General features: G+C 61.9%; 171 protein-coding genes, 3 tRNA genes and 3 pseudogenes. 103 read left to right on the plus strand and 74 right to left on the minus strand.

Features of this window, described 5'->3' with window-relative positions:
- Window positions 1–200: 200 nt before the first annotated feature.
- The 6 genes from coaD to tgt all read left to right on the plus strand — a co-directional run bounded on the left by coaD (window position 201) and on the right by tgt (window position 4,589).
- Window positions 201–701: a pantetheine-phosphate adenylyltransferase gene (coaD, locus tag FJ548_RS06435; RefSeq protein WP_140777397.1), complete on the plus strand. Its 501-nt coding sequence runs from the start codon at window positions 201–203 to the stop codon at window positions 699–701.
- 110 nt (window positions 702–811) lie between these two features.
- The gene (locus FJ548_RS06440) at window positions 812–1,306 is read left to right on the plus strand and encodes a peptidylprolyl isomerase (RefSeq protein WP_246678577.1); all 495 of its coding nucleotides are present in this window, start codon (window positions 812–814) and stop codon (window positions 1,304–1,306) included.
- A gap of 26 nt (window positions 1,307–1,332) precedes the next feature.
- Window positions 1,333–1,845, plus strand: a complete 513-nt coding sequence (locus FJ548_RS06445) for a peptidylprolyl isomerase (protein WP_140607042.1) — start codon at window positions 1,333–1,335, stop codon at window positions 1,843–1,845.
- 11 nt (window positions 1,846–1,856) lie between these two features.
- Window positions 1,857–2,306 (plus strand): DMT family transporter, encoded by a 450-nt coding sequence (locus FJ548_RS06450; protein ID WP_140777401.1) that lies wholly within the window; start codon window positions 1,857–1,859, stop codon window positions 2,304–2,306.
- Between the two features lie 6 nt (window positions 2,307–2,312).
- Window positions 2,313–3,398 (plus strand): tRNA preQ1(34) S-adenosylmethionine ribosyltransferase-isomerase QueA, encoded by a 1,086-nt coding sequence (gene queA / locus FJ548_RS06455; RefSeq protein ID WP_140777403.1) that lies wholly within the window; start codon window positions 2,313–2,315, stop codon window positions 3,396–3,398.
- A 60-nt stretch (window positions 3,399–3,458) separates the two neighbouring features.
- Window positions 3,459–4,589 carry a tRNA guanosine(34) transglycosylase Tgt gene (gene tgt, locus FJ548_RS06460; protein WP_140777405.1) on the plus strand — a complete coding sequence of 377 codons (1,131 nt, stop codon included), beginning with the start codon at window positions 3,459–3,461 and terminating at the stop codon, window positions 4,587–4,589.
- A gap of 4 nt (window positions 4,590–4,593) precedes the next feature.
- Here the strand turns inward: tgt and FJ548_RS06465 are convergent, their stop codons facing one another.
- Window positions 4,594–5,013, minus strand: a complete 420-nt coding sequence (locus tag FJ548_RS06465) for a DUF4864 domain-containing protein (RefSeq protein WP_140777407.1) — start codon at window positions 5,011–5,013, stop codon at window positions 4,594–4,596.
- Between the two features lie 415 nt (window positions 5,014–5,428).
- On the opposite strand from FJ548_RS06465, the gene FJ548_RS06470 reads away from it, so the two are divergent.
- From FJ548_RS06470 to FJ548_RS06545, 16 genes are all read left to right on the plus strand, one after another.
- On the plus strand, window positions 5,429–5,665 hold the full coding sequence (locus FJ548_RS06470) for an Lrp/AsnC family transcriptional regulator (RefSeq protein ID WP_091574954.1): 237 nt from the start codon (window positions 5,429–5,431) through the stop codon (window positions 5,663–5,665).
- Between the two features lie 171 nt (window positions 5,666–5,836).
- Complete coding sequence (locus FJ548_RS06475; RefSeq protein WP_181165480.1) at window positions 5,837–7,249, plus strand: circularly permuted type 2 ATP-grasp protein; 1,413 nt, start codon at window positions 5,837–5,839, stop codon at window positions 7,247–7,249.
- Window positions 7,250–7,384: 135 nt separating this feature from the next.
- Window positions 7,385–8,326: an alpha-E domain-containing protein gene (locus FJ548_RS06480; RefSeq protein ID WP_140760089.1), complete on the plus strand. Its 942-nt coding sequence runs from the start codon at window positions 7,385–7,387 to the stop codon at window positions 8,324–8,326.
- A gap of 85 nt (window positions 8,327–8,411) precedes the next feature.
- Entirely contained in the window at window positions 8,412–9,206 is a 795-nt protein-coding gene (locus tag FJ548_RS06485; RefSeq protein WP_140777409.1) for a transglutaminase family protein, read from the plus strand.
- A 91-nt stretch (window positions 9,207–9,297) separates the two neighbouring features.
- Complete coding sequence (locus FJ548_RS06490) at window positions 9,298–10,029, plus strand: peptidase (RefSeq protein ID WP_140777411.1); 732 nt, start codon at window positions 9,298–9,300, stop codon at window positions 10,027–10,029.
- Window positions 10,030–10,132: 103 nt separating this feature from the next.
- Window positions 10,133–11,545 (plus strand): aspartate aminotransferase family protein, encoded by a 1,413-nt coding sequence (locus FJ548_RS06495; RefSeq protein ID WP_140777414.1) that lies wholly within the window; start codon window positions 10,133–10,135, stop codon window positions 11,543–11,545.
- A gap of 125 nt (window positions 11,546–11,670) precedes the next feature.
- The gene (locus FJ548_RS06500; protein WP_140692951.1) at window positions 11,671–12,438 is read left to right on the plus strand and encodes a DeoR/GlpR family DNA-binding transcription regulator; all 768 of its coding nucleotides are present in this window, start codon (window positions 11,671–11,673) and stop codon (window positions 12,436–12,438) included.
- Window positions 12,439–12,565: 127 nt separating this feature from the next.
- A complete protein-coding gene (gene glpD, locus FJ548_RS06505; RefSeq protein WP_140777416.1) occupies window positions 12,566–14,092 on the plus strand; it encodes a glycerol-3-phosphate dehydrogenase in 1,527 nt (508 codons plus the stop codon).
- Between the two features lie 41 nt (window positions 14,093–14,133).
- Window positions 14,134–15,213 (plus strand): ABC transporter ATP-binding protein, encoded by a 1,080-nt coding sequence (locus FJ548_RS06510; protein ID WP_140692947.1) that lies wholly within the window; start codon window positions 14,134–14,136, stop codon window positions 15,211–15,213.
- 9 nt (window positions 15,214–15,222) lie between these two features.
- A complete protein-coding gene (locus tag FJ548_RS06515; RefSeq protein WP_140777418.1) occupies window positions 15,223–16,290 on the plus strand; it encodes an ABC transporter ATP-binding protein in 1,068 nt (355 codons plus the stop codon).
- A complete protein-coding gene (locus FJ548_RS06520) occupies window positions 16,291–17,157 on the plus strand; it encodes a sugar ABC transporter permease (protein WP_140777420.1) in 867 nt (288 codons plus the stop codon).
- 1 nt (window position 17,158) lies between these two features.
- Entirely contained in the window at window positions 17,159–18,079 is a 921-nt protein-coding gene (locus FJ548_RS06525) for a carbohydrate ABC transporter permease (RefSeq protein WP_140777422.1), read from the plus strand.
- A 3-nt stretch (window positions 18,080–18,082) separates the two neighbouring features.
- Window positions 18,083–18,370 (plus strand): DUF2160 domain-containing protein, encoded by a 288-nt coding sequence (locus FJ548_RS06530; protein WP_140692938.1) that lies wholly within the window; start codon window positions 18,083–18,085, stop codon window positions 18,368–18,370.
- Between the two features lie 84 nt (window positions 18,371–18,454).
- The gene (locus tag FJ548_RS06535) at window positions 18,455–20,179 is read left to right on the plus strand and encodes an ABC transporter substrate-binding protein (RefSeq protein WP_140607025.1); all 1,725 of its coding nucleotides are present in this window, start codon (window positions 18,455–18,457) and stop codon (window positions 20,177–20,179) included.
- Window positions 20,180–20,270: 91 nt separating this feature from the next.
- On the plus strand, window positions 20,271–21,761 hold the full coding sequence (gene glpK, locus FJ548_RS06540; protein WP_140607024.1) for a glycerol kinase GlpK: 1,491 nt from the start codon (window positions 20,271–20,273) through the stop codon (window positions 21,759–21,761).
- Between the two features lie 12 nt (window positions 21,762–21,773).
- The gene (locus tag FJ548_RS06545) at window positions 21,774–22,265 is read left to right on the plus strand and encodes a DUF6882 domain-containing protein (RefSeq protein ID WP_246678572.1); all 492 of its coding nucleotides are present in this window, start codon (window positions 21,774–21,776) and stop codon (window positions 22,263–22,265) included.
- A gap of 86 nt (window positions 22,266–22,351) precedes the next feature.
- Here FJ548_RS06545 and FJ548_RS06550 read toward each other — a convergent pair whose 3' ends face one another.
- Window positions 22,352–22,822 carry a BA14K family protein gene (locus FJ548_RS06550; protein ID WP_140607023.1) on the minus strand — a complete coding sequence of 157 codons (471 nt, stop codon included), beginning with the start codon at window positions 22,820–22,822 and terminating at the stop codon, window positions 22,352–22,354.
- A gap of 268 nt (window positions 22,823–23,090) precedes the next feature.
- Here FJ548_RS06550 and FJ548_RS06555 point away from each other — a divergent pair.
- A tRNA-Lys gene (locus FJ548_RS06555) sits at window positions 23,091–23,166 on the plus strand.
- A 220-nt stretch (window positions 23,167–23,386) separates the two neighbouring features.
- Window positions 23,387–24,697 carry an O-antigen ligase family protein gene (locus tag FJ548_RS06560; RefSeq protein ID WP_140777424.1) on the plus strand — a complete coding sequence of 437 codons (1,311 nt, stop codon included), beginning with the start codon at window positions 23,387–23,389 and terminating at the stop codon, window positions 24,695–24,697.
- A 206-nt stretch (window positions 24,698–24,903) separates the two neighbouring features.
- Here FJ548_RS06560 and FJ548_RS29770 read toward each other — a convergent pair whose 3' ends face one another.
- A complete protein-coding gene (locus FJ548_RS29770; protein WP_181168726.1) occupies window positions 24,904–25,386 on the minus strand; it encodes a hypothetical protein in 483 nt (160 codons plus the stop codon).
- 180 nt (window positions 25,387–25,566) lie between these two features.
- Here FJ548_RS29770 and FJ548_RS06575 point away from each other — a divergent pair, with 180 nt between their 5' ends.
- The 5 genes from FJ548_RS06575 to FJ548_RS06595 all read left to right on the plus strand — a co-directional run bounded on the left by FJ548_RS06575 (window position 25,567) and on the right by FJ548_RS06595 (window position 31,730).
- Window positions 25,567–26,628, plus strand: a complete 1,062-nt coding sequence (locus FJ548_RS06575; protein ID WP_140607021.1) for a glycosyltransferase family 4 protein — start codon at window positions 25,567–25,569, stop codon at window positions 26,626–26,628.
- 42 nt (window positions 26,629–26,670) lie between these two features.
- Entirely contained in the window at window positions 26,671–28,839 is a 2,169-nt protein-coding gene (locus FJ548_RS06580; RefSeq protein WP_181168727.1) for an amylo-alpha-1,6-glucosidase, read from the plus strand.
- A 111-nt stretch (window positions 28,840–28,950) separates the two neighbouring features.
- A complete protein-coding gene (locus tag FJ548_RS06585) occupies window positions 28,951–30,720 on the plus strand; it encodes a trehalose-6-phosphate synthase (RefSeq protein ID WP_140777426.1) in 1,770 nt (589 codons plus the stop codon).
- On the plus strand, window positions 30,720–31,490 hold the full coding sequence (otsB, locus tag FJ548_RS06590; protein WP_140777428.1) for a trehalose-phosphatase: 771 nt from the start codon (window positions 30,720–30,722) through the stop codon (window positions 31,488–31,490). Before FJ548_RS06585 ends, otsB begins: the two co-directional genes overlap by 1 nt.
- Window positions 31,491–31,517: 27 nt before the next feature.
- Complete coding sequence (locus FJ548_RS06595; protein WP_140692923.1) at window positions 31,518–31,730, plus strand: hypothetical protein; 213 nt, start codon at window positions 31,518–31,520, stop codon at window positions 31,728–31,730.
- 9 nt (window positions 31,731–31,739) lie between these two features.
- Here FJ548_RS06595 and dprA read toward each other — a convergent pair whose 3' ends face one another.
- The 4 genes from dprA to FJ548_RS06615 are packed head-to-tail and all read right to left on the minus strand — an operon-like array spanning window position 31,740 to window position 35,777.
- The gene (dprA, locus tag FJ548_RS06600) at window positions 31,740–32,873 is read right to left on the minus strand and encodes a DNA-processing protein DprA (protein ID WP_140692920.1); all 1,134 of its coding nucleotides are present in this window, start codon (window positions 32,871–32,873) and stop codon (window positions 31,740–31,742) included.
- Window positions 32,870–33,457 (minus strand): glycerol-3-phosphate 1-O-acyltransferase PlsY, encoded by a 588-nt coding sequence (gene plsY / locus FJ548_RS06605; protein ID WP_140777430.1) that lies wholly within the window; start codon window positions 33,455–33,457, stop codon window positions 32,870–32,872. The genes dprA and plsY overlap by 4 nt, the downstream gene beginning before the upstream one ends.
- 56 nt (window positions 33,458–33,513) lie before the next feature.
- Window positions 33,514–34,800, minus strand: a complete 1,287-nt coding sequence (locus FJ548_RS06610) for a dihydroorotase (RefSeq protein WP_140777432.1) — start codon at window positions 34,798–34,800, stop codon at window positions 33,514–33,516.
- A complete protein-coding gene (locus FJ548_RS06615) occupies window positions 34,797–35,777 on the minus strand; it encodes an aspartate carbamoyltransferase catalytic subunit (RefSeq protein WP_140777434.1) in 981 nt (326 codons plus the stop codon). Before FJ548_RS06615 ends, FJ548_RS06610 begins: the two co-directional genes overlap by 4 nt.
- A 178-nt stretch (window positions 35,778–35,955) precedes the next feature.
- On the opposite strand from FJ548_RS06615, the gene FJ548_RS06620 reads away from it, so the two are divergent.
- From FJ548_RS06620 to FJ548_RS06630, 3 genes are all read left to right on the plus strand, one after another.
- Window positions 35,956–37,584, plus strand: a complete 1,629-nt coding sequence (locus tag FJ548_RS06620) for a DNA alkylation response protein (RefSeq protein WP_140777436.1) — start codon at window positions 35,956–35,958, stop codon at window positions 37,582–37,584.
- 152 nt (window positions 37,585–37,736) lie between these two features.
- Window positions 37,737–38,279, plus strand: a complete 543-nt coding sequence (locus FJ548_RS06625) for a hypothetical protein (RefSeq protein WP_140760114.1) — start codon at window positions 37,737–37,739, stop codon at window positions 38,277–38,279.
- Window positions 38,279–38,620 carry a DUF6105 family protein gene (locus tag FJ548_RS06630; RefSeq protein ID WP_140607012.1) on the plus strand — a complete coding sequence of 114 codons (342 nt, stop codon included), beginning with the start codon at window positions 38,279–38,281 and terminating at the stop codon, window positions 38,618–38,620. The genes FJ548_RS06625 and FJ548_RS06630 overlap by 1 nt, the downstream gene beginning before the upstream one ends.
- Here FJ548_RS06630 and ruvX read toward each other — a convergent pair.
- On the minus strand, window positions 38,538–39,044 hold the full coding sequence (ruvX, locus tag FJ548_RS06635) for a Holliday junction resolvase RuvX (protein WP_140692905.1): 507 nt from the start codon (window positions 39,042–39,044) through the stop codon (window positions 38,538–38,540). The two genes, FJ548_RS06630 and ruvX, sit on opposite strands and share 83 nt — an antisense overlap.
- A 121-nt stretch (window positions 39,045–39,165) precedes the next feature.
- On the opposite strand from ruvX, the gene FJ548_RS06640 reads away from it, so the two are divergent.
- The 5 genes from FJ548_RS06640 to FJ548_RS06660 all read left to right on the plus strand — a co-directional run bounded on the left by FJ548_RS06640 (window position 39,166) and on the right by FJ548_RS06660 (window position 43,371).
- Window positions 39,166–39,873 carry a metal-dependent hydrolase gene (locus FJ548_RS06640; protein WP_140692902.1) on the plus strand — a complete coding sequence of 236 codons (708 nt, stop codon included), beginning with the start codon at window positions 39,166–39,168 and terminating at the stop codon, window positions 39,871–39,873.
- 256 nt (window positions 39,874–40,129) lie between these two features.
- Window positions 40,130–40,417: an Asp-tRNA(Asn)/Glu-tRNA(Gln) amidotransferase subunit GatC gene (gatC, locus tag FJ548_RS06645; protein WP_140607009.1), complete on the plus strand. Its 288-nt coding sequence runs from the start codon at window positions 40,130–40,132 to the stop codon at window positions 40,415–40,417.
- Between the two features lie 7 nt (window positions 40,418–40,424).
- On the plus strand, window positions 40,425–40,880 hold the full coding sequence (locus FJ548_RS06650) for a GNAT family N-acetyltransferase (protein WP_140777438.1): 456 nt from the start codon (window positions 40,425–40,427) through the stop codon (window positions 40,878–40,880).
- Window positions 40,880–42,445 (plus strand): amidase family protein, encoded by a 1,566-nt coding sequence (locus tag FJ548_RS06655; RefSeq protein ID WP_140777440.1) that lies wholly within the window; start codon window positions 40,880–40,882, stop codon window positions 42,443–42,445. Before FJ548_RS06650 ends, FJ548_RS06655 begins: the two co-directional genes overlap by 1 nt.
- Before the next feature lie 128 nt (window positions 42,446–42,573).
- Window positions 42,574–43,371, plus strand: coding sequence for a YdcF family protein (locus FJ548_RS06660; protein WP_140777442.1), 798 nt, complete (start codon window positions 42,574–42,576; stop codon window positions 43,369–43,371).
- On the opposite strand, the gene FJ548_RS06665 is transcribed toward FJ548_RS06660, so the two are convergent.
- Together FJ548_RS06665 and FJ548_RS06670 are read right to left on the minus strand one after the other, a co-directional pair.
- Complete coding sequence (locus FJ548_RS06665) at window positions 43,344–44,063, minus strand: DUF599 domain-containing protein (RefSeq protein WP_140777444.1); 720 nt, start codon at window positions 44,061–44,063, stop codon at window positions 43,344–43,346. The two genes, FJ548_RS06660 and FJ548_RS06665, sit on opposite strands and share 28 nt — an antisense overlap.
- A gap of 26 nt (window positions 44,064–44,089) precedes the next feature.
- Complete coding sequence (locus FJ548_RS06670; protein ID WP_140692895.1) at window positions 44,090–44,785, minus strand: cysteine hydrolase; 696 nt, start codon at window positions 44,783–44,785, stop codon at window positions 44,090–44,092.
- Window positions 44,786–44,978: 193 nt separating this feature from the next.
- On the opposite strand from FJ548_RS06670, the gene FJ548_RS06675 reads away from it, so the two are divergent.
- The 3 genes from FJ548_RS06675 (at window position 44,979) to FJ548_RS06685 (ending at window position 47,872) form a co-directional block, all read left to right on the plus strand.
- Window positions 44,979–46,382 (plus strand): L-serine ammonia-lyase, encoded by a 1,404-nt coding sequence (locus FJ548_RS06675; RefSeq protein ID WP_140777446.1) that lies wholly within the window; start codon window positions 44,979–44,981, stop codon window positions 46,380–46,382.
- A gap of 72 nt (window positions 46,383–46,454) precedes the next feature.
- On the plus strand, window positions 46,455–46,892 hold the full coding sequence (locus tag FJ548_RS06680; RefSeq protein ID WP_140777448.1) for a DUF1489 family protein: 438 nt from the start codon (window positions 46,455–46,457) through the stop codon (window positions 46,890–46,892).
- Window positions 46,893–47,170: 278 nt separating this feature from the next.
- On the plus strand, window positions 47,171–47,872 hold the full coding sequence (locus tag FJ548_RS06685) for a DnaJ domain-containing protein (RefSeq protein WP_140777450.1): 702 nt from the start codon (window positions 47,171–47,173) through the stop codon (window positions 47,870–47,872).
- 43 nt (window positions 47,873–47,915) lie between these two features.
- Here FJ548_RS06685 and FJ548_RS06690 read toward each other — a convergent pair whose 3' ends face one another.
- On the minus strand, window positions 47,916–49,337 hold the full coding sequence (locus FJ548_RS06690) for a D-alanyl-D-alanine carboxypeptidase (protein WP_140607000.1): 1,422 nt from the start codon (window positions 49,335–49,337) through the stop codon (window positions 47,916–47,918).
- A 295-nt stretch (window positions 49,338–49,632) separates the two neighbouring features.
- On the opposite strand from FJ548_RS06690, the gene FJ548_RS06695 reads away from it, so the two are divergent.
- From FJ548_RS06695 to clpA, 3 genes are all read left to right on the plus strand, one after another.
- On the plus strand, window positions 49,633–49,962 hold the full coding sequence (locus FJ548_RS06695; protein WP_095774324.1) for a phasin family protein: 330 nt from the start codon (window positions 49,633–49,635) through the stop codon (window positions 49,960–49,962).
- A gap of 275 nt (window positions 49,963–50,237) precedes the next feature.
- The gene (gene clpS, locus FJ548_RS06700; RefSeq protein ID WP_010909565.1) at window positions 50,238–50,567 is read left to right on the plus strand and encodes an ATP-dependent Clp protease adapter ClpS; all 330 of its coding nucleotides are present in this window, start codon (window positions 50,238–50,240) and stop codon (window positions 50,565–50,567) included.
- A 6-nt stretch (window positions 50,568–50,573) separates the two neighbouring features.
- Window positions 50,574–53,042, plus strand: a complete 2,469-nt coding sequence (gene clpA / locus FJ548_RS06705) for an ATP-dependent Clp protease ATP-binding subunit ClpA (RefSeq protein WP_140606999.1) — start codon at window positions 50,574–50,576, stop codon at window positions 53,040–53,042.
- A gap of 88 nt (window positions 53,043–53,130) precedes the next feature.
- Here the strand turns inward: clpA and FJ548_RS06710 are convergent, their stop codons facing one another.
- The 4 genes from FJ548_RS06710 to FJ548_RS06725 form a co-directional block, all read right to left on the minus strand.
- The gene (locus tag FJ548_RS06710; protein ID WP_140606998.1) at window positions 53,131–53,562 is read right to left on the minus strand and encodes an HIT family protein; all 432 of its coding nucleotides are present in this window, start codon (window positions 53,560–53,562) and stop codon (window positions 53,131–53,133) included.
- Between the two features lie 236 nt (window positions 53,563–53,798).
- A complete protein-coding gene (locus tag FJ548_RS06715; RefSeq protein ID WP_140606997.1) occupies window positions 53,799–55,013 on the minus strand; it encodes a GNAT family N-acetyltransferase in 1,215 nt (404 codons plus the stop codon).
- A 55-nt stretch (window positions 55,014–55,068) separates the two neighbouring features.
- Window positions 55,069–55,797, minus strand: a complete 729-nt coding sequence (locus tag FJ548_RS06720; protein ID WP_140777452.1) for a glycerophosphodiester phosphodiesterase — start codon at window positions 55,795–55,797, stop codon at window positions 55,069–55,071.
- Between the two features lie 13 nt (window positions 55,798–55,810).
- Window positions 55,811–56,275 (minus strand): RidA family protein, encoded by a 465-nt coding sequence (locus FJ548_RS06725; RefSeq protein WP_140777454.1) that lies wholly within the window; start codon window positions 56,273–56,275, stop codon window positions 55,811–55,813.
- Between the two features lie 138 nt (window positions 56,276–56,413).
- Here FJ548_RS06725 and FJ548_RS06730 point away from each other — a divergent pair, with 138 nt between their 5' ends.
- From FJ548_RS06730 to tsf, 5 genes are all read left to right on the plus strand, one after another.
- Complete coding sequence (locus FJ548_RS06730) at window positions 56,414–57,244, plus strand: cell envelope integrity EipB family protein (protein ID WP_140777456.1); 831 nt, start codon at window positions 56,414–56,416, stop codon at window positions 57,242–57,244.
- Between the two features lie 31 nt (window positions 57,245–57,275).
- Window positions 57,276–57,554, plus strand: a complete 279-nt coding sequence (locus FJ548_RS06735; RefSeq protein ID WP_140606993.1) for a DUF4031 domain-containing protein — start codon at window positions 57,276–57,278, stop codon at window positions 57,552–57,554.
- Window positions 57,551–58,162: a LysE family translocator gene (locus FJ548_RS06740; RefSeq protein WP_140692874.1), complete on the plus strand. Its 612-nt coding sequence runs from the start codon at window positions 57,551–57,553 to the stop codon at window positions 58,160–58,162. The genes FJ548_RS06735 and FJ548_RS06740 overlap by 4 nt, the downstream gene beginning before the upstream one ends.
- A gap of 178 nt (window positions 58,163–58,340) precedes the next feature.
- On the plus strand, window positions 58,341–59,123 hold the full coding sequence (gene rpsB / locus FJ548_RS06745; RefSeq protein WP_140606991.1) for a 30S ribosomal protein S2: 783 nt from the start codon (window positions 58,341–58,343) through the stop codon (window positions 59,121–59,123).
- Window positions 59,124–59,232: 109 nt separating this feature from the next.
- Window positions 59,233–60,153: a translation elongation factor Ts gene (gene tsf / locus FJ548_RS06750; RefSeq protein WP_140692871.1), complete on the plus strand. Its 921-nt coding sequence runs from the start codon at window positions 59,233–59,235 to the stop codon at window positions 60,151–60,153.
- Window positions 60,154–60,250: 97 nt separating this feature from the next.
- Here the strand turns inward: tsf and FJ548_RS29775 are convergent, their stop codons facing one another.
- The gene (locus tag FJ548_RS29775) at window positions 60,251–60,409 is read right to left on the minus strand and encodes a hypothetical protein (RefSeq protein WP_181168732.1); all 159 of its coding nucleotides are present in this window, start codon (window positions 60,407–60,409) and stop codon (window positions 60,251–60,253) included.
- A gap of 200 nt (window positions 60,410–60,609) precedes the next feature.
- Between FJ548_RS29775 and pyrH the strand changes: the two genes are divergently transcribed.
- The 11 genes from pyrH to lpxB all read left to right on the plus strand — a co-directional run bounded on the left by pyrH (window position 60,610) and on the right by lpxB (window position 71,906).
- Entirely contained in the window at window positions 60,610–61,332 is a 723-nt protein-coding gene (gene pyrH, locus FJ548_RS06755; protein ID WP_140606988.1) for a UMP kinase, read from the plus strand.
- 109 nt (window positions 61,333–61,441) lie between these two features.
- Window positions 61,442–61,996 (plus strand): ribosome recycling factor, encoded by a 555-nt coding sequence (gene frr, locus FJ548_RS06760; RefSeq protein ID WP_140606987.1) that lies wholly within the window; start codon window positions 61,442–61,444, stop codon window positions 61,994–61,996.
- Between the two features lie 32 nt (window positions 61,997–62,028).
- Window positions 62,029–62,763, plus strand: a complete 735-nt coding sequence (locus tag FJ548_RS06765; protein ID WP_140606986.1) for an isoprenyl transferase — start codon at window positions 62,029–62,031, stop codon at window positions 62,761–62,763.
- Window positions 62,760–63,575 carry a phosphatidate cytidylyltransferase gene (locus tag FJ548_RS06770; protein ID WP_140606985.1) on the plus strand — a complete coding sequence of 272 codons (816 nt, stop codon included), beginning with the start codon at window positions 62,760–62,762 and terminating at the stop codon, window positions 63,573–63,575. Before FJ548_RS06765 ends, FJ548_RS06770 begins: the two co-directional genes overlap by 4 nt.
- A gap of 97 nt (window positions 63,576–63,672) precedes the next feature.
- On the plus strand, window positions 63,673–64,815 hold the full coding sequence (rseP, locus tag FJ548_RS06775) for an RIP metalloprotease RseP (protein ID WP_140606984.1): 1,143 nt from the start codon (window positions 63,673–63,675) through the stop codon (window positions 64,813–64,815).
- A 217-nt stretch (window positions 64,816–65,032) separates the two neighbouring features.
- Complete coding sequence (gene bamA / locus FJ548_RS06780; protein WP_140692869.1) at window positions 65,033–67,408, plus strand: outer membrane protein assembly factor BamA; 2,376 nt, start codon at window positions 65,033–65,035, stop codon at window positions 67,406–67,408.
- 75 nt (window positions 67,409–67,483) lie between these two features.
- Window positions 67,484–68,539, plus strand: coding sequence for a UDP-3-O-(3-hydroxymyristoyl)glucosamine N-acyltransferase (gene lpxD, locus FJ548_RS06785; protein WP_140606982.1), 1,056 nt, complete (start codon window positions 67,484–67,486; stop codon window positions 68,537–68,539).
- The gene (gene fabZ / locus FJ548_RS06790) at window positions 68,532–68,999 is read left to right on the plus strand and encodes a 3-hydroxyacyl-ACP dehydratase FabZ (RefSeq protein WP_140606981.1); all 468 of its coding nucleotides are present in this window, start codon (window positions 68,532–68,534) and stop codon (window positions 68,997–68,999) included. The genes lpxD and fabZ overlap by 8 nt, the downstream gene beginning before the upstream one ends.
- 13 nt (window positions 69,000–69,012) lie before the next feature.
- Window positions 69,013–69,846, plus strand: a complete 834-nt coding sequence (gene lpxA, locus FJ548_RS06795; RefSeq protein WP_140693048.1) for an acyl-ACP--UDP-N-acetylglucosamine O-acyltransferase — start codon at window positions 69,013–69,015, stop codon at window positions 69,844–69,846.
- The gene (locus tag FJ548_RS06800; RefSeq protein WP_140777458.1) at window positions 69,818–70,732 is read left to right on the plus strand and encodes an LpxI family protein; all 915 of its coding nucleotides are present in this window, start codon (window positions 69,818–69,820) and stop codon (window positions 70,730–70,732) included. The genes lpxA and FJ548_RS06800 overlap by 29 nt, the downstream gene beginning before the upstream one ends.
- Window positions 70,725–71,906 (plus strand): lipid-A-disaccharide synthase, encoded by a 1,182-nt coding sequence (lpxB, locus tag FJ548_RS06805; RefSeq protein WP_140777460.1) that lies wholly within the window; start codon window positions 70,725–70,727, stop codon window positions 71,904–71,906. The genes FJ548_RS06800 and lpxB overlap by 8 nt, the downstream gene beginning before the upstream one ends.
- 58 nt (window positions 71,907–71,964) lie before the next feature.
- Here the strand turns inward: lpxB and gltA are convergent, their stop codons facing one another.
- Window positions 71,965–73,293: a citrate synthase gene (gltA, locus tag FJ548_RS06810; protein ID WP_140606978.1), complete on the minus strand. Its 1,329-nt coding sequence runs from the start codon at window positions 73,291–73,293 to the stop codon at window positions 71,965–71,967.
- Between the two features lie 184 nt (window positions 73,294–73,477).
- Window positions 73,478–74,902, minus strand: coding sequence for a glutamate--tRNA ligase (gltX, locus tag FJ548_RS06815; protein ID WP_140606977.1), 1,425 nt, complete (start codon window positions 74,900–74,902; stop codon window positions 73,478–73,480).
- Window positions 74,903–75,004: 102 nt separating this feature from the next.
- Here gltX and FJ548_RS06820 point away from each other — a divergent pair, with 102 nt between their 5' ends.
- On the plus strand, window positions 75,005–77,467 hold the full coding sequence (locus FJ548_RS06820; protein WP_140777462.1) for a ComEC/Rec2 family competence protein: 2,463 nt from the start codon (window positions 75,005–75,007) through the stop codon (window positions 77,465–77,467).
- Here the strand turns inward: FJ548_RS06820 and lexA are convergent.
- The gene (lexA, locus tag FJ548_RS06825) at window positions 77,461–78,198 is read right to left on the minus strand and encodes a transcriptional repressor LexA (protein WP_140606975.1); all 738 of its coding nucleotides are present in this window, start codon (window positions 78,196–78,198) and stop codon (window positions 77,461–77,463) included. The two genes, FJ548_RS06820 and lexA, sit on opposite strands and share 7 nt — an antisense overlap.
- 395 nt (window positions 78,199–78,593) lie before the next feature.
- The gene (locus FJ548_RS06830) at window positions 78,594–79,367 is read right to left on the minus strand and encodes a GntR family transcriptional regulator (protein ID WP_140606974.1); all 774 of its coding nucleotides are present in this window, start codon (window positions 79,365–79,367) and stop codon (window positions 78,594–78,596) included.
- Between the two features lie 151 nt (window positions 79,368–79,518).
- Here FJ548_RS06830 and FJ548_RS06835 point away from each other — a divergent pair, with 151 nt between their 5' ends.
- Genes FJ548_RS06835 through kynU form a run of 4 tightly spaced genes read left to right on the plus strand, consistent with a single transcriptional unit; the run spans window position 79,519 to window position 83,550 of the window.
- Window positions 79,519–80,499 carry an ABC transporter substrate-binding protein gene (locus FJ548_RS06835; protein WP_140606973.1) on the plus strand — a complete coding sequence of 327 codons (981 nt, stop codon included), beginning with the start codon at window positions 79,519–79,521 and terminating at the stop codon, window positions 80,497–80,499.
- A gap of 58 nt (window positions 80,500–80,557) precedes the next feature.
- Entirely contained in the window at window positions 80,558–81,337 is a 780-nt protein-coding gene (locus FJ548_RS06840; protein ID WP_140777464.1) for an ABC transporter ATP-binding protein, read from the plus strand.
- Window positions 81,338–81,342: 5 nt separating this feature from the next.
- The gene (locus tag FJ548_RS06845; protein ID WP_140777466.1) at window positions 81,343–82,266 is read left to right on the plus strand and encodes an ABC transporter permease; all 924 of its coding nucleotides are present in this window, start codon (window positions 81,343–81,345) and stop codon (window positions 82,264–82,266) included.
- A 36-nt stretch (window positions 82,267–82,302) separates the two neighbouring features.
- The gene (gene kynU, locus FJ548_RS06850; protein WP_140692851.1) at window positions 82,303–83,550 is read left to right on the plus strand and encodes a kynureninase; all 1,248 of its coding nucleotides are present in this window, start codon (window positions 82,303–82,305) and stop codon (window positions 83,548–83,550) included.
- A gap of 58 nt (window positions 83,551–83,608) precedes the next feature.
- Here the strand turns inward: kynU and kynA are convergent, their stop codons facing one another.
- A complete protein-coding gene (kynA, locus tag FJ548_RS06855) occupies window positions 83,609–84,445 on the minus strand; it encodes a tryptophan 2,3-dioxygenase (protein WP_140692848.1) in 837 nt (278 codons plus the stop codon).
- Window positions 84,442–86,067, minus strand: coding sequence for an AMP-binding protein (locus tag FJ548_RS06860; protein WP_140692846.1), 1,626 nt, complete (start codon window positions 86,065–86,067; stop codon window positions 84,442–84,444). Before FJ548_RS06860 ends, kynA begins: the two co-directional genes overlap by 4 nt.
- A 385-nt stretch (window positions 86,068–86,452) precedes the next feature.
- Here FJ548_RS06860 and FJ548_RS06865 point away from each other — a divergent pair, with 385 nt between their 5' ends.
- Together FJ548_RS06865 and FJ548_RS06870 are read left to right on the plus strand one after the other, a co-directional pair.
- Window positions 86,453–87,802, plus strand: coding sequence for a hypothetical protein (locus FJ548_RS06865; protein WP_140692844.1), 1,350 nt, complete (start codon window positions 86,453–86,455; stop codon window positions 87,800–87,802).
- Window positions 87,803–87,890: 88 nt separating this feature from the next.
- Window positions 87,891–88,721, plus strand: coding sequence for an alpha/beta hydrolase (locus FJ548_RS06870; RefSeq protein WP_140777468.1), 831 nt, complete (start codon window positions 87,891–87,893; stop codon window positions 88,719–88,721).
- Window positions 88,722–88,768: 47 nt separating this feature from the next.
- On the opposite strand, the gene glp is transcribed toward FJ548_RS06870, so the two are convergent.
- Genes glp through FJ548_RS06895 form a run of 5 tightly spaced genes read right to left on the minus strand, consistent with a single transcriptional unit; the run spans window position 88,769 to window position 94,174 of the window.
- Window positions 88,769–89,974, minus strand: a complete 1,206-nt coding sequence (gene glp, locus FJ548_RS06875; protein WP_140777470.1) for a gephyrin-like molybdotransferase Glp — start codon at window positions 89,972–89,974, stop codon at window positions 88,769–88,771.
- The gene (gene moaC / locus FJ548_RS06880) at window positions 89,974–90,456 is read right to left on the minus strand and encodes a cyclic pyranopterin monophosphate synthase MoaC (RefSeq protein WP_140760183.1); all 483 of its coding nucleotides are present in this window, start codon (window positions 90,454–90,456) and stop codon (window positions 89,974–89,976) included. Before moaC ends, glp begins: the two co-directional genes overlap by 1 nt.
- Window positions 90,457–90,458: 2 nt before the next feature.
- The gene (trpC, locus tag FJ548_RS06885) at window positions 90,459–91,271 is read right to left on the minus strand and encodes an indole-3-glycerol phosphate synthase TrpC (protein WP_140760185.1); all 813 of its coding nucleotides are present in this window, start codon (window positions 91,269–91,271) and stop codon (window positions 90,459–90,461) included.
- A 3-nt stretch (window positions 91,272–91,274) separates the two neighbouring features.
- Window positions 91,275–92,285: an anthranilate phosphoribosyltransferase gene (gene trpD / locus FJ548_RS06890; RefSeq protein WP_140777472.1), complete on the minus strand. Its 1,011-nt coding sequence runs from the start codon at window positions 92,283–92,285 to the stop codon at window positions 91,275–91,277.
- A complete protein-coding gene (locus FJ548_RS06895; RefSeq protein WP_140777474.1) occupies window positions 92,282–94,174 on the minus strand; it encodes a SurA N-terminal domain-containing protein in 1,893 nt (630 codons plus the stop codon). Before FJ548_RS06895 ends, trpD begins: the two co-directional genes overlap by 4 nt.
- A 144-nt stretch (window positions 94,175–94,318) precedes the next feature.
- Between FJ548_RS06895 and tpiA the strand changes: the two genes are divergently transcribed.
- The 5 genes from tpiA to FJ548_RS06920 all read left to right on the plus strand — a co-directional run bounded on the left by tpiA (window position 94,319) and on the right by FJ548_RS06920 (window position 99,409).
- Window positions 94,319–95,089, plus strand: coding sequence for a triose-phosphate isomerase (tpiA, locus tag FJ548_RS06900; protein WP_140777476.1), 771 nt, complete (start codon window positions 94,319–94,321; stop codon window positions 95,087–95,089).
- Window positions 95,090–95,255: 166 nt separating this feature from the next.
- Window positions 95,256–95,732 (plus strand): preprotein translocase subunit SecG, encoded by a 477-nt coding sequence (gene secG, locus FJ548_RS06905; protein WP_140692834.1) that lies wholly within the window; start codon window positions 95,256–95,258, stop codon window positions 95,730–95,732.
- 212 nt (window positions 95,733–95,944) lie between these two features.
- Complete coding sequence (locus FJ548_RS06910; RefSeq protein ID WP_140777478.1) at window positions 95,945–97,072, plus strand: L,D-transpeptidase; 1,128 nt, start codon at window positions 95,945–95,947, stop codon at window positions 97,070–97,072.
- Window positions 97,073–97,202: 130 nt separating this feature from the next.
- A complete protein-coding gene (locus tag FJ548_RS06915; protein WP_140777480.1) occupies window positions 97,203–98,840 on the plus strand; it encodes a CTP synthase in 1,638 nt (545 codons plus the stop codon).
- 23 nt (window positions 98,841–98,863) lie between these two features.
- Window positions 98,864–99,409, plus strand: coding sequence for a DUF1697 domain-containing protein (locus FJ548_RS06920; protein WP_140777482.1), 546 nt, complete (start codon window positions 98,864–98,866; stop codon window positions 99,407–99,409).
- Between the two features lie 70 nt (window positions 99,410–99,479).
- Here the strand turns inward: FJ548_RS06920 and FJ548_RS06925 are convergent, their stop codons facing one another.
- The gene (locus tag FJ548_RS06925) at window positions 99,480–100,937 is read right to left on the minus strand and encodes an NCS1 family nucleobase:cation symporter-1 (RefSeq protein ID WP_140777484.1); all 1,458 of its coding nucleotides are present in this window, start codon (window positions 100,935–100,937) and stop codon (window positions 99,480–99,482) included.
- A gap of 439 nt (window positions 100,938–101,376) precedes the next feature.
- On the opposite strand from FJ548_RS06925, the gene FJ548_RS30810 reads away from it, so the two are divergent.
- Window positions 101,377–101,679, plus strand: coding sequence for a DUF982 domain-containing protein (locus tag FJ548_RS30810; protein ID WP_140777520.1), 303 nt, complete (start codon window positions 101,377–101,379; stop codon window positions 101,677–101,679).
- Window positions 101,680–102,003: 324 nt separating this feature from the next.
- Here FJ548_RS30810 and FJ548_RS06935 read toward each other — a convergent pair whose 3' ends face one another.
- The 4 genes from FJ548_RS06935 to FJ548_RS06950 all read right to left on the minus strand — a co-directional run bounded on the left by FJ548_RS06935 (window position 102,004) and on the right by FJ548_RS06950 (window position 109,201).
- Window positions 102,004–103,545 (minus strand): HlyD family type I secretion periplasmic adaptor subunit, encoded by a 1,542-nt coding sequence (locus tag FJ548_RS06935; protein ID WP_140777485.1) that lies wholly within the window; start codon window positions 103,543–103,545, stop codon window positions 102,004–102,006.
- On the minus strand, window positions 103,542–105,671 hold the full coding sequence (locus tag FJ548_RS06940; protein WP_140777521.1) for a type I secretion system permease/ATPase: 2,130 nt from the start codon (window positions 105,669–105,671) through the stop codon (window positions 103,542–103,544). The genes FJ548_RS06935 and FJ548_RS06940 overlap by 4 nt, the downstream gene beginning before the upstream one ends.
- A gap of 170 nt (window positions 105,672–105,841) precedes the next feature.
- On the minus strand, window positions 105,842–108,886 hold the full coding sequence (locus FJ548_RS06945; protein ID WP_140777486.1) for a hypothetical protein: 3,045 nt from the start codon (window positions 108,884–108,886) through the stop codon (window positions 105,842–105,844).
- A gap of 15 nt (window positions 108,887–108,901) precedes the next feature.
- A complete protein-coding gene (locus FJ548_RS06950; protein WP_140777487.1) occupies window positions 108,902–109,201 on the minus strand; it encodes a hypothetical protein in 300 nt (99 codons plus the stop codon).
- Between the two features lie 543 nt (window positions 109,202–109,744).
- On the opposite strand from FJ548_RS06950, the gene dusA reads away from it, so the two are divergent.
- A complete protein-coding gene (dusA, locus tag FJ548_RS06955) occupies window positions 109,745–110,734 on the plus strand; it encodes a tRNA dihydrouridine(20/20a) synthase DusA (RefSeq protein WP_140777488.1) in 990 nt (329 codons plus the stop codon).
- A 2-nt stretch (window positions 110,735–110,736) separates the two neighbouring features.
- Here the strand turns inward: dusA and FJ548_RS06960 are convergent, their stop codons facing one another.
- Together FJ548_RS06960 and FJ548_RS06965 are read right to left on the minus strand one after the other, a co-directional pair.
- Window positions 110,737–111,441: a TIGR02281 family clan AA aspartic protease gene (locus tag FJ548_RS06960; RefSeq protein WP_140777489.1), complete on the minus strand. Its 705-nt coding sequence runs from the start codon at window positions 111,439–111,441 to the stop codon at window positions 110,737–110,739.
- A 10-nt stretch (window positions 111,442–111,451) separates the two neighbouring features.
- Window positions 111,452–111,682 (minus strand): DUF1289 domain-containing protein, encoded by a 231-nt coding sequence (locus FJ548_RS06965; protein ID WP_140760209.1) that lies wholly within the window; start codon window positions 111,680–111,682, stop codon window positions 111,452–111,454.
- Window positions 111,683–111,879: 197 nt separating this feature from the next.
- Between FJ548_RS06965 and FJ548_RS06970 the strand changes: the two genes are divergently transcribed.
- Entirely contained in the window at window positions 111,880–112,878 is a 999-nt protein-coding gene (locus tag FJ548_RS06970; RefSeq protein WP_140760211.1) for a nicotinate-nucleotide--dimethylbenzimidazole phosphoribosyltransferase, read from the plus strand.
- Window positions 112,879–112,900: 22 nt separating this feature from the next.
- Here the strand turns inward: FJ548_RS06970 and FJ548_RS06975 are convergent, their stop codons facing one another.
- On the minus strand, window positions 112,901–114,421 hold the full coding sequence (locus tag FJ548_RS06975) for an ATP-binding protein (RefSeq protein ID WP_140777490.1): 1,521 nt from the start codon (window positions 114,419–114,421) through the stop codon (window positions 112,901–112,903).
- A 76-nt stretch (window positions 114,422–114,497) separates the two neighbouring features.
- Here FJ548_RS06975 and FJ548_RS06980 point away from each other — a divergent pair, with 76 nt between their 5' ends.
- From FJ548_RS06980 to FJ548_RS06995, 4 genes and pseudogenes are all read left to right on the plus strand, one after another.
- Entirely contained in the window at window positions 114,498–115,121 is a 624-nt protein-coding gene (locus FJ548_RS06980; protein WP_140760216.1) for a thermonuclease family protein, read from the plus strand.
- A gap of 31 nt (window positions 115,122–115,152) precedes the next feature.
- A pseudogene (locus FJ548_RS06985) lies at window positions 115,153–115,763 on the plus strand (glutathione S-transferase).
- Window positions 115,703–116,377: a uracil-DNA glycosylase family protein gene (locus tag FJ548_RS06990; protein ID WP_140777491.1), complete on the plus strand. Its 675-nt coding sequence runs from the start codon at window positions 115,703–115,705 to the stop codon at window positions 116,375–116,377. The pseudogene FJ548_RS06985 and the gene FJ548_RS06990 overlap by 61 nt, the downstream one beginning before the upstream one ends.
- Before the next feature lie 107 nt (window positions 116,378–116,484).
- Window positions 116,485–116,976 (plus strand): Lrp/AsnC family transcriptional regulator, encoded by a 492-nt coding sequence (locus FJ548_RS06995; protein ID WP_006205209.1) that lies wholly within the window; start codon window positions 116,485–116,487, stop codon window positions 116,974–116,976.
- Between the two features lie 12 nt (window positions 116,977–116,988).
- On the opposite strand, the gene FJ548_RS07000 is transcribed toward FJ548_RS06995, so the two are convergent.
- The 13 genes from FJ548_RS07000 to moaA form a co-directional block, all read right to left on the minus strand.
- Window positions 116,989–117,552: a DUF3299 domain-containing protein gene (locus FJ548_RS07000; RefSeq protein ID WP_140777492.1), complete on the minus strand. Its 564-nt coding sequence runs from the start codon at window positions 117,550–117,552 to the stop codon at window positions 116,989–116,991.
- A gap of 44 nt (window positions 117,553–117,596) precedes the next feature.
- Window positions 117,597–118,175 carry a GNAT family N-acetyltransferase gene (locus FJ548_RS07005; RefSeq protein WP_140777493.1) on the minus strand — a complete coding sequence of 193 codons (579 nt, stop codon included), beginning with the start codon at window positions 118,173–118,175 and terminating at the stop codon, window positions 117,597–117,599.
- Window positions 118,135–118,839, minus strand: a complete 705-nt coding sequence (locus tag FJ548_RS07010) for a DNA alkylation repair protein (RefSeq protein ID WP_140777494.1) — start codon at window positions 118,837–118,839, stop codon at window positions 118,135–118,137. Before FJ548_RS07010 ends, FJ548_RS07005 begins: the two co-directional genes overlap by 41 nt.
- Window positions 118,840–118,845: 6 nt before the next feature.
- Complete coding sequence (locus FJ548_RS07015) at window positions 118,846–119,715, minus strand: NAD(P)-dependent oxidoreductase (RefSeq protein WP_140777495.1); 870 nt, start codon at window positions 119,713–119,715, stop codon at window positions 118,846–118,848.
- 136 nt (window positions 119,716–119,851) lie between these two features.
- Window positions 119,852–120,676 carry an ABC transporter permease gene (locus FJ548_RS07020; RefSeq protein ID WP_140777496.1) on the minus strand — a complete coding sequence of 275 codons (825 nt, stop codon included), beginning with the start codon at window positions 120,674–120,676 and terminating at the stop codon, window positions 119,852–119,854.
- Window positions 120,673–121,389, minus strand: coding sequence for an ABC transporter permease (locus tag FJ548_RS07025; RefSeq protein ID WP_140777497.1), 717 nt, complete (start codon window positions 121,387–121,389; stop codon window positions 120,673–120,675). Before FJ548_RS07025 ends, FJ548_RS07020 begins: the two co-directional genes overlap by 4 nt.
- A gap of 78 nt (window positions 121,390–121,467) precedes the next feature.
- Window positions 121,468–122,253 (minus strand): ABC transporter substrate-binding protein, encoded by a 786-nt coding sequence (locus FJ548_RS07030; protein ID WP_140606937.1) that lies wholly within the window; start codon window positions 122,251–122,253, stop codon window positions 121,468–121,470.
- 146 nt (window positions 122,254–122,399) lie between these two features.
- Window positions 122,400–122,921, minus strand: a complete 522-nt coding sequence (gene mobB / locus FJ548_RS07035) for a molybdopterin-guanine dinucleotide biosynthesis protein B (RefSeq protein WP_140777498.1) — start codon at window positions 122,919–122,921, stop codon at window positions 122,400–122,402.
- Entirely contained in the window at window positions 122,918–123,550 is a 633-nt protein-coding gene (mobA, locus tag FJ548_RS07040; protein ID WP_140777499.1) for a molybdenum cofactor guanylyltransferase MobA, read from the minus strand. The genes mobB and mobA overlap by 4 nt, the downstream gene beginning before the upstream one ends.
- A gap of 50 nt (window positions 123,551–123,600) precedes the next feature.
- Window positions 123,601–124,521: a DMT family transporter gene (locus tag FJ548_RS07045; protein WP_140777500.1), complete on the minus strand. Its 921-nt coding sequence runs from the start codon at window positions 124,519–124,521 to the stop codon at window positions 123,601–123,603.
- A 173-nt stretch (window positions 124,522–124,694) separates the two neighbouring features.
- Window positions 124,695–125,057, minus strand: coding sequence for a hypothetical protein (locus FJ548_RS07050; RefSeq protein ID WP_140606933.1), 363 nt, complete (start codon window positions 125,055–125,057; stop codon window positions 124,695–124,697).
- Window positions 125,058–125,244: 187 nt separating this feature from the next.
- Window positions 125,245–125,661 carry a hypothetical protein gene (locus FJ548_RS07055; RefSeq protein WP_246678574.1) on the minus strand — a complete coding sequence of 139 codons (417 nt, stop codon included), beginning with the start codon at window positions 125,659–125,661 and terminating at the stop codon, window positions 125,245–125,247.
- 57 nt (window positions 125,662–125,718) lie between these two features.
- On the minus strand, window positions 125,719–126,714 hold the full coding sequence (moaA, locus tag FJ548_RS07060; RefSeq protein WP_140777501.1) for a GTP 3',8-cyclase MoaA: 996 nt from the start codon (window positions 126,712–126,714) through the stop codon (window positions 125,719–125,721).
- A gap of 191 nt (window positions 126,715–126,905) precedes the next feature.
- Between moaA and FJ548_RS07065 the strand changes: the two genes are divergently transcribed.
- Complete coding sequence (locus tag FJ548_RS07065; protein ID WP_140760244.1) at window positions 126,906–127,259, plus strand: DUF971 domain-containing protein; 354 nt, start codon at window positions 126,906–126,908, stop codon at window positions 127,257–127,259.
- 94 nt (window positions 127,260–127,353) lie between these two features.
- Window positions 127,354–127,965 carry a pyridoxamine 5'-phosphate oxidase family protein gene (locus FJ548_RS07070; RefSeq protein ID WP_140760247.1) on the plus strand — a complete coding sequence of 204 codons (612 nt, stop codon included), beginning with the start codon at window positions 127,354–127,356 and terminating at the stop codon, window positions 127,963–127,965.
- Between the two features lie 23 nt (window positions 127,966–127,988).
- Here FJ548_RS07070 and FJ548_RS07075 read toward each other — a convergent pair whose 3' ends face one another.
- Entirely contained in the window at window positions 127,989–128,441 is a 453-nt protein-coding gene (locus FJ548_RS07075) for a MarR family transcriptional regulator (protein WP_140760249.1), read from the minus strand.
- Between the two features lie 47 nt (window positions 128,442–128,488).
- Here FJ548_RS07075 and FJ548_RS07080 point away from each other — a divergent pair, with 47 nt between their 5' ends.
- Entirely contained in the window at window positions 128,489–129,394 is a 906-nt protein-coding gene (locus FJ548_RS07080) for an alpha/beta hydrolase (protein ID WP_140777502.1), read from the plus strand.
- A gap of 11 nt (window positions 129,395–129,405) precedes the next feature.
- Here FJ548_RS07080 and FJ548_RS07085 read toward each other — a convergent pair whose 3' ends face one another.
- Window positions 129,406–129,801, minus strand: coding sequence for a rhodanese-like domain-containing protein (locus FJ548_RS07085; RefSeq protein ID WP_140777503.1), 396 nt, complete (start codon window positions 129,799–129,801; stop codon window positions 129,406–129,408).
- Between the two features lie 351 nt (window positions 129,802–130,152).
- Between FJ548_RS07085 and FJ548_RS07090 the strand changes: the two genes are divergently transcribed.
- A complete protein-coding gene (locus FJ548_RS07090; RefSeq protein WP_140777504.1) occupies window positions 130,153–132,036 on the plus strand; it encodes a murein L,D-transpeptidase in 1,884 nt (627 codons plus the stop codon).
- A gap of 240 nt (window positions 132,037–132,276) precedes the next feature.
- On the opposite strand, the gene FJ548_RS07095 is transcribed toward FJ548_RS07090, so the two are convergent.
- The 3 genes from FJ548_RS07095 to FJ548_RS07105 all read right to left on the minus strand — a co-directional run bounded on the left by FJ548_RS07095 (window position 132,277) and on the right by FJ548_RS07105 (window position 133,579).
- The gene (locus FJ548_RS07095) at window positions 132,277–132,534 is read right to left on the minus strand and encodes a PepSY domain-containing protein (protein ID WP_140606924.1); all 258 of its coding nucleotides are present in this window, start codon (window positions 132,532–132,534) and stop codon (window positions 132,277–132,279) included.
- Window positions 132,535–132,682: 148 nt separating this feature from the next.
- Window positions 132,683–132,757: transfer RNA gene (locus FJ548_RS07100), tRNA-Val, on the minus strand.
- Window positions 132,758–132,895: 138 nt separating this feature from the next.
- A complete protein-coding gene (locus tag FJ548_RS07105; protein WP_140777505.1) occupies window positions 132,896–133,579 on the minus strand; it encodes a phosphoglycolate phosphatase in 684 nt (227 codons plus the stop codon).
- Between the two features lie 250 nt (window positions 133,580–133,829).
- Here FJ548_RS07105 and rpiA point away from each other — a divergent pair, with 250 nt between their 5' ends.
- The 3 genes from rpiA (at window position 133,830) to gor (ending at window position 136,680) form a co-directional block, all read left to right on the plus strand.
- A complete protein-coding gene (gene rpiA, locus FJ548_RS07110) occupies window positions 133,830–134,561 on the plus strand; it encodes a ribose-5-phosphate isomerase RpiA (protein ID WP_140777506.1) in 732 nt (243 codons plus the stop codon).
- A complete protein-coding gene (locus tag FJ548_RS07115; protein ID WP_140777507.1) occupies window positions 134,548–135,171 on the plus strand; it encodes a DUF2059 domain-containing protein in 624 nt (207 codons plus the stop codon). The genes rpiA and FJ548_RS07115 overlap by 14 nt, the downstream gene beginning before the upstream one ends.
- Window positions 135,172–135,291: 120 nt before the next feature.
- On the plus strand, window positions 135,292–136,680 hold the full coding sequence (gene gor, locus FJ548_RS07120) for a glutathione-disulfide reductase (protein ID WP_140698457.1): 1,389 nt from the start codon (window positions 135,292–135,294) through the stop codon (window positions 136,678–136,680).
- Between the two features lie 201 nt (window positions 136,681–136,881).
- Here gor and mgtE read toward each other — a convergent pair whose 3' ends face one another.
- The 4 genes from mgtE to FJ548_RS07140 form a co-directional block, all read right to left on the minus strand.
- The gene (gene mgtE / locus FJ548_RS07125; protein WP_140777508.1) at window positions 136,882–138,246 is read right to left on the minus strand and encodes a magnesium transporter; all 1,365 of its coding nucleotides are present in this window, start codon (window positions 138,244–138,246) and stop codon (window positions 136,882–136,884) included.
- 272 nt (window positions 138,247–138,518) lie between these two features.
- A complete protein-coding gene (locus tag FJ548_RS07130) occupies window positions 138,519–140,411 on the minus strand; it encodes an ABC transporter ATP-binding protein/permease (protein WP_181168729.1) in 1,893 nt (630 codons plus the stop codon).
- Between the two features lie 704 nt (window positions 140,412–141,115).
- Window positions 141,116–141,796: a DsbA family protein gene (locus tag FJ548_RS07135; RefSeq protein WP_140777510.1), complete on the minus strand. Its 681-nt coding sequence runs from the start codon at window positions 141,794–141,796 to the stop codon at window positions 141,116–141,118.
- 16 nt (window positions 141,797–141,812) lie between these two features.
- Window positions 141,813–143,633: an extracellular solute-binding protein gene (locus FJ548_RS07140; protein WP_140607080.1), complete on the minus strand. Its 1,821-nt coding sequence runs from the start codon at window positions 143,631–143,633 to the stop codon at window positions 141,813–141,815.
- A gap of 233 nt (window positions 143,634–143,866) precedes the next feature.
- Here FJ548_RS07140 and FJ548_RS07145 point away from each other — a divergent pair, with 233 nt between their 5' ends.
- Entirely contained in the window at window positions 143,867–144,496 is a 630-nt protein-coding gene (locus tag FJ548_RS07145; RefSeq protein WP_140606916.1) for an invasion associated locus B family protein, read from the plus strand.
- A gap of 87 nt (window positions 144,497–144,583) precedes the next feature.
- Here FJ548_RS07145 and hspQ read toward each other — a convergent pair whose 3' ends face one another.
- Window positions 144,584–144,907: a heat shock protein HspQ gene (gene hspQ, locus FJ548_RS07150; RefSeq protein WP_140607079.1), complete on the minus strand. Its 324-nt coding sequence runs from the start codon at window positions 144,905–144,907 to the stop codon at window positions 144,584–144,586.
- Between the two features lie 172 nt (window positions 144,908–145,079).
- Window positions 145,080–146,291: a UbiH/UbiF family hydroxylase gene (locus tag FJ548_RS07155; RefSeq protein ID WP_140607078.1), complete on the minus strand. Its 1,212-nt coding sequence runs from the start codon at window positions 146,289–146,291 to the stop codon at window positions 145,080–145,082.
- Window positions 146,292–146,363: 72 nt separating this feature from the next.
- Here FJ548_RS07155 and FJ548_RS07160 point away from each other — a divergent pair, with 72 nt between their 5' ends.
- The 8 genes from FJ548_RS07160 (at window position 146,364) to FJ548_RS07195 (ending at window position 154,704) form a co-directional block, all read left to right on the plus strand.
- On the plus strand, window positions 146,364–147,293 hold the full coding sequence (locus FJ548_RS07160; RefSeq protein WP_140606915.1) for a DUF2182 domain-containing protein: 930 nt from the start codon (window positions 146,364–146,366) through the stop codon (window positions 147,291–147,293).
- Window positions 147,294–147,307: 14 nt separating this feature from the next.
- Window positions 147,308–147,922, plus strand: coding sequence for a DUF1326 domain-containing protein (locus FJ548_RS07165; RefSeq protein WP_140606914.1), 615 nt, complete (start codon window positions 147,308–147,310; stop codon window positions 147,920–147,922).
- Window positions 147,919–148,737, plus strand: coding sequence for a phosphatidylcholine synthase (gene pcsA, locus FJ548_RS07170; protein ID WP_140606913.1), 819 nt, complete (start codon window positions 147,919–147,921; stop codon window positions 148,735–148,737). Before FJ548_RS07165 ends, pcsA begins: the two co-directional genes overlap by 4 nt.
- A 28-nt stretch (window positions 148,738–148,765) precedes the next feature.
- A complete protein-coding gene (locus tag FJ548_RS07175; protein WP_140606912.1) occupies window positions 148,766–149,743 on the plus strand; it encodes a quinone oxidoreductase in 978 nt (325 codons plus the stop codon).
- 228 nt (window positions 149,744–149,971) lie between these two features.
- Complete coding sequence (locus tag FJ548_RS07180) at window positions 149,972–151,537, plus strand: ABC transporter ATP-binding protein (RefSeq protein WP_140606911.1); 1,566 nt, start codon at window positions 149,972–149,974, stop codon at window positions 151,535–151,537.
- Window positions 151,534–152,664: an ABC transporter permease gene (locus tag FJ548_RS07185; protein WP_140606910.1), complete on the plus strand. Its 1,131-nt coding sequence runs from the start codon at window positions 151,534–151,536 to the stop codon at window positions 152,662–152,664. Before FJ548_RS07180 ends, FJ548_RS07185 begins: the two co-directional genes overlap by 4 nt.
- Window positions 152,664–153,584, plus strand: coding sequence for an ABC transporter permease (locus tag FJ548_RS07190; RefSeq protein ID WP_140606909.1), 921 nt, complete (start codon window positions 152,664–152,666; stop codon window positions 153,582–153,584). Before FJ548_RS07185 ends, FJ548_RS07190 begins: the two co-directional genes overlap by 1 nt.
- Before the next feature lie 52 nt (window positions 153,585–153,636).
- Window positions 153,637–154,704 carry a BMP family ABC transporter substrate-binding protein gene (locus FJ548_RS07195; protein WP_140606908.1) on the plus strand — a complete coding sequence of 356 codons (1,068 nt, stop codon included), beginning with the start codon at window positions 153,637–153,639 and terminating at the stop codon, window positions 154,702–154,704.
- A gap of 530 nt (window positions 154,705–155,234) precedes the next feature.
- Here the strand turns inward: FJ548_RS07195 and FJ548_RS07205 are convergent.
- On the minus strand, window positions 155,235–156,188 hold the full coding sequence (locus FJ548_RS07205; RefSeq protein WP_140760280.1) for a LysR family transcriptional regulator: 954 nt from the start codon (window positions 156,186–156,188) through the stop codon (window positions 155,235–155,237).
- Window positions 156,189–156,406: 218 nt separating this feature from the next.
- Here FJ548_RS07205 and FJ548_RS07210 point away from each other — a divergent pair, with 218 nt between their 5' ends.
- Window positions 156,407–156,727, plus strand: coding sequence for a YdhR family protein (locus FJ548_RS07210; protein WP_246678576.1), 321 nt, complete (start codon window positions 156,407–156,409; stop codon window positions 156,725–156,727).
- 129 nt (window positions 156,728–156,856) lie between these two features.
- Window positions 156,857–156,976: pseudogene (locus FJ548_RS07215) on the plus strand (IS5/IS1182 family transposase); the annotation flags it as partial.
- Here the strand turns inward: FJ548_RS07215 and rimO are convergent.
- From rimO to FJ548_RS07240, 5 genes are all read right to left on the minus strand, one after another.
- Window positions 156,973–158,286, minus strand: a complete 1,314-nt coding sequence (gene rimO / locus FJ548_RS07220; protein ID WP_140760282.1) for a 30S ribosomal protein S12 methylthiotransferase RimO — start codon at window positions 158,284–158,286, stop codon at window positions 156,973–156,975. The pseudogene FJ548_RS07215 and the gene rimO sit on opposite strands and share 4 nt — an antisense overlap.
- 157 nt (window positions 158,287–158,443) lie before the next feature.
- The gene (locus FJ548_RS07225) at window positions 158,444–159,124 is read right to left on the minus strand and encodes a TerC family protein (protein WP_140777511.1); all 681 of its coding nucleotides are present in this window, start codon (window positions 159,122–159,124) and stop codon (window positions 158,444–158,446) included.
- A 185-nt stretch (window positions 159,125–159,309) separates the two neighbouring features.
- Window positions 159,310–159,717 carry a DUF930 domain-containing protein gene (locus FJ548_RS07230; RefSeq protein WP_181168730.1) on the minus strand — a complete coding sequence of 136 codons (408 nt, stop codon included), beginning with the start codon at window positions 159,715–159,717 and terminating at the stop codon, window positions 159,310–159,312.
- Between the two features lie 56 nt (window positions 159,718–159,773).
- Window positions 159,774–160,472, minus strand: coding sequence for a DUF2161 family putative PD-(D/E)XK-type phosphodiesterase (locus FJ548_RS07235; RefSeq protein WP_140606903.1), 699 nt, complete (start codon window positions 160,470–160,472; stop codon window positions 159,774–159,776).
- A gap of 162 nt (window positions 160,473–160,634) precedes the next feature.
- Window positions 160,635–161,432, minus strand: a complete 798-nt coding sequence (locus FJ548_RS07240; RefSeq protein ID WP_140777512.1) for a sterol desaturase family protein — start codon at window positions 161,430–161,432, stop codon at window positions 160,635–160,637.
- A 349-nt stretch (window positions 161,433–161,781) separates the two neighbouring features.
- Here FJ548_RS07240 and FJ548_RS07245 point away from each other — a divergent pair, with 349 nt between their 5' ends.
- Window positions 161,782–162,015, plus strand: a complete 234-nt coding sequence (locus FJ548_RS07245; protein WP_140606901.1) for a hypothetical protein — start codon at window positions 161,782–161,784, stop codon at window positions 162,013–162,015.
- A 276-nt stretch (window positions 162,016–162,291) separates the two neighbouring features.
- Here FJ548_RS07245 and FJ548_RS07250 read toward each other — a convergent pair whose 3' ends face one another.
- The 3 genes from FJ548_RS07250 to FJ548_RS07260 all read right to left on the minus strand — a co-directional run bounded on the left by FJ548_RS07250 (window position 162,292) and on the right by FJ548_RS07260 (window position 165,094).
- Window positions 162,292–162,927 (minus strand): SDR family oxidoreductase, encoded by a 636-nt coding sequence (locus FJ548_RS07250; RefSeq protein WP_140777513.1) that lies wholly within the window; start codon window positions 162,925–162,927, stop codon window positions 162,292–162,294.
- Between the two features lie 152 nt (window positions 162,928–163,079).
- Window positions 163,080–164,048, minus strand: a complete 969-nt coding sequence (locus FJ548_RS07255) for an alpha/beta hydrolase (protein ID WP_140777514.1) — start codon at window positions 164,046–164,048, stop codon at window positions 163,080–163,082.
- Window positions 164,049–164,146: 98 nt separating this feature from the next.
- Complete coding sequence (locus FJ548_RS07260; protein WP_210242646.1) at window positions 164,147–165,094, minus strand: alpha/beta hydrolase; 948 nt, start codon at window positions 165,092–165,094, stop codon at window positions 164,147–164,149.
- Between the two features lie 155 nt (window positions 165,095–165,249).
- Between FJ548_RS07260 and FJ548_RS07265 the strand changes: the two genes are divergently transcribed.
- Window positions 165,250–166,143, plus strand: coding sequence for a LysR family transcriptional regulator (locus FJ548_RS07265; protein WP_140606897.1), 894 nt, complete (start codon window positions 165,250–165,252; stop codon window positions 166,141–166,143).
- A gap of 305 nt (window positions 166,144–166,448) precedes the next feature.
- Here FJ548_RS07265 and FJ548_RS07270 read toward each other — a convergent pair whose 3' ends face one another.
- From FJ548_RS07270 to FJ548_RS07285, 4 genes are all read right to left on the minus strand, one after another.
- Window positions 166,449–166,997 carry a hypothetical protein gene (locus FJ548_RS07270; RefSeq protein WP_140777516.1) on the minus strand — a complete coding sequence of 183 codons (549 nt, stop codon included), beginning with the start codon at window positions 166,995–166,997 and terminating at the stop codon, window positions 166,449–166,451.
- 531 nt (window positions 166,998–167,528) lie between these two features.
- Window positions 167,529–167,618 (minus strand) — tRNA-Ser (locus FJ548_RS07275).
- A 79-nt stretch (window positions 167,619–167,697) separates the two neighbouring features.
- Window positions 167,698–168,852: a site-specific integrase gene (locus FJ548_RS07280; RefSeq protein WP_140698421.1), complete on the minus strand. Its 1,155-nt coding sequence runs from the start codon at window positions 168,850–168,852 to the stop codon at window positions 167,698–167,700.
- Entirely contained in the window at window positions 168,849–169,304 is a 456-nt protein-coding gene (locus tag FJ548_RS07285) for a hypothetical protein (protein ID WP_140698418.1), read from the minus strand. The genes FJ548_RS07280 and FJ548_RS07285 overlap by 4 nt, the downstream gene beginning before the upstream one ends.
- A gap of 123 nt (window positions 169,305–169,427) precedes the next feature.
- On the opposite strand from FJ548_RS07285, the gene FJ548_RS07290 reads away from it, so the two are divergent.
- The 4 genes from FJ548_RS07290 to FJ548_RS07310 all read left to right on the plus strand — a co-directional run bounded on the left by FJ548_RS07290 (window position 169,428) and on the right by FJ548_RS07310 (window position 171,262).
- On the plus strand, window positions 169,428–169,634 hold the full coding sequence (locus FJ548_RS07290) for a helix-turn-helix domain-containing protein (protein WP_140698415.1): 207 nt from the start codon (window positions 169,428–169,430) through the stop codon (window positions 169,632–169,634).
- Between the two features lie 214 nt (window positions 169,635–169,848).
- Window positions 169,849–170,205, plus strand: a complete 357-nt coding sequence (locus FJ548_RS07300; protein ID WP_140698409.1) for a hypothetical protein — start codon at window positions 169,849–169,851, stop codon at window positions 170,203–170,205.
- Window positions 170,205–170,972 carry a helix-turn-helix domain-containing protein gene (locus FJ548_RS07305; RefSeq protein ID WP_140777517.1) on the plus strand — a complete coding sequence of 256 codons (768 nt, stop codon included), beginning with the start codon at window positions 170,205–170,207 and terminating at the stop codon, window positions 170,970–170,972. Before FJ548_RS07300 ends, FJ548_RS07305 begins: the two co-directional genes overlap by 1 nt.
- Window positions 170,969–171,262 (plus strand): DUF6074 family protein, encoded by a 294-nt coding sequence (locus FJ548_RS07310; protein ID WP_140698403.1) that lies wholly within the window; start codon window positions 170,969–170,971, stop codon window positions 171,260–171,262. The genes FJ548_RS07305 and FJ548_RS07310 overlap by 4 nt, the downstream gene beginning before the upstream one ends.
- Before the next feature lie 184 nt (window positions 171,263–171,446).
- Here FJ548_RS07310 and FJ548_RS07315 read toward each other — a convergent pair whose 3' ends face one another.
- Together FJ548_RS07315 and FJ548_RS30315 are read right to left on the minus strand one after the other, a co-directional pair.
- A complete protein-coding gene (locus FJ548_RS07315; RefSeq protein WP_140777518.1) occupies window positions 171,447–172,106 on the minus strand; it encodes a recombinase family protein in 660 nt (219 codons plus the stop codon).
- Between the two features lie 120 nt (window positions 172,107–172,226).
- A pseudogene (locus FJ548_RS30315) lies at window positions 172,227–172,588 on the minus strand (IS3 family transposase); the annotation flags it as partial.
- Window positions 172,589–173,123: 535 nt separating this feature from the next.
- Between FJ548_RS30315 and FJ548_RS30690 the strand changes: the two are divergent.
- Window positions 173,124–174,188: Ig-like domain-containing protein (locus tag FJ548_RS30690; protein WP_210242647.1), on the plus strand; the 1,065-nt coding region annotated here is incomplete at its 3' end.

Below are 174,188 nucleotides of genomic sequence, written 5' to 3' on the forward strand. Positions count from 1 at the left end.
CATGTTCGATCCAACCGAATGCTGGAACTATCTCAAACAGGCAGGCTACGTTGCATGTTAATCGCCCGATGCTCTAGTGAACGCTGCGTGAAGGCTTCGTGATCAGCGTGTTCATCTGTCGTTCATGTGCCGGAAAAGGTTCACGGACATGATCCCGATCGGATTTGCCTTTGTGAGAGAGGCTCGCTAGAAGCTCCGGCATGACCGAACGCACAGCCCTCTATGCCGGCTCCTTCGACCCGCTGACCAACGGCCATCTCGATGTGCTGAAAGCGTCTCTGGCGGTTGCAGACATTGTCTACGCCGCGATTGGCATTCATCCGGGCAAGAAGCCGCTGTTCTCCTTCGAGGAGAGGGTGCACCTCATCGAAGCGGCGACGAAGGCTGAATTCGGCCGCGACGGGACCCGCATCAAGGTGGTCGCCTTTGACGGGCTGGTCATCGATGCCGCCAGGAAACAGGGAGCCTCGATCATGATCCGCGGCCTGCGCGACGGTACCGATCTCGACTACGAGATGCAGATGGCCGGCATGAACGAGACCATGGCGCCGGAATTGCAGACGGTTTTTCTGCCCGCCAGCCCTTCGGTACGCACCATTACCGCCACACTTGTGCGCCAGATTGCCTCGATGGGGGGCGACATCCGCCCCTTCGTGCCGGCGGCGGTAGCCGGCGCGCTCACCGCAAAATTCGCAAAATAAGTTTCCCGGAGAAGACCATGCAGCTGAAAAAGCTTGCCTCGTTCCTCGTCGTGCTTGCCGGTCTCGTGACCGCATCGGTCTCGGCCTATGCCGCCGATCCCGAAAACACCATGATCATCACGCTGAAGGACGGCGACGTAACCATCGCGCTTCGGCCCGATCTGGCGCCCAAGCATGTCGCGCAGATCAAGAAGCTCGTGCGTGAGCATGCCTACGACAATGTCGCGTTCCACCGCGTCATCGACGGCTTCATGGCCCAGACCGGCGACGTCAAGTTCGGCAACATGAAGAAGGGTTTCAATGCCCAGGCCGTCGGCACCGGAGGTTCCGATCTTCCCGACCTGCCGGCCGAATTCTCGCAGACCGAGCACTACAAGCGAGGCGTGGTCGGCATGGCTCGCTCGCAGGACCCGAACTCCGCCAATTCGCAGTTCTTCATCATGTTCGCGCCGGCGCCGCCGCTCGACGGCCAATACACCATCGTGGGGAATGTCGTCACCGGCATGGAACTGGTGGACAAGATCAAGAAGGGCGATGAGGCGGACAATGGCACGGTCGCCGATCCCGACCGGATGATCAAGGTGCGCATCGCCGCCGACAAATAATTCTGTTTTGAAAAAGGATATCTGACATGGCCGAAATCAAGGACCGCGAGAACGCGCTCATCATGGAAACGACCAAGGGCGAGGTCGTCATCGAAATGTTTCCCGACCTGGCGCCCGGCCATGTCGCCCGCATCAAGGAACTGGCGCGTGAGGGTGCTTATGACGGCGTGGTGTTCCACCGCGTCATCGAAGGCTTCATGGCGCAGACCGGCGACGTCAAGTTCGGTAATTCGTCCAAGCCGACTTTCGCGCCTTCCCGCGCGGGCATGGGCGGCTCCGACAAGCCGGACCTGAAGGCAGAATTCTCCAACGCCAATCACGGCCGCGGCACCTGCTCGATGGCCCGCGCCCAGAACCCGAACTCGGCCAATTCGCAGTTTTTCATCTGCTTCGACGATGCCGCGTTCCTCAACCGCCAGTACACGGTCTGGGGCCAGGTGATCGAAGGCATGGACAATGTCGACAAGATCAAGCGTGGCGAGCCGGTGCAGGACCCCGACAAAATCGTGTCGCTGAAGGTCGCGGCTGACGTCAAGTAAGGCAGATAACAATGATGGGCGTCGTCTGGTCGCTTCTCGGCATCCTGTCCGGCGCCTTCATTGCCATTCAGGCGCCGATCAATTCGCAGCTGGCGCGCGGCCTGGGACTCCCGGTCGCGGCGGCCGCGTTTTCGTTCCTGTCGGGCGCTATCGTGCTTGGTGTCATCTCCGTCACGGTGGTGAAGCTGCAAGGCATTTCGCTCGACTGGAAGGCACCGGCTCCGTGGCTGTTCGTCGCCGGCGGCATGCTCGGCGGCTTCTATGTCACGCTCTCGACGATTCTCACGCCGCGCATCGGCGCTGCCGCGCTGATGGCGTTCCTGGTGGCCGGCCAGCTGCTGGCCGGCATGCTCATCGACCGCGTCGGCTTCCTTGGTGTCGCGGTGCGTGAAATCTCGCTCGGCCGCGTCGCCGGCGCGGTGCTGCTCTTGGTCGGAGCACTGCTCGTCCGGCTGTTTTGATTTCCAATGCGTGTCGACCTCTTTGATTTTGACCTTCCGGAGCAGCGCATCGCGCTTCGCCCGGCAGAGCCGCGCGACAGCGCCAGGATGCTGGTGGTCAAACCGGGCGAGGCGCTCGATGACCGGACGGTTGGCGATCTGCCTTCCTTGCTCAAGGCCGGCGACGTTCTGGTGTTCAACGACACCAAGGTCATTCCGGCGCAGCTCAAAGGCATCAGACGGCGCGGCGAAGCGCAGGCGCAGGTCGAGGCCACGCTGCATATGCGCGTGGCGCCGGATCGGTGGCTCGCCTTCATGCGGCCAGGCAAGCGCATCGCCGCCGGCGACCGCATCCATTTTGGCCATGACGGCAATTCCTGTTTCCTCGGCCAGCTCGATGCGACGGTGATCGAGAAAGGCGAGGGCGGCGAGGCGCTGCTCGGCTTCGACCTGTCGGGGCCTTTCCTCGACGAGGCGATGCACGCCGTCGGCCACATTCCGCTGCCGCCCTACATCGCCTCGAAGCGCGACGACGACGAGCGCGACCGCGCCGACTACCAGACCATCTATGCCCGCGAGGAAGGGGCGGTTGCGGCGCCTACGGCCGGCCTGCATTTCACGCCGGAGCTTTTCGCGACACTCGATGCCAAAGAGGTCGAGCGCCACTTCGTCACCTTGCATGTCGGTGCCGGCACGTTCCTGCCGGTGAAGGCGGACGACACCGCCGATCACAAGATGCATGCCGAGATCGGTTCCGTCAGTCAGGCGACCGCCGACGCCTTGAATGCGGCGAAGGCGAGGGGCGGGCGTATCATTGCCGTCGGCACGACTTCGCTGCGCCTGCTGGAGAGCGCCGCGCGTGAGGATGGCGCACTGGCTGAATGGTCGGGCCCGACAGACATCTTCATCACGCCCGGCTATCGCTTTCGCACCGCCGACATGCTGATGACCAATTTCCATCTGCCGCGCTCGACGCTGTTCATGCTGGTTTCGGCCTTCAGCGGCCTCGACACGATGCGTGCGGCCTATGCGCATGCCATCGCTAACCACTACAGGTTCTATTCCTACGGAGACGCGAGCCTGCTTTACCGCGCGCGGATGAGCCCTGCATGATCCAATGCCAGTCGCTCAACACGCAGGCGCCGTGTGCGCTAATCCACGACAAGGACTTCAATGACTAAGCCGTTCAGCTTCAAGGTTCTGGCGACCGACGGCAAGGCGCGGCGCGGTTTGATCGACATGCCGCGCGGCGAAATCCGCACGCCCGCCTTCATGCCGGTCGGCACCGGCGGTACGGTCAAGACCATGTACATGGACCAGGTGCGCGGCGTCGGCGCCGACATCATCCTGGGCAATACCTATCATCTGATGCTGCGGCCCGGCGCCGAGCGCGTGGCGCGGCTCGGCGGACTGCACGAATTCGCCCGCTGGCCGCATCCGATCCTGACCGACAGCGGCGGTTTCCAGGTGATGTCCCTGTCGAAGCTGAGAAAGCTGAGCGAGAAAGGCGTTACCTTCCGCTCGCATATCGACGGCGCCCCTTACGAGATGTCGCCGGAGCGTTCGATCGAGATTCAAGGTTTGCTCGATTCCGATATCCAGATGCAGCTCGACGAATGCACGGCGCTGCCGGCCGAGCTGAAGGAGATCGAGCGCGCCATGGAGTTGTCGCTGCGCTGGGCCGAGCGCTGCAAGGTGGCGTTCGGCGAGCAGCCCGGCAAGGCGATGTTCGGCATCGTACAGGGCGGCGATAACGCGGCGCTCAGGGTGCGGTCCGCGCAGGCGCTGAGCGCGATGGAGTTGAAGGGTTATGCAGTCGGCGGGCTGGCTGTCGGCGAGCCCCAAGCGGTGATGCTTGAAATGCTTGACATCACCTGTCCGGAGCTGCCCGCGGACAAGCCTCGCTACCTCATGGGCGTCGGCACGCCGGATGATATCCTGAAATCGGTGGCGCGCGGCATCGACATGTTCGATTGCGTGATGCCGACGCGGGCGGGCCGCCATGGCCTTGCCTACACCAGGCGCGGCAAAGTCAACCTGCGCAACGCCCGCCATGCCGATGATCCGCGCCCGCTCGACGAGGAAAGCGACTGCCCGGCGGCGCGCGATTATTCGCGTGCCTATCTGCATCATCTGGTGCGGTCGCAGGAGGCGCTCGGTGCGATGCTGCTGACCTGGAACAACCTGTCCTATTATCAGAAGCTGATGCAGGACATCCGGGCGGCGATCGAGGCCGGCAGCTTCGAGACGCGCGGGGCCGAGATCACCGAGGGCTGGGCGAGGGGCGATATCCCGGCGCTATAGCCGTTCAGGTGCTGAGCGAGTTCGACGCCCGCAGGCTGCAGCCGGTGATCCGGAACGTGCCGTCGGGCTGTTGCTGCAACGTGTAGACCGCCTCATAGTCCTTGCCGTCGGGTCCGACGATCAGCACCTGCTGGACGATCGAACCTGGGCTCGTCTCCTTGACCTTGCCGAAGGAGTAGGTCTGTGGCTTGCGTACCGGCGCATAGCCATTGGTGACCATGTTCATGAAGGTGTCGATGGTCGGAAAGATCTGTTTCACATTAGGGGCCGCGAAGCTGTAGGCGGTGGCGCCGTCATTGGCGATGAAGGCTTTCAGCTGACCATCTATGGCTGCCTGGGCCGCCTTGATATCGGCATCGCCGGCAGACGCCGAGGAAGCGAGTATCAGCGGAACCAAAGCGAATGCGAAAAGTGTGCGGCGCATGACCGGTCTCCCTTGTCCTCGAAAGCCGCCATTGAAAAAGCTGTCGGCGGGTATTCTAACATACGCATGACGGCGCTCCACGGTTTCAGCGTCCGCCAATATTCGTTTCCCTGCGGCAGATGCTGACGGCCAATGAGCTGGGGCTTTCCGAAGACCGCACTAACGATATTCTCGGCTCCGTAGGGTCGACATCGCCCTGTCACGCAACGACGCCCAGGCAACCGCCTTCCTGCTGCAGGGCACGCCGGCACTGGTGATCGGCGGCAGGTCCTGCAAGCGCGGCACGCCGGTTGCGCAGCTGCGCGAGGCCGTGGCGAAGGCCCGCGCCGGCTAAGTGCGCATTCCAACGCTTGAAAGGCCGCCTCCAGTCTGCCAGAAGGGCCGCTTGGACCTGGAAGTTTAGCGGGACGAAGCCATGAAGGCGTTTTTCGTGCAGATCAAATGCGAACTCGGCAAATCCTATGAGGTTGCCAGCGCGCTTGCCGATGCCGAGATCGCGTCGGAAATCTATTCCACCGCCGGCAATTACGATCTGCTCGCCAAATTCTATGTCGACGACGAGGAAGACGTCGGACATTTCGTCAACGAAAAGGTGCAGGTTCTGCCGGGCATCAAGGACACCTTCACCGTCGTCACGTTTCGCGCCTTCTAGCTGCCGAGCGGATTTGCCCGGGCATCATGCAAAGCCTGAGCAAGGTGATATTTCAACTGCCTTAAATTTAGGCAAGCGCAAGATACTGATCGGCTGCACCCCTCAAATCACCGATTGCGCTTGATTTTCTCCGGCGACGCCAGTGAAATGGCGTTACAGGGGAGTTTGCGATTGGCAGCGTTCGATGAAATGCTTCCGGAGGTCTCCGGACTTAGAAGACCGTATTCGGCTTATGACCGTTGGCTGAAGGAGCAGGATCCAGCCAGGCTTACCGAGAAGATGCAGGACGCCGAACGCGTCTTCCGCAAAACCGGCATCACCTTCGCCGTCTATGGCGAGCAGGAAGCCTCCGAGCGGCTCATTCCTTTCGACATCGTTCCGCGCATTATTTCCGGCCAGGAATGGCGGCGCCTGACACAAGGCATCGAACAGCGCGTGCAGGCGCTGAACGCCTTCCTCGACGATATCTACCATCGCCAGGAGATCCTGCGCGCCGGCCGTGTCCCCAAGGACCTGATCGCCAGGAACGAGGCTTTCCTGCCGGAGATGATCGGTGTGCGGCCGCCGGCCGGCGTCTACACCCACATCATCGGCGTCGATATCGTGCGCATCAGCGAGGACGAGTTCTACGTTCTGGAGGACAATGCGCGCACGCCGTCCGGTGTCTCCTACATGCTGGAGAACCGCGAGACGATGATGCAGCTGTTCCCCGAGCTGTTCCAGAAGATCAAGGTGCGGCCGGTGGAGAATTACCCGCAGCTGCTGCGCCAGTCGCTGGCGGCGGTTCGCCCCCAGAGCACCAAGGGCGCGCCGACCATTGCGGTGCTGACGCCCGGCAGCTACAATTCCGCCTATTTCGAGCACGCCTTCCTCGCCGACCAGATGGGGGTTCAACTGGTCGAGGGCCAGGACCTGCGCGTTATCGACGGCCACGTCGCGATGCGCACGACCGAAGGCTATAAGCAGATCGACGTGCTCTACCGCCGTGTGGACGATTCCTTCCTCGATCCGCTGACCTTCCGGCCGGATTCGGCTCTTGGCATACCCGGCATCATGGATGTCTACCGAGCCGGCAACATCACCATAGCCAATGCGCCGGGCACCGGCATCGCCGACGACAAGGCGATCTACTCCTACATGCCCGAGATCGTCGAATTCTACACCGGCCGCAAGGCGATCCTCGGCAACATTCCCACCTGGCGCTGTTCCGAGCCGGACAGCCTCAAATATGTGCTCGAGCACATCCACGAATTGGTGATCAAGGAAGTCCATGGCTCCGGCGGCTACGGCATGCTGGTGGGACAGGCAGCGACCAAGCAGGAATGCCAGGACTTCGCCAAGAAGCTGGCCGCGAAGCCTTCCAACTATATCGCCCAGCCGACACTGGCGCTGTCGACCTGTCCGATCCTGACCGAGAAGGGGTTGGCGCCGCGCCATGTCGATCTCCGGCCCTACGTGCTGGTCTCCGACCGCATCCAGATCGTACCCGGCGGGCTGACGCGGGTTGCGCTGAAGGAAGGTTCGCTGGTCGTGAACTCCTCACAAGGCGGCGGCACCAAGGATACCTGGGTGCTGGATGATTGAGATGAGCAGGGATTAGGCAGTAGGCAGTAGGCAGTAGTAGAGGGGGACAGCGCATGCCATATCCAATGGAGATTCAACTGCTTACTACTGACTACTCACTATTCCCTACTCACTAGCTCGAAGGGGCCGCTTTCCATGCTTCTCGGCCGCACCGCAAACGGGCTCTACTGGATGAACCGCTACATCGAGCGAGCGGAAAACATGGCAAGGTTGGTCGATGCCGGCTTGCGCATGGCGCTGACCCGGACGCAGGACGCATCCGAAGAATGGAACTCAGTGCTGCTCAGCGCCGGTTCGGATGCCGCCTTCACACAGAAATACCAGGACTACACGGCGGCCAATGTCGCTGACTTCCTTTTGCGCGACACGTCGAACCCGTCGAGCACCATGGCGTCGATCGAGACGGCCCGCAACAATGCGCGCATGGTGCGCACCGCGCTGACGCGCGAGACATGGGAAAGCATCAACGAGGCCTGGATGGCGCTCAAGCGGATGCTGGCAAGGCCGATCGACGAGCGCGACCTGCCCAGCGTGCTCGACGCCATCAAGCGCGAGACGGCGCTGATCCGCGGCTCGTTCTACGGCACCATGCTGCGCAACGAGATCTTCGACTTCTCGCAGCTCGGCACCTATGTCGAGCGTGCCGACAATACGGCGCGCATCCTCGACGTGAAATACTACGTGCTTCTGCCGTCGATCTCCTGGGTCGGTTCGACGCTCGACAACTACCAATGGGAATCGATCCTGCGCTCGGTGTCGGCGCATCGCTCCTACCGCTGGGTCTATGACGCTGACTACAAGCCGACCAATATCGCCGATTACCTGATCCTCAACGTCCGCATGCCGCGATCGCTGACCTTTTGCTATCGCTTCCTGGCGGAGCATCTGAAATTCCTCGGCGAGGACTATGGCGAACGCCATGCCTGCCACGCAACGGCGGAGAAAACGCAGGCGATGTTGAGGGCAGGGTCGATCAAGGACATTTTCGATACCGGCCTGCACGAATTCCTGGCCAATTTCATTCGCGACAACACCAGGCTCGGCGACGAGATCGCACAGGACTACAGGTTTAATTGACCATGTTGCCCAACCGAAGGACCGCCTTAGCGAAAAATGGTTGCCGGTTTTCGAGCAAGTTCATGCATTCAAACGGACGATAGCCATGCGGCTGAAGATCTCTCACCGGACCGAATACCGCTACGATGCTCCGGTCCAGTATCTGCTGCAACGGCTGAGGCTGTTGCCGGTAAGCGGGCCGACACAGACGGTGCTGTCCTGGGCGTTGAAGGTTGAAGGCGCGCGCGAGGAGGTTCGATTTACCGACCAGTATGGCAACGATAACAGGTTGTTGAGCGTCGAGGGCGACCACGACTTCATCACGGTCGAGGCGTCGGGCGAGGTGGTGACGCGCGACACATCAGGCGTCAGCGGTCCGCATCAGGGCTTCGCGCCACTCTGGTTGTTCGCGCAGGAGACGCCTTTGACCGCCATAGGCAGCGGCATCCGTGGTCTTGCCGAAGCGGTCGGCACGGGCACCGATATCGAAAGGCTGCACCGGCTGATGGCCATCATCGGCGAGCGCGTCGCCTATACACCTGGCATCACCAATGCGGCGACCCCGGCTGAAGAGGCCCTGGCGCTGAAAACCGGGGTTTGCCAGGACCATAGCCACATCTTTGCCGCCGCCGCGCGCGCCATGGGTTTTCCGTCCCGCTATGTCAGCGGCTATCTGATGATGGAGGCGGCTGTCGAGCAGGCGGCAAGCCATGCCTGGGCCGAAGCACATGTTCCGGGCCTCGGCTGGGTTGCCTTCGACCCCGCCAATGGTATTTCTCCCGACGAGCGCTATGTGAAGGTGGCCACCGGCCGTGACTATCGTGACGCTTCGCCGGTTTCGGGAATTCGGCTGGGGCAGGCGGAAGAACAGCTTGCGGTCACCGTCACGGTAGAGCAGTAATCCCTCAGGATTTGCCGCTCAAGCAATTCCAGGAAAAGTGTGAAGCGGTTTTCCGTCCGGAATTGCGTCGAGCCACTCTAGAAGAGATTCCATGACCTATTGCGTCGGCCTGAAGATCGATCGCGGGCTCGTGTTCATGTCGGACACGCGCACCAATGCCGGTATGGATTCGATCTCGACTTTCAAGAAGATGCATGTCTGGGAACAGCCGGGCGAGCGCGTCATCGTGCTGATGTCCGCCGGCAATCTGGCGACGACGCAGGCCGTGGTCAGCCTGCTCGAGGAGCGCACCAAGGCCGTGGCGGACCGCCATGCCACGCTGCTCGAAACACCGTCGATGTATCAGACGGTGCGGCTGGTCGGCGACACGGTCAAGGAGGTGATCGCCCATTCGTCGCCTGTCGGCGAGAAGGCCGATTCCTATTTCAATGCCTCTTTCATCCTGGGTGGGCAGATCAAGGGCAGCCCGCCACGGCTGTTCATGATCTATCCCGAAGGCAATTTCATCGAATCGACCGACGACACTCCATTCTTCCAGATCGGCGAGACCAAATACGGCAAGCCGATCATCATCCGCGCCTATGAGCGGACGATGAGCCTTGCCGAGACCGTGAAGCTGCTTCTGGTCTCATTTGATTCGACGTTGAAGTCGAACCTGTCGGTTGGTTTGCCGCTCGACCTTCTGTTCCTGGAGAAGGATGCTTTCCAGGTCGGGCTGAAGAAACGGATCAGCCAGGACGACCAATATTACCGCGCCATTTCCGAAGGCTGGTCGAATGCGTTGAAGTCAGCCTTTGCCAGCCTGCCGGACTTCCCGGGATAGTGCTGCCGCCAGGCCTCTCGCCGGTTGCTCCAGTGTATTTAACATATTAATTAAAGCGATGGCTGGGGCAACCTACCCGCTCGCCGGCTATTGGGAGAAAAGCATGGACAGTGAAGAGTTCCGCGACTGGTCGAGGCGGGCCGCCGACTGGGGCGCCGACTATCGCGCCAGCCTGCGCGACCGGCCGGTGCGGCCAGCGATTGCGCCGGGCGAGATATTCAGGAGCATCGAGGCCTCTCCACCCGAAGCCCCGGAGCCGATGGACGCGATCTTCGCCGATTTCGAAGCGAAGATCGTGCCCGGCATGACGCATTGGCAGCATCCGCGCTTTTTCGCCTACTTTCCGGCCAACGCGGCACCGGTCTCGGTGGTGGCCGAGTATCTGGTTTCGGCAATGGCCGCGCAATGCATGCTATGGCAGACCTCTCCGGCGGCAACCGAGCTTGAAACGCGGACCGTCGACTGGATGCGCCAGGCGCTCGGCCTACCGGAAGGGTTCTCCGGCGTGATCCAGGATTCGGCCTCGTCGGCGACGCTCAACGCGGTGCTGACCATGCGCGAGCGGGCGCTGGACTGGCAAGGCAACAAGAAGGGACTGGCCGGGCAGGCGCGGTTGCGCATCTATTGCTCCGACCAGGTGCATACGTCGATCGACCGCGCGATATGGGTTGCCGGTATCGGCGAGGACAATCTTGTCCGTATCCCGGTGGCAGGTCGCTTTCGCGCAATGGACACCGCAGCTCTTGAAGCGGCGATCGTCGCTGACAGGAAAGCCGGCCTGCTGCCGGCGGGCATCATTGCTTGCGTAGGTGGTACCAGCACGGGTGGCACTGACGACGTTGCCGCGGTCGCCGAGATCGCCAAGCGGCATGGGCTCTACCTCCATGTCGATGCGGCCTGGGCCGGATCGGCGATGATCTGTCCGGAGTACCGGCGCTTCTGGACAGGTATCGAAGGTGCGGATTCGATCGTCTTCAATCCGCACAAATGGCTGGGCGCGCAGTTCGACTGTTCGATCCAGTTCCTGCGCGATCCCGAAAGCCATGTCAGGACGCTGGCCATCAAGCCCGACTATCTCAAGACGCACGGACATGACGGCATCATCAACTATTCCGAATGGTCAGTGCCGCTGGGCCGGCGCTTCCGCGCCCTGAAATTGTGGTTCCTGCTGCGCGCCCACGGGCTGGAAAACCTGCGCACCATGATCCGCAACCATGTCGCCTGGAGCGAGGGCCTTGCCGCCCGGCTGGCCGGGGAGCCTGACTTCGAGATTGTCAGCCAACCGATGCTGTCGCTGTTTTCGTTCCGGCACAAGGCTGCCGTGAACGGCGATGCCGACGAGCACAATCTGCGGCTGGTCAATGCGATCAACGATGATGGCCGCATCTACCTAACGCAGACGCGGGTCGATGGACGGGTGGCGATCCGCTTCCAGGTCGGGCAGTTCGAAACGACCGGCGATGATGTCGATGCGGCTTTCGCTGTCATCACGGAAATCGCGCGCGGCATGGCATGATCAACCCGGATTCGAATCGGGCCTTTGGTGCTGTCGCCGTCAGGAATTTTCGTTAGCCGGCTTGTGCCTTTTCATTGGTTTCGTTTTCGTCTATAAGCAAGAAAAACGAAAATGGGAGCTGTCTAATGTATCTGTCGCCGCGTCATGCCGAGATCATCCAGATGGCCAAGGACCACGGCCGCGTGCTGGTTGACGATCTGGCCACACATTTCAACGTGACGCCGCAGACCATTCGCAAGGACCTCAACGATCTGTGCGACCAGAGGCTGCTTTCGCGCATTCATGGCGGCGCGTTGTTCCCGTCCGGCATCGAGAACATGGAGTATGAGGCCAGGCGCAAGATCGCGGCGGACGAGAAGGAGGCGATCGGCCGCGCGGCGGCGAGACTGATCCCCGACAACGCCTCGCTGTTCATCAACATCGGCACCACGACGGAGGCGGTCAGCAAGGCGTTGCTCGATCATGATGGCTTGATGGTGATCACCAATAATATCAATGTCGCCAATAGGATGCGCATCTATCCGTCGATCGAGGTTGTGATTGCCGGTGGCGTGGTCCGCGGCTCGGACGGTGGGGTCGTCGGCGAAGCCGCGGTTGACTTCATCAGGCAATTCAAGGTCGACTACGCCGTCATCGGCGCCTCGGCCATCGACCATGACGGCGCCTTGCTCGATTTCGATTTTCGCGAAGTGAAGGTGGCGCAGGCGATCATCGCCAATGCCAGGCACGTCATCCTGGTGTCCGACCAGACCAAGTTCGAACGCACAGCGCCGGTGCGTATCGGCCACCTGTCGCAGGTCAACACCTTTATCACCGACCGCTGCGACATCCCGTCGGTGCGCAGGATATGTCAGGAGGCCGAGGTTCAGTTGATCGAGACGTCGCTTGGCTGAAACCATTCAGGGGTCATTTCACGGGCTCGTGATATTTCGTTTGACATTCGTTATCAGTTCGAAATAATTCCGCTACGGTTTCGCAAAAGGCCAAAAATGGTGCAATGCGAAATCGTGGAGGAGCTCAGTGGACACATCTTCGGTCCGGGACATTTTCGTCATAGGCGGCGGCATCAACGGCTGCGGCATCGCCCGTGACGCTGTTGGTCGCGGGTTCTCGGTTTTTCTCGCCGAGAAGAACGACCTCGCCAGCGGAACGTCCTCGGGCTCGACCAAGCTGATCCATGGCGGCCTGCGCTATCTCGAATTCTACGAATTCCGCCTGGTGCGCGAGGCGCTGATGGAGCGCGAGGTTCTGTGGAAGAACGCGCCGCACATCATCTGGCCGATGCGCTTCGTGCTGCCCTATGCCAAGGGCCTGCGTCCCGCCTGGCTGATCAGGCTCGGTCTGTTCCTCTACGACCACATTGGCGGGCGCAAATTGCTGCCAGCGACCAGAACACTCGACATGGCGAGCGATCCGGCGGCCAAACCTCTGAAACCATTGTTCAAAAAGGCTTTTGAATATTCGGACGGCTGGGTCAATGATGCGCGCCTGGTGGCGCTCAACGCCCGCGATGCCGCCGATCGCGGCGCGACGATCCGGACCCGCACGAAGGTGGTCGGAGCCCGTCGTGAAGCCGGCATGTGGGTGATCAAGATCGAGAACCTCAGGACCGGTGATACCGAGGAGGTCAGGGCCAGGCTGCTGGTCAACGCCGCCGGACCATGGGTCGATCACGTACTCTCCGACGTCGTCGGCCTCAATGACGTGCACAATGTCCGCCTCGTGCAGGGCAGCCACATCGTCATCGCCAAGAAATTCGACGATCCGCGCGCCTATTTCTTCCAGAACAAGGATGGCCGCATCATTTTCGCCATTCCCTACGAGGAAGAGTTCACGCTGATCGGCACCACCGACCGGGACTATCCCGGCGATCCGCATGACGTGAAGATCAGCGACGCCGAGATCGATTATCTCTGCGCCGCGGCCAGCGAATATTTCGCTCAACCCGTCATGCGGTCCGACATCGTCTGGACCTATTCAGCCGTGCGTCCGCTCTATGATGACGGCGCCTCCAAGGCGCAGGAAGCAACGCGCGACTATGTGCTGAAGGCCGATGCCGGCGAGGGGTCCGCCCCGATCGTCAATGCCTTCGGCGGCAAGATCACCACCTACCGCCGGCTGTCGGAATCGATGCTGGAGAAGATCGAAGGGTTCCTCGGCACACGCGGCAAGCCATGGACCGCCAACGCACCGCTGCCGGGCGGCGATTTCCCGGCCACCGGTTTCGATGCGCAGGTGACGAAGCTGAAGGCGGCCTATCCGTTCCTCGATGCGCGCCTCGCCCGCCGGCTGACCCGGCTTTACGGAACGCGCGCTCAGGTTCTGCTCGGCCTTGCCAAGTCGAATGCCGAACTCGGCCGCAACTTCGGTGGTGACCTTTACGAGGCCGAGGTGCGCTATCTCGTTGAAAACGAATGGGCAGTTACGGCGGAGGATGTGCTGTGGCGCCGGACCAAGCGCGGTCTGCACCTTAACCGCGAGCAGGTCGCAGCGCTCGATGAATTCATGCGCGGCATAAGCCGCCGACATGTCGCTGCTGCCGAATGAAGAGGTTTTGAGCTGATGCAGAAAGCCTGGGAGGAGGCGTCATGCTTGAATTGAGGAACGTTACCAAGACGGTCGGTGCGGTCGAGCATATTCGCGACGTGTCGCTGACGCTTCAGCACGGCTCGCTCAACGTTCTGCTCGGGCCAACGCTTTCCGGCAAGACCAGCCTGATGCGGCTGATGGCCGGCCTCGATGTGCCGACCACGGGTTCGGTCTGGTTCGACGGCCGCGACGTCACCGGCACGCCGGTGCAGAAGCGCAAGATCGCCATGGTCTACCAGCAGTTCATCAACTATCCGGCGATGACCGTCTACGAGAACATCGCCTCGCCGCTGCGGGTGGCCGGCGTAGAGCAGGGCAAGATCGACAGCCAGGTGCGCGAGGCCGCGGCGCTGCTCAAGCTGACGCCCTATCTCGACCGCACACCGCTCAACCTTTCAGGCGGCCAGCAGCAGCGCACCGCGCTGGCGCGCGCCATCGTCAAGAATGCCAGCCTGGTGCTGCTCGACGAACCGCTGGCCAATCTCGACTACAAGCTGCGCGAGGAATTGCGGGCTGAACTGCCGAGGATCTTCGCCGCCGCCGGCACCATCTTCGTCTATGCCACCACCGAGCCGCACGAAGCGCTGCTGCTGGGCGGCAACACGGCGACGCTGTCGGAAGGCCGGATCACGCAGTTCGGACCGACGATCGATGTTTTCCGCAAGCCGATCGATCTGGTGACGGCCAGGACATTCGCCGATCCGCCGCTCAACACCATCGTGCTGGCCAAGAAGGGGCCCGACTTCCTGCTGGAGGGCGGCGTCAAACTGCCGGTGCCGACGGAACTCGTCGGCATCGCCGACGGCAATTACACGATCGGCTTCCAGCCGCATCACCTGTCGCTCGAACGGCCTGATGCCTTGGCGGTGCCGGTGCGGGCGAAAGTCATCATCACCGAGATCACCGGCTCCGAGAGTTTCGTCCATCTCGACTTCGCCGATGCCCGCTGGGTGATGCTGACCCATGGCATCAGGGATTTCGAGACCGACGCGGTGGTCGAAGTGTTCATCGATCCGCGTCACATCATGGTCTTCGACCAGCACGGCCGCGCCGTGACCGCGCCGAAGCTGGCGGCATAGGAGGGCGATATGGCGCGCATCGACGTCAACCATGTCAGGCATTCCTATCTGCCTAACCCGCGAACGGACGCCGATTTCGCGCTGCGGGAAGTGCATCATACGTTCGAGGATGGCGGCGCCTATGCGCTGCTTGGGCCGTCCGGCTGCGGCAAGACCACACTGCTCAACATCATTTCAGGCCTGCTTCGTCCCTCGCACGGCCAGTTGCTGTTCAACGGCAGGGACGTGACCAACCTGTCGACGCAGGAGCGCAATATCGCACAGGTGTTCCAGTTCCCGGTCATCTACGACACCATGACCGTCTACGACAATCTGGCGTTCCCGCTGCGCAATCGCGGCGTGACGGAGGCCGACGTCGACCGCAAGGTGCGCGAGACGCTGGAAATGATCGACCTGGCCTCCTGGGCCAAGAAGAAGGCGAGAGGGCTGACCGCCGACCAGAAGCAGAAAATATCGCTCGGCCGCGGGCTGGTCCGCTCGGACGTCAACGCCATCCTGTTCGACGAGCCGCTGACGGTCATCGATCCGCACATGAAATGGGTGCTGCGCTCGCAGTTGAAGCAACTTCACCGCCGTTTCGGCTATACCATGGTCTATGTCACCCACGACCAGACCGAGGCGCTGACCTTCGCCGACCAGGTCGTGGTCATGTATGATGGCGGCATCGTGCAGATCGGCTCTCCGGCGGAACTGTTCGAAAGGCCGCGTCATACTTTCGTGGGCTATTTCATCGGCTCGCCCGGCATGAATGTCATGCCGGTGGCGATCGACGGCAGGACGGCGACGCTCGGCTCGCAGCGCATCGAGCTGCCTGGCGTGCCGAAGGCCGGCAGCGGCGCCGTCGAACTCGGCATTCGCCCCGAATATATCAGGCTCGGCCGCGATGGCATGGCCGTTTCGATCAGCAAGGTCGAGGATCTTGGCCGCCACAAGGTGGTGCGCGCCAAGCTGGAGGGTCGCGACATCGCGGCGGTCATCGGCGAGGACGAGACCGTTCCAGCCGAGCCCAAAGTGCGGTTCGATCCTGCCGGCATCAACATCTATGCCGATTCCTGGCGTGTCGAGATGGGGGCTTAGATGGAAAAGACCTGGAACAACAAGGCCTGGTTCCTGGTGCTGCCGGTGCTGGTGCTGGTAGCGTTCTCGGCCGTCATCCCGCTGATGACCGTCGTCAATTATTCGGTGCAGGACACGTTCGGCAACAACGTCTTCTTCTGGGCCGGAACGGAGTGGTTCGAGGAATTGTTGCATTCCGACCGCTTCTGGGAGGCGATGGCCCGCAACCTGATTTTTTCCTTCATCATCCTGGCCATCGAGGTTCCGCTTGGCGTCTTCATAGCGCTCAACATGCCGAAGAAGGGCTGGGGGGTGCCGGTTTGTCTGGTCTTGATGGCGCTGCCGCTGCTGATCCCGTGGAACGTGGTCGGTACCATCTGGCAGGTATTCGGGCGCGGCGACATCGGTCTGATGGGCTATTACCTCAACGCTCTCGGCATCGACTACAATTACGTACAGGATCCGTTCGATGCCTGGGTGACGATCATCATCATGGACGTTTGGCACTGGACCAGTCTGGTCGTGCTGCTCTGTTATGCCGGTCTGGTCTCGATTCCGGACGCCTTTTACCAGGCGGCCAAGATCGACGGCGCGTCTCGCTGGGCGGTGTTCCGCTACATCCAACTGCCGAAGATGCAGCGCGTGCTGTTGATCGCCGTGCTGCTGCGCTTCATGGACAGTTTCATGATCTACACCGAACCCTTCGTCGTTACCGGCGGCGGCCCGGGCAATTCGACGACGTTCCTGTCGATCGACCTGGTCAAGACGGCGCTCGGCCAGTTCGACCTCGGTCCGGCAGCGGCCATGTCGCTGGTCTACTTCCTCATCATCCTGTTGTTGTCGTGGGTTTTCTACACCGTGATGACCAATTACGACGCGGAGCGCTGAGATGACCGGCGTCAACGAACGCACCGAACGTAGTGCGATGAACGGGACCGCCGCCTCCGAGGGGCTCGCCAGTTCGCTGTCGCAGAGCGAACTGGACAGGCGGATGCGCCGGCGCGGCGAGGAATCACGCTGGTGGTGGATGGTGCCGACGCTGTACATCTTTGTGCTGCTGCTGCCGATCTACTGGCTCATTAATATGAGCTTCAAGACCAATGCGGAGATCGTCAACTCGCTGAGGCTGTATCCGCACGAACCGACCCTGCATAATTACTACACCATTTTCACGCAGTCGGCCTGGTATTCCGGCTACATCAACTCGATCACCTATGTCGTGATGAACATGGTGATCTCTGTCACCGTGGCACTGCCGGCGGCCTATGCCTTCTCGCGCTACCGCTTCCTCGGCGACAAGCATCTGTTCTTCTGGCTGCTGACCAACCGCATGGCGCCCCCAGCGGTGTTCGCACTGCCGTTCTTCCAGCTCTATTCCGCCTTCGGACTCATCGATACCCATATTGCGGTGGCTCTCGCCCACTGCCTGTTCAATGTGCCGCTGGCTGTGTGGATCCTCGAAGGCTTCATGTCGGGCGTGCCGAAGGAAATCGACGAGACAGCCTATGTCGACGGCTATTCGTTCCCGCGCTTCTTCATCAAGATATTCATGCCGCTGATAGCTAGCGGCATCGGAGTCGCGTGCTTCTTCTGCTTCATGTTTTCGTGGGTCGAACTGCTGATCGCCCGCACGCTGACCACGACTGCCGCCAAGCCGATCGCGGCGACCATGACACGCACCGTGTCCGCGTCGGGCATGGACTGGGGGCTGCTGGCGGCCGCCGGCGTGCTGACGCTGATCCCCGGGGCGCTCGTGATCTGGTTTGTGCGCAACTATATCGCCAAGGGCTTCGCCCTGGGGAGGGTCTGATCCATGAACCTCAATTTCACCTGGATGGCATGGACCTGGCCGACGGCCGCCTTCTTTGTCGTCATCGCGCTGCTTCTGTTTGGCATGGGTGTTTGGGAATACGCTTCGCCGGGCGGCAACCCGCGCGTCGGCGTGCTGCGCTTCGAGACGACGCGCGGCGATCGCCTCTTCGTTTCGCTGCTTGGCAGCGCCTTTATCCATCTCGCTTGGTTGGGTCTCGTTGGATCCAACCTGTGGTGGGCTCTCGCTCTCTCCGTGCTCTACGCCGTTGGCGTGTTCCGCTACGTATAGAGGGAGAATACTGATGGAGCGGCCGCGTGTCGGCGGACGCTCCAGATCGCACTTGAAACCTTTTAAAAACTCGGAGGAGACACAATGCGACGGCAATTTTTAACGTCAACGACTGCCCTTGTCCTGTTGCTCGGCGCGGGCAATGCCTATGCCGGAATGGATGAAGCAAAGACCTTTCTCGACAAGGAGATAGGCGATCTGTCGACGCTTTCGCGCGCCGACCAGGAAAAGGAAATGCAGTGGTTCATCGATGCGGCCAAACCGTTTGCCGGCATGGACATCAAGGTCGTCTCGGAAACCTTGACCACACACCAGTACGAATCGCAGGTGCTGGCGCCTGCTTTCACCGCAATTACCGGCATCAAGGTCACGCACGACGTCATCCAGGAAGGTGACGTCGTTGAGAAGATCCAGACCCAGATGCAGACCGGCCAGAACATCTATGACGGCTGGGTCAACGATTCGGACCTTATCGGTACCCACTGGCGCTACCAGCAGGTGCGAAACCTGACTGACTGGATGGCGGGCGAAGGCAAGGACGTCACCGATCCGATGCTCGATGTCAACGACTTCATCGGCACCAAGTTCACCACTGCGCCGGACAAGAAGCTCTACCAGCTTCCCGACCAGCAGTTCGCAAACCTCTACTGGTTCCGCTACGACTGGTTCAACGACGAGAAGAACAAGGCCGACTTCAAGGCGAAGTACGGCTATGACCTCGGCGTGCCTGTCAACTGGTCGGCTTACGAGGACATCGCCGAATTCTTCACCGGTCGCGACGTCGGCGGCAAGAAGGTCTACGGCCACATGGACTACGGCAAGAAGGATCCGTCGCTCGGCTGGCGGTTTACGGACGCCTGGCTGTCGATGGCCGGCAATGGCGACAAAGGCCTGCCGAACGGCCTGCCGGTTGACGAATGGGGCATCAAGGTGGACGAGAACTCTCGCCCGGTCGGCTCATGCGTGGCGCGGGGCGGCGATACCAACGGCCCGGCGTCGGTCTATGCGATCCAGAAATACCTCGACTGGTTGAAGGCCTATGCGCCGCCGGAGGCGCAAGGCATGACCTTCTCTGAATCGGGCCCGGTTCCGTCGCAAGGCAACGTGGCGCAGCAGATCTTCTGGTACACCGCCTTCACCGCCGACATGGTCAAGCCCGGCCTGCCTGTCATGAACGACGACGGCACGCCGAAGTGGCGCATGGCGCCGTCGCCGCACGGCTCCTACTGGAAGGACGGCATGAAGCTCGGCTACCAAGACGTCGGCTCGTGGACGCTGATGAAGTCGACGCCGACCGACCGCGCCAAGGCCGCCTGGCTCTATGCTCAGTTCGTCATCTCCAAGACCGTGGATGTGAAGAAGAGCCATGTCGGCCTCACCTTCATCCGCGACTCCACGATCCACGACAAGAGCTTCACCGAACGCGCTCCCAAGCTCGGCGGGCTGATCGAGTTCTACCGTTCGCCGGCGCGCGTACAGTGGACGCCGACTGGTACCAACGTTCCCGATTATCCGAAGCTGGCGCAGCTCTGGTGGCAGAACATCGGTGACGCCTCGTCGGGAGCCAAGTCGCCGCAGGAGGCAATGAATGGCCTCTGCGCCGATCAGGAGAAGGTTCTGGAGCGTATCGGGAAGTCGGGTGTCCAGGGCGATATCGGTCCGAAGATGGCCGAAGAGCATGACCTTGCTTACTGGAACGCCGACGCGGTGAAGAAGGGCAACCTCGCGCCGCAGCTAAAGCTCGATAACGAGAAGGAAAAGCCGATCACCATCAACTATGACGAATTGGTCAAGAGCTGGCAGAAGTAAGACGATCCATGCGGGCGCCGTGCCCGTGTGAAATTGGGGGAGGCGGCGCATTGCCGTCTCCCTTCTTTGTGTCAAGGCGGAGGACGCGGGAATGAGCGGTTTTGTGCTGGCAATCGACCAGGGAACGACATCGACCCGGGCAATTCTGTTCGACGGCGACATGAAAGTCGTCGGCAGCGGGCAGCAGGAATTCACCCAGCACTATCCCGCGTCCGGTTGGGTCGAGCACGATCCGGAAGAAATCTGGGCAAGTGTCGTGGCTACCGTGAAAGCCGCGCTGAGGGCCCCCGATTGTGAGGCTTCGGATGTGGCCGCCATCGGCATTACCAACCAACGCGAGACCGTCGTCATCTGGGACAAGGCGACCGGCAAGCCGATCCACAATGCCATCGTCTGGCAGGACCGCCGCACCGCGCCGCTCTGCCAAAAATTGAAGAAGCAGGACCTGGAGAAGAAATTCACCCGCAAGACAGGGCTGCTGCTTGATCCCTATTTTTCCGGCACAAAGATCGCCTGGATGCTGGACAAGGTGAAAGGCGCCAGGAAACGCGCGGAGAGGGGCGAATTGCTGGCAGGTACCATCGATAGTTTCCTGATCTGGCGGCTGACCGGCGGCAAGGTCCACGCCACCGATGCCACCAACGCCTCGCGCACGCTGGTCTACAACATCGCTGAGAATATTTGGGACGACGAACTGCTTTCCATCCTGCGTATCCCCGCCGCTTTGCTGCCTGAGGTGAAGAACTGCGCGGACGATTATGGGGTGACGGAAAAGAGCCTGTTTGGCGCGGAGATACGAATCCTCGGTGTCGCCGGCGACCAGCATGCCGCGACCATCGGCCAGGCCTGCTTCGAGCCAGGCATGATGAAGTCCACCTATGGCACAGGCTGCTTCGCGCTGCTCAATACCGGCGCCGATCTGGTGCGCTCGAAGAACCGGCTGCTGACCACGATTGCCTACCGGCTGAACGGCAAGACCACCTATGCGCTGGAAGGCTCGATCTTCATTGCCGGCGCCGCCGTGCAGTGGCTGCGCGACGGCATCAAGGTGATCGGAAAGGCCGAGCAGAGCGGCAAACTGGCTGCCGAGGCCGATCCGGCGCAGCAGGTCTATCTGGTGCCGGCCTTCGTCGGACTGGGCGCGCCGCATTGGGACGCGGACGCGCGCGGCGCCATCTTCGGGCTGACGCGCAATTCGGGCCCGGCGGAATTTGCCCGCGCCGCACTCGAATCTGTCGGCTACCAGACCCGCGACCTGCTGGATGCCATGCACAAGGATTGGAAAGGCGCCGCAGCCACGGTACTTCGCGTGGATGGCGGCATGGTGGCGTCGGACTGGACGATGCAGCGCCTAGCCGACATACTCGACGCGCCGGTCGACCGCCCGACCATATTGGAGACGACCGCGCTCGGTGCGGCCTGGCTCGCCGGCTCGAAGGCCGGTGTGTGGCCCAAGGCGAAGGAATTCGCCAAGACCTGGGCGCTCGACCGGCGATTCAAACCGGACATGGACGTCGCCACACGATCCGCCAAACTGGCAGGCTGGCGCGATGCCGTGCGCAGGACCCTGAGCTCGCAATAAGGGACTGTGCGGATGGATGTGGGGGAAATGAAGCCAGATTGGTATTCTGATTGGCGCGATGAGGCCTTCGAACAGCTGGAGGTCAAGAACGAGCGCCTGCACAAAGATTTCCGCCTCGGCACCTGGCCGCGCTACGACTATGACCTGAAAACTGGGAAGCTCCTGTTCTCGGAGGAAGGAACGGTCAAGGTCATTGCCGAGATCCAGATCGCGGGCACCACGAGCGCCAAGGCGAACAACTGGCTCTGGGCCTGGGCAAACGCAAATTTGCCTGGTGAACTCCTCGGCGACGCAAAGCTGGTTCGGTCCTTCGGGGAGAAGAATGGCATAGACGAATTGGCCCGGGCCTATGTGACGGATGGGATCAACGACCTTGAACCGCTCGGTTGGGAACTGACCGGAGCAATGGTGCGGATTTGCAATGCCCTTGGCGCCTATCGCTCTCCAAGCGGCGAAGGTGGCGGACTTTATCTAATCATCAAAAGGATCGGCTGGGCCAACTGATTCGGTCTTTTTTACGATCTCAAGACCATGGGAAACCCCGCGCCCGTCGGCGCGGGGTTAAAGAGACTCGTCCTTGATAGCTCCAATCAGTAGGGGGAGCGGCACTCCCGACGAGGACCATTGTTCGGCTGGAAGGTATTGTCCGAAGCGCGGTAACTTCGGTAATGGTCATAACACCACTGCACGTGGGCATTGCCTTCGTAAACGCGGTGGTTCTCGCTGTTGACAATAGCGCCAGTGATCAACGCGCCGGTAGCGAAGGCCGCAAGCGGGAACCAGTAGTCGCCATGGCGGCGATAGCCGCGATGATACTCACGATAGCCGCGATGGCCGTTCCAATACATGTCGCCGTTGCGAGCAAAGCTGCGATTGCGCGAGAAACTGCGATTGAACGGACGGTTTCGCCTCCATTCCTGATATTGCACCGTCTGCACATCCGGCGTTGCGATCTCGGGCATGGGCACATAGGCCGGCTGGGCGTTGACCGGCACGGTCTCCGCAGCAATGAGTGTGGCTGAGAGGGCCGCAGCAAGAAGGCCCGATTTGACTCTGCTCATGGTATTCTCCTCGAGGGTTTTGCGAACGTCCCTGTCGACGGAAAACGAACGTCGCACGCGATTTGTTCCGCGGGAGGCGGGCGGCGGCTATCGGGTGGAGATCGTGGCCCACTCCTGACGGACTGCCCGCCCGACCGGTACCAGCAGGCAAAGGTGCCGCGATTTAGGGGCGAAGAAGCGGCTGCCGAGCCGTCTTTTCCGGTTGACCGCTCGCGGCACTCTCCCTATGTTCCGCGCAATTTCGGGGGCGGCCTTTTCGAGCCCGCGGGAGCGCGTAGCTCAGCCGGTAGAGCAACTGACTTTTAATCAGTAGGTCATGGGTTCGAATCCCATCGCGCTCACCAAACATGCTCATCGCCAGCACGACTATGAATACCCAGGGCAACTATATGGGGACCGAACTCGCGCAAGTGCCTGGCACGCGAGTTCACCGTCTGGGATTGCAACATCACCTGCCAGGGCTGCGGCATCCAGCTGATCACACGACCGGCGTCAAGATCCTTAAGTCTTATATCGAGCACCCGTCGTATAGGTTATTATTCCAATTTTGACCAAGGGGCGACATTGAGTCTTACAAACAGTAACGTCAAGACGTTTCACGTTTGGCTGGCGGCTTTCTTTGTTGGCGCCATTTTCCTGGGTGGCGTATGGCTCGGCAAGATTACGCTACCGATAAGCACGTTGATATTGCCGGTATTCTTCATGAGCCGCGCCCAGTTCAACTTGCGGCTCCCTCCGGCCTGCGTTCCGCTCTTGGTGATAGTCGTCGTCATCCTGATCCAGTTCGGCATGTATCTCGGTAACCCCGCCTTCAGATGGAAATCCGATCTGGCGGTCTGGCTACCGGTTGCCTTTGCAGGCTTGACGATCGTGGCGCTGAGGCGCGCCTCTATTTCTGATCGGATGGCGCTTCGGTCCATGATCGCCGGCGGCGCGGTGACCGCCGCAATTATGATTACGATGATCGTGTTTGTTCCAAACGGCGCGTTTCTTCTGCCGGGCCAGGACGCGGCCAATGTCGAGGCTGCATATGCAGCGGACGTGGAAAGGACCACGTCCCGCCCCATCATCGTGCAGCCGTTGGCGCAAGATCCCGCATCAATCGATGCCGAAAATCCTTCCCCTCAAACGCCATCAGTAGCTGCGCCCGCTGGCAGGGAAGCTTTCTCGCCTAAGGTCGGAGATCAAGGGTTCTACGACCTGAAAAACAGAGCCAGAAGCTTCCTTGGATTGTCGAATTATATCGCCGTTTTTTTAGTGTTTCTATTCGCGGTAACGCTTTTTTCCGGGCTTCCTCTCGTCGCCGGGGTCTTTGGTATCCTTGTGTTTCTGACCCTGTCCCGCTTTGGGATAGCCATGCTAGTGGTTGTCACTGGCGTCTATGTCTTGCGCTCGAAAGTGAACCCGGTGAAAGCTGCGACGTCGGCAGCGATCCTCTGCGCAGTCGGCCTGGTTGTTCTATATGTCCTAAGGGACGCCGTGCCACATATGCCTCACTTGGCGTCCTTGATGGCTAGGTTCGAATATTGGCGCTCCGGCGTCGATGCACTGAGGCTGCATCCGATCGTCGGCGCGCCTCGATCTGTCTATCTGATCGAGATGGGCTACAGTATCACATGGAACCCGCACAATTCGATTCTGTGGCTGGCCGTGAACTTTGGTCTTATCGGGGTTGCCGGCTACGGTGCCTACGTATGGATTGCTGTGCGAGAGATTGCCAAAGCGGCCGTCTCGTCCAGCCTCTGGACTGGAGTATTTGTCGGTATGATCGCGCTCCTGGCATGGAGCTTCGAAGAGATTATCGTGCTTACGCCTGCCTTTGAGCTGTTGCTGGCAGCGATGTACTCCCTGGCGCGGGCCAGCCGCCGCAGTTGACCCGCCGACGACGGCCTTAGTCTCCGTCTCACAACAAGAGTGAGCGACATGTGCAAGGGCAAGGCAGAGGATCCGTTTCGTTCGAAGGCGCGTCTTCACTACCGGTGACAGCGCCGATCAGCTTCGCAATCATCCTTCGATTTCCGTGCGGAGATCCCGCACGGGCTGGGCGAGCTAGTCCACCGCGGCACAAGGTGATCGACCGCTCAGCCGCTCTGCGACAAATGAACGTGAAGAACGGCGGCTTTCTTTGCAATCAGTCCTTCCAAATCCGCGTCCGACCGTTTGGTGCCGGTCCGTTCCCGCAGCAGCGAGATCACCGCTTTCATAGAAAGCTGGGCCGTCTGACCGCTCAGGATGGCATCCACCGCGCCGGCAACATCCGGCGTCTCCGTTGGTGCTCGCATGATCGGCTCCTTTCTGTTCAGGTCGGCCTCGGTGCCGGCCGGTCCTCTGAGGCCGCGGTCGAAGAAGACGGGCAGGCCGTTCTTGACGGCGAGAGCGGCGACCATATCGTCGAGCTTGCGGTCGGAGAGTGCCGGGTCCGAAGGAGCGGGTTTCAGGATTCTACGGATCACTCGGGCAGCCTGGTCCGTCGACACAAAACCAAAACGCCGCTTTCTGGCCTCGACATATTGTTCGATGATCATGCTCAGACGTCGGGCTGCAACATCCTTCGGTTCCTGCACCTAGGCCTCCTTGGCTGCCATGCGTGCGATATCGGCAGCACAAACAGGAAATAGGGCAGCTTGATCGAACATCAAACAGGGGAATTGGCCATCATTCGCTCCATCTTCTCGTAAGACAGGAACGATCCCGCGCCTGAAGCATTTCGCTCTATGACCAGCTCATTGAGGGAACGCCGGGCCATGAAGATTGCCCATGTCGCACCGCTTTACGAATCCGTGCCGCCAAGGCTCTATGGCGGCACCGAGCGTATCATCTCCTACCTTACCGAGGCTCTCGTCGACCTCGGCCATAGCGTGACCCTGTTCGCCAGCGGCGATACGAAGACCTCAGCCAATCTGGTGCCATGCCGTGAACGGGCGCTTCGTCTCGATCCCCGTCCGCTGAAATCCGAGATAGCGGCGCATTTGTCGATGCTCGACGAGGTGCGCAAACGGGCCGACGATTTTGACGTCATTCATTTTCATCTCAGCCATTTCCTGCATTTCCCGTTTTTCCGCGACATGCCGCAGCGCACCGTGACGACGCCCCATGGCAGGCTGGATTACGCCGACCTCCCACAAGCCTACGATCGGTTCCCGCGGTTCCCGATGATTTCCATATCCCGCAGCCAGCGAGCGCGATTCGCATCCGCGAACTGGCTGGCCACGATCCATCACGGGCTGCCGATCGAGCTCTATGAACCCGATTTCGAGGCAGGATCGGATGGTTCCTATCTCGCCTTTCTCGGCCGGATGTCGCGTGACAAGCGGCCGGATCGGGCGATCGAGATCGCCCGCCGTACCGGCCTGAAACTCAAGCTCGCGGCCAAGATCGGCGATGGCGATCGCGCTTATTTCGAGGAAGTCGTCCAACCGATGATCGATGGCGACCGGGTCGAATATGTCGGCGAGATCGGCGAGGACCAGAAGAACAGGTTTCTTGGCAATGCGGCAGCCTTGCTGTTTCCCATCGATTGGCCCGAGCCTTTCGGCCTTGCCGTGGTCGAGGCCATGGCCTGTGGTACCCCTGTGATGGCCTGGAGTTGCGGCGCCATGCCCGAGATCATCGATCATGGGGTCAGCGGCTTCGTCGTCGAAACCATTGAAGATGCTGTGGCGACGATGCCGGCTCTCCTCCAACTCGACAGGCGGCGAATAAGAGCGGTTTTCGAGAGGCGGTTTTCAGCCGACAGAATGGCCAGGGATTATGTCGCGGCCTATTCCCGGCTGAGCGACGGCCATCAGCAAAGCAGAGCCTCCTAGGCCCCTTCACCCGTTCGGAAACCCAACACGGGGACAGTCTTCTTGACCATCATCCAACTCGACGAACGCAAGCTTGATCCGGCGATAGCGCTGGCTTCACTCGATGAAACCGCGCCCAGGGAGCCGCACAGGCTCTTCGCGCTCAAGCATGGCGATTGCTTTGCCGTCGCCGATGCCTATGGCGACATCCGTGGTGTCGGCGACGGGTTCTTCCGCGATGACACGCGCGTGCTTTCTGAATATCGCCTCGCGATCGGCGGCCGTTCGACATCCCTTCTTGGTGCGTCGCTCAGCCAGGACAATGTCCTGTTCACCGCCAATCTCACCAATCTGCCGATCGAAACCGTTGGTGGCCGGCCCATTGCGCAAGGCGCCATTCACATCGAGCGCGTCAGGCTGCTGTGGCAGGACCGCCTCTATGAGCGGCTGACGCTGTCGAACTACGGCCGGGAGCATTCCACCATCCTGCTTTCGCTGCGCTTTGCCGCCGATTTCCGCGACATGTTCGAAGTTCGTGGATCGACGCGGCCGAAGCGGGGCACCTCACATACGGCCGAGGTTGGCCGGAGCTCCGTGATGCTTCGCTACGAGGGGCTGGACAAGGTCGAGCGCAAATCGGCGATATCGTTTTCGCAAGTGCCCGACGAACTGACCTCGGAACGAGCGGACTTCCTCATCGCCGTCACCAAGCGCAGTCGCAAGACGCTGTATGTCGAGGTTGGCACCGATGCCAGGGATACGCCCGAACGCGAGCGGTTTCGCGCTGCGGCCGCCCGCGCGCGTTTCGGCATGCGCGCCAAGCGTCGCCACGGCGCAACGCTGCACAGCTCCGGCAGGGTGTTCAACGACTGGATCGAACGGGCGCGTGCCGACGTGGCGCTGCTCACAACGGAGCTGGCGACAGGTCCCTATCCCTATGCTGGCATTCCATGGTTCTCGACGGCCTTTGGCAGGGACGGGGTGATCTCCGCGCTGCAAATGCTGTGGCTCAACCCCGGCCTGGCGCGCGGCGTGCTCGCCTTTCTTGCGCAACACCAGGCAACCGAAACCTCGCCCTTCAGCGACTCCCAGCCCGGCAAGATCATGCACGAAACGCGCAAGGGCGAGATGACGGCGCTCAGCGAACTGCCGTTCGGCCGCTACTATGGCGGCGTCGACACCACGCCGCTCTATGTCCATCTTGCCTGTGCCTATGCTGACCGCACTGGCGACACGGACCTTATCGATGGCCTGTGGCCGTCGCTGTGCGCCGCCGCCGAATGGATCGAAGCCGCGAGCCGGCCGACAGGATTTGTCACCTACCTCCGTGCGGCGGAATCAGGCCTCGCCAACCAGGGTTGGAAGGACAGTTTCGATTCCGTTTTCCACGCCGATGGTCGCATCCCGAAGGGGCCGATCGCGCTGGTCGAGGTCCAGGGTTACGTCTTCGCGGCGTTCCAGGGGTTGGCGAAGCTGGCTCGGCTGCGCGGCGAGGACGAGAAGGCCGAAGGTTGGGAGAGGCGTGCTCAGGAAATCCGTCAGCGGGTCGAAAGCCATTTCTGGGTGGAGGAGCTTGGCTATTATGCGCTGGCCCTGGACGGCGACGGCCAGCCTTGCAAGGTGCGCACGTCCAATGCCGGACACCTGCTTTATGTCGGCCTTCCCGACCCGGATCGCGCGCGGATCGTCGCTGACCAATTGCTGTCGGCTTCATTCCACACCGGCTGGGGACTGCGCACGCTGGCGGATGACGCGATCTTCTTCAATCCGATGTCGTACCACAACGGCTCCATCTGGCCACACGACACCGCGATCTGTGCGGCAGGCCTTGCGCGATACGGCATCCGCGACAGCGTGGTGCGGCTGATGAGCGGTACATTCGAATCCGCCGTCCATTTCAACATGCGGCTGCCTGAGCTGTTCTGCGGTTTCACCCGCGCACCTGGCGAGGCGCCGATCGCTTATCCGGTCGCGTGCTTGCCGCAGGCCTGGTCGGCAGGCTCGGCCTTCATGCTCATGCAGGCGTGTCTCGGCCTGCAGATCGACGGCTGGACCGGTGAAATCCAGGTGACACGGCCGCGCTTGCCAATCGGCATCGACAATCTGGTGGTCCGCCATCTCGCGGTCGCGGGTGTTGCTGTGGATCTGACATTTCAGCGGGTAGGGGACCGCGTCGGCGCCTTCCTGGCCGATCGCCATGAGGGGCTGGTGCCTCTCGTGGTCAGAAGCTGAAAACATCGGAACCATCGCGCGCCGCGAACGTTGGACCCCGGCGCGATGGGTGCCGGAACTCCAGTCGGCGAGGCCAGCTACGGCATCCCATTGAAAGGTAATTGACTTCAAATGCCCGACAACACTTCGTACCTGGTCGCTCCCTCGTCCGCCTTGTGGCTCCTTGTCCTTGTAGCTGTCGGCATCCTGATCATCGCGCGGGCGACCATGATGTTGCGGGCGAAGAGGAGCAGGAAGCTCGCCGCCGTGACGGTTGAGCCGGCTCGCGGTCCATTGCCGGAATTCGCGAAGAATGGGCAGTCCGCCGCCGCTGCGCTGGTGCAGTGGTCGCCCGAAACGCTGCGTCACATATTGGCGACGGAGCTTCCCGATGCCCAGGTGATCGTCGTGTCAAATCGCGAGCCGTATATCCACAACCGCAAGGGGGAGGACATACAACTGGTCGTACCCGCCAGCGGCCTCGTCTCCGCCCTGGAGCCGATCACCCGGGCCTGTGCAGGCACGTGGATCGCCTATGGCGGTGGGTCGGCCGACACGCTCGTGGTCGACAAAAATGACAGGGTCGAGGTACCGCCCGAAAACCCTTCCTACACGTTGCGTCGTGTCTGGCTGAGCGAAGAAGAACAGCAAGGTTATTATCTCGGCTTTGCCAATGAGGGCCTCTGGCCGCTGTGCCATATCGCCTTCACCCGGCCAATATTCCGCGCCTCCGATTGGGAGTCCTACGAGGCGGTCAACCGCAAATTCGCCGACACCGTTGTCGCGGAAGCCCGCAACGAACGGCCCATAGTGCTGGTCCAGGACTACCATTTCGCGTTGTTGCCGCGGATGATCCGGGAGCGCCTGCCGGAGGCGATCATCATCACCTTCTGGCACATTCCATGGCCGAATTCGGAGGTGTTCAGCATCTGCCCATGGCGCGAGAAGATTCTCGAAGGCCTGCTCGGCAGTTCAATTGTCGGCTTTCACACCCAGTTCCATTGCAACAACTTCATCGACAGCGTCGACCGCTTTCTCGAGAGCAGGATCGAGCGGGAGGATTCGGCCATCTCCTATGGTGGCCAGATCAGCCTGGTTCACGCCTATCCGATTTCGATCGAATGGCCACCGGTGCAACTCGGCAAATTGCCTGACGTGGCGCAATGCCGCCAGCGTGTTCGTGAGAGATTCGGACTGGCTGAAAATATCAGACTGTGCGTGGGCGTTGAACGTCTCGACTACACCAAGGGTATCCTTGATCGCTTCAACGCGCTCGATGAACTGTTGAAACTCCATCCCGAATGGATCGGCAAGGTGGCGTTCCTGCAGATCGCCGCGCCCAGCCGCGGAAGCTTGCCTGCTTATCAGCAGTTGCATGAAGAGTGCCTGCGTCAGGCAGAGGATCTCAACCAACGCTATGGTCGCGAGGGTTACACGCCCGTCGTGATGGTGACGGAACACCACTCACAAGAACAGGTCTACGAGCTCTATCGCGCCGCTGATGTTTGCATGGTCACAAGCCTGCATGACGGCATGAACCTAGTCGCCAAGGAATTTGTCGCGGCGCGTGACGACGAACAGGGTGTCCTGCTGCTCAGTATGTTCGCTGGAGCTTCCAAGGAGTTGCTTGAGGCGCTGATCGTCAATCCCTATGACGCAGCGATGATGGGTGACGTCTTGCTTCAGGCTTTGATCATGTCGCAAGAGGAGCAGCGCCAGCGCATGCAGCGCATGCGTGAGGTCGTTCGCGACAACAATGTCTATCGATGGGCAGGCAGCATGCTGCTCGACGCCGCGCGCTTGCGCAAACGTATTGAAATCGATCGCGCCGTCGGTGCCGCTCCGGTGGCTCCACGTAACGTGATATCATTGCTCGACCGCAAGCGGGTGGCGGCTCTGTGATGTCGATACTTCCGAACCTGCCCGCGCCTGACGTTCCCCAAGGGCCATGGGCCTTGTTCCTGGACATCGACGGCACGCTTCTTGAACATGCCACGCATCCTGACGCAGTGGTCGTCGATGACGCGTTGCGCATGCTGTTGGCAAGACTTGAAATGCAATTGGACGGAGCGTTGGCGTTCATCACGGGACGGTCGATTGCCGCTGTCGACCATCTCTTCCAGCCCCTTCGACTGCGCGCCGCCGGGCTTTATGGTCTCGAGCACAGGCTGGCGCGGGATGGTCCGGTCGAGGCGGCGGGCGAGCCGGCCGACATTGCAGCACTTGCCGGGGAAATCGAGGCGGAACTGGCCAGCGCTGATGTCTATATCGAACGAAAGGGACCGATCCTGGCCATTCATACGCGTGCGGCGCCGCACTTGCTTCAGCGTGCGACACAGTTGGTCGAACGGGCGTTGGACAGGTTGCCCCCGGGATATCGGGTGCTGGCTGGCAATGCAGGGGTCGAGCTGATGCCGCTTGAGGCTGCCAAAGGAGCGGCGATCAGGCGCTTCATGGCGGAACCGGCTTTCACGGAACGATGCCCGGTGTTTCTTGGCGACGATACGTCCGATGAGAACGGATTCGATGTCATCAACGAAATGGATGGGGTCTCGGTACGTATCAGACCGCGCGCACCGACAGCCGCGCACCATACGCTTGCCAATGTCGACGAGGCACTCGCCTGGCTGGACGCCGTGAGCCGGAGTAATGCGAAGAGACTTACCGCCTGACCATCTCATGAACCGAAGGAGCCGGCAATGACCCAACTCGCAAGCCTCATTCGGGAGATCATGCCTACTTGGCTGCGCCGGCGCCCGCGCCAGAACGCGCAGCAGACCGAGTCAGGGCTCGATCCGTCTCGCCCGGCGAATGCAGATATGGTCTGGCGCAAGATTGTCGAAAAGGATCTCTTTGGCGCCAATACACAGGACTACGCGGAAACTCCAGACGAAGGGACCAAACGCCACTGAAGGACGGCTTCAGTCTTTCCCAAAAACCAGCGAAACATGGCCGCCCGCATGACGTTCGAGCCGGCCGGCGAGATCGAGTTCCAGAAGCACCATGAAAACCTGGGCCGGGTGCAGGCCGGTGTGGCGGATGATTTCGTCGATCGACACCGGCGTCGGGCCGAGCGCCTCGACTACCTCTGTGCGGTCGCTCTCGCCGGGCGGCGGTGTGGCCGAGAAATCGGGCGGGTCCTCAAACGGCGACACGTCAGGTGCCTGCATGCCGGTCAACGGCGCGATTGCCCTGGAAACATCCGATGCTTCGGTGACCAGCGTGGCGCCGTCCTTGAGCAGGCCGTTGGTGCCGGCAGCACGCGGATCGAGCGGGGAGCCCGGCACGGCAAAGACCAGGCGGCCCATTTCGCCGGCAAGCCTGGCGCTGATCAGGGATCCCGACCGCTGCGCCGCCTCGATCACCACCAGCCCAAGGGCGGCACCCGCGACGAGACGATTGCGGCGCGGAAAATCCTGCGCACGCGGCTGCCAGCCGAATGGCATCTCGGAGATGACCGCCCCATGTTCGGCGATTTCCTCGCACAGGCCGGCATTTTCGGGCGGGTAGGGCAGGTCAAGGCCTCCGGCCAGCACGCCGATCGTGCCGGTCGACAGACTGCCCTGATGTGCCGCTGTGTCGATGCCGCGTGCCAGGCCGGAGATGATCCCATATCCATCGCGCCCAAGATCGGCCGCCAGCATGCGCGCCATCTTGATGCCAGCCAGCGATGCGTTGCGCGCGCCGACGATGGCTACGCCCGGCAACCGGAACACGGCGGCATTGCCCTTGACCGCCAGCAGCGGTGGCGGATGGTCCATGCTGCGCAACAGCGGGGGGTAATCGGCCTCACCGATGCCGACAAAGCGTGCACCATTGCGCCGGGCTGCTTCCAGTTCGGCTTCTGCCTCGGCAACGGAAGGGATGCGGACCATCCGGTTGGCGCCCCCGGAAATCATCAGTTCCGGCAGCATTTGAAGCGCGACTTCGGCCGACCCGAAGCGGTTGATCAGGTCCCGGAAGGAAGCAGGGCCGACATTCTGGGTGCGGATCAGCCGCAGCCAGCTCAGCCGCTGCCGGTCGCTGAGGCGCGGCCCGGCGGCTGGATCACTCACCCCTTGGCTCCGATCTTGCCCTCTGTGCCGGCAAGCAGGCGTGAAATGTTGGCGCGATGCTTGATGAAGACGATGATGCTCATCACCACGAAAACAGCGGCGATCCGCGGTGTGCTCAGTACGTAGAGAGCGATCGGCACGATCACAGCTGCCGTCAGTGCTGCCAGCGAGGAGTAGCGGAAGAGGTATGCCATCGCCAGCCAGGCGACGGCGAAGACCAGCGCCACTTGCCAGGCCAGGCCGACCAGCACGCCGAGATAGGTCGCGACGCCCTTGCCGCCCTTGAAGCCTAGCCAGGCCGGGAAGAGATGGCCGAGAAAGGCGCCAAGGCCGGCCCAGACCGCGGTTTCGGGCGCGAAATGGCCTGCTATCAGCACTGCGGTCGTGCCTTTCAGCGCATCGAGCAGCAAGGTCGCGGCTGCCAGCCCCTTGTTGCCGGTGCGCAGCACGTTGGTGGCGCCGATATTGCCGGAGCCGATATTGCGCACGTCACCAAGACCAGCGGCTCGCGTCAGCAACAGCCCGAAGGGAATCGACCCCAGAAGGTAACCGAATACCAATGCCAAGATCAGGCCGTAAGTCATTGTTTCCCCCGCATTTCCCCCTGCCAACCGGATCAGGCGCGACGCCCGTTCCCGGTCTATGCCGAGAACACTGTGCGGCCCGCGACCAGCGTTTGCAAGACCTTGCCTTGCAGGCGCGCGCCTTCGAAGCAGGTGTTTTTCGAGCGCGAGCGGATCCCGCTCTCACTGACGATCCAGGGTTCATCGAGGTCGACAAGCGCAAGGTCCGCGATAGCGCCGGGCTTCAGCGTGCCGCCGGGCAATCCGAACAGCCTTGCCGGCGCGGTGGAGAGTGTCTCGATCAGCCGCGGCAATGGCACGTCGCCATTGTGGTAGAGCCGCAAGGCGGCGCCAAGCAACGTCTCCAGCCCGATGGCGCCGGCTGCCGCGTCGGCGAAGGGCAGGCGCTTGGTGTCGACATCCTGCGGATCGTGCGAGGAGACGATGATATCGACCGTACCATCCCTGACCGCTTCGATCATCGCCAGGCGATCTTCCTCGGCGCGCAGCGGCGGCGTCAGCCGGAAGAAGGTACGATATTCGCCGACATCGTTTTCATTGAGCGACAGATTGTGGATCGACACGCCCGATGTAACCGTCGCGCCGTCGGCCTTCGCTCGCACCACCGATCCAACCGCCATAGCCGTCGAGATCTTGGCCGCGTGGTAGGAGCCGCGCGTCAGCCGAGCCAGCGCCAGATCGCGCTCGAGCGGAATGGATTCGGCTTCACGGGGAATGCCGGAAAGGCCGAGCCAGCTCGCGTAAAGGCCCTCATTCATCACCCCGGCCGAGGCAAGATCTGCATCCTGCGTCTCATGCACGATCGTGGCGCCGAAGTCGCGCGCATAGGTCAGCGCGCGGCGCATCACCAGCGCGCTCGAGATGGTGTGGCGGCCATCGGTGAAGGCGACGGCGCCTGCTTCGCGCAGCAGGCCGAACTCGGTCATCTCGCGGCCGTCGAGTCCCCTGGTGATCGCCGCCGCCGGGAAGATGTTGACGACCGCCGTGTCCTTGCCGGTGCGCAGCACGAACTCGACCAGTGCCACATTATCGATCACCGGGTCGGTATCGGGCATCATGACGATGGAGGTGATGCCACCAGCGGCCGCCGCGACACTTGCCGACGCAATGGTTTCGCGATGCTCGCCGCCGGGTTCGCCGACGAAGACGCGGCCATCGACCAGGCCTGGGATGATTACCTTGCCGGCACAGTCGATCAGCGCGGCCCCATCGGGCGCGCCCTGGTTCAGCGCCGCCTTGCCGGCGGCAACGATTTTCCTGCCATCGACAATGACGGAGCCGACTTCGTCCATGCCGCGCGAGGGGTCGACGATGCGGGCGCGCTCAAAGACCGTCGTGCTCATGCGCCGCGACCCTCTTGATTGCGGCCCCCTTGATTACGACGGGGGTCGAGCAGCGCTTCCATCACCGCCATGCGCACGGCGACACCCATTTCCACCTGTTCCTGGATGACGCTTTGCGGGCCGTCGGCGATTTCCGAGGCGATCTCGACGCCACGGTTCATCGGGCCGGGATGCATCACCAGCGCGTCATCCTTGGCGGCCTTCAGTTTCTCGGCGTCGAGGCCGAAATAGCGGAAATATTCGCGGGTCGACGGTACGAAGGCGCCTTCCATCCGCTCACGCTGCAGGCGCAGCATCATCACCACGTCGGCATCCCTGAGGCCTTCGGCCATCGAACGCGACACGATTACGCCCATTCTATCGATACCGGAGGGCAAAAGCGTCGAAGGCGCGACGACCCGCACCTGCGCGCCGAGCGCGTTGAGCAGCATGATGTTGGAGCGCGCCACGCGCGAGTGCAGGATGTCGCCGCAGATCGCCACGATCAGCTTCGACAGCGGGCCCTTGGCGCGGCGGATGGTCAGAGCATCGAGCAACGCCTGCGTCGGGTGTTCATGCGCGCCGTCGCCGGCATTGACCACCGAGCAGCCGACCTTCTGCGCCAAAAGGGCGGCGGCACCCGCCGACTGGTGGCGGATGATCAATATGTCCGGCCGCATGGCGTTCAGCGTCATGGCGGTGTCGATGAGCGTTTCGCCCTTCTTCACCGAGGAACTCGCCACCGACATGTTCATGACATCGGCGCCGAGCCGCTTGCCGGCCAGCTCGAACGAGGACTGCGTGCGGGTCGAGGCTTCGTAAAAGAGATTGATCTGGGTGCGGCCGCGCAGCGTCGAGGTCTTCTTTTCGGACTGCCGCGAGATCGCGACCGCCCGATCCGCCCTGTCGAGCAACAGTGCGATGTCTCCAGGCGAAAGATCGCTGATGCCCAGAAGATGGCGGTGAGGATAGAGTGGCAGGGACGAAGCGTCGGTCATCTCAAGGGGCTGCTATAGGGTGAGGATTTCGTGCCCGCAAGCACCCGCTTTGGATTGGCGCCATTCTCCCCGGTATTTTCGTCGCGCGCCCGCCAACGCTTGGGCTATATCTAGCCGATGGCTTCGGATTCGTGGCTTTCCGGCAATAGGGGCCTTTCTGCCGATAGAAGGATTGGGCGTGACCGACGACGTAACGAACCAGCCGCCGCCGTTGACGGGCGGCAACGCCTGGCGAGGCGATCCGTTGCTGATCCAGCTTGCCGAGCGCTTTTCCGATCCGGTACGCAAAGACCTCGATGGGCTCGGCCGTTTCGTCTTGACGCAGGAAGCGCAGGAACTGGCGCGCTTGGCCAATGTCGAGACGCCGAAACTCAGGACCCATGATCGCCAGGGACGGCGCATCGACGTGGTCGAATTCCATCCGGCCTACCATGCGTTGATGCGGCGCTCGGTGGCGAACGGATTGCATTCTTCGGTCTGGGAAAATGGCGACGCCGAGATCGGCCGCCGCCATCAGGTGAGGGCCGCCCGTTTCTATCTGACCGCGGAGCTCGAGACCGGGCACCTCTGCCCCATCACCATGACCAGCGCCTCGCTGGCGGCGCTGATGGCCAGTCCAAAACTGTTTCGCGAATGGGCGCCGCGCGTGACGACGCGCAAATATGACCAGAGCCAAAAGCCGCCGGTCGAGAAGACCGGGCTGACGCTTGGCATGGGCATGACCGAGAAGCAGGGCGGCACGGATGTGCGCGCCAATGTGACCAGGGCCGAGCGCGTCGGCAGCGGTTTCTACCGTCTGACCGGGCACAAATGGTTCATGTCGGCGCCGATGTCGGACGCCTTCCTGGTGCTGGCGCAGGCGCCGGAGGGGCTGTCATGCTTCCTCGTGCCGCGCGTCCTCGGCGACGGGTCGGGCAACGGCTTCCGCTTCCAGCGCCTCAAGGACAAGCTCGGCAACCGCTCCAACGCATCTTCCGAGGTCGAGTTCGTCAACGCCATCGGCGAGATGGTCGGCGAACCCGGCGCCGGCGTGAAGACGATCATGGACATGGTGACGCTGACGCGGCTCGACTGCGCGGTGGCGTCTTCGGCGATCATGCGGGCGGGGCTGGCCGAGGCGGTTCATCATGTCCGCCATCGCCAGGTGTTCGGCGCCAATCTGATCGAACAGCCGTTGATGCAGCGCGTGCTGGCTGACATGGCGTTGGATGTCGCTGCCGCCACGGCACTATCGTTCAGGTTGGCGCGTTCTTTCGATGAGGCGGCGAGCGATCGCGGCGAGGCGGCGTTTGCCCGCGCCATGACGCCGGTCGTCAAATACTGGGTGTGCAAGATCGCGCCACCGCTGCTCTACGAGGCGATGGAGTGCCTCGGCGGCAATGGCTATGTCGAGGAAGCGCCGCTCGCCCGCTACTATCGCGAGGCTCCGGTGAACGCAATCTGGGAAGGCTCGGGCAATGTCATGGCGCTCGACGTGCTGCGCGTGCTCGGCCGCGCGCCTGGCCTGTTCGAGGAGGTGCTGGCCGGCATCGACCGTGACCTCGGCGCCGGTGGGCGTGGCACGATCGGTGTGCTGAAGGCAGCGATGCAGGTCGCCGCAACCGACGAGGGCTCGGCCCGACTGCTGACGGAACAACTGGCGCTGTCGGCCGCGGCGGCGGAGTTGCGCCGGCTGGGGGCAGGGCGGATTGCCGATGCCTTCGTCGAGACCCGCCTGGCCGGCCAATGGCGCAACACCTATGGCATGCTCGATTCGCGCCACGACGCCCGCATGATCATAGATACGCTCTATCCGCCGTTGACCTGAACCGGACGCCGTCCAAGGACGGTGCCATCCATCTTTCGATGGTGCCATCGGCATTCTGATCCGAGGCCGCTGCCGTTAACCTTAACAAATGGTTTCCATTGCGGCGGCGAAGCGCAAAGCCCACTGTCATTCCTGTCGAAGCAGGAATCACGATGCGACATGTATTGACCTCTTTCTTGTCCGTGCACTGGGCGATCGTTTTCGCCCTGTTGGCACTGATCTGCATCGACGGAAACCGTGGTGTGGCGGCGGCTCTAGGCGTGCTCGGCGTGACCATTGGGAGCGCTCGTTTCGTCGATCTGGAGAACGTCGTCGTGGTCGCGCCGCTGGCGATCGCATTGCTGGTCGTGTCGGTGCTGTTCTTCTGGGCCTTTGTCGATACGCTGATCAACGACACGGCCAGCCCGGGCGCGGACAGCGTTGTTCGCATAGCCTTCATCTCGGCTTCCGGCGTGTTGTCGATGATCCTGATCGGCGGCGCAGCACAAGGCATCAACGGTCTTTTCATGATGGTGGCCGTGCAACTGGCCGCACTCCTGGCGTCCTACGTCGCCATGCTCGCCGAACGGCGCTCGGCAGCGGCGTCGGATGATGCCGATTTCCGTGCCACGGCGCATGGCATGGCGAAGGCGGCGGCCCATAATTCGCTGCTGTCCCTGATATCGGGCCGGGCCGGGCCGAAGGGAGGCCGCTGATGCGCTACATCTTCGCGATGTGGGCGGGCCCGATGGCGATTTTCTGGGGCTGGTTCTATCTGTCGGCCAACGACATCAATTTCGGCTACGTCATGTTCACCCGGCAGACGCACGACTTCTTCTTCCAGCTCTACGGCCAGATGCTGGGCATCGACCCGTCGATCATCCCCGGAATGGTGGCGAAGACGTGCATCTTCGACGGGCTTCTGCTGATGGCGCTGTGGGCGTTCCGCCGCCGCCGCGAAATTTGGGGCTGGATCAAGGGGCGGACGGCGGGTCAGGCTCCGTTCGAGCGGCTGCATCGAGTGACTGGAGCCGGTCCAGAACTCCCTGCAGAATAAAGGCCGCCGCGGCCGAATCGATCTTGCCGGCGCGTTTGGCGCGCGAGAAATCCATTTCGATCAGCGTCCTTTCGGCCGCGACCGTCGACAGTCGCTCATCCCAGAACACGAATGGCAGGTCGCTCAATTGCGCCATGTTGCGCACGAAGGCGCGCGATTTCTGTGCGCGCGGGCCTTCGGACCCATCCATGTTGATCGGCAGTCCGATCGCCACCGCGCCGACGTTCTCCTTCTTCAGCAAAGCCAGCAAGGCCGCGGCATCGAGCGAGAATTTCCTCCGGTTAATGACCGGACGTGGGTGAGCGAAGGAGAAACCCCGGTCGGAAACCGCGACGCCGATCGTCTTGTCGCCGAGATCGAGCCCTGCCAGCGTCCTGCCATCGGCGAGCCATGCCGGCAATTGCTCAATCGTGATGATAGCCAACGGTTTCCCTCGTCTTTTTCAGCCGCGCGCGCTCTTGCGGATGCAAGGCACACTATACCCTTTGATCTCGGGGCTATTGGCGTTCTATCCTGTGGGCCGGCAAAAATCGAGGAATGCATCCATGAAACTGACCTGGTACGGCCACTCGGCCTTTCGCATCGAAACCGGCGACGCCAAGATCCTCATCGACCCCTATCTGGTCGGCAACCCGTCCTGGACGGGCGGCTGGGAAGGGCCGGCGGAGGGGATCACGCATGTCCTTTTGACGCACGGGCACAGCGACCACATCAGCGGCGCGCTGGAAGTTCTCGGCAAGAGCGGCGCCCAGTTGGTCGCCAATTTCGAGATCTGCATGTATCTCGTCGGGAAGGGCGTCAGCGACAAGAAGATCAATCCCGGCAACATCGGCGGCACGGTCGATTGCGGCGGCTTCACCACCACTTTCGTCCAGGCGCTGCACTCGTCCTCGTTTGGCGAAGAGGGCGGCAAGAACGTCTATCTCGGCAACCCCGGCGGGCTGGTTCTGCATTTCCCGGAAGACAGCACGCTGTATCATATGGGCGATACCGACATCTTTTCCGACATGGCGCTGATCAACGAGTTGCATGAGCCGAAGATCGGCATCGTGCCGGTCGGCGACCGTTTCACCATGGGCGGCGCGGTGGCGGCGCTTGCCTGCCGCCGCTTCTTCAAGTTCGAGACGGTCGTCCCTTGCCACTTCGGCACCTTTCCTATGATCGATCCGACCGCCGAGAAATTCGAGACCGGCCTGGAAGGATCCGGCGTCAAGGTCGCTTTGCCGAAGATCGGCGAGACGATTACGATCTAGAAACAGTCGGCGCGTAATGGCAGCTGGAGATCGTCAGCGGAGGCTTTTTATGTATCGCCATCCTCCGCTGCCGGCTATCCTTGCAGCCGCTCCCTGATGCGCGGCTGACCATCTCGGTCCATCACGATACCGGGTACCGGCAGAGCTAAACGGCTTCGGAGTACGCCGGCCCACGCTTCGCATGATGCATGTTGCGCACCGCGTGCCGCGCCGCTATAGCCCGGACTGGTTTTCCCCGAGGCAAATAGGCAAATACATGTCCGTTGATCTCAAGACAGTGAAGCGCGTCGCGCATCTCGCCCGCATCGCGGTGAGCGAGGAAGATGCCGAACGCATGACCGGCGAATTGAACGCCATACTGGGCTTCGTCGAGCAGCTGAACGAGGTCGATGTTTCCGGTGTCGAACCGATGACCTCGGTGACCCCGATGGAGATGAAGAAGCGCAGGGATGTCGTCACCGACGGCAACAAGGCGGCCGACATCGTCGCCAACGCACCGGCGGCCGAAGAAAACTTCTTCCTCGTGCCGAAGGTCGTGGAGTAACGCGCCGATGGCAATCGAGATCGCCATCGAGACGCCGTTGCAGGACGACGTGCGCGGCCTGGTCAGGGAACTCAACGAGACCTTGCTCGAATTAACGCCGCCGGAGCATTGCTACCACATGACAGTCGAGCAGATGGCAGGCCAGGACACGACCGTTTTCATCGCCCGCGACAACGGCGTTGCCATCGGATGCGGTGCGCTGAAACGCCATGGCGATGCCATTGGCGAGGTCAAGCGCATGTACACGCGGCCTTCGCATCGCGGCCAGAAGATCGGCGCCAGGATCGTCGAGCGGCTCGAGGCGCTGGCGCGTGATGAAGGGCTGAAGCGGCTGGTACTGGAGACGGGCGACCGCCATCCCGCCGCATGGACCGTGTACGAGCGTGCCGGGTTTTCGCGCTGCGGCCCGGTGCTGGATTATCCCGATTCCGAGTGGTCGGTGTTTTACGAAAAGAGCCTTTGATGAGCGACCTGACCCGACTGACGATTTCGCAGGCCCGCGCCAAGCTGCGCGACAAGGAAATCACCGCGACCGAGATCACCGAGGCTTATCTCTCCGCGATCGATCGCGCCAATCCGGCGCTCAATGCCTATGTCGCGGTCACCGGCGACAAGGCGCGCGATATGGCCAAGTCGTCCGACGCAAGGCTGGTCAAGGGCGAGGGCGGTGCGCTGGAAGGCATTCCGTTGGGGATCAAGGACCTGTTCGGCACCAAGGGTGTCCACACCCAGGCCTGCAGCCACGTGCTCGACGGCTTCAAGCCGCGCTACGAATCGACCGTCACGGCAAATCTTTGGGCCGACGGCGCGGTGATGCTCGGCAAGCTCAACATGGATGAGTTCGCCATGGGCTCGTCCAACGAGACCTCCTATTATGGCCCGGTCATCAATCCGTGGCGGCGTTCGCGCCTCGACACGGTGGTGATGCCGACGACGCATCAGGGCGATGGCGGTTTCGTATCGGCCGGTGGCACGAAAACCCAGCGCAGCCTGGACAATACGCAGCTGGTGCCGGGCGGTTCTTCCGGCGGTTCGGCGACCGCCGTCTCTGCCTTCCTGTGTGCCGGCGCCACGGCGACGGATACCGGCGGCTCGATCCGCCAGCCGGCCGCCTTCACCGGTACGGTCGGCATCAAGCCGACCTATGGCCGCTGCTCGCGCTGGGGCATCGTCGCCTTCGCTTCTTCGCTCGACCAGGCCGGCCCGATCGCCCGTGACGTGCGCGACGCCGCGATCCTGCTCAAGTCGATGGCCTCCGTCGATCCAAAGGACACCACTTCCGTCGACCGGCCGGTGCCGGACTACGAGGCGGCGATCGGCAAGCCGATCAGGGGCATGAAGGTCGGCATTCCCAAGGAGTATCGCGTCGACGGCATGCCCGAAGAGATCGAGGCGCTGTGGCAGAAGGGCATTGCCTGGCTTAAAGAGGCCGGCGCCGAGATCGTGGATATCTCCCTGCCCCATACCAAATACGCGCTGCCGGCTTACTATATCGTGGCGCCCGCCGAGGCGTCGTCCAACCTGGCGCGCTATGACGGCGTCCGCTATGGGCTGCGCGTGCCGGGCAAGGACATCGTCGAAATGTATGAGAAGACCCGCGCCGCGGGCTTCGGCCGCGAGGTCAAGCGCCGCATCATGATCGGCACTTATGTGCTCTCGGCAGGCTATTATGACGCTTACTATCTGCAGGCGCAGAAGGTGCGCAACCTGATCAAGCGCGACTTCGAAAACGTCTTCGCCGCCGGTGTCGATGTCATCCTGACGCCTGCGACACCGTCCGCCGCCTTCGGCATCGCCGACGAGGACATGGCATCCGATCCGGTCAAGATGTATCTCAACGACATTTTCACGGTCACCGTGAACATGGCCGGCCTGCCGGGCATCGCCGTGCCCGCCGGTCTCGACCCCAAGGGGCTGCCGCTCGGCCTGCAGCTGATCGGCAGGCCGTTCGAGGAAGAAACGCTGTTCCAGACGGCGGCTGTCATCGAACAGGCGGCCGGCACATTCCAGCCGGAGAAGTGGTGGTAAGGGTATCGCTCGACTAGCGCATGGCCCCGAATACCGGAATCGATTTCGGAAAGGATCATGCGCAGAATCAAAGTTTTACAGCGTCCTTTGCGCGTCCAAGCACGCGCGGCGCTGTGATGGGGTGAGCGATGTTCTTCTATCTTTCCAAGATATTCTGGTTCTTCATTCAGCCGCTCAACCTTGCCATCTTGCTACTGCTGGCAGGCTTGCTGGCAGCGCTTTTCGGCCACCGGCGGCTTACGGGCACCAGCAGCGTGCTCGCCTTCCTGATCCTCGCCCTGTCGGCCTGGACCTCGCTTGGCGCCATGATGCTCAATCCGCTGGAGGAACGCTTTCCACGGCCGCCGCTACCGGAGAAGGTGGACGGCATCGTCGTGCTCGGCGGCGGCTTCGAGGGCGCCATCAACCTCGTGCGCGGTGGCTACGAATTGAGCACCAGCGGCGATCGCATGGTCGAGACCGCGATCCTGGCCCGGCGCTTCCCGCAGGCCAAAGTGGTTATATCAGGCGGAAACGGTTCGCTTTTCCTTGATGGCGAGGGCGACGCCGACACCGCGCCCCGCCTGCTCGGCCCGCTGGGTGTCTCGGCCGATCGCCTCGTCCTCGAGGACAAGTCCCGCAACACTTATGAAAATGCGGTCTTCAGCCGCAAACTGGTCGATCCGAAGCCGGGCGAGACCTGGCTGCTGGTGACCTCCGCCTTCCACATGCCCCGGGCCAAGGCATTGTTCGACAAGGCCGGTTTTCCAACCATCCCCTGGCCGGTCGACTATCGCACCTGTGGCAAGGAGGGCGTCGGCCTGTTTCGCGACAACGCCGCCGATTCCTTGCAGAACACGACCATGGCGATCCGCGAATGGATCGGGCTTTTCGCCTATTGGCTTTCCGGCCGTATCGATCAGCCCTTTCCGGCGCCGGGCGGCTGACCAATGACGGCGCGCCGCGCCGCCGAGAAGAACTGGCGCCGCACGAGCACGGCCAGCAGCAGAAGCGTCGACAGCACGAACACCACGGGATCGACGAACCAGCCGAGATAGCCGATCGAGAAGAACACGCCGCGCAGGCCCGAGTTGAAATGCTTGCCGGCCAGCATGTTTATCTGCGTTGCGCGCCAGACAGCCGTTTCGGTGACCGGGTTGCGCGAGGCTTCGCCATGCGGGATCGGCACGGCGCCTATCAGGATCGAGCAATAGTTGAACAGCCGGTAGGCCCAGCCGAATTTGAAGAAGGAAAAAGCCAGGATCAGTACCAGCCCGAGCACCTTGATCTGAAAGGCCGAGCGTGACGGCGCGCTGCCGAGCGGCAGGTTGCTTAGCACTTCAAGAACCCGGTCGGAGGCGCCGAGCAAGGCAAAGCAGCCGCCGAGCGCGATCAGCGAACTGGAGGCGAAGAAGGCGGTTCCCTGCTGCAGGCCGCTCATGATGGCGGTGTCGACGATGCGGATCTCGCGCTCGGCCATGGTGCGCATCCAGGCTTCGCGCTGCGCATTCATCGCCGTCGTCAGTGACATGCGGCTGACCAACCTGCCGTCGGAAGCAAGCGTGTGCAGCACCCAGGCCAGGAGGAAAAAGCCGAGCGCCGCGAGGTCTGCCGTCGACAGGTAGGAGGAATCGTCCATGCTTTCTTGTACCTGCTTTGGTTGGCTCAGGTCAGCAAGGGTTCGGTGGCTTCCATCTCCAAGGCCTTGATGACTTTGTCGGTGCTGGTGACCCATCCCAAGGCGTTCTCGAAATTCCACAATGTCGATTGGCGATTGAAATCCGGGCCCGAATGGTTGATCGCGTCCTCGACCAGGATAGGCCAGAACTCCAGCATGTAGGCGTCGCGCGCGGTTGCATCGACGCAGATGTTGGTGGCGACCCCTGTGAAGAGGAGATAGCGGATTTTACGGGCACGCAGGTATGTTTCCAGGCCGGTGTTGCAAAAACCGCTGTAGCGCGATTTGCGAATAACCTCGTCGCCCGGCTCGGGCTTCAGGGCGTCGACGATCCGCCAATCCCAGCTGCCGTCGATCAACAGTCTGCCGCGAAGCTCTGGGCGCTCGCGCATCAGCACCATGCCCAATTCCTTCTGGTAGTTCGGCGAGGAAGGGTCTCCCGCGTCGCTGAGGTCGGGTTTGTAAGACATCTGGAGGTAGACCACCGTCACGCCGCATTTGCGGGCGGCCGCGAGCAGGCGCCTGTTGGCGTCGATGGCCGGGGCCGCGCCCGATATGTCGATGCCAGCCAGGTCGAACATGCCGCCCTCCGAGGCAAAGGCGTTCTGCATGTCCACGACGACGACCGCTGTCCGGGCGGGATCGATATGCACCGGTTTCGGCCTGGCATCCAACACAAGCATCATATCCCCCTGGGCAACCGCAAAAATCGCATCGATGCGCGACGTGCAGAATAGCCGCGCCCTGATTCTCCCGCAATCAATGTCGCTGCCGGAGCAAACAAGGTCGGCAGATGCTGCGCCGCGATTGCCAAAAGAGCGGAAACATCCCGACACAATTCCTATATGTAGTCCTCGACGTGACTCAGGAGACAGCGTGTTCCTTTCGGTTTTCGACCTGTTCAAGATCGGCATCGGCCCCTCCAGTTCGCATACGATGGGGCCGATGACGGCCGCGCGGCGATTTCTCGACGAGGTCGCGGGAGATGACTGGCCTCGGCCCGCCGGCGCCAAAATTGCCCGCATCGGCGTCAGCCTGCATGGCTCGCTCGCCTATACCGGCATCGGCCATGGCAGCGACCGCGCTGTCATCCTTGGCCTCGCCGGCCAGACCCCGCAAACTGTTGACCCCGACCAGGCCGATGAAATCGTCAGCCGGATTACCGCCGACAAGCTGATCTCACCGCCCGGCCATCCCTCCTACCGTTTCGACCCGGTCACCGATCTGGTGCTCGACCGCAAGACGCCGCTCACCGGCCATGCCAATGGCATGGCGTTCTATGCCTACGACGCGGACGGCCGCCTGCTGCTCAAGCGCATCTACTATTCGATCGGCGGCGGATTCGTGGTCTCGGAAGAAGAGTTGCAGCGGATGAGGGCCAAGGGGTCGGTGCCGGCAGAAGGCAAGAAAGTGCCGTATCCCTTCAAGAATGCGGTCGAAATGCTGAAGATGGCGGCCAGGAGCGGCCTTTCGATTGCCGAAATGAAACGCGTCAACGAGCAAACGCAGATGTCGCGCGAAGAGCTCGACGCCGGTCTCGACGCCATCTGGAGTGCCATGAAGAGCTGCATCGACCGTGGTTTGTCGCAGGACGGCGTCATGCCGGGCGGGCTGAAGGTGCGGCGCCGCGCCAGACAGCTCCACGACAAGTTGCAGGAGCAGTGGCAGCAGAACCGGCCGAATCCCTTGCTCGCCAATGACTGGCTGTCGATTTACGCTATGGCCGTGAACGAGGAGAATGCCGCCGGCGGCCGCGTTGTCACCGCCCCCACCAATGGAGCCGCGGGCACACTGCCTGCGGTGCTGCGCTATTGGCTGCATTTCCATCCCGAGGCCGACCAGCCAAGCATCCGCGACTTCCTGCTGACGGCTGCCGCTGTCGGCGGCATCATCAAATCCAATGCGTCGATCTCCGGCGCCGAGGTCGGCTGCCAGGGCGAGGTGGGCTCCGCCTCGGCAATGGCCGCGGCAGGCCTGTGCGCCGTCATGGGCGGCACGCCCGAGCAGGTCGAGAACGCCGCCGAGATCGCTCTCGAACACCATCTCGGCATGACCTGCGATCCGGTCGGCGGGCTGGTGCAGGTGCCGTGCATCGAGCGCAACGCGCTTGGCGCCGTCAAGGCGGTGACGGCTGCGTCGCTGGCGATCAAGGGCGACGGCGTCCATTTCGTGCCACTCGACGCAGCGATCGAGACCATGCGCCAGACCGGCCTCGACATGAACGAGAAGTACAAGGAAACCAGCCTTGGCGGCCTGGCTGTCAATGTCGTGGAGTGCTGAGCGGGCGTCTGGCACTGTGGAGAACTTGTTCAGGCCGTTGACGCGTTGGTGCACCGGATTAAATCTTCGGGAATGGCTCTCAATCTCTTGAAACTATGCGTCGGCTGCGACAGCGTCGAGGATATCGAGGAATGGATTGCATTCCGCCTCGACGAACGGCGCCGGGCCGGCGAAGCGGCCGAACACTGGCACACGACCCGCATGGTGCCGACGCGCGGCGCCGAGATCACCGACGGCGGCTCGCTCTACTGGGTGATCAAGGGCAGCGTCCAATGCCGTCAGCTGATCACGGAGATCCGACCTTTTACCGACGATGAGGGCATCGGCCGCTGTCACCTGGTTCTCGACCAGCAAGTCGTGCGCACCGACTGGCAGCCGCGCCGGGCATTCCAGGGGTGGCGCTATCTGAAGCCATCGGACGCACCGGCCGATCTCGGCAAAGGCAAGGCGGGTTTGGTCGAGATGCCGCCGAAACTCCGGCGCGAGCTTGCCGACCTGGGCTTGCTATAGCTCATCGAGCCGAAGCGTTGCCCGTTGCTGTCGCGGGCTGGTTTCTGGCCCTCTATCTTGCTTCGCACTGGACTTGCAAGCGGCGCGACAACGCCACATCTTGAAATTCATGCGCGATGAAACTGTCGAAGTCGACGAAGGCTGCGGCGTTGGCGGACCCGGTTCGTATCGCGGCCCTATTCTTGTCCGCGGGAAGGCCATGATTCCGGCGCAGAAAAAGTGTTGAAGGACATCACGCGGTTGTCCAGGCGGACAGGGCACCTGCGGGGCAGTGGGAAATGTTAGGCGCAATTATCGTTCTGGTCGCATTGCTGCTGGTGCTGCTGGGCATAGCCTCGGCTTTCCTCCAGGCCAATCCGGCCCGGCTCGCAACCGGGATGAAAACAGTTGGGCCGATCCTGCTGGCACTGGTTGGTGGCGCGGTGCTCCTGGTCGGACGTCAAGGGATCGGCGGTATCATCCTGTTCGCGGCGATCGCCTGGTACGGCGCCACGCGCGCGAGCCGGCCAAATGCCAATCTGGCGCCTGGGAAACGCTCGATGGTGCGGACGGCAGCCCTCGAGATGGAGCTCGACCACAATACGGGTGGCCTAGAAGGACTGGTTCTGGCCGGCCGCCACGACGGCAAGATGCTTGGCGCGATGGGTCTTTCGGAATTGCAGCATCTCTACCGCGAACTCTCCGGCGATGCGGAGAGCCGCCAGCTGCTAGAGACGTATCTTGACGGCAGATTTCCCGTCTGGCGCAAAAACACTGAGACGAACGGAGGCGAAGGGCTGGGTGTTGCGCCAGGTCCGGGCGCCATGACTAAGGAGGAGGCCTACAAGGTCCTTGGTCTTGAAGCGGGGGCCGCCGCGGCGGATGTCCGCAAGGCGCACCGCCGCCTGATGCAGCGCCTGCACCCCGATGTCGGCGGCACGTCTTTCCTGGCGGCGCGGATTAACGAAGCCAAGGACGTCTTGCTCTCCAATCACAACTAGTTCTCCTTCGACGCAGAAATTTTCCGGGAGATATCTCGCCGCCTTACTGCTGGACGGCGTAGCAGGCGATCTTCTTCTTCTTCAAAGCGGTGCAGGCCTTCCAGGCGGCATCCTTCGAGTCGAAACCGCCGAAACGGGCGCGGTAGTAGGTCTCGCCATCCTTGTCGAATGCAACTGTAAAGCCGGAAGCATCGGCCAGCACCTTGGGCGCTTGCTTGGTGGTCTTGTCGAGGAATGCCTGGGCTTCGGACTGTTTCGGCGAAGAGGCGACCTGGATCGCCCAGCCCGACGGTACCGACGCGGTGCTGACCGGATCGACGGCGGGGGCCGGCTCGGCATAGGCGGCCACGACCTGTGCCGTGGCGACTTTCGGGCTGGAGACGATGACCGTCTTCACCTTCTTTGCCGGGGCGACGAGTTTGGGAGTCTCGGCCTCGGCAGTGCTGTCGGCATTGTCTTCATCCTGGGCGACCATCGCATCCTCGGCAACGGCGTCATCGGCACTGGCCACCGCCACCGGCTTGTCGTCCGGGGTCGGCGCGTCGTGCTTGGGCAGGAGGACTTTGGCAATTGCCTTGACCGGGTTGCTGTCGGCCTTGGCAACCAGATCACCATCGCCGCGGGTCGAGGCCCGCGGCATATAGGTATGGATCAGGCTCGCCATCTGGTTGTCACGGCTGCCGCCCGAGGTGCCGCCCATCACAACGGCGACAAGGCGGCGGTTGCCGTCGGACACTGACGAGACGAGATTGAAGCCGGAGGCGCGGGTATAGCCGGTCTTGATGCCGTCGACGCCCTTGATGCGTCCAAGCAGACGGTTGTGACCGTTGATGCGCTGGCGGCCGTAGAGAAAAGATCGCTGCGAGAAATAGCCGTAATATTGCGGGAAATGCTCCCGGAGCGCGATGCCGAGCGTGGCCATGTCGCGCGCCGTGGTGAACTGACCCGGGTCGGGCAGGCCGTTGGCGTTGCGGAAGACGGTGCCGTTCATGCCGAGCTGACGCGCCTTGGCGGTCATCATTCGGGCGAAATTGGTTTCGTTGCCGCCCAACATTTCGCCGAGTGCTGTCGCCGAGTCGTTGGCCGACTTGGTGACTATCGACAGGATGGCGGTCTCGACCGTGACCGAACCGCCCGGCTTCACACCGAGCTTCGTCGGCGCCTCCGCGGATGCCTTGGCGGAAAACACGACTGGCGAGTTCTTGCCGATCTTGCCCGCCGCCATCGCTTCGAAGGTCAGATAAAGCGTCATCATCTTGGTGAGCGAGGCCGGGTAGCGGCGGCCGTTGGCATCGGCTGAATAGAGCACCTTGCCGGTCTTGGCGTCGACCACGATGGCGGACGACCTCGCCGCCAAGGACGAGGCGGCGCCGGCAACGACAAACGTTATCGCCATGGCGATGATCATGATCGTTTTGAGGGGAGAGGTGGATTTGGAAACGATGCCCGACAACGCCTGACGCACTGGTAGTTCCTTTGAATTCTCGTTGCTTTGGAGGCGGCAAAGGGATCCTGCCTCACTTCCGGCCACGCTACCGGGGCAGCGTTACCAATCCGTTTATGGTAACCGCCGCGTTCACCATTTTCTTCGGGCTTGAAGCTCTCTTTATTCGAATCTTAGCCATTGACGTTCGGGCGGTGCCTCCAGCGGGCGAAATGTTGACTTTTTGTGCAGCGCACAATATATAACGTGCATTGCACAAAACGCCGCCCGGGCAGGGCGCGTCCTATGAACAGGCAACCGTCAAGGGAATCAGGAAATGACCCAGACCTACGAAGATTTCAGCAAATACGGCAAAGAGTTTGCCGACACCGGATTGAAGAGCTTCGCTTCGCTGTCGAAGGGCGCTCAGGCGATCGCCACCGAGGCCGGTGAATACACCAAGAAGAGCTTCGAAGCCGGCAGCGCCGCCTTCGAGAAGCTGTTCTCGGCCAAGTCGCTGGACAAGGCGATCGAGATCCAGTCCGACTACGCCAAGCAGTCCTACGAGGCATTCGTTGCCGAGGCCACCAAGATTGGCGACCTCTATGCCGAACTCGCCAAGGAAGCCTACAAGCCGTTCGAATCGATCGTTGCCAAGGCGAAGTAATTTTCGCCTGACAGTCTAACTCCGGCCCTTTGGGCCTGGGACAAACCCGGTGGCGGAAACGCAGCCGGGTTTTTTCATGTCAATTTCCGGTCCAGGGCCGCGTCACGCTTCACGATTGCGAAAATCCGCCAAGTTTGGTCACCTAGCCATATTGTCAGCTAACCAGAAGGGCTTAAAATCGTCCATCGAACACCTACATGTTGAACTCGCATGAGGATTCGAAGAGGCAGGATTACGTGACGATCGGTTTGACTGCCACGAAACAAGTGGCGCGGATGCAAAACGGCGGCGGTGACGGCAATGAGGCCGGCCGCGGGACGGCGGTCATCACGCGCACCAAAACCAAGACCAAGAAGCCCAGCCTCTACCGGGTCCTCATCCTCAACGATGACTACACTCCGATGGAGTTCGTGGTTCACGTGCTGGAGCGTTTTTTCCAGAAGGACCGCGAAGCCGCCACACGCATCATGCTTCATGTTCACAATCATGGAGTGGGCGAGTGCGGGGTCTATACATTCGAGGTGGCCGAGACCAAAGTGTCTCAGGTCATGGATTTCGCCCGACAGAATCAGCATCCGCTGCAATGCGTGATGGAGAAGAAGTGAGGTAACATGCCGGCTTTCTCCCAAGGCCTGGAAAAGGCGCTTCACCAGGCGCTGACGCTCGCCAATGAGCGGCACCATGAATATGCAACCCTTGAACATCTGCTGCTCGCGTTGATCGACGACACGGAGGCCGCCGCCGTCATGCGCGCCTGCAACGTCGATCTCGACGAGCTGAAGCACACTGTTCTCACCTATATCGACACCGAGCTCGACAACCTCGTCACCGGTTACGACGAGGATTCCAAGCCGACGGCCGGCTTCCAGCGCGTCATCCAGCGCGCTGTGATCCATGTGCAGTCGTCGGGCCGCGAGGAGGTATCGGGCGCCAACGTGCTCGTCGCCATCTTCGCCGAGCGCGAGAGCCATGCCGCCTATTTCTTGCAGGAACAGCAGATGACCCGCTATGACGCGGTCAACTATATCTCGCACGGTATCGCCAAGCGTCCGGGCGCATCGGAGACGCGCTCGCCGCGTGGCGCCGATGACGAGCAGGGCGGCCAGAATGGCGCCGAGCCGCAGGAGGAAGGCGGCAAGAAGAAACAGCAGCAGGATGCGCTGACGGCTTATTGCGTCAATCTCAACAACAAGGCCAAGGCCGGCAAGATCGATCCGCTGATCGGGCGCGAGTCGGAGATCAACCGCACCATCCAGGTGCTGTGCCGCCGCTCGAAGAACAACCCGCTCTACGTCGGCGATCCCGGCGTCGGCAAGACGGCGATCGCCGAGGGGCTGGCCAAGCGCATCGTCGAGGGCGACGTCCCCGAAGTGCTGCACAACGCCACCATCTTCGCGCTCGATATGGGCACGCTGCTGGCCGGCACGCGCTATCGCGGCGATTTCGAGGAACGGCTGAAGCAGGTCGTCAAGGAACTCGAGGATTATCCCGGCGCGGTGCTGTTCATCGACGAAATCCACACCGTGATCGGTGCGGGCGCGACGTCGGGCGGCGCCATGGACGCTTCGAACCTGTTGAAGCCGGCCCTGTCGTCGGGTGCGATCCGCTGCATCGGTTCGACCACCTACAAGGAGTTCCGCCAGTTCTTCGAGAAGGACCGCGCTTTGGTGCGGCGCTTCCAGAAGATCGACGTCAACGAACCGACGGTCGAGGACGCCATCGAGATCATGAAGGGCCTCAAGCCCTATTTCGAGGAATTCCACAAGGTCCGCTACACCAGCGAAGCCATCAAGGCCTCGGTGGAACTGTCGGCGCGCTACATCAACGACCGCAAGCTGCCGGACAAGGCGATCGACGTGATCGACGAGACCGGCGCCTCGCAGATGCTGGTGCCGGAAGCCAAGCGCAAGAAGACCATCGGCATCAAGGAGATCGAAGCCACCATCGCGACCATGGCGCGCATCCCGCCGAAAACGGTTTCGGCCGACGACGAGAAGGTGCTTCAGGGCCTCGATATCGAGCTGAAGCGCGTCGTCTACGGCCAGGATACCGCCATCACCGCGCTCACCTCGGCGATCAAGCTGGCGCGGGCCGGCCTGCGGGAACCGGAAAAGCCGATCGGCTCCTACCTGTTCTCGGGCCCGACCGGCGTCGGCAAGACCGAGGTCGCCAAGCAGTTGGCTGCTTCGCTTGGCGTGGAGCTGATCCGCTTTGACATGTCGGAATATATGGAACGCCACACCGTTTCCCGGCTGATCGGCGCGCCTCCCGGCTATGTCGGCTTCGACCAGGGCGGTCTGTTGACCGATGGTGTCGACCAGCATCCGCATTGCGTGCTGCTGCTGGACGAAGTGGAAAAGGCACATCCGGACCTGTTCAACATCCTGTTGCAGGTCATGGACCACGGCAAGCTGACGGACCACAACGGCAAGCAGATCGACTTCCGCAACGTGATCCTGATCATGACCACCAATGCGGGTGCGTCGGATGCGCAGCGCGCGGCGATCGGTTTTGGTTCGACCAAGCGCGAAGGCGACGATGTCGAGGCGATCAACCGGTTGTTCACGCCGGAGTTCCGCAACCGCCTCGATGCGATCATCCCGTTCGGCTCGCTGCCGGTGCCGGTCATCCATCAGGTGGTGCAGAAGTTCGTCATGCAGCTCGAAGCCCAGCTCTCCGAGCGTGGCGTCACCTTCGACCTGTCGCCGGATGCGATCGCCTGGCTCGCCGACAAGGGCTATGACGAGCGCATGGGGGCACGGCCGCTCGGCCGCGTGATCCAGGAGCACATCAAGAAGCCGTTGGCCGACGAGGTGCTGTTCGGCAAGCTGAAGAAGGGCGGCACGGTGCGTGTCACCGTCGAGAAGAAGGAAACCGGCGAGACCGGCCTGAAGCTCGAATCGCTGGCCGACGAAGCGCCGGTGAAGCCGAAGAAGGAAGAGCCGGAAGACGCGCCGAAGCCGCGCAAGGCGGTGGCCAAGAAGCCTTCTGCAAGGAAGGTAGTGGCGCAGAAGCCGGAGCCCAAGGGCAAGGATGGCGGCAAGCGCAGCCTTGTACCGCAGCTGCCCCGCAAGGGCTGACAGCTCTTGCTCCAGTAATAAAAAAGCCCCGGAGACGGGGCTTTTTTATTGCGCCATAGTCATCATGCGAGTGCGGCGAACAGACGCCTCAGCTTGCGAGTGCGGCACGGATCTTGCCGGCATTCTCGGCCAGCACTTCCGGCTTCTCCATCTGTCCGGAATGCGGTTTGAGCGGCACGCCCTCGAAGCGCGGAACCACATGGACATGCAGGTGGTAGACGGTTTGTCCGGAGGCCGGCTCGTTGAACTGCATGAGGGTGACGCCGTCGGCGTTGAAGGCCTTTTTCACGGCCACCGCCACTTTCTGCACGACGGCAAACAATGGGCCGAAGGTCGCCGGGTCGGCGTCGAGGATGTTGCGCGACGGTGCCTTTGGCACCACCAGCGTATGCCCCGGTCCTTGCGGCATCACATCCATGAAGACCATGACCGCATCGTCTTCGTAAACGCGATGCGAGGGAATTTCTCCACGCAGGATCTTTGCGAAGATGTTGTCGGTGTCATAGGCGGTTTCAGCCATGGCGAATGCTCCAGATTGTGCCTCGCCGTCCCGTGTAGCGAAGCTCTTCGGGAGCGGCAAGACGATGACGGGCGATCAGGCGAGATCGACCATCCAGATTCGACAAGTGCGCGATGGAAGCGCCTTTTGCGATGCGATGATCTATCGAAATAAAATGCGGCGCAGACGCCAAACCCTGCATGTGTCCTCAGGGGCTTACGCACCCATGGCCGGGGCATGGCATGCCAAAAAGCCTGCTATTCCTCGAGATCCTTGCGGAATGGGGTATGCTCTTCCAGATATTCGCCCATCCGCTCCACCTCGCGCCTTTCGCGCCTGAGGTAGTCGGCGACCGCGTTGCGTAAGCCAGGGTGCGAAATGTAATGGGCCGAATGCATGGTCACCGGCCGGTAGCCGCGTGCCAGCTTGTGCTCCCCTTGCGCGCCCGCCTCGACCACCTTCAGCTTGCGTTCGATGGCGAAGTCGATGGCCTGGTGGTAACAGACCTCGAAATGCAGGAAAGGGTGATCCTCGATGCAGCCCCAGTTGCGGCCGTAGAGCGCGTCGGAGCCGATGAAATTGATGGCTCCGGCAATGTAGCGCCCGTTGCGCCTGGCCATCACCAGCAGGATGTCGTCCGCCATGCGTTCGCCGATCAGCGAAAAGAACTGGCGGTTCAGATAGGGGCGGCCCCATTTGCGGCTGCCGGTGTCCATGTAGAAGGTAAAGAAGTCGTCCCAGGCCTCTTCGGTCAGATCCTTGCCGGTCAGCCAGTCGATTGAGATACCGTCGGCAAGCGCCTCGCGCCGTTCCTTCTTCATTGCCTTGCGCTTGCGCGAAGCCAGCGTGGCGAGGAAGTCGTCATATGTCGAAAAGCCTTCGTTGAAGAAGTGGAACTGCTGGTCGGTGCGATGCAGGAAGCCCGCGGCCTCGAGCGTCGCGACGTCGTTCTCCTGCGCGAAGGTGACATGCGCCGAGGACACGCCGAGCTTGTCGGTCACCATTTTGAGACCGGCCGCAAGACCAGCCTTCACCGCATCCTGATCCTCGCCCTTGCTGACCAGCAGGCGAGGGCCGGTGACGGGCGTGAATGGCACGGCGCACTGCAGTTTCGGGTAATAGCGGCCGCCGGCCCGCTCGAAGGCATCCGACCAGCCGTGGTCGAACACATATTCGCCCTGGCTGTGCGATTTCAAATAGCAGGGGACTGCGCCCAGCAGCCTGCCTTGTGCATTTTCGAGCCGCAGGTGATGTCCTTGCCAGCCGGTGCGCCTGACAGCGCAACCGGAATCCTCAAGCGCGCTCAAAAAAGCAAATGAAACGAGGGGATTGTAGCCGCTTTCTGCATTATTGCGCGACGTGCCGACAAAGCCATCCCATTCATCGCAAGTGAAGGCACCGATACCAGCGGCGATGCGGATTGAAAACTCCGCGTTCGCTGTTTGCCCGTCGCCGTCATCGCCCTGATCCATGCGGCTTATTTAAGCTCCATCCGGGCCGCTACAAGTCACGTTTGAGTCACCTCGTTCAGGCGATCTCGACGAGGTCGGGTTCGAACCCTTCGAATGTCATCTGATCCGCATATTTGAAGGTCAGGTCGACCGCGGGCTGATCATGCACCGTCCAGGTGATAACTGGCATTTTGAGTTTTTCACGCACGAAACTGACAAACGGGTTCGGCAGGTCGCCGGCGGCATACGACGTGAAGGAGAGCTCATGCGCCAGCATGGCGAAATGCGCTTCGATCAGCTTGAGGTCCCTGCCGTAGGCCGTCAATCCAGCGGGAAGGCCAGGCGCGTGCTTTGGGAAATCGCGGATCAGCCAATGATCGAACGACATGATCGCCGCCTTGCCCGTGTAGCGCTTGAGCATCTTGCCGACTCGCGCCACCAGGCCTTCGTCCCGACCGGGAATCCCTTTCAGTTCGACGACAATGGGCACGCGGCCATCGACGAGGTCGAGCGCTTCCTGCAGCGTCGGCACGTGATCGGCCGTGCCCCCAACCTTGAGCGCGGTCAGTTCAGCCGCGCTGCGTTGCCAGACGAAGCCATCCCGTCCGGTCAGCCTTTTCAGGTCGTCATCATGGATGATGATGGGAACGCCGTCCGACGACAGATGCACATCGCATTCGATGGCGTAGCCACGTTCGGCCGCGGCAGCGAAGGCGGAAAGCGTGTTTTCCCAGCGCGTCTTGTTCATGTCGTGAAAGCCGCGATGGGCAACGGGCCGGGCGATCAGCCAGGAGAGGTCGGTCATGTCAGGCCTTCGCTCACTCGACTTCGAAGATTGCTTCGATTTCCACCGCTGCGTTAAGCGGCAGCGAGGCGGTGCCGACAGCGGAGCGGGCGTGCTTGCCGCGCTCGCCGAGGGCGGCGACCAGGAAATCGGACGCGCCGTTGGCAACCAGATGCTGCTCGACAAAGTCGGCGGCGGAGGCGACGAAGACGGTGATCTTCACCAGCCTGCGGATCTTCTCGAGATCACCGAGGGCGGCCTTGGCCTGGGCCAGAATGTTGATCGCGCAGTATTTTGCCGCGTCCTTGCCGGTAGCGGTGTCGACGTCGCGGCCGAGCAGCCCGGTCGCCTTCAGCTTGCCGTCCTTGAGCGGCAACTGTCCGGCGGTGAACAGCAGGTGGCCGGTCCTGCAATAGGGCACGTAGTTGGCCGCGGGCGCGGCCGCGACAGGAAGCGTCACGCCGAGATCGCTTAGCCGCTTTTCGATTGTTTCACTCATTGCTTTTCCCTATTGCTGGAAGGCGCCGCGCTGGCCGGGCCGAAATTGCTATTTTTGCCTCGCTTCCGCCACGACTTTTTTTAAGCTGGACCATCTTTCCCTGCGGCCTGCCACCAGCCGCGACGATCGGAGTACCTCATGCGCGCAACGCGCCTCGCATTCAACGCCGTTTTTTTGTCGGCGGTCTTCTCGATGGGCCCCGCCTTTGCCGTGCCGGCGTTGCAGGCGCACCGCGCCGTGTACGACCTTACCCTCAACAAGGCCTCCGACCGCTCCGGCATTACAGGCATATCCGGGCGCATGGTCTATGAATTCAACGGTTCGGCTTGCGAAGGCTATACGGTGAAATTCCGTTTCGTCACCCAGATCGTCACCAGCGACAACACCAGACTGACCGACCAGCAGACGACGACGTTCGAGGACGCCGAAGGCAAGACCTTTTCGTTCGTGACCAAATCCTTTGTCGACCAGAATCTTGACAAAGAGGTCAAGGGTATGGCCACGAAAAATGCCAAGGGGTTGAAAGTTGATATCGACAAGCCCGAGAAGAACAGCCTGGAGCTAGCCACCACCCAGTTTCCGACCCAGCATCTGGTCGAACTGATCGGCAAGGCCGAGAAGGGCGAAAACTTCTACCAGACAAACCTGTTCGACGGTTCGGAAGATGCCAACAAGGTGATGACGACCACCGTCGTCGTCGGCAAGAAGACCGATGCCGACAAGGCCGATCCCGAGGCGCCGGCGCTGGCGAAGCTCGCCACCGACAAATACTGGCCGGTCGACATCGCCTATTTCGACGACAGCGCCCAGAACGGCGAAGAGGTGCCGGAATACCGGATCAGCTTCAAGCTGCACGAAAACGGCATCACCCGCGATCTCGTCATGGATTATGGCGATTTCTCGATGACCGGCAAACTGGTCAACCTGTCGCTGTTCGACCAGACAAAGCCCTGCCCGGTGTCGAAGTAGCAGCGCAATTGAGCTGGCCGCGGCGGGCTTGATGGCGGTCTATGTCGATGCGGCGATCTGGAAGTGGGCCGGTCATCTCTGGTGCCATCTCCTGGCTGATGATACCGACGAGTTGCATCGCTTTGCCGCCGAGCTCGGCATCAAGCGCTCGTCCTACCAGGGCCCGCCCAAGACATCGGCGCCGCATTATGACATAACCGGCTTCGAGCGCGACCGCGCGGTGCGGCTCGGCGCCGTCGAATGCAGCCGCGAGCAGATCGTCGCAATCTTCCGGCGCGTGCGTGTGGCCAACGGAAAGGCCAAGTCATGACCCCAACGGCATTCCTGGCTTATTGCGCCGCGATTACGCTGGCCGCCGCGACGCCAGGTCCGGCGATGTTCGCGGTCATCACCAATGGTGTGTCGCGCGGTTTCCGTCGCGCCTTCATGGCCGGCGTCGGCGTCGCCGCCGGCGATGCCGTGCTGGTCACCCTCGCACTGCTCGGGCTGGTGGCGCTGGCCCAGACCTTCGAATGGGTCTTTCTTCTGCTGAAATATGCAGGCGCCGCCTATCTGATCTATCTCGGGATCCGGATGTGGCGTGCCGCAGCCGCGCAGCCGGATAAACCGCAGGCGACTGAAGCAAGGTTGTCGCGATCGTTCCTGCTCGGCGCGTCCATTGCGCTCGGCAATCCAAAGGCGATCCTCTTTCACGCCTCGATCATGCCGCTGATCCTCAACCTCGATACGATGACCTTTTTCGACGGCCTGCTCGTGGTGGCCGTTGTCATCAGCGTCAATGTCCTTACCATGGGGGTCTATGCCGCCCTGGCGGGCCGAGCATCGGGCTGGTTCACGACGCCGAGGCGCATGCGGCTGATGAACAGGTTCGCCGGCAGCGCCATGATCGGTACCGGAGCGCTGATTGCCGCACGCTGAGCGCTGACGCGCCACAACGCTTGCGTTTGTCGCGCTTCCCCTCTATATGCCCGCTCATTCCACACACGGACTTTGGTGTCTGCCCGGGAGAAATCCGGCTGAAACCTCCGGTGGCGTTCGAGGACTGAAGTCCAAAAATGCCTGTGTCCGTGGAGGCTAACCGGAAAGGAAAATGAGAATGGCACTGCCTGATTTCAGCATGCGCCAGCTTTTGGAAGCTGGCATTCACTTCGGCCACCAGACCCATCGCTGGAACCCGAAGATGGCGCCCTACATTTATGGCGCCCGCAACAACATCCACATCATCGACCTGTCGCAGACGGTGCCGTTGCTGCACCAGGCGCTTAAGCAGGTTTCGGACACCGTCGCCAAGGGCGGCCGCGTGCTGTTCGTCGGCACCAAGCGCCAGGCGTCTGATATCGTCGCCGATGCGGCGCAGCGTTCGGCACAGTACTATGTCAATTCGCGTTGGCTCGGCGGCATGCTGACCAACTGGAAGACGATCTCGAACTCGATCCAGCGCCTGCGCAAGCTCGACGAGATGCTTGCCGGCGAGGCGCAAGGGTTGACCAAGAAGGAACGCCTGAACCTCGATCGCGAGCGCGAGAAGCTCGACAAGGCGCTGGGCGGCATCAAGGACATGGGCTCGACGCCCGACCTGATGTTCGTGATCGACACCAACAAGGAAGCGATCGCCATTCTCGAGGCCAAGCGCCTCGGCATTCCGGTCGTCGCGATCATCGATTCGAACTGCGACCCGGACAAGATCGACTTCCCGATCCCCGGCAATGACGACGCGGCCCGCGCCATCCAGCTCTATTGCGACCTGATCGCCAAGGCTGCGATCGACGGCATCGCCCGTCAGCAGGGCGCGCTCGGCGTCGACATCGGCGCTTCGGTTGAAGCCCCGGTCGAACCGGCGCTCGATCCGGCTCCGGCGTCGGAAGCTCCCAAAGCTTGATAGTCGAAGGCCGGTTGCGGCCTTCATCTTTCTCATATTTTGGCACGCTAAACAGACGCACCATCGAATGCCGATGGTGCGTCGGTGCATTTAAAACAAAGAGGCGACAATGAGCATTTCGGCTGCACAGGTCAAAGAACTCCGCGACTTGACCGGCGCGGGCATGATGGACTGCAAGGCGGCGTTGAACGAGACCAACGGCAACATGGAAGAGGCCGTCGACTGGCTGCGCAAGAAGGGTATCTCCAAGGCCGACAAGAAGGCCGGCCGTACCGCTGCCGAAGGCCTGATCGGCGTCGACAATGGGGTGCGCGAGGCTGCGGTCGTCGAGGTCAATTCCGAGACCGACTTCGTTGCCCGCAACGCCGCCTTCCAGGAAATCGTCGCCAACGTCGCCAAGGTGGCGCTTGCCTACGGCACGACCGAGGCGGTTGCGGCGGCCCAATATCCGGGTTCGGACAAGTCGGTCACCGACACGATCAAGGACGCGGTCGGCACCATCGGTGAGAACATGGGCTTCCGCCGCTCGGCCAAGCTCACCGTGCCACATGGCGCGGTGGCGACCTATGTGCACAACGCGGTTGCCGACGGCCTCGGCAAGCTCGGCGTGCTGGTCGCGATCGAGACCACCGGCAATGAGCACGCCGCCAACGCCTTTGGCCGTCAGGTTGCCATGCATGTCGCTGCCACCAACCCAATGGCGCTGACGGCAGAGCAGATCGATCCGACCGCGGTGGAACGTGAAAAGGCGATCTTCTCCGACCAGGCGCGCCAGTCGGGCAAGCCGGAGGCGATCATCGAGAAGATGGTCGAAGGCCGCCTGCGTAAGTTCTACGAGGAAGTCGTGCTCCTGAAGCAGGCCTTCGTGCTCAATCCCGACATCACCGTCGAGAAGGCGCTGAAGGATGCCGAGAAGGAAATCGGCGCCCCGGCCAAGATCACGGCCTATCTGCGCTTCGCGCTCGGCGAAGGCATCGAAAAGGAAGAGACGGATTTCGCGGCGGAAGTCGCGGCGGCGGTCAAGAAGTAAGCCGCTTACCGCCATATCCCGAAAGCGGTTTTCCGGCCTGGCGTCCGCAGGGATGTCAGGCCGATTTCTTGCGCGATGTCGATAAAGGCCCGCAGTTTCAGCGCCCGATATAGGCGGGGAGACAGACGATCACGGCGTGAAAGGGTGGCGCCAGCCGGACCGTGACCATGTCCTGCGCGATCATTTTCTGCTTCGGTTCACAGTCCAGGTCAAGGTCGCCGGAGGCGTCGTGACCGGCGACAAGCCTCTCTGCCATTCGCCGCCCGTGGTGGTCGAGGGCCGGGCCGCCAGCCTCAGCAGCACCTGATCCAGAAAGCCTGAAATTTTGCACAAGGGCGCGGCGTGACATCGCTGCGCCCTTCGTGTATCCGATCAACCCGCCATGACAGAACCGCCGGGTGAAGCAAGGGCCTTTCGCCTCCGGAACCTGCCGCGCCGAGATTTTCGAGGAACCAGATGACGGTGAAGCCCCTCTACCGACGTGTCTTGCTGAAAGCCTCGGGTGAAGCGTTGATGGGCGAGCAGCATTTCGGCATCGACGTTTCGGTCGTGGATCGCATTGCCGCCGACATCGCGGAGGCCCGCGCGCTGGGCATCGAGGTCGGTGTCGTCATCGGCGGCGGCAATATCTTTCGAGGTGTGGCCGTCGCCTCCAAGGGCGGAGATCGCGTCACCGGCGATCACATGGGCATGCTGGCCACGGTCATCAACTCGCTGGCGCTGCGCACGTCGCTGAACAAGATCGGTGTCGACGCCGTCGTGCTGTCCGCGATCGCCATGCCCGAGCTGTGCGAGAGCTTTTCGCAGCGCCAGGCGACCGCCTACATGAATCAGGGCAAGGTGGTGATCTTCGCCGGTGGCACCGGCAATCCGTTCTTCACCACTGATTCGGCCGCGGCACTTCGCGCCGCCGAAATCGGTGCCGATGCACTGTTCAAGGGCACGCAGGTCGATGGTGTCTATTCGGCAGATCCGAAAAAGGACCCGAATGCGACGCGTTTCGAGCGCATCAGTCACGCTGAAGTCATAAAGCGCGGCCTTTCCATCATGGATACGGCTGCGATTGCACTTGCGCGCGAAAACAACATTCCGATAATCGTCTATTCGATCCACGAAAAAGGTGGTTTCGGCGATATTCTGAGGGGCGGCGGCCGCTGCACGGTCGTCGCGGATGATTGATCCGGGCCTGATCCCTAAAAAGGGAAACCGGCTTTTCGAGAATCAGGCTCGCACATGGGGCGTTGCCCCGAAGCAGTGAACCCGCGGCAGACGGGTCGAGGAGACTAAGATGAGTGGTGAGTACGACGACCTCAAGAGGCGCATGGATGGGGCGATCGCCGCGTTCAAACATGATCTGGCTTCGCTGCGGACCGGTCGCGCCTCCAGCAATCTGCTCGATGCCATCCAGGTTCAGGCCTACGGCACCACCATGCCGATCAATCAGGTGGCCAACGTCACCGTGCCGGAACCACGTATGATCTCGGTGTCCATCTGGGACAAATCGATGGTCGGCGCGGTCGACCGCGCCATCCGTGAATCCAATCTGGGCTTCAACCCGATCGTCGACGGCACCAATCTCAGGATTCCGCTGCCGGAGCTCAACGAACAGCGCCGCAAGGAACTGGTCAAGATCTCGCATGGCTATGCCGAGAACGCCCGCGTCGCTGCACGCCATGTGCGCCGCGACGGCATGGACTTCCTGAAGAAGGCCGAGAAGGACGGCGCGATCAGCGAGGACGATCATCGCAAGCGTTCGGATCAGGTCCAGAAGCTTACCGATGAAACGATCAGCACCATCGATCATCTGCTTTCCGACAAGGAAGCTGAAATCATGCAGGTTTAGGGTTGGGCTTCGGCTGACCCGAAAGCGAGATCATGACAACGCCCGCGCATGTCGCGATCATCATGGATGGAAATGGACGCTGGGCCAAGGCGCGCGGCATGCCGAGGCTCGCGGGTCATCGCGCCGGCGTCGAGGCGCTACGCAAGACGGTGCGCGCGGCACCGGCTCTCGGCATCTCATTCCTGACCGTCTATGCCTTCTCGTCGGAGAACTGGTCGCGGCCAAAGTCCGAAGTCAGTGACCTAATGGGGTTGTTGAAACTGTTCATCCGCCGGGATCTGGCCGAACTGCACCAGAGCGGCGTGCGGGTCAGGATCATCGGCGACAGGGCAGGGCTGCAGCCGGACATAAGAGGCCTGCTCGAAGAGGCCGAATCGCTGACAATCCGGAACACGTCACTGACGCTGGTCATCGCCTTCAACTATGGCGGACGCGATGAGATCGTGCGCACGGCGCGCAAGCTCGCCGAAGCCGTCGGGCGGGGTGAGTTGGACAGCGAGGCGATCACCGCCGACAGCTTTGCCGCCTCTCTCGACACACAGGGCATCCCCGATCCCGAACTTGTCATCCGCACCAGCGGCGAGCTTCGCCTTTCCAACTTCCTCCTATGGCAGGCTGCCTATAGCGAGCTCGTCTTCCTGCCGTGCTACTGGCCGGACTTCAGCCGCGAACACCTGGCAGAAGCCCTGCGCGAATTTGCCGGCCGCGAACGCCGTTTCGGCGGACTGGACCCGCAAGACGTCGCATCGCGACCGGCCGCGGGATGAGCAATCTTCAGCTCCGCGTCATTTCTGCGGTCGTGCTTGCCATCGTTGCCCTTGGCCTGACCTGGCTGGGTGGCCTGCCTTTCCGGCTGCTGTGTGCCGTCATGTCGGCGATGATCTTTTACGAGTGGACGCGCATGTCGCGGCCCGCTGGGGCCAAGCGGCTCGGCTTCCTGCCCGAGATGCTGACTGTCGTTTTCATCGGCGCCTTGATTGCCGGCCTTCCCGCATTCTGGCTGCTGTCCCTCGTCTTGTTTCTGATTGCGGTGACAGCGATTGCCGCTCTGGTTCGCGAGACCGGGCAGTGGGAGGCGAGCGGCCTTGCCTATGCCAGCGTGTCCGGCCTGTCGCTTGCCTTGCTGCGCAATGGCGATCATTCGGGTCTTGTCGCCATCCTGTTCCTGTTCGCGGTCGTCTGGGCGACCGACATTTTTGCCTATTTCGTCGGGCGCGCCGTCGGCGGTCCGAAATTGGCGCCGTCAATATCACCCGGCAAGACGCGCAGCGGCGCGCTTGGCGGCGCGGTTGGCGGTGTTGTCGCCGGGCTCATTCTGGCCGCTATTGCCGGTGCCGGCAATCTGGCCTTGCTTGGCGTGGTGGCGCTCGTGCTTTCGATTGTCGCCCAGGCCGGCGACCTATTCGAATCCTGGGTCAAACGGCGTCACGGACGCAAGGATTCGGGCGTGCTCATTCCAGGCCATGGCGGCGTCATGGACCGCGTCGACGGGCTTGTCGCGGCGGCTCTCGCCCTATACGTCATCGGCTGGATGGCGGCGGGCGCCGATCATCCGGCGCAGGGGCTGTTTCCCATTTGACCTTGTCGTTTCACGATCTGGTGCGGATACGCCTTGGATTCGCCTGGATTGATGTCACAGTCACGCCTCAACGGCGGAAGAATTTTGAGGGCATGACTTGAACGGGATTCTTCACGCGATTTTCAGTACGGAAGGTTTCTTCCTCGGCACGCTCGTGCCGTTTCTCTTCGTGCTGACCGTGGTGGTGTTCGTCCACGAAATGGGCCACTACCTTGTCGGCCGCTGGTGCGGCATTGGCGTCAGGGCCTTTTCGATCGGCTTCGGTCCCGAACTCATAGGCTTCAACGACAGGCACGGCACGCGCTGGAAGCTTTGCGCCATACCGCTTGGCGGCTATGTCAAATTTGTCGGCGACATGAGCGCCACCTCCAGCCAGCCGACATCGCAAGAACTCGAAACACTGACCGACGAGGAGCGCAAGGTTGCCTTCCACACCCAGGCGATCTGGAAGCGCGCGGCGACGGTGGCGGCCGGGCCTCTGTTCAATTTCCTGCTGACGATCGTCGTCTTTGCCGTGCTGTTTGCCGCTTATGGCCGTTATGTCGCGGAGCCCATGGTGGCTGAAGTTACCGCCGACAGTCCGGCGGCGAAGGCCGGCATCATGCCCGGCGACCGATTCGTCAGCGTTGATGGCAGCAAGGTCGAGACCTTCGGCGACGTGCAGCGGCTGGTCTCGGGCCGTGCCGGCGACACCATCACCTTCGTCATGCTGCGCGACGGCAAGGAAGTCACGGTGACCGCGACCCCGAAGTTGATGGAGCAGGAAGACGCGCTCGGCAACAAGATCAAGGTTGCGGTGATCGGCGTCGTCAACAACAAGGAACTCGGCCAGCCCCGTCTCATCACCTACACCCCGGTGGGAGCGGTTGCGGCGGCAGTCGAGGAAACAGGCCATGTCATCGAGCGCACGGGCCAGTTTTTGCAGCGCTTCGCCGTCGGACGCGAGGACAAGTGTCAATTGGGTGGTCCCGTCAAGATCGCCGACATGGCCGGCAGGGCGGCCAAGCTGGGTTTCGAGTGGCTGGTGCAGCTTGTCGCGCTGCTGTCCGTCGGGATAGGCATTCTAAACCTTTTGCCGATTCCCCCCCTCGACGGAGGCCATCTCTTGTTCTACGGGGTGGAGGCCGTCATCCGCCGGCCGGTGTCGGAACGGATGATGGAAATGGCCTATCGGGCCGGTCTGCTTCTGGTCTTGTGCTTCATGGGTTTCGTATTCTGGAACGATCTGTTTGGGTGCTGAAATCATGAAGAAATTTGGCTTTGGCATGGTCGATGTTGAGACGCCGTTTACCATGCACGGGGATATGAGTGACGCGAAAGCCACGCAGCAGGGTTAAGTAAATACAAATTAACCAGAAGCCTTGCGTGTAGGGAAAATCCGGTTAATACGGTAGGGGAAATTACCGCACGTCCGGTTTTCTCGCCGTGGGGACTACGAGAAAAGGTTATTAAGCCCGATGAAGGCAGCATCCAAGTTTTTGAACGCCGCGTCAGCGGCGGCACTGTCCGCCGCTTTGGTTGTGCCAGGCGCGCTCGCAGTGCAATTCGTTGCCACATCGGCGGCTGAAGCCGCTGTCGTCAGCAGGGTGGAGGTCAGCGGCAACCAGCGTGTCGACGCCGATACGATTCGCAATTACATCACCATCAAGCCGGGCAAGGCCTTCTCGAGTTCCGACATCGACGCCGCGGTCAAGGCGCTGTTCGGCACCGGGCTATTCTCGGACGTGCGGATCAACCAAGTCGGCTCGACACTGGTGGTCAAGGTTTCCGAATACAAGGTCGTCAACCAGGTGCTGTTCCAGGGCAACAAGAAGCTCAAGGACAATGCACTCCAGGCCGCGGTCCAACTGAAGCCGCGCGGCACCTTCTCGCAGGCGACGCTGGATTCGGACGTCGAGGCGGTCAAGGCCGCCTACAGGCGCATCGGCCGTGACGATGCCGGCGTGACCACGCAGGTCATGGAGCTCGGCGACAACCGCGTGAACGTGGTGTTCCACATCACCGAAGGCGACCGCACGCAGATCGCGGCGATCAATTTTGTCGGCAATAGCGCTTATTCGAGCCGCCGCCTGTCGGACGTAATCAACACCAAGCGCTCGTCCTGGGTTTCGTTCATCCTGCGTGACGACGTTTATGACGAGGACAAGCTGCGCGCCGACCAGGAACTGCTGCGCCGCTTCTATTACAATCACGGCTATGCCGATTTCCAGGTCGTGTCCGCTGTCGGCGAACTCGACAGCGCGACGAACAAGTACACGGTTACTATCACCGTCCAGGAAGGCGAGCGTTACACGTTCGGCGATATCAGCGTCGAAAGCACCATCCCGGAAGTGGACTCGAAGGCGCTTGAATCGGTGGTCGAGACCCACAAGGGCGATGTCTACAACGCCAAGGACGTCGAAGACACCATCGTAGCGCTCACCGAGAAGGTGGCCGGTTCGGGCTATGCCTTTGCGCAGGTGACGCCACGCGGCGACCGCAACTTCGAGAACCATACGATTTCGGTCGTTTATACGATCGACCAAGGAACCAAGGCCTATATCGAGCGCATCGAAATCCGCGGCAACGACCGCACGCGGGACTATGTCATTCGCCGCGAGTTTGACGTCAGCGAAGGCGATGCGTTCAACCAGGTACTCATCCAGCGGGCGAAGAAGCGCCTGGAAGACCTGAATTATTTTGACAAAGTCGAAATCTCGACAGTGCCCGGTTCGCAGCCCGACCAGGTTGTGCTGGTGGTCGACGTGGTCGAGAAATCGACGGGCGAATTCTCGGTTGGCGCCGGTTATTCGACTGGCGGTGACACGGCCGGCCCGTCGGTCGAAGGATCGATCACCGAGCGCAACTTCCTCGGCCGTGGCCAGTACATAAAGCTGTCGGCGGGTGGCGGCAGGCATTCGCGCGACTACAGCCTCTCGTTCACCGAGCCGTATTTCCTCGGGCGGCGCATCGCCGCCGGCTTCGACATCTACAAGTCGACGCGGCAATACAACGGCAATTACGACAGCGACACCACGGGTGCGACCGTGCGCTTCGGCCTGCCGATCACCAACAGCATTACGACCCAGCTGGCCTACAACATCTCGCAAGAGAAATATTCGGTGGATGACAGTTGCGGTCCCACCAGTCCAGGAGATCCCAGCGGCACCTGTAACATTTCCCAGGCCGTTCTGGATGGCATTGAGCAAAGCCCCTGGATCAAGTCGTCGGTCAGCCTGGGGCTGGTCTACAACACCATCGACGACATGAAGAACCCGCATGAGGGTATCTACGCCAACACGACGGTGGAGGTCGCGGGCCTGGGCGGCGATGCCAAGTTCGTGAAAATAACGGGGCGCGGCAGCATCTACCAGACGCTTTCCGAGCAACTCGACCTCGTAGGCCTGGTTTCGGGTGGCGCTGGTCATGTTGAGAGTTACGGTGGCGGCGATCTGCGCATTTTCGACCACTTCCAAAGCACCGATCGCATGATCCGGGGCTTCGCCTATGGCGGCATCGGGCCGGTCGCTTCCGGAACCAGCGGCGACCATGTAGGAGGGACGACCTACTTCAACGCGTCGACCGAGGCCCAGTTCCCGCTTCCGGTCATTCCCGAGAGCTTCGGCCTGCGTGGTGCAGTGTTTGCGGACGCGGCGACGCTTTATGGCAGCAAGCTCGCATCCGGCTTGGTCAATCCAGATTCTACTGGTATGAAATTGCGCGCTTCGGTGGGTGTCGGCGTGATGTGGGCTTCGCCGTTCGGCCCGATCCGTATCGACTATGCGATCCCGGTCAAGAAGGAAGCGACCGACGATGTGCAGGAATTCAACTTCGGCATATCGACCCGCTTCTGATCGGCGGCTAACGATGCTCCCGGATTTTTCGGATCCGGGAGAAATGTTCCGACCTAGCTGGATATAGCTTCTGGAATGACCGATCCGGTGTTCTTCGCGCCATCACGCCGGTATACGGCGGCCGAAGTCGCGAATCTGACCGGCTCGGTGCTTGTCGATTCCGGCCAATCCGATGTTTCGATCGAAGCACTGGCACCAGCCAGCGAGGGCGGAGCGAATGCGCTCGTCTTCGTGGACGGCAGGCGTAATTCCGCGCTGATGCCATCGCTGCGGGCCGCGGCGGTGCTATGTCCAGCCGAATTCGCCAACAAGGCGCCGGTCGGCATCGCTGTGCTGATCCACCCGCGACCGCAGCAGGCATTCGCGCTGGTCGGGCGACTGCTGTTCCCCACGGCCGCCACGCCAGGGCCAATGACCGGCGAAACCGGCGTTTCGCCGCATGCCCATGTCGATCCAACCGCGCATGTCGAAGCCGGCGTGATCATCGAGGCCGGCGCGGTCGTTGGGCCGGGCGTCTCGATCGGCAGCGGCACCGTGATCGCGCCCAATGCCGTCATCGGGCAGTCCTGCCAGATCGGACGTAACGGCTATGTTGGCCCGGGCGCGAGTATCCAATATGCGCTGATCGGCAACCGGGTCATCATCCATGGCGGGGCCAGGATCGGCCAGGATGGCTTTGGCTTCGTCGGCGGCGCCAAGGGGCCGGAACGTGTTCCCCAGATCGGTCGGGTGGTCATCCAGGACGATGTCGAGATCGGCTCCAATTCCACTGTCGATCGCGGCGCCATGTCGGATACGATTATCGGTCAGGGCACCAAGATCGACAATCTCGTGCAGATCGCCCATAACGTCCGCATCGGTCGCAATTGCATAGTCGCCGGGCTTTCAGGTATTTCCGGTTCCGTGGTCGTGGGTGACAATGTCACCATGGGCGGCGGCGTCGGACTTGCGGATCATCTGACCATCGGCACGGGAGCCAAGCTTGCCGCCAGAAGTGGATTTATGAGCAATGTTCCTGCCGGCGAGATCTGGGGCGGCTATCCGGCGCAGCCGATGGCGGAAGCGATGCGAGAGATAGCCATGTTGCGCACGATGGCCAGGGCACGCAAGCAGGGCAAGGACAATGGCTGACATGGTGGCGGCGACGACGCTGGAAGCGGTCGACATAATGGGGCTGATGAAGCTTCTGCCGCATCGTTATCCATTCCTGATGATCGACCGCATCGTCGACATCGATGGCGATGAATCCGCCATCGGCATCAAGAACGTCACCATCAACGAGCCGCATTTTCAGGGCCATTTCCCCGAGCAGCCGGTGATGCCGGGCGTGCTGATTGTCGAGGCAATGGCGCAGACGGCCGGCGCCATCTGCATCCGCAGCCTTGGGGCGTCGAAGCCATCGCTGGTCTATTTCCTGACCATCGACAACGCCAAATTCCGCAAACCGGTCGTTCCCGGCGACCAGTTGAAGATCCACGTCAAGAAAATCAAGAAGCGCGGCAACCTGCTCAAATTCGCCTGTGAAGCCATGGTCGAGGGCACCAAGGCGGCCGAGGCCGAGATTTCAGCCATGATGGTCACCGGCGACTGACGATCGAATGCTTATGAAAATCATGACTTCAATCCATCCTTCCTCCGTCGTGGAGGAAGGCGCTCAGATTGGCCAGGGTGTGCGTATAGGGCCGTTTTGCCACGTCAGCGCCGAGGCCGTGATCGGTGATGATGTCGAATTGGTCAGCCATGTCTCGGTGATGGGCGCGACCACCATCGGTTCCTCGACCAAGGTCTACCCGATGGCGATACTGGGTGGGCCACCGCAGAACACCAAGCACAAGGGCGGACGCACCACGCTGGTTATCGGCGCCAACTGCACCATCCGCGAAGGCGTCACCATGCATGTCGGCACCGACACCAGCCGCGGCGAGACGACGGTGGGCGACAATGGCAACTTCCTCGCCTATGCCCATATCGCCCATGATTGCGTGGTCGGCAACAACGCCACCTTCGCCAATGGAGCGACGCTGGGCGGCCACTGCGAGATCGGTAACAGTGTCTACATTGGCGGCCTGACCGCCGTCCATCAGTTCGTGCGCGTTGGCGATAACGCGTTTCTGGGCGGTTGCTCCGCGATCGTGGGCGATGTCATTCCTTACGCCATCGCCGTTGGCAACCGCGCCAGCCTGCGCGGCCTCAACATTATCGGCCTGAAGCGTTCCGGCCTGCCAAGGTCCGAAATCCATTTGCTGCGGAAAGCTTACAAGACGATCTTCGACCGTTCCCGAACCGTTGGCGAAAACATCGAGTTCGCGAAAGCAGAGTTCGCTTCGTCCCCAACCGCGATGAAGATCATCGATTTCATCACCAGTCGCGGCAAGCGGCACTATGCGGTGCCATCGCTCAAGGGTGGCGATGACGACGATGCCGACGATGAAGACTAAGACAGCGGCAAGCGGTCTTGATCTCCCGCCTGATGCCAGGGTTGGCATCATCGCCGGCGGCGGCAGTCTTCCGGTCGAAGTCGCGCAAGGCTTGGCCACACGAGGGTATCCGCCTTTCGTCCTGTTGATGGAAGGCGAAGCTGATCGCGAGCGGGACCTGCGTCTATACGAGCATGACAGCCTGGCCCTGGAGCAGATCGGCTCCCTGGTACCGACGCTGAAGCGATATGGAATCACGCATCTGGTTCTGGCCGGCGAAATCAAACGAAGGCCGCAATTGGCCAGGATTCGCCTGAGCCTTGGCCTGCTGGCGATTTTGCCCTCGGTGATCATGGCGCTGGCGCGTGGCGATGACGGCCTGCTGAAGGTCGTGACACGCGGTCTGGAAAGGCGGGGCATCAAGGTGATCGGCGCGCATCAGGTCGTTCCCGAACTCGCCGCCGCCGAAGGCACGCTGACCGCCACGGCACCGAAGCAATCGGACTGGCGTGACATCGAAGCGGCGAGGCAGGCAGCCAAGGCCATCGGCGCACTCGATATCGGCCAGGCGGCAATTGCCATCGGTGGCAGGGCGATCGCGCTCGAAGGCATCGAAGGTACGCACGGCCTGCTCGAAAGAACACGAGAGCTGCGCGGCCATGGCCGGCTTGCCGGCAAGACCCGTGGGGTTCTGGTCAAGTGTGCCAAACCTGGCCAGGAATTGCGCGCCGACCTGCCGTCGATCGGACCACAGACGGTCGAGGCGGCGCATGCGGCCGGGCTTGCCGGCATCGCGGTCGAGGCTGGACGTTCGCTGATCCTCGAAGGTCCGGTGACGCTTGCGCGCGCGAACGCGCTCGGCCTGTTCATCGTCGGCCTGCCAGCAACGGAGTCGCCACATGGCTGACAAGGCGTTGAAGATCGCAATCGTGGCCGGTGAAGAATCCGGCGATCTGCTGGGCGCCGACATCGTGCGTTCGCTGAAGGCATTGACAGGCCGCGAGGTGCAACTCGTCGGCCTTGGCGGTCGCCATTTGCAGGGGCTAGGGCTGGTTTCGCCCTTCGATGCCGGCGAGGTCGCGCTGATGGGTTTCAGTGCCGTCCTGCGCGATCTGCCGCGCCTGATGCGGCGGATCGGCCAGATGGCCGGGATGATCGCGGACGCGAAGCCGGATTGCCTGATCACGATCGACAGTCCGGACTTTTCGCTGCGCGTTGCCAGGAAGGTACGCGCGGCCAACCCGTCGACCCCGATCGTCCACTATGTCTGCCCGAGCGTCTGGGCGTGGCGGCCGGGCAGGGCGGTGGCGATGAAGCCCTATGTCGATCACATATTGTGCATCCTGCCGTTCGAAGTGAAGGAACTCGCCAGGCTTGGCGGCCCGCCCGGCACCTATGTCGGGCACCGTCTCGCCCATGACGCGGGTGTTCTCTCGGCGGCGAAGGCTCAGGGGCAGCCGCGCGACCTTTCGCCGGACCGCGTGAAGACGCTGCTTGTCCTGCCCGGCTCGCGGCGCGGCGAGGTGCGGCGACTGCTGGAGCCGTTTGGCGAGACCGTGTCGATGCTGCGGGCACGCGGACACCGCCTTCGGCTGATGTTGCCGACGGTGCCCCATGTCGCGGACACCGTCCGTTCCGCTGTCACGCGCTGGGACGAGAAACCCGAGATCATCCTCGAGCCCGAGCGTAAATGGCAGGCCTTCGGCAAGGCCGACGCGGCGTTGATCGCGTCCGGCACGGTCTCCCTGGAACTGGCGTTGTCCGGTGTGCCGATGGTCTCCTGCTACCGCCTCGACCCTGTCGCGCGCGTCGTCGCGCCGTATCTCGTTACCGTCTGGTCGGCGCTGCTGCCCAACCTGATCTCGGATCGCGCGCTGATCCCGGAGTTCTACAACGAGTACGTCAAACCGAACAATCTGGCGCGCCAGTTGGAAGGGTTGTTGACCGACACCGGCATCCGCGCCTGGCAGAAAGATGGGTTTGCCGAGATCGCACGGCGCATGGCGACGGACAGGCCGTCCGGTGAGATCGCGGCGCAGGTGGTGATGGAGTGCGTGAGGAAGCGAGTGAGTGGTGAGTAGATGATCCTCTTCACTACTGACTACTCCCTATCCATTTTACCGCTTGGCGATATCCTTTTTACCGCTTGGCGATCGGCACGTAATCGCGCTCCGGCGCGCCGGTATAGAGCTGGCGCGGGCGGCCGATCTTCTGGCGCGGATCCTCGATCATCTCTTTCCATTGCGCGATCCAGCCGACAGTGCGGGCGACCGCGAACAGCACCGTGAACATGGTGGTGGGGAAGCCCAGCGCCTTCAGCGTGATGCCGGAATAGAAGTCGACATTCGGGTAGAGCTTCTTCTCGATGAAATAAGGATCGGTCAGCGCGATCTTTTCCAGTTCCATGGCGATGTCGAGCAGCGGATCGTCCTTGATGCCGAGCTCGCCCAAAACCTCGTGCGCCGTTTTCTGCATGATCTTGGCGCGCGGATCGTAATTCTTGTAGACGCGATGGCCGAAGCCCATCAGCCGAAACGGGTCGTTCTTGTCCTTGGCGCGGGCGATGAACTCCGGGATGTGGTCGACATGGCCGATCTCGCCCAGCATGTTGAGCGCCGCTTCATTGGCGCCGCCATGCGCCGGGCCCCACAGGCAGGCAATGCCAGCGGCGATGCACGCAAACGGGTTGGCGCCCGAAGAGCCGGCGAGGCGAACCGTGGAGGTCGAGGCGTTCTGCTCGTGATCGGCGTGCAGGATGAAGATGCGCTCCATGGCGCGCGCCAGCACCGGGTTGATCTTGTACTCCTCGCACGGCACGGCGAAGCACATATGCAGGAAGTTTGCCGCGAAACCGAGATCGTTCTTCGGGTAAATGAACGGCTGGCCGATATGATATTTATAGGCCATGGCCGCGATGGTCGGCATCTTGGCGATCAGCCGCATGGAAGCGACCATGCGCTGGTAGGGGTCAGAGATGTCGGTGGAGTCGTGATAGAAGGCCGACAGCGCGCCGACCACGCCGCACATCACCGCCATCGGGTGCGCGTCGCGACGGAAGCCGGTGAAGAAGCGCGACATCTGCTCGTGCACCATTGTGTGGCGTGTCACGCGGTAATCGAAATCGTCCTTCTGCGCCTTGGTGGGCAGTTCGCCGTAGAGCAGCAGGTAGCAGACTTCCAGGAAGTCGCCGTGTTCCGCCAACTGGTCGATCGGGTAGCCGCGATGCAGGAGAATGCCCGCATCGCCGTCGATGAAGGTGATCTCCGATTCGCAACTCGCGGTCGAGGTGAAGCCGGGATCGTAGGTGAAGGCGCCGGTTGTGCTGTAAAGCGTGGCAATGTCGATGACGTCGGGGCCGACGGAGCCACTTCGCACCTTGAACTCATGAGTCTTGCCGCCGAGCTCCAACTTGGCCGTGGCCTCCTGGGTCTTGCCGCCAAATTCCAGTTTTGTCGCAGCTTCGGTCATTGCAAACTCCTTCTCGTTTCATCATGCCGGCAAAGGCAAATTTCTGCGAAGCGACACGTCGAAATCACTGCAATGCGCGTATTCGCCACCGCATTTTAGGAGGTGCGTGCCAGATTGGGCCAAGGCCTAATGTTGCACTGCGAAACCCGCCTTTCAATGCCAATCTTTTTGGGCCAGTTTGCTCCTAATCGATTTGATCCGCTATGCGACCCAGGCTTTCCTCACGCCCCAGCACGGCCAGTACGTCGAACACGCCGGGCGAGGTGCTTTTGCCGGTCAGGGCGGCGCGCAAGGGCTGTGCCACGGCGCCCAGCTTGTGGCCTCCAGCCAGCGCATAGTCGCGGATCGCGGCCTCCGCAGCGGCAGCCGTCCAGTCCCCCGGAAGCGCATTCAAGGCTTCGTGGGCGCCGCGCAGGATCTTGCGGGAATCGTCGTTGAGCAGCAGCGCCGCCTTGTCGTCGACCGGCAGCGGCCGCTCCGCAAACAGGTAAGCGGCGCCATTGACGAGTTCTACCAGCGTCTTGGCGCGCTCCTTCAGGCCCGGAAGGGCCGCCAGCAATTGCGCCTTGTTATGCTCGTTGAGGCGCGCGGCCATCGCCGGGCCGCCCTCGAGATAGGGCAGGGCGGCGATGAAGATGTCGAACAGTTCGGCGTCGCTCATGCGGCGCATATGGACGCCGTTCAGCGCATCCAGCTTGGCGAAATCGAAACGGGCGGCGCCCTTGTTGACGTCGCCGATGTCGAACCAGGAGATCATGTCCTTGATCGACATGATCTCGTCGTCGCCATGGCTCCAGCCGAGGCGCGCCAGGTAATTGAGCAGCGCCTCCGGCAGATACCCCATGGCGCGATAGGCTTCGACGCCGAGCGCGCCATGGCGCTTCGACAGCTTGGCACCGTCGGCGCCGTGGATCAGCGGGATGTGCGACATCGATGGCACGTCCCAGCCCATGGCCTTGTAGATCACCGTCTGGCGGGCCGCATTGGTCAGGTGATCGTCGCCCCGAATGATATGCGTTACGCCCATGTCATGGTCGTCGACGACGACGGCGTGCATGTAGGTCGGGTTGCCGTCCGAACGCAGAATGATGAAATCGTCGAGATCCTTGTTGGGGAATCGCACCTCGCCCTGGACACGGTCGTGCACCACCGTCTCGCCCTCGGTTGGCGCCTTGATGCGGATTGCGCCCTTGACGCCGGGAGGCGCCTCGGACGGATCACGATCACGCCACTGGCCGTTGTAGCGTGGCGGCAGGCCCTTGGCACGCGCTGCCTCGCGCATCGCCTCCAGTTCGGCAGGCGTCTCGTAGCTGTAGTAGGCCTTGCCCAGGCGCACGAGTTCCTCGGCCACCTCGCGATGCCGCGGCGCGCGCTCGAATTGGGAGACAGCGTCGCCGTCCCAGCCAAGACCGAGCCAGGAGAGTCCGTCCAGGATGGCGGCCGTCGCCGCATCGGTCGAACGCTCGCGATCGGTGTCCTCGATGCGCAGCAGCATCGTACCGCCAGTGTGTTTGGCATAGAGCCAGTTGAACAGCGCCGTGCGGGCGCCGCCGATGTGCAGATAGCCGGTGGGCGAGGGGGCAAAACGGGTGACGACCTTGTCGGACATGAAATTCTTGGAAACCATCTGAAGCGGGGTTGGGTTGCGCGGACTTTCGCGCGTCGCGGGTTCATGTACCATAGGGCGACAGGGGTGCAAGGGGCAGACCCGATGGCTGGACGAGGCCGGGGCTCGGATCAGGGCGAGGACGCTGTTGCTGGCGTCAGCGAACGGTCCTTGTTTGCAACGCATCCGGCTATCCCGTTGCCATCACCTACGCCCCTCGTGCCCGCGCCGGGCACCCGGCCGCCGCAGGCGGATATCCCTGCACCAAGTCTATCGCCTGCCGCAGGCAGGATTGCGCGCGTGCGCCGGCAATTCGGCCTGACATCATTGCCTCGCCTGCGCCATGGCGTGGCCAAGGCGGCGGAACTGGAACTTGACCGGGGCATCGCCTTTCTGCTGGTGCCGGTCTGTCTGGCCGCCGGAGCGATCGGCTACTATTCGCTGGCGGCGGAGCCTGATTTTGCCAAGCCTGTAGCGGTCGTCGTGCTGACGGCGCTCTGTGCGCTTGCGTCGCGTTCCTGGCCAAAAACCCATCTGTGTTTCACGGCGATGCTGCTGTGCGCGCTGGGCCTGCTCGCGGCGAAGGTCGAAACATGGCGGGCCGGAACACGAATGCTGGGCTCGGAGATTTCGACTGAAGTGACGGGTCGCGTCGTCTCGCTCGATCGGATGGAGACCGGCCGCATCCGGCTGACCATTGACGTGACGTCCACCGCCCGGCCGAAACTGCGCTATGCGCCGGAAAGGGTCCGGCTTTCGGCACGCAAGATACCGCGGGAATTGACCGCCGGCTCGTTGATATCAGGCTATGCCAAACTCTTGCCGCCGACCGGTCCGGTGCGGCCGGACAGCTATGATTTCTCCTTCGACAGCTATTTCGCCGGCATCGGCGGCAGCGGGTTTTTTCTCGGCAATCCCAGGATTGTCACAGCCGAGGACGATGACATGCCGCTTTCGGCTCGCCTGTCCTCTGCGGTGGAAAATGCCCGCCAATCCATCGCTGGCCGCATCACAGGTATCGTCGGCGGCGCCGAGGGCGAGATCGCAGCGGCACTGATCGTCGGCGTGCGCGCCGGCATTCCCGACGAAATCAACGAGGCGATGCGGCGAACCGGCATCTATCACATCATATCCATTTCCGGACTGCATATGGCGCTGGTCGCCGGCACGGTCATGGGTCTGCTGCGCGGCGCCTTCGCGCTGTTTCCAGATTCTTCCGCACGAAGGCCGGTGAAGAAATACGCGGCCGCCGCAGCGCTGTTCTCGATCGCTGCCTATCTCGTCATTTCGGGCATCGTCGTTGCCGCCGAACGCAGCTTCATCATGCTGGCGGTGATGCTGATCGCGGTTCTGTTCGATCGCGCGGCTCTGACCATGCGCAATCTGGCGATCTCGGCGGTCGCCGTTATCCTGGTCTCGCCGCATGAAGTGGTCGGACCGAGTTTCCAGATGTCGTTCGCCGCGACCGCTGCCCTGGTCGGCGCCTATGCCGGTTGGGCGGATTATCGCGCGAGGAAGATCAGAACGCCTCCGCCCAGACGAACACCGGCCGGTTTTCTCATGGGCAAACTCGTCGCGCTCACAGGAGGCGTGGCAATGACATCCATTATTGCCGGCAGCGCCACGGCGCTGTTTGCCATTTGGCATTTCCAGCGTGTATCGCCGCTCAGCTTGTTCGCCAATCTGGCCGTCATGCCGATCGTTTCGGTCGTGATGTTCCTGGCCGTCGCCAGCGCGTTGCTCATGCCGTTCGGCTTGGATGCGCCATCCCTTTACCTGATGGGCAAGGGCCTGACGGCAATGATCGCCATATCGGCGTGGATATCGGAACGCTCTCCTGTCGATGCGGTCGGGCTGATTTCCCAGCAATCCGTGCTGCTGGTGACGGTCGCCCTGGTCATCGCGACGATGGCGACGACATGGCTGCGGCTCGCCGCACTCCCGTTCGCGCTTGCCGGCCTGTTGACTGTGTCGGATACGCGCACGCCCGATGTGCTGATCTCGGAAGATGCCCGGCTGGTCGCGGTGCCGATCGGCGGTGGCGAACTCGCGGTCAGCCGGGCACGCCCGAACGAATTCACCGTCGACAACTGGAAACGTGCATTGGTATCCGAAAGCATCGTCGTGCCGGAGGTGTTCAACAAGACAGACGGGCAGTTCGCCATTGCCGATGCCGTAAACCTGCCGCCGGGGGCACCGTTCTACTGCACCGACGGCGTCTGCCTCGCCAGGCACCCGTCCGGAGCGATTATCGCGCATGTCGAAGACCGCAAGGATACCTGGAAAGCCTGCGGTTTCGCCGACGTGATCGTCGTCAACGACGCGACTGGCTATGACGCCTGCCATAACCCGCTGGTTCTCGTCGTCACCAAACGGCAACTCGCTCGCAAAGGGAGTGCTGCGGTCTTCTTCGACCGCCAATCGGCGACTGGCCCACCAATCGTCAGCTTCGCCGTCGACAGGCCATACCGTCCCTGGCATGAACAGCGCAAATTCTCGCGCGAGGCGAGGGGCCTGCCGCCCTATAAAAAGCCTGACAATACCAGCGCGCCAGTGCCTGCTCAGTAGCGCCTGATCAGCCCGACGAGTTTGCCTTGCACCTTGACCCTGTCCGGCCCGAAAATGCGGGTCTCGTAGGCCGGGTTGGCGGCTTCAAGGGCAATCGAAGCTCCCTTGCGGCGGAACCGTTTCAGGGTCGCTTCCTCTTCGTCGACCAGCGCCACGACGATCTCGCCCGGGCTCGCTGTATCGGCGTTGCGGATGATGACCGTGTCGCCATCGAAGATCCCGGCCTCGATCATCGAGTCGCCCTTGACCTCCAGCGCATAGTGCTCGCCGCCCATGATCATGTCAGGCGGGACCGAGATGGAATGCGTCTGATGCTGGATGGCATCGATCGGCACACCGGCGGCGATACGGCCCATCACCGGGATCGAGACCGCGGGAACCGCATCGTCGTCATTGCCGGCCGCGGGCAAGCGCGACGGCGCCGGCTTGATCTGGCGACCAAGGTTGCCCTGACCGAGGCTGCCCTGGATGACACTTGGCGAAAATTTTTTTGCCGCGTTGAGGCCGGGCGCGATCGAATCCGGCAACCGCAGCACCTCCAGTGCGCGCGCCCTGTTGGGCAGTCTCCGAATAAAGCCACGTTCCTCCAGCGCCGTGATCAGGCGGTGGATCCCCGACTTGGAGGCAAGATCAAGAGCCTCTTTCATCTCGTCGAAGGAAGGCGGGATGCCGCTTTCCTTGAGCCGTTCATGAATGAACATCAGCAGTTCATGTTGCTTGCGCGTCAGCATGGCGGCCCCCAAGGCATTGAACGAAGGGTCTGAATCGGAATCGAAAAACAAACCCAGAACAAACACTATCTGTTCCAGTTGTGTTCCGCAACCGTTTAAAGTTTAGTGAATTTGTTAAGGGGTTCGAAATTTTTGCCGCCGGCAACAAACGGCAACCGACGCTTACCGACGATTTCTGCCCCGGACACACGCATTGAAATCGTTTTGGTTAATGGCCTGTGGCCCACCCCTTGTTGAGGTTTGGCTTCAGTCGTTTGAAAGGCGCACGGGGCGGATTTATGGAGTCGCCCAGTGTCATCCCAGCGGAACGAAACGAAACCAAAACGCCAACGTTCGCCAGCTCGCTTGGGGGATGGATCCGTGTGTAAGCGTCGGACGGCGCGGAAGCGCCGAAATCATCCGGAAACCGCTTTCAGGCTGCCGGCGCGTGCGGTGTAGTTGTTGGCGCTGCTGTCTTCGCTGTGAACATAGACGTGCAGCGTGTAGCCGATATGCGCCGTCATCAATGCCTTTGCCCGCTCGACATCACGATCGAGCGCCGCCTCCATGATCGCGGTGTGATGCTCGATCGCGATCGCCTCGCGCAGTGCGTCCATGGCCTCTCCATAGCCATGCTTGAGGCCGGCCGCTGCCCGCAAAGTCGGCGCCAGGCCGAGAAAACGATGATGTCGCCGCAGCTGATCCGCGATCGTCGAGCGGAATCGCAGCAGCCAGTTGGACGTCGCAGCACTCAGCAGCGCCGCGTGAAAGGCCTCGTGGCTTTCGTCCCATTGATCGACGGCCGCATCCGAGGGGTCGTCAACCGCGGTCTTGCAGCGAGAGAGCCGGTAATGAGCGGTGACAACGGCATCTTCCCATTGCCTGTCGCCTTTTTCCATCGATTCCAGGAACAGGGGCATCTCGACAACCATCCGCGCGCGCGCCAGGTCCTCGAGTTCGGCCCGCGACACGGGAGCGACGGCAAAGCCGCGATTGCTGATGGCAGTGACAAGGCGCTCGGCTTCAAGCCGAGACAATGCTTCACGCAGCGGCGTCCAGCCGACGCCATATGTGCCGCGCAGCGCACTCAACTTGAGCGGCGCACCCGGCATGAGGCGCGTCGTCAGAATATCGCGCCGCAGCAGCTGATAGGCCGCCTCCGTCTTTGTGGAACTATTCTGATCCTGCATCGCAGTCCGTCCATCGTCAGGCTCGGAAAATTATATATCATGGCGGTGCATGGCAAGAATTATATATAATGTTTGACATGGACCGGCGGACTGACCATGATCGCCTGATGTGCCGTCTTTAAGCGGCGCTAATCAAATCTGGGAGGAAATGATGTTGAAGTCGAAATGGCTGTCAGGATTGGCCCTGGCAGGCGCCTTGATGGTCAGCGCCGGCAGCGCCGCGGCTGATCAGATTCGTATCGGCATAGCCAATTTCGGAGAGCATCCTCAGTTGAATGCCGCCATAGCCGGTTTCAAGAAGGCGCTGACGGACAACGGCTTCGTCGAGGGCAAGGACGTCGTCTACACCGAGAGCCATACCAATTTCGACGCATCGCTGGTGCCGCAGATGATCGCCAAGCTGCAGGCAGAGCAGCCCAAGCTGATTTACACCATCACCACGCCGGTCTCGCAGATCGCCAAGAAGGCGCTCGCAGGGTCCGACATTCCGATCGTCTTTGCCGCGGTCACCGATCCGGTCGCGGCCAAGCTGGTGCCGTCATGGGACTCCGGAGACGAAGGCATGACCGGCGCCAGCGATCTGCAGGATGTCGCCGCGGTGATGGCCTTCACCAAGAAGCTGCTGCCGAACGCCAAGCGCTTTGGCGTGCCCTACAATCCAGGCGAAGCCAATGACGTTGCCCTGATCGAAAAGATCAAGGCGGCGGCACCCGCGGCCGGCTTCGAGGTCGTGGAGGTCGGCATCGACAACGTCAATGACATTCAGCAACGCATCGCTTCGCTCGCCGGCAAGGCCGACGTGATCTACGGCCCGGCCTCGAACCTGATCCAGCCGGCGATCGCCGCTGTCTCCGCAGCCGCTCGTCAGGCTGGAATCCCGGTCGTCAACTCCGATGACAGCGCGGTCCGCAACGGCACCGTACCGGCAAGCTTCGCGGTCAACTACACGCAGGTTGGCGTCAATGCCGGCAACATCGCCGCCGAAATCCTTAAGGGCAAGGATCCGAAGACGATCGCGCCGTCGCGCCCGGCTTACAAGGACCACATGGCAACGATCTCCCGCAAGGCGATGGCCGCGTTCGGCATCGAGATACCCGCTTCGATGGCCGATTGCGGCTGCATCGTCGACTGACGTTGGGCTGCAGCGGTGACGGCGTCGGCGCCGTCACCCTTCAGTTGTGGGAGGAACGATGCTCGAGATCCGATCCGCGCGCAAAGTGTTCTACAAGGGCCAGGCCGACGAGAAGGTCGCGCTGGACGGCCTCAACCTGTCGTTGGCCACGGGCGAGTTCGGTATCGTCATCGGCTCCAATGGGGCCGGCAAGAGCAGCATGCTCAACGCCATTTCCGGAGCTCTCATCCTCGATTCCGGCAGGATCCTGATCAACGGCACCGATGTGACAAACATGCCGGTGCACAAGCGCGCGGCAAAATTGGCGCGCGTCTTCCAGGATCCGATGCGCGGCACAGCCGCCAGCATGACCGTGGCGGAGAACATGTTGTTGGCTGACCTTCGCGGCCACAAACGCGGCTTGCGGCAAGGGCTGAACGCCACCCGGCTTGCGTCCTACAAGGAGCGCTTGTCCATACTGGGTCTCGGCCTTGAAAACCGCCTGGACACACGCGTCGACCTGCTTTCGGGCGGGCAGAGGCAGTCGCTGTCGCTGATCATGGCGGTTGGCGGATCGCCGGACCTGCTGCTGCTCGACGAGCATACGGCAGCGCTCGACCCGCGCACGGCCGAAATCGTCATGCAGGCGACGGTGCGCGCCGTCAATGCGCTGAAACTGACCACGCTGATGGTGACCCACAATATGCAACATGCCGTCGACCATGGCAGCCGGGTGATCATGCTCGACGCGGGCCGGGTCAGGCTGGAAGTCACCGGCGAGGAGAAATCGGCGGTCACGGTTGCAGATCTGATCGGCCATTTTTCCGTCAAGACCGATCGCATGTTGCTGGCGAGCTGATCACCATGAGCTTTATCCAGGACGTTCTGACGAGCTTCGTCGCGATCATCCCGGTCACACTGGCGCAGAGCCTGATCCTGGCCTTTGTCGTGCTCGGGATCATGATCCCGTTTCGCATGCTGAATTTTCCGGATCTGACCAGCGAGGGCGCCTTTCCGCTGGGCGGCTGCGTCTGTGGCGTGCTTCTTGCAGCCGGTGCATCGCCGCTGACAGCCATCGCGGTCGCCGTCGCAGCGGGCTTTGTGGCGGGTTGCTGTACCGCCTTCATCCATCTGCGCTTCCGCATCCACACGCTTCTTGCGGGTATCCTGATGATGACGATGCTCTACAGCATCAACCTGCGCATCATGGGCAAGTCCAATCTCTCCGTCTTCGGCTCGCCCACCGTGTTCGACTGGGTGCCGTTCGCGCGGCCTGGTTTTCCGGCCAGCAAGATCGTTGTCGCCGGCCTTCTCGCGCTCCTCGTCTTCCTGGCGCTCTACATGTTCTTCAGGACCGAGAAGGGGACCGCGGTGCGCGCGGTGGGCGCCAACCCGGACATGGCCGAGGCTCAAGGCATCAATGTCTGGGCGGCGACCATAGGCGGTGTCGGGCTGGCGAGCGCGTTTTCGGCGTCAAGCGGCGCGCTGATGGTGCAGTCGCAGGGATTTGCCGACGTCAATATGGGACTGGGGATTCTCATCAACGGGCTTGCCGCGCTGATGATCGGCGAGGCGGTTATCGGCAAGCAGACGGTCTGGCGTCAGCTGCTGGCGCCTTTCGCCGGCGCGATCATCTACTATCAGCTGGTGTCGTTCTGCCTCGCCGCCGGCATGCCGCCGCCTGACCTGAAGCTTGCCACCGGCTTGTTCGTGCTCGCCATGCTGGCCTTGCCCAGCCTCAAGCGCAGCCGGGGATCCGCGCCGGCTCGCGAAGCCATTCGTGAATAAATTAGAGCGTGAACAAACCAGGGAATGTCTGAAATCATGCGTGCAACGCTCGATCTCGCAGCAGTCGAAGCCATGGATGCGGCGGATCCGCTGCGTGCCATGCGCGACCGGTTCATCTTGCCGGACGGGGTTATCTATCTCGACGGCAATTCGCTAGGCGCGGCGGCTCCCGCCGTCTTCAACGAGCTGCAGAAGGCCGCGACCCAGGAATGGGCGCAGGATCTGATCCGTGCCTGGAACACCGCCGGCTGGTTCGAAATGCCGGTCGTCCTTGGCGACCAGCTCGGACGCCTGATCGGCGCCGCGGCCAGCCAGACGGTGGTCTGCGATACGACCTCGATCAACATCTACAAGGTGCTGCATGCCGCGCTTGGCATGCGGCCGGACCGGTCGGTAATCGTCGCCGAAGGCGACAGTTTCCCAACCGACCTCTATATGGCCGAAGGTGTCGCATCGACACGGCCGGGTACGGTGCTGCGGCTCGAAGGGGTCGACGCGCCTGATATCGAGGACCTCATCGACGAACGCGTCGCCGTCATCCTGGTCAACCACGTCAATTACAAATCCGGGCAGTTGCGTGACATGGCCGCGCTGACGCGCAAGGCCCATCAGGCTGGCGCGCTGATCGTCTGGGATCTCTGCCACACAGCCGGGGCCTTACCGGTCGAACTCGACAGCGCGAACGCTGATTTCGCCATCGGCTGTACCTATAAATATCTCAATGGCGGTCCGGGCGCGCCGGCCTTCATCTACGCCGCAAAACGTCATCACGGCGATGTCCGGCAGCCGCTGAGCGGCTGGTGGGGGCATGCAAGGCCTTTCGCCTTCGAACAGGGCTATGAGGTAGGCACCGGCATCCGCCGGTTCTTGTGTGGTACGCAGCCTGTGCTTTCGATGCGGGCGCTGAAGGGGGCACTGGATCTTTGGGACGACGTAGACATGGCGGTGGTGCGCCAAAAGGGCATCGCGCTGACCGACCTGTTCATTGAGCTCGTCGAGACCAGATGCGGCGCCTACGGCCTTGAGCTCGAAAGCCCGCGAGACGGCAACGCGCGCGGCAGCCAGGTATCGTTCATCCACCCGCAAGGCTATCAGGTAATGCGGGCCTTGATCGAGCGCGGCGTGATTGGCGATTTCCGCGCGCCGTCGACGATCCGCTTCGGCTTCACGCCGCTCTATGTCGGCTACAGGGACGTTTGGCAGGCGGTGGAGGTGCTGGAAGACATCCTGCGCACCGGCGCCTGGCAAGAAGCGCGTTTTGCCGTCAAGACCGCCGTGACCTGAGTGGCTGTTGCCCGAAAGCGTTCAGCGGGCGACGACATTTACGAAGCAAAGGCGCTCGTCAGAGCCGGGTGCGGACGGTCCAGAGTTCCGGAAACAGGACGACCTCGAGCATTTTCTTGAGATAGGAGGCGCCTGACGTGCCGCCGGTGCCGCGCTTCATGCCGATGATACGTTCGACTGTGGTGACGTGATTGAAGCGCCAGCGACGGAAATAGTCTTCGAAGTCAACCAGTTTCTCGGCCAGTTCATAGAACATCCAGTAGCGCTGCGGATCGCGGTAGACGGTCTGCCAGGCGACGAGGACTTCTTCGTTCTCGGTACGGGTTTCACGCCAATTCGTGCGCCTGGCATCGGCACCAATGTCGAACCCGTTGCGCGCCAGAAGCAGCAGCGCTTCGTCGTAGAGTGATGGCTCGGCCAGGATCGCCTCCAGCTTTTGGCTGAGGTCCGGCCGGTGCTTGTGCGGGCCGAGCATTGCGAGGTTACGGTTGCCGGCCATGAACTCGATGGCGCGGTATTGCCAGGACTGGAAGCCCGAGGATTGGCCGAGCGCGTTGCGGAACTCGGTGTATTCGCTGGGCGTCATCGTGCGCAGCACGTCCCAGGCATTATTCAACTGCTCGAAAATGCGTGCGACGCGCGACAGCATCTTGAAGCTCGGCTCAAGCCGGTCAGCCCGAATGGAGCGGATCGCGGCACCGATCTCGTGCAGCGCGAGCTTCATCCAGAGTTCCGATGTCTGGTGCTGGATGATGAACAGCATCTCGTCATGCGCCGACGACAGCGGTGCCTGCGCGTCGAGGACTTTTTCCAGATGCAGATAGTCGCTGTAGGACATGCGCTCCTTGAACGACATCTGTGCGCCTTCGGACGCCGGATCGTAGGGCTCGCTCAATTGATTTTCTCCATGCGCAACCGGAAGCGCTGGATCTTGCCGGTCTGGGTCTTGGGCAGGGCGGCGATGAATTTCACCGAGCGCGGATATTTGTAGGGGGCGATGGTTGCCTTGACGTGGTCCTGCAGGCGCTTGATGGTCAATGCATCGGGCGCAACGCCTTGCACCAGCACGACATGCGCCTCGACGATCTGGCCGCGTTCTGGATCCTCGGCGCCGATCACTGCACATTCGGCGACATCGGGATGCGCCAGCAGCGCCGCCTCGACCTCGGGCCCGGCGATGTTGTAGCCGGCGCTGACGATCATGTCGTCGGAGCGCGCCGCGAAGTGGAAGAAGCCGTCCTCATCCTGGGTGAAGGTGTCGCCGGTCAAGTTCCAGCCGTCGCGCACATAGTCCTTCTGCCGGTCATCGGCCATGTAGCGGCAGCCGGTCGGTCCGCGCACCGCCAGGCGTCCGGGTTGGCCACGCGGCACGTCGCGCATCTCGTCGTCGACAATGCGCGCTTCGTAGCCGACCACAGGCTTGCCTGTCGACGCGGGCTTCATGTCGTCAAAGCGGTTGGAGATGAAGATGTGCAGCATTTCGGTGGCGCCAATGCCGTCGAGGATCGGCTTGCCGGTTTTTTTCGTCCACTCTTCGAAGACCGGGGCCGGCAATGTCTCGCCGGCCGAAACGGCGACGCGCAGCGATGACAGGTCGGCGCCTTCATCCATCGCCTTCAGCATTGCGCGGTAGGCGGTCGGCGCGGTGAAGGAAATGGTCGCTTTGTAGGTCTCGATGATGTGGATCATGTTGGGCGGCGTCGCCTGTTCCAGCAGCGTGGCCACGGCACCGAAGCGCAGGGGAAAGATGGCGAGCCCGCCAAGGCCAAAGGTGAAAGCGAGGGGCGGCGAGCCGACGAAGATGTCGTCCGGCGTTACCTGCAGGACCTCGCGGGCATAGGAGTCGGCGATGATCAGAAGGTCGCGGTGGAAATGCATCGTCGCCTTTGGCACGCCCGTGGTGCCCGAGGTGAAGCCAAGCAGCGCGACGTCGTCGCGGCCGGTATTGACAGCAGTGAAGGTGACAGGCTTGTCGAGGGCAGCGCGATCGAGTTCGGCATCATGGTTGGCGGTGCCGTCGAAGCCGATGACCTGTTTCAGGAACGTGCTGTCCTTGGCGCAGGCGGTCATCTCGTCCATCAGCCTGGTATCGCAAAGCGCGATGGTGATCTCCGCCTTGTCGACGATCTTGGTGAGTTCGCCGGCGCGCAGCATCGGCATGGTGTTGACGACCACGGCGCCGACCTTGGTGGCGGCCAGCCAGCAGGCGACCATTGCGGGGTTGTTGGCGGAGCGGATCAGCACCCGGTTGCCTGGCTTGACGCCGTAATTCTCGACCAGCGCATGGGCGAGTCTGTTCGTCCAGTCGGACAATTCCTTGTAGGTGCGGCGGCGACCATTGCCGATCAGTGCGGTGTGGTCACCGAGACCTCTTTCGACCAGCCTGTCGGTCAATTCGACGCCGGCGTTGAGATGTTCGGGATAGTCGAAGCCGTCGAGCAGGAAGTCCGGCCATTGATCCGGCGGCGGCAGATGATCACGTGTGAACGTATCGATATGCGCTGAAGGCCCAAGCATCTCGCCGCTATCCTGTCTGCTGCCTGGCCGGTGCGCGCGGCACCTGGCGAGGTGGTGGATATGAAGTTCCCGTCTTTCGCGAGAGGGCTTCGTGCAGCCAGCTACACCTGTTCGGCGACGCCACCGGAAGGTGGACATCTGTAGGTTTAGACAGCACAGCAGACCTCCCATTGTCGGCTGTTCGTCCGGCAGGATCGCACCAGTCGGAATTTGTTTCAAGCCTAAAATGTTTTGCCCCGCATTGACGTGTGCGGCCTAGGAAACGATGGGAAAATCGAGAAAAGTGTCTTGCCGGGTCGCCAGGGCGGCGCATAAATCACTGGGCTTTGCGATGTCACTGAGCCGACGGACCATATCGTCGCCGAACAGAGCCTGGAGAGCCGCCATGCCCCACGACCTTAATGGTCTGATGAAATTCCTCGATCGCGACGAGTGGCGCGGCTGCTTCGAAGAAGTGTTCGACGAACACTTCGGCCCGGTGCTGGAGGTCGGCGATGCGGAGTTTGAAGATCTTGCCGAAGTCATCGGCGACGACTGGGCTATGATACTGTGGGGCTGCGCCTTTGAGGATTTTCTGACGCAGGACTTCGATGTCGAAGGGGGCAACATCGTCGACGAGTATCTCAAGCGCCGCGGCTGGAAGGAGGGCGCTCGGACAAAGACCTACATGAAGGCGTTGCGGACCTCGATCATGAGTCTTTACGAGGTGAGCGACATCGTGCCGGGAAAATCGCTTGTGGCGCGCGACCTAATTCGCGGCGGCGATCCAATCGTCGTCAGTGAAGGCACGGCTACCAAAGCGCTAAAACAGTGGGACAGGATCGCCGCCCGCATCGTGCCTGTTATGGGCAAGAACATCTTAGCCGGTGGACTTTTGTCCTTCACACCGCGGGCCACGGAAATGCTGCTCGATGGACTGCGGCGCACCTTCGGGAAAAGGGGCGCGAAGAAACTCCCCGCGATCAGGAGCGAAGATCTACAGGAGGTCGCCGCCATATTCACCTTGTCGTGGCTGTTCGACACGCTCGATCGGGCCATGAACAGGCCTTCGGTTCAAAACTCGGATGGCGACGACATCATGTTTCACAATGTCCAGTTTCCACTGGCACCCGGCGCAACCCAGAAAGACATCGCCGCGCGGTTGAATGTCATTCAGGGAATGGCACAGGAAAACCCGAAATTCTGGAACTGGCTAGAAGACGAGCCGACTGGCCGAGGGAAAAAGAAGCAAGGCGGCTCGCCTTCTCTTGATACCACCATGGACACTGGTTTGCGTGTTCTGGGCAATGTCGAGTTGAAGGGACGCTTCCTGCACCTTTCAACCAATTCCTCCAGGCGCGCGGACGAGGGGACCACCTTGCTTCGGCAGTTTCTCGGCGAACTGGTCGGCACACCTCTGACCGAAATCGTCACCGTCGACCAGATGATCGCCGAGCGACGGACCCACGGTCGCAAGAAGGCTTCCTCGAAAATTCCTCCCGAAATGGCCGAAGAAGTCGTCCACGAGTTCATGGACCGCCAATACCGTGAAACCCTCGATCAGCCGGTCGGTATGCTTGGCAATAAGACCCCGCGCCAGGCCGCCAAAACACCGATGGGCCGCCAAAAGGTGGCCGAGTGGCTCAAATACCTCGAAAACCAGACGGCAAAGCGGCCGGATCCAACGGATCCCATGGCTACCTACAGCTTCCAATGGATGTGGCGAGAACTCGGCGTCCATGATTTACGTCAATAATCGCGCCGCACATCCTGTCCAGTGCTGGGTCGGGAACACCCTGCCGGTTTTTAGCTGCTGAAAGATGCCGATCTTGGGGAGGACACGAATGCTCGACCATCGCATTGCCGATTGGGACAATGCCTACGCCAACGGCGCGAACATTGCCGGCGGCGATCGCTGGCCGGCCGCCTGGGCGGAACCCGCGCAAGCGTTTCGTGACGCGATGTTGGCGCAAGGCCGCGCAAGGTTCGACATCGCCTATGGCGATCGACCGCGCAATCGGTTCGACCTTTTCCTTCCCGAGGCCGCTCCCAAGGGGCTCGTCATGTTCATCCATGGAGGTTACTGGCTGGAGTCCGACAAGAGCACCTGGTCGCACCTCGCCAAGGGCGCGGTCAGCAGCGGCTTCGCCGTGGCGATGCCATCCTATACGCTGTGCCCGGACATACGCATCGCCGGCATCGTCGGCGAAATCGGTGCGGCAATCGGCAAAGCGGCGGCGATGGTCGAGGGGCCTCTGATGCTGTCCGGACATTCGGCCGGCGGGCATCTCGCCAGCCGCATGGTGACCACAACCACGCCTCTGGCTGGTGACGTGGCAAGGCGCGTACGTCATGTCGTTTCGATTTCGGGCCTCCATGATTTGCGGCCGCTGATGCGCACCGGCATGAACGCAGCATTGGCAATCGATGAGGCCGAAGCCCTGGCCGAAAGCCCGGCGCTGCTGCGTCCCATGGATGGTGTTCGCATCACCTGTTGGGCTGGCGGCGGCGAGCGTTCCGAATTCCTGCGCCAGAACGCGTTGCTGGCCAACATCTGGACTGGGCTCGGCGCCACCACCAGTGTCGTCGTCGAACCCGACCGGCATCATTACGACATTGTCGACGGCCTCGCCGATCCGGCGCATCCGCTGACGCGAGCCTTGATCTCGCAATAACCGAGATCATTTTCCATCTTGTTATCAGATATCTATATGGCGGCTCTTCAGCGCAGCATCAGCACGCTGCAAGATTGTCCGGCAGCTGACGCAGGGGTAAACGGGGATCGCACGATCAGCCCATTGGCGTCAGCCAGCATCCTCAGCATCGAGGAGTCCTGGATGCTGAACGGCGTCGCCACCAGCCCGCCATCGTCCTCCCTGACCACCGCCCGAACGTAATCCTGGCGCAGATCATTGGCCGCCATTGCGGCGCCCAGCCGCGCCTGGCGTATGTCCTGACGATAGTCACGGCCGCCAAGCCTTGCCAGCAGCGGCTTCAGGAACAATTGCGAGCAGACCAGGCTTGCCACGGGGTTGCCGGGAAGGCCGACGCATCTTATCCCGCCGAGACGCCCGAACATCAGCGGCTTGCCGGGACGCATGGCGATCTTCCAGAAGCCGAGCGTCATGCCTTCGCCCGTCAACACGTCGTGGATCAGATCGTGGTCGCCAACCGAGGCGCCGCCGAGAGTGACGATGACATCCGCGCCGGCCCCGACCGCTTTCCTGACCAGCGCGGCGATTGCGTCCTGGCGGTCGGCGGCAATGCCAAGATCGAGCGCGTGGGCGCCGACAGACTGAGCGGTGGCGGCGACGCCATAGGCGTTGGACGAGATGATCTGGTCCGGCCCGGGTTCGCTGCCGGGCGGCAACAACTCGTCCCCGGTGGCGATGATGGCGACCAGCGGCCGTTTCACCACGCTCACTCGGGGATGATTGGCCGATGCTGCCAGGGAAAGGGCTGCCGGATCCAGCATCCGTCCCTTCTCCAGCAGGACGTCGCCCCTGGAAAAGTCGAGGCCGATGCGGCGGATGTTGCGCCACTCGGCGGTGGGTTCGATCACTTCGATATCGCCACCGCCAATATCGCGGACATTCTCCTGAATGACGATGGTGTCGGCGCCGTCAGGCAGCGGCGCCCCTGTGAAGATGCGCACCGCCTGCGCCTTGCCGACCGTGCCGTCGAAGCCACGTCCGGCCGGCGCCATCCCGATTACCGAGAGTTTCGACGGTACGGAGGCTACATCTTCGGCACGGACGGCATAGCCGTCCATCGCTGAAGCGTTGAAGGGCGGCTGGGTGCGCAGCGCCACGACCGGTTCCGCCAGCACGCGATCAGCCGCTTCGATCAGAGGCACGCTTTCACCGGCCAGCGGCACGGCGCCGTCCAGCAGGCGTTCCAGCGCCTCCACCACCGGAAGCAGCGCCATCAGGCACCTACCTTGTAGTCGCCCGACTTGCCGCCGGTCTTTTCGACCAGCCGGATGCCGGAGATGACCATTGCACGGTCCACCGCCTTGGCCATGTCATAAATGGTCAGGCAGGCCACAGATGCGGCGGTCAATGCTTCCATCTCGACGCCGGTCTTGCCGGTGACGCGCGCCAATGCGGTGACTTTGAGGCCTGGCAGCGCGTGGTCCGGCTCGATGTCCACGGAAACCTTGGTCAACAGCAGCGGATGGCAGAGCGGGATCAGCTCATGTGTCTTTTTCGCCGCCATGATGCCGGCGATGCGCGCGGTGCCGAGCACATCGCCTTTCTTGGCGTCGCCAGCGAGGATGGTCTTCAGCGTTTCGGGCTGCATCGAGACGAAACCCTCGGCGATCGCCGTGCGCGTCGTCTCGTCCTTGTCGCCGACATCGACCATGTTGGCCTCGCCATGCGCGCCGAGATGGGTGAGGGCAGGTGCCATCGTCAGACGGCCTCGGCCGACGCCTTGCCCGTCAACAGCAGGCGCGTCGCCATGGCGACGTCCTGTTGGCGCATCAGGCTCTCACCGACGAGGAAGGTGCCGATGCCACTCTTCTGCATCCTGAGGCAATCATCATGGGTGAAGATCCCGCTTTCGCTGACCAGCAGGCGATCGGCAGGCACCATCGCGGCCAGCCGCTCCGAGGTTTCAAGGCTGGTCTCGAATGTTCTGAGATTGCGGTTGTTGATACCGATCAGCCGCGAAGACAGCTTTACCGCGCGCTCCGTCTCCGCCTCGTCATGCACCTCGATCAGCGCATCCATGCCGAGTTCGAACGCCGTCGCTTCAAGCTCGCTCGCCAGGGCATCGTCGACGCTGGCCATGATGATCAGGATGGCATCAGCGCCCCAGGCGCGGGCCTCAAAGACCTGATAGGGATCGAACAGGAAATCCTTGCGCAGTGCGGGCAGGGCGACTGCTGCTCTTGCCCTGGTGAGGAATTCCGGCGCGCCCTGGAAGGACGGCGCATCGGTCAACACCGAAAGACAGGCGGCACCGCCCTTCTCATAAGCCTTTGCCAATGCCGGTGGATCGAAATCGGCACGGATCAGCCCTTTGGAGGGGCTCGCTTTCTTGATTTCGGCGATCAGCGCGAAACCGCTCGATCCGCGCTTCGCCTCGAGAGCCGCAAGGAAGCCGCGTGGCGCATCCGTGTCCTTTGCCCGCGCCTTGATCTCGGTCAGCGGCAGGCGCGCCTTGGCGGCGGCGATCTCGTCGCGCTTGTAGGCCTCGATCTTGCGCAGAATGTCAGACACGGTTCACCCGTTCGAAATTTCGACCAAATGGTCGAGCACCTGCAGCGCCCGGCCGCTGTCGATGGCCTGCGCGGCCATCGCGATGCCGTCGCCAAGCGTCGTCGCCTTGCCGGCGATCACCAGTCCGGCGCCGGCATTCATCAACACCGTGTCGCGGTAGGCGCCAGCAGCGCCGCCCAGCATATCGCGCAATGCCTTGGCATTGTAGGCGGCATCACCGCCGCGCAGCTCGTCCTTGGCATGGCGCTTCAGCCCAACCTCTTCCGGGGTCAGTGTGAAGCTGCGGATCTCGCCGCCAACCAGTTCGGCGACCTGGGTCTCGCCGGTTGTGGTGATCTCGTCATAGCCATCGCCATGCGCCACCCAGGCATGCTCGGTGCCCAGCGCCTTCAGCGTCTCGGCCACCGGCATGATCCATTCCGGCAGGAATACGCCGACCATCTGGCGCTTGACGCCAGCCGGATTGGAAAGCGGGCCGAGCAGGTTGAAGATGGTGCGGGTGCCAAGCTCGACGCGGGTCGGGCCGACATGCTTCATCGCCGGATGGTGCGCGGGCGCGAACATGAAGCCGACGCCCGCCTCATGGATGCAGCGGCCGATGAGCTCGGGCGAGAGATCGATCTTGACCCCGAGCGCGATCAGGACATCGGCCGCGCCGGTCAGCGACGACAGGCCGCGATTGCCGTGCTTGGCGACGGGAACGCCACTGGCGGCGATGACGAACGCCGAGCCCGTCGAAATGTTGACGCTGTGGGAATTGTCGCCGCCGGTGCCGACGATATCGATCGCGCCGGCGGGTGCCTCAACGCGGAGCATCTTGGCGCGCATCGTGGCGACAGCGCCCGAGATTTCGCTCACCGTTTCACCGCGCACGCGCAGCGCCATCAGGAAGCCGCCGATCTGCCCGGGGGTCGCGTCGCCCGACATGATGATGTCGAAGGCCTCACGCGCTTCCTCGAAGGAAAGCGCGGTACCGGCCGCGACCTTGGCGATATGGGTTTTCAGCGCGCTCATCTTGTCGAGGCTTGGGCAACGGCGGCCTGGTCGACGCGGACGCCGTACTGCGTCTGCAGCTGCGCCACCAACTGGTCGAGCAGATCGTCCGACATGCCGGAGGTGAAAGATTTTTGCGCATCCTCCGGCACCGAACTGGCATCGGCCCCGGCGGGTTCGAACACTTCGGCGACCTTGAACAGGATCTGTCCATCGCCGGTGGGCGAGGGGATCAATCCAGTGCCGCCTTCGCCGACGCCGAACATGACGGCGGCGCCCTCCTTGCCGAAATCGGCGTCGTCGGCTTCGCGCTTCAGGCCGCGCTTGGTCTGCTTTTCCAGCTTGAGCTCACCCGCGATCACGTCGAGCGTCGCGCCGGCCTTGAGCCGCTTTTCGAGTTCATCCGCCTTGGCGGCGAGCCGCTTGGTCGTCTCCGCCGCCGTCCAGTCGGCGACGACTTTCTGGCGGACCTCTTCCAGCGTGCGGTCGCGAGCCGGCGTGATCGCACCAACCTCATAGAAGATGAACCCGTTATCCGCCGTGGTCAGCGCTTCGTTTTCGGTGTTGGGTTCCGCGTCGAAGACTGCCTTGATCAGTGCCGGCGATTCCGGCAGATCCTTGACGATGGAACCATCCGGCCTGAGGCCATTGCGATCGATGGCGTCGATGGTGACGTCCTTCAGTTTCAGTTTTGCGGCCGCAGCCGCCAGCGAACTGCCGGACGCGCGGGTGTCTTCATAGTTATCGTGCACATCCAAAAGGATGCGGCTTGCCTCACCCAGCGCCAGGTCCTTGCGGATCTGGTCCGACACTTCGGCCAGTGGCTTCACCACCTCGGGCTTGATCTCGGTGACGCGCAACAGCACTGGACCGAAGGCACCCTGGACGACCTGGCTGACTTCGTTGGCGTTGAGCGCGAAGGCGGCATCGGCAACCGCCTTGTCGGCGATCTTGTCCTTGGCGAGTGTGCCAAGCAGCGTGTCGGCGGGGGTCTTGCCTTCGGCGGTCACCAGCTTTTCGAAAGTGGCGCCTGCCTTGAGCGAATCGAGCGCCGCTTTGGCAGCGTCCGGTGTCTTGAACACAAGCTGCTCGATGGTGCGCATCTCGGGCGTGGTGTAGCGCGCCTTGTTCTTGTTATAGTCGTCGCTCACCTGTTGGTCGGTGACCGCGGTCGGATCCATGATGTCCGCCGGCTCGAGCCGGACATAGGAGAATTTCCGGTATTCGGGTGCGGCGTAGGTTTTCTTGTTGGCCTCGAAATAGGCCTGAAGCACGCTATCGCTCGGCGCCTCTATGGGTTGGACGAGTGTCTTCGGCAACATCAGGTAATCGACGGTGCGGTCCTCGCCGCGGTAGAGTGCCACCGCCTTGAGGAAAGTGTCCGGCGCCTTGAGGCCGTCCGAGACCGCTTCGACGATCTGCTGACGCACCGCGACCTGGGCGCGGTTCTTCAGATAGTCCTCGGGCCGCATCCCGACCTCGCGCAACAGGTACTCGAACGTCCTCCTGTCGAACTGGCCGCTCGGGCCCTTGAACGCAGGGTCTTCGCGCGTTAGCTCGGCCAGCCTGTCCTTGGACAAGCCCAGACCCAGCTTGCGCGCCTGTTCGTCGAGAACGGCACCGGAAACCAGCTGCGACAGCACCGTGTTGTCGATGCCAAGCGCCTTTGCCTGTTCGTGGGTGAGGCGCTGGCCGAACTGCTGCGACATGACGGCGAGCTGGCGATCATAGGCAAGGCGATATTCGTTGATCGACACCTTGGTGCCACCCGCCGTTATGACCGAATCGTGGCCCGCAAAGCCGCCCATCAGCCGCCCGGAAATGCCCCAGGCGGCGAAACTCACCACCAGCAGCGAAAGCAGTGACTTCGCGACCCAGGTACCCGCCGCGCTTCTCAATGTACCAAGCATGGTTACTTCCGATTTATGCGCATTTTCGGATGCGCCGAGTCTGAAACAAGCGCAATAGCGCCCTTCCGGCCCACTGTCGATTGCTTTGTGGCTTGATTTTGGTAGTGAGGGCCAGAGCCCGATATCGCCCCGGAGAAGCAGACCATGACACCAGGAATTCGCCCGCTCGTCGCCGGCAACTGGAAAATGAACGGCACCAGCGCCTCGCTGAACGAACTCAGGATGATCGGCAATGGGTTCATGAGCGGGCTCGACGCGGAAACCGAGGCACTGATCTGCGTTCCCGCGACGCTGCTTTCCCATGCCGCGGAGATTCTGTCGCGCACGCCGGTCCATGCCGGTGGTGAGGATTGCCACCCCAAGGAAAGCGGCGCCTACACCGGCTGCATCTCGGCGGAGATGCTGAAGGACGCGGGCGCGAGCCATGTCATCGTCGGCCATTCCGAGCGCCGCGAGCAATGCGGCGAGGACGATGCGACTGTCCAGGCCAAGGCCGCCGCCGCATGGCGTGCCGGGCTCGTGGCGATCGTTTGCGTCGGCGAGACGCGGCAGGAGCGCGAGGCCGGAGCCGCGCTGGAGGTGCTGTCGCGCCAGGTCGCCGGCTCGGTGCCGCCAAGCGCCACGCCATCCAACACCGTCATTGCTTATGAGCCGATATGGGCGATCGGCACCGGCCTGACGCCAACCGCGGCCGACGTGGCCGAAGCGCATGCGCATATCCGCGAAAGGCTGTCGGAAAAACTCGGCGCCGCCGCTGCCAGGATACGCATTCTTTATGGCGGCTCGGTCAAGCCGTCGAATGCCGTGGAGTTGCTTGGCGTCCGGAATGTCGATGGCGCGCTGGTTGGCGGCGCCAGCCTGAAAGCTGCCGATTTCCTCGGTATCGCGGAAGCGTATCGCAGCATTTCAGGATGAATCCACGACGATGGACGGGTCGCGGCGCGTCCAAATTCGTTGCAAAGGACGCGTTGCTTCCCATATTCCGGCCACGGGCTTGGAAATGCCGTGAAAGCATTGTATTGAGCCGCCTCCAATTCACCGGTCGTGTCCGCGGCCGGGCAGGGCCTTGCCAGGATAAACTATGCAAACCGTACTGATCGTCATCCATCTCATGGTCGTGCTCGCCCTTGTCGGCGTGGTGCTGCTGCAACGCTCTGAAGGCGGCGGCCTTGGTATTGGTGGCGGATCGGGCTTCATGACGGCGCGCGGCGCCGCCAATGCGTTGACGCGTGCGACGGCGATCCTGGCGGCCGCTTTCTTTGTGACGTCGCTGACATTGTCGATCATTGCCCGCTACGGCGAGAAGCCGATCGACATTCTCGATCGGGCTCCCGCGACCTCGGACGGCGCCGGCAAGGGCGTGCTCAACCAATTGCCCGGCACGACGACCCCGGCGCCCGCCGGCACTGCCACGCCGACGCCGCCATCCGGCAATGACGCCGCCACGAAGCCTCCGGCAACAGCGCCGGCCACCGCGCCCGCCGCCGGTTCTACGTCGCCGGCGACGAACGGCGCCACCAACACCGCGCCGGCGGCGCCGCAGGTCCCGAACCAGTAGCCTCCACTTCTCCCAAACCGCGACCTGTTGTCGTTTGAACACAGTCGCGGCAAATGCTGCGCGATCACGAAGATTCGACGCGCAGCAGCGAGGTCTCGCGCTTGAGACCGCCGAGCTTATTCGACTATAGATTGCACGCGGCATTTTCGGTGTCCTTGGGGGACGCCGGGCGACGCCGTGGGCAACAAGCATTGAACGATCGGATCTTCGCCATGCAGCTTCGCAGCTTCATTCTCCTGGGACTTTGCGCCGTACTTGGCCTCAGTTCCCCGGCCTTCGCCGGCGTACCGGCCAATCTGGCCGCCAATCAGTCGGTCGAGAAAACCGACGCCATCAACGTCGCGGTCAAGAGCGATGCGGCGCAGTTGAGGCTTCTCAAGAAGAAGAAAAACCCGACCCCGGCCGATCTCGCCCAGATCGAGAAGATCGAGGCCAAGATCGCCGCCGACAAGGAAGATGCCAAGGCCAAGGCGCTGGAGGCCAGGAAGCTGGCGATGCGCGAGGCGGCAAAAGCAAAGGCCGAGGCGGAACGGCAGGCCTTCCTGGCCAACAAGGGCAAGAGTGCCCCGGCGACCGACGTGGCCGAGGCGAAGCCCGCCAAGAAGACCACCAAGATCATCGAACCGGTGACGCCGATCGAGCCGATCCAGTCGGCCGAACCGATACCAGCCGAGGTGATGAACGTCGCGCTGACCGGCAACAATGGCGAGCTGCGCAGCGAGACGCCCGGCCAGAAGCAGACCACCAGCGGCAGCGGCCTGTTCGCCGGCCTGTTTGGCGGCCAGATGTCATCGTCCTCGATCAACTATCTGCCCGAGACGCGCGCGCTTGATTCGGCCCTTGCCAAGCGAGACGCCAAGAAGCCGTTCAAGGTGAAACCGGAATTCGTGCCGCAGGACGTGGATTTCACCGGTTACGAAGCAGGCACCATCGTCATCGACACCAGCGCCCGCCGTCTCTATCTCGTCGAATCATCGTCCACCGCCCGTCGCTATGCGATCGCGGTCGGCCGCGAAGGCCTGCAGTTCAAGGGCACCGTCGCGGTCGGCGACAAGCAGGAATGGCCGCGCTGGATCCCGACGCTTGACATGCAGAAGCGCGAGCCCAAGCATTACGGCCAGTACAAGGACGGCATGCCTGGAGGCGGCCAGAACCCGCTCGGCGCACGCGCCATCTATCTCTATGACGGCAAGAAGGACACGCATCTGCGTATCCATGGCACCATCGCGCCGCAGTCAATCGGAACCAGCGCTTCCAATGGCTGCTTCCGGATGATGAACGAGCACGTCATGGACCTCTACAGCCGCGTCAGGATCGGCACCAAAGTCGTCATCATCTGACGCTTCCACCAACATCCCGAAAGGGCCGGCTCAGCCGGCCCTTTTGTTTTGCCTCGTCTCCGGCGCCTCTTGAGAAAAATCCTTCGCGGCGGTTTTTTCTCTGGCGGAATCAATCAGGCCGCGTTAAGCGATGAATCCCATGGCGCGATATGTATTCATCACAGGCGGCGTGGTTTCCTCACTTGGAAAAGGCATAGCCGCAGCGGCCCTTGGGGCTCTCCTGCAGGCGCGAGGCTATCGCGCACGCATCAAAAAACTCGACCCTTACCTCAATGTCGACCCCGGCACGATGTCGCCGTATCAGCATGGCGAGGTGTTCGTCACCGATGACGGCGCCGAGACCGATCTCGATCTTGGCCATTACGAGCGCTTCACCGGCCGCTCGGCCAATCAACAGGACAACATCACCACCGGCCGCATCTACAAGAACATCATCGAGCGCGAGCGGCGCGGCGACTATCTCGGCGCCACGGTGCAGGTCATTCCGCACGTTACCGACGAGATCAAGAATTTCGTCCTCAACGGCAATGACGACTATGATTTCGTGCTGTGCGAGATCGGCGGCACGGTCGGCGACATCGAGGCGATGCCTTTCCTCGAGGCCATCCGCCAGCTCGGTAACGATCTGCCGCGCAACAACGCCGTCTATGTGCATCTGACATTGATGCCCTACATCCCGACGGCCGGTGAGCTGAAAACCAAGCCGACTCAGCATTCAGTCAAGGAATTGCGCGGCATCGGCATCGCGCCCGATATTCTTTTGGTGCGAGCAGATCGCGCCATCCCCAAGGAGGAGCGCAGAAAGCTCTCGCTGTTCTGTAACGTCCGGGAAAGCGCGGTCATCCAGGCGCTCGACGTGCCGCACATCTACGACGTGCCGATGGCCTACCACAAGGAAGGGCTTGATTCGGAAGTGCTGGCGGCCTTCGGTATCGACCCGGCGCCGAAGCCGCGCATGGAGCCCTGGCAGAAAGTGTCGGACCGGATCCACAATCCGGAAGGCGAGGTGACCATCGCCATCGTCGGCAAATATACCGGCCTCAAGGACGCCTACAAATCGCTGATCGAGGCACTTTCGCATGGCGGGCTGGCCAATCATGTCAAGGTCAAGCTCGACTGGATCGAATCGGAGATCTTCGAAAAGGAGGATCCGACGCCGTGGCTGGAAAAGGTGCACGGTATCCTGGTTCCCGGCGGCTTTGGAGAGCGTGGCTCCGAAGGCAAGATTCTGGCGGCGAAGTTCGCGCGCGAGCGCAAGGTGCCGTATTTCGGCATCTGCTTCGGCATGCAGATGGCTTGCATCGAGGCGGCGCGCTCGCTGGCCGGCGTCGAAGACGCGTCCTCGACCGAATTCGGCCCGACCAAGGAGCCGGTCGTCGGGCTGATGACCGAATGGCTGAAGGGCAACATGCTGGAGAAGCGGCGGGAAACCGGGGATCTCGGTGGCACGATGCGGCTCGGCGCCTATCAGGCCGATCTCGCCAAGGGATCCAAGATTGCCGACATCTATGGCGACACGCAGATTTCCGAGCGCCACCGTCATCGCTACGAGGTCAACATCGACTACAAGCAGCGGCTCGAGGATTGCGGCCTGGTGTTTGCCGGCATGTCGCCCGATGGCGTGTTGCCGGAAACGGTCGAATACCCTGACCATCCCTGGTTCATCGGCGTGCAGTATCACCCCGAGCTGAAGAGCCGACCACTCGATCCGCATCCGCTGTTCGCCAGCTTCATCGAGGCGGCGGTGGAACAGTCACGCCTGGTTTGAGCGACAGGCCGGAGGATCTGGCCATGCAAACTTATGTCGCGCTGCTCTACAGCATTGGCCTCGGCGAAGGGCGGCGCCTGGTCATGTCCGACCTGAGGGCAATGGCGGAGGACCTGGGCCTCAAGAATGCCCGCACGCTGATTGCGACCGGCAATCTGGTCTTCGAAGCGCGGGCACACAAGATTTCCAGTTTAGAGCAGCGGCTGGAAACAGCCTTCGAAAAGACCTTTGGCCGCCATGTCGATATCATCGTGCGCGGCGCGAAGGACTGGCTAAAGCTTGCTGCCGGCAATCCATTCGCCGATCAATCCGTAGATGCTGGCGACCAGGTAGCGGTGCGGGTGATGCGGGAGCCGGTGCCGCCGGACACTGCCGCGACGCTGCAGGCCTATGCCTGCGCAGATGAGAAGGTGCTCGAGGTCGGCGGCGACATCTGGGTGGTCTTTTCGCGCGAGCGACCAAGCTCCCGGCTGCTTGCGGCGACCAATCACAAGCGTCTCGGCGTCGGCACGTCGCGCAACTGGAACACGGTGCGCAAGCTGGCCGAGATGGTCGAAGATAGGCAGTAGGCAGTAGGCAGTAGGCAGTAGGCAGTAGGCAGTAGGGTGTGCTTTTCCACTCCCTACTGCCTTTTCCCTATCAAGCCTTCGCCATCCTGGCCCCCGCACCCACGGCGGCGGTGCGCAGCACATAGTAGATGATGCCGGCGATCGCGACGCCGAAGAACCAGCCATAGACGCCCCACCAGGACGGCAGCCAGTTGGTGAAGTTCGGCAGGATCGACGAGAAGATCGCGCCGACGCCGGCGGCGATGAAGGCATTGACATGCCATCCGCCCTGGAAGCGGAATTCGCCGTCCTCGCGGTAGAGCGCCTCGACATCGACCTCGCCCTTCCGGATGAGGTAGTAGTCGACCATCATGACGCCGAAGATCGGCCCCATCGTCGCGCCGATGATGTTGACGAAGGACGCGGCGCTGCCTTCCCACGGGGCGAAGGGATAGAGCACAAGCGCGATGATAGCCGCGATGTAGCCGCCCTTCTTGAAATCGATCTGACGTGGGAAGACGTTGGAGAAGTCGAATGTCGGCGAGACGAAGTTCGCCACGACGTTGATGCCGAGCGTCGCGACGGCGAAGGTCAAGGCGGCGAGCGCGGCCAGGAACCAGCTGTCGAACTTGGCCGAGATCTGGTCAGGGTGCAGCAGCACTTCATGATAGACGTCATAGGCGGCGATAGTGGTGACGCCGGCGACCAGCGAGAACAGGATCAGATTGACCGGCAGGCCCCAGATGTTGCCCTTGCGCAGTGACGCCTTGTCCGGCGCGTAGCGGGCGAAATCGCAGAAGTTGAGATAGAGCGCCGAGAAATAGGTCACCCAGATGGCGGCCACCGCGAACAGCGAGGTCCATGAACCCGGTTCGCCCGGCACGCCCGCGTCCTTGGTCTTTTCCTTCAGCACGTCCATCGGGATGTCGCTGGTGAAAGCGAAGGTACCGGATTTGACGCAGAGATAGACTGCCAGGATCAGCATCATCACCCAAACGGCGGGCCCGGCCCAGTCCTGGAAGCGGCGCACCGTTTCCATGCCCTTCTGGATGATCAGCAGTTGCAGCGCCCAGATGACCACGAAGCAGATCACCTCCAGGCCTGAATGGCCGAGGAAATGCGTGCTGGCGTTGAAATCGGCGAACCATTGCGAGCGGATCAGCAGGGCGACGATCGCGCCGGAGGCGGCCGCCGTTTGCGCGCCGTACCAGAAGCAGGCGACGATAGCGCGTACCAGCGCCGGTATGTTGGCGCCCCAGATGCCAAAGGAAGCACGGGCAAGCACGGGGTAGGGCACGCCCGTCTTGACGCCGGCGTAGCCGACCATGTTCATCAGCGCGTAGATGATCAGCGAGCCGATGCCGATCGCGATAATGAAATTGACGAAGCCGCCGCAGAACAGAAACAGGCTGGCGGCGAGATAGTAGCCCCAGAGGCTGTGAACGTCCGACGTCCAGACGTTGAAGATCGAAAACGGTCCCCAATTGCGGATTTTCGCAGGAGCGAGATCCTCGTTGTATAGGTCAGGCGATGCACCTTGTATTGTCATTGCAACGTCCCCTTTTGCCAAAACGCGCCCTCACGCGTTGACCGCAGAGGTTAAGCCTGACGCTAGGGAACCGGCAAGCAATCCATTTGTCGGCTTTGGCCATAAAGATATTCAATGCGAACCGCGATTATCGTGGGACCGCAATGGTGGGCCGCTGCCGAATCCCCGGTCGGGTGATTCGAATTTCGGTAACGGCGATGCTGTCCAGGCGATGCCCGATCGCAGCGGGAGCACTGCCGTTCGGGCGGCTGGAGGTAAAGGAATATCGGCCCGGCCACAAAGTGGCTTGTCATGTCCCGACGATGTAGCCAGCTTCTTCGGTGGCCGCTTTCGACCGGCGGATTTTTTTAAAGATTTTACCTTCTGCGTGGAACCAACCGCCAGATGCCGCGTTTCATTGGGTTCGATCGCGCGCAATGCGATCGACCGGGAGGAAACTATGGACTACCTGCATTTCTTTTCGCCCGTGCGGATATCGCGCGGGCAGGGACACCCCGTAGAAGAAGTAGATAGTGTCGCCGAAGCGATGGTTTTCCTGCGCAAATGGCCAGCGGGAAGGCGTGGGCCTGTGTATCAGTGTGCGCTGAACTGCTGCTCGGCTGCCCTGTCGGGCCAGATGTCGGCCGAAGAAGCAAGGAAAGCGTTCACTGGCTTTGCCCGGATCACGCGGCTTCTCGATGATGACATGGCGATGCCGATGGGCAGCGACAGTATGGCAAGCGTACACGCGCTACGGCGCTAGGTGCCCGCGCCCCTTTGGTGGGTCGCGCCCGTTGCGGGCGCGACGTTGCCGCGTTTGACCCTCAGGGCAGGTCGGCGGGTGCCGAGCCACTTGACCGGGAGTTAATCGGGCCTGCTAACCAGAGCCGGCATATGCGGTGGCAGCATCGCTCCGGTGCCTGCCAATCTGAACACGATCGCACGAGTTCTCACTGAAGTAGCCATTCATTGTGATGACGAGGCGTCAGCGGCCCGGTCGCCGCGTTGGGCGCCGCGTTGCAAGTGTATGCTTGCGGGTGCCATCTCGATCGACGCACTTTAACTCTTTGTCTTGTGCGCCATTACGTCATCTTTCCCTGAACGCCTCCGAAGCAACCTTGGCGAGCGGGGAGAGCAAGTAATCGATGACGCGGCAGCTGTCGGTTTTGATTTCCACGGTCACCGTCATGCCCGAAGCCAGAGGGATCATCCCCCCGTTTATGTTGATAGCCTGTTCCTGAAGCGCGATGGTGACCGGGAAGACGAAGTTCTGGGGCTGACCGGCCTGGCCGGCGGGCGCGGCGCCGGCCGTATTGGCGGCGGCTGCGGCGTTGGCGAAGCCACGCTTGGCCTCCTGCTCCTCGACCGCCGCGGAGGCGACGCGCGTGACCGTGCCGTGCAACACGCCAAAACGGGTGAAGGGGAAGGCGTCGACCTTGATGACCGCGCTCTGGCCGGGCTTGATGAAGCCGATGTCGAGGTTGGCGACGAGCGCCTCAACCTGAAGCGCCCGCGCCGTCGGCGCGACGACCAGGAGCTGCTGCCCGGTGGTCACGACTTGACCGACCGTGGTGACCGCGATCTCCTGTGCGATGCCGTCGATCGGCGAATAGAGCTTGGTATGCGCGAGGCGTGCGCTCGCCTTGATGACGGCCTGTTCGGCTTCGTCCGCTTTGCGCTCGGCGTCGGCGAGTTTGTTCTCGTTGTCGGCTGCGAATTGCGAGAGTGTCACAATCTTCTCGCTCGCGAGCTCTTTCAGCGCGGCATCGGTTTCGATCAGTTGCCCCTGATCCGAGGCGAGCGACGATTGTGATTTTTCCAGCTGCTCCGTTGAGTCGTAGAGATTGACCTTGCTGCCGACCTGGCGATCGAGCGCCTCCTGACGGGTGCCGACAAGCTTTGTCAGCGTTTCGATTAACTTGTTCTGGTAGGCGATGCTCATCCCGAGGCGCTGACGCGTCGCTTCCTTCTGCAGGCTCTGCTTGTCGAGGCTCTGCAAGGCGCCGATGAGCTGGTTGATGTCTGCCGTCAGCACTGAAGCCTCCCGCAGGCGTATCGCCTCCGGCAACTCGGTTCCCCACACGATTTGCGGCTGGGGGTCGGCCGCGGCTTGCGCTAACTGTGCGATTACGACCTCGTGCTCGTTCGCCTCGCCCGATCTCGCCGGACCACCGAGCACCGCGCGCGCCGTCGCGATAGCGAATCGCCGGCGCGCGATTTCGGCGAGGATCGCATTGAACTCATCGCGCTTCGCCTTCTCTTCCGCCGCCGCCTCAGCCGGATCCAACTCCAGAAGCAGGTCTCCCGCCCTCACGGGCTGTCCATTCTCGACGCGTATTGCGGCGATCTTACCTGGATCGAGCGGTTGAACCACCTTGGCATGGCCGGCCGTGTCGATTTTGCCGGGCGCCACGGCGTGCACGTCGAGCCGCCCGTAGAACGACCAGGCGAGCGCGGCCGCGAAGAAGGCGCAAATCGTCAACATGGTCACCGACGACAGCGGCGGTGCCGGCGTTTCCAGGATCTCGATCGCCGCCGGCAGGAATTCGCGATCGCGGCCGGAGATGACCGCAGGTCGGGCGGCCGGCTGTGGCGATGCGGGAGGGGGCGGCTCGGTTCTCTGGTTCATGCCCCGCCCCTCGCCTGATCCGACTGCAGCGCCCAGAGCCGGGCGTAGAGGCCGCCTTTGCGCGCGAGGAGTTCCTCGTGGCTTCCAATCTCGACGATCGCGCCCCTTTCCATTCCGACGATGCGCGTGCATGGGCGCACCGCCGCCAAGCGATGGGCGATGATCAGCACCGTGCGGCCGCGCACGATCGCGCGCATGTTCTCCTGGACGATGCGCTCGCTCTCGTAGTCCAGCGCCGAGGTCGCTTCGTCGAAGATAAGGATGCGCGGATTGGTGGCGAGAGCGCGGGCGATGGCGATGCGTTGGCGCTGCCCCCCGGAGAGATTGGCGCCGCGCTCCTCGATGATCGTGTCATAGCCCTGCGGCATCTGGGCGATGAACTCGTCGGCGCCGGCGAGCCTGGCCGCCTCAATAACCCACGCCCGCGCCACGGCGGGATCGCCGAGCGCGATGTTTTCGTGAATTGACCGGTTGAACAGGATGTTCTCCTGCAACACGACTCCGATCTGGCGGCGAAGCCAACCCGGATCGAGTTGGGCGATGTCGATGCCGTCGAGCATGATCTGGCCTGCCTGCGGCGAATAGAGCCGTTGCACCACCTTGACCAGCGTCGACTTGCCGGAGCCCGACGCCCCGACAAAGCCGATGACTTCGCCCGGGGCGATCGACAGCGTGACATTGCGCAGCGCCTCGGTCGCGTCGGGCCGATAGCGAAGCGACACGCCGCGCAGGTCGATCCCGCCCCTCGGCGGCGGCAGCGTCAGCAGGTTCTGAGGCATCGGTTCTGGCGGCGTGTTCAGGATGTCGCCGAGCCGCGCCACCGAAACCTGCACCTGCTGGAAGTCCTGCCAGAGCTGAGCGAGGCGAAGAATCGGGGCAACGACCTGGGAGGCGATCATGTTGAACGCGATCAGTTCGCCGACCGTCATCGCGCCGTTGATCACCGCCTGTGCGCCGAAGAGCAGGATCAGCGCCGTCGTCACCTTGCTGACATACTGGATGAGGTTCTGTCCGAGCGCGCCGGTGATACCGGCGTCGAACGAGGTGCGGACATAGGACGCGAGCCGCTCTTCCCATTGCGCCTGCATCATCGGCTCGACGCTCGCCGCCTTCAGCGTCGGCGCTCCGACAATCGATTCGACAAGAAACTGCTGCGACCGCGCGCCGCGGTTGAACTTTTCATTGATCTGCTCGCGAAGAATCGGGCGGATCAGCACCGCAATCAGGAGATAGACGGGGATCGTCCCGAGCACCACCAGCGTCAGTGTGGGCGAATAGATGAACATCACGACGAAGAAGACCAGCGTGAAGACGAGATCGAGCAGCGAGGTCAGGCCCTGTCCGGTCAGGAAGCCGCGGATCGTCTCGAGTTCGCGCACGCGCACCACCGTCTGGCCGGTCGCGCGCGTCTCGAAATAGGCGAGCGGCAGGCGGAAGAGGTGATGGAACAGGCGCCGGCCGAACTCGACATCCATTCGGTTCGTTGTATGGCTCAGCGTATAAGCGCGCAGGAATTGCAGGACCGACTCGAACAGTCCCAGCGTCACCAAGCCGACGATCAGCACCGTCAGGGTGGACACCCCCTTATGCACCAGCACCTTGTCGACGATGAGCTGGAAGAACACCGGCGTGATAAGCGCGAACAGCTGCACGAAGAGCGATGCGATCACGACCTGGGCGAGAGGCCGCCGGTAACGCAGGATCGAGGGCAGGAACCAGCGGAATCCGAAAGTTCTGGGATCGGTTCCCGCGCCGCCAAGGCGGCGCGTGACCAGAACCACTTCGCCGGACGACAGCGCGGCAATGTCCTCGATCGGCAATTCCCGGGCAATGCGGACGATCGGATCGAGCAGCCGCGCGAGCCCCTTCGTGGGGGAGGCCGCCAGGACGCCGAAGGTGCCGTCCTTGAGGCCGATCAGCGCGGGATAGGGAATGGTGGCGAGGCGCTTGGCCTTGATGCGGCGCAGGATGCGCGAGCGCAGCTCCAGGACATTCGCGCCGCGGACGATATCCTCGGCCGCGGCGAATCGCCCCGTCAGCGCAAGCTGATGGCGCATTTGCGCCGGGTCGGCGGCGATGCGGTAGTAGCCCGCGATCACCGCCAGCCCGGCCAGGCCAGAATCCATCGGCGTGAATAGCGGCGGAGCGGGTTCGACTCTGGACAGCTCGGTCGGCGCGCGCGCTGCTTCGGGCGGCTCGGTCTCCGCGGTCACGCCGGTCATCTCGCTGCTCGCTTGGTCCACTGCCCACCCCCAAAAAAGGGCCGAGCCGGGTTCCCGGCTCGGCCGAAGCATCCCTAGACAGTGGGCGCCGTCAGGTTGATGTTGAGTGTGCCTGTCCCTGCCTCTAGGCCGGTGTTCGGCACGCTGTGGAACGCATCGTAGTCCTGTAGCGCGAGGTTGAAGGCCATGTGGACGTCCGAGCCTGCGACGAAGGTTCCGGCACTCACCGGGCCCACGTCGAACGAGTGATTGGCGTTGTTGTAAGTCGTGTCGACGTTGGTAGCGACCAGGCGGTCGAACCCGTCGGCGGTGCTGGCGAGGATATAGACGCCAGGAATGTATTTGAGGCCCTCCACATCCACGCCCTTGACGTCCCCCGTCGGTGCGAAATTGAACGTCACGGACTCGGTCTTGCCGCCGGAGGTGATCGATTTCGTCCCATCCCCGGTGAAATCGGCAAGGACTGTCTCATTGCCACTGCTGTCAAAGGTCACGAGCTTGACTTCGGTGATCGCGTCCTGACCCGAATCGCTCGGGAACGTCCCTCCTTGGGCGAGCGGGCCTTGAGCGACATCGTAGGCGTCGAGGCGGATGTCGACGGCCGCGTTCGGGCCGCCCGACCCATTGACTTGGGCCAGGGTAAAGCCGCTGTCGTTGACCTCGTAGTGACCGGCATAGCCGAGAGTGCCGAGGGACTTCAGGTCGTTCGTGGTGTTGATCGAATGGACGTCGTTGACGAAGTCGATCCGGATGGCGTTGCCGTCCTTGACCGACTGGGCGTCAGTGCCGGTGCCGATCGAACTGGGGTTGACCGTGTCCGTGCCGGCAGTCTTGCCGGTGAAGACCACAGACATGCCCGGGGTGACCGGCTGCTTCGTCGTCGGGTTGAACGGCAGCGAGAACCAGGCGTAGTCACCGGCCGGAACGTCGGCGAAGTCGCTGAACAGGGTATGCGAGCCGTTGCCGATCGCCTGCAGCATGTCGAACGTGTACTGATTGTTGCCCGGATCGGTCGTGATGGTGAACACGTCGTCCGCAGCGTTCACGCCGGTGGAGTCGGTCGTCGCAGTCAGCGTGCCCGTGCCGAAGCCGAACAGGTAGATGGCCGACCCGTCCGCTGTTGTCAGGGGGGTCCCGGTCGCGCCGCTGTCGAGCTGGCCCGTGAGTTGCGAGCCGTTCGTGCCGGTGAAGGTCAGGGCGCCGAAGCCGTCGGCCGCGGCGTGGTCATCGATGTTCAGGGCGGGGTACGGATCATTCGCACCGCCAGTCAGGTTTTTGGTGGCCGTCGAGCCGGCGGCGTCCTGGATGTTGTCCGCACTGGCGATCGGCACCGGCGTGAAGTTTTCCGGCACGTCGTCGACGACCGTCACCGTCAGCGCCGCGAGGGCGGCGGTGGCCGTACTGCCGTCGGCGTCGGTCGCCTGGACGATCGAGCTGAAGTCAATCGTGGTGACGCTCGAGTCGTCCGCGCCGGGCTCCTGATCAACGGGCGCCAAAAGCGTGAAGGTCCAGACTCCCGTCGCCTCGGTCAGCTCGAGCGTGAATACAGTTGTCGTGCCCGCCTTCGCGGTCAGGGTGTCGACCCCGCCATTGCTCGTCACTGGGTCGTAGGTCACCGCCGTCCCGTCGGATACCAGGTCCGTTGGTAGGCTGGAGGTGTCAGTCGAAAGCCGGTAGGAGAGCGGCGTATCGACGCCCGGATTGAACAGGGTCGTCACCGAGCCGGTCGCCATGTCGCTGCCGTCCTTGTCCGGAAGGAGATTGGTCGACAGCTTGTCCTCGTCGACCGCCCCCGTCACCGTCTTGTCGCTCGCGCTCGGCACGCTGTCCTCGAAGATGATGCGCGAGCCGACTTCCTGGGTCTCGGTGGTGGGCGTCGTCGTCGTCTGCGTTTGCGTGACGTTGAGAATGTCGAAGCCCGGATTGTTGCCCGGGGGCATGATGTTCTCGACCACGAACTGGTCGAATTGCGCGCCGCTCAGGGAGGTGAATCGGACCTTCTCGCCCACGGTGAGGCCGTTGACGATCCCATTGGGGGCGCTGAGGGTGCCGCCGAAGGTGATGCCGTTTTGTGCGCCAGCTATGGCCGAATCGGCGAGCAGGGTCGTCCCTCTGTAGACTTGGATGTCGCCGAGCGCGACCAGGTTGGTGGACGTGCTCGTCTCCGTGCTGCCGAATGGGGTGGTGGTGCTGGTCTCGTTCTGAGCAATGATCTGCACGTTCACCGACCTGCCAGTGGGGGTTACCTGGCTGATGTCGAAGCTCGCCCCCGTTCCTTCTGTATAGGCGAGGGTGTTGAGTGACCCGGTGGTGAGGAAGGCCTTGTCCTTCGTCGAGCCGCCCGAGAAACTCGAGACGAAATCGAAGCGCAAGGCCCCGCCGGGAGTGATCGACTGGGTGTTGCTGCCGTCACCGACCGAACTGGTGTTGACGGTGTCGGGACTGGACGTGCTCGCGTCGAGCCCGGTCATGAGGACCTTCGCCGTAACGTCGCTGCTGCTCGTGAACGACAGCCAATAGTTTTGTCCGGGCTTCTTGGTGCCGATGTTGAATGATGTGGTGGTGGTGGAGCTGGACGATCCGCTGACGTAGACATGGTCGGAGAGATTGAGGGTGTTGGCGTCCTCGCCCGCCGCGGGGTTGGTGTTGGTGAGGGCTTCGTACTGCACGACCCAGATCGTCGCGCCGTTGCTCGTTGGCTGCAGCAGGAGGGCGAAGGCGACTGTGCCGGTGCTGTTCAGCTCGCGGCCGAGCACGATGTCGGGGTTGCTCGAGTCGGAGTAGAGGAAGATCTCCTTGCCGTCGATAGCCTTGAAGCCGGTGTCGACGCCGTTCAACGCCAATCCGCTGCTGTCGGTGAACTTCAAATTCTGGTCGGTCGTGCTGACGATCGTCGTGTCCTCGGAGATGCCGATCGCCTTGGTCGTACCGCTGGCGGTGGTCGTATCGGGATAAATGCCGAGCGCCGTCAGCCTGTCCCCGAGCGAGGATGAAATATTGGTCTGGAAAGTGTATAGCGTGACGTTGTCGTCGGAATCGGTGGCGTCGCTGTCCGTCGCAAGAGTTGTCAGTCCTAGGTTTTCGTCCTCAATGACTTTGCCGAAGATGGTAATTGACATGGTGTACCTCCCTGCTCAGCGGCCAATGCGCCGGAGCGTTCCTGTTTGCAGTTGATTTCCGATGATCACTGAACCCATCCAAGCGGATGGGGCGGCGACGGCGGTGATGGTTTCCGCCGCGTTTGCCGTGGCCTGCACGAAGTCGGCCTGAAAGCTGACCTCCGGTGAGGTCAGTCCGCCCAGACCGTCGCGACTTGGAAGATATTGCGGCGTGGTGTTGGCGCTGTACGGCGCAACGGACCGATCGACATCGTCGTCCGTTAGGTCGGTGGGCTCGTCGACTAGGATGTCCTGGATCAGGATGTCGAGCGCCATCGAGATTCTCCCTGGTTTAATGCGGCAGGCGCAAATCGGCCCCAACGCCGGCAACCGGCCGCATGGGCGCGCATCCGCCGGCAAGGCAGGCGCTACGCGTCCTCGTTAAAGAAACTGGAGTAGTGGAATGGATCGGGGGAAGGGCGTCGAGGGCGTTCCAAGCCCTTCGCTCATGCCCCGATCAGGCATTTCTGCGAGGACGCATCCTGCGCGCGTGGATCATCCGCAGCCGGCGGATGCTATCAGGCAAGAAATAGGCCATGATGATGACCCCCTCCCTGGCACGCCCCCAATGTGGATGCCTGCCTCCCTTTATTAGCAAGAGCTAAAAAACTACTCCAATTTGTGGATAATTCAATATGCCTCTTGCATTTTGAAACAAATTGTGAGTCTAAACCGATTCAAACGAGCGGCAAACAAACCGCAGGGTCGCGGCAATGCTCGCCCGGCAAGCGTTTGAAAAGCAATGACAAGATCATAGGCTTGGGCCGCAGTTCATTGGGTCAACACTGACCGGCCTTGCCAGAAACGAATAAAATCAAGATGCTGGAAGCAAAACTCGCAATCGCGCCGATGATGGACTGGACGGATCGCCATTGCCGGTTCTTCCATCGCCAGCTGACGAGCCGTGCGCTGCTTTATACAGAAATGGTGGTCGCCGACGCAGTTATCCAAGGTGCGCGCGAAAGGCTGCTCGGCTTCGATGCGGCGGAACATCCCGTCGCCTTGCAGCTCGGCGGCTCTGATCCCGCAAAACTTGCCGAGGCGGCGCGCATCGGCGAGGCCTTCGGCTATGACGAGATCAATCTCAACGTTGGTTGCCCGTCCGACCGCGTTCAGTCCGGTACGTTCGGCGCCTGTCTGATGAAAGTGCCCGACCTCGTCGCCGACTGCGTCGCGGCGATGAAGGCGGCGGTAGCAATACCCGTCACGGTCAAGTGCCGGATCGGCGTTGACGAACAGGATCCGGAGCCGGCACTCGACGCGCTGGCGGACGGGGTTTTCGATGCCGGCGCCGACGCTTTGTGGGTGCATGCACGCAAAGCATGGCTTGAAGGGCTGAGTCCCAAGGAAAACCGGGACATCCCGCCGCTCGACTATAACAGGGTCTATCGGCTGAAGGCTGGAAAACCGAACAAATTCATCGGCATCAACGGCGGCATTCAGTCGCTTGAAGAAGCGCGCGTGCATCTCGACCATGTCGACGGCGCCATGCTTGGCCGCGCCGCCTATCACACGCCCGGCATTCTGGCCGGCGTCGATGTCGCCTTCTACGGCGCGAAGCCGGAAGCGTTCGATTTCGCCGCGCTGATCGATGCGATGGCGGACTATGCGGCACACCACATCGAGCAGGGCGGGCGGCTGGGCCATGTCACCCGCCATATGGTCGGGCTGTTCCATGGGCTGCCCGGTGCGCGGCGCTACCGCCAAATTCTGTCGACGGACGCGACGCGGCCCGGTGCCGGGCCTGCCGTGCTGAAGAAGGCCTTCGAGGCTGTCGAGTTCGGCGGAGCCGCAGCCGAAGCGGCCTGACCTCAATCCCTGAGGATCATACGATCGCCGCGCACGTCGAAACCCGACAGCGAGCCGATGAAATTCATGCCGAGCAGGCTTTGGCTCAGCATGCCGGGCGCCGCGACCATCACCGACATGTCCTTGCGCACGATGCCGCCGATCGCCACTTGGTCGGTTTTGACCGCCGCGGCGCGTGCCATGCCGTTGGCTGTCGAAACCGGTATCGTGTAGTTGAGCGCGGCCGGATTGAAGCCGGCGGCCTGCGCGTCCTCCGAGGTCAACACGGTGCTGGTCGCGCCGGTGTCGACAACGGCCCTTACCGGATTGCCATTGACAAGGATGCGCGCTTCGAAATGACCGTTTTCGGCCTTGTCGAGGGTCACGGTGGCGTGACCGTCTTCGACGCCGAGCGCCAGCGGACTGCCGGGGACGAGGCCGGCGGTGACCCGGCTGGCGATATCCTGCAGTTCGTAGCGATACTGATAGCCTGCGACCAGCGAGAGCACGATGGCCACCCAAGCGCCGAGGTTGCGGGCCATGGCGCCCAAGGGGCGGCCGGAGCGAAGCAGGCCGGCGCCGATGAGGGCGCCGAAGGCACCAAGCCAGATCAGCCGGCCGAAGTCGTAATTCTCGATGCCGAGCGTGCTGCCGGCGGAATCGTTGGTCATGAGCAGGACCACTCCTACCCCGATCACGGCCATCACTATCCAGAATAACCGGCCCATCAACGCCTCATCAAAGTGCGTCGCGTTCGCGCGCCATGCGGGTGCGGCGCGTTTCCCGGCGAGGCCGGCGCTCGACCGTTTCCAGCCGAGCCGGCAGTTCAGCCATCACATTGCGGCGTGCTTCCTGCGTCATGCTCATCCAGGCGCCGATTTCATCGCGCGTGCGGCCGCAACCGAAGCAGAAGCCGGTTTTCATATCGATCGAACAGACCAGGATGCAGGGAGATTCGATGACTGTCATGACTTTCTCTCGAGGGATCCGTGCGGAATCCGCTCTTCCACTCCCACATGGTGCAACGGCAAAGCCAATGCAAGCCCTCGCGATCACGCCTTCCGCGGCCGCCTTTGCGGCAACCAGGGACAATGATCAGGGAAGGTTGTGCCAATCGCGCAACGCGGCTATGCCGCTCACCAACTCCAGGAATGATTGCTCACGACATGACCAGCGCGCTGCCTTTCGACGATTTTCGCAACCTGCTCGACAACCTGCCTGCTGCCGATCTCAAAGCTGAAGCGCGGGTGCGCGCGCTGTTTGCCAAGGCCGACAAGCCACGCAATTCGCTCGGCCGCATCGAGGACATCGCCGCGTGGCTTGCCGCATGGAGCGGCCGGGCTCCGCCCGCCGTGACGAGGCCGTTGATGGCTGTCTTTGCCGGCAATCATGGCGTTGTCAGGCACGGGATTTCGCCACGGCCGGTGGCGGCTACCGCCAACGCGGTCGAGCTTTGCGCGGCCGGGGGTGCGGCGATCAACCAGATCTGCATTGCCAACGATCTCGGACTGAAGGTGTTCGATCTTGCCCTGCACATCCCGACCGGCGACATCATCGAGGATGCCGCGCTGGATGAACGCGGTTGCGCGGCCACCATGGCCTTTGGCATGGAGGCGATCGCCGGCGGCACTGACCTGCTTTGCCTTGGCGACCTCGGCGTCGGCAATTCCACCGTCGCCGCCGCCCTGCTCGCAGCGCTGTTCGGAGGCAGGGGTGCCGATTGGACTGGTCCAGGATCCGGCGCCGATGCGGCCATGCAGGCCCGCAAGGCGGAGGTGGTCGATGCGGCCCTGGCATTTCATGGCGGCCATCTCGAAGACCCGTTCGAAGTGCTGCGCAGGGTCGGCGGCCGCGAGTTCGCGGCGATAGCCGGCGCCATCCTCGCCGCGCGGATGCAGAACGTCCCGGTGGTGCTCGACGGCTTTGCGGCAACCGCGGCCGCAGCGGTGCTGTATGCCGCGAACGCCGCAGCCCTCGACCATTGTGTTCTCGCCAGCCTGTCGCCGGAGCCCGCGCATGCAAGGGCCGCGGAGTTGCTTGGCTTCCGGCCGCTGCTCGACCTGGGTATCAGCCACGGAGAAGGGGCAGGGGCAGCGCTTGCCGCGGGCCTGGTCAAGGCGGCGGCGCTGACCAGTTCGGGAATGGCAGCAGCAGTGCGGGGCTAGGCAGACTGCGCACTGAAATCTGCTACCGCCTGCGCGCCGCCACAGCCGCGGTCGGCAGCGCCGGTAATTCTTCCATCACTCGGCTCAGCGGGAAGATGGCGATCGCCTCTGTGCCCTCGCGCAATTTGGAATGGAGCTCGAACTCGCCGCCATGCATGGCGAGCAGCCCTTGCACGATGGGCAGGCCAAGGCCGGTGCCCTGTTCGGCGCTCTTGATGGCGATCGAGCCCTGGCCGAAGGCCGAAAGCACGACAGGGATCTCGTCCTCGGGAATGCCCGGGCCGTTGTCCTTGATCGAAATGTATTGCCCACCCCCAGCCGTCCAGCCGACGCGGACGCGGATTTCGCCGCCGGTGGCGGTGAACTTGATGGCATTGGACAGAAGGTTGAGCGTGATCTGCCGCACCGCGCGCTCGTCGGCGAACAGCCGTGGCAATGTCGGTTCGAAATCCTGGACGACGCGGATGTCCTTGTTGCGTGCCTTCAACTCCATCATATGGCAGCAATCCTCGACGATGTTGAGCAACATCACCGGTTCCTCGTTGAGCTGGTAGCGGCCGGCCTCGATGCGCGACAGATCGAGGATCTCGTTGATCAGATCAAGCAAATGCTGGCCGGAATCATGCACGTCGTGGGCGTAGTCGCGATAGGTGGGATTGCTCATCGGCCCCAGCACTTCGTTCGCCATCACTTCGGAAAAGCCGAGAATGGCATTGAGCGGCGTGCGCAATTCGTGGCTCATCGAAGCGAGGAAGCGCGACTTTGCCAGGTTGGCATCCTCGGCCCGCCGGCGTGCTTCGTCCGACATCGATTTCGCCGTTTCCAGTTCAGCGATCAGCGCGTCCTTTTCGGAGCGGAACGACAACAGCATCAAGGAGGAGCGATTGATGTAACGGGCGACATAGGCGAAGAAAGGCAACGACAGGGCAAGCAGCGCCGCCATGATCGCCTCGACCGGCATCCACAGCTTGGCCCCGGTATAGGCATAGAGCGCCACCGGTACGGCGAAGGTTGCCAGCAGTGCGCCGCTGAGGGACGAGGCCATGACCGCCGTCCCGGCCATGGCAAGCAGCAGCACCACCGCCTTGACCACCTGGAACTGGTCGAGGGCGCAGGCGCCGCAGCCGAGCCAGACGAACCAGGCCCAGCCAAGACCGCAAAGGAAATGGCCGGCCAGGAACTCCCTTCGCGCCTGCGAAGGATTGATCTCGGAAGCCTCCGTCCGCTCAATGCGCCGCGCCATTAAGGCGACGATCGTGTAGCAGGTGAGCGTGAACAGCGCCCAGAGCCCGATCTCGTTGCCGACGCCGGCGAACCGTCCCGTCGCGGCGATCGCCAGCACAAGCAGCGGGATGACCACGGCGCCGCTTGTCATGGCGCGGGCGTGGAGTTTCAGGAGTTCGCGGTCGAAATCGGGATTGCCCGCCTGCTGCGAAAGACGGTCGCGCGTCTTGCGCACCGCGCGCGCCACATCGCTGTTGCGATGCGGTTTCCTGCGGTCCACAATGAACTTGTCCGCTGTGTTCGAGCGTTGCAGGGGCATCAAAAACTTCAATTTAGGCGCGCAGCGATTTCAAGGCGTTAAGCTACGTTCGAATGATTAACCAACCGTTTGCCATATGAGCCGTTCCTGGTCGCCAAGGTCGCGCCGGCGGTACGCGGTGCCGCGCCCGAGAAGCCTGCGGCGCAAAATGCTGGACTATGGGCTGACCGTGATCATTCTGGGCCTGCTGATCCTGTTGGCGACGCGTCTCGATCGCGTGGAGACGCGTAAGACGCAAGGTGCGGCCATCATCAATGATGGCGATTCGATCACGCTCGGCACCGAACGCATCCGCATGCGCGGCATCGACGCCCCGGAATACACCCAGACCTGCCGCAAGAACGGCGCCGATTATCCCTGTGGTACGCTTGCGCGCCAATCGCTGGTGCGCCTGATCGCCAGCCGGCCGGTCACCTGCAGCGGCTGGCAACGCGATCGCTATGGCCGGTTACTCGGTCACTGCATGGCCGGCGGTACCGATCTCAACCGCGCTCAGGTCGAGGCTGGCTGGGCCGTCGCCTATGGCGATTTCGAAAACGAGCAAGCGATTGCGCGCGCGGCAAAGGTTGGTATCTGGGCGGGTACGTTCGACCAGCCGCAGGACTGGCGCGCCGGCCATCGCGGCGAGATTGTCGAGCGCAAGCACGGCACGCTGGCGTCGATCGGTGACGCCGTGCGAGAGATCTTTCGCTTCTGGTGAAGCGTATCTGGTGGAAGGGAAGGAGGATCGAATGAAACTCTTCGACGGCGGCCGGGCGCCCAACCCGCGGCGGGTTCGCGTTTTCCTCGCCGAGAAGGGGATCTCGGTTCCGCTCGTATCCATCGACATGGGCGCGCTGGAGCACAAGAACGAAGCGGTGAGTTCGCGCAATCCTTTGCAACGCCTGCCGGTGCTGGAGCTTGACGACGGCACCGTCATCACCGAATCCGTCGCCATCTGCCGCTATTTCGAGGAGTTGCACCCGGAGCCAGCCCTGTTCGGACGTGGCGCGCTCGGCAAGGCACAGGTCGAGATGTGGCAAAGACGGATGGAGTTCAATTTGCTCAGTTGCGTCGCCCAGGCCTTTCGCCATATTCATCCGGCGATGAAGGAATGGGAAATCCCACAGATCCCCGAATGGGCGAGGCCAACAAGCCGAAGGCGGTCGCGTTCCTGAAACTCCTCGACGGAGAGTTGGCCAGTCGCGAGTTCGCCGCCGGCGACAGCTATTCGATTACCGACATCACCGGCCTGATCGCGATCGACTTCATGAAGCCGGCACGGATCAAGGTGCCGGAGGAATGCACCAATGTGCTGCGTTGGCATCAGGCGATCTCCAGCCGGCCGAGTGCCGCCGCTTGAGCGTGGAACTGGACAGATTCGCCGCGACGGTCCGCACCTGCCGCATCTGCGTCGAAAATCCCATCGGCAAGCCCCTGCGGCATGAGCCGCGACCGGTGCTGCGGCCATCGTCCAGCGCCCGCATTCTGATCGCCAGCCAGGCGCCGGGAACCAAGGTGCACTTGTCGGGCATGCCGTTCACCGACGCTTCCGGCGACCGCCTGCGTAACTGGCTTGGTGTGACCAGCGACGAGTTCTACGACATCGAGAAATTCGCCATCGTGCCGATGGGCTTCTGCTTCCCTGGCCAGGACGCCAAGGGCGGTGACCTGCCGCCAAGGCGCGAATGCGCGCCGGCCTGGCGCGCGCCTTTGATGGCCTTGATGTCGAAGATCGACCTGGTGCTGACGATCGGCATCTATGCTCAGTCCTGGCATATGGGCGCCGCGCGCCGTCCCTCGGTGACGGAAACGGTGATGGACTGGCGGGCCATATGGGACAATTCCGTTGGCCCGAAAGTGCTGCCGCTGCCACATCCGTCCTGGCGCAACACCGGCTGGCTGAAGCAGAATCCATGGTTTGAAATGGATTTGCTGCCTTTCCTGCGGTCGGAAATCCGCTATCGCATCGGCTAAGCGTTCAGCAAGAAATCACTCGCTTTCAAGGCAATCGGCAGAATTTCTTTCTTGTGAATGGCCTGAATAAAAGGGAATATAGCGAAACTATTCCCCAGGAGCCTCCGATGGACCGCCTTGACCGAAAAATTCTCCGCCTCCTGCAGGAGGACGCGACGCTCGCTGTCGCCGATGTCGCCAAGAAAGTCGGCCTGTCGACCACGCCATGCTGGCGCCGCATCCAAAAACTCGAGGAGGAGGGTGTCATCAAGCGGCGCGTCGCCATTCTCGACCACGAGAAGGTCAATGTGCGCGTCACCGTTTTCGTGTCGATCCGCACCAATTCGCACAGCCATGAATGGCTGCGGCGGTTTTCCGAAGTCATCCAGGAATTTCCCGAGGTCGTCGAGTTCTACCGCATGAGCGGCGACGTCGACTATCTGCTGCGCGTCGTGGTGCCCGACATCGCCGCCTATGACGCATTCTACAAGCGGCTGATCGCCAAGATCGAAATCCGCGACGTGTCCTCGTCCTTCGCCATGGAGCAGATCAAATACACCACCGAAATCCCGCTCGACTACATGGTGCTGGACAAGGAATCGGGCGCGAACGCCGCCTGAGCCTTCGGTCGATCAGTTCTTCTTCTTGTTGAGGAATGTCCAGGGCGAGTTCACCGGCAGGGTGATGGTATCAGACACAGTGTCGACCCCGACCACCTCCGCCTTGCGGACGGTGTAACCGGACTGAATGACGTTGACGCCATCGAGAATGAACAGCTGGCTTTTCTCCATGTCCGGCTTCAGGGCACCTGTGACAGCGACCGGCTGGTAAGCTTCCGACATCTTGTAGGGATGGGCTGGTGTGACCAGTACGATCTGGTTGGGCGGCGGCGTCGGCATGTGGCTGCATGCGCCCGTCCACGGCACCAACAGGAACTGATAGACGAGGTCGCCGTCGCGATCGACCGGCAATGCATAGCCGGCTAATTGTATGGTCTTGTCCTGCAGGCCAAGGGACAGCGTCTCGCCATGGTCGGGCAATTTTGCCGCGATCATCGGCAGGCCGGCATCTTCGGCAAGCGCCTGGGTGGCCGGGCGCAAATCCTTCCAGAAGATGTGCATGGTCGCGGCCGAGGCTCCGGCAACGGAGAAAGACAGCGCCGCCGCGAGCGCTATGATCGAATTGAAACAGTTCATGGCCGCTTCCCTTGCTGGGAGTAAAGACTTCGAGGCCAATGGCGTCAATGCTCGAGCCTCATCACATATCGGCGAGAACCGGCCATCCCGGTCTCGTGGAAACCGCGAGCAGCAAACATGTCGCGAAAGCCCATGAAACGGTAGCTCGGTGACGCCTCGTCCACCGGATAGGCCTCAATGATGCGCGCCCCCTTGGTGAAGGCGTGCTCGATGGCCGCATCGAGCAATGCCGAAGCAAGCCCGCCGCCGCGCAAAGCCCTTGGCACATAGAAGCAGACGATCGACCAGACGCCCGTCTCGGCGTCGTCCTGCTGCCATGAAAGCTTGCGATAGGTCTCGCGCGGCGCGACCGAGCACCAGGCGACGGCCTTTCCGTCGATATGGGCGAGGATGCCGACCGGCGTGCCGGCGTCGATGAGCGCCATCATCCGACGTTTCTTCTCGTCGTTCTGGATATGCTCGCGACCGGCGTGTCGCCAGGCCATGCACCAGCAATATTTCGGCGCACCGGGCTGCTCGAACAAGGTCTCGAAGCTGACGCGTGTTGCCGGTGTCACCTCGGTGAAACGGATATCGGCGTATTCAGATTTTTCTGGCGGCGAGGCGTTCGAGCGTCTTGGCATCTGACAGTTCCTTCGCGGCATCCTTGCCGACCCAACGCCTGGTCTTGTCGCTGGAAACCGCAAGTTTCTGCGCCAGGGCGAGGGCAGGAGCATGCAACGTCACCGATCGCTTACCGATCTGCCGCAGCGCCCAATTGACCGCTTTCCTGACGAAATTGCGTTCATCACCGGCATGGGCGTCGATCAATCGCAGATAAGGCAGGAACGTCGCGTCAGGTTCCTTCTTCAGATGCACCGCCGCCCATGCCAGCATCGCAAAGGCCGTGCGGCGGACGAATTCGCGCTCGTCGGCCGCGAACTCTTCGATCAGTTCACGCCAGAACGGCGTGTCCACGAACAGGTCCGACACAGTGTCGACAACTTCCCAGGAATCGAAATCGCCGGCCCAGCGGCGGCATTCCTCAATGGTGATCTCCTTTGGCTCATCAGTGAAAGCCGCGATCAGCCTCGCTTCGCGAATGCCGCTGTCCCACAGCGCCAGGGACCGTTCGTGGTTGCGCTTCAGCTTGCGCGCCAAGGGCCGCAAATCCACATTGCCAACACCGAGCGCGGTCGCTGTGTTGATGCCGAACCGCGCCATGCCGCGGCGATTCTCCTCGGTGCCGATCGAGCGCAGATGCGCGACGACCTCCTGCGCGGTCCAGCCTGGAGCGGGCAGGGACATGGGCGCCTACTTCTCCAGCCGCGCCAGCAGCGAGGACGTGTCCCAACGCTTGCCGCCCATGGCCTGCACGTCCTTGTAGAACTGGTCGACAAGCGCGGTCACCGGCAGCTTGGCGCCGTTGCGGTCGGCTTCCGCCAGGCAGATGCCGAGGTCCTTGCGCATCCAGTCGACGGCGAAACCGAAATCGTATTTACCGGCATTCATGGTCTTGTGCCGGTTCTCCATCTGCCAGGAGCCGGCCGCGCCCTTGGAGATCACCTCGATCACCTTCTCGATGTCGAGACCGGCCTTCTTGCCGAAATGGATGCCTTCCGACAGTCCCTGCACCAGCCCGGCGATGCAGATCTGGTTGATCATCTTGGTGAGCTGGCCGGCGCCTGCCGACCCCATCAGTCCGACCATACGGGCGTAGGCGTCGATGACCGGCCTGGCCTTGTCGAAGGCAGCCTGGTCGCCACCGACCATGACCGTCAGCACGCCGTTCTCGGCACCAGCCTGGCCGCCGGAAACCGGCGCGTCGAGAAATGAGAATCCGCTCGATTGCGCGGCTTGTGCCAGTTCGCGCGCGACTTCTGCCGAAGCCGTCGTGTTGTCGATGAAGATGGAGCCTTTCTTCATCGCCTTGAAGGCGCCTTCGGGACCAGTCGTCACCGACCGCAGATCGTCATCATTGCCGACACAGGAGAAGACGAAATCTTTGCCCTCGGCAGCCTGCGCCGGTGTCGCGGCAAAGCTGCCGCCATGTTGAGCGACCCATTGTTCGGCTTTCGCGCGGGTGCGGTTGTAGACGATGACGTCGTGGCCGCCCTTGTTTTTCAGGTGCCCGGCCATGGGGTAGCCCATGACGCCAAGACCGAGAAATGCCACCGATGCCATGCTTTTTCCTTCCGACGGAATAGAGATTTCAGTTGCGGAAGCTCTAGGCCATGCGGCGAATTCGTCAAGGCGCGCGCCACCGCATCGACTGGTGCAGACTGATGACAGATCGCTTAAACGCGTGGCGTCGCACGCATCAGCGGTGTAGGTGGACCGTGATCCGCCGTTCGATCCATTCGACCCCGTGGCGCAGGATCTCGACCATCACCAGATAGACGATGGCGACCCAGACATAGGCCTGGAAGTCGAAGGATTTGGCGTAGGCGAGCTTCGCGTTGCCCATCAGGTCGTAGACTGTGATGATGGCGACGATGGCCGAGGCCTTGATCATCAGAACCAGTTCATTGCCGTAGGGTCGCAACGCCACGATGATCGCCTGTGGCAGGATGACCTTGCGCAATGTCTGCAGCTTGTGCAGACCAAGCGAGGCGGCGCCCTCCCACTGGCCCCTGGGCACGCTTTCGATGGCACCGCGCAGGATTTCGGCCTGGTAGGCGGCGGTGTTGAGCGCGAAGGCAAACACACCGCAGTTGAAGGCGTCGCGGAAGAACCACCACAGTCCGACGGATTCGAGCTGCACCCGGAAAGAGCCCACGCCGTAATAGACCAGATAGACCTGTACGAGCAGCGGCGTGCCGCGGAAGAAATAGACGTAACAGTAGGCGATGCCGGACAGGATCCGGTTCTTCGACATGCGGCCATAGGTGAGGGGCAATGAAAGGATCGCGCCGACCACCATCGAAATCGACACGAGCGCCAGCGTGGTTCCCAGCCCTTGCAGATAGGCCGGCGCATACCTGGCGAAGAATTCGCCGTTCCAGGAATAGAAAAGATACGCAACGATACCGAGGCCGAAGAGAATCCACAGGCCGACAAGCGCATATCCCACGATGCGGGTGCGCGGCCAGCCGCGAGCCGGCGGTGGAGGCCGTTCGACCGCGATCGCTTCCGTGATGCTCATCGCGTCTCCCTCCGCCCCAGCGAGCGCAAGATAAACCCGGTGGCGATCGACGACAGGATCGCCAGGACGAGGAAGACCAGCGCGGCGAAGCTATAGAAGAGGAACGAATGCTTGGTGACGCGCGCCGCCACGCCGGCGTTGCGCAAGGTCTCGGCGAGGTTGACCACAGAAACCAGGGCGGTGTCCTTGAGCAGGCTCAGCCAGCAATTCTCGAGACCGGGGAAGGCGATGCGCAGCAACTGGGGCAAGATCACCTTGCGCATGGTCAGCCACTTCGACAGCCCGATCGCATAGCCACCCTCATACTGGCCCTTTGGAATGGCGCGAAAGGCCGAAAGGAATACCTCGCTGGCATAGGACGAAAAGATCAACGAAAGCACGATCATGCCGGCGACGAAGCTGTCCACATCGATCGTCGCCTCGGGCTTGAAGAAGCGGATGATGTATTGCAGCAAGATGGGCATGCCGAAGAAGAACAGGAACAGCGTCACCAATTCCGGCAGGCCGCGAAACACGGTGGTGTATATGTTGGCCGCCAGCCGCAGCGACGGTTCTTCGGACTGCTTGGCCCAGGCGACGAAAAAGCCGATCGTCAGGCCGATCGGCAGTGTTGCAAGGGCGAGCGCGATGGTGACCATCGCGCCATAGGCAATATCGTCACTCCAGCCATCGGGGCCCCAACTGAGAAGTGTCCAAATGCTTTGGGCCGGCATTTACGGGTCTTGTCTCCGTGGCGATCCCGGGATGAGTGAAAGGCGGCGAGAAATTCCTCACCGCCCTCAGCGCAATTATCAGGACTCGGCGCCGTAGACGTCGAACTTGAAATACTTGTCGTTGATTTCCTTGTATTTTCCATTGGCGCGGATGGCGTCGATGGCGGCATTGAGCTTGTTGACCAGGTCGGTCTCGCCCTTGCGTACAGCAATGCCGGCGCCCGGTCCAAAAATCTCGACAGGTTGCGGCTTCGGTTGACCGAGGATCTTGCAGCAGGCGCCGTCAGGCGAATCCAGCCATTGCTGCAGGACCACGATGTCGTCCTCGATGGCGTCAAGGCGTCCATTGGCGAGATCGGCCTGCTCCTCGGGGCTGCTCGGATAGCCCTTGACGGTGCTGTCGGTGTAGGTCTTCGAGGCATAGTTGAAGTGCGTGGTCGTGGTGGCGACGCCGATCGTCTTGCCGGCGAGGTCTTCCTTGGTCACGCCTTTCAACGTGCTGTCCTTCGGCACTGCGAGCGCCGATGGCGTGTTGTAGTATTTGTGCGAGAAGTCGACCTTCTGCTGGCGCTCCGGGGTGATCGACATCGAGGCGACGATGGCATCGAACTTGCCGGCCTGAAGCGCCGGGATGATACCGTCCCAATCCTGGGCGACGAAGGTGCACTTGACCTTCATTTCATCGCAAAGCGCTTTGGCGATGTCGATGTCGAAGCCGACGAGTTGGCCATCAGCGGTGAGATTGTTGAATGGAGGGTAGGCGCCTTCGGTGCCGATCCTCAGGGTCTTTTCCTGGGCCTGGGCTACGCCGAGCGTCAGCAGCGCAGCCGATGCGGCGAGCGCGATACGCAGTGCAATACGCATGATAGTCCTCTCTTTATGGTCCCGGCCGTCGTTCCGAAACGGCTCTGTGGGGCGGTGCTTTTGACCGCCCGCTGAAGCGATACTCCCATTCTTTCCAAGAAAAAAGCAACTGCAAAACCACCCAAATCGGTCATGAGGTTCTGCCGTTACGTTACATCTGAAGCAACGAGACCGGTCGTGCGTTCGATGAAGTCGACTATCGATTTTACGTCATCGAGGTCGAATACCGGCAGGCTCTTGTCCGCAACGACGAAATCCGCGGCGACCGCGATAACATTGGGATCACCCGCCGAAAGCGGCGTCCGGTCCTTCGCTTCCAGTCGCCTAGTTTCGATCTTGCAGTGGGATTCGCGCTTGTAGCCTTCGACCAGCACGATGTCGCATGGGGCAAGCCGTGCCAGAATATCGGTCAAGGAAGGTTCATTCTCGCCACGCAATTCGTGCATCAGCGCCCAGCGATTGCCGGACACGATCGCCACCTCGGTGGCGCCGGCCTGCCGATGGCGGAAGCTGTCCGCGCCGGGCTTGTCGATGTCGAAATCATGATGGGCATGCTTGACCGTCGAGACCTTCCAGCCGCGCCGCACAAGCTCGGCGACCAGCTTTTCGGTCAGTGTGGTCTTGCCGGAGTTTTTCCAGCCGGTGATGCCGAAGACGCGTCTGTTCATGACATCATGTTCTGCAACAGACGCACGGCATGGGCAAGGTCGTCCGGTACATTGATGTTGAAGAAAGGGTCGAGCGGCTGGCCGGCGGATTGGAGGACCGGAAAGGCCACCTCGACATGGCCGTGCCGCTCGACAAAAGCCGAAACCCGCCGGTTGTCCTCATCGACCAGGAAATGCCGCAAGGCGTCGCGGCATCCGGTCGGCCACAGCGCGAAGGTCGGGTGTCGCCGGCCGGCCGAAGAGGCGACGGCGATCTTCCCGGGATACTTACCGGCTGCCGCGGCCAGGCGATCGACGAGATCGAGCGGCAGGAAAGGTGTATCGCCGGCAGCGGTGACGATCGCCTTGCAGGGCGTGCTGGCAACCGCCCATTCAAGGCCAGCGAGGATTCCGGCAAGCGGTCCGGCAAAGCCTTCGACCGTGTCGGCAAGCACCGGCAGTCCGAACCGGGCAAAGCGCGCCGGGTCGCCATTGGCGCTCAGCACCAGGCTTTCCATCTGCGGACCAAAGCGCGACAGGACATGATCAAGCACGCGGCCACTGCCAAGCGGCAACAGGCTCTTGTCGCCGCCTCCCATCCGCCTCGATTGGCCGCCAGCCAGAATGATCCCCGCGACATCTCGCTTCATGCCACCCAGCCTGTACGCCAGCCGCCGGAAATCGCAAGCAACTTCGAGGGCTAGATTCCATCCGGCGCCATGGCCGGTCCCGTGCTTTCAGCGACGATCCTTCGCCGGCCGACCACCCGCTCACGATAAAGCGCATAGAGGCCCGAGCCGACGACGATTGTAGCGCCGGCGGTCATCGGCATGTCCGGTATGTCGCCGAAGACGATCATGCCCAGCAGGATGGACCAGAGGAGCGCCGTATAGCGGAATGGCGCGATGAAGGAGATTTCGCCCGAACGCATCGCCATGATGATGAATTGATAGCCGATGAGCACAAGTACGGCCGCCAGCGCCAGCAGCGCCGTGCTTTTGCCGGTCATCGGCGTCCACCCGCCCATCGGCGACAGCAGCACCGCGCCGACGACGGTCATTGCGAGTGCGGTGGCGGTCGAGACCAGCATCGTCGGCACGGTTTGAGGAATGCGCTTGGTGGCGAGATCGCGCACGGTGCAGCATGCGACGCTGGCCAGCGCCACAAGGGAATAGACGCTGAAGCCATCGAAACCCGGCCGCACGATGACCAGCACGCCGGCAAACCCCGTGGCGATCGCCAGCCAGCGTCGCCAGCCGACCGCTTCGCCGAAGAATAGCGCGGCACCCATCGTCACCGCCAGCGGCAGCGCCTGAAGAACGGCCGAAACGCTGCCGATCGGCAGATGGGCGAGCGCCACGAGAAACGACACGGTGGCGCCCGCTTCGCCAAGCACGCGGATTGCCACCAGCGGCTGCAGCATCAGACGCGGCTGCGAAAGCGCGCCCCGTTGCCAGGCCAGCAGGCCGACGAAAAGCGAGGCGAATGCGCCTCTGATCAGCATGACCTGCGCCATGTTCATCGATTGCGAAGAATATTTGGTGATGGCGTCGCTGAGCGTGAAGCCAACCATCGCCACCATCATGAACAACGCGCCGCGAAGATTTGGAGAAAGAGGCAAGACATCTACCGGTTGCTTTGGCAGCAGCCTGTAACAGTTCGCCAGGAAAGAGCAACGGCAAAGGACTGTACCAGGACAGGGGCATCCACGATCGCCGGCATGGAATCATATTCTGGATTGGCCGTGGTCGGGAGGCGGCTTCGCCTCCCGCAAGCTGTCCGGCCACGACGATGCTATTTCTTCGGCGTCAGCACCTCGGTGCCGTTACCTTCCTTACCGGCGATCGTCCACAGGCCATGCAGCGAGCCATCCTCCTCGACCTTGTAGACGACGAGGCCGATATCCTTGTCCATGACATAGCCGGCGGAGAATGCATTGTCGTTGCGCATGCAGATGCCGTCGGAAGAAGAACCGCCGGTCTCCCAATGGATGGTGCAGGTGGTCCCGCTGGTGAGCGTGATGGTGGCTTCGCCGCCATAGGACGAGCCGTCGAAATTGGTGCCGGCGACGGTGTAGGTCCCACCGATCGACTGGGCAGCCGCCGGCAGGGCGGCGAGGCCGAGCATTGCGAACGAAACAAGAATTTGGCGTCTCATGTAATCCCCCAAGAGCGATAACCGCTACAAGAGCGACGCTAGGCGGGAAAACACCGCTGGTAAATCAGACGGACATTCGCGAACAAAAATTTGTTTGCGGTGTGGCTAAAATGCTCTTGGTCTCGGCAGCGTTCATGGCCCTTGAGACTGCTGGCAATGGCACCGACTATCGGGTCATATTTCGAGTTCAGGGCCGGTGGATAGTCGATCCAGACTGTGCGGATGACCCATCGCGGCCGAACAGCCGCCGCTCATAAAAGATCTTACCATCCTTCCGGCCCGACAGCACCGCCCAGTCCTTGCCGGTCTTGCTGTAGGCGATTGTGTAGCTTTGCTTCTTGCTGGCTTTCTCGGCCGCAATGAAACCCTTCGGCGTGTCATTGTCGATGTTGAGAATGCCGGAGCACGTCAAGCTGGCGCCGTCCGCGCTCAGCCATACCTGCCCGTCGCCATTTTCCGGCTCGGGCTGACGATCGGTGAATATGTCGTCGGGAAAGGTGCAGACCGTGCCGAAGCGCTCGTTCACATAGGTGAAGGGGGCGGCAGTTGCGCTGCCTACTGTAATTGCCGCGAAACCCGCCATAATTGAGGAAAGCCGCCGCATGCATTGCCCCAAAGCCGATGACCGAAAGGCGATCCTTGCACAAATCGGCGGCTAGGGTCAGCCGCCCGTCACGCTCATATGCCGTGACACCGATGGGCGGCTGGTGCGGCGGTCGATGATGAAATCATGGCCTTTCGGCTTGCGTCCGATGGCTTCGTCTATTGCGTCGGCGACAAGTTCATTGCCCTCGGATGCGCGCAACGACGCGCGCAGGTCGGCCGCGTCTTCCTGGCCGAGGCACATATAGAGCGTGCCCGTGCAGGTCAGTCTGACACGGTTGCAGCTTTCGCAGAAATTATGGGTCATCGGCGTGATGAAGCCGAGTTTTCCGCCGGTCTCGGCGACTTGGACGTAGCGGGCGGGGCCGCCGGTCTTGAAGGGAATATCGGTCAGCGTGAATTCGCGCTCCAGCGAAGCGCGCAGCAGCGACAGCGGCAGGTACTGGTCGGTGCGGTCGGCGTCGATCTCGCCCATCGGCATGGTCTCGATGACGGTCAGGTCCATGCCACGGCCATGCGCCCAGCGCATCATGTCAGGCAGTTCGGCGTCGTTGAAATCCTTCAGCGCAACGGCGTTGAGCTTGACTTTCAGCCCGGCCGCCTGAGCGGCGTCGATCCCCTCCATGACCTTGCCGAGATGACCCCAGCGGGTGATCTGGTGGAACTTGTCGGCGTCGAGCGTGTCGAGCGAGACGTTGATGCGCTTGACGCCGCAATCGGCAAGCTCAGCGGCGAAGCGCGACAGTTGCGAGCCGTTGGTAGTCAGCGTCAGTTCTTCCAGCGCGCCGCTGTCAAGATGACGCGACAGCTGACGCACCAGATGCATGATGTTCTTGCGCACCAGCGGCTCGCCGCCAGTGAGGCGCAGCCTTTTGACGCCCTTTTCGATGAACACAGTGCAGAGCCGGTCCAGCTCTTCCAGCGACAGCAGGTCCTTCTTTGGCAGGAAGGCCATGTCCTCGGCCATGCAATAGGTGCAACGAAAATCGCAGCGGTCGGTGACCGACACTCTGAGATAACTGATCGTGCGACCGAAGGGGTCGATCATGTCCATGTTCGAACGTTCCGTGGCCGTTACCGCCGTCGTTATATATGGCTATGTGATACGATCCAACCCGCCATTCAAGATAGCCGGCCTTGATCTTTGGTAACATTCCCCGACCGACATCGCGCGTCGGCACCCTCCAAGCCTTTTCACACGGCACGAAGCAGCGTAGGGAAGGGGCAATTCAAGCAGGACCGATCATGACGGCGCCAAAAGAACTGAGAGTCTCCAAGGACCGCAAGCTGCTCACCGTGACGTTTCCCGGCCATCAACCGTTCGAACTGCCGGCGGAACTCCTGCGTGTGGCATCGCCATCGGCGGAGGTGCAGGGCCATTCACCGGATCAGCGCGTGACGGTCCCCGGCAAGCGCAATGTGGCCATCCTGAAGATCGAGCCGGTCGGCAACTATGCGGTGCGCATCACTTTCGACGATTTCCATGACACAGGCATCTTCACCTGGAACTACCTGCACACGCTCGGGCACGAGAAGGACGAGCGCTGGAGTGCTTACCTTGCCGAACTTGCGGAAAAGGGCTTGAGCCGGGACCGCTGATCTGCGCGCCGGAGATTCAACTTCGGCGACCGGCTGTCGTCAAATCGTCATGGACGTGGCGTAGCGCCGGCAAAGGTTCGCGGGAGGGAAGAAGATGTCGGTCATCACGTCGGTCGAGCAGTTGGAGGCGCTCTACGGACTGCCCGGCGAAGCCTCGCTGGTCAAGGAACTCGACCATGTCATCCCGGAATACGCCGCCTTCATCAACGCCTCGCCATTCGTTGCCCTCTCGACCAGTGGGCCGGAGGGGCTGGACTGCTCGCCACGCGGCGATCTCGCCGGCTTCGTGCGTATCGTTGATACGAAAACGCTGATGATGCCGGACCGGCGCGGCAACAACCGTGCGGATTCGCTGAGGAACATCATTAGGGATCAGCGCGTCGGCCTGCTGTTCCTGGTGCCGGGCTCCGGTACGACGCTGCGCATCAACGGCCGGGCGCATATCACCACCGACGCAGCACTTTGCGCGTCATTCACCGTCGACGGCAAGCCGGCGCGCTCGGTGACCGTCATCGATGTCGATGCGGTCTACTTCCAGTGCGCCCGCGCCATCGTGCGGTCGGAATTGTGGAACCCGGCCAGGCATGTCGACCCGAAGTCGCTGCCGACGCCCGGACAGATCCTGGAAATCACCAGCCGCAGGAATATCGACGGCGAAACCTATGACAAGGAGTGGCCGGAGCGGGCGAAAAAATCGATGTGGTAAGTGGATGCGTGGCCAAGAGATGGTCAGGCTTCCTTCAGCACCTCGGTTATCTTGCGCATCTGCTCGCCGATCATGTCGCATTGTTCCGGCGTCGACTGGCTCATCGCCTTTTCGATCAGCGCCATATGCACTTTCAGCGCCTGCATCAGCAGCGCTTCGCCGGCTTCGGTCAGGGCTAGGCGCAGGATGCGCTTGTCCTTCTCATCGCCCTCGCGGCGTAGCAAGCCACGTGTCTCCAGTTGCGGCAACAGCATTGTGATGTTGGAGCGGCCGACGAGCAGCTTGCGGGCAAGGTCGTGCTGCGACATGCCGGGATGGCGGTAAAGGTTCATCAGCACGTCGAGCTGCGCCGGCTTCAGGTCGAGCGGCGCGAGTTTCGCCGCCAGCGTGCGCTCCAGCACATGACAGGCGCGCGCCACCGCGACCCAGTTGCGAAAACGCGGGTTGTCCCAGGGTAGCTCTTGTCTATTGTTCATCTTTGAACTATTATGTTCATGCTTGAACGTATGGATGGATTCTCACTATGGCATCATTCGGGCTGAAGGTCATCCGAGGTGTGTTTGGTGCGGCCGAACATATCGCGCCGCGTATCACCGGGCGCGCGGCTTTCGAACTGTTCTGCCGTACGCCAAGCACCAGGGCGCTCACCGACGGCGAGCGCCGCGCCATCGACCGGGCTGCCGGGTTCATGACGCAAGCGCGCCATCATCGGCTGAAGACCGCGACCGGTTGCGTGATGGTGCATGAATTCCGGCCGGAGCCGGGCAGGGCTGCCGCCGGCACGGTGCTTGTCGTCCACGGCTGGCGATCGCGCACCGAATATATGCGTGCATTGATCGAGGGCTATCGCGCGGCCGGCTACAGGGTGGTTTCGCTTGACCTGCCTGGCCACGGCCAGTCGCAGGGCCGCAGACTGAACATGGTCAACGCGGTGGACGCGGTGCGGGTCGCCGGCGAGTGGTTTGGCCCCTTTGCCGCGGCGGTCGGTCATTCCTTCGGCGGTGCCATCGCCGCCAATGCCATTGCCGGGTCCGTCAAGAACATCCAGCCGCTGGCGGCCGGACGTCTTGTGCTGATCGCGGCACCAAGCTCCTTGCCGGCGATCTTCGCCGACTTCAGCCGCATGCTCAATGTCGGCCCCCGCTCGCAGGTTGCCATGGCGGACCGTGTCGAAAACCTTTCCGGCCGGCCCCTGCATGAATTCACCGGTGACCGCCAGCTCGCCCAGGCGCCCGTGCCGACCCTGGTCATCCACGCGCCTGACGACCGCGAGGTGCCTGCCGAGCATGCAAGACGTTATGCCGGTGCCGGCGGCCATGTGCGGCTCCAGTGGGTCGAAGGGCTCGGCCATCGCCGCATTCTTGCGGATAAGGACGTGGTTGAACACGCCGTCGCCTTCGTGGCCCAGGGGCCGTCGCGGCTCCACTGAGCAGCCTCGGATTATTTCTTCTTTTCGCCAGGCTCCACAGGCAGTCCAGCCGCCTTCCAGGCGGTGTAACCGCCTAGAATATGCTTGACCGGCGTGAGCCCCATGTCCTGCGCGGTCTTGGTGGCCAGTGCGGAGCGCCAGCCGCCGGCGCAGAAAAAGACGAAGCTTTTCCCCGACGCGAAGAACGGCTTGTGGTAGGGACTTTCCGGATCGATCCAGAATTCCAGCATGCCACGGGTGACATGCTTGGCGCCAGGGATCCTGCCGTCGCGTTCGATCTCGCGAGGGTCGCGCAGGTCGACGAAGATGGTGCCTTCGTCCTCGAGCAATCCTGCCGCCTCCTCCGGCGAAACCACTTCGATCTCGGCGTTCGCCTCATCGAGCAGTTCGCGATACCCTTTTTTCACGGTCGTCCCTCTCTTGCTGGCAGGTTCGAATTTCGAGCACAACAGCCAGCGTTTGTCACGCGGCGTTGGTTGCCAGCCATCGCCTTCCACGCGGCCATCGCCCCGGCCTCGGCCGCCAGCAGGGCGGTGCACGAAGTGTGAAGGCGCCTGGATCCCGCGGCTGGAGCGGAAACACCTCCGCTCCGGCCGTCACGACGTTGTGAAACCGTTCTGCAACAACCCCGCCGAAATTTATGAAAGCTTAACGAAATCGGTATGAATCGGTATAGTCGCGCCTTACATCCGCCATGCGGTGAGCGAGACGGTTTAGCGTGCGGAACGGGAACCGGTTGCGGCCGGAGCGGGTGATTCATGAAAGTCCTTGGTAACAAAGCAACCGTGTTGTCGCTGATGGCGATGACGGCGACGCTTGCTTTCGGCGCGCCTCAGGCAGGCGCGCAAGGGCTCTTCGAGATGCTGTTCGGCGGCGGCATAAAGCACCAGCCGCAGGTCGAGTTTCCGCCGCCGCCGAAGCACAAGCCGAAAGCGCCGGGGGGCGGCGGCGATGGCGGGGTAAAAATCAGCAGCCCGTCCTACTACACATACAGGGCCGACAAGCTGGTGCGCGTCGACTTCTCGAAACTGTCCCCAGCGCCGCAGCCCGCGATGCCGCAGGATGCCGCGTTCGTTTCATCCACCACGGAGGCCGCTTTTCACGATGCCGTTGCCGGTCTCGGCGACTACGAACTCTATGCCGAACCCGACGTCGCCAAGGCGCTGATCGCGTACTATTCGGCCAACCCGGACTTCATCTGGGTGAGTGGAACCGGCCCCAACAACCGCGCCCAGGATGCGGTGCGGGTGCTCGGCGAGGCTGCAAGCTACGGCCTCACGCCCGCCGACTATACTGTCGACGTGCCTGCCGCGAGTTCGTCCTCTGCGGATGACGCGGCCAAGTTGAAGGAACTCCTCCGCTTCGAGATGGCGCTGTCGGCGCGCGTATTGCGCTACGCGCATGACGCCCAGAGCGGCCGTGTCGAACCCAACCGGATGACCGGCTACTATGATTTCCCGGCCAAGCCGCTCGACATGGTCGGCGTGCTGAAGACGCTGGCGCATACGCAGGAAGTTCGCACGTACCTGGAATCGCGGCATCCGCAGAATGCCGAATATCAGGCGCTACGTGTCGAACTGGAGTCCCTGCAGGCAAGTGAGGAAAACGAGATCGTCGTCGATCCAAAGCTGCTGCTGAAGCCGGGCGAAACCAGCCCCGAGCTGCCGAAGCTGCTGTCGCTGATCGCGCGCAATCTCGATGACGAGATGGGCGGCACCTATGGAGAGCTGCTGTCGCGACTGGCGACCAGCGAGGTCTACGTTCCCGAACTGGTGCCGCTGATCAAGGCGGTGCAGCAGAAGAAGGGCATGAAGGGCGACGGCGTTATCGGTCCGCGTACCGTCGCGTTGCTGGCGGGCACGTCGAAGGCCGACAGATTGCTCAAGGTGCAGGTGGCGCTGGAAGAACTGCGCTGGCTGCCGTCCGATCTCGGCAGCCCGCGCGTCTTCATCAACCAGCCAGCGTTCACCGCCAGCTACATCGACAATGGCGAAGAGGAGCTGAAGACACGTGCCGTCGTCGGCCGGGTCACCAACCAGACGGCATTCTTCTACGACCAGATCAAGCAGGTCGACTTCCATCCCTATTGGGGTGTGCCGCAGTCGATCATCGTCAACGAAATGCTGCCCAGGTTGCGCAGCGATCCCGGCTACCTCGACCGCGCCGGCTATGAGGTGACCGATGCGCGCGGCAAGCACATTCCGTCCTCGGCGGTCGACTGGGGCGCTTATGGCGCGAACATTCCCTACAATGTGCGCCAGCAGCCGAGCGAGGCCAACGCGCTGGGTGAACTGAAGATCCTGTTCCCCAACAAGCATGCGATCTACATGCACGACACGCCGCAGAAATCGTTCTTCAAGCAGGATATGCGCGCCCTCAGCCATGGCTGCGTGCGCCTGCAGGATCCGCGCGGCATGGCGGCGGCGGTGCTTGGCACCTCGGTCGACTATATCGCCGAGAAGCTGAAGCACGGGCACTCGACCGAGGATGTGACGCGCAAGATTCCGGTCTATGTCGCCTACTTCACCGCCTGGCCCGACATGTCCGGCAAGGTCGAGTATTTCAACGATGTCTACGACCGCGATTCCCGGCTGAAGCAGGCCCTGGACGCGACCGAGGCGGTGCGCTCGCCCTCGAGCTGATCAAAGCGTATTGCGCTTTGAGTCCTTGTTTTGTGCATGTCGTCCCAAAACCGCTGCGCACTTTTGAGCGGCATGCACTATCGCTCCGACCGCAGGCCCCGGAAGCCGGCGTCTGGGCCGGCGGAAAGGCCGGCATCATATTCCAAGGATGGACATTTCGCGGCGCGTCCGGGCACACCTACCATGGGCGCCCCGAAAACCGGGCATATTCATCCAATCCGAGGATATCTGCAGGCGGCCCTATTTGGGCTCGGCCGTCACCGGATCGTAGGTGATTTCGACCTTGGCCTTGTCCGAGGTGTAATAGGTGACGGTGTAGGCGCCACTGTCCCAGTCGACTTCCTTCACGTACCGAAACCCATCGCGCTGCTCGACCTTGGCGATGATCTCCGACAGTTTCTTGGCATTGGCTGGCGGCAGCGGCTTTTCATCCGCGGCCAGAGCCGGAGCGGCAGCGAGAAGGACGGCGACGCTGGTCGCCAGAAGAAATCTGGACATGGTTTTCCCTCAAGTTTCGACGGAAGGAAACTCGCTGGGGTTGTGGTTGGTTCCAGACGGATGCGGTACGCGCCTGGCTATGGCCGCGCAGGCTGCAATTTGTCTCGCTTCGGCGCGAAGATAGAGCCGGATAACCATTTGGGAAAAATGGTGGGCGATGCAGGGATTGAACCTGCGACCCCACCCGTGTGAAGGGTGTGCTCTCCCGCTGAGCTAATCGCCCGCTCGTTGCCCGAAGGCCAAGCGAGCCGCGATATAAGGGAGGGCAGCCGGTTAAGTCAAGGCGGTGTCTGGCGTTCTCACAGGGATCGGTTTTTTCGCTCTTTCGGGTCAGTCCTGGTGAGTGCCGAGACCTATCCGTTCAGTGCCCTGCGGCAGCGATCAGCCTTTGCGACAGATCGAGCGTCAGCGCGTCGAAATGCGAGATTACCGCCGAGGGTTCGAATTCGCGCACATGACGGTCGGTGTAGCCGAAATCGACGGCGACGACGGGAATGCCGGCGGCCTTGGCGGTGTCGATATCGGTTTGCGAATCGCCGACCATCAGGGCGCGGTGTGGATCGCCGCCCGCCAGCCGAATGGTTTCGGTCAGATGGCGCGGGTCGGGTTTGCGGAACGCGAACGTATCCTGTCCGGCGATTGCCGCGAAATGTCTGGTCAAGCCGAGCGCCTCGATCAATGCACGCGAATTGGCTTCGTATTTGTTGGTGCAGATGGCCAGCAGATAGCCTGCGTTCTCGAAGCGTGCGATCGCATCGATGACACCGGGGTAGGGACGGGATTTGCCGGGAATGTTGTCGGTGTAGTGATCAAGGAACAGTTTCAGGAGCCGGTCATGCTCCGCGACATCAAGCGATCGCCGCTGCGCGGCGTGTGCCCGCTCTATCATGACGCGGCCGCCATGGCCGACAAAGCGCCTGAAGCCGGCTTCATCGACGGCCGCGAGTTCGCTGGCGGCCAGGCTGTGGTTGAGGCTGTCGAGCAGGTCCGGCGCCGTGTCAATCAGCGTTCCGTCGAGATCGAACACGATGATCGGGCGACTCATGATCCATCCTGCGCAGGGTTGTACATCGGCAGGCGATAGCGGCTGCGACGCGTCAAGGCAAGCAGACCGGTGGACAGCCGCCAAGGGCTTTGACCGCGCCTGCAAAAATGCTAGGAGCCCAAAACACCAAAGCGCGTGGCGTCGAACGTGCCATGCGGCGCGCTTTGGTTCTTTGTTTTATGCATGTCGCTTTCCCAAAACCGAGATCACTTTTGGGCGGCATGCATCAGGTTCCGGGGCAGCAAAGCGCATGGATGCGAGGCAATTGAAGGTCGAGGCCGCGCGGGCGGCCCTTGCCCATGTCACGGACGGCATGCGGCTCGGCATTGGCACCGGCACCACAGCCGAGGAGTTCGTTCGGCTGCTTGCCGACAAGGTCGCCACCGGAATGGCGATAACAGGTGTACCGACTTCGGAGCGCGCCGCTTTGCTGTGCCGCGAGCTTGGCGTGCCATTGTCGACGCTCGAGGAGACGCCCGAGCTCGATCTCACCGTCGACGGCGCCGACGAGGTCGACCCGGAACTGACCTTGATCAAGGGCGGTGGCGGCGCGCTGTTGCGTGAGAAAATCGTGGCCGCGGCCTCGCGGCGCATGATCGTGATTGCCGACCGATCGAAAATGGTCGAGACGCTCGGCCGGTTTCCCCTGCCTATCGAAGTCAACCAGTTCGGCCTGCGCGCCACCGAGATCGCGGTGGCCGCCACGGCTGGAAATCTGGGCCTTTCCGGTCCGGTTACATTGAGGATGACGGGAGGCCAGCCTTTTGTTACAGACGGCGGCCATTTTATCCTCGATGCATCTTTTGGCCGCATTCCGGATACAAGAGCGCTTTCGAATGCTCTCCACGCCATTCCGGGCGTGGTCGAGCATGGTCTTTTCATCGGGCTGGCGTCAGCGGCCATCATCGCCGGCGGCGACGGCATCCAAACCGTCCATGCCGCCCGAAAACCAGGGAGTTCTACCGACCATGATGTTGCATAACCGGGTTCGCGGCCTTTGCGCCGTTCTGGCGGCTTCGGCCGTCTTGGCCTTCTCCTCACCGGCGTTTTCGCAGGATGTCACGGAATCGCACCTGAAGGCTGCCCGGGCAGCAGTCGCGGCGATCCATGCGACCGACTCCTTCGACAACATCCTGCCGCAAGCGGCGGCCGCCCTCGAATCGCAGCTCATCCAGAAGAATCCGGATATGCAGGAACTGATCGGCAAGACGGTCAACGAGAAGGCGATGGCACTCGCCTCGCGCCGCGCCGACCTCGAGAAGGAAGCGGCTCTTGCCTATGCGAAGGTGTTTTCCGAAAAGGAACTCAATGATATCGCGGCCTTCTACAGTTCCGAGTCCGGCAAGAAGCTGCTCGACAGCGGCCCGACCGTGACGCGTGATTTGGTCAAGGCTGCCGACATCTGGCAAAACGGCCTCGCCCGCGATCTCGCCCAGCAGGTCGGCGAGACCCTGGCAGCGGCTGCCAAGGCCAAGGCACCAGCCGCGCCCGCGCCTGCAGATGGAGCCGCACCTGCCGACAATGCAGCCCCGGCAGATGGTGCGGCACCCGCCGACGGTTCGGCTGCTCCTGCCGACGACACGCAGAACTGACCTTGCGTTTTCAAATGCGGCCTCCGCCGCCGTCTGTGAAGCCCGGCTTGCCCGGGCTTTTCTTTTGGCCGTTTGCGGCCTACCTGTCACTGACGTTTTCCGACGTTCAAGGAGCCGTCTATGGCCGGTTATGACTACGATCTCTTCGTTATCGGCGGCGGCTCGGGCGGGGTGCGGGCGGCGCGCGTCGCCGCGGCACTTGGCAAGCGCGTCGGCATCGCCGAGGAATACCGTTTCGGCGGCACCTGTGTCATTCGCGGCTGTGTGCCGAAGAAACTCTATGTCTATGCTTCGCAATTCCCGGAGCATTTTGCCGACGCGGCCGGCTATGGCTGGACAGTGCCGGAAGCCAGTTTCGACTGGCAGACGCTGGTCGCCAACAAGGATCGCGAGATCGGCCGGCTGGAAGCGATCTACAAGAAGAATGTGCAAGGCGCCGGCGGCGAGCCCTTCCATTCACGGGCCATGATCGTCGATCCGCACGTGGTGCATCTTCTGGGCGAGGACCGCACCGTCACCGCCGACCAGATTCTGATCGCCACGGGCGGCCGCCCGGCGGCGCATCCGGCGCTGCCCGGCCACGAGCACTGCATCTTCTCCAACGAGGCTTTCGACCTCACGGCGTTGCCAAAGGCGATCATGATCGAAGGCGGCGGTTATATCGCGGTCGAGTTCGCCAACATCTTCCACGGCCTCGGCGTCGACACCACGCTGGTCTATCGCGGCAAGGAGATTCTCAGCCGCTTCGACATGGACCTGCGGCGCATGCTGCACGAGACGATGGAAAAAAAGGGGATAAGGATACTGTGCCATTCGGTGACAGAGTGGGTGCGCAAGCGGCCGGACGGCCGGCTCGACGCTCTTCTCACCAGCGGCAAGGTGCTAACGGTCGACCAGGTCATGCTGGCCATCGGGCGCGTCCCCAACACCGAGAATATGGGCCTGGAAGGCATTGGCCTCGAGATGACCGCGGTCGGTGCGATCAAGGTTGATGACTATTCCCGCACCAATATCGACAACATCTGGGCGATCGGCGATGTCACCAACCGCGTGCAACTGACCCCGGTGGCGATCCACGAGGCGATGTGCTTCGTCGAGACGGCATTCAAGGACAACCCGACCGCGCCCGACCACGACACGATCGCCACGGCCGTCTTCTCGCAACCGGAAATCGGTACTGTGGGCCTGTCGGAAGACGAAGCCGTCAAGCGTTTCGCCGAGATCGAGATCTATCGCGCCAGCTTCCGGCCGATGCGCCATACGCTGTCGGGCCGTGACGAGAAGATGCTGATCAAGCTGGTGGTCGATGGCGCCTCGCGCAAAGTGCTCGGCGCCCACATATTGGGGCCGGATGCGGGAGAGATGGCGCAACTGCTCGGCATTCCGCTGAAGGCAGGACTGACCAAGGATGATTTCGACCGGACCATGGCGGTACACCCGACCGCCGCGGAAGAACTCGTCACCATGTACAAGCCGACATACCGCGTGAAAGACGGCCAGCGCGTCTGATCTTTCTTCTGCCGCCAGCGCTTGCCGTCAGAGGGAAGCAACCAGCACCGCTTGCTCGTGACTTTGGCGGCCGCATCCATCTGGTCGTCGACCAGGCGTCGAGGAGGAGCGCATTGTCGGCGCGCCTCCTTTTCGCTCGACGGAGCGAAGCTCTCTTCAGCCGCGCCGCCAGCCTTGCCGGCGGCGGAGACAGTTGTCGTGCTACAGCAGCGTGCCGCGCAAGATGACCAGCGCCACCGAGAAATAGATCACCAGCCCGGTGACATCGACCAGCGTGGCGACGAACGGGGCCGATGCGCTGGCGGGGTCGAAGCCGATCCTCTTCAGGGCGAACGGCAGCATCGACCCAGACAGGGAGCCAAAGGTGACGATACCGACCAGTGCCGCCCCGACCGTCGCTGCAATCAGCGGCCAATGCGGGCCGTAATCGTAAAAACCCATATACTGCCAGAGTGCGATACGGCAGATGCCGACCACCCCCAGCATCGAGCCGAGCACCAGTCCGGTCGGCAGTTCGCGCAAGGCGACGCGCCACCAGTCGCGCAGCCCGATCTCACGCAGCGCCAGCGCGCGGATGACCAGCGAGGTCGCCTGCGAGCCGGAATTGCCGCCGGAGCTCATGATCAGCGGAATGAACAGCGTCAGCACGATCGCCTTTTCCAGCTCTCCCTCATAGCTTTGCATGGCGTTGGCCGTCAGCATCTCGCTGATGAACAAGGCGCAGAGCCAGCCGCCGCGCTTCTGGATCATGGCGAGGAAGCTCATCTTCATGTAGGGCTCGTCAAGTGCTTCCATGCCGCCGAAGCGATGCACGTCCTCCGTCGTCTCTTCGATCATCGTGTCGATGATGTCGTCGATCGTGACGATGCCGAGGATCTTGCCATGATCGACGACGGGGACCGCGAGCAAATCGTATTTCGAGATCGTCTGCGCCAGATTTTCACGATCGGTCAGCGGGGTGACCGTCACCGGCACGCGGTCCGGCGCCACGGACATGATGGAGTCGTCCGGCTCACCGGTGATGAGCCGGCGCAAACCGGTCGACCGCACCAGGAGATGCGTTTCCGGATCGACGATGTAGATCGCGTAGACGGTCTCGCGCGTCCGCTCGACCTTGCGGATGTAATCGAGCGTGCGCCCAACGGTCCAATCCGAGGGAACGCTGACGAATTCGGTCGTCATGATCGATGCGGCGCTGCCTTCGGGATAGCCCAGAATGGAAAGAAGGGTCGCGCGCAGGGGCGGAGCCAGCGCACCGAGCAGCTCGGATCGAGCCGGTTCGTCGAGCTCGCGCAGGATGTCGGCAGCCCGGTCGACCGACATGGCGGTGAGCAGCTTGCTTGCCTTGGGGCGGGGCAAGGCCTCCACGAGTTCGGGCGCGCCTTCGAGCTCAGGCTGATCGAATATTTCGACCAGCCGCTCGAAAGGCACGGCGCAAAGCAGATCCGTCGCCGTTTCGCGCGGTTCATGGTTGAGCGCCTCGACGACGTCGGCGACGTGGTCGTTTGCAAGGATGCGGGCGATGGCGACGGCCTCGTCGTCCGCTACGGGAGAAAAATCGTTCATGGCTCACTCCTTGCCGTCCGGCAGGACATGAACCATTCAGGTCACGTCTGGGCGGACGGCGGTTGCGTTCGACTAATACTGTCGCCAGGCATGGCGCGGTGACCTTTCCGCTTGCGGGTTCGGATTTGACTATCAGCAAGCCGGCGCAACATAGGAGCGCGCCTTGCCGAGTCAATCGCGGTGAGGAAGGAAAACGGTGCCTGATGGCCCCCCATCGCGAGACTGTGATCGCCGACTGCCGTATTGTCCGGCAAGTCGCGGTGAACTCATCGTTATTTCTGCTTGAGCCGGCGCGAGAAGCGCAGCCATTTGTCCTCGACCGGCTGTGGCTGAACCAGAATTGTGGTGAGTTCGACCGGCAGCGCCGGAGTCAGAGGCTTCTTGGTGGCGACGCCGTCTGCGATCAAGACCATGCTGTGGTAGAACTCGGTGCCGGCGACAGATCTCGGCGCCACGGCTTCGTGCATGACGCTGATCACGGTCACGTCGGGGCAATTGTCCTTGATAGCCTGGTGGAAGGCAATCTTGCCATCCGGGTCGAGCGCACCGGTCGCTTCATCGAGGAACAGCAGTCCTGGCTGTTGCAGTATGATGCGGGCCACCACCAGTTTCTGCTTCTGGCCGCCCGATAGCACCTGATCCCAGCTTTTGCCCTCACGGCTTTCATTGGCCATATGCTCGATGAAGTCGCCAAGGCCAGCCTTGTGCAGCGCCGCGGCCACTTGCGCATCGCCATGATCGTGTTCGGAGCCAGGTAGGCAAACGAGCTGTTTCAGCGAGACCTGCTGCAGCTTGACCTCCTGGGCGGCATAGAAGCTCTTCACCCCTTCGGGGAAGACGATGGTGCCGCGACCATAGGGCCACAGACCATTGATCGCCTTGATCAGCGAGGTCTTGCCGCAACCGGATTCGCCTTTCAGGAACGTCCACTCGCCGCGACGGAAGCGCAGGTTGGCAGCACTGAGGAACGGGGTCGCGTCCTCACCCTGATGCGCCAGTTCGAGTTTCTGGATGGTCAGGCCGAAGACCGGATTCTGGGAGGCATAGTGGAAGTCGCAACGGCCGCTCTGGCTGTAGAACTCCTGCGGGTACTGAACATTCTCGATCGCATTGGCGAGTTCCGTCACACGTTGGCTGTTGGCGCGCAGCGTGGCTATGGCCGGCATGACATGGATGAACCACGAGCATTGGCCGATCAGCGAATTGACCAGTTCGGAGCCGGTTATGTAGCCCTTGAGATCAAGACCATTGTGGATGAATGGTACGAGGCCGGGCCCATAGGCAACGATGCGGGCGCCGATGAAATTGTAGATCAGCTCGAACGACATATAGACGGTGTTGACGACGTTCAGCCGCGACCAGGTCCCGTCGATATCGACATAAAGCCGGCGATGCATGGTCTTCTGCACGCCTTCGCCATGGGAAGCCGCGACGTGGAAACTGCGGCGCAGGAAGGTGGTCAGTTCGCCGCGGTAGCTGCCCTCGGCCTGCTGCATCCGGACATTGAGGCGCTCGAGCAGGCCGCCGAGCTTGACCGCGATCCATGTGTTCAGCGGCACATAGGTGGCGACCGCCAGGAAGGCCAGGACGGCGCTGCCATAACTGCCTAGGAACCCCAGCCCCTTCACCTCGACGGAAGTTTCGAGCAGCTTCTGGCCGACGAAATAGAGTGAGGTCGCGACACCGAGCACGCCCATGGCGAGGCCGATGGCGCCGCCTGTCATGTCCTTGATCGATTCCTGGATGCGCTGGTCAATGTTGTCGGGAGCGGGCGTGCTGCCGCCTGGCGAAGCATGCTGGGCATGGAAATGGGTGTGGTTGCCATCCAGCAGGGCCTCGTTGAAGCGGCTGTCGAGCCAACCGCGCCATTTGCGGTGCAGCGTGACCGAGACAAGATTGCGGATCCCGGTAAAGCCGGCATCCTTGAGCACAACCAGCAAGGCAAGAATGCCGGCATTGATCAAGAGCGTCCGCAGCGGCGTGGTGTTTGCGGCATCGTGGAAGAAGGCGATCGAGTTGACCAGTTCACCGGAGGCTTCGGCGAACCATACACCCGCCTTGCTGGAGAGAGCCGTGAGCAGCGCTATCACCAGCGTCAGCGTCCAGGCTTCCTTCCACCGGTCCGAAATCCAGTAGGCTCGCATGAGCCCCCAGAAACTGCGCATCGAGGATACCGGCGTCAAATGCGACTGCCCCGTGGCGTCGCTGCGTAGTCCATCCGGTACTGACTCTTGCGATCGTCTTCCGATCCGAATCACGATCCCGCCCAAACCTTTTTTGTTTTGTTACGGATGGTAACACCAATTGATCATTTTCTATTAATTTTTGTAGAGGGGCAGCGGGATTGAAGTTCCGGGCGTATCTGCAATGCAACAGCGCCGCCCTTCCAAATGTGGCGCCGAAGCTGACAAAAAGGCTGTTTAATATAATGATATCAGTTAGTTGGGAAATTACAGGACAGGGCGCGCCTACTTTCCCTTGGGGAAGGCATTCACACGAATTCGTGACTCATTTGCTTGCCCGACCAGCCGATTTTTCATTGCGGGCCCACCAGAATTTCCGAAACAGCCGTCCTTAATGGCTGGTTCCTTGCCGGCATCATCCTTGCCGGCAGCCGAGAAATGGCGCGCGACCGTGTTGGCGGAGCGCCATGCTTGTGGATCACCTCACCGCGCCTTGAACCACATGCCTGACCATGGCGCCGGAATCGAGGATGTTGAAGTTACCGCCATTGGGCCGGAAATCCGTCGCCGAACGGGTAGATGCCGACGACTCGCCAAGTCGCCAACGCGCCGTGCGAGGCATTGCCTGCTGTCCGATCCCTATGGGCCGTCCTTTGCTTGAGGGTGACAACCTGGCCCGGAGGGCGTCAGCCGACTGCGTCCAACTCGCCGCGCGCCTTGGCCGCCGCGACCTGGCGAATGGCATCAGCCAGGGTGTCGACGTCCTGTGCGCCCATAACGGCATATTTGCCTTCGAGCAGGAAACAGGGCACGCCCGTTATGCCCATGCGCGAGGCTGTGGCGATCTCGGTGCGCACAGCTTCGACATCGGCGTCGGTCGGCAAGAGTGTAGCCACCACGGACGCGTCCATGCCGGCTTCGCGGGCGGCTTCGATCAACACGGCATGGTCGCCGATGTTGACGCCTTCCTCGAAATTCAACTGGAAGAGGCGACGCACCAGCCTGTTCTGTACCGCTTCGCCGGCAGCGCCAGCCCAGCGGATCAGGCGGTGCGCATCCAGTGTGTTTGGCGCCACCTTGATGGCATCGAAAGCAAAGGAAATGCCTTCTGCTTCGCCGAGCGGTTCGATACGGCCATGAATCTCGCGAATGCGCTCATCGCTGCCGAACTTGGCCAGCATATACTCCCGGCGATCCTTGCCTTGCGGCGGAATGGTCGGATCGAGCTGGAATGGCCGCCAGCGTATATGCACGTCCACATCGCCAGCCGCGGCGACCGCCCTGTCCAGCCGCTTCTGGCCGATGAAGCACCAGGGGCAGACGACGTCGGAGACCACATCGACGGTTATGGCGTTCGCTTGGCTCATCTCGATCTCCGGATTTTCAGTTCGGCTTGCGCCACCAGCTTGGCAGCTGATAACCGAATATGGGCGTCTTCCGCGGATGTTCCAGATAATTCCAGTAAGCAAGCCACTGCTGTGTGTTGTACTGCATTGGCACGATGTAGTTGCCGGAGATCAGCAGCCGGTCGAGAACCCGGACGGCCGCGACATAATCCTCCTTCGAGCGGGCGCGCAGCATGGCGTCGATCGCCATATCGACGGCAGGATCAGCAACACCGGCGAGATTGAAGGAGCCCTCACGTTTAGCCTCCGTAGATGCCCAGCGTCCGATTTGCTCGCTACCGGGCGAGAGCGAGTTGGACGAACCACTTGCCCCCACCAGCACCTCGAAATCGAAACGTTGCTTGCGCGATTGGATCTGATCGCCATCGAGGCTGCGAATGCTGACGTTGATGCCGATCTTCTCCAGCGTGCGCTGATAGATGGCGGCAAGGCGCTCGTCGTCTTGTGAGGCGGTCAGGATTTCGAAACCGAAGGGTTTTCCCTCTGGATCGAGCATCACTCCGTCCTGCACTTTGTAGCCGGCATCTTTCAACATTTCGAAGGCGACTTTCAGCACCTTGCGATCATTGCCCGTACCGTCGGTAACCGGGGGCCGCCAGGTACCGTCCATCACATCGGCCGGCACACGGCCGGGGTAGGGTGCCAGCAGTGCTTTCTCCCGATCGTCAGCCGGATGGCCAAGTGCGGAAAGTTCGGAGTTCTGCCAAAAACTCATGGTGCGGCTATACCTGCCTCCATAAAGGTTCTTGTTGGCCCATTCGAAATCGTAAAGCATCCCAAGCGCGCGCCGCACCACGGGGTTCGAGAATTTCTGCAACCGCGTGTTGAACAGGAAACCTGTCACGACAGGCGGAATTCCGATGTCGAAGGTTTCGGCGATCACCTCGCCCTTATGGAATGCCGGAAAATCGATGTCGCGCTCGCGTTTGACCGGATCACCTTCGTCATCGATGGCGCACAGGCCCTTTTTGAAAGCTTCAATTTTGGCATTGGCGTTGAGAAAATATTCGATGGTGATCTGATCGTAATTGTCGAAGCCGCGCTTGGATGGAAGGTCCTTGCCCCAATAGTCCGGGTTGCGCTTGAAGACGATGCGCTGGCCGGGCTGTACCTTGTCGACCGTGTAGGGTCCGCTGCCGATCAACGGCTTTAGCGTCGTCTTGTCGAAAGTCTCCTTGTCGAAGGCATGTTTCGGGATGATCGGCGTCAGCGCGATGATTAGCGGAAATTCCCGGTTAGCCTTGTCGTTGAAGGTGAAGCGCACACTGTGGTCGCCAGTCTTCTCGAGCCTAGCGATCATGCTCATGCGATCACTATAGGGTGGACGCCCCTTCTCGGCGAAGACATCGTAAGTGAACAACACATCCTCCGGCGTCACCGGCTCGCCGTCCGACCACTTGGCTTTCGGATTTAGATGGAATTCGATGCTCTTGCGCTCGGGGTCTATGTCCGCGCTGTCGGCAAGCAGGCCATAAAGGCTGAACGCCTCATCGTAATTGCGCTGCATCAATGGCTCGAAGACGAGGTTGCCGTAGTCCTGGTCAATCATGCCCCGGGCAGTTGTGCGCAGGCTCTTGAGGATAAAAGGATTGAGGTTGTCGAAGCTTCCGACCCTGCAATAGGTGATGCTGCCGCCCTTTGGCGCGTCCGGATTGACGTAGCTAAAATGCGTGTAGTCCGGCGGCAGAGCCGGCTCCCCCTGCATCGCAATAGCGTATTTCGGCTCCGACTGCGCCGGCACCAGTAATAGGGCGAGAAATGATGTCGCGGTGATCAGCCAAACGAGAACGCGGCTCATGACCGTCTCCTTAACAGATCGGCTCGATGATTCGGTGCGCACCCTAGCATGGGGCAACTGTGTGCCGGCCAATGGTGTCATCAAGAATTACAAGTGGGCGGGCTGGATTCAGCACCGCTTGCAGTGTAACACGCCGTCCGAAGTCATTCTGTTGCCTCATTTCGGCAACAGGTAGCTGGACCACACGGCACGAAGAAGCCGGTCCCAGGATCATTTGAGAGGAAGTGCACGACATGACGAGCCTGAACAGCAATGCGTACCGCCTTTCGGTCATGGCCGCAGGCGTGGCCGGCTTTCTGGGCGCAGGACTTCCCTCTGCTTCCGCACAGCAGCAGCCGCAAATCCCGCAGGGCTGGTTCAAGGCCTGCACCAAGCAGGAGGACGTCGACATCTGCAACGTCCAGAACATCGTCACCGCCGGCAATGGCCAGCTCGTCACTGGTGTGAGCTTGATCGAGCTGAAGGGAAAAGTGAACCGTAAGGTGTTTCAGGTGACGGTCCCGACCGGCCGTCTGGTGCCTCCCGGCATCGGCCTGCAGATCGACACCGGCAAGGCGCAGAAGCTCGACTATGTCATCTGCTTCCCGGATCGTTGCGTTGCGGAAGTACCGCTGACCGACCAGCTCGTCGGAGCCTTCAAGAAGGGCCAGGCGATTACGCTGACCTCCGTCAATTTCCAGAACCAGCCGAACCCGATCAAGATCGCGCTGCAGGGTTTCAGCGGCGCTTATGACGGCCCGCCGCTGCAGCAGTCTGATATCGAAGACCGGCAGAAGAAACTTCAGGACTTCGTGGCCAAGAACAACCAGGACTTCGCCAAGAAGCTCAAGGACGAGCAGGACAAGGCGAAGACCGCCAACTGATCACCGGCATCGGGTCATTCCCGGGTCAAAAAGCGGGGTCATGCCCCGCTTTTTTCGTTCCCGGCCTTCCCTGGATTTGCCGGCGGATCAGTGCCGCGACTGGCGTTTCGGCTCGTATCGCCCGTCGGGCTTCTTGTCGAACATCTCCTTGATCTGCGGGTGGCGGACCGGCTCCCCGGACTGATCCTCGAGCAGGTTCTGCTCGGATACATAGGCGACATATTCGGTTTCCGAATTCTCGGCGAGCAGATGATAGAATGGCTGGTCCTTGCGCGGCCGCACATCGGCGGGGATCGCCTCGTACCATTCCTCGGTGTTGGCGAATTGCGGGTCGACGTCGAAAATGATGCCTCGAAACGGAAACAGGCGGTGGCGAACCACCTGTCCGATTGCGAATTTGGCCGTTTTCATCGTACTCACCGCTGAATTCCTTGACTTTATTTGGCGTAGACTCCGACTCAATTCAATCCCGGAGCGTTTGAGCGTCCTCAATCTACGCGGATCGCGGCGCAAAGGTTTTGATCGACGTGATCAATCTCGACGCGCTCCGGCGTCGTGGGTCGCAGGGATGTCCGCAAAATTGCTACCGGCGCATTGGCTTTCGCAGGCCGCCCGCAAGCGCCGCGAAGCCGCTGCCGGGACGAAGCCCTTCGCGCATGAAAAACGCGCGGAGCGGCGCAAACCCGCCAAGCACGCCGAGACCGGCGCCACGTGCCATCTGCGCGGGCAGCATGTCGGAAAGCAGCGACATGTTGAGCAGATTGACGGCGCTGCTGCGTGCCAGAATATCGGGGCGGCGTTTGAAATCGTAGGCGGCAAGGGCCCGGGCCGCACCTGGATCTCGGCGATTTTCGTTCGCAATTCCAACCAGATCGTCGATATCCCTGATGCCAAGGTTGAGACCTTGCGCACCGATCGGCGGGAATACGTGGGCGGCCTCGCCGACAAGCGCCACACGCTGTCGCGCGAAGCGCAGAGGGGTCACGGTTGAAAGCGGATAAATCTGCCGGCCCGGCTCCACCGTCACCCGACCCAGCATCGACTGCATCCGCTGCTCGACCCGCAAGGAGAGCGCTGCATCATCCAATGCGGCAAGGTCCTTGGCGGTCTCGGGCTTCACCACCCAGACGAGGCTTGAGCGGTTGCCGGGCAACGGAACCTGCGTGAACGGACCGGTCTCGGTATGGAACTCCGTCGAAGCGAAGGCATGGTCGCGGCTGTGGCCGAAATTGAGCACCAGCGCTGCTTGCGGGTAGGAGCGCGCGGCGGTCGAAATGCCTGCCGCTTCGCGAGCCGGCGACTGGCGTCCATCGGCCGCGACTGCCAGCGATGCGTCAACCTCGCTGCCATCCGCCAGTTCGGCATGGGCCTTGCCGGTACCAAGATGCCAGGTCTTGACCATGGACCTCAGCCATTCGATCCCGGAATGATTGGCCACCTTGCTAGCAAGCGCCGGAGCAAAGACGCTGTTGGGCAGGTTCAGGCCGAACTGCTCCTCGTTGATCTCGCTGGCGCGGAAGGTGACGACGGGGCTGCGGATCAGCCGGCTGGTCGCATCGACGATGCGCATCACTTTCAAGGGTGCGGCTTTGGACTTGATCGCTTCGAGGACATCAAGTCGCTCCAGTACCTTCAGGGCAGGGCTCATCAGCGCCGTGGTGCGGCCATCGGGGGCTGAAGCCTCTGGCCCGACAAGCGTCACCGGGAAGCCGGCACCGGCGAAAGCGAGCGCCGCGATCAGCCCCGCCGGCCCGGTGCCGGCAATCAGTATGCGCGCTGTTTCCTGATGCTCCAAGATCGGCTTTCCGGCTTGCTGTGCGAGGCGGCCCAACCAGACCTGCCAGTGGAGGAGCATATAGGTCAGATCATGCGGCTTGATCAACGCGGCGATTCGGCCCATTCGGTTGTCATGACCGGCCACCAGCACGATTTCAGCCATCTCGACCGCGCCGGCCGCGCCATGGCGAATGTCGCGCGCAAGCCGCGCCTGACGGTCAACATCGTTGTCGGTGCCAGCATTCTGCTCGCTTGGCTGTCGCTGGCCGCGATGGCGATCCGCGGCGCCGAGGCTCGGGGCGGCGCGCCGGGCGATGCTCTCCTGCGTGGCCTGCCGCAACTGCCGCTGCCCGATTTTCTGGAACGGTTCTTCGCGCTCTGCCTTTCTCCGGCGCCGCTGAATGGAAGCGTCGGCCTGAGTGCCATGGCACTCATCCTCATGTGGTTCCTGATGGCGATCGCCGCGATGCTGCCGTCCGCTGCGCCGATGGTCCGCACCTATTGCGAGATCGCCGATACAGCCCGGATCAAGGGCGAGCCGGTCGTTCATCCGCTGGTGCTGGTCGCCGGTTATCTTGGCGTCTGGTTCGCCGCCTCGATGCTGTTCGCGGCACTCACGCTCGCGGTGCATACATTCGCCGCATCCGACGAACTGTTCGAGCCGCTGCTTGGCGTTGCCGGCGCAATCGCATTGCTGATTGCCGGTCTTTACCAGTTCAGCGGCCTCAAGGAGGCCTGTCTGAAGAAGTGCCGCAATCCGTTCTCGATCCTGTTTTCGAACTGGAGTGCCAAAGCGGGCCGCGTCTTCAGGCTGGGTATCGCCCAAGGCTTCTGGTGCCTCGGCTGCTGCTGGGCGCTGATGCTGGTGATGTTCGCCGTGGGCGTGATGAACGTCTTCTGGATGGCGCTAATCGGCCTGTTCACCCTGATTGAAAAACAAACGACGGGCAGTCTTCCAACCCGGCTGGGCGGTGCGATACTGCTTGTCTGGGCAGCCGCGCTGCTAGTAATCTCGCTGTGACTGGGGGAAATTCGATGACAGATCAGGGCTGGGCGATGAAAGGAGAGCTCGTACTCTCCTGCAATTGCACGGTTTTCTGCCCTTGCGTGCTGTCGCTTGGGAGTCACCCTCCGACCGAGGGCTATTGCCAGACCTGGGCTGGTTTCCGTATCGATTCCGGACATTTCGGCGAGGTCGATCTTTCCGGCCTCAACCTTGGACTGATCATGGAAATCCCCGGTTACATGAGCCGCGGCAACTGGACCGCGGGCCTGTTCATCGACAAACGCGCCTCGATCTATGCGGTCAAGGCATTGACGAAGATCTTCACCGGCGCGGCGGGCGGGACCACATCGCTGCTGTCGATCCTCGTCGGAAAATTCCTGGGTGTCGAACAGGTGCCGATCACCTATGAGACGCGGGACAAGACGCGTATCTTCCAGATACCGAAGATCATAGACGGGGCGGTCACGCCAATTCCGGGCAAGGATCGCGAGAAGGATACGGTGATCAGCAATTCGGAATACTGGATCGCGCCGGAGATCATCGTGGCCAGGTCCGACAAGAGCAAGATGCGGGCCTTCGGCCGCAACTGGAATTTTGCAGGCCGCTCGGCCGAAATCTGCAAGCTGGATTGGCGGGGCCCGTGAGCAAGAACACAACGGCCAGGAAAGCCGCTAAGAAGATCGCCGACCGGATTCCGCGACCCAAAAAGAAAGTCACCTGGCCGCAGGCGAGGGCGTTCTCCGTCCATCTGCTCACGGCATCAGGCTCGTTCCTTGCGTTCCTGTCGCTGGTGGCGGCGAGCGAGGAGCGCTGGACGGCAATGTTCTGGTGGCTTGGTCTGGCGCTGTTCGTCGACGGTATCGACGGGCCGATCGCCCGAAGACTCGAGGTCAAGGAAATCCTGCCGACATGGTCGGGCGAACTCCTCGACAACATCATCGACTACGTGACCTACGTGCTGATCCCGGCCTTCGCGCTCTACCAGCGCGGCTTCATGGGCGAGGGCCTGTCGTTTCTGTCGGCGGCGATCATCGTCGTCTCCAGCGCGATCTACTATGCCGACACCGGCATGAAGACGAAGGAGAATTTCTTCAAGGGATTCCCCGTCGTCTGGAACATGGTGGTGTTCACGCTGTTCGTCATCGAGCCGGGACAATGGGTTTCGTTCGCCGTGGTGGTGGTGGCCGGCATCCTGACGTTCATCCCGATCAACTTCATTCATCCGGTGCGGGTGGTGCGGCTGCGCCGCATCAATCTCACGATCACCCTTTTGTGGTGCGCCTTCGGCGCGCTTGCCCTTGCACAGGCGGCTCTCGCAGCCTTCTACGACCAGATCGGCGTGCTCGGCGAACAGGTCAGCACTTTCACCAAGATCGGCATCACCGTTACCGGGCTTTATCTGGCCTGCATCGGTGGCATCATGCAGTTCTTTCCAAATCTCGGTGCCAAGAAGACCTGATCGGCAGCTCCCAGAGGAAGCTCAATCCATGTCCAAAGCAATCCGCATCCACGCCCATGGCGGCCCGGAGGTTCTGACCTATGAGGACGCCGATCCCGGCCGGCCGGGAGCGGGGCAGATCCTGGTCAGGCATACGGCAATCGGCCTTAACTTCATCGATGTCTATCATCGCTCGGGCCTTTACCCGCCGCCCGGCGGGTTCCCGCTCATTCCGGGCAGCGAGGCCGCCGGCCTGGTGCTGGAGGTCGGGCAGGACGTCGACTGGCTGAAGCCGGGGGACCGGATCGCCTATGCCGTAACAACGGGCGCCTACGCGCAAGAACGCGTCATCGACGCCAGCCGGGTCGTCAAGGTTCCGGACGGCATCAGCGACGAGCAGGCCGCCGCCATGATGCTGAAAGGCATGACCGCCGAGTATTTGCTGCGCCGGACCTTCAAGGTCAAGACGGGCGACACGATCCTGTTTCATGCCGCCGCTGGCGGCGTCGGGTTGATTCTCGGCCAATGGGCGAAACATCTGGGCGCGACCGTCATCGGCACGGCAAGCTCGAGCGACAAGATCGAACTCGCCAAGGCGCACGGCTTCGACCATGTCATCAACTACAAGGAGCAGGATTTCGTTGCCGGCGTCGCCGCCATCACCGACGGCAGGAAATGCGACGTCGTCTACGATTCTGTCGGCAACGATACTTTTCCGGCCTCGCTCGACTGCCTGAAGCCGCTCGGCATGTTCGTCAGCTTCGGCCAGTCCTCGGGGCCGATCCCGCCGTTCTCCATGTCCCTGCTGGCCCAGAAAGGTTCGTTGTTCGCGACCAGGCCAACGCTCTTCGTCTACAACGCAAGACGCGAGGACCTCGACGCCTCGGCGGCCGCGCTGTTCGAGGTGGTGCTCAGCGGCGCCGTCGAGATCAAGATCAACCAGCGCTATGCACTGAAAGACGCCGGCAAGGCACATCAGGATCTTGAAGGCCGACGGACGACGGGGACGACCATCCTGGTTCCCTGAGGGGGGCTGCCTTGGTTTTCACCGTATTGCCGCGGTCGCGGGCACCGTTTGCACGAAAAGCCGGCCTGCTGCATGTTGAGGCAAGGAAGGCTGATCTTTACCCTTGAGTTTCCGCTGAAATTCTTGAAGCTCTTTCAAGTCGGGTGCTGCTTTCGCACAAGAGCTGGCCACGCATACGATGCTTGCGGGAACACAGAACATATCCGGCAATCCGGATGGGAGGCACTTGTGAGTGCAAATCATGATGGGGCGAACCTGCTTGAGGTTCGTGGCCTGACCAAGATATTCGGCACGCTGACCGCGTGCGATCATGTCGACCTCAACATTGCCAAAGGTGAGATCCACGCGCTGCTCGGTGAGAACGGCGCCGGCAAATCGACGCTGGTCAAGATGCTGTTCGGCTCGCTGGAGCCGAATTCCGGCGAGATTTTCTGGAACGGCCAGGCGGTGCGGATCACCAGCCCCGGCGCCGCGAAAAAACTCGGCATCGGTATGGTGTTCCAGCATTTTTCGTTGTTCGAGGCGCTGACCGCGGCCGAGAACATCGCGCTGTCGCTGGATGACGGCTCGCCGATCAGCAGCATCGCGGCGAAGGCAAGGGCGCTTTCCTACAGCTATGGCCTGCCGCTCGATCCGGAATCGCTGGTCGGCGACCTGTCGGTCGGCGAGCGCCAGCGCATCGAGATCATTCGCTGCCTGCTGCAGACGCCTCAGCTCATCATCCTCGACGAGCCGACCTCGGTGCTGACGCCGCAGGAAGCGGACAAGCTGTTCGAGACGCTGGAGCGGCTGCGCGCGGAAGGCAAATCGATCCTCTACATTTCGCACCGGCTGGAGGAGGTCAAACGCATCTGCGACCGCGCCACCGTCTTGCGGCATGGCAAGGTGGTCGGTCACTGCAACCCGCGCCAAGAGACTGCCGCTTCGCTCGCCCGCATGATGGTCGGCAACGAGGTGCAGGCCGTGGTGAGGGCGCCGGTAGAGGGGATCGAAACCGCGCAGCCACTGCTCGAAATCCGCAGCCTCAGCCGCAAGCCCGCGACGCCGTTCTCCATTCCGCTCAAGACCATCAGCCTCAACGTCCGTGCCGGCGAGGTGATCGGTATCGCCGGTGTCGCCGGCAATGGCCAGGGCGAATTCTTCGAATCCGTCTCCGGCGAAGTCTTGCAGCAGGATGCCGCCTCGGTGCGCATCCGCGGCAAGGATGCCGGTGGCCTCACCATCACCGGACGGCGTCTGCTAGGGGCAGCCTTCGTGCCTGAGGAGCGTCTCGGTCATGGCGCGGCACCACGCATGAAGCTCTCCGAAAACCTGCTGCTGTCGCGCCATGCCACCGACGGCAAGGCCTTTGTCGGCACTGGCGGGATGGTCAAGAGCGGGGCCGTCTACGCCGCCTCCCAACGCATCATCGAGGCAATGGATGTGCGCAAGAGCGCGCCGGATCCCGAAGCTGCAGCGCTTTCGGGCGGCAATCTGCAGAAATTCATCGTCGGCCGCGAACTCGATCGCCGGCCAAGCGTGATGGTGGTGAACCAGCCGACTTGGGGCGTCGACGCCGGTGCCGCCGCCCATATCCGGCAGGCGCTGATCGAGCTTTCGCGCGGCGGATCGGCGGTGCTGGTTATCAGCCAGGATCTCGACGAACTGTTCGAAATATCCGACGCGATCGCGGTCATGCACAATGGCGAGCTTTCCAAGCCGATGCCGATCGCCGAAGCAACCTTTGAGAAGGTCGGTCTGCTGATGGGTGGCGCCGAGCCCGGCCACGCCGAACACACGCTGGAGACGGCATGATGCGCCTCGAACTCGTCAAACGCCCGCAGCGCTCCGCGCTGTTTTCGATGCTGTCACCATTCATCGCCTTCGCGCTGACGATCATCGCCGGCGCCATTATGTTCGCGCTGCTCGGGGTCAATCCGCTGACGGCGTTCCGGATCTACTTCATCGAGCCGATCAGCCAAGTCTGGCAACTGCACGAACTGGCGATCAAGGCGGCGCCACTGATCCTGATCGCGGTCGGCCTGTCTGTCTGCTACAAGGCCAACATCTGGAATATCGGCGCCGAAGGCCAGTTCATTTTCGGCGCTATCTTCGGCTCCATCATTCCGGTGCTGTTTCCACAATTCGAAGGCCCGCTGGTGCTGCCGCTGATGCTTCTGCTCGGCATGGTCGGTGGCGCGGCCTATGCGGCGATCCCGGCCTTGCTGAAGACCCGGTTCAATACCAACGAGATCCTGACCAGCCTGATGCTGGTCTACGTCGCCCAGCTCTTCCTCGACTGGCTGGTGCGCGGTCCATGGCGCGATCCGCAAGGCCACGGCTTCCCGCAGACAATCCAATTCGGCGATGCGGCTACCTTGCCGCAGCTGATGCCGGATGCCGGGCGCGCCAATTGGGGCTTCGTCTTCGCACTCGTTGCCGCGGTGCTGATCTGGATCCTGATGGGCCGCATGCTCAAGGGCTTCGAGGTCCGCGTGCTGGGTTCCAGCCCAAGGGCAGGGCGCTTCGCCGGTTTCGGCCTCAACCGCATGGTGTTCTTCGCCTTCCTGCTGTCTGGCGCGCTGGCCGGTCTTGCCGGCATCTCGGAAGTCTCCGGCGCTATCGGGCAATTACAGCCGGTGATCTCGCCCGGCTATGGCTTCACGGCCATCATCGTGGCATTCCTCGGCCGCCTCAATCCGCTCGGCATCATCGCAGCCGGCCTGGTGCTCGCGCTAACCTATCTCGGCGGCGAGGCGGTGCAAAGCGCGCTTGGCATTTCCGACAAGGTGGCGAGAGTGTTCCAGGGCATGCTTTTGTTCTTCGTGCTCGGCTGCGACACGCTCATTCACTACCGCATCCGGCTGATCGGCCTGGCGCTGACGAAACCGGATGGCGCGGCGAAGCTGGAAGCCGCGCCGAAGCTGAAGGAAGCCCGCTGATGGACATCACCGTCAACATCCTCCTGACCATCGCCACGGCGGCGACGCCGCTTCTCATCGCGGCGATCGGCGAACTGGTGGTCGAACGCTCCGGCGTGCTCAATCTCGGCGTCGAAGGCATGATGATCATGGGCGCGGTCGCCGGCTTCGGGGCCGGTTATCTGACCGGCTCGCCCTGGATCGGCCTTCTGGCGGCCATCGCCATGGGAGCTCTGTTCTCGCTGCTGTTTGCGGTCATGACGCTGTCGCTCGCCACCAATCAGGTTGCCACCGGCCTGTCGCTGACCCTGCTCGGCCTCGGCCTCTCCGGCATGATAGGAACGAGCTTCGTCGGCCAGCCGGGTGTCAGGCTGCCCAATCTCGACATTCCCGGGCTGAGCTCGGTCCCGGTCGTCGGCAAGCTGCTGTTCGGCCAGGATCCGGTGTTCTACATTTCAATCGCGCTGACGGCGGCGGTGATGTGGTTTCTGTTCAAGACGCGCACCGGGCTCACGCTGCGCTCGATCGGCGACAGTCATGCCTCGGCGCATGCGCTCGGCATCAAGGTCATCCGCTACCGTTATCTCTCGGTCATCTTTGGCGGCGCCTGCGCCGGCCTTGCCGGCGGCCATCTGTCACTGGTCTATACGCCGCAGTGGGTCGAGAACATGTCCGCGGGCCGTGGCTGGATCGCGCTGGCGCTGGTGGTGTTCGCGTCATGGCGGCCATGGCGGGTGCTGGCCGGCGCCTACATCTTCGGCGCGGTGTGGATCGGCCAGCTTCATGCACAGGCTTTTGGCATTCCTGTGCCCTCGCAGATGCTTTCTTCTCTGCCCTATCTGGCAACCGTCGTGGTTCTCGTTCTAATCTCGCGCAACAAGCGTCTGACGATGATGAACACGCCGGCATCCCTGGGGCAGCCATTCGTTCCGGATCGTTGACAACAATAAAAAGACGGGAAGCTCCAAGGCTTAAACTCAGAGAGGTAACACGATGAAAAAACTGCTTATTGCCCTGATGACCACGACAGCGGCACTTTCGCTGGCTGCGTCCGCAGAGGCTGCCGACAAGTTCAAGGCCTGCTGGGTCTACACGGGCCCGATCGGTGATTTCGGCTATTCCTACCAGCACGACCAGGGCCGGCTCGAGGTCGAGAAGGCGCTCGGCGACAAGGTCGAAACCGCCTATCTGGAGAACGTCTCCGAAGGCCCCGATGCCGACCGTGCTTTCGAGCGCCTGGCGCGCGAAGGCTGCAAGATCATCTTCGGCACGTCGTTCGGCTTCATGGACGCCGAAGTGAAGGTCGCCAAGAAGTTTCCGAAGGTGATGTTCGAGCACGCCACCGGTTACAAGACCGGTGACAATCTCGGCATCTACAATGCGCGTTTCTATGAAGGCCGCTACGTGCTCGGCCAGATCGCGGCCAAGGAATCGAAGTCCGGCGTGGCCGGCTACATCGTGTCCTTCCCGATCCCGGAAGTGGTCATGGGCATCAACTCCTTCATGCTCGGTGCGCAGTCGATCAACCCGAATTTCAAGGCCAAGATCGTCTGGGTCAATTCGTGGTTCGATCCCGGCAAGGAAGCCGACGCGGCCAAGGCGTTGTTCGACCAGGGCGCCGATATCATCGTCCAGCACACCGATTCGACCGCGGCGCTGCAGGTGGCCGAGGAGCGCAAGCTGCACGGCTTCGGACAATCTTCCGACATGATCAAGTTCGCGCCGCACGCGCAGCTGACCTCGCTGACCGACGAATGGGGTCCGTACTACATCAGCCGGGTGAAGGCGGCCATGGACGGCACCTGGAAGCCCGACAATGTCTGGCTCGGCATCAAGGACGGCGCTGTCAAGCTCGCGCCCTACACCAACATGCCCGACGACGTGAAGGCGATGGCCGAGGCGACCGAGAAGAAGATTGCCGGCGGCTGGAACCCCTTTACCGGGCCGATTGCCAAGCAGGACGGCTCGCCATGGCTGAAGGACGGCGAGGTTGCCGACGACGGCACGCTGCTCGGCATGAACTTCTATGTGAAGGGCGTCGACGACAAGCTGCCGCAGTAAGCGACGGCGACCTCAAATTGGGGAAGGGCGCCGCAGGGCGCCCTTTTTATTCGGCGGGATGCGTTGCGGCGGGGCCCCGGCCGCTGGGCCACGAAAGCAGTAGTGATACAGCACGACGGCGACTGCAGCAGCCAACCTCAGCAGGTCCAGCGTTGCAAAGTAGTTCTGCCTGGCAGGTCTGGCGTCCATGCCAAGCCTCTGCGTTTACGATCCGCAAACCATAAAGCAGGTGGCAGCCAAACAGGGTAAATGGCCGCAACTATCGCCAAATGGGATAAATCCAGCAATTCCAGGAAAAGTGCGTAGCGGTTTTCCGTCCGGAATTGCGCAAAAACGACGACCTGGAGCGGCTCAACGAACCGCTCTGGGTCATGTACTCATAACGGGGCGTTCGGAACGATCACGCTTCGATATCCGCTTGTACACCGGAAGCAGCGTGAACGCGGACATGGTGACTGCGGCGCCCTTGGAGGCCCGAGAAGGGGCCAGAAGGCGACATGTTGCGCCACAACGGCAACGGAGGCCAAACTCTATTTCACGCTGGGTGCAGCCTGTCGTTCGTGGCGTTTCGGTTGCGGCGACGGCATGGTGTCGAAATTGTTCCGATCGTCACGTCGCGGCTTCGAACCGTCGAACAGCTCCCGCTGGCCCACGATTTCCGCCAGCATGTGTTCGCGAAACAGCCGCACACGCTTGGTGCGTCGGAGATTGGGATGGTAGAGCAGCCAGAGGCCGACATCATGATGCGGCTCCGGGGCGAGATAACGGAGCAGTCGGGCGTCATTGTCGCCCATGAAGCACGGCAGATAGGCGAGGCCCATTCCCTCGCGCAACGCCGCGAGGGTCAACAAAGTATCGTCGACAAAAAAGCTGTGGTCGCGGTTGGGGCACGCGGCATTTGTCCACGACTGGTGGGAGGCGCAGCATTCCACGCCCAGCCATTTCGGCGTCGCACCGGAGCGCAATGAGGCCACATAGTTGCGCTCGCCATAGACGGCAGAGGCGACCTTGCTGAGCAACGTGCCGACCAGTGTCTCGTGCGGCGTGTTGGTCTGGCGGATCGCAACATCGGCCTGGCGCTTGGCCAGGCTGACATACTTGTTCGAGACCTGTATGTGCAGCTCGATCTCTGGATATTTTGCGCTGAAGCGCGCGAATATCGGCATCAGCACCGACGAGGCCATGTTGTTGATCGCAGCGACGCGCAGTACGCCGGTTGGACGATCTTCTTCGCCGCCGAGCGCGCCTTCGATCTCCAGCACCTCGACTTCCATCTTGCTGGCAGCGAGCTTGAGTTCCTCGCCGGCGCTGGTGAGTTCGTAGCCCGACGCCTTGCGCTCGATCAGGCGCGTGCCGAGCTTTTGTTCCAGCACCTTGATACGGCGCGAGACCGTCGAATGCTGCACGTTGATCCGTTTTGCCGCGCCGCTGATCGATCCATCACGCGCGACAGCAAGGAATATCCTCAAATCATCCCACTGCATGGCGAGCCCCTGTCCTGTGCAAATTTGCACAAGGCGCGTCGAGATTTCGCGAATTCAGCCCAGGCTTTGCTGCCGCTAACGTAACGTTCCTCCGGGAGGCGATGATGGGACAAAAATAGGCAGATGCCAAGTCTCTCACGCTGGCTATGCCGTGTCCGGGCGCCTTACGGTCAAGATGAATGCCGGGTCGCATGACCCGATCAGAGAGGAGAAACGTCGTGCGCAATACAATCACCACAGTGGTGCAATTCCGGCTGCCACAGCCGATCAGCCTCGATGAGGCGACGCGTCATTTCGAGTCGAGCGCCCCGAAGTACCGCAGTTTGCCGGGATTGATCCGGAAATATTACCTGCGGGCGGAGGATGGGCGCACGGCCGGTGGCGTCTATCTCTGGGAATCGCGTGCCGCGGCCGAGGCCGCCTACAGCACAGAGTGGCGCGAGCACGTTACGAAGGTCTTTGGCGGCGCGCCTGAGATCACCTGGTTCGACACGCCGGTGATCGTCGACAACGCGGCGCCGGCCAGCAAAGCGGCGTAGCCGGCGAAAGAAGTCGTCAGGATTGGCGCGGGCCGTGCCGTACTGGCGGCCCACCGCCCTGCTGCGGTTACAGCGCGGCAGGGCGTCTGCGGTTTCGAACCAGGCAAGCCGCTCGGCCACGTGCACGTGATCAGACACCGTCGGCGTGTAGCGGCCCGCTACGACCAGCTCGCGCCCAATTACCTCGCATTCGTCCAACTCGCGTCAATACGGCTGTGGCTGCGCGTTAATGATGAGTCCACGGCCTAGACTGCTGAGCCGTAGAGATCGTAAGCGTCGGCGCGATCGATCTTGACGGTGACGATGTCGCCGGCGCGCAGCGGGCGGCGCGACTGGATATGGACCGAGCCGTCGATCTCGGGCGCGTCGTATTTGGTGCGGCCCTTGGCCGAGGTGCCGTGCGCCTCGTCGATCAACACCGGCAGGCGCTTGCCGACCTTCTTGGCGAGTTGCGTCGCCGAAATCTTCTGCTGGCGCTGCATGAAGCGGTGCCAGCGCGCTTCCTTGATCTCCTGCGGCACCTGTTCGAGGCCGAGATCGTTGGAGCGGGCGCCGCGCACCGGCTCGTATTTGAAGCAGCCGGCGCGATCGATCCTGGCTTCGTCCAGCCAATCGAGCAGCATCTCGAAATCATCGTCCGTCTCGCCGGGGAATCCGACGATGAAGGTCGAGCGGATGGCGAGATCCGGGCACACGTCGCGCCAGCCGCGAATACGCTCGAGCGTCTTTTCGCCATGTGCAGGCCGGCGCATGTTCTTCAGCACCCGCGGCGAGGCGTGCTGGAACGGAATGTCCAGATAGGGAAGGATTTTTCCTTCAGCCATCAGCGGGATGACATCGGCGACGTGCGGATACGGGTAGACATAGTGCATGCGCACCCAGATGCCGAGCTTGCCCAATTCCTGCGATAGATCGAGGAATTTCGCCCGCACCTCGCGGTCGCCGAACATGGACGTCTGGTACTTGATGTCGATGCCGTAGGCGCTGGTGTCCTGCGAGATGACGAGGAGTTCCTTGACGCCGGCCTTGGCCAGTTTCTCGGCTTCGCGCAGAACGTCGGCGGCCGGCCGCGAGACGAGATCGCCGCGCAGCGCCGGGATGATGCAGAAGGTGCAGCGGTTGTTGCAGCCTTCCGAGATCTTGAGATAGGCATAGTGGCGCGGCGTCAGCTTGACGCCCTGCGGCGGCAGCAGGTCGATATAGGGATCATGCGAAGGAGGGGCCGCCTCATGCACGGCGGCCATCACACTTTCATAGGCCTGCGGCCCGGTGATCGCCAGCACGTTGGGGTGCTTTTCGCGGATCACGTCGGGCTCGGCGCCAAGGCAGCCGGTGACGATGACCCGGCCATTCTCCGACAGGGCGGAGCCGATGGCATTGAGCGATTCATCGCGGGCGGAATCGAGGAAGCCGCAGGTGTTGACGACAACGAGATCGGCGCCGTCATGCTTGCGCGCGATCTCATAGCCCTCGGCGCGCAGGCGCGTGATGATGCGCTCGGAATCCACAAGGGCTTTGGGACATCCAAGACTGACGAAGCTGACGCGCGGGGCGGACATGGGCAAGGTTCCAATGGATGCGGACCGGAAACGCTGATCCGGCCCGACATCTCGACATATGACGGTTTGCATGGCTCCGGCAGGAGCTCAATTTGGGCGGCGCAATAGCACGGGTTCGGCGATCAGGCAAACCGCCGGCCGGCGCGGTGCTTGCCGCTCAGTGTCCGCCCGACCCGAACCAAGGCTCCAGGAAGGCAAAATGCTCGGGGAATTGCTGCACCGCGCCGTCCAGCAGCATCTTGACTGCGACGTAGAGAATGATCGCCAGACCGATATAGGCAATCCAGCGGTATTTGTGCAGCAGGCGCGCGACGAAGGATGCGGCAAAGCCCATCAAGGCGATCGACAGAGCCAGTCCGACAATCAGCACCGTCGGATGGTTCATTGCCGCTCCCGCGACGGCCAGGACGTTGTCGAGCGACATCGAAACGTCGGCGATCACGATCTGCCAGGCGGCCTGCGAGAAGGTCTTGCTCGGTCCCTTGCCGGCCCCATCCCTGTCGAAGCCGCCATTGGACAGCGATTCGGCAGCGTCACGCTCCTGCTCGTGGCTGACACGCAATTCGCGCCACATCTTCCAGCAGACCCACAGTAGCAACAGGCCGCCTCCGATCAGCAGCATGGGGCCAATGGTAAGCAGCCATTGCGTGATCAGAGCGAAGAAAATGCGAAGAATGGTGGCGGCCACAATGCCGACGAGGATCGCCCGCTTGCGCTGGCTGGCCGGCAAGCCGGCCGCGGCGAGGCCGATGACAATGGCGTTATCGCCCGCGAGCGCAAGGTCGATGGCGATGACCTGAAGAAGAGCCGACAGGCCCGCGGCGGTAAATATTTCCATCGACCTGGAAGCCCTTCGCCGAGTGTTCGTCGTCGATTGTCAAAACGGGCCTAAAGGGATGGTCCGCTGGCGTCAAGACACAGCACTGGACAACACTGGAAAACCAATTCGTGGCCGTGGCATTACAGGGAATGTTCAGCAACCGCCGGCTCGCGAGCCAACGCGGACCCGAACTCGCGAAAAAACTAATCGTAGAGATTGTACTTTGCCCAGTCGCCCTCCGGGATCTCATCGCCGATTCGGTAGCGGAGCTGGAGAACTTGCATATGGTCCGGTCCCGTCTGGCACTTGAATTTCAGCCGGTACCACTGTCCTTTGCTGCGGAACGCCGCACCCGGGCTCCTGATCGCATCGGCGCTCATCTCGGGCGTCGCGAAGGCGTAGGCGACGACGCGATCGGCTTTGAACTTGCGGTCATCGTGGGTGATCCGATCCAGAACTTCGGCATCGCACCGCTGCTCGAGGCGGGTTTGCGGATCAAGTTTCATCAGCCCGGCACGCAAAGCATTGTCCATTGCGCTGGCCGGGAAGGCCAATATCAGCGACGCCACGGCCACCATGCAGAGTGTCTTCATGGGCGGGACAAGCACCATATTTTGTCTGAAAAATCAACAGAGAGGGGCACTTCATGCCCGGCAAATCCCGGCATTCAGGGGGGCGGCGCAATCAAAATCTCGTGTCGGACTTCGTCATGCGAGACCGGGGGCCAACGGACCAGCGAGGCGCGGCCGGCATCCGTGAGATCGTAGAGGCCACGGTCGACGCGCGCGAACCAGCCATAGACATTATGCTGCAGGATTTTCGGCGCGATCGGCGTCAGGACCTTCAGATCGCGCGGCCGTTTGGGACCATCGGCCATTGCGGCCGCGCAGGCGAGGGCGCTTTGGCGGTAAGCGGTCATGATCGGATTGCGCGACCCTCCGCCCGCGACAGGATCGCCGCGGCGGCGCTGATGCTCGTCGACAAGGCGGGAGCGGCGTCGAGCGTTCTTGCGCGGCGCAGGCGCAACCGGACTGAGAAGCACCTCGATACGGTCAGTCGCGGTCACGCCAAGCAAACCGAAGCCGAGCCGGCGGCAGAGGTTGCGGAACCTGGCGTCGCTTTCGCGGCCCTTGCCCCGCGCCGACATGCGCGCCGCCAGCCATACTTCGTCGCAAGCCGCCGCGCGGTCGACGCCTTGCAGCACCAGTTCGAGATTGAATTGCAGTTTCAATTCGCAGATGACGACGACCGCCGGCTCACCTTCGCGCAACGCGACGATGTCGCAGCCGCCAATTTCCCCCTTCACGACGAAGTCGAGACTTTCGAGGAACCGCTTCACCGGCGCATAGAGTGAGGTCTCGTTCATGTCTCAAGGCTTAGCCGATTCGACGCCAAAAGCCTTCCGGATGTGGAGGCTGGAATTTTGCCGGCAGCGGCCAAAACCGGCTCTCGACGCAGCGTCTGCTGCCACAAGGCGACACGGCAAATGTCGATTGGCCATGGGTCCTGCGTTCTCGATGCTAGCTCGTCAGGCCTCGGTGCTCGGCTGGGCTCGGTTCGAAACTTTCCTGCGGGGCCGGAGCGGATAGCCGACCTGTCCGAAATAGCTGGCAGGGATCGGATCATCGACGCCATACTTTTCCGGCGCCTTGTTGCCGGTGGCATTGTAGGTGCCGAACAGCACGTCGAGGAGGGGCAGTTGCCCAGCGAAGTTCTTGTCATAGGCTTCGCGCTGGTTGGCATGGTGCCAGCGATGGAACTGCGGACTGGCGATCAGCCACTTCAAGGGGCCGAACGGAACCCGCAGGTTTGAATGAACGAGCATCGTGTGCCCAAAGTAGATCATCGAAAAGACGGCGATCGAGGCCTCGGAGAACCCAAGGAGAAAGATCGGCATCAGCGATATCGCCTTTGTGGCAATCGCGTCGACCGGGTGGGAGTGGAAAGCGCCGAGCCAGTCCAGTTCCTCAATGCCGTGGTGAACCGCATGGAACTTCCAAAGCGCGGGGATTTCGTGGAAGGCGCGATGCGCCCAGTAGACACCGATGTCGGTGATCAGGATGATTTCCGCAACCTGCAGCCAGACGGGCTGACCGCTGACGGCTCGCGTCACCGATTGAGGGACAAGGACTGCGGCGACGTGGAGGACAACGGCCGCCATCATGACCATGGCCACCTTTACGATGAAGGCGTTGAACATCAGATAGATCAGATCGACATCGAAGCCCTTGCGAAAGATCTTCTGCGGCCGCTCGGCGAACAGATGTTCGAACGGAATGAAGATCAATGCGCAGATCAGCAGCGCCTTGATGCCAAAGATATCCATTCACCCGCCTCTATCGCCTTGTCTGTCGCCGGCGCGGTCTGCGCCTGGGCTTCTGAACAGAAGCACATCTCTCCTTTCCAAAGGCTTGATATGGGCTTTGGGGTCGTGTTTGCGACGGGCAGTGCGACAGCGGCGCCCGCCATTGTCACATAGGTGTCGCAACAGGGCGATATCTGGCGAGCGCGCGGTTTGCGAACGCAGCGCGACCCGCGTCCTCCCAGGACTAACCCCTCCGGTTCCCTGCCGGTGGGGTTTTCTATTTCAGGTGCTATCTTGTGCAGGTTCCATCTTGGCAGCCGCGAATGATCCTTGCTATTGTGGCCTCACGGTCAGCACAGGACACCCCGTCATGGACGCAAGTGAAATGAGTGCGATCGGCGACACCCTCATGAGGATCGTCACGCCCGACATGTCTCCCAAGCAGCTTGTCAAGGCAGCTCAGAAAGCGCATCCCAACGCCTCGAAGAAGGACATTGCCAGAGCGGCCTTCTTTTCGATCATCGCAAACGCGGATCAGGATATAGGCAAGGCCAAGAACCTGCAGGCATTCGCGATCGCCGAGCGCACCCAGCAATCCGACTGAGCAATCGCCTGGCGTCGCGCTGGCTTGCCATCGCCGCGCCCTTATCGCCGCGGATTGCTTGCGGGTAGTGCAGGATGGCGATGAGAACTCGTCTACGCCTTAGCCCTCTAAGATGCCAACTGAAGATCAGCCGGAACTCATTGAAATCGCGTCTGGTTTTCGACCGACTTGTCCTGCTCTGTCACGCTCTTCTGACTGTTTCGAGGATGGTAGCTCACGACGCCGGGCCGCGCTGGTTGAGGAGCGTTCTGCCTCCTCTAAGCAATAGCGGCAACTTTACATGAAATAGGGCTTCTCGCCGTCGGTCCCGGGCTTGTTGACGCCAATATTGCCGCGCAGGTGCAGGCCCGGCGAGCGGATAATCTTCACGATCAGATCGGCCACGCTCTTGCGCGAGACGACGGTACCCTTGAACGGCTCATTCCGCCGCGTCAGCTTACAGTCCACTTCATTCTCATCCATCAGCCAGGCAGGGCGGATAATGGTGTATTCCAGCCCCGATGCCTCGATGGCATCGGCGGCGCGGCGGAAGGGTTTCAAATCCTCGCCGATGGTCGTGTTGTTCCACTCGCCGAACTTGCCGGGCACCTCATCGTAAATTCCCAGTGACAGGATGAAGATCAATCGGTTGACGGCCGCCGCCCGCATTGTGGCGATGACGCTTTTTGCCTGTACATCGAGGTCTTCGCCGGTCAGGTTGGCATAGACGATGTCTTGTCCTTTCACCGCCGCACCGAGTTGCGTGGCATCCAGCACGTCGCCCTGAATGACGGAAGCGTTGGCGGGCACTTCCACCAGCTTGGCGGCGTTGCGAGCGAACAACGTCAGCCGCACATCATCCTCGCCGGCCAGCATCCCGATGGCGTGGCGGGCGATTTGTCCGCTTGCGCCGAGAATGAGCACCTTCGTCATTTTCTTCTCCTCATGAAACTGTCTGGAGCAGGCTCGAAGGCCGATCGCGCCTGTCCTATGCGACGTGCTCATTGGCACCAGAGTTCATCTCCGGCCCCATCCATTCGCCAGGCGGACGAGCAGGGCCGGCTAATACCCTCGATCAAATATGCTTATTCGGCTGCTTCGCGTCGGCGTGCGGCGACCGGCTCGTTCAGATGCTTTTTGAAGAACGGAATAAGCTTTTCGAGCGCCATGCCCACCGGCTCGGGCTTGTCGTAGAGGTCGTAATGCGACCAGTCTTCCAGCGAGACCAGTTGACGGTCCTTCGAGCCGGTCGCGCGGCCATATATCTCCATGCCGTCGCCATAGGCTCCGAAGGCACCCACCTTCTGGCCGACCACCACCATGACGGGCTGCGTGAGGAGCGTCTCGGCAAAGGCGAACGCGTCCCAGGCGAGCGCCTTCTGCGCATGTGAGAATAGCATCCTGGTCGCACCACCCGGCTTTTGGCCGCGCGGCGTCTTGTAGTAGTCCGTCGCCTCGAAAACGTCCCGCTCGGTCAAGCCGTTCTTGGTGGCTTGCTCCGGACTGGCGGGCAGCAACTCATTGACTTGAAGCTCGCCGCCGCGAACCTCCTTGGTGCGTTGCGCCGCCATCGCTTCGAGCGCGCCGAGCGGATCGTATTGGCTGAAGCCTTCACGGAACAGCCGGCCGATGTTCACGCCGGTGATGCTGACCACGGCCTTGATGCGCTTTTCGGTCAGGGTGGCATTCACCGCATAGCCCCCGCCGCCGCAGACGCCGAGCACGCCGATGCGATTTTCATCGACATAGGGAAGCGTCACCGCATAGTCGATGACACGGCTGACATCCTCGACCCGCTGCGTCGGGTCCTCGATCCAACGCGGCGATCCACCGGATTCGCCCTGGAAGCTGGCGTCATAGGCGATGACGACGAAGCCCTGCTCGGCGAGCGCCTTGCCGTAGACATTGCCCGAGGTCTGCTCCTTGCAACTGCCGAATGGATGAACGCTGATGATTGTCGGGTATTTCTTCGACTCGTCGAAGCCCGGCGGAAACAAGATGTTCGCCGCGATGTGCCAGGCCATGTCGGGGTTTTGGACTTGGCCGGATTTCATGGAGTGCTCTCCTGACTGAATACCGGGCTGTCCGCTCACCCGCTGGGAGCCGCTTCGGCGCTGGCGCAGCCCGGCGATTGGGGTTCGGATTTGCGGTGTTACTCCGCTGCGGCCTTCGCAGCATCAGCGGCGTTCAGCTTCTGCTGGAAGAAGGGCGCGAGCACCGAAACAGCCTCGTCGACGTATTTCCGACCGTCATAGAGTTCCATGTGATTGGCGCCCTCGACGACATGGAAGGACTTGTCCGTGCTGGCGGCGCGATCGAACAGGTCGTCGCTCATCCACTTCGAACCCGCCATGCTCCCAGCCACGATCTGTATGGGCTGGGTCAGGTAGACATCCGCCATATGATAAGCATCGTAAGTGATGATCTGGTTCAGGCTGCGCAGCGTCGCAAAACCGGGTGCGGTTGCGCATTCGGCGCGCGGCGTGTGGTAGTACTCCCAGGCCTGACGGAGTTCCTCGTTTGGCGCGTCCCTTTCCGTCAATGGCGCGAGCGGCATGGTCGCAACCGCGGCGCCACTGGCATCCGAGGTGCGGGCGTTCGAGCCGGCCTCGATCAGCGGCAAGGCGTCGATCGACCGGACGGTATTCTGCCAGCCGTTCCGGAACATCGAGCCGATGTTGACGGCGCTGACGGTGCCGATGGCCTTGATGCGGCGATCCTGGATCGCGGCATTCGCCGTGTAACCCGCACCAGCGCAGATGCCCATCGCACCGATGCGGTCCTTGTCGATGTAAGGCAGCGTGATCAGGTGGTCGATGACAGCGCTGACGTCCTCGGTGCTGATGTAGGGATTTTCGAGCTGGCGCGGTTCGCCGCCGCTTTCGCCCTGGTGGGAGCGGTCGAAAGCAATGGTGACGAACCCTCGTTCCGCCAGCTTCTTGGCATAGGTGCCGGCCGTCTGCTCCTTTACGCCGCCGCCGGGATGCGAGACGACGATAGCGGGATAGCTGCGTTTCTCGTCGAAGCCTGCGGGGAAATTGATGACGGCCGACATGGTGATCGTCTTGTTGTTCGAATTGGCGAAGCTGATCTTGTCCATTTCCAGTCTCCTTCCGTTGAAGCGCGCGGCCCGCCGCGTTGAACGCGAACGGTACGTTTGGTTTTGAACGCCCTTGTGAATGAACAGAATCTAGCGCAGAAAGATTGCACGAATTAGGCGGTTAATTCTTATTAGGTCTATCATTGAGATGATGAATGCGGCGGGATGAAATTGCCGATCTGGCGGCCTTTGTAGTCGTTGCCGAGGAACGCAGTTTCACCAAGGCGGCTCAACGCCTCGGCATGGCGCAATCCGCGCTCAGTCAGATCGTGAAGCGGATCGAGGAACGGCTGGGAATGCGGCTCCTGTCGCGTACGACGCGCAGCGTGGCGCCCACTGAGGCGGGCGAGCGGCTGATCGCGACGCTTGGTCCCATGCTGCACGACCTGGACGCCGCCATCGCCTCGCTCGGCGAATTGCGCGACCGCCCGACCGGAACAATCCGTATCACCACCGTCGAGCACGCGGCTAAGACCATCATTGTCCCGGCCATGAAGCGGCTGCTGCCGGGTAACCCGGACATCGCGGTGGATCTCACCGTCGACTACGGCCTTGCCGATGTCGTGGCTGATCGCTTCGACGCTGGTGTCCGGCTCGGCGGGGAGATGGCGAAAGACATGATAGCGGTGCGTATCGGGCCTGACATCCCGATGGCGATCGTCGGCTCGCCGGATTATTTCCGCACGCACACTGTTCCGAGTTCGCCGGCGCAACTGATCGATCATCGTGCGATCAATTTGCGGCTACCGACTTCCGGCACGCTGAATAAATGGCGATTGATGCGCGGCGGCCGCGAGACGCGGGTGAGGGTCGACGGGCCGCTCGTCTTCAATACGATCGACCTGATCCTTGATGCCGCGCTCGACGGCCACGGCCTCGCCTATTTACCACTCGACCAGGTGCAGCATCATTTGGATGGAGGCCGGCTGGTGCGTGTGCTGAGCCGGTTCACGCCCGATCTGCCGGGCTATCACCTCTATTATCCACACCGACGGCACGCTTCGTCCGCCTTCACCCATTTTGTGGAGACACTGCGCTTCCGGGCATAAATGCTTGAGCGAACACCCCCTGAAACAAGACATCGTGCGGCAATCGGCGGTGATTGGCGCGCTCGGAGGTGCACTGGAGTGGTGGCAGATATGGGACGGAACATATTGGAAGGTGTGCGGGAGTGATTGGTTTGAACGAACGCCCCGGCATCGTCAGGCGGCAGAGGGAGCTCGCCCTTGGTAAGGGAGTGATCTACCACTGATTTTCTCCGCAGCATCAGAGACTTGCTCGTTTGCCAGCTTTGGCGCCGGTGTGAGCTGATGCACGAGTAGTGCTCGCCCGGTCGCTTCGGCGGCCGGGCTTTCTAATCGCTCCATTGGATCTTGGCCTTGCCGCGAAGATGTCGCGTCTCGGCAATATACCGTATTTGAGCAATGCTGGCGGCCTGCTCCACGACAGGGGCGATAGCGGCGATCAAGGCGTCGACCGAAGAGGTGCAGTGCTTAGGCCCGGCGATCGACAGGTTGAAACCGGTTGGATAGCGCAGATCATGATCCTGATTGATATGTGCGAGGCCTTTGGCCAGCGGCTTCATCAACTCGTCGGTGATGACTAGGCCGCGCCGCTCGCATTCGGAGAAGATGTAGTCAATGTCGTGACCGAAAGGCTTGCGGCCCATTTCTCGCTTGGAGACGCCCTTGAAGGCCAGATACGACTTCAGGATGACCTCAACGGCGTGGGCGAGAAGGAAATAGGCCGGATAGCTGAGCCCCGGCTGCTCTTGCTCTGCAATGATTTGGAATGCCTGGTAATAGGAGCGGCCTCGGGTCAGCAATTCGCCTGCGAAATTCCCAAGCGGCTGGGGCATCTCCCACAGCTTTGCGGATACCTGTTTGAGGCCTGCCGCCGCCATTGCTCGAGCCCTACTGACTGGTCAACATCAAGATGCATACGGCCATCACTTCACTAATTGTCATGGTGTCGGAGACGCAGGGCGGGGCATACGTCGCCGCCACGCAGGCTTGGACGTCAACGGCATTCGATAGGTAATCTTTGCCCGTGGAGGTGGTTGTCCGGAGGAGCAGGTCGTGAACAAATCCCGCACGATCGGTCACTGTGGACGAGTTATAATTCTCACACGTCAACGACACTGTTAGCCCGCCAAAATCATCAGCCAAACACGGCTGGGCAGCGAAGGTTAAGAGGCAACCAGCAACTGCGGCCTTCCACATGATCGTCCCCCATTCCTACCTCTTGCTGATACTCGCAGGAAAGAATTGGCGCCGCAATTGGCACCGGGCTGTCGATGATCGGGAAGGACAGAGGGGATATCGTTGCCGGCTGAGACGCATGTTCGAGGATAAAGCCGAGTGGGGAAAAAGTGGGGACCGGTTTCGATCGTTCCCTTTTTCTGTCGTTCTTTCAGAGGCTTGCGCAAAATATCTGGCGGAGGGAGTGGGATTCGAACCCACGATGAACTTGCGCCCACGCCGGTTTTCAAGACCGGTGCCTTAAACCGCTCGGCCATCCCTCCGAACCTTGATTTCGTTAGCTTTTTTGGACTTTCCAGCGGGATTGTTGTGCCGCTGCTACCATTTTGCTACCGAACGTGCTCAGGGCTTGGGCTTTACCGCGCTCCGGATCGCCGCGTCAACCTGCTCGGCAGCATCAGCCTGCATTCCAGGCATCACATGCGAATAAAGGTCCAGCGTGATCCCGATCGTGGAATGCCCAAGGCGCTCGCTGGCAACCTTCGGATGAACGCCGGCCGCAAGCATCTGTGACGCGTGACTATGGCGAAGATCATGGAAGCGGATGCGTGGAAGGGTTGTCTTGCCGATGATGCGCACCCATTCATGCGTCAAGGAACGAGGCTGGATCGGACTTCCGTCAAACTGTGCAACCACAAAGCTTTCGGCCTCGGGCCGGATGCCGAGCCGGAGTTGTTCCTCCGCCTGGCGCGTCTTATGCGCCTTCAGCTCGTCCAGAACGGTCAACGACAATGCTACGGTCCGGGCGCGGCCAGATTTCGGCTCTTTGTAGCGAACGCCTTCCTTGGTCTGCTCTGCACTTTCCACGATGGAGAGTTGCCGGAGATTGTCGCCAAGCTCGACGTTTCGCCAGCGAAGCGCAAGGATTTCGCCACGTCGCAACCCGCACATGACCGCCAGGAGGGTAGGGATGAACATGCGGGTCGGCCGGATCGCCTCAATCAACTCCGCCGTCTGCGCAGCATCATAGGCTAGCATCTTCTTGCGTTCGACCTTCGGCGGCGTGGTCGCCGTGGCTGGGTTCCGGGAGAGGCGTTCCCACGTCAATGCCTGCGACAGGGCTTTGATGAGCACGCGGCGCATGTGATGAACTGTCCGGGGTGAAAGCCCACCCTTGCCGTCCCGGCGGCCTTCTGTGAGGGCCTTAGCAAGTGCGCCGTCGATCCTGTCGGTTTTCAACTTCGCGAGCGTCACGTTGCCTAAGAGCGGAGCAACGCCCTTCTGCAATATCTCGGCATAACGCTCATGTGTTTTCGGAGCGACCGACGGCTTGATGAAGTCGAGCCATTCGTCAAGGAACTCTGCAATGGTCTGCTTGGTCGGTTCGACGTAGCGCCCGTTTTTGATTTCAGCGACTAGCCGGGCGCATTCCTCCTGCGCCTGCCGCTTCGTCCCGGAGAAGCTGTGCCACTTGCGCCGGCGCTTGCCGGCTTCGTCATAGAGGTCAAGGACGATCGCCCATTTGCCCGGACTGCGCTCTGTGATGTGGCCCTTCATTTCGTAGTGACCTTTTGCGGCTGATGAGTGGAAACATCCGCGAGTAGGGCCTCTGTATATTTGCCGGCCTCATCAATAGGGCCTAAGCGCCACATTCGCCCGGCTTCGTCGATTGCACCAAGCAGCGCGGCTAACGTGTGCTGTGCACCCGCCGCTTCTCGAAGTTGTTCGCCAATTTTCACCCGGCTAGCCGTCGGTTGCTGTTCAATGCCGGACTTTGAAATTTCGTTGGCGATGCAATCTATTTTGTCGACCGCCGCGTATGCCTCTCGCGCCAACGTCTGCGACACTGCATCGAAATTGCGGCCGATTTGAACAAGCCGTCTGACAGCTTCCGCACGGGTTCCGACCCTGTTGTTGAGACGCCAATCGTCTATTGCAGCAATTTCCTCCGGCGAGATGAGCATGTGTAAGCGCTCAGTCTTTTCTCGCCCCTTGTATCCCTTCGGCATCTTTTTGTCCCGATCTGTGATGAGATGTGGAATATGCACATATTTCTATTGCCTGCAATCCCGCCGCGTCCTATGTCGAATATGCGCATATTCGTTCAACCGCCTATTCAAGGACATAACCAAATGAAACTAGATGAAGCACTCTCCCGCCCGACGCTCTCGGTTCCCGACGCCGGGGCGGTGTTCTATGGCTTAAGCCGAAACGGCTCCTACGAGGCCGCCAAACGGGGGGACATTCAGACGATCCGCATAGGCCGCAAGATCGTAGTGCCGGTGGCTCCGATCGCAGAAAAGCTTGGCCTTCGGCCCAACCTGGGGAAGGCGGCGTGAGCGAACTTCCCCCCGACATTCCTCGCGGCGCTTCGACGGGCCTTTCACACGATCACAGTCGCGCAATTGATGAGTGCGCGCTCTTCCTAGCGACGATGCCTCCACATAGCCGGCCAAAGCCATTGGTGCCCGCTCTTAAGGCCATGTTCGGCCTCTCAGCCGCAGAAGCTTGTGAGGCGATCAGGCACAGCCATCTGATCAAGGCGAGGGCGGCATGAATACGGCCAATCTCAGCATGGGCTCTGACTTTGTCGACATCGACGCGATAGACGCGGTCGACACAATTTGCGGGTTGATCGAGGATTTCCGCAACCAGGCGTTCCTGCGTCTGTCGACCTCGGCCAAGTTGGCTCGCGTGGCCGTTGAACTAGCCTACCGGGAAGGCTCGCCCAACCCGATGCCAATTTCGCACCGCTGGCTCGTCAATCATGTCGGTTGCGCCCGGATGACTGCCGCCAAGGCTCTCGCTGAGTTGGTCGATAGCGGCTTCCTAACGGTGGAGGCTAAACGCACTGGTCGGGGTGCTGCCTTGCACCGGTTGACATGGCTGTCGAGCCGGAAAGCTGACTGATGTCAAAGCCAAAGACCATCAACAAACTGTTCGCTCTCCAGAGCGCATTGCGAAATCGCAGGCTCTCGCCCGGCACGGATGCCTTGGTGCTGTCGATCCTCATCGAATACCAAAATCCCGCCCAAGGCTACAGCTGGCCGTCGATCGAAACAGTTGCGGCCGTCGCCGGGCTCAAGGAACGGGCGACCCGGATGTCCATCCGGCGGCTCGAAGACGCGGACTACATCCAAACGCGTCTTGGAGGAGGTCGCAACAAAACGAGCAGATACCGTGTGTGCCTTGAACGCTTCGACGAGGCCCCGCTAAAGGAACCCATTCAGATCGCCGCAAAAAGGCGGCATGACAATGCCGGGTTTGAAACCGCATCCGTTCCTAAATCGAATTCTGAAAACCGGCACCGTGACGCAGAAACCCGGCACGATGACGACGCCAAACCCGGCACGACGATGCCCCCGAAACCTTCTTATGGAGCCCAACCTACCAAGAAACCTTCAGCTGGCGCTGCATCGAACAGCAGTTCGACGCGCCATAGAAACACCCCTGCCGCCGACCTCAGAAAGGTTGAAGCCGCGCTGAAGTCGGCTCGTCAAGCGGGTCGATCCTTCCCCGCCGACAACATGGTCAATGTCTACCGCTGGCTTCGTACAGTTGCCGGGGAAGACGACGACTATACCTGCGGTGATCCGATCGCCGGTTGGGCGCATCGCCTCTCCGAAGAGCTTATTGCATTCATGGACAGAGAAACGTTTGCGAGGGCCGCAGCATGAAAATGACCGACGATACGATCGTTACAATGGCAACTGTCTTTGCCTTCCCGGCCAAAAGGCAGACTGGGTTGATCCGTAGAACTGTCGATGTTCTAGACGGCAAAAGTGGTGAGCGCTCTCTCGGTGAGCCCTATCTTCAAAGAACTGCCGATAGGATGGCGCGCCGAATGGCGGTGGCAGGGATCGACTGCCTCACAATAGCAAGGGAGGTCGCTGCGTTTCGAAGAGCCGTCGAGGATGAGAGTTTCCGGCGGCTGCTCGACAAAATCGGGCAGAGGGTGGCCAAGTAGCAGCTCGGATGAAGAAGGCTGAATTTCGCTGCCGTCAAATGTTTTTTATTCCGATTTTCCAACACGCGCCTCGTAGCCAAAGAGGTAGCAATGTCAGCCGCTTATGCCGCGCGGACTGGTTGGAATTAACGGGTGTTTTTACAGTGTTTTGCGCACCCGCGAGGAAAATACCCTTTTAAAGCGCTCACAGCCGACCCAAAACCTTCTTCACAGCGGCGTGCGAAAGGCGAAAGCCGTCGCCCGTCACAGTCTGGGCAATCGAGCGTAACGAGACACCCTGGCTGCGCAGAAGCCGCATCTTTTCGATCGCTGCCTGTTCTGCCGGTACCTCGACCAGGGCGCCACCGTCGGCGTCGACGCTGAAGCCGAATGGGCGGTTCCCGCCGAGATAGCGACCGCGCTCTCGCTGATCGGCCTTTACCTGGGCGACGCGCTCGCGAATTCGGTCGCGTTCGGCTTCGGCGAAGGCTGCGGCGATCGTCAGGAACAGCTTGGACAAGCCGTTGCCGGCGATGTCGCCGCCAAGGTCAAGAAGATGCAGCTTGATGCCCCGCTTCTTCAATTCCTCCACTACCCGCAGAGCGTCGAGGGCCGACCGGAAGAGGCGATCGAGCTTGGCCGCGACCACGATGTCGCCCGCGACCAGTTTCCCGAAGAGTGGGCCGCCGGCCGGACGATCGGTAACAGGGATCGAACCGGAGACGCCTTCCTCGATAGCGATCTCCACAAGCGTCATGCCGTGCATATGCGCGTAGCCCTCAATCTGGCGTCGCTGCACTTCAAGGTTCTCACCTTCATTCGCCTGTTTCGCGGTCGAGACGCGAGCGTATCCGTAAACAGCCATTCCATCATCCTTGTAAACGCGTAAACGTGCGGCGAGGAATAGCAGATGTCGAAATGGGATGTAAAGGTGCTAAAGCAGGTTGACAAAATGATCGGCAAGACGTGCTGACAAGCCGCCTCGAAGGAGGTTGTCCGATACTCCCGAGCGCTGGACAGTATATTTCGGAAACCCACGGCGGCGCTTCCAAGCAAAGTAGCCCATTCTCCCGCATGAGCCGCTCGATACGATGCTGGCCGCAGGCCGCAGGAGAGGCCCTCCGCCAGAACATCGTGCCAGACGCGACGTGCACCATAGATTCGGTTGCGGCTCTTGAAGCTTCGGTCGATCTTTGACAACGAGAATGTCGTCATGCAAGAGCGCTGGGACGCGATTAGGCTAGGCATGGCAGCCTAAAGAGGGGATGCATCCAGAGCGTCGCACAGCCATGCCACCGGCCAGATGTTCCGGTGCTTCCCGATGAGCGCGAACATCATGTCACTTCCCGTTCTCGGAGGGCAATGACGGCCGGGTCATTCGTGAAATCCGTTTCTTGCCGGCCTTACGACCACGCTTCACATAGCCATTGCCCTGGCTGCCATCGGGCATGCCGAACGGTTCGTTTGCCCGGTACGAGTCTTATTGTTTTATCTATTACTAATAAAGAGAGTTGACACCTTGTATCCGCAAGAGCAATTTGGAATTGAGGGAAAGAATGGGTGGGAATGTTGCCGGTAGCATTGCGCCGCGCAGTGGTTGGCGTAGATCAACCGACTGACTTTCTTGCTTTGAAGCGAGACAACCTGGTGGGGCGGTAGCTTTGCCGAGTCTGGCGGAGCTATTGCCTTGGCAAGGGTCACGTGCGCACATGCTTTGTTTGTGGTGCTCTCAGCCTCTCCGGTTGGCGGCCCGATAGACAACTCGCCCACTGCTGGCTCTTCAGCCTTGTTAGTAGGCGAGCACGCCCGTGGCGGTCTCCACGAACTGCACAAGCAATCATGACCTGAGATCGGTCCCACGCGGAACCGAAGGGGGAGAACTATGGCCACTATCAACGGGACGAACGGCAAGAACACCATCACCGGGACTGCTCTGGACGACGTCATCAATGCCTTGGGCGGCGACGATATCGTGTCGGCAGCAGGCGGCAACGATCAGGTCTACGGCGGCGACGGCAACGACAAGCTCAGCGGCGGCATTGGTAATGACCTCTTACACGGTGACGCTGGCGACGACCTCCTGAACGGTGATGACGGGAATGACACGCTCTATGGGGATGCTGGAGCGGACGATCTCAGAGGGGGGCTGGGCAACGACTTCCTGTATGGTGGGATTGGCAACGACAGTCTCCGTGGAGATGAGGGCGACGATACGCTGAACGGTGGCGATGGAGCGGACATCCTCGATGGTGGTGTTGGGAATGATAGCCTCGATGGCGGTTCGGGTTCGGATCAGGTCAAAGGCGGCGGCGGCAATGACCTCCTAATCTACAACGCCACAGAGAACGTTGGAGCCAGCGATGTCTACGACGGCGCCGGCGATACTGACACGCTCCGCCTCGATCTGACGCTCGCCCAGTGGCAATCGGCAGCACTCCAAAGTGATATTGCTCGCTATCTCCAGGTGCTCGCCAAAGGCGGCGCGGAAGACTTCGTGTTCACTGCCTTCGGCCTGGACGTAAAGAATGTCGAAATCCTGAAGGTCTTCGTTGATGGCGTAGAGCAGAACCCTGTCGATGAGGCAGTCGTGGCCCGGGACGACGCGTTCGGGGTTACGGAGGACACAATCAGCCTTACCGGCAATGTCTTAGGCAACGACTCCGTCCCTGACCTTGTCCTCAGTGTTGCAAAGACGTCGAACCCGTCCTACGGCTCCGTTGTGCTCACGACCCCGAGCGGCAATTTCACGTATACGCCGAACACAGCGATCCTCCAGACTCTGGCCGCCGGCGAGTCCCTGACTGACTCTTTCACCTACAAGGTGACGGACTCTGATGGCGATGCTTCAACGGCAACGGTGACGATCACCGTCACCGGCACCAACGACGCGCCGGTGATCACGGTAGCCGGCGGCGACAGCGCCGCCAAGACGCTGGCCGAGACCAAT

Source organism: Mesorhizobium sp. B2-4-17 (assembly GCF_006441275.1).
In the GTDB taxonomy this organism is placed as follows: domain Bacteria; phylum Pseudomonadota; class Alphaproteobacteria; order Rhizobiales; family Rhizobiaceae; genus Mesorhizobium.

Excerpts from the sequence above, each read along its gene's own strand:
- FJ548_RS06950 (WP_140777487.1), bottom strand. The coding sequence starts at position 109,201 with ATGGCGCTCGACATCCTGATCCAGGACATCCTAGTCGACGAGCCCACC.
- FJ548_RS06870 (WP_140777468.1), top strand. The coding sequence starts at position 87,891 with ATGCTCGACCATCGCATTGCCGATTGGGACAATGCCTACGCCAACGGC.
- otsB (WP_140777428.1), top strand. The coding sequence starts at position 30,720 with ATGTCGATACTTCCGAACCTGCCCGCGCCTGACGTTCCCCAAGGGCCA.
- FJ548_RS06865 (WP_140692844.1), top strand. The coding sequence starts at position 86,453 with ATGCCCCACGACCTTAATGGTCTGATGAAATTCCTCGATCGCGACGAG.
- FJ548_RS07175 (WP_140606912.1), top strand. The coding sequence starts at position 148,766 with ATGTCCAAAGCAATCCGCATCCACGCCCATGGCGGCCCGGAGGTTCTG.
- FJ548_RS06655 (WP_140777440.1), top strand. The coding sequence starts at position 40,880 with ATGAGCGACCTGACCCGACTGACGATTTCGCAGGCCCGCGCCAAGCTG.
- FJ548_RS06510 (WP_140692947.1), top strand. The coding sequence starts at position 14,134 with ATGCTTGAATTGAGGAACGTTACCAAGACGGTCGGTGCGGTCGAGCAT.
- FJ548_RS06650 (WP_140777438.1), top strand. The coding sequence starts at position 40,425 with ATGGCAATCGAGATCGCCATCGAGACGCCGTTGCAGGACGACGTGCGC.
- FJ548_RS06515 (WP_140777418.1), top strand. The coding sequence starts at position 15,223 with ATGGCGCGCATCGACGTCAACCATGTCAGGCATTCCTATCTGCCTAAC.
- FJ548_RS06535 (WP_140607025.1), top strand. The coding sequence starts at position 18,455 with ATGCGACGGCAATTTTTAACGTCAACGACTGCCCTTGTCCTGTTGCTC.
- FJ548_RS06610 (WP_140777432.1), bottom strand. The coding sequence starts at position 34,800 with ATGAGCACGACGGTCTTTGAGCGCGCCCGCATCGTCGACCCCTCGCGC.
- FJ548_RS06960 (WP_140777489.1), bottom strand. The coding sequence starts at position 111,441 with ATGGGCCGGTTATTCTGGATAGTGATGGCCGTGATCGGGGTAGGAGTG.
- FJ548_RS07230 (WP_181168730.1), bottom strand. The coding sequence starts at position 159,717 with ATGGTGCTTGTCCCGCCCATGAAGACACTCTGCATGGTGGCCGTGGCG.
- lpxA (WP_140693048.1), top strand. The coding sequence starts at position 69,013 with ATGAAAATCATGACTTCAATCCATCCTTCCTCCGTCGTGGAGGAAGGC.
- FJ548_RS07305 (WP_140777517.1), top strand. The coding sequence starts at position 170,205 with ATGTCAAAGCCAAAGACCATCAACAAACTGTTCGCTCTCCAGAGCGCA.
- FJ548_RS06680 (WP_140777448.1), top strand. The coding sequence starts at position 46,455 with ATGGCTCTCAATCTCTTGAAACTATGCGTCGGCTGCGACAGCGTCGAG.
- FJ548_RS07135 (WP_140777510.1), bottom strand. The coding sequence starts at position 141,796 with ATGAGCCAAGCGAACGCCATAACCGTCGATGTGGTCTCCGACGTCGTC.
- FJ548_RS06545 (WP_246678572.1), top strand. The coding sequence starts at position 21,774 with ATGGATGTGGGGGAAATGAAGCCAGATTGGTATTCTGATTGGCGCGAT.
- FJ548_RS06480 (WP_140760089.1), top strand. The coding sequence starts at position 7,385 with ATGCTTCTCGGCCGCACCGCAAACGGGCTCTACTGGATGAACCGCTAC.
- FJ548_RS06525 (WP_140777422.1), top strand. The coding sequence starts at position 17,159 with ATGACCGGCGTCAACGAACGCACCGAACGTAGTGCGATGAACGGGACC.
- FJ548_RS06915 (WP_140777480.1), top strand. The coding sequence starts at position 97,203 with ATGAATCCCATGGCGCGATATGTATTCATCACAGGCGGCGTGGTTTCC.
- FJ548_RS06530 (WP_140692938.1), top strand. The coding sequence starts at position 18,083 with ATGAACCTCAATTTCACCTGGATGGCATGGACCTGGCCGACGGCCGCC.
- FJ548_RS06965 (WP_140760209.1), bottom strand. The coding sequence starts at position 111,682 with ATGACAGTCATCGAATCTCCCTGCATCCTGGTCTGTTCGATCGATATG.
- FJ548_RS07205 (WP_140760280.1), bottom strand. The coding sequence starts at position 156,188 with ATGCAGTGGGATGATTTGAGGATATTCCTTGCTGTCGCGCGTGATGGA.
- FJ548_RS06840 (WP_140777464.1), top strand. The coding sequence starts at position 80,558 with ATGCTCGAGATCCGATCCGCGCGCAAAGTGTTCTACAAGGGCCAGGCC.
- FJ548_RS07130 (WP_181168729.1), bottom strand. The coding sequence starts at position 140,411 with ATGCGCAGTTTCTGGGGGCTCATGCGAGCCTACTGGATTTCGGACCGG.
- FJ548_RS06470 (WP_091574954.1), top strand. The coding sequence starts at position 5,429 with ATGAAGGCGTTTTTCGTGCAGATCAAATGCGAACTCGGCAAATCCTAT.
- glp (WP_140777470.1), bottom strand. The coding sequence starts at position 89,974 with ATGGCGCTGCTTCCGGTGGTGGAGGCGCTGGAACGCCTGCTGGACGGC.
- moaA (WP_140777501.1), bottom strand. The coding sequence starts at position 126,714 with ATGGACATGATCGACCCCTTCGGTCGCACGATCAGTTATCTCAGAGTG.
- moaC (WP_140760183.1), bottom strand. The coding sequence starts at position 90,456 with ATGGCACCTGCCCTCACCCATCTCGGCGCGCATGGCGAGGCCAACATG.
- tpiA (WP_140777476.1), top strand. The coding sequence starts at position 94,319 with ATGACACCAGGAATTCGCCCGCTCGTCGCCGGCAACTGGAAAATGAAC.
- FJ548_RS07030 (WP_140606937.1), bottom strand. The coding sequence starts at position 122,253 with ATGCGTATTGCACTGCGTATCGCGCTCGCCGCATCGGCTGCGCTGCTG.
- FJ548_RS07315 (WP_140777518.1), bottom strand. The coding sequence starts at position 172,106 with ATGGCTGTTTACGGATACGCTCGCGTCTCGACCGCGAAACAGGCGAAT.
- FJ548_RS06440 (WP_246678577.1), top strand. The coding sequence starts at position 812 with ATGATCATCACGCTGAAGGACGGCGACGTAACCATCGCGCTTCGGCCC.
- kynU (WP_140692851.1), top strand. The coding sequence starts at position 82,303 with ATGCGTGCAACGCTCGATCTCGCAGCAGTCGAAGCCATGGATGCGGCG.
- FJ548_RS07020 (WP_140777496.1), bottom strand. The coding sequence starts at position 120,676 with ATGAGCATCACGGAAGCGATCGCGGTCGAACGGCCTCCACCGCCGGCT.
- FJ548_RS06720 (WP_140777452.1), bottom strand. The coding sequence starts at position 55,797 with ATGACCGACCTCTCCTGGCTGATCGCCCGGCCCGTTGCCCATCGCGGC.
- FJ548_RS07185 (WP_140606910.1), top strand. The coding sequence starts at position 151,534 with ATGATGCGCCTCGAACTCGTCAAACGCCCGCAGCGCTCCGCGCTGTTT.
- FJ548_RS07270 (WP_140777516.1), bottom strand. The coding sequence starts at position 166,997 with ATGGCGGCGGCAGGCCTCAAACAGGTATCCGCAAAGCTGTGGGAGATG.
- lexA (WP_140606975.1), bottom strand. The coding sequence starts at position 78,198 with ATGCTGACGCGCAAGCAACATGAACTGCTGATGTTCATTCATGAACGG.
- plsY (WP_140777430.1), bottom strand. The coding sequence starts at position 33,457 with ATGACTTACGGCCTGATCTTGGCATTGGTATTCGGTTACCTTCTGGGG.
- FJ548_RS07280 (WP_140698421.1), bottom strand. The coding sequence starts at position 168,852 with ATGAAGGGCCACATCACAGAGCGCAGTCCGGGCAAATGGGCGATCGTC.
- FJ548_RS07225 (WP_140777511.1), bottom strand. The coding sequence starts at position 159,124 with ATGGAAATATTTACCGCCGCGGGCCTGTCGGCTCTTCTTCAGGTCATC.
- FJ548_RS07195 (WP_140606908.1), top strand. The coding sequence starts at position 153,637 with ATGAAAAAACTGCTTATTGCCCTGATGACCACGACAGCGGCACTTTCG.
- FJ548_RS30810 (WP_140777520.1), top strand. The coding sequence starts at position 101,377 with ATGGACTACCTGCATTTCTTTTCGCCCGTGCGGATATCGCGCGGGCAG.
- FJ548_RS06830 (WP_140606974.1), bottom strand. The coding sequence starts at position 79,367 with ATGCAGGATCAGAATAGTTCCACAAAGACGGAGGCGGCCTATCAGCTG.
- FJ548_RS07260 (WP_210242646.1), bottom strand. The coding sequence starts at position 165,094 with ATGGACAAGATCAGCTTCGCCAATTCGAACAACAAGACGATCACCATG.
- fabZ (WP_140606981.1), top strand. The coding sequence starts at position 68,532 with ATGGCTGACATGGTGGCGGCGACGACGCTGGAAGCGGTCGACATAATG.
- FJ548_RS07235 (WP_140606903.1), bottom strand. The coding sequence starts at position 160,472 with ATGAACGAGACCTCACTCTATGCGCCGGTGAAGCGGTTCCTCGAAAGT.
- glpK (WP_140607024.1), top strand. The coding sequence starts at position 20,271 with ATGAGCGGTTTTGTGCTGGCAATCGACCAGGGAACGACATCGACCCGG.
- FJ548_RS06495 (WP_140777414.1), top strand. The coding sequence starts at position 10,133 with ATGGACAGTGAAGAGTTCCGCGACTGGTCGAGGCGGGCCGCCGACTGG.
- FJ548_RS06595 (WP_140692923.1), top strand. The coding sequence starts at position 31,518 with ATGACCCAACTCGCAAGCCTCATTCGGGAGATCATGCCTACTTGGCTG.
- gltX (WP_140606977.1), bottom strand. The coding sequence starts at position 74,902 with ATGTCCGACAAGGTCGTCACCCGTTTTGCCCCCTCGCCCACCGGCTAT.
- tsf (WP_140692871.1), top strand. The coding sequence starts at position 59,233 with ATGAGCATTTCGGCTGCACAGGTCAAAGAACTCCGCGACTTGACCGGC.
- FJ548_RS07290 (WP_140698415.1), top strand. The coding sequence starts at position 169,428 with ATGAAACTAGATGAAGCACTCTCCCGCCCGACGCTCTCGGTTCCCGAC.
- coaD (WP_140777397.1), top strand. The coding sequence starts at position 201 with ATGACCGAACGCACAGCCCTCTATGCCGGCTCCTTCGACCCGCTGACC.
- FJ548_RS06500 (WP_140692951.1), top strand. The coding sequence starts at position 11,671 with ATGTATCTGTCGCCGCGTCATGCCGAGATCATCCAGATGGCCAAGGAC.
- FJ548_RS06935 (WP_140777485.1), bottom strand. The coding sequence starts at position 103,545 with ATGAACCAGAGAACCGAGCCGCCCCCTCCCGCATCGCCACAGCCGGCC.
- FJ548_RS06925 (WP_140777484.1), bottom strand. The coding sequence starts at position 100,937 with ATGACAATACAAGGTGCATCGCCTGACCTATACAACGAGGATCTCGCT.
- rimO (WP_140760282.1), bottom strand. The coding sequence starts at position 158,286 with ATGTCCGCCCCGCGCGTCAGCTTCGTCAGTCTTGGATGTCCCAAAGCC.
- FJ548_RS06615 (WP_140777434.1), bottom strand. The coding sequence starts at position 35,777 with ATGACCGACGCTTCGTCCCTGCCACTCTATCCTCACCGCCATCTTCTG.
- tgt (WP_140777405.1), top strand. The coding sequence starts at position 3,459 with ATGACTAAGCCGTTCAGCTTCAAGGTTCTGGCGACCGACGGCAAGGCG.
- FJ548_RS06845 (WP_140777466.1), top strand. The coding sequence starts at position 81,343 with ATGAGCTTTATCCAGGACGTTCTGACGAGCTTCGTCGCGATCATCCCG.
- FJ548_RS06740 (WP_140692874.1), top strand. The coding sequence starts at position 57,551 with ATGACCCCAACGGCATTCCTGGCTTATTGCGCCGCGATTACGCTGGCC.
- FJ548_RS07250 (WP_140777513.1), bottom strand. The coding sequence starts at position 162,927 with ATGACGAAGGTGCTCATTCTCGGCGCAAGCGGACAAATCGCCCGCCAC.
- FJ548_RS06860 (WP_140692846.1), bottom strand. The coding sequence starts at position 86,067 with ATGCTTGGGCCTTCAGCGCATATCGATACGTTCACACGTGATCATCTG.
- frr (WP_140606987.1), top strand. The coding sequence starts at position 61,442 with ATGAGTGGTGAGTACGACGACCTCAAGAGGCGCATGGATGGGGCGATC.
- FJ548_RS07000 (WP_140777492.1), bottom strand. The coding sequence starts at position 117,552 with ATGAACTGTTTCAATTCGATCATAGCGCTCGCGGCGGCGCTGTCTTTC.
- FJ548_RS29775 (WP_181168732.1), bottom strand. The coding sequence starts at position 60,409 with ATGGCAGAGAGGCTTGTCGCCGGTCACGACGCCTCCGGCGACCTTGAC.
- FJ548_RS06450 (WP_140777401.1), top strand. The coding sequence starts at position 1,857 with ATGATGGGCGTCGTCTGGTCGCTTCTCGGCATCCTGTCCGGCGCCTTC.
- FJ548_RS06665 (WP_140777444.1), bottom strand. The coding sequence starts at position 44,063 with ATGGACGATTCCTCCTACCTGTCGACGGCAGACCTCGCGGCGCTCGGC.
- FJ548_RS06730 (WP_140777456.1), top strand. The coding sequence starts at position 56,414 with ATGCGCGCAACGCGCCTCGCATTCAACGCCGTTTTTTTGTCGGCGGTC.
- FJ548_RS07005 (WP_140777493.1), bottom strand. The coding sequence starts at position 118,175 with ATGCCAAGACGCTCGAACGCCTCGCCGCCAGAAAAATCTGAATACGCC.
- FJ548_RS06820 (WP_140777462.1), top strand. The coding sequence starts at position 75,005 with ATGGCTGGACGAGGCCGGGGCTCGGATCAGGGCGAGGACGCTGTTGCT.
- FJ548_RS07065 (WP_140760244.1), top strand. The coding sequence starts at position 126,906 with ATGACGGCGCCAAAAGAACTGAGAGTCTCCAAGGACCGCAAGCTGCTC.
- FJ548_RS06970 (WP_140760211.1), top strand. The coding sequence starts at position 111,880 with ATGACCAGCGCGCTGCCTTTCGACGATTTTCGCAACCTGCTCGACAAC.
- FJ548_RS06490 (WP_140777411.1), top strand. The coding sequence starts at position 9,298 with ATGACCTATTGCGTCGGCCTGAAGATCGATCGCGGGCTCGTGTTCATG.
- FJ548_RS07075 (WP_140760249.1), bottom strand. The coding sequence starts at position 128,441 with ATGAACAATAGACAAGAGCTACCCTGGGACAACCCGCGTTTTCGCAAC.
- FJ548_RS06800 (WP_140777458.1), top strand. The coding sequence starts at position 69,818 with ATGACGACGATGCCGACGATGAAGACTAAGACAGCGGCAAGCGGTCTT.
- FJ548_RS06770 (WP_140606985.1), top strand. The coding sequence starts at position 62,760 with ATGAGCAATCTTCAGCTCCGCGTCATTTCTGCGGTCGTGCTTGCCATC.
- queA (WP_140777403.1), top strand. The coding sequence starts at position 2,313 with ATGCGTGTCGACCTCTTTGATTTTGACCTTCCGGAGCAGCGCATCGCG.
- FJ548_RS06685 (WP_140777450.1), top strand. The coding sequence starts at position 47,171 with ATGTTAGGCGCAATTATCGTTCTGGTCGCATTGCTGCTGGTGCTGCTG.
- lpxB (WP_140777460.1), top strand. The coding sequence starts at position 70,725 with ATGGCTGACAAGGCGTTGAAGATCGCAATCGTGGCCGGTGAAGAATCC.
- FJ548_RS06640 (WP_140692902.1), top strand. The coding sequence starts at position 39,166 with ATGAAACTGACCTGGTACGGCCACTCGGCCTTTCGCATCGAAACCGGC.
- FJ548_RS07245 (WP_140606901.1), top strand. The coding sequence starts at position 161,782 with ATGGACGCAAGTGAAATGAGTGCGATCGGCGACACCCTCATGAGGATC.
- FJ548_RS07025 (WP_140777497.1), bottom strand. The coding sequence starts at position 121,389 with ATGCCGGCCCAAAGCATTTGGACACTTCTCAGTTGGGGCCCCGATGGC.
- lpxD (WP_140606982.1), top strand. The coding sequence starts at position 67,484 with ATGACCGATCCGGTGTTCTTCGCGCCATCACGCCGGTATACGGCGGCC.
- FJ548_RS06485 (WP_140777409.1), top strand. The coding sequence starts at position 8,412 with ATGCGGCTGAAGATCTCTCACCGGACCGAATACCGCTACGATGCTCCG.
- FJ548_RS06465 (WP_140777407.1), bottom strand. The coding sequence starts at position 5,013 with ATGCGCCGCACACTTTTCGCATTCGCTTTGGTTCCGCTGATACTCGCT.
- FJ548_RS07015 (WP_140777495.1), bottom strand. The coding sequence starts at position 119,715 with ATGGCATCGGTGGCATTTCTCGGTCTTGGCGTCATGGGCTACCCCATG.
- hspQ (WP_140607079.1), bottom strand. The coding sequence starts at position 144,907 with ATGAAAACGGCCAAATTCGCAATCGGACAGGTGGTTCGCCACCGCCTG.
- FJ548_RS06920 (WP_140777482.1), top strand. The coding sequence starts at position 98,864 with ATGCAAACTTATGTCGCGCTGCTCTACAGCATTGGCCTCGGCGAAGGG.
- gltA (WP_140606978.1), bottom strand. The coding sequence starts at position 73,293 with ATGACCGAAGCTGCGACAAAACTGGAATTTGGCGGCAAGACCCAGGAG.
- FJ548_RS07160 (WP_140606915.1), top strand. The coding sequence starts at position 146,364 with ATGCGGCTTGATCAACGCGGCGATTCGGCCCATTCGGTTGTCATGACC.
- FJ548_RS06585 (WP_140777426.1), top strand. The coding sequence starts at position 28,951 with ATGCCCGACAACACTTCGTACCTGGTCGCTCCCTCGTCCGCCTTGTGG.
- FJ548_RS06630 (WP_140607012.1), top strand. The coding sequence starts at position 38,279 with ATGCGCTACATCTTCGCGATGTGGGCGGGCCCGATGGCGATTTTCTGG.
- FJ548_RS06725 (WP_140777454.1), bottom strand. The coding sequence starts at position 56,275 with ATGAGTGAAACAATCGAAAAGCGGCTAAGCGATCTCGGCGTGACGCTT.
- FJ548_RS06940 (WP_140777521.1), bottom strand. The coding sequence starts at position 105,671 with ATGGATTCTGGCCTGGCCGGGCTGGCGGTGATCGCGGGCTACTACCGC.
- FJ548_RS07190 (WP_140606909.1), top strand. The coding sequence starts at position 152,664 with ATGGACATCACCGTCAACATCCTCCTGACCATCGCCACGGCGGCGACG.
- FJ548_RS06445 (WP_140607042.1), top strand. The coding sequence starts at position 1,333 with ATGGCCGAAATCAAGGACCGCGAGAACGCGCTCATCATGGAAACGACC.
- FJ548_RS07105 (WP_140777505.1), bottom strand. The coding sequence starts at position 133,579 with ATGAGTCGCCCGATCATCGTGTTCGATCTCGACGGAACGCTGATTGAC.
- FJ548_RS06550 (WP_140607023.1), bottom strand. The coding sequence starts at position 22,822 with ATGAGCAGAGTCAAATCGGGCCTTCTTGCTGCGGCCCTCTCAGCCACA.
- trpD (WP_140777472.1), bottom strand. The coding sequence starts at position 92,285 with ATGAGCGCGCTGAAAACCCATATCGCCAAGGTCGCGGCCGGTACCGCG.
- FJ548_RS06625 (WP_140760114.1), top strand. The coding sequence starts at position 37,737 with ATGCGACATGTATTGACCTCTTTCTTGTCCGTGCACTGGGCGATCGTT.
- bamA (WP_140692869.1), top strand. The coding sequence starts at position 65,033 with ATGAAGGCAGCATCCAAGTTTTTGAACGCCGCGTCAGCGGCGGCACTG.
- clpS (WP_010909565.1), top strand. The coding sequence starts at position 50,238 with ATGCAAAACGGCGGCGGTGACGGCAATGAGGCCGGCCGCGGGACGGCG.
- FJ548_RS06945 (WP_140777486.1), bottom strand. The coding sequence starts at position 108,886 with ATGTCAATTACCATCTTCGGCAAAGTCATTGAGGACGAAAACCTAGGA.
- FJ548_RS07255 (WP_140777514.1), bottom strand. The coding sequence starts at position 164,048 with ATGAAATCCGGCCAAGTCCAAAACCCCGACATGGCCTGGCACATCGCG.
- FJ548_RS07095 (WP_140606924.1), bottom strand. The coding sequence starts at position 132,534 with ATGTCCAGATTTCTTCTGGCGACCAGCGTCGCCGTCCTTCTCGCTGCC.
- FJ548_RS06835 (WP_140606973.1), top strand. The coding sequence starts at position 79,519 with ATGTTGAAGTCGAAATGGCTGTCAGGATTGGCCCTGGCAGGCGCCTTG.
- FJ548_RS07310 (WP_140698403.1), top strand. The coding sequence starts at position 170,969 with ATGAAAATGACCGACGATACGATCGTTACAATGGCAACTGTCTTTGCC.
- FJ548_RS07145 (WP_140606916.1), top strand. The coding sequence starts at position 143,867 with ATGACGAGCCTGAACAGCAATGCGTACCGCCTTTCGGTCATGGCCGCA.
- FJ548_RS06765 (WP_140606986.1), top strand. The coding sequence starts at position 62,029 with ATGACAACGCCCGCGCATGTCGCGATCATCATGGATGGAAATGGACGC.
- FJ548_RS07240 (WP_140777512.1), bottom strand. The coding sequence starts at position 161,432 with ATGGATATCTTTGGCATCAAGGCGCTGCTGATCTGCGCATTGATCTTC.
- rpiA (WP_140777506.1), top strand. The coding sequence starts at position 133,830 with ATGGATGCGAGGCAATTGAAGGTCGAGGCCGCGCGGGCGGCCCTTGCC.
- gatC (WP_140607009.1), top strand. The coding sequence starts at position 40,130 with ATGTCCGTTGATCTCAAGACAGTGAAGCGCGTCGCGCATCTCGCCCGC.
- mobA (WP_140777499.1), bottom strand. The coding sequence starts at position 123,550 with ATGAAGCGAGATGTCGCGGGGATCATTCTGGCTGGCGGCCAATCGAGG.
- FJ548_RS06910 (WP_140777478.1), top strand. The coding sequence starts at position 95,945 with ATGCAGCTTCGCAGCTTCATTCTCCTGGGACTTTGCGCCGTACTTGGC.
- FJ548_RS06735 (WP_140606993.1), top strand. The coding sequence starts at position 57,276 with ATGGCGGTCTATGTCGATGCGGCGATCTGGAAGTGGGCCGGTCATCTC.
- FJ548_RS06990 (WP_140777491.1), top strand. The coding sequence starts at position 115,703 with ATGCACCAATGTGCTGCGTTGGCATCAGGCGATCTCCAGCCGGCCGAG.
- FJ548_RS07055 (WP_246678574.1), bottom strand. The coding sequence starts at position 125,661 with ATGCGGCGGCTTTCCTCAATTATGGCGGGTTTCGCGGCAATTACAGTA.
- mgtE (WP_140777508.1), bottom strand. The coding sequence starts at position 138,246 with ATGAACGATTTTTCTCCCGTAGCGGACGACGAGGCCGTCGCCATCGCC.
- FJ548_RS06980 (WP_140760216.1), top strand. The coding sequence starts at position 114,498 with ATGAGCCGTTCCTGGTCGCCAAGGTCGCGCCGGCGGTACGCGGTGCCG.
- pyrH (WP_140606988.1), top strand. The coding sequence starts at position 60,610 with ATGACGGTGAAGCCCCTCTACCGACGTGTCTTGCTGAAAGCCTCGGGT.
- FJ548_RS07300 (WP_140698409.1), top strand. The coding sequence starts at position 169,849 with ATGAATACGGCCAATCTCAGCATGGGCTCTGACTTTGTCGACATCGAC.
- FJ548_RS06710 (WP_140606998.1), bottom strand. The coding sequence starts at position 53,562 with ATGGCTGAAACCGCCTATGACACCGACAACATCTTCGCAAAGATCCTG.
- FJ548_RS07265 (WP_140606897.1), top strand. The coding sequence starts at position 165,250 with ATGCGGCGGGATGAAATTGCCGATCTGGCGGCCTTTGTAGTCGTTGCC.
- FJ548_RS07115 (WP_140777507.1), top strand. The coding sequence starts at position 134,548 with ATGATGTTGCATAACCGGGTTCGCGGCCTTTGCGCCGTTCTGGCGGCT.
- FJ548_RS06695 (WP_095774324.1), top strand. The coding sequence starts at position 49,633 with ATGACCCAGACCTACGAAGATTTCAGCAAATACGGCAAAGAGTTTGCC.
- FJ548_RS06575 (WP_140607021.1), top strand. The coding sequence starts at position 25,567 with ATGAAGATTGCCCATGTCGCACCGCTTTACGAATCCGTGCCGCCAAGG.
- FJ548_RS06895 (WP_140777474.1), bottom strand. The coding sequence starts at position 94,174 with ATGCTTGGTACATTGAGAAGCGCGGCGGGTACCTGGGTCGCGAAGTCA.
- gor (WP_140698457.1), top strand. The coding sequence starts at position 135,292 with ATGGCCGGTTATGACTACGATCTCTTCGTTATCGGCGGCGGCTCGGGC.
- FJ548_RS06670 (WP_140692895.1), bottom strand. The coding sequence starts at position 44,785 with ATGCTTGTGTTGGATGCCAGGCCGAAACCGGTGCATATCGATCCCGCC.
- dusA (WP_140777488.1), top strand. The coding sequence starts at position 109,745 with ATGCTGGAAGCAAAACTCGCAATCGCGCCGATGATGGACTGGACGGAT.
- FJ548_RS07080 (WP_140777502.1), top strand. The coding sequence starts at position 128,489 with ATGGCATCATTCGGGCTGAAGGTCATCCGAGGTGTGTTTGGTGCGGCC.
- FJ548_RS06975 (WP_140777490.1), bottom strand. The coding sequence starts at position 114,421 with ATGCCCCTGCAACGCTCGAACACAGCGGACAAGTTCATTGTGGACCGC.
- FJ548_RS07090 (WP_140777504.1), top strand. The coding sequence starts at position 130,153 with ATGAAAGTCCTTGGTAACAAAGCAACCGTGTTGTCGCTGATGGCGATG.
- secG (WP_140692834.1), top strand. The coding sequence starts at position 95,256 with ATGCAAACCGTACTGATCGTCATCCATCTCATGGTCGTGCTCGCCCTT.
- FJ548_RS06660 (WP_140777442.1), top strand. The coding sequence starts at position 42,574 with ATGTTCTTCTATCTTTCCAAGATATTCTGGTTCTTCATTCAGCCGCTC.
- FJ548_RS07010 (WP_140777494.1), bottom strand. The coding sequence starts at position 118,839 with ATGTCCCTGCCCGCTCCAGGCTGGACCGCGCAGGAGGTCGTCGCGCAT.
- FJ548_RS07285 (WP_140698418.1), bottom strand. The coding sequence starts at position 169,304 with ATGCCGAAGGGATACAAGGGGCGAGAAAAGACTGAGCGCTTACACATG.
- clpA (WP_140606999.1), top strand. The coding sequence starts at position 50,574 with ATGCCGGCTTTCTCCCAAGGCCTGGAAAAGGCGCTTCACCAGGCGCTG.
- FJ548_RS07050 (WP_140606933.1), bottom strand. The coding sequence starts at position 125,057 with ATGAGACGCCAAATTCTTGTTTCGTTCGCAATGCTCGGCCTCGCCGCC.
- FJ548_RS06520 (WP_140777420.1), top strand. The coding sequence starts at position 16,291 with ATGGAAAAGACCTGGAACAACAAGGCCTGGTTCCTGGTGCTGCCGGTG.
- FJ548_RS06995 (WP_006205209.1), top strand. The coding sequence starts at position 116,485 with ATGGACCGCCTTGACCGAAAAATTCTCCGCCTCCTGCAGGAGGACGCG.
- FJ548_RS07070 (WP_140760247.1), top strand. The coding sequence starts at position 127,354 with ATGTCGGTCATCACGTCGGTCGAGCAGTTGGAGGCGCTCTACGGACTG.
- FJ548_RS07165 (WP_140606914.1), top strand. The coding sequence starts at position 147,308 with ATGACAGATCAGGGCTGGGCGATGAAAGGAGAGCTCGTACTCTCCTGC.
- mobB (WP_140777498.1), bottom strand. The coding sequence starts at position 122,921 with ATGAACAGACGCGTCTTCGGCATCACCGGCTGGAAAAACTCCGGCAAG.
- FJ548_RS07140 (WP_140607080.1), bottom strand. The coding sequence starts at position 143,633 with ATGAGCCGCGTTCTCGTTTGGCTGATCACCGCGACATCATTTCTCGCC.
- rpsB (WP_140606991.1), top strand. The coding sequence starts at position 58,341 with ATGGCACTGCCTGATTTCAGCATGCGCCAGCTTTTGGAAGCTGGCATT.
- FJ548_RS06715 (WP_140606997.1), bottom strand. The coding sequence starts at position 55,013 with ATGGATCAGGGCGATGACGGCGACGGGCAAACAGCGAACGCGGAGTTT.